Genomic DNA, 205,410 nt, shown 5'->3' on the forward strand with positions numbered 1-205,410 from the left:
TTCAGGAACTTAATGTTAAATTTAATATAAGCCTGTCCTGCCCAGCAGGATAGGTTATCTAGTTTTTAATAATTTGTATATGCTAACAAACAAAATTGAAGGATTAATTGCTGCTCCATTTACGGCATTTGATCCAAATGGTGAACTGAACCTGGATCTGATCCCTGCTTATTATCGGTCACTTAAAAAGAATAATGTAAAAGGAGCTTTTATATGTGGCTCGACAGGAGAAGGGGTATCGTTGACTTTTGATGAGAAAGTGCAAGTATTGAAGGCTTGGGCAGCGTTGACCAAGGCGGACCCAGATTTCGCCCTGATGATGTTTTTAGGCGGTACGAATGTGAAGGAATGTAAACAATTGGCAGCGATCTCCGAACAAGAAGGAGCAGATGCCATATCCTTTACTTCCCCTTATTATTTCAAACCTGCAAATGTGCAGCAATTGGCGAAATGCTGTCAGGAAATAGCTTCCTCGGCGCCAAATACTGCATTTTACTATTACCATATCCCTGTTTTGACAGGTGGAAACTACAGTATGATCGATCTATTGGAAGCCGTGGATAATGTGATCCCAACCTTCAGAGGCATCAAATATACGCATGAAGATTTTATGGATTTCTTGTCTTGTTTGAATCATAAAAATGGGAAGTACGATATGCTTTGGGGGCGTGATGAAAACATGCTGCCCTCCTTGGTATTAGGAACAAAAGGAGCGGTAGGCAGTACCTACAATTACGCAGCTCCATTATACAATGATCTGATAGCTGCTTATGTGCAGGGCAATTTTGAGCAAGCCAATAAATTGCAGCAGAAATCCATTGATATGATCCGTCTGTTAGGTAAATATGGAGGTATTGCAACCGGAAAAGCTTACATGAAACTAGTGGACCTGGATTGTGGCGAATTCCGATTGCCGATAGCCAATATGTCAAAAGAGAATTTCGAACTGTTCAAGGCTGATGTTGCGGCATTGGGCTTTGACTCCTTTAAGTCAATCAATTAATGCGGATTAAGGCAATTTTATCTATGGCGGTTTTAGTGGTTGGTTGTTCTGGTTCGCAGAGCAAGTCTGGATTAGTATGGGAAGAAGCAATTCATTTGCCTGCGGTTTCTGGAAAAAAAAATATAGGTGTCGCAGGGCCAATAGCCGGTATCATTCAGGACAAACTGATTGTAGCCGCTGGTGCTAATTTCCCGGATGGATTGCCTTGGGATGGAGGAAAGAAAGTTTACCAATCTCAGGGATATATCTATTCCATTTCAGGGTCAGGCTTAAAGCTGGATAACATAATTAACCTTGAAGACGGGATTGCCTATACTGCCAATCTCAGTCTTTCAAACTCCATCTATATCGCTGGCGGAGAAAATGAAAACGGTCCAATCGATCAGGTTGCCAAATATGAACTGTCCGAAAGGGGTAAACTGGAGAAGGAAATCCTAAAACCCTTGCCAGTAGCTTTGACCAATGCCGGCTTAGCAGCGGGGACCAATGAAATCTTCTTTATCGGCGGTGAAAATGCAGAATCGGTCTCTGATCAGGTTTATTCCCTGAAATTGGATGATTCAACGGCAAATTGGATGGAATATTTGAAACTGCCCTATCCAGTGAGCCATGCTGTTGTGCTTGGCAATGGCAAGGACAAAATCTATGTCATTGGGGGAAGGAAGAAAAATCCAAATGCCATCAGTGATATCTATGATTGGCTGTTGGAATTGGACCTAAATACCAAAAGTATCCGTGAGCTTACTAAGCTCCCTAAGGCTTTGGCTGCAGGGACCGGAATCTATAAAGATGGGAAAATCTATGTTTTCGGAGGGGATGATGGGAGCACGTTTTCAAAGGTTGAGGAGGCTATAGCCAATATAGCCAAGGAAAATGATCCTCTGAAAAATGATGAGTTGACCCAAGCAAAGAATAAGCTTCAGGCAGGACATCCCGGATTCTCAAGAGAGAATTGGGTCTATGAGCTGAAGACAGGTTCTTGGTCACAATTGGAAGGAATGGAAACAGAGAGTCCAGTGACCACAAGCGCAGTTATAAAAGAAAATCTATTTTTTATTCCAACAGGGGAGGTTCGAGCGGGGGTTCGTACCGATCGGATCCTGGTTGGACAGATAAAATAAACCTATGAAAAACAGTAAAAGATATCCTTGGATCGTTGTAGGCTTGTTATGGTTTGTGGCACTCCTGAATTATATGGACCGCCAGATCTTATCAACCATGCGACCTGCAATGGCCATCGATATTTTGGAATTGGAAAGTGCTGCGGTATTTGGTAACCTGATGGCCGTATTTCTTTGGATATATGGTTTTATGAGTCCAGTAGCAGGAATTGTTGCCGATAAGTGGAACCGGAAATGGTTGATCGTAGGGAGTTTGTTTGTATGGTCGGCAGTTACCCTAGCGATGGGCTATGCCGATACTTATGAGCAACTGTATGCCTTACGGGCGATCATGGGCGTCAGTGAAGCCTTGTACATTCCGGCAGGACTTTCATTGATTGCGGATTACCATTCGGACAGATCAAGGTCCCTAGCCGTTGGGATCCACATGACCGGTTTTTATTTTGGACAGGCAATGGGCGGTTTTGGTGCCACCGTTGCTGCATCCTATTCCTGGCATTATACCTTTATCCTGTTTGGATTGATCGGAATCATCTATTCCGTCGTCCTTATTCTATTTTTACATGAAACTGATCATCGATCTGATGCCAAGAAGCTAGTGGAAAACAAGGTTCCTTTGTTGAAAGGGCTTTCCATCTTGTTCTCCAATATTGCTTTCTGGGTCATCCTATTATATTTTGCTGTTCCAAGTTTGCCTGGCTGGGCAACCAAGAACTGGCTACCTACCTTATTCTCGGAAAACCTGCATATCCCTATGGAAAAAGCAGGTCCATTGGCAACCATTACCATAGCCCTGTCCTCATTCTTTGGAGTAATCCTAGGAGGGATTATTTCCGATAAATGGATACAAAAGAATGTGCGCGGAAGGATCTATACCAGTGCCATAGGATTGGCATTGACCATTCCGGCAGTTATATTGATCGGATATGGACACAGTGTCTTTGCGATCGTTGCTGCAGGACTGATGTTCGGCTTCGGTTTTGGGATGTTTGATGCCAATAATATGCCGATCCTTTGTCAGTTTGTGTCTTCAAAATACAGGGCAACGGCCTATGGGATCATGAATATGGTCGGTGTATTTGCAGGTGCTTATATCACGAAGATTCTTGGAGCCTCTGCAGATGAGGGACAACTTGGAAGTGATTTTGCTTTATTGGCGGGAATTGTGTTGATCGTTTTGATCGTTCAATTGGCCGTACTAAAACCGAAGGGAAATGAGGCTATCGATTAAATTACTTTTCTTGTTCATTCTATCGTTCAACTTTCTTTTTGCCCAACAAAAGAAGAGGGTGGCCTGTATTGGTGATTCAGTGACCAAAGGATCCAATTTAGCCAAAGGGAAAACCTATCCGGATCAATTGCAGCAATTACTGGGCGATGGCTATGAAGTAGGCAATTTTGGGAGAAATGGTGCAACGCTACTGGAAAAAGGGCATAATCCTTATCTGAAATCAGAGGAACTGGAGGCTGCGCTAGCCTTTAAACCTGATTTGGTTGTCATTAATTTAGGCTTGAATGATACAGATCCAAGAAATTGGCCTAATTACCAAATGGACTTTCAAAAAGATTATAATAAACTGATCTCTCTTTTTAAAAACGGAAATCCGAAGGTGGAAGTCTATGTATGTGAAAATACGCCAATTTTTAGTGGACATCCTCGATTCCTTTCGGGAACTCGAGATTGGTACTGGGATATCAAGGGAGAAATAGGCGCCGTAGCGGTGAGACATTACCACAAGCTCGTGGATCTCTATCCGCCCTTAGCTTTTCGTATCGATCTATTTGATGATTATCTACACCCTTCTGAACAAGGAGCCGAAATTATTGCAAAGACCATTTTCGACAGAATAGTTCCCGTTAGGCAAAAGCTTTCCGTAAATGAAAGTATAGGATCGCATATGGTATTGCAACGGGATCAAACTAATCGAATAAAAGGCAAAGCGAATGCTAGACAGGCTGTAGTTATTGAAATGGATGGAGGAACTTACTTATCCATTGCTGAAGTCAGTGGGGAGTGGGGAATTGATATACCTACCATGCCTGCGGGTGGACCATATAGGATGAAAATCTATACGGATCAGGATACGATAATTTTAGAAGATATATTGTTTGGGGATGTGTTCTTGGCATCAGGGCAGTCCAATATGGCTTTTCCGTTAAAGGATGCCAATGGATCAAAGGAATTGATCAAGGAGGCTTCCAAACACAATGGTATTCGGATTTTTAAGAACAAGGTCCTTAAGGAAACGAATAATGAAGAGTGGGATGAAGCTACTTTAAAGAAAGTAAATGACCTGGAATACTTTTCTGGGAAATGGGAGAAGTTAACAGCAGAAAATGCCGCCAACTTTTCAGCGATTGCCTACAGTTTTGCAGAAGCATTGGAACAAGAAACGAAGGTTCCGATCGGCATTATTGAACTTGCCGTGGGCGGTTCGAATACCGAGTCTTGGATTCCGAGAAGAAGCTTGGAGGAAGATCCGCTTTTGGCGACTTATATCCACGGGTGGCGAAAATCTGATTTCATCCAGGATTTCTGTAAGAACAGAGCGAAGGTTAACCTGAAGAAATCCATGGTCAAGAACCAAAGACATCCCTATGAACCGGCCTATAATTTTGAAGCTGGGTATAATAAGTGGAATGATGCCTCATTAAAGGGGATTCTATGGTATCAGGGGGAAAGTAATGCACATAACGTTGAACTGCACGAACACTTATTCAAGACATTAATAGCTTCTTGGAGAGAGAATTATAAGCCTTTTTTGGGTAAAAGGGAAAGGTTGCCATTTTATACGGTTCAGCTTTCCAGTTTAGATCGGCCCTCCTTGCCAAAATTCAGGGATAGCCAAAGAAAGCTCAGCAATGAATTGAAGGATGTCTATATGGCTGTCAGTTCTGATCTTGGTGATTCCTTGGATGTACATCCAAGGGAGAAGTTAATCATCGGGAAGCGATTGGCAAACCTGGTCTTGAAGCATGAATTTGGGAAAGATAATAATGCAGACAGTCCCCAACCTATATATTCTTATGAAAATGAAGATATACATGAAATAAGGTTCAGTCATGCCAAGCAATTAAGTGCAATGGGATCAAAAGAAGTTACAGGTTTTCAGGCTAAGGATGAAGACGGAAATTTGGTCGATCTCAAGGTCGTGGAAATAAAAGGGAATTCGGTTTTCCTGGAAAATCCCAGGGGTTTAATGGAGATATATTATGGATACAAGCCTTTTTCAAGGGCAAATTTAGTGAATGAGGAGGGAGTGCCTGTTTCCACATTTTCGATCAAAAGATAAAAAAGTATGTACAATAACGAAGAGCTAACTGCACTAGCAGATTTTTATAATGATCAATTGGTCAATGATACGGTTCCTTTTTGGTTTCCGCGGTCATTTGATCATGAGTATGGCGGGTACCTATTGATGCGAGACCAAGATGGTTCCCTGATTGATACCGATAAGGCCGTTTGGATTCAAGGTCGTGCTTGTTGGTTGCTTTCTACCCTTTATAATACGGTGGAACCAAGGGAAGAATGGTTGGAAGGTGCGCGTTTGGGCTATGAATTCTTGAAAAACAAATGCTTTGATGCAGAAGGAAAAATGTATTTCCATGTGGATCAGGAAGGCAATCCAATCCGTATGCGCCGTTATTTTTTCTCTGAGACTTTTGCCGTGATTGCCAGTGCTGCTTATGCTAAGGCTTCAGGTGATCAGGAAGCTGCTCAGCTAGCCCGTGATCTGTTTGGGATTTGTTTGGAGTATGCCAATGGTGAACGGAGAATTGAACCAAAGTTTGAGGAAACCCGGCCAAGCCGCGGGATAGGTATTCCGATGATCATGTGCAATACCGCGCAGCAATTAAGGGAGACCATTGGGGATCCTCGCTGTGATGAGGCGATTGCAAATTGGATCCAAGAGATAGAACATTATTTTGTGAAAGATGATATCCGCTGTGTGATGGAGCAAGTAGCTCCTGATGGCAGCATCATCGATCATATCGATGGACGGACGCTTAATCCGGGCCATGCTATTGAGGGTGCTTGGTTTATCCTACATGAAGCTGTCCATAGAAATATGGATGAGAAATTGATCAACCTAGGGTTGCGGATGCTGGACTATATGTGGGAAAGAGGTTGGGACAGGGAGTTTGGCGGTATTCTGTATTTTAGGGATGTCTACAACAAGCCTGTCCAAGAGTATTGGCAGGACATGAAATTTTGGTGGCCACAGAATGAAGCCATCATAGCTACCTTATTGGCTTATCTGATAACCAAGGATGAGAAGTATGCTACCATGCACAAGCAGATCCATGAATATGCTTATACCCATTTCCATGATAAGGAAAATGGGGAATGGTTTGGTTATCTACATCAAGATGGAGGAATAGCCCAAACCGCTAAAGGGAACCTATTTAAGGGGCCTTTCCATCTGCCGAGGCAAGAATGGTACTGTTGGTCCATTATCAATCAATTTAAGAACAAGGACAATTATGAATAAGATAGGCCATTATATTTTATTGTTATGGAGCTTTTTTGCTGTCGATAGCCTGAACGCTCAGGAGGCTTTGATTCCAATGCCTCTAAATGTGCAGTGGTCGGAAAATAAACTTGACCTGTCCAAAGGGGTCCATCTTGAAATTGACAAATCCATTGAAAGGAATGAGGTAAGCCTGCTTAAAAATATATTAGAAAGTCAATCGATAAGCATTTCTAAGAATAAGAAATTACCTTCAATTTCATTGAAGATGGTTTCAAACCTAGAAGGAATTGATTCTGATGAAGGATATGAATTGAACATCGATATAAAAGGTATCTATATTCAGGCCTTAGCAAGTAAAGGGATTTTCTATGCTCTTCAGACCTTGGCGCAGATGGATTTTCATGAGAAGCAAGTTGCCTTAGTGAACATCAAGGACCAGCCTGCTTATTCCTTTAGGGGATTCTTGTTGGATGTGGGAAGGAACTATCAGCCTATGTCCATGGTGAAAGAGCAGATCGATGTTATGGGTAAGTATAAACTCAACGTTTTGCATTTCCATTTCACGGAGGATATTGCTTGGCGCTTGGAAAGTAAAAAATATCCTGGTCTCACTGCTGCGGAGAACATGACCCGTTGGGCAGGGAAATATTATACGGTAGCAGAGTTTCAGGAGTTGATCGACTATTGTAGGGATAGGCATATCTTATTCCTGCCAGAGATTGATATGCCGGGGCATTCAGCTGCTTTTGAACGGTTCTTTAAGGTCAATATGCAGAGTGTAGAAGGCATTGTGTACATCAAGGAATTGCTCAAGGAGTTTGCTGAGACCTTTACTACACTCAAGCAATTGCATATAGGTGGGGATGAGGTGAAGATCAGTAATAAGCAGTTCATGCCGGAAATCACGAAATATGTGGAATCCTTGGGTTTCAGAACTTATGGCTGGAATCCAGGTAGTAACTTAGATCCTTCCACTGTTCGTCAAATGTGGATGGGTGGTCCCAAAACCATTGATCCTGATACTAAACTCCAGTATTTGGATTCCAAGCATCTTTATATCAACCATATGGATCCTTTGGAGACTGTGACAACCTTGTTTTTCAGAAGGTTTGCTGAGCAGGAAAAGGAAAGTCAACAGCTCCCTGGTGCGATCCTATGTTCTTGGCCGGACCGTGCCGTTGAAAAGCCTGAGGATATGTTCCTGCAGAGTGCGGTTTATCCAGGGATGATAACCTTTGCGGAAAGAATATGGCGAGGAGGCGGTGAATTAGGTTGGAAGGCCTTTCTTCCAAAAAGAAAAACAGAAGCTTTCCATGAATTTGCAGCATTTGAGAAAAGACTCCTGTCGCATAAATCAAAATATTTCGCCAACCTTCCATTCCCTTACCAAAGACAAACTGATATGTTTTGGGACATGATCGGTCCTTATGATAATGCTGGCGATTTAACGAAGGAGTTTCCTGTTGAAAAGGATCCTTTTGGAGATCATCTTTTAGTTTATAAGGATGTTGTCGGCGGTACCATTGTCTTGAGACATTGGTGGGCTGATATTATTCCGGGGGTGATAGATTCGCCTAAGCCTAATAGTACCTTTTATGCGAGATCTAGGGTCTGGAGTGAAAAGGCAGAAGAAAAGCCATTTTGGATAGGTTTTGCGAACCTGTCCCGTTCTTATGCCAGTGATTCACCAGCTGAAGGGACTTGGGATGATCTGCACAGCCAGGTTTTCGTCAATGGCGTGAAGATCCCTGCTCCGAAATGGAATCATCCTGGTCAGAAAGGTGGTCTGGAATTGCCGTTGAGCGATGAAGGTTATTCTTTTAGGGAGCCAAGCATGATCCAGCTGAAAGAAGGCTGGAACGATATATTGATCAAATTGCCAGTCGGAGATTTTAAGGGGAAAGATTGGCAGAATCCAAGGAAATGGATGTTTACATTTATCCCTTATCATTAGAAATCAATACACACTATATATGAAAAAACTATTTTTATCAGTATTTGCCGCATGCTTAATATCAGCTGTTTCAGCTCAGGAAACGGTGGTTTTCCGTTCAGGGGAGGATGGCTATGCCAGCTATAGGATTCCAGCCATTATCAAAAATAAGAATGGAGACCTGATCGCTTTCTCCGAGGGCCGTGTGGACCATGCGGGCGATTATGGCAACGTAGATATCGTCTATAAGATCAGTCAGGACCAAGGAAAGACTTGGGGGAAATTGAATGTTGCTGCGGATTATGATAAGCTTCAAGCTGGGAATGTTGCTCCAGTTATTGATTTAACGGATCCGGCTTATCCTGCAGGAAGGATATTCCTCTTTTATAATACGGGGAATAACCATGAGGGTGAAGTGAGAAAAGGGAAGGGCTTGCGCGAGGTATGGTACATCACTTCTACAGATGGTGCAAAAACCTGGTCCGAACCGGTGAACATCACGAGCCAAACGCATAGACCTAATCAGCCGCAGGTAAACCCAGAATATACTTTTAAAGAAGATTGGCGAACCTATGCGAATACTCCTGGACATGGATTCCAGTTTGTGTCAGGTCCCAATAAAGGAAGGATTTACATTGCTGCCAACCACAGTTCTGGCGATCCAAGTGCGCAGGGTAAGGATTGGAGTGCGCATGCATTCTATTCAGATGATCATGGTAAGACGTTTAAACTGAGCCAGAATGTGCCTTATCCAGGTACTAATGAATCTACTGCTGCACAGATTGGAGAAAATGAGGTATACATGAGCTCAAGGAACCAACAGTTGAATCCAAAGCAACGTGTCATTTCTGTTTCCAATGATGGTGGTGAAAGCTGGCAGAGTTCTGCTCCAGATCCTAACCTTCCGGATCCAATCAACCAAGGGTCGGTATTGTCCTGGAAGAAAGGAAAGAATTTTGTGCTGGCCCATATCAATGCAGCGGATGAAAAGAATAGGGATAACCTGACTTTGAAACTTTCCAAGGACAAAGGCAAGACCTGGTATTTCACTAAACTGATCGCCAAAGCTCCTGAAGGCTATAAAGGTGCCTATTCGGCCTATTCGGATATCGTTCTGATGAAGCCTAAGCTGGTGGGTATTTTGTATGAAAAAGATAATTACAAAGACATTGTCTTCCTCACGGAAAAGATCAAATAAAGGAAAACCCTAAGCCAAAAAAGCTTAGGGTTTTCTTTTTTATTCCCATGATTCTCAGAAAATTCCTGTAAATTGAACTTTATCTACTTGTTTAACCTGTTTAAACTCAATCAAATTATGTTTCTGAAAAGTGTGGTCTATATAAAAACATTTATCGGTGTTCCTTCGGTGCGCAATTCAATGCTCGTGTCTATTTTGTTGTTGTCGGCTTCTGTTCTTGATTCCTGTGCGAGGAAAAATGCTGCAGTTACAAGCCCAATAATTGCTACCTATCAGAATCCTGTATTTGAACCGGTGCTCGCTGATCCCACGGTCATTCAAGATCCGAAAACGAAACTTTTCTATGCCTACGGCACCCAGGATAATTGGGATGACGGAAAAGGATCTCGCCTTGTGCCGATTCTGGAGTCCAAGGATATGGTAAACTGGTCCTACGTTGGTCCTGCTTTTAAAACTAAACCAAATTGGAAAGAGGCTGGGGGTATTTGGGCGCCAGACATTAACCTTGTCAATGGAAAGTATTACCTCTATTATTCCTTCTCTACTTGGGGCGATAAGAATCCAGGTCTTGGATTGGCGATTTCGGACTCCCCTAAAGGTCCTTTTATTGACCAGGGGAAATTGCTTGATTCCAAATCTGCCAATGTGCCAAATTCCATTGATCCCTTTTTTATCGAGGATAAAGGCAAAAAGTATATATTCTGGGGAAGCTTTTCCGATAGCCCTGAACAAGGAACCTTTGCCTTGGAACTGACTGCTGATGGGAAAAAGATCTTGAATGGGCAGAAGCATAAAATAGCTGCCGGAGACTATGAAGCGGTGACCATCTTTAAGAAAAACGGTTATTTCTATTTCTTGGGTTCTAAAGGAAGTTGTTGTGAGGGCGCAAATAGCAAATACCATGTGCTGACTGCACGATCGAAGAATCTATTGGGACCCTATCTGGATAAAGATGGACGGGATATCAAGGAAAGAAATCATGGAAGTTTGATCCTAGAAGGATCAGAGTCTATTGTTGGACCGGGTCATACTTCAGGAATCATCAAGGACTCCAAAGGGAAGGATTGGATCTTCTACCATGCCATCGATAAAAACAATGGAAAGCTAGGGAATGGAACGAGCAGAAGGATGTTAATGCTAGATCCGCTGAATTGGAAAGATGGCTGGCCAGTAATCGGGACAGGGAAGCCAGAAAGAAATAAAACTCAGAAACCTATTATTTAATACTCAGAGATGAACATACGATTTTTGCTATTAGGATTGTCATTCTTGTTCTGTTTGCTTGGCAAGGCTCAGGAATTACCAGGAAATCCGCTGTCAGTTGCTTTAGGAGATCCTTATATCATATATGATGATCAGAGCGATCTTTATTATTTATATGGAACTGGGGGTACAAACAACGGTTTTGTGGTCTATTCTTCCAAAGATTTGAAGGATTGGAAAAATGAAGGCGTAATCTACAATAACCAACAAGAGAAATCTTGGGGGACCAAGGATTTTTGGGCTCCTGAGGTCTATAAATGGGACGATAAGTTTTATTTGTTCTATAGCGCCCATTGGAAGGAAAACCCAAACAATGAATTGGAAAACTATAAGATTGGGGTTGCGGTTTCGGATAAACCAACGGGTCCATTTGTAGATATTGAATCTCATCCGCTATTTGATCCCGGATATCCCATTATTGATGCCAATGTCTATGTCGCTGAAGATGGTAAAAAATACCTCTATTATTCCAGATGTTGTTACAAACATCCTGTGGAATCCGAAATTGCTGATTGGGCAAAAAAGAATGGCATTTATGATGAAATTGAGGAGAGTTGGGTGTATGGTATTGAGTTGAAACCGGATCTAAGTGGGGTGATTGGAAAGCCCAGGCTTTTGCTGAGACCTCCAATGAAAATAAACGATAAACAAGCGGAATGGGAAAGCCGTTCTGTCAATAATAAGGAAATCAACCGACGTTGGACGGAAGGTTCCTATCTGTTCAAGCATAATGGTCTTTTTTATATGATGTATTCTGCGAATCATTATGCAGGGCCATATTATGCGGTGGGTTATGCAACATCGGAAAGTCCTCTGGGTCCTTTTGTTAAATCGGAGTTCAATCCGGTATTGGAAAAGAATACTGAAAAAGGGGGCGATGTTACAGGAACGGGGCATAATTCGGTATTTGTTGGTAAGGATGGCAAAATGTACTGTGTGTACCATGGGAGGACCACAAAAACAGGGAATGACCGGGTCGTTTTCATTGATCCAATAGAAATAGATTCCAAGGGTGTGTTAAAAGTACACGGACCCACTACAATTAATTGATGGAATTTGTATCTTAGGAAAACTAATTTAAGCGCAACCTATGCCTAATTTTGCTATAAATGATGTTCCACACAGGCGTTTGAACCTGTTGACAGGCGAAAGTATCCTTGTTTCTCCCCATCGCAGTAAGCGACCTTGGCAGGGACAAGTAGAAGATTTGCCTGCTGACAATAGGCCTGAATATGATCCAACGTGTTACCTCTGCCCTAGAAATTCAAGAGCCGATGGAAGTGTCAATCCCGATTACAAAGAGAGCTTTGTATTTGTGAATGACTTTTCCGCCTTGTTGAAAGATTCAGAGGAAGGGGAAATGAACGAGGCAGGTCTTTTGGTAGCAGAAACAGAAAGAGGGATCTGTAAAGTAATTGCCTTTACTCCTCGGCATGATCTGACCTTACCTGAAATGGACATCCCTGCAATCAGGAAGGTTGTGGATGTTTGGCAAAGTGAATTTTCTTCTTTAGCAGAGAATGATTGGATAAAATATATACAGATCTTTGAAAACAAAGGCTCTATTATGGGCTGTAGCAATCCTCATCCGCATGGACAGATTTGGGCAGAGAGCAAACTCCCAATGGAGATCCAAAAGGAGGAAAAGCAGCAGAAAGAATACTTTGAAAAAAATGGACATTCATTGCTTTCGGATTATTTAGCCTTAGAGCTCAAGAAAAAAGAAAGAATAATCGTAGATAATGAACATTTTGTCGCCTTGGTGCCATTCTGGGCAGGATGGCCTTTTGAAACCTTGGTCATCAGCAAAAGACAGGTAAAGGACATCAGGGAATTTACCGATGCTGAAAAAACCGACCTCGCCAAGACCTTACAAGAACTGACCATCCGTTACGATAATATCTTTTCTACTTCTTTTCCCTATTCTGCAGGAATGCATCAGGCCCCTATAAATAGTGGAAATCAAGACTTTTGGCATTGGCATATGCATTTTTATCCACCCTTGCTGCGTTCAGCAACAGTGAAGAAATTCATGGTCGGATATGAAATGTTGGCTAATCCGCAACGTGATATTACAGCTGAAAAAGCTGCGGAAATAATCAGAAATCAACCCACAGTACATTATAAATCAAATACCAAATGATTGAAAGAGACCAAATTAGTGCTAGGTTCAAGGAATTGTATGGAACAGAGCCTACATTAGTTTCGAAATCCCCGGGAAGGATCAATATCATCGGGGAACATACCGATTACAACGAAGGATTCGTCCTTCCAACTGCTATTGACAAGGCTGTTTATGTAGCGCTTTCAAAGCGGACGGATTCGGAAATACACCTATATGCCGAAGACTTTAAAGAGCCTTATTCAGTTGACTTAAAAGAGGTGGCTCCTTCGGATAAAGGTTGGCCTAACTATATTCTAGGGGTAGTCAACCAATTAAAAAATAGAGGATTGGAACTTTCGGGTTTTAATCTTTACATCGATGGGGATATCCCGGTTGGAGCCGGATTATCTTCTTCAGCGGCCGTTGAATGTGCTACTGGATATGGGCTGAACGAGTTGTTCGGTCTGGGACTGGACAAAGTCGAAATCGCAAAGATCGGTCAACTTGCTGAACATACCTATGCAGGTGTGAAATGTGGGATCATGGACCAATTTGCTTCTGTTTTGAGCAAAGCAAAGCATGTTGTCCGCTTAGACTGTCGGGATCTCAGCTATACCTATGTTCCTTTGGAATTAGGAGAGTATGAGATCGTATTGTTAAATACCAATGTTAAGCATTCCTTGGCGTCTTCTGCATATAATGATAGAAGGTATGCCTGTGAGCATGCTGTTTCCTTGATCCAAAAGAAACATGCTGATGTAAAGAGCTTAAGAGATGTTGATATAATTATGTTGGATGAATTGGTCAGGCCGTTTGATGAGGATAGTTATATCAAGGCTAGGTTTGTTGTGGAAGAAAACGAGAGGCTAGCGAAAGCCTGTGATGCCATGGAAAGTGGCGATATCGTAGAAATGGGAAGGCAGATGTTCCGAGCGCACGAAGGCTTGAGCAAGGAATATGAAGTGAGTTGTAAGGAATTGGACTTCCTTGTAGAAAAAGCGAAGGACTTTCCTGAAGTGCTGGGAGCGAGGATGATGGGTGGAGGATTTGGTGGTTGCACGATCAATATTGTCAAAAAAGGCTTTGGTCAGCAGCTTGTGGAAGCGCTTGCCCCAGCCTATAAAAATGAGTTTAACCTTGAGCTGACACCTATTTTCGTGAAAACTGATAATGGCTCAGAATTAGTATATTAGAATCAATTATAAACAGAAAATGAAAAGATCAATCCTTAGACTTATGCTAGCATGCGGCCTATTTACGGTCGTGGCATGTCAGCAAAATAGTAAGCAAGAAAGCAATCAGACCACTGATTCCAGCAGCAATACTTTTACTACCTTAGACTCCAGTACTTTCACGTCAGATATTGATGGTAAAGAAGCTAAACTTTACATGTTAAAGAATGCTTCGGGTGCCAAGGCGTATTTTACCAACTTTGGAGCAAGGGTTGTTTCCTTACAGGTTCCGGATAAGAACGGAACCCTTACTGATGTGGTATTGGGTTTCAACAAGGCTTCTGATTATAACAATCCAAAAGAACCCTATTTCGGGCCAATCGTAGGACCATTTGGGAACCGAATCGCCAAAGGTAAGTTTACTCTGGATGGTGAAAACTTCACCCTTCCGACCAATAACGGAGCCAATACACTCCATGGTGGACTAAAAGGTGTCCATTTTGCAAATTGGGATGTAAAGTCGGCTAATGATAAAGCCATTAGCTTTGCTTATACTCTTCCAGATAAACAAGAAGGCTTTCCAGGACCAATCCATATCGAAGTGACCTACAGCCTTTCTGATAACAATGAATTGGCAATAGCTTACAAAGCAACAGCTGACAAGAAAACTGTGGTCAACTTTACCAACCATGCTTATTTCAATCTTAACGGTGAAGGCAGTGGAACGATTACCGACCACAGCCTAAAGCTATATGCGGATAAATTTACTCCGGTAGATAGCACCTTGATTCCAACTGGCGAGTTGAAGGACGTTAAAGGGACTCCATTTGATTTTACAACTTCAAAAACTATCGGTAAGGACATTCAACTAGATGATGAGCAATTGAAATTTGGAAAAGGTTATGACCATAACTGGGTACTTAACGGGACCAAAGTCGATGGATTGAATCATGCTGCCACATTAACTGGAGATAAATCCGGTATTGTGATGGATGTATATACCGAAGAGCCAGGGATACAGTTTTACAGTGGAAACTTCATGGCAGATAATGTAACCCTAAAAAGTGGTGTAAAGGATAGCTTCCGTACTGGTTTATGCTTGGAAACACAACATTTCCCAGATTCCCCAAACCAACCGAACTTCCCTTCGACTACCTTGAATCCAGGAGATACCTATACCAGCAAATCTATTTATAAGTTTACGACTAATTAATCTCAATGGAAACCAAAGACTATATAGTATTCCTGTGCTACTTCATCATTGTTGCAGGATATGGACTTTACATTTATTATAAAAAGAAATCAGCCTCTGGAGATTCTAAAGACTACTTCCTAGCAGAAGGTTCTTTGACTTGGTGGGCCATTGGAGCCTCCCTGATCGCCTCGAACATCTCTGCGGAGCAATTCATCGGGATGAGCGGTTCAGGCTTTAAGATCGGTCTTGCAATTGCTACCTATGAATGGATGGCAGCGGTGACATTGGTGGTAGTAGCGGTGTTCTTTCTCCCGGTATACCTCAAGAACAAGATCTTTACCATGCCGCAGTTCCTGAATCAGCGGTACAATGGCACGGTGGCCATGATCATGGCTGTTTTCTGGTTGCTGTTGTATATTGTGGTAAACCTGACTTCGATCCTCTTCCTAGGCGCGCTGGCCGTATCCAGTATCTCTGGCATTGACTTCCAGGCTTGTATGATCGGACTTGCTATTTTCGCTATCTTCATTACCCTAGGTGGTATGAAAGTAATTGGATATACGGATGTTATCCAGGTATTCTTCTTGATCCTAGGAGGTTTGGCGACGACTTATCTGGCGTTAAACCTAGTGTCTGACCATTTCGGTGGTGGAGGCGTATTGGATGGTTTGGGAATCGTTCATAACAAAGCCCAAGATCACTTCCATATGATCTTGAAACCAGACAATCCGAATTATATCGATCTACCGGGGCTTTCAGTTCTAATTGGGGGTATGTGGATCATCAACCTGAATTACTGGGGCTGTAATCAATACATTACCCAACGTGCATTAGGAGCGGACCTTCCAACAGCTAGAAACGGACTGTTATTCGCTGCTGGATTAAAGTTGTTGATGCCTTTGATCGTTGTGTTACCAGGTATTGCTGCCTTTGTATTGTACAATGATGGCCTATTCCAACAAGAAATGTTAGCGGGAGGGGAGTTGAACCCCGATAGGGCATACCCGGTTCTGCTGAATCTATTGCCAACCGGATTGAAAGGTCTGTCATTTGCAGCCTTGACCGCTGCGGTGGTAGCTTCATTAGCAGGAAAAGCAAACTCGGTGGCAACGATATTTACCTTGGATATCTACAAAAAGATCTTCGATAAAGATGCTTCTGAAAGGAAATTGGTGAATGTAGGAAAGATCACGATCGTGGTATCCATGATCTTGGCTATCTTCATCGCTCCTTACCTAGGTATTGATAAAAAAGGTGGATTCCAATATATCCAAGAGTATACAGGATTTGTATCTCCGGGGGTATTTGCGATGTTCCTTTTGGGATTCTTCTGGAAGAAAACGACTTCCAATGCAGCGCTTTTTGCAACCATCGTTGGTTTCCTATTGTCGATCGTATTGAAGTTCCTTCCGGGCTATATGGACCTTTCATTTTTGGCATCCACAGGATTTGCAATCCCTGTGGACGGCGTGTATGAAATCCCATTCATCGATAGGATCGGTTTTGTGTTTATATTCTGTCTTATCGGAATGTACATTATCAGTATGTACGAGCACAAAAAAGGCGTGGTTACCCACGGACTTGAAATCGATGCTACGATGTTCAAAACAAAAACGGGCTTTGCCGTTGGTGCCTTAATTGTTATCGGTATCACTGCAGCGCTTTATACCATATTCTGGTAATAACCAAAGCTGGAAGGGGATAATTCCCCTTCTGGCTTTTTTCATAATTAACCCAACCCTACCATTATGAGAAGCTTTCTGATTTGTTCAGCGGGACTGTTGTTTTCCGCGAGCCTTTGGGCACAAAGCCCTTCACAAAGGATTTATCCTATTAATTTTTCCAAGGTTGCCATCGAAGATAATTTCTGGTCACCCCAATTGGAAAAGGTCGCCAATGCTACCATTGATGCCTGTGTAACCTATACGGAGGACAAAACGGGGCGTATCAGGAATTTTGAGAAGGTGGCCCAGGGTTCTGGCAAACATGAAGGGATTTATTATGATGATTCCGATGTCTATAAAGCGATCGAAGCCATCGCGTATTCACTGAAGAACTATCCAGACAAAGAACTTGAAGCCAATACGGATGTATGGATCGATAAAATAGCCGCAGCCCAACAGCCTGATGGCTATTTGAATACCTATTACACCCTAAATGGCCTGCAAGATCGCTGGAAAGATATGGAAAGGCATGAGGATTATTGTGCTGGACACCTCATTGAAGCGGGTATAGCCTATTACAATACCACCGGCAAGGATAAATTGCTGAAGGTAGCGACCAAGTTTGCAGATCATATTGATAATTACTTCAGAGTGCCCAATAAACCTTGGGTGTCAGGCCATGAGGGAATTGAATTGGCTTTGATGAAATTATATCATCATACCAATGAAAAACGCTATTTGCAATTGGCAGATTGGTTTGTTGAACAGAGAGGAAGAGGTCATGGAGTAGGCAAGATCTGGGATGAATGGAAAGACCCTGATTATGCACAGGATGCTATTCCAGTTCGTGATCAAAGAAAGATAACCGGCCATGCCGTGCGTGCGATGTACCTCTATACTGGGGTTGCAGATATTGCCTCTGAAACCAAAGATGCAGGTTATGTAAAGACCATGGATGCCATTTGGGACGATGTGGTAAACAAGCATTATTATATCACCGGTGGGATCGGAGCCCAAGGTTCCAATGAAGGATTCGGAAAACCTTATGACCTTCCGAATGAATCCGCCTATTGTGAAACCTGTGCATCCGTAGGAATGGTCTTTTGGAACCAGAGGATGAACATGCTTTCGGCACAGGCAAAATACATCGATGTCCTGGAAAGAACCCTCTACAATGCTGCCATTGATGGAATCAGCCTTTCTGGAAACCGTTTCTTCTATGGTAATCCACTGGCTTCAGATGGCAATTACGAACGCAGTGAGTGGTTTGGAACAGCCTGCTGTCCATCCAATATTGCAAGGTTGGTATCTTCATTAGGTTCATATATCTACAGCCGCTCGGCAACTGATCTCTATGTCAACCTATTTGTAGGCAGTGAAACGACGGTAGACCTGAATAAAAACGAGGTCTTTGTGAAACAGACAGGGAATTATCCTTGGAACGGACAAGTAAGTATCGAAGTGAATCCAAAGAAAGCGAAAGAATTTGCAGTATTTGTTCGTATTCCAGGTTGGTTAAAGGAACCAGTCCCTAGCACTCTTTATCACTATAAAAATAACAAAACCAATAATTATACCGTAACAGTAAACGGCAAGCCGGTTAATGCTGCAGTAGAAGATGGTTATTTGAAGATTGATAGAAAGTGGAAAAAAGGCGATAAGATCGATATGCTGATGAACATGGAAGTCCAGCGCATTGTATCATCCGATGAGTTGAAACAGAATCAAAACCGCATTGCCTTACAATATGGCCCCTTAGTCTATGCGGTGGAGGATGTGGATAATCCAAATGCAAAGAATGGACTGTTTATTCCGGAGAATACCCAGTTTCAGGTGAGCTTTAAGCCTGATTTATTTGGAGGAGCCAACGTGATCCAATTCAAAGCCCCTATCGTTGCTATCGATCAGGCAAGCAATCAAGTGTTGCAACAAGAAAAGGAAATTACAGCAATTCCATATTTCCTTTGGAACAACAGAGGAAAGAGCGCGATGCAGGTCTGGATACCAGAGAAGTTGACTTCCGTTAGGATTGACTAAAGAATAAGATCAAAATAGAAGAAGCGGGCTTAACCCGCTTCTTCTATTTAATTCCTTCTAGTGCATGTTCAAAATCTGCAATCAGATCGTCTATATGTTCAATCCCGACTGAAATCCGGAGCATGCCATTGCTTATTCCGGAAACAGATTTCTGGGTTTTATCATGATGCGAACCCCACATGCTGGCCGGATGGACCACCAAGGATTCCACACCTCCTAAACTGGCGGCATTGGCAAATACTTCCAGTTTGTTCAATACCGATTGCGCATTTTTATAAGCATCGTCTTCATTCTGCCCTATGACCTCTATGCAAAGCATGCCCGTGCCACCGCGCATCTGTTTTTTGACCAGTTCATATTGAGGGTGAGAAGGAAGCCCAACATAGCCAGCATATTTAATTGCCGGATGTTTTTCAAAGTATTCGGCCAAAGCCAATGCATTGCTGTTGATTTGCTTCACCCGCATAGAAAGCGTTTTAAGACCACGCAATAACAACCAAGAGTCAAAAGGACTCAACGATCCGCCCAGCATCAACGATCTTTTCCATACCCGTTCAATAAATTCCTTGCTTCCACAGACTACCCCGGCAGTTAGGTCACTGTGACCACCCAAGTATTTAGTTGCCGAGTGCACTACCACATCAATCCCGAACTCCGTTGGAGTCTGGTTGATAGGCGAAGCAAAGGTATTGTCCGCCATCGTGGTCAGTTGGTGCTTCTTTCCGAGCTCAGCGATAAACTTCAGGTCGGTGACATCTAAGTTTGGATTCGAGGGCGTTTCAATATAGATCAATTTAGTATTGGCTTTAATGGCCTTCTCAAAGGCTTCGTTGTCTTTTTGGTCCACGTGGGTTACTTCCACTCCATACTCGGTCAAGAAGTTCTTAAAGAAGAGCATAGCGCCAGAATATAGGGAGTTTTGTGTCACCACATGATCGCCAGCCTTCACAACTGATAATATGGCCGTGCTGATAGCTGCCATCCCCGTTGCCAAAACCAGGGCATCTTCCGTTTTCTCCAAACTCGCTACAATTGCCGCAGCCTGTGAGTTGGTCGGATTACCATGCCGATGGTAAAAATTAGGATTCTTGGTCTCTGTAGCGGAAATGATATAGTTCTTTAAATCTTCATCTGCAAAATAGGTAGATGTCTGATAAATGGGTGTTACAACAGCTTTACTACTGTTGAATTCTTGGCCTTTATGGATGAGGTCGGTTTCTAAATGAGCCATAGTAGGTTGGGTTTAAAAAATAAAGGACTGAAAATTAAAAAAATAACTTGTAAATACTTAATTTCAGCAACGAATTATTTTAAATTATTAAACCCTAATTAACCTCTAATACTATGAAAAAAATACTGGCCATCCTGGCTTGTTTTATTTCCACACTTTCTTATGCGCAAATCAAATCCCCCGCTGAATATCTAGGCTATCAGGTGGGAACCAAAGTGACGCCGCATTGGAAGGTTTTGGAATATTATCAGTATGTGGCAGATCAGGTCCCAAACCAAGTGAAAATGGAATCTTATGGAGAAACCCCTGAAGGTAGGCCCTTAAAGGTTTTCTATATTTCTTCTGCCCAAAACATCGGAAACCTTGAAAATATCCGCACCAATAACTTGAAGCTTGCTCATGCTACGCAAGGCGAGGGAAACAGTAATGGTCCTGCCATTGTCTGGATCAGCAATAACATCCATGGGAATGAAACCTCATCCATTGAAGCTTCCATGATGACCTTATTCGAATTGGTAAATCCCAACAACAGCAAGAGCAAAGGTTGGTTGGATAACACCCTGGTTATCCTAGACCCTTGCTTGAATCCTGATGGAACCGAACGTTATAACAATTGGTACAACGGAACCGTGGGCATCAAGTACAATCCGGAGATCTATGCTAGAGAGCACCGCGAACCTTGGCCGGGAGGTCGATATAATCATTATTATTTCGATATGAACCGTGATTGGGCTTGGCAAACGCAGAAGGAAAGTACTTTCCGTGCAGCCATCTACAACAAGTGGTTGCCTCATATCCATGCTGATTTCCACGAACAGGGAATTAACTCGCCATACTATTTTCCACCGGCAGCTGAGCCCTTCCATGAGGTGATCACGCCATGGCAAAGGGAGTTTCAGACCACCATTGGAAAGCATAATGCAAAATATTTTGATTCCAAAGGCTGGCTTTACTTCACCAAGGAACGCTTCGACCTGTTTTACCCCTCCTATGGGGACACCTATCCCATCTATTCTGGAGCCATCGGTATGACCTTTGAAAAAGCAGGAAATGGTTCTGCAGGATTAGGAGTCTATACCGATGAAAAGGATACACTGACATTGGTGGACCGTGCTATCCAGCACCATGCTTCAGGAATGAACATTATTGAAGTGGTTTCCCAAAACTCAGCTAAGGTGGTTTCTGAATTCAAGAAATTCGGAGATGATGCCGCAGCCGGTAAACTTTCTTCTTACCAAACCTATGTGATCAAGTACGACTCTTACCGTGATAAGACCATGCGCTCCCTAATGGAACTATTGGACAAGAATAAGATCAATTATTACTCTTCCTCAGGTTCTGTAAAGGGCTTTGATTACTTCAGTAAGAAGGAACAGAACCATAGCCTGACTGAAAAGGATTTGGTCATTCCGGGCAATCAATCCAAAGCGGCCTTGATTCGCGTACTGTTTGAACCGGAAGCGAAACTGACCGATTCGATTACCTACGATATTACCGCTTGGTCTTTGCCTTATGTTTATGGTCTTCCAGCTATAGCTTCCCAAACGAAAATCAGCAACCTTAATCCTTACCAATTAGAGACTATCAGCAATGCGACTGGTTCTAATTTTGGATATGCGGTAAAATGGGATGGTTTTTCTTCAGCAAAATTATTGGCTGCCCTATTACGCCATAAGATCACCGTTAAAGTCTCAGATCAGAGCTTCAAGATCGGTTCGGATGAATTTCCAAAAGGATCACTCTTGGTCATGAAGAACGGCAATAAACAAGCGAATGTAGAAAAGATCATGAAAGAAGAGGCGGACAAGTTACAGGTGAAAACCTATGCTATCCAATCTGGAATTGTAGAAGGAGGAAAGGATTTGGGAAGTTCCGATGTGAAGACCATCAAGGCTCCAAAGGTCATGATGATGGCTGGCGAAGGTCTTAGAGCGACCAATGTGGGCGAGGTGTGGCATTTCTTTGATCAGCAATTGCAGTATCCAATTATCCTGATCAATCCTACCGATTTTGCTAGGGTAGACTGGGATGAGATCGATGTATTCATTATGCCTAATGGGAATTACTCTTTCCTAAAGGACAAAGGCCAGAGCGAGGAGTTTGCAAGTTGGATTAGAAAAGGTGGAAAGGTCATTGCTCTTGAAAGTGCAGTAAGTCAATTGGCTGCACAATCTTGGTCCGAATTGAAAACGGTAAAACAAGATACCTCTGCTAAATCTAAACCAAGTCCATTGAAGAAATATGGAGATCGTGAAAGAGGTGCAATGGAGAATTATACCTCTGGAGCCATCTTCAAACTGACCTTCGATAATTCCCACCCATTGATGTTCGGTGTTAAAGATTACTTCACCCTGAAACAGGATGACAATCTATTTCAATATTTCGAACCAAACAAAGGTTGGAATGTGGGCTACATCACAGAAAACTCAAAGATGAGCGGGTTTGTAGGTCATAACTTGAACAAAAAACTGAAAAATGGAATGGTCTTCGGAACGCAGAACCTTGGTAGGGGTTCGGTTATCTATTTGACGGACAATGTGTTGTTCAGGAATTTTTGGGAAAGCGGTAAGCTGATCATGGCTAATGCGACCTTCCTAACGGTTGAATAAAAATACCCTATATCGGGGATTGTATCATGTCCTAATGTGGGTTACTTTTGGGTAACAACATTAGGACATTTTATGTACGTTCATTCGAAAAGAAAATCAAAAAGAAAGTATAGGTTACTATATGTATTAAAATTTATTGGAGGTTATTTTGTCTTCCTCTATAAATTAGCCATTCGACCTTAAAGTCTTATCGCATCTGTTTCAACAATTCAATAGCATATTCAATACTGTTCACATTATTGATAGCTATACGCAATTGACCTTTTACTTCTTTCATATTGGAATTGTTGGCATGTTGCTGAACGAAGCCCAGTACTTTTCCAAAACTATCCGACTGATAGTAGCTAGATTTCGGATTTTTAACGAAATACCCTTTCAAAACATGTTTCTTGTAGGATATTTTCTCCAAACCGATCTCCTTACCCAGCCACTGCAGCCTTAAGGTATTGAACAGTTCAAACACCGGCTCAGGTATTGGCCCAAAGCGATCTATCAATTCCTTCTCAAATTTCTGTAACTGTCCTTCATCCTTCAACTTCGAAATATCGTTGTACAGATTGTAGCGCTCAGAAACATTGGTCACATATTCATCCGGAATCATCACCTCCAGATCCGTATCGATCTGCGTAAAGTTTACGTATTTTCTGTTTTCCTCATCGGCAAATAGTTCGCCGAACTCATCGTCTTTCAGCTCTTGCACCGCCTCATCCAAGATCTTATTGTACATTTCAAAACCGATCTCGGCAATGAATCCCGACTGTTCGGCACCCAATAGGTTACCTGATCCACGGATATCCAAATCTCGCATCGCAACATTGAAACCGGACCCTAATTCAGAGAACTCCTCGATAGCCGATAGACGTTTATATGCTTCGGTGGTCAAGGTTGATAATGGCGGGCTCAAGAGATAACAGAAGGCCTTTTTGTTCGACCTTCCTACACGGCCTCGCATTTGATGGAGGTCACTCAGACCAAACATGTGCGCCTGATTGATAATAATGGTATTCGCATTAGGAATATCCAAACCCGCTTCAATAATGGTTGTCGCAATCAATACATCATATTCATGGTTGATGAACTTCAACATGACATCTTCCAGGTCGTCCCCTTCCAATTGTCCGTGGGCAATTCCCACACGTGCCCCAGGAACCAATTTGCGGATCAGCATGCCCAATTGAGGAAGGTCTGCAACCCGATTATGGATAAAGAAAATCTGACCGCCACGATCGATCTCGAAGCTCACCGCTTCTTGGATTAAACTCTCATTGAAGACGTGTAATTCAGTCTGTACGGGCTGCCTATTAGGTGGAGGGGTCGAGATAATACTCAAATCCCGCGCTCCCATCAGGGAGAAGTGTAAAGTCCTTGGGATCGGTGTTGCCGTCAAGGTCAATGAGTCCACATTGGCACGCATGACCTTTAACTTCTCTTTTACCGATACCCCAAATTTTTGCTCCTCATCGATGATCATCAAGCCTAGATCTTTGAATTTCACATCCTTGCTGACCAAGCGGTGGGTCCCGATTATGATATCTATTTTACCTTCTTCTAGTTTCTTAAGGGTTTCTTTGATCTGCTTGCTGCTTTTGAAACGATTGATATAATCAATGTTTGCCGGCATGCCTTTCAATCTTTCCGAGAAAGTACGGTAATGTTGCAGCGCCAAAATGGTCGTAGGAACCAATACCGCTACCTGTTTGCTATCTGCTACAGCTTTAAAGGCAGCACGGATAGCGACCTCGGTCTTACCGAAACCCACATCCCCGCAGACCAATCTATCCATTGGATGCGGCGATTCCATGTCCTTTTTCAGGTCAGCCGTAGCCTTTTCCTGGTCTGGTGTATCCTCATAGATAAAGGAGGCTTCCAATTCCCGTTGCAAATAGGTATCCGGACTGAAAGCATTTCCCGTTTGGGCTTTTCGCTTAGCATAGAGCATGATCAAGTCCCGGGCTATATCCTTAACCTTTTTCTTGGTCGTCCTTTTCAGTTTCTCCCAAGCGTCCGTTCCCAATTTATTCATCTTCGGAACAGTTCCTTCCTTCCCAGAATATTTGGAAATACGGTTTAAGGAGTTGATATTGACATACAGTAAATCATTGTCTGCATAGACCAAGCGGATCATTTCCTGGCTCTTGCCGTTCACATCCACCTTTTCCAGACCGGCATATTTTCCTACACCGTGGTCGATATGGGTAATGTAATCACCCGGCTTCAATTCACTCAATTCCTTCAGGGTGATCGCCTGGGAGCGCTCATATCCCTTTCTACGTTTATATTTATAGTATCGATCGAATATTTGGTGGTCGGTATAACAGGCTACTTTCAGCTTGTCATCCCTGAAACCCTCTCTTAAGGCCTTGTATATAGGCGTGAAGGTTACGGTCTTGTCCAGATCCTCTAATATGGCATAAATACGTTCAATCTGCTTGGTGGAATCCGAAAAGATATAATTATGGATGGCATGCTTTTCATTTTCCTTAAAGTTATGGATCAATAGATTGAAATCTTTATTGAAAGAAGGTTGTGGATGGGTATCAAAACTGAATTCTTCATCCGGTTTATAGAAAAATTGCTTTCCAAATTCCACCAATGGGTACTCAAAGAGCATGGCATTGAAGTTTTTGTCATCTGTAAAGGTAAATCTCGGATCCACCCAATCCGGATTATCCTTGATTTCCTTTTCTGTCAAGGCTTTCCAATATTTGGAAGCCTTTTTATAGCCTTCTTGCAGGATGTCCAGCGTAAACTGAACATCCTTGATCCAGATAATGGAATCTCTCTCAATATATTCCAATAATGAAATATGGTTATTGCTCAGGAATTTTGCTTGTACATTCGGAACAATAGTTACCGAATTGATCTTGTTGACTGAAAGTTGGGATTCAATCTCAAAGGTCCGGATGCTATCGATTTCATCGCCAAAGAACTCAATCCGATAGGGGAGGTCATTTGAAAAAGAGAAGATGTCCACGATGCCACCGCGGATTGCAAACTGTCCCGGTTCATAAACAAAATCGACGCGTTCAAAATCATATTCATACAAGAACTCATTGATGAAATCAATGCTCAGCTTAGTGCCAACCCGGATTTCCAATGTATTTTTTTCGAGGTCCTTTTTGTTGATTACCTTTTCCGAAATGGCTTCAGGATAGGTAACCACGATTTTTGGCAATTCAGAATTTCGGTTCAGTGAACTCAGCGTTTCCGCCCGTTGCAGAACATTGGCGCTGTCCAAGATGGTAAAATCGAAGGCCTTCCTGTAAGATGCCGGAAAGAACAGGATTTGATTATCAAATAAGCTCTCCAGGTCACTCAAGAAATAAGAGGCCTCCTCATGGGTAGGCAAAATAAAGACGTTCAACCGTTTTTCTATCTGGTAGCAGGCGGCAGCGACCATGGCATCGGACGAACCTACCAATCCCTTTAAATGGACCTTCGGTTTGCCGTTCTGGATACTACTGGTAAATCGCTTGACTTGTTCGGATAGGATGTATTTATCTAATATTTCTTGGATGTTCACGCTAGTATATTTTTGCAAATTTACAAAAATGCTTGGGTAATAGGAATGGATATCAACCTATAAGCTCTGATCGAGCTTATGCTGTTCAGCAAATTCAAGCACATATTCCATTTGGTCTTTCAAGTCAAATTGTAGATCCTCATGAAGATTGCCAAATATTTTTACGGCATTTTTGATCCTCGCACCCACATAGCTATGCAGTTTGAATGCAGGAGATAATGCGGATGGACCAAATAGGGAGGGATACCGGTCAAAGGCCTCCTGTAAGATCAAGAGCCTACATTCCACCACGGAAAACTTATCCTTAGTGATCTTCTCATGCTCATTGATCATGCCGCTCGCTTGGCGCAAGCTGCTGCTCAGGCCTTTGTAATTGGAATACATGGGCAGGTTTTTGACCTTATTGCTATTCACATCAAACAAAGATTCCAACGCATTCTTCAGATCGAAAATCCGATCCTCCAAATCGGCCTCATCCTCTAAGAGCTCATAGTGCAATTGCTTCAAAAGCATCTTGTCCTTATTGATTAACCTGACCAATAACTTGTCCTTTTCCTTTGCCGGTAAATTGAGTACCGCTTCCTTGAGCTCCTGATCCTTGTGTAATGACATAAATAAAGATAAATAATATTACAAATAATACCATTCTCAATTTAGGCAATGGTATTAATTATCCCCGATTATAAGGGGTAAATAAATCCAATAAGTAAATAACACCATTGATGGCTGTTTTTATACCATTATTCATGGTAGTTATTGGTTACCTTTGTATCGTATGGGCAAGATACCTGTTTTAGAGCAATGTACAGTATCCTACAAGGAGGATAAAAACTTTTTGGCAGACCGTCTGGAGGTTTACCTAGGTAAGAACAATAACCTGGTTTTTCCACATCGACACAATTTCTACCAAATGTTGTTATTCCTTTCAGGAGAGGGGATGCATGAGATTGATTTCAAACAATACCCCATCGAGCGTGGTCAGGTATATTTCATGGGACCAGGACAAGTGCACTCCTGGATGTTTGAAGGGAAAATGACTGGCTATATCGTCAATTTCGATATCGACTATTTCAAGTCCCTTTTGATCCAACCTGATTATGTGGAGAATCTAGACTTGTTTTCTTCCTTGAATGAAGGTGTTTTCACACTAGAAGAATATCAGGTCCGCGAAATTTCCCGCTTATTCGATCAATTGATCGAACTGAGCAGTCTACCTGTAGCAAAAGATCTAAAGCGTTCTTTACTTCTTTATATTCTGCTGCGGTTTGACCAGGCATATATCCCCAATTTCCCGGCGAAGAGCATCGACTATCATCTGGTGTTGATCAAGAACTTTATTTCCCTGGTCGACCAGAATTTTAAAGAGCTGCATTTGCCAAAGGAATATGCGGAGTTATTATTTGTCACTCCAAACCACCTCAATTCGGTATGTAAGGAATACCTGGGGACCCAAGCTGGGGAAGTAATCCGAAACAGGATCATGTTGGAGGCCAAGCGATTGCTGATCTTGCCAGACTGGACCATCTCACAGGTGGCCTATGAATTGAGTTTTAATGATAATTCATATTTTACAAAATTTTTTAAAAAAGTAGAGGGTAAGACCCCCGAAGAATTCAGAAAATCACAATGGACATAAATATCAATATGGAAACAAAATATACCATACCTTCGGAATTAAAGAGTGCAATAGATGGTAAATGCCCGAGATGCAGAACCGGTAATATGTTCGCAGCACCTCTTTTGAGTTTTAAATCTAAGAGAATGTTGGAAAGATGTCCAGCATGTGAGTTGAAATTTGAAAAAGAACCCGGCTATTTCTATGTTGCCATGTATGTCAGTTATGCCCTTAGCGTTGCTGAATTGGTAACAGCCTGTGTATTGACCTATTTCCTATCCGGTAATTTGGAAAGCCCTTGGTTATATGTCATCGTTGCCCTAGCAGTCACCTTGATCATGGCGCCATTCAACAACCGCTATTCCAGAATCATCTTATTATACTTGATGACACCATCCTTCAAATTCAACCCTAAAATTTTCCAAAGGGTCAAAGAAGAAGGTAAGTAGCATTACCCCATAAAAAGGCGGGTTTTGTTTAACAAAAGCCCGCCTTTTTATGGGGGTAGATATGAGATTTGAGATATGAGTATTGAGATAGAAAGTGTGTCAAAAAATTATCTTTTTTAAAGGATAGATATGAGATGTACAGATATCAAATTTAATATCTCCCATCTCATATCTCAAATCCCTTCCTACCTAATCGGATTATCTTTCAAATATTTTTCCCATTCCCAAGCTGATGACATCATTTCGTCTATTCCTAGCTCGGCTTTCCAACCCAATTCTTTTGTTGATTTAGTTACATCGCCCCAAACTTTGATGATATCACCTTCACGACGTGGGCCAACCTCGAAGTTCAATGGTTGTCCGGATGCTTTTTCGAAAGCTTTGATGGCTTCTAATACTGAATAGCCATTACCTGTTCCGATATTGAAAACATCGTAATTGCCATTAGGATTTCCTTTTTCCAGTAATTTAATGGCAGCAACATGCGCTTTCGCTAGATCCACAACATGGATGTAGTCACGAACTGCTGAACCATCTGGAGTCTCATAGTCATCGCCAAATACGGTCAACTTCTCTCTCTTGCCGATGGCAGTTTGCGTAATGAAAGGTAATAAGTTTTGCGGAACACCAATTGGCAATTCACCGATCAGTGCCGAACTATGGGCACCTACTGGATTGAAGTAGCGCAAAGCAACAAATTGATAGTTTGAAGCTGCTTTAGCCGTTTCCTCTAATATTTCCTCTGCGATCTGTTTGGTGTTTCCATAAGGAGAAGTAGCTTTCTTTACTGGAGCACTTTCCGTTACTGGAAGGGTATCTGGTTCTCCATAAACGGTACAGCTTGATGAGAAAACGAAATTGATCGGTTTCTCACGGTAAGCTTCTAGTAAATTGATTAAGGAGAAGAAGTTGTTATGATAGTATTTTAATGGGTTCTGAACAGATTCACCAACTGCTTTGGAAGCTGCAAAATGAATAATACCCGTGATATCAGGATTTGCTTTGACAAATTCGTTTACTTTATCGGTATCACATAGGTCAAATTGATGGAATTCTGGTTTTACGCCAATGATTTTTTCAATCTGGTCCAAGATCTTGATATTGGAATTGGAAAGGTTATCAACTAGAACAGGTGTATATCCAGCATTATGCAATTCTACTACGGTATGTGATCCAATGAATCCGGTTCCGCCGGTGACAAGTATTTTGCTCATTTTATTTATAATTATATAGTTGGGTGTTCTTAAAATAATGTTCTATAGTATTCAATTGTTTTCTCAAGACCTTCTTTTCTTCCGATTTTTGGCTCCCACTGCAGAATCTCCCTAGCCTTGCTGATATCGGGGCGTCTTTTCTTAGGGTCATCAATCGGTAAAGGCTCATAGATTATTTTCGACTTACTGTTGGTCAATTGGATGATTTCGTTCGCCATGTCGATCAAGGTCATCTCATCTGGATTACCGATGTTGATCGGTAAATGGTAATCGCTGAAAAGCAGTTTGCAGATTCCTTCTACCTGATCTGAAACGTAAATAAAGGACCTTGTCTGTTTTCCATCTCCAAAAACGGTTACATCCTTGTCCTGTAAAGCTTGGGAGATAAAAGTTGGTAATGCCCGACCATCTTCCAGCCTCATTCGCGGGCCAAAGGTGTTAAAGATCCGTGCAATGCGAGTTTCCATCCCATGGAAATTATGATAAGCCATGGTCATGGCTTCCTGGAAACGCTTGGCTTCGTCGTAAACGCCTCTAGGTCCAACTGGATTTACATTTCCCCAGTATTCTTCATTCTGCGGAGAGACTAAAGGATCCCCATAGACCTCAGAAGTCGATGCAACCAGGATCCGTGCATTTTTGCTCTTCGCCAATCCCAGAAGGTTATGTGTGCCCAAAGAACCTACTTTGAGGGTCTGGATAGGGATCTTTAAATAATCAATGGGACTTGCCGGCGAAGCAAAATGTAAGATATAATGTAACTCTCCGGGTACATGGACAAACTTGGAGACATCATGATGGTAAAATTCGAAATTGGAAAGATGAAAAAGATGTTCAATGTTCCGAAGATCTCCTGTCACGAGGTTGTCCATTCCGATGACATGAAAGCCTTGATCAATAAAATGGTCGCAAAGATGAGATCCTAAGAATCCAGCTGCTCCTGTTATTAATATTCGTTTGCGCTTGTTTTCTTGCACAATAGTGAATTTGAAAAGGTTTAAATATCTTTGACGAAGATAAGTAATATTTTAACATGATGCGTTTTCTTTACGACCTAGGGATTTTAATTTACGGCTTGCTGCTTCGCGTATTCGCATTGTTCAATGCGAAAGCCAAGTTGCTTGTTGATGGTCGTGATGGACTGTTGCAGCATATAGAACAATCGGTTGAAAAAGGGCAGCAATACATTTGGTTTCACTTTGCTTCATTAGGCGAATTTGAGCAAGGTAGGTCAGTTATGGAGCAAATAAAAAGTCGCCATCCTCAGGAAAAAATTATTGTAACATTTTTTTCCCCATCCGGATATGAGATCAGAAAAAACAGTCCTTTAGCCGATCATGTGTTTTATCTTCCAGCAGATACCGCTAGCAATGCGCGTCGATTTATCGATATCATCAACCCGAAGTTGGCCATCTTTACCAAGTATGAATACTGGTACCATTACTTCAAGGAACTCGATAAAAGAAAGATCAGGTTATTGATGATCTCGGCGATTTTTAGGGAAAACCAAGTATTCTTCAAACAATATGGGGGCTTCTTCCGCTCAATTCTCAAGAAGGTTTCCTATTTCTTTACGCAGAATACCGAAAGTGTGAATATGCTGAAATGGATTGGGGTTACGAAGGCAGGCTTGGCGGGAGATACACGCTTCGATAGGGTCGTGGAATTGCCGAAAGAACATAAACTGATCCCTGAAGCACAAACTTTCGCCGGGACCGAGGATATTTTAGTCGCAGGAAGTACTTGGCCAGCAGATGAAGCCCTGTTAAAAGTGTTGCTTGAAAACAATAAGGATTTGAAGGCTATTATTGCGCCACATGAAATCCATAAAGACCATATCGATGCCATGTTGAAGCTCTTTCCGCATGCATTGCTGTTCTCAAAATTCAATACCTATACCGATCAGCAAATTGCTGCTTCTAGGCAATTGATCATTGATAATATTGGAATGCTTTCTTCTTTGTACCATTATGGCCGTATGGCCTATATTGGAGGAGGCTTTGGTGCCGGTATACACAATACGTTGGAAGCAGCAACCTATGGGATGCCCGTGATATTTGGTCCGAAGTATGAGAAGTTTCAGGAGGCCATCGACCTGATGGAAATAGGAGCTGGTTTCTCCATTTCCAATGAACAGGAATTGCAAGATGTCTATAATGCCTTGTGTATAAGTGAAAAGCTGGTGCAGGCCAGTATTGCTGCCAAAAACTATGTCCAACAGCGATCTGGAGCTACACAAATCATTATGAAATACCTGGAAACTGAAAAATTATTGGGTTAATAATCCTGCTACTATAGGTAATCCTTAGGATATTTCCCTTTCACATGGGTTCCGAAACCAAACATAATAGGTTTGAATTCTCCTACAGGATCCACATTGGAATCCGCTTTGATTTCATTTTCCAAACCAACCGCCCAGTAAGAGGCATTCACGATCAGCCTTCTTAGGTTCTTGTCCAATAGGTCAATGGAAGATCCCATGGTCGTGGTGAAAACTTTACCTTTTTTACCACCAGGGATTTGGTAATCCTTGGTCCAAGCAACCGGCATAATTGATTTCTTTCTATTGATAGGGCTTTCTGCGGTCATTCGCAAGGTCGGTTGACCGAAAACCAGGATTTCTGAATTCTTTAAGCTGTTTTTGATCCCATACACATCTGAAGGCACCCAAATGTCCTCAACACCCAAAAGGATAGGGTTTTTGGCATTGATCTGTAGACCATTCATCAAACCTAAAGAGCCTTCTGTGCCATGGTCTCCATGGTGATTGATCCAGGTTTCCCCTAAAATAAATCCACCAAATCCACCTTTCCAATCTCCTTCTTGATTACTGAATCCATAATGCTTATATGCACTTTTAGATTCTTTCGGGAAGTTGAATGCATGGGTTGCTGTACGTAATCCGATAACTGGTTTTCCAGCTTTAAGGAAATTGTCAACATGTTTCATCTGTTCATCTGGCAATTCTCTGAACCGACTTGCTATGATCATTAAATCTGCATTCTCCAGGTTTTCAAGTCCGGGGATGTTCTTTTGGTATTCAGGGTCAATCTGTTTCGTCTCTGGGTTTATGGCAAAGAGAACGAAAGTTTCAAACCCATGCTTTTGAGTTAGGATTTTCGCCAGCATGGGTAAGCTTTCCTCAGAACGGTATTCTTCATCTCCAGAAATCAGCACCACTTTCTTGCCTTTGGCCTGCGCCTTTTCAGGGGTAAAGTGTAACCAATTATTTTGCTGGGCAATACAATTGCTTAGGCCAAAACTGAAGGATAGAAAGGCTATCAACAGGAGTTTATTGGTCCAAAATGAAAGAATAGAGGTGGTTCTGAGTTGATGTGTCATTATTTCTTATGAATGTTTTCGAGTTATATAGTCTCTACCTGTGCATTTGAGGTCCCTTCTTCGGTTTCGTGCTGACCTTTGTAGGCTCTCTTTTGCCAGAAATGGAAGAACAAGAACAAGACAATTAAAATACCTGGGAAGATAGCCAATTTAGCAAGGGTCACCTGACCTACTAATAAATCTAAATTTTCTATCACTTCTCCTGATTGTTGTACAGCAGCTTTAGAACTATCAATCCAACGACCGATTATTGGTTGGAAGATGGAAGTCGAGAACATTCCTACACCACCGATCACGGACATGCCGATGGCACCGCTCAATGGTACGCGCTGTGCTGTTGTGGCAATCATGGTAGGCCAGAAGTAACATACCCCAATCGCAAATAATATGGCTGCTACGTAGACCATTCCTCCTGTTGCAACAGAGAATAGGTAAACACCAATGGTGGCAAAGATGGCTCCGCCCAGTAATACACCGGTTTGGCCTAAAGCTTTGACAACTGGTCCAGCAAAGAATCTGCCTACTGCCATTAGACCTGTAACCAAGGCTAATACCAACATAGGACTGGCACCACTATTTGCCATAATGATTCCTACCCATTGTTGTGGTCCAAATTCAGAGATAGCCGTTAATGCCATACAGCAGAACAAGAAGATAAAGGTAAGCGAGAACATGGCCTTGAAATTATTGGAAAGAGAGGTTGCACTTTCTTCTTTTGGTTTAGGGAATGCTTTTCCGTAAAAGATGATCGCATATAAAATTGTTGGGATCATAATGATCCACATCTGAGTTTGCCAAGTTGCACCCATTTTAGTCATGACCAAGGAAATCAAACTTCCCAATACGATACCACCGGGGAACCACATATGGAACCTGTTCAGCATCTTATCCATTTTCTTGCCCGAATATAGATCGGCAATCAAAGGATTACAAGCCGCTTCGGTACAGCCATTTCCTAAACCGATAAATAAAGTTGAAATCAATAAGGTCGAATAACCAGTCGCAAAGATGGTCAACAATATCCCAAGGGTATGGGAAACGAATGCAAAGCGCATAATATTGCTAGGGCCAATTTTGTAATAGAAAATTCCTCCCAAGATCATGGAGATCGGGAAGCCGAGAAACCACATGGAATTGATAAATCCCAGTTGTTCGGCAGATAAATTGAAGCTTTGACCTAGCTGAGGTAATATCCCAGCACGAATTGAAAAGGTAAGACCTGTAGTGATTAGGGCTAGACAGCTTCCTAAAAACAAGGCACTAGGGTTAACTTGTTTACTCATAATGTGGTTTATTTGTGGTTAAATTATTTTGTGTTGATTTTAAATCAATCAACAAGATAACTTATTTTTTCTCAAAATTCACTAGATTATTTTTGATAAAATGATATCCATGTTCTGCAATCTCCCATGGATCGGAGTATTCTCGCCATACATTGATGGCGTTCGCAAAATCCGGATCCGCTCTTGAGAAGGCCTCAATCGTGTACCAGCCAGAATAATTGACCTCATTAAGGGTTTGAAAAACCTCATCCCAATGCACCAATCCTCTTCCAGGAGTACCACGGTCATTTTCGCTGATATGGACATGCGCCAAAACTGGAGCAATTTTCTGGATAGAATTTCGCATACTTTTTTCCTCAATATTGGCGTGGTGGGTGTCATACATTCCCTTTACATGCGGATGGTCGGTCAGGTCGATCAAATAAGCTAAATGATCGATACAGCTTGCCAGATAGTTTTCAAATCGATTGACCGCTTCAGGCGTAAGGGTTATTCCAGCCTGCTGGGCATGGTCGCCGGCTGCGCGCAAGGTTTCTGCTGCCCAATGGTATTCCTGGTCTGTAGGTGCCGCCCTGGAAAAATAACCATGAGCAGAATGAAAGGGTCCGCATAAAATCGTCGAACCCAAATCATGTGCTCGGTCAATTGCCCACTTTATTCTATCTAATCCTCGACTTCGACTTGCCGTGTCTGTCGAGATGGGACTTTCATTTTCGCCAAGTGTAGTTACCGCGTTGACTTCCAAACCTAGGTCATGGGCATGTTTTGCCAATGCCCTATATTCTTCTTCATCGGGAGATCCTATAAAGACTTCAACACCATCATAACCTATTTTCTTTAATCGATCTAAAATGGGGAATGCCTTTTCGGTAACTCCTGCAGTCCATGGTAAAATGTTAAATCCTATTTTGTTCATTCTTTATATATCTTTTTACAATTAATCTTAGTTTTCTAATGGATGTTCTTTTAATAGATCTTCTGGCGAATAGAAGCCCTTTTTATCTTTAATGGACTCCCGGATTTCCTTTACCTTAGCTGCAGAGATTGGATTTGCCTCATTGGTAAATGAATTCCTGACATAAGTCAGTACGTCTGCAATCTCTTGGTCGTTCAGCATCATTCCAAATGGAGTCATCGGTACCTGACCTGGATACTTCTTGCCATTGACCTCAATTGGTCCCAATAGACCATTCAAGGTTAATTTGATCAATCGATCTTCACTTCCGGTAACCCATTTGCTCGCATTCAACGGCGGGAAGCCAGAGGCATCCAATCCTTTGCCGTTCGGTTGGTGGCAGGTAACACAGAAGCCTTCTTTCGCATAGATCACAGCGCCTCGTCTGTATTGCTCTAAGGCAGGGCCAGTCAATTTCGTTGCCGTTTTACTGGTTTCCGATTTCTCCTTCACCGATTTGTTGTTCAGATGAGCTACGGATGTCAAGTATGCTGGTTTGTTCCACTTGTCAAGACTGCTGGTATCGATCGCATTCATCAAGTCTATGCCTTCACTTGGCTTCAGCCATGATGCTGCTGCAATCAACTCTAATTTTACACGACCACTTTCATCTTTTGTTGCCTTGGCCATCAAATCTTTATAATTCTTGATCTTATCGGTATTATAGCGAATGGCGTGGATTGCTGCAGCTCTCGCATGATAGTCGTTAGATTCCAATAATTTTTGGACAAGGTCTGCATTGATCTTATTTGCCCCCCAAGTAACCCACATCGCTTCCAATAGGTTGTGCAGGTATTTCGGATCTTTAGTATCCAATTTCTCAGCCCAAGCGGTTGCTTTCTTGGCAACTTCATCATCATCGCGCATTCTCAGTTCCGTACGCGTTCTATAACGGGTCCTGATTTCAGGGAATTTTAGGTTCTCCAGCAATTCATCGATGGATGCACCATCTATCTTCGCTGGTTTTACCAACGGCCTAGACGGATAGGTAATTCTATAGATACGTCCGTGAACGTGGTCACGCAGTGGATCGCGTGCGTTGTGCTGCATATGTCCAATCAGCATATTGTGCCAGTCAACGATGTACAGCGAACCATCTGGGGCAATCTCTGCATCAACAGGACGAAAGTTCTTGTCATCGGACCAAAATAGATCCTGCCTGTGCTTAGATTTATAGCCGGTTCCATCATCTACAAAGGTATGTTGCTTGCCTCCTAAGAAGCCGATGGTATTGTTCAATAGGTAATCGCCTTGAACTGAATCAGGGAAATGGCTTGATGAAATAAACTCCAGTCCTGAAGTAGGACGCACACGATGATTTTCGTCCACTAAAGAAAAGGACTTGTCGTTGGATTCCCCATATCTCGGTTTGATACTTCCGGGAAGCATCCATCTCACATCTGGTCCAGAAGTTTCCAGATAGATGGTTTGTCCCCATTCATCCGTAGCGATTCCCCATGGATTAGGAATAGATACTTGGGCTACACGCTCCAATTTCTTGGTTTGCGGAGCGTATCTGTAAAATCCGCCATTGACTCCTCGAACTGGTCCATAGGAAGTCTCTACATTGGTATGTAGGAATACACCCTCTGCCATGAAGATCGCCCCTGAAGGATCCATGCTATAGGCACTGTGGGCATGATGGGTATCATGATCATCAAATCCGCTTAAAATAACCTCTTTATGATCAGCTTTGCCATCATTGTCGGTGTCTTTCAATAGAACCAAATTCTTTCCTTGGGATAGATAAACCCCTTCTGGAGCAAATTCAAAACCAATCGGAAGATGTAAATGGTCTGCAAAGATGGATTGTTTATCAGCTTTGCCATCGCCATCGGTATCCTCTAGGATAATGATCTTGTCATTTGGTTTTCCATCACCAGCTTTATAATGTGGATAGCTAGGCATGGTTGCTACCCAAAGCCTACCTTTGGAATCAAAGGATATCTGAACTGGGTTTGCCAAATCTGGGAATTCCTTTTCCGAAGCAAATAGATCAATCTTATAGCCCGGTGCCGTATGGAATTTGGCTAATGCTTCTTCTCCATACAGGTATCTAGAATTTGGATCTTGTCCAAAGTCATAATTCGTTTTTACTTCAGGTAGCTTTAGGGTGTTTTTATCCATCGCTGCCAAATCATAGGATTCACCTTTTGCGGCCTTCCAGATTGCAGTATCACGGATATAGCCCATTTCGCGGAGTTTCTTGATTTCAAAAGGATAATTCTCTGGACCAAACGGATTAAAGCGACGGCCGTATGCATGCACGCCATTTGGGATCTTGAAGTCCTGAGTCCAGATCCAGTCTTTTTCTAAAACCGCATTCTTGATTTCATCTTTATGGATTGAAGCCTTTCCTTCGCCTTTACCGAATATGCTGGTCACCAAGTAATCAGCGAATATTCCATAGGCTTTTTCCGAAAGCTGTGAACCATCGATGGTCAGATAATCAGAGCTCTGATCATACCATTTTTGGCTGATGTCAAAAACATCAAGGAAAGGGACTTTCTTGTCTTTCGCCACCTGTTCCATCGCATCCGCATAGAGCTGGATGTTTTTGTTGAATTCTTTTCCGTCTGGTAGGTCATATGTATCGGTCAAATCCTCAAAAGCAATAGGGGAGATCAGCACTAGAGTAGTGCCCTTACCACCATTGTAATCTTGGCTGTTGGTATGGTCAATAAACGCTGCTATTTCGCCCTTGAAGTCCTCAATGCCTTCAGGTCCTCGGAAGGATTCATTATAGCCGAAGAAACCAAGGATCACATCAGGTTTCAATTCTATCAACCATTCATCTTCCGTAGGGAAATGTCCTTCACTGCCTGTATTGATATCAAATTCAGGATTGAACTTTTCCGCTCCCGGGAATGCCCAAGGGGAGTTCCTGGAAGGGTGGGGTCTAAAGCCAGGGGTATTGCCGGGGCTACAGATATTTCGGATAAATAAATTATAGTCAGGGAATCTTGTTTGAAGTTCGGTGTCAAAATCACCATATTCCATCATCCTTGAACCCAAATTGTTTCCAATTAGGACGATGCGGGAATCTTTTTGGATCTTCACTGGCTCCATGGTTGGCTTGTGCGTACAACTGGATAGGACTAAGATTAAAGAGAACAAAATAAATTGCCTAAAACTGTTCATATTAATTGTTATAGCGGTCTGTTTAGATTTATGAGAATCGATACAATTCTGGTTAACCAAATATAACCTTATAATCAATGTTGGGTGTCATGTACTGTCCTGTTGTACAAAAATTTTACAATAACCCTGTTTTTGTGGAAAGAAAATGGTTTTGGTATTATCTTTTAAAGTAATACCAATGGGTTGAACTATAAAATTATGGTGGATAATCGGGGAAATAGGTGTTAAATCTTCAATTTCTAAATCCCATTTCCTCAAAAAGAACAAAAAATAGATAGACCTCGAAAGATGGATATGAGTACGGTGTTAGGCATTCAGAGCACAATTGTCAAGGTATGGGCATGGTCCAAAATAGATGGTCCGATCAAGGTAGGACTGGCATTTGGGTTTGGTTGGAGGTCTTCGGTGTCCAACTTTATTTCTTTTTGAGACTTTCATAAACCATTTGGTGGTAAGGCATTCCAATTCCCATCTCTTTTGATTTAGCCTCGAAGAAACCTATAAGCTCTTCCATTTCGTTCCTAGGGTTGTTACCCTGTAAATCCGAATGAAGGGAAGTGGTGGCGTCAATAGGTGTCGCCATCAGCATACCAATGATATTTTCCTTGGTTCCTAGATTTAGTCTCACGTTCATTTTTAAAGCCAAATCAATACCTTCGTCCAGGAGCGCCAGAAACGTATCGAAAAAATCCCGGTTACTTCTAATCTGTCCAAATGTGGCGTTAAAGTAACATGTCGATGCGGCAGCCGAAGAAATAAAGAGAAATTTGGTCCAGATCACAGGTTCAATCTCTTCTGTAAGTCCAGCATCAATCCCAGCTGAACGTAGCAACTGGTAAAAATATGTAAGGCGATCGTCCGTCTGGCTGGGTATCCCAAAATGCAGTTTTTCAAATTCTGAAAATTTTTCCACAGCACCGTCCCCCACCTTCCTCACGACTATGTTTGTACATCCGTAACATACCAGGGCAGAGGGGAACCTTTCCTTGATTTGCAAGACCGATTGAACCCCGTTCATCAGGGGTATGATAACAGTACGCTCGCCCACGGATTGCGAAATGCAATCCAAAATGCCCAATAAGTCTGGGGTCTTGGTGCAGATCAATATATAATCGTAGGTTCCCTTTCCCCTTGCATCGTGGAACACATCATCAGGTTTACCGGTAATCTCCAATCCTCCATCTCTTACCATCAAACCTTGTTCCTGAACAAAGGAAACTGATTTTTCCCTCACTAAGAATTCTATTGACAGACTTCCATCATTTGGGTTGGAGGCACAGAGCTTGCAACCAAAATATCCTCCAATTGCACCAAGTCCAGCTATCAATACTTTTGTTTTTTCTATCATGTCCGTTTTTGTTTAGATGATTACCAGTCTTTGGGGTTTTCAGTCACCATGTTATGATATAGTCATAAAGATAATATACATTCGTAGAAAAGGAGGCTCAGAACAATAAACACGCTAATTTATACCCTTGTGTTTCCAGTCACGTCCCAGGAATGCTTAAATTATCCATTGGTCAATTTGGATAAAAAGTTCCTTAAGACTATCGCTTGGTTGTGTAGGGGATCCCTGGCACTATAGAGAAGGCAAAGGTTTTCTTTTTGCGCAATGTTTCCTAATCTTAAAAGGTCGTTTTTTTGACTATCTAATTCTGTTTGATACCTAAGGGAGAACTCATCAAATCTTTCGGGTATATGTCCGAACCATTTTCTCAATTCAGTTGAAGGAGCGATATCCTTGTTCCATTCATCCAATTTGGCGCCATTTTTCTTTACTCCTCTGGGCCAAATCCGATCAATTAAAACCCTATACCCATCAAGGGGTGACGGGGGCTCATATATCCTTTTAATTTGGATTTCCATAATATTATATGTTAATATAAGGAATATGAAAGGTTTTTGTTTTGATTTTTCAAAATTTCATCTTGGATTGCCAAATGAATTGTCTTCTTTCCAGTTTATGCATACATTAGTTGTCAAATATTCGGTTTTAAAACGGGTTCATGTACTTTGATAGAGAAATCTTCTCTGGACAAGTTCCGATGAACGCTAATATTTGTTGAGAATAAATTGTATTGACTTAGAACAGTTATACAATAAATGTTATGAATTATAAGGATTTCGTAATTATTTGATTTGTTCCCATCCTCCGTTTTTGTCTCAGATTATTATGTTTGGATGGTTGTTATGGGAATGAACCTGTTAAAAGCAGGAATGAGATTTGAAAAAGAAAAAAGAAAAGGGGCAATTTGGTCAAAATGCCCCTTTTCATTATTAATAATAAGTATATCTCCTTACACCAGCGATATGTCTTGCCAATCGCATGACTTGGTGAGAATAACCATATTCATTATCATACCATACATAGATAATGGCTGTTTTTCCATCTTCCGAAACGATATTTGCAGGAGCATCGATAACTGAAGCTGCTGAAGTTCCGATGATATCTGAAGAAACGAGTTCCGAATTGTTGGTATAGCTTATCTGTTCAACCAGGTCGCCATCCAATGCAGCCTTTTTCAGGAGATCATTCAGTTGGTTCAAGGTTGTTTTGTTATTTAATTCTAAGTTGAGGATTGCCAATGATCCATTTGGTACAGGAACGCGGATGGCATTGGAGGTGAGCTTTCCAGCCAAGGCAGGCAATACTTGTGCCACTGCTGAGCCAGCACCGGTTTCTGTGATCACCATGTTCAATGCAGCTGCACGGCCCCTTCTGGATTTCTTGTGCATGTTATCGACTAGGTTTTGGTCATTGGTATAGGAGTGAATGGTCTCGATATGACCTTTACTGATGCCCAATTCTTTTTCTAAAACTGCCAATACCGGTGAGATGGCATTGGTTGTACAAGAAGCTGCTGAGAAAATATGGTCCTTTTTAGGATCTGCATCCAATTCATTTACTCCGTAGACGACATTAGGAACACCTTTTCCAGGGGCGGTCAATAAGACCATTGCAGCTCCTTTGGATGTCAGATGCCTAGCCAATTCTTTATCATCACGGAAAGCACCTGTATTATCAATAACTAAGGCATCTTTGATACCGTATTTACCATAGTCGATATCTTCAGGGTTTTTGGCAGAGATAATGTACACGGGAATCCCATTGATGATCAATGCCCCGTTTATAGCATCAACTGCAACTTCGCCATCAAAGTTTCCATGGATGGAATCTTGTCTTAGCAAAGCTGCTCTTTTCTCCAATGTTTTTTTATCAACCTCATCTCGTGTTACGATGGCTCTTAAACGCAATTGTCTGCCTGCTCCAGCCTTGCTAATGAGTTCGCGAGAAAGGAGCCTTCCTATCCTTCCGAAACCATAAAGAACCACATCTTTTGGCTGGAAAGGTAAGTGTTGATTGGCTGGTTCCAACTCTTTGCGGACAAATTCTTGGACGTCAGCTTCTTGGATGCGTTGTTTGCGGATGTTCAATGCCAATTTTCCGATATCTAACCTTGAAGGATTGAGATCTAGGGCATAGATAGCCTCGGCAACCTTTAAGGTTTCCATAATATTCAACTCAACACCGGTATACTCTTTTGTTTCTTGATGTAGATTCAGAATAAAACTAACTCGGCGATCGATCAATTGGTTTCTGAAGAGCACGAGTTCTATGGATTGGTTAAACCATAAGTCGCTTATTATTTGAATAAGCTTAACGCATGCATTTTGGTTTGATTTGTAACTTTTGATCTGGTCCTCAAAAGTAGAATTGTGTATCATAATTATTGAATGAAGAAATTTCACACAAACTTAGAGCTTTTGTATTGCTTAAAAAATTAAAATTGAAAATTTGGCAAGGAAAAGCTATTTAAGGTTTGTTATTTTTGTTATTTTTTAAAAATGGCAATGATATTTTGGGAATATATCAACATTCTTCTCTTGTTTGCTAAACGCTTTTTGCTTATTTTACTTAATAAAGTGCTGTTTGGGATAAATATTTAATAATCTAGGTTTATTACACATTTTAATGAATTGTAAAGAATTCCTTACAGAAGTTGCTTAAAACGTTTTAGTTGCTATCTTTAAGCTAATCGATAAGAGATAATAAACCTTTAATCCAGAAAATATTTCATGAGGAATACCTAGAATTCAGTTTTTTTGAGTCTTGGACCTCCGCTATATCTATCACAGACGATTTACAGAATTACCTATGATTAATAAAACAAATGTCCTTGGGGTTTTTATATTGCTGCTGACACAAATGTTGTCAGCGCAACATATCAAGAATGATTTACGAGCACCAGCTTTTCCCCTGATTACCTTAGACCCAAATACCAGCGCATGGTCTTATACCAATAACCTATATGATTCCAATCCTTCACATTGGTCGGATAAGAACTTGCCTTTTATGGGAGTGTTGAAAGTGGACGGACAGTTCTATCGATTTATGGGAGCCGAGGATGTAGAGATGCTAACGGTAATCCCGAACGGAGAGGACAAGGCATGGGATGGAAAGTATGTAACCACGGAACCAGCAAAAGATTGGTCTGCCAAGGGTTTCGATGCTTCTAAATGGCAAGCTGGGAAAGGTGCATTTGGTACAACTGAAAATGAATCGCTGAGCAAGACCAATTGGACCACAGATAAGATCTGGGTAAGGAGAGAAGTGGTACTTGCAGAAGATCTAAGCAATAAATCCGTGTACCTGGAATATTCGCATGATGATGATGTCAAGATCTATATGAATGGCATTGAAGTAGTCAACCATGGTGGAACTGGAAAGAATAAACGAGTTAAATTATCTGAGGAGGTAGTAAAGACCTTAAAGAAAGGCAAGAATAGTATTGCCGCCTACTGTTTCAACGGAGGCGCAAATGGCTTTCTGGATTTTGGACTGTTGGTGGAGCGTAGTGATAAGGCCTTTTTTGCAAATACAGCAAAGCAGATTTCTGTAGATGTACAGCCTATGCAGACTCTATATACCTTCCAATGTGGAGATGTGGAATTGAAAGTGACCTTTACGGCTCCAGTATTTTTGGATAATCTGGAATTATTGTCTAGGCCGATCAACTATTTGAGTTATGAAATCAAATCGCCACAACCGAAAGAAATTGAGCTGTATTTTGAAGCCTCCCCAAATTGGGCATTGAACCTTCCGACCCAGGAATCGGTTTCAAGTAGCTTTGAAAAAAATGGAATTACCTATTTAAAGACAGGGTCAACATCGCAAAAGATATTGGGCAGGACGGGAGACCATGTGAAAAACGATTGGGGATATTTCTATTTGGCCAGTGAAAGTGCCGGAACAACGGCAAAGGTAGCCCCGAGCATGACATTGCGTTCTGCATTTGCTTTAGGAGCTGCTACCGATGCTGATCAAAAGGGCGGAGTAAAGCAATTGGCATTGACCAAGAAATTGAAGGTCAATGGTACGGCAAAAGGCAAAATTGCCATTGGCTATGATGATTTGTATGCCATTCAATATTTTAATACCAACCTAAGGCCTTATTGGAACCGTAAAGAAAACAGCAGCATTGAACAGCAGTTTGAAATCGCCTTTAAGGAGTATGATCAATTGATGGCGGCGAGCAAGAAGTTTGATGATAGATTCATGCAAGAATATCAGCAATATGGAAAAGAATATGCTGAGCTGTGTGCTTTGGCTTATAGACAATCCATTGCTGCCCATAAACTGGTAGAAGCGCCTAATGGTGACCTGCTTTGGTTGTCAAAAGAAAACGACAGTAATGGTTCTATCGGTACGGTGGACATTACCTATCCTTCATCACCTCTGTTCTTGATCTATAATCCAGAACTTGCAAAGGGCCTGGCCAACTTTATCTTTTATTATTCAGAGTCTGGAAAATGGCAGAAACCATTCCCTTCGCATGATATCGGTACCTATCCTGTTGGAAACGGTCAGACATACGGTGGGGATATGCCGATCGAAGAAGGTGGAAATATGTTGATCTTGACTTACGCCATTGCAAGGGCAGAAGGAAATGCTGATTATGCGAACAAGCATTGGGCTACATTGACCACTTGGGCAGATTATTTGGTCGAAAAAGGCCTAGACCCGGAAAATCAGCTTTGTACAGATGATTTTGCAGGTCATTTCGCCCATAATGCGAACCTTTCAGTCAAGGCTATTATGGGAATAGCATCCTATGGTCATTTAGCAAAGATGTTGGGGCAGGATGAAGTAGGCACGAAATATATTAATAAGGCTAAGCAAATGGCGAAAGAGTGGGAGCAGATGGCAAAGGATGGCGATCATTACAAGCTTACTTTTGATAAATCAGGAACCTGGAGCCAGAAATACAACATGGTTTGGGACAAGATCTTTGATATGGGGATTTTTGATCCGAAGATCAGGGAAACGGAGATCAAGTACTACTTGACCAAACAGAATAAATACGGGCTTCCTTTGGACAGCCGTGAAGCCTATACCAAGACGGATTGGATTTTTTGGACAGCTACAATGGCGGATAAACATGAGGACTTCCTTAAGTTCCTAAAGCCTGTTTATCTGTTCATGAACGAGTCAACAACACGGGTGCCGATGTCGGATTGGATTTGGACAGATCGTCCTGAACGCAGAGGATTTAAGGCAAGAGCGGTTGTAGGTGGGTATTACATCAAACGTTTTGAGGATTTGATTAAAAAAGGAAATTAAGATCAGGTTATATATTAGGTTAATTAGAGAGGGGGGTGCGAAAGCATCCTCCTTTGTTTTTAATCGACGATAAATAATTCGGCTGCTATCTGATCCGCCAGTAATTTTCCGGATGGGCTTAAGCTTATAATGCCTTCTTCAGAGATTAAAACTAGCTCCTTGTGAAAATATTCCTCGATGTTCTTAAGGATGCTGCTCAGGTAATCGTTTCCAAATTCCTTTTCCACGTAGTTTTTGTCGATTCCCCATTTGGTTCTTAAAGAGGTCATGACATATTCATTGAATCGGTCTTTCTTGCTCAGTTGTTCAGTTTCAAACGGGAGTTCTTTGGTTAGGATACCTTTGATGTACAGGGCATTATTGGCAATATTCCAGGACCTGGAAGTTCCGTTGAAGGAATGTGCTGAAGGGCCTATGCCTAAGTACGGTTTTCCTTTCCAGTAATTGCTGTTGTGACGGGCGTAACGATCCGGCTTAGCAAAATTGGAAATCTCATAATGTTCATATCCCAAGGAAGTCAATGTATCGATAAGCATCAGCATCTGTTCGGCGCTCTGTTCTTCATTGAGAGCAGGGGTTTTTCCCTTGTTGATCAGATGCGCCAATGCGGTTTTCTTTTCCACTGTCATGGAATAGGATGAGATATGTGGGACTTCCAGGTCAATCAGGGATTGCATATTAGATTTCCATTTGCTATTGGTCAATAGGGGATAGCCATAGATAAGGTCGCAGGTAATGTTTTCAAAACCTGCATCTTGAACGCGCATGATCGATGATCTGGCTTCTTCGGAATTATGGGCACGGTTCATCCATTTGAGGTCCTCCTCGAAGAAAGATTGAATGCCGATGCTAAAGCGGTTGATTTCGGTGTTGCGGAGTTCCTGGACTCTCTTTTTATCCAAGTCGTCAGGATTTGCTTCAAGGGTGATCTCTGCATCCGAACTGATTTCAAAGTATTTGGCAACTTTGCCGATTAAGGCGTCGATTTCCTTTGCTTGGAGGATGGAAGGGGTTCCGCCGCCAAAGTATATGGATTCTACTTTTTTGTTCTCGAGGTAGGAGGCTCGGAGTTCAATTTCCTGATGCATGGCTTGGAGCAGGTCTTCCTTGTACTTTAGGGAAGTGCTAAAGTGGAAGTCACAGTAGTGACAAGCTTGTTTGCAAAATGGAATGTGGAAATAGAACATGGGTGCAAATATAAGTATAGATAAATTATGATAGAAATTAATAGATTTTAAAATTAAAAACCTTATTTTCAGATTATTAATTCGATTAAAACTATATTTTTTTTATAAGTTTATGTGAGGATTTTTGGAAGTTTTGTTACTTACCTTGTTACTTCTATATTACAAAAAATAACAAAAGTAAAACATGATTAAAGTACGTTTTATACCATTAAATCAGGTGTGTTCAGTACATATCTAGATATTTAGTACAAGACTTCAGATAATAAATCTGAGCGAAGTTATGAATTTTTAGGCATCCATGTCCATAAAGATTATTCAAGCTCGCGGGTTCGGATCATGGAAAAGGATTCTGAGAATATTAAGTTAGTACTATAATAAATAAACGTGAAACTGATCTCAATTTTGCAAAACATGGATATGAGAAAAAATCGGGGCCAATCATCAAAGAAGAAAAACAAAATATTAGCTGGGGGGGTATAAGTTTAGAAGATAGTATTATGTCAAATTAAAAATTACTTACTAATCATCAATTAAGCAATTGATTTATAATACAATTACACATTCTGGGTGCTCGCTCAGTTTGGCATGAGGTAAGGATATTTATCAGATAGATTTGATATAAATTATTTGAACTTCTTTGTAAATAGTCAAAAATATCTAAACTGTTGCAAAGATATTTGATATATTTTTTTGCGCACCAAAATCCTTAGGTAATCAAAACCATCGAAATTGATTAACAAATCCATTTGTGATAAATTTATACACATCTACCCAACTAGATAATCAAAAACCAGAAAAATTGATTAACAAAACTATTTGTTATAAATTTATTTTTAAGGTTATTTAATAATAATTATTGATCTAGAATCATAGATCTGCCATTATGTACCTCAAGGTACATTTTCGGAGCGATGGGTAGTTTAGCTGCTTTTTGGTTTATTGAATTTTGATCTCAGTAGCTAACAAAATTATTATTGGAGTTTGCCATTGAAAGCGGAGAGAATTCTATTCTCGAATCCCCAATTGAAGGACGCCAAGTGCTATTAGAGGTTTCAAGTGTAGAAATTGGGAAAGCTGTTGCTAATTATGTGGAGGCAAGGGGGTAGGGTTGAGGTGTCAAAATACTGAGATTAAACAAAATAGGGGATCCAGGTATGTGTGATTGGTTTAAAAATCATCAAGGAAAACTAAGTTTATTAATCTATACTTATTTCCTGCCTTCATTATAGAAAATATATAATCCATCCTTCCCGGCAACTATTATATCTTTTCGCCCAGTGTTCATGAGATCAGTTACAGAAAAGTAAATCCCAGCACCTTTACCTTGATCAAAGGGGCCATAACTAATGATATTCTTTGTGAAGGACTCCCCATTCCATTTGAAATAATATAAACCTATCGGGTCGTTAGCTCCGGGGTCTTTTCCGTTGTGGGCTCTATATCGCTTACCGGTGATGAGCTCTTCTTCTCCATCGCCATCAATATCAATCCATTCCATGGTATGGTATTGCGAATTGTTGAGATCAATAGGATGTTCTATCCAATCTCGTTTACCGTCAGAATCTATCTTTTGTTCATACCAACGAAGGCCATAGGAGTGGCCTTGACCAACGATAAGGTCATTTATACCATCTTTTTTGATTTCCAATACTAACACTGGAATGCTTGCATCTCCAAAATCAAACTCCTGGTGTAAGGTCCATTTCCCCTTAAGATCTTTTGGAGCCTCTAGCCAACCATTATTGACAATGATATCTATCCGTTTATCGCCATTTACATCTCCAAAACCCATTCCATGTCCTTGAGTTGGAGCCACATCGACCTTACTGAATTTTCCAGTCCCTTTACCATTGGAGTCGGTGATTAATTTATAGTACTTCAAGGGGTGCCCAGGATTGTTTGGAATGATTTCTAGGTTCCCATCTCCGTCAAGGTCAAACCCCCTTGCCGTCTCAATATTGCCGGTTGAATCAATCCTATGTTTCTTCCAATGCCCATTGTCTCCAGGATTCTCCATCCAATATAACGTCCCGGCAAACCATCCTCCGGTTATATAATCCATCTTACCATCTCCATTGACATCCATTGGGATATGCATAAATTCATCCCAGTATTCATCTACGCGTTTTACCTCGGAGATAAAATGTCTTTGCACATAGTCTGGTCCTTCATACCAAAAGGCTCCAGACACCAGATCTGGCTTCCCGTCTCCATTCACATCAAATACGCCTACAGATTCATAGGTTTCCGATGAAACCTTCACTTTTTTGAAGTGAACAGGCCCGACAAAGTTGTCCTTTTTTTGATCCTGACCAGAAGAGGATAGTATAAATCCTAGGCTTAGAATGGTTAATAGTGTTAATCTCATATCTTCAATTTAACCAATTGGCAATATAGGTCCATCATGGGCTGTCATGGTTTTAGGAGATTAATCAAAAAGCTGTAAGCAGTTAGTGATAGCCTTTCCAAGACATGCTTGATAATAAACGAGAAAGACATAAGGTCGCCTGTTCAATTCCTGTAAGATCATATTTTTATCTTTTGGTATTCAAAATGATTTGTGATTCATACTTCCAACAATAAAATACGCTTAAAGAGAAATTAATGTTAATCACAAGTTAATTACCGCTATATGAGTGGGGCTGTTATTTATGGCCTCATGTTCCACCTCCAATCAAGATAAGTCCAATGGACAGATTGCAAGGATACCGTTAATCAGGGTGTACTTGATACCAAAGTGGTTATTGAGGATGTAGAGAAAACAAAACCTGCTCAATCATCACGAGCTGCAATCGCATCAAAATAAGTGAATGATGGCACATTGAGCTTTACCAAAGCGAAAGTTGTCGGAGGCTTCCTAAATGTGAGTTAAGATTAGACAACACTGAAAAAAATGTAATAAGCATCAACTTTCCTGGTGAAAACTTTTATCAATTCGATGAACCAAATGCAAAAAAGTACAGTCTACTGAAAGAGGACGCCGGAAAATTTATGTCTATTCCTCGCAAAGAAAAAGGTAAGTAGCTTTTGTACTTAGGATCAGATAAGATGGCGTTGATCTGCTAGAAATTTGCTGTTCTGTCCCCAGATACCAAAACCATTAGTTTGACACTAAGTGATTACGGTAGCTTTGACGCCTTACCAATAATCAGGTAATATGAGAAAAATAGAAATCTTATGCGAACTATCTTTCATGGTTTGGTTACACCCTGTAATTCGGAAGCAAAGAAAGTAACGCTGCAAAACTCAGCAGAATTGACCGCTACTGAAGATTCCATTGAAGATAATGAGAAAATGAGGAGGTTGAGCAACGCTCCTGGGGGTTGAAGTGAAATACCTATATCCACAAGTGTCAGTAAATAAAAAAGAAGGCCACAAATATACACGAGGGCACTGAAAAACTATCCATTAAAAAAGGGCTTATGAATTTTTATGTTCATAAGCCCTTATCTTTTGTCTATTTGAATGCTTCTATATTTTAAGTCGCAAATACTCGATTCTCAAAGGGTTTAACACATGGTTTTCAAGCATTTTGAAACCTCTAAATTTTTAAGAAGACTTTTTCAGTGCCCTCATATACACTTCCGGCCTTTTCTATGATTAATTTAGAGTACTATTTCAACCACCAAGGTTTGGCTGTAATTGCATCAGAACCAGAGAACTGGCTAGCTATTGCAGCGGCTACATTGGTTGCATTGGAGTTGTATTCCGCTTGCGGATACATCCATCTGTATGCAAAATGATTCGGGTTAGTCTTTGCAAAACTTGGATACCCCGTACGTAGATGGTCAAAATATGCCGACCAGCCTCCTTGATGGAAGGAACGGAGATATCTTTGCATCATAATACGCTCAATTTGTTCTTCCTTCCCACTAACTGCAGAAAGTTTTACCGTGTTTTGTGCCAAGTAGGTATTCGCTATACCCTCATTTATATAGCTGCCAAGACCTTTTGCATAAGTTTCATAGAACTTGAATCCAGCCTTCACACCCTCATTATAAAAAGTGTCAGCATTCCCAGATATCCAACCTCTAACAACCGCTTCAGCCAAGATTAGCTGTTGCTCGCTGTAGCCCAACAATACCGATGGTTCATTGGTAGGATCCTTCGTAAAGCGATCGGCAACCTTTGAAACATTACCATTGGTCGCTTTCTTGTTGACCTCATCATAAGGTCTGATCGGGTTCCCACCTTCATATGCCGTGAAATCGTTAACTGCTTTACCAGCCTTGGCTGCGTTTGGAGTCCTGGTGAACAATACGAATAAACGAGCGTCTTTAAGATCTTGTAATCTTTTGATAAAAGTCGAATCCACGTACATACCAGAACCATAACCACTAGAGTTGAATTCAGGATATCGGTTTCCGATCTGATCTAAGTACAATAATTTAGCATCATCAGTACCCGAAGTGAATAAAGGTTCGCTGCTAACGATCTGGCTGAACTTAGCTTTCGGAGAAATTGTTCCATCTGCCTCTTTTGGCGATAAAGTCATTAAAACCTTCAACCTGAAAGCATTCACCAATTTGCGCCATTGCGAAGCCGTTCCGCCGTAAATGATATCTCCTTCGATTCTGTTCTCAACTTTTGATAACAAGGTATTTGCCTCTTCCAACTCCTTCAAAATCCCTACAAATACATCGTTTTGGCTATCGTATTTAGGAGAATAGTTGTTTTCTTTTTCACCTTTCAATGCATCAGAATAAGGAACATCTCCAAAAGTCATCGTTAGGTTATAGAAATAATACGCTCTGAAGAATTTACCTAAGGCGATATAGTCTTGCAAGTTTCTTTTCTCAGCTTCCTCGATCATTTTCGTTACATCACGCAATTTTCCGTAAGCACTGAAATCGCCACGTTGCCATGCATAGATCTGATTAGAGTTCTCACCATCAGTCTGCACAATCATTTTCAGGGCGTATAAAGGACCAGTTCCTTTAAAGGCATTGAATGCTTCCCATTGTATTTTTGTCAATAAAAACTGTGGGTGTGTTGTAGACGATTCGTTGGGATTGATATTGATCTCTTCCAATTTTTTACAAGAAGAGGTTAAGCTCACAAAGAGAGCAAGAAATCCCAATATGATAATATGTTTGATATTCATGGTTTAGAATTTAAAGTTTAAGGATGCTCCAATGTAACGTGCAGACGGATCTTGAAGGTTGTTGTCATCACCATAGTCAGGATCCAAGAATGGAATGTTTTGCCACATCAATAGGTTGTAACCAAAAACAGTTGCATTGATTGACTTCACTTTTGAAGTTTTGATGAATTTATTGATGTCATAAGCTACAGATAAGCGGCGAAGCTTAACAAATGAGCGGTCAAAGGTATTTGCAAAGAATTTGTTCTCATCCTCAGTTACCCTTGCTTGGTAAGGATAGATCTGGCTCCATGTCTGCCAGCTCACAGCCTGTGTGTTTTTCTCGTAGGTACGGGTATCAGAAACCACCTTCCCGTTCACATCCCTTACCAGCTCACCACCTGTTACGATTACACCTTCCGGCACATAAACATATTTTCCAGCAGTGTATTCCGCATCTCTATACTTGGTTGAAGATGGGTGTTTGCCACCCCACCACATTTTTTCATGGGTTACAGAGTTGATCAATCCTCCAACAGATCCATCAATATCTAGGTTTAATGAGAATCCATGGATATTGAATCTATTTTGGAAACCAAATCTCCAATTAGGATCCAAGTGACCTACGTTCTTAGCATAACTGTCACGGATTGGCATCCTAGTCGCATTGTTCAGGATCACTTGACCATCAGCAGATTTTTGCCAAATGGTAGCATAATAGGCATCAGCACGGTCACCCACCATATAGTTGCCAAATTTCTCAGAGCCATGGATCGCAGCGAATTTTTTCACCTGTCTGCTCCAGTTAACCGAGAAATCCCAGCTGAAGTTCTCATTCTTGATCGGATAGATATTCAACATCAACTCTACACCTTGGGTTTTGAAATCCAGCACATTGGACTTTCTCAATGGGAATCCAGAAGCTTCTGAGATCGCTAAATCCCTGATCTGGAACTCATCGTAAACATTGTAATAAGTTGCTTCGGCATTTACTTTATTGTTCAGGAAAGAAAGCGCTAAACCTGCTTCGATAGCCGTAGACTGCTCAGGTAAAATAGCAGGATTCGCAAGAACATCCCTATAAGAAACAGATGGAGTCGATCCATAAGTTAAGTTCTTTCCATAAGTCAAATAAGTACTATATGGATCTAAGTCGTTTGATACCTGTGCTAATGAGGAGTACACCTTCAAATAGTCAATTCCAGCAGGTAATTTGAAGTAATCAGATAAGATTGAACTCAATGAAACCGCAGGGTAGAAGTAAGAGTTATTTCCTTGTGGCAATGAAGAAGACCAGTCATTTCTTCCGGAGAAGTTGATGTACGTCGATTTAAATAAATCCAAGTTCACTGATCCGTATACCGAGCGGGTCACCTTTTCAGAGTTGAAGGTCGAAGCCGAAGCGGGACCCTGCGTATTAGCCAAACTGTATAGTTTTGGTACGATCAATCCATCTGTTGCCAAGTAAGAATTGTTCATTCTACGTTGGTATACAGATGAACCAGCATTTACGCTGATACCAAAGTTCTCACCAAATTCTTCATGGTAAGTTGCCAAAACGTCCGCGTCAAAATCAACTCTCTTGTTATTCCAAACCTTATAATCACCATTTCTTGAATCACCATAGTTCATATAAGATTTCGGACTTTGCATATTTTCAAAAGACGAATTCTGTCTTGCCGAAGCACGTCCCTGAACGGTAAAGTTTGGAGATACCTGCCAGTTCAAGGTAGATTGACCTTGCAGAACATCGCGGTTATGTTGTTGGTTCAGTTCATTTGCCGCAAAATAGGGGTTGTTGTACCAAGCATAGTTATAGTTCGCTTGGCGGAACCCCTCCTGACCAGGAACATAGTAATGCTCGCTCAGGTCCTTACCATTTACGTCATTACCCATCCATAATAAGATGGTGTACATGTGGTTTTTAGGTCCGTAGCCATATCTTGGGTAATTTGGAGAATAGACCTTGTTATACGATAGATTCACGTCCAATTTCAAGGACGGATTGAACATATAGGAAGTGTTCATCGTCGCACCGCCAGATTGCAATTGCGAATTAGGGACCTGTCCTTGTTGGATAGCATATTTACCGGTAAAGAATACAGCGGCTTTCTGCCCTTTATAAGCGATGCTTACATTGTTGTCATTGACAAAACCTGTTCTTAGGAAGTCCTGAAGGTTATTGTGGCTCACAAAATCCATCGGAACACGTTCGTATAAGGAGCGGTCATCATAGATCGTTCCTTTCACATCACCCCACCAAGGAATGATTTCGCCAGTCTTTTTATTTTTTATTGGACTGTTCCATTGCGGAACTTTCACCCCTGCATTCAGTTTTGGTCCCCAGGTCATATCACCATCTGAGATACCACCGTCGGCACCATCCCAGAATTCATATTTCCCATTCGATCCCGAACCGTATTCAGTCTGTGTTTCTGGAAATACCGTGAAGCCTGCAGTCACCATGTTCGTTGTGGTGAAGCTCACTTCCAATCCATCTTCTTTGGCTGATTTTGTCGTGATCAAGATAGCGCCATCTCTACCTCTAGATCCATATAGTGTAGAGGCTGCGGTACCTTTCAGTACGTTGATGTTGGCAATGTTCTCGCTAGGGACATCGAAGAAATCCGTTTCTACAACGATACCATCGATTACGATGATAGGATTCTTGCCACGCAGGGAGAAATTAGGTTTTTGGAAAATACCTGTCGGATTGGTTACGGTCAATCCGGCAACCTGTCCTGATAAGGCATTCCCGATATTCATGGTTTTAGATTGATCCAACACCTCTGTTTTAACTTCCTGTGTTGCATAACCTAACTTACGTTTTTGTTGTTTGATACCGATTGCGGTTACAACCACTTCTTCCAATGCCGATTCATCCTTCAACATCACGATGTTGACCGGAGAGCCCGAGTAGGTAATGGTCTGTGTCACATAACCTAGTGAGGTGAACTCCAATACATCGCCTTGTTTAGCCTCGATTTGGAATGAACCATCTAGTTTACTTGCTGTACTTAACTTGTTGGTCAGGTTTCGGATGGTGGTACCAACTAGGACTTCGTTGGTTTCGTTTTTTATCTTACCAGTTGCTTGGGTCTGGATGGATAGGGTAGCGGTTTCATAGAAATGGGCTTCATCAAGACTACTTGCAGAAGCGGATTTTCCAATGAGCGCGCAGCACAAAAGGGCATAGCCAATTTTGCTGAATTTCCGAGATTTTCGGACGGTTAATAAATCCATAAGTAATATTTAGATTAATAATAGAACCCCTGTTCTATATATTTCTGCAAAAGAAGCAAAGCTATTTTAAGGTAGTTTTAAGCAAATATTAAATTATTACTTATAATTCATTAATTAATTGTGAACTAAAATCAGTGATAGCTAACCTTTTCTTTAAATAAAAAATATTAATCAATGGTTGTTTAAACATATAGATTTAGGAGCTCTATCTGTGGACCAATAAAACCAAATGATGGATCGGTGTTTGAAACTGGGATGGAAAATCAATCACCTAAACTATTTCAAATGAGAAAATTAGTATTTGCTGCATCCATTTTAATGCTAAGTTTAGACGCTAATGCGCAGAGCCCAGGTCAATTCAAGATCGGAGCCAACATCGGACTTCCAGTTGGCGATGTGGCCGATGTTTCCTCCTTTACTGCTGGTGTAGATGCAGCGTATCTTTGGAGCGTAGGCGAAAAGATCCAAGTCGGACCAACTGTCGGATTCCAGAACTATTTCCTGAAATCTGATTATAAGGACGCTGGCTTTTCAGATTTTAACTACATCCCTTTGGCGGCTTCTGGACAATATTCTATCGTTCCTGAATTCTTCATCGGAGCTGATCTGGGATATGCCTTGACTACTTCAGGTGGTGAAGATGCTGGAGGTTTCTACTATATGCCGAAAATTGGTTACCAACAACAGAAATGGGAACTTTTCGGCGGTTACCGTGCCGTGAATAATGATGTCAATTTCGGAGCAATTAACCTTGGTTTTAACTTCAAGTTTTAATAATTAGACATTTGTGGAAAGCCGGTAAAACATTGGGTTTTGCCGGCTTTCTTATTGCCCAAACCTTCCTCCACAGCACTGCAATCACCCGCAGAATCTCATCAATAACCTTATTATATTATTGTTAACTTATTGCTATTCCTGAAAATATTAATAAATTTAGTCTATATTTTATCCAAACTTATTAACACTAGATACTATGAGTAATATCAAAGAGAGAGTACTATTGATTGCCGAATCAAAGGGTATACACAAAGTCGAGTTTTTTAAAGGATTGGGTCTTTCCTATGCAAATTTTAAGGGCGTACAAAAAAACTCCGCCCTAGGCTCCGATGCAATAGCCACTATTCTATCTAGCTATGCCGATATTTCTCCTGAATGGTTAGTTTCTGGTGCCGGCGAGATGTTGAGAGAAGATAATCATCAACTTCATGAAGTCGCCATTACCCTTCCTTCTAAAATCGATAAACCTATCGATAATGGTACCTTGTCCGCTGCCCTGGAAAAAGTAATCAGCGCTCAACAGTCTACCATTCAATCACAAGAAATAACCATTGCAGCCTTAACGGCAAGGATTGACCAATTGGAAAAAAAGAAGAAAAACAAGAAAAAACGTTAATGCATTTTCAATAAAAGTTCTTTCACAGAAAGCTGGTTTTTTCTTATCTTTTCTGTATGAAACTGCTATTGATTTTATGTGCTTTCCTGCTTCCTAATGTCCTTTTTGCGCAAGTCAGTAGAAACCTAAAGGCATTCTACAATGCTGATTCTACCTTGGTCGGCTATCAAGATCGGCAAGGAAAAGTTATTGTTCCACTCTCCCTACAAGCTGTCAGTAGGATCCCAAGTTCTTTTGACAATATCATTTCGGTAACAGAGGTCAACGATCAGGAAGAATTTCGTTCTTATTTCCTGACCAAGACCGGAAGAAAGGTTGGCATTGACAGCCTCTACTATTTTGACAATGTTCCGGATTGCGAGAGTGAAGGTTTTATCCGTTTCTATGACCAAGCAAATGACCTGGTAGGGTTGCTTAATGCCGAAGGCGAAATTCAAATTCCTGCCATCTATAATGGCCTAGGGCGTGTCAATAATGGAATGATTCCTGCCTTAAAGGGCGCCCAAAGAAAAAGGGATAGTCCAGATGACGAACATTCCTATTTTGTGGGCGGAAAAAGTATGTTGATCGATACGAATAATCAGGTCCTTATTGAGGATTTCCCATACAATGATAACCTGAATTTTTACCAAGTAAGTATCAATGGCTCTTTGCCTGAGGATGGGACATGGGAAAAATTTAAGGGGAAAAATGGTAATACTTATGCCTTTATGGACTATGTAAAGGAGTTTGAACAGCTTTTTCCTAAATTATTTTCCAAAGAAATAACAAAAGAACAATTGATCTCGCATTCCTATGACAGCATCGCCTATTGGCATGAGGACCAAAATCAATGGGTATTTGAGGAAAGTCCTAAATACATCAACCGTCAAGGTGATATATTAAAGGAACTGTTCGAGTCTGTTATCAGCGGATCGAAAAAATACGATATCTCTAAATCCAGCTTAAATTATTTCATATTTGAAGGCGAATCCTATAGTATGTATCTCGATCAATGTGGTGATTCATTAGATGCAAAGTATCCGGTCATATCCCTGTCTTTGTACGACGAATTCCCATATGTATCAAAGACATTTGAGTTTCTCCGGACGGATGAGGGATACAAGCTCATCCTCGTCAATTTTTAGATTAATTTTTATCTTAGGGCAAAATATTATTTTAACAATGAATATTAGAAGAGGATTAAAGCAGGATTCGGAACAAATAGCAAGTTATTTATTGTTGGCCATGGAAGAGATTGCCTACCGTTTTATTGGACAAAGAGACCAGCAGCAAGCCTTACATTTTTTGACAGAATTGGTCAAACAAGAAGGTAATCAATATTCCTATAATAATAATTGGGTAATCGAGGAGGAGGGAGAAGTTGTGGCTACTGCCCTAGTTTACGATGGTGCAAAATTACATGAATTAAGAAAGCCGGTTGCACAATATGTAGAATCTCAATTCCAACGTGATTTCAACCCTGAAGACGAAACACAAGCAGGCGAATTCTATATTGATTGCATCGGGGTCAATCCCAATCAACAAGGTAAAGGTCTAGGGTCGAAAATTATTGAATTCCTGATCGGGGAGTATGTTACCGAGAATAAAACGGTACTAGGGTTGCTTGTCGATGATGATAACCCGAAAGCTAAAAAACTATATGAACGTCTAGGCTTCCAAGTGGTCGGCGAAAAATGGTTGATGGGAAAACATCTGGAACATATGCAGATTAAATAATCGCTTAAAAATACTGGAAACGCCCATGCCCTCGCATAGGCGTTTTTTTATGGGTTATTATTCCCTAAATTATTAGCTAAAACCTTTTTACTACCTATCTTTTTTGTGAATTTTTTTATTAAATTTGATAGTGGACCTGTTGTAAACCAATCAATCTAATGCTTATTTCGAAGTCGGTATAACAGTAAACGGTGTTTTTTCACATTACATTACTAGATCACTATGTTCAAGAGTCAAATTCCGCGAATTGGGAAAATTTGGAGCAAAGGGAAGAGCTTTGCAGCCATGGCAATGATTTTTATCTCTGCAACCCAAGCCCAGGCCCAAAAGTCAGAGGTAGATTATGTCAATCCTTATATGGGAAATATTTCCCACCTGTTGGTGCCAACTTACCCAACCGTTCATTTACCAAATTCCCTGTTACGTGTCTATCCTGAAAGGGCTGACTATACCTCGGATCGCATCAAAGGCCTTCCTTTGATCGTCACCAGTCACCGCGGAAGCTCTGCCTTTAACCTGAGCCCAATTGTCTCGGGAACCCGAGGTTTAAAACCGGTATTGAACTATAGCTATGATCAGGAAATCATCAATCCATATAGCTATTCCGTTTATTTGGATGAGGATAATATTCAGGTTGACTTTGCTGTTTCCCATCAGGCCGCCATCTATGAATTGGGCTTTGAAAAAACAGGGCAGCCACAACTGATCTTTAATTCTCGCAAGGGCGATGTGAAATGGGATGGAAACGGTGTATCTGGAAGTCAGGATATCGGGAACAATACAAAGGTCTATATCTATGCAGAATTTGACCAAAAACCTACCGAAGTTGGTAGCTTAAACAATGGTCAGGTCAGCAAGTCCACGGAAGCCTCAGGCGATCAGGCGAATTTAGTCTTGACATTCCCAACAGCGGCTAAGACTTTAAAGGTTCGTTATGGTATTTCCTTTATCGATGCAGCTCAGGCTAAAGCAAACCTAAACCGTGAAATCAAGAACTTCGATTTGGAAAAAGTGAAGACAGATGGAAAAGCAACCTGGAATAAGGCACTCGGCAAATTGAAGGTGGAAGGGAAGTATAGAAAATGATAAGAACATCTTCTATACTTCCCTGTACAGAACCTTTGAAAGACCAGTCAATATTTCTGAAGATGGTCGCTACTTCAGTGCCTTTGACGGCAAGGTCCATTCAGATGAGGGAGTCCCATTCTTTACAGATGACTGGATTTGGGATTCATATCGTGCCCATCATCCTCTCAATGTCTTGATCGATACCAAGAAGGAAGGCAATATCCTGCAATCATTCGTCCGGATGTCTGAACAGATGCCTAACTTCTGGTTGCCTACCTTCCCGGAGATTACTGGCGATAGCCGTAGAATGAACTCCAACCATGGGGTGGCAGCTCTTTTAGATGCTTATGAGAAGGGTGTTCGTTCATTCAATGTAGAAGAGGCCTATCGTGCCGCAAAAGGAGCGATTACCGAAAAGACCTTGGCTCCTTGGTCTGGTAAACCTGCCGGAAAGATGGACCAATTTTTCTTTGAAAAAGGTTATATCCCAGCTCTGCATCCAGGTGAAAAGGAAACTTATCCAGAGGTACACAGCTTTGAGCGACGCCAACCTGTGGCCGTTACTTTAGGTACTTCCTACGACCTGTGGTGTTTGGCGCAATTGGCTAAGCATTTAGGCAAGACTGAAGACTATGAGAAATTCATGAAACAGTCTTTCAATTATAGAAACCTATTCAACCAAGAAACGAAATTCTTCCACCCTAAAGATGAGAAAGGGAAATTCTTGGAACCATTCGATTATGTGTTTTCAGGAGGCCAAGGCGCTAGGGAATATTATGGAGAGAACAATGCTTGGATCTATCGTTGGGATGTTCAGCACAATATCCCTGATTTGATCAATCTGATGGGTGGGAATGAACAATTCGTGAACTACCTAGATGAAATGTTCGTGCAGCCTTTGGGCAAGTCCAAATTTGATTTTTACCAACAGTTACCCGATCACACCGGAAATGTTGGACAATTCTCTATGGCAAATGAACCCTCACTACATATACCATATTTGTACAATTATGCAGGACAACCATGGAAGACTCAAAAAAGGATCAAAACCCTGATCAAGCAATGGTTCCGCAATGACCTCATGGGGGTTCCAGGAGATGAAGATGGAGGTGGACTTTCCTCTTTTGTCGTGTTCTCCCAACTGGGTTTCTATCCGGTTACTCCAGGCTCTGGAATGTATAGCATCGGTTCGCCATTCTTTGAAAAGGCAGTCATCCAATTGGAAAACGGAAAGACCTTTACGGTCATTGCAAAAAATGCTTCGGACAGATTTAAATATATACAATCCGCTAAATTGAACGGCAAACCATTGAATAAAGCCGAGATCTCCCATAAAGATGTTTTAAATGGCGGAGTCCTAGAATTCGTCATGGGCGAAAAAGCCAATAGAAACTGGGGTTCCGATAATTAATAAAAATTTAGAAAAAGCTGGAAGGCTGCCCCATAACGGGCAGCCTTTATTATTTGCCTCCTTTTCTGCTCATTTCAATAAAATCAGTATATTCGGGTATATTCTAAACCCAATCATTTCTATGAAAACCCTTTTGTTAAAGCTCACTCAAGCTTTATTCTTGCTATTATTCCTTCCATCAATAAGTTTCGGCCAACAGAAACCAAATGTTGTGATGATCTATGCGGATGACTTAGGCTATGGTGATTTGAGTGCTTATGGCGCTAGCAAGATCCACACGCCACATATAGATGCCTTGGCTAATCAAGGGGTCAGGTTTACCAATGGACATTCCTCCGCTGCAACCTGTACACCTTCCAGATATTCCCTGATGACAGGCAAATATCCATTCCGAAAGACAGGAACTGGCGTGCTGCCCGGTGATGCAGCTTTGATCATCGATCAAGGTCAGATGACCCTGCCAGAACTTTTTAAGCAACAAGGATATGAAACCGCAATAATCGGGAAATGGCACCTAGGCTTAGGTAGCCAGGTAGAAAAAAATTGGAATGAAACTATAAAACCAGGACCATTGGAAGTAGGCTACAATTACTCCTATATCTTCCCTGCCACGGCAGACCGAGTACCAACCGTTTTCTTGGAAGGACATCGTGTAGTCGGTGTCGATCCTAATGATCCTATTGAGGTTTCCTATAAACAGAAGATCGGGAACGAACCGACAGGGCTTGAAAATCCGGAACTATTAAAAATGAAAGCTAGTCCCAACCATGGACATAACCAAACCATTATCAATGGAATTGGAAGGATAGGCTGGATGACTGGCGGCCTGCAGGCCAGATGGGTGGATGAGGAAGTAACCATGACTTTTGCCGATAAGACCATTCAATATATCCGTGAAAATGCCAGGAAACCATTCTTCTTGAGCTACCATGCTACCGAACCTCATGTCCCAAGAATGCCTTCTACCATGTTCAAGGGGAAGAGTGGCTTAGGTTACAGAGGCGATGCGATCCTACAATTGGACCATACCGTAGGCGAGATAGTCCAAGCTTTAAAGGATAAGGGGATCTATGAAAACACGATCATTATCTTTACCAGTGATAATGGAGCCGTATTGGACGACGGCTATGTAGACGGAGCGGTGACCCAGCTGAATGGACATAATCCATTTGGTCCATATAGAGGAGGTAAATATTCGGCTTTTGAAGGCGGTACCCGTGTTCCCTTTATTATCAGCTGGCCAAAAGGCATCAAGAAGCAGCTGGTGTCAGACGCTTTAGTCTGTCAGATGGATCTTCTTTCCAGTTTTGCCAATTTCTTTAAAAAACCGCTGCCCAATCAAGACGAATTGGATAGTGAGAATATCTGGAATGCATTTATCGGGAAAGATAAAAAAGGAAGGGAATTCCTTGTTCAATCTGCAGGAACCTTCTCTATTACAAAAGAAAATTTGAAATACATCAAGCCTAGCAAGGGGAGAGCTTTCAATGAACTGACCGGAACTGAACTGGGCAATCATGCCGAAGATCAATTATTTGATCTGTCAAAAGATCCGGGAGAAAAAGATAATATTGCTAAACAAAATCCAAAAGCAGTCGCAGAGTTAAAGGAACTGTTGGAAAAAGTACTGAAATAATATTTGTGGAGCCTGAAGTTCAAAAATTTTGGCATGGGCTTCGAGATTCGTTTTAGTCTTGTTCGAGACATATTCGGAAAATTCGGAATGTGTCTCGAATGAGACTAAAACAAGGTCAAAGAAAAGTTTCTAATAAACTGACCATGGAAATTAAGTAAAAAGGCTGTTCCCCATCATGGGGAACAGCCTTTTTACTTGCTAGATTTTTTAATATTTATAAACCGTAGGCATTGTCATCGTAGTTGATGTCAGCAAGCCTTTGAGTAGGGTCAATCCAAGCTTTTTTCACTTTCTTGGTAACTGGCACTGAATAAGTTGGTTTTGTCCAGAACCAATCCGTAAGGACCGTGCGCTTTACACCTTGGTAAATATCATATTGCTCAGCCGGTTTTTCACCGCGCATTTCACGTAATGGGATGTAGAAAAGTTCCTTGCTTCCATCTTCATATTCTACCAATAGGTCGATAGGCATAGCCAAGTTCGATTTATTTTGGATTTCAATGCTGTTTTCAGAAACATTGGCAATGGCATAGTCAATCGTTCTCGTAGTATTGATAAACAAGTTGAAATACCATTTCAAATTGATTCCAGAGGTCTCTTCCGCTACCCTTTTAAAGTCATTAGGAGTTGGGTGTTTGAATTTCCAGATATCATAGAAATTCAAGAAGGTCTTTTGCAAGTTTTGCTTTCCAATGATATAGCCCATTTGTTCTGCCAATACTCCACCTTTACTATAGGCTTCAATGCTATAGGCAAAGTTGGTATTGTAATAGTCTGCTAATAGACTCATTGGTTCCTCTTTTCCAGATTTAGCCAAGCGATAGTAAGAATTATAAGCTGAACCGATAGGGTTAAGTGCTCTTGCTTTTGGTTTTTCAAACAGTTCAGTGTATGCCAGTTCTTCAATATAACTGGTGAAACCTTCATCCATCCATTCATCGACTGTTTCATTCACACCAAACAACTGTTGGTACCAGGAATGCGCTGCTTCATGGAAGATTACTCCCACTAAGCCTTTCAAGTTTCTACCACCTGTGATCAAGGTTGCTGTTCCATATTCCATTCCACCATCACCACCTTGTACGATCGAGTAGGTTTTCCAAGGATAGGCACCGAAGTTCTCACTGGTAAAATCAAAGAATTCCGTAGCTAATCCTAATGCTGTTTTCCAATTATCCTTAACCTCTTGGTCTGTAGGTAGGTAAATCGTATAGATAGTAGTTCCCAATTTTGTTTTGGCAGAATCCACTTCGAATTTAGGATCTGCTGCCCAAGCAAAATCATGGATATTCTCGGCTTTATAATGCCAAGAAGCTTTGTTGTTTTTGGTTTTGATCTTGGCATTTTTTACATAGCCCTTTACTTCAGCAGGGTTCTGTAATTTTCCAGAAGATCCGATCACGTAATCTTTGTTGATATGGATGGTAACATCGAAATTTCCGAAAGGGGCAATAAATTCACGGCCAATGTATTCGTCCAGGTGCCAGCCGAATTCATCGAATTGGGCCATTTTAGGATACCATTGGGTCATGGAGAATGCTACACCTTCTTTTGAATTACGACCGCTTCTGCGGATCTGTTCAGGCACCTGAGCTTGCCATGTCAATTCAAACTCTACCGTACTGCCATCTTTGATCGCTGTAGGCAAGGTTACCTCGAGGATGGTGCCATCTTCTTTGAAGGTTACATCCGTACCATTGTATTTTACCGATTTGATTTTTTGATATCCGATCTGTTCTGGTGACAGGACAGAAATACGGCTTTGACGAACAGGTTGTTCTTTAGTGCCTATATTGGTGACCATTCTTGCATCCGGGTCAGGAATGGTTTTCAAACGCTCATCCATCATGCTTCCAGGTTGGAAGGCATTGAAATAGAGGTGAAAGTAGACCTTGCTCAATTCTTGTCCAGAATTATTGCTGTATTTCAGGTTCATCTTACCATCGTATTGGAATGTCTTTTCGTTGACATCAATATCCATGGTATAATCGACTTTCTGATCCCAATACGTTTTGCGCTGTGCAAAGGATGTTAGGGAACAAAGAGCCAAGACTAGTAAGCCAAGAGTGTTTTTTAGATTCATAATGCCAAATATATAAAATTTAACATTTGAAAATGACAGGCTTATCCGATGACGATTTCGATTCCGAGGTCTTTGATTGTTTGGATCAATTGTTCGAATTGATCATTGTTGGCAAAAATCTTGTTTCTCCAGATCCGTACGGTGCTCATTTTTCCCTTTTTATGAAAGGCTAAAAGGTTTCCTCCGGATCGGATATGGTTCTTGAGATAGGTGATTTCTGCGATGGGGATCTGGATTTCCTGGCCAAACTTGGTAATGTTAATGTTACTCTTATCGATTACCCAAGTAGAGTTCTGTTTGCTGAAACGGACCGCTGCCCACATGATGGCAGGTATACAGAACAATAGGATCAAGATCTTATAGATTTCTTGTAGGGTGCTAAGTGATAAAAAATACCCAACCACAAAAAGGGAGCCTAGCAATATCCAGATAAATCTCCCTCGATGTAGGGTGTTGATTTGGTAAGTCATGTTTACGGGTTGTTAATGAATTTTCCTTTGGTATTGATGACCCTTTCTTCGGATTCACCATTTTTTAAAACGATAGCCTTCCCATTTTCAAAAGGATTTATATAGCTATATTCCAAAGGAAGAATAGTTTCACCTTTTGAATTAATCAATCCGAAGTTTTCGCTATCTTTTGATATGATGAATAGGTCATCCTCATTGGATAATCCTAAATAGTAATTTCCTGAAGTAATCAGTTTATTGCCTTCAATTTGATATATTTCGTATAGTTCATCCTTTTCTGAAACATAGTATTTGTTGTCATTACTTAAGATGACGTTCTCCCCTAAGGGCAATACGATATTACCTTTTTGATCTGCAAGTCCAAACTTAAGCGAAGTCATTACAATGGTGTAATTCGCTGAGAAAGGAGTGATATATTCAAATTCATTGTTCCAGATTTTATTTCCTTTTGTATCCATCACACTCATCATTCCTTCCAATGAGAAAAGATAAGCATCAAGAACGGGGTCATACTGGATATTATCAAATTTGAATTCAGTCAGGTTCTTACCGTTAGCATCGATCAATCCTGCAAAGTTTCCTTCGTCTACTGCCACAGCTATTCCATTGTTAAATGGTGCTATTGTCAAATAATTCGGTTGGGTGATGATTTCGCCATTAGGATTTTTTAAGCCAAATAAAAAACTTGTTGAATCGTAATATGCGGTCATTCCATCGCCTAGATCCATTTCCGTTAATTCTTCATCGGAATAATCTGAAGGGACTTCAAAGAAATTATCGGGAACCTGGGTTTTTGATATTTCCATCACCTGATACGCAGCACCTAACGCATTTACCCTCAGAGCTAGACCTGGTATTTTATCCAGGTATTGGTATTTACCCCAAAAAATTGCAGGTATCTTATCCGTATACCATACCTCAACTATTTCAGGTTCCCCTGCATTAGATTCATCCTGTAATTCTAAAATTGCCAATTTACTGGGAAATCCAGCGATCATTTCCGTCTTTTCAGAATCTAAGTTTACTCGCAGATTAAATTCACTCTCGGGAGCATATTCTTCCTTTGAAAAACTTTTTGCTAATGAATCTAAAAAAAACAGGGTTTTGTTTTTTGTATCTCTGAGTTGTAAAGTGGGTTCAAAGTACAGGTTATGGATTTTGTTTTGATGCTCACTGACCCATGCCTCCATCAGTGGTTTACCTTCCATTTCAGACAATAGAGTTAGAAACAATTCTAATTCTTCACTTTTACCTTGTCCCAATTCCTTGATGTTGGACTTGAAAGACTCATCTAAGGAGATGGTATAAATGATTTTATAAACTTCTTGTTGGGCAAGAGCAAACTGGAAAAGAAGAGTTGATACAATGAGGGAAAAAAGCTTTTTCATGTAATGAAATTATTACGCAAAAGTCCTCATTTTTATTGATTCTGCAAATTACTGAAAGCAATATTTTACAGTATTTCTGGATTTATTTAAATCAATAATATTTAACCTTGAATTTGTATATTTAATGTATGATTAGATTATCTACCTACCTGCTTTTTTTCGTTTTCGGAATAAATGTGCTTTTTGCTCAGAAGGCTCCAAATATCGTGATCATTATATCCGATGACCATTCTTTCCAGACCATTTCTTCATACGGCTCCAAGATTGGCAGTACGCCCAATATTGATCGTATTGCTCAGGAAGGCTTACTTTTCAACCGCGCCTATGTGAACAATTCCCTATGTGGGCCAAGCCGTGCAAGTTTGTTGACGGGGAAATACAGTCATAAAAATGGTTACCGGGAAAATGAAAAGTCCCATTTTGAGCATAGCCAGAATTCCTTTGTCAAAGAGCTCAGAAAGGCTGGGTATACAACTTCATGGATTGGAAAACAGCATTTAGGGGATACTTTGGAAGGGTTTGATTACTTTGATGTACTGCTAAACCAAGGGCATTATTTCAATCCTGACTTCAAGAACCAAAAAGGGGAATTGACCAGGGAGAAGGGTTATGTGTCGGATATTGTAACCGAAAAGGCATTGAACTGGATGGGGTCCTTGGATGGAGAAAAGCCATTCTGTTTGATACTAGGTCATAAAGCAACCCATAGGGAATGGGATCCAGACCCACAGGATTTTGGAAAGAATGACCATAAGAAATTCCCATTACCAGATAATTTCTATGATGATTACAAGGGAAGAGAGGCTGCTAAGATCCAGGAAATGCAGATCAGCAAGGATATCAAATTAGATTACGACCTAAAGCTATTTAAAACCGAAGAGGATTGGATGAAAGAGTCCAATTTCAGGAGAATGGATGAATCCGATCGTGAGAAATACAGACAATATTATGCGAAGGTAAAAGCCGATTATGCGAGTCAGGATTTTTCGGATCCAAAGAAATTGGCAGAATGGAAATTCCAACGGTATATGACCGATTACCTGAATACTGCTGAATCAATGGACAGAAATATAGGAAAGGTATTGGATTATCTGGATGAGCATCACCTGACCGAGAATACAATTGTGATCTATATGTCCGATCAAGGGTTCTACATGGGCGAACACGGATGGTTTGACAAACGCTTTATGTATGAGGAATCCTTCCGTACGCCAATGATGATGCGCTTCCCTAAAGAAATCAAAAAGTCCAGGAAGGTCAACGATCTTTTGATGACCGTGGATATTGCGCCTACGATGTTGGATTTGGCAGGGGTGCCGATTCCAGAAGATATTCAAGGGGAATCTTTCAGTGCGATCGTGCATGGTAAAAAAGGGGATAGAAAACAATTATACTACCATTATTATGAGGATGGAATCCATAATGTTTCTCCGCATTTTGGTGTGAGTGACGGACAATATAAACTAATCCGTTTCTATAATAAAGTCAATTCTTGGGAGCTCTATGATATGCGCAAGGATCCAAAAGAAATGGAGAATCTCTACAATAATCCTAACTATACTGAGAAACAAGCGGAAATGATGAAAAAGTTAAAAGATGAAATCCAGAAACAGGATGATTCGGAAGCAATGCTTATATTTGAAGCTTCCTAAACTTTTAGAATTCATGCGCATACTAACTTTTATCTGTTTTTGCCTATTCAGCTTGGCAACTTTCGCACAGCGTAAGCCCAATATTGTAGTTATTATTTCTGATGACCATTCCTACCAGACCATTGGAGCCTATGGTTCCAAGGTTGGCCATACGCCAAATTTGGACCGGATTGCAAAAGAGGGGGCTATTTTTACGCGTGGGTATGTCACCAATTCGATCTGTGGGCCGAGTCGCGCCAGCTTATTGACTGGAAAATATAGCAACAAAAACGGATTTAAGGATAATGAGACCTCTAATTTCAACCATGGTCAGAACTCCTTCATTAAAGAACTTCATAACAATGGTTACCAAACAGCTTGGATCGGTAAGATACATTTGGGCAGAAAACTGGAAGGATTCGACTATTATAGTATCCTAACCGGACAGGGACATTATTTTAATCCCGATTTTATCAGCAGTAAAGAAGGGGAGAAGGAAGTCGTGGCAAGAGAGGATGGCTATGTAGCGGACTTGGTGACTGATAAAGCATTGGATTGGTTAAAAGGACAGGATAAGCAAGAGCCCTTTTGCTTGATCATAGGCCATAAAAATACACATAGGACCTGGATGCCGGCCATTGAAGACTTCGGTAAAAATGATCATAAGCAGATCCCATTACCTGAAACCTTCTATGATGATTATGCAGGTAGAAAGGCAGCTGCGCAGCAAGAGATGAGTATCGATAAGGATATGCAGATGGGCTATGACCTGAAGATGTTTGAAAATATCGAGAAAATGCGCGCTGATGGAAATTTCAGCCGGATGACTGATGAACAATTCCAAGCTTACGTAGATTACTATAAACCAATCTATGAGGAGTTGAAAAAATCAAACCTGAGCGGAAAAGCCCTGGCAGAATGGAAATATCACCGTTATATGGTTGATTATTTAAATACAGCCGAGTCGATGGACCGCAATATTGGCCGCGTATTGGATTATTTAAAGGAGCAGAACCTAGAGGACAATACCTTGGTGCTTTATCTTTCCGATCAAGGCTTTTATATGGGTGAGCATGGCTGGTTTGACAAACGCTTTATGTATGAGGAATCATTCCGTACCCCCATGTTGATGAAACTGCCCGGCATGATCAAGCCAAATTCCAAAATTACGGGAATGGTTTCCAATGTTGATATTGGTCCGACCTTCTTGGAATTGAGTGGAACGAAGGTGCCTGCTGATATGCAAGGTAGGTCATTCTTGAGTTTGTTGAACGGCAAGAAAAAAGATATTCAAGATCAGATCTATTATCATTATTATGAGAATGGAGAACATGCGGTTTCACCCCATTTTGGTGTGAGCGATGGACGTTATAAATTGATCCGTTTCTATAAAAGAGTGGATGCTTGGGAATTATATGATATGAAATCAGATCCGCGTGAGATGAGGAATGTCTATGGGCAAGCAAAATTCAAGAAAGTACAGGTTCGATTAGAGAAATTATTGAAGCAAGAGGTTGATAGGTTAGAGGATGAGGATGCGAAGATGATATTATCTAAAAATTAGATTAATGTAAAATTTTAATTTAATTGAACCCTTTTATTAGACTTTAAGCAAATAACTTTCACTTTTTTGTATATTTATTACGGTTCACGTATTATATCTAAAAAGTATTGGAAATATTATTAGTCGAAGATGAGAGTTCAGTAATATCCCTTATTCAACGCGGGTTGAAATATGAGGATTTTCAAATTTCTGTAGCCAATGATGGCATAAGTGGGTTAAAATTAGCTAGCTCCAAGAAGTTTGATCTGATTATATTAGATGTTATGTTACCGCAAATGAATGGGTTGGATGTCTGCAGACAGATACGCAGCTTTGACAAGGATGTTCCTATTTTGATCTTGACAGCTTTGGATCAAACAGAAGATGTTGTAGAAGCCTTCAATAGGGATGCCGATGATTATATGACAAAACCCTTTAAGCTTGAAGAACTCAAAGCTAGGATTCATAGGCAATTACGTAAATCCAACAGTAACAATTCCAGCAATCATCTTATCCAGATAGGCGACCTGATATTAGACAGGTCCAGTAAATATGTTTCACGTGACGGAAAGGCTATTTCCTTGACCGCTACGGAATTCCGCTTATTGGAATATCTGATGGTCAATAAAAACAAGGTGATTTCAAGGATGGATATCCTGGAGGAAGTTTGGGAGATGGATATCAACATGAGTACCAATGTGGTTGATGTCTATGTCAACTATCTTCGGAAAAAGGTCGATAAACAATACGAGAACAAGTTAATCCATACCGTTATTGGTATGGGATACGTGATGCGGAATGAAAATTAAGGTAAAGATCATATTATCCTTTTCCTTAATAGCAATTAGTTTGATCGTACTATTTGCCTACTATGTCTCCTATTTTACCAGAGACAGCTTACAGACCAAATTTTTCCATCGTTTAGAAGAAAATGCCCGCATAGTTGGGGAACATATCATTCAAAATGATGAGTATAACAATCAAATTTATTATGAGGTAAAGCGGAAATACCTGAAGCAGTTGGCAGAAGGAAATGATTATTACCTCAGGATTGTTAAAGGGAGCAACCAATTGCGGATCAAGCCTGACCTGCCTATGCCATCTGAGTTTTATAAAACTGCAATCGAAGAGGGGAGAGCTACCTTTCTCCATAAAAATGTTTCTTATTTAGCCCTGTTTTTTGAGGATAAGCAGCATGCCGAGAACTTATTGGTGATTTCTGAGGGGATTGATGACTATGGACATGGAGAGCAAAAGGACCTTGATCAGACTTTGCTAACGGGCGGTTTAATTTCCTTTGTGTTCATCATTGGGTTGGCTTTTTATTTTGCCAATAGGATACTTAATCCGTTGAAAGTACTGAATGATGAACTGGAAAAGGTCAACATTGCCACCCTTGATCATCGACTTAGCAATAAATTCAGTAGTGAAGGCGATGAAATTGATCAATTATATACTAACTATAATTCCATGCTTGACCGTTTGGATATTGCGGTCCAATTGCAAAAAAGCTTTATTGGGAATGCATCCCACTCCCTACGAACTCCATTGACCATTATCGGAGGGGAAGCAGAACTTGCACAACAACAAATCGACCGATCGCATGATGCCTATCAGTCAATAGACACGATTATACACCATACCAACCGGATGAAGTTTATGATCAAGGACCTTTTGGTGATGTCGAGTTTGGGGAGCCAACGGAAAATTAGAGATATACTTCCTGTCCGTATCGATGAATTATTATTTGAAGTAATTAAAACCGAAACGGAGTTAAACAGCAACAGTAAAGTTCAGTTTGATCTCAGCAATATTCCGGAAGATAGTGATGATCTATTGGTGAAAGCAAACCCAGATCTGTTCTATATTGCCTTTAGTAATATATTGTCCAATGCCATAAAATATGGTGACGACAAAGCGGTAAAAGTTCTCATGGAATTTGATCAGGAGTTTATCATTATTAAAATTATTGATCAAGGAATCGGTATTCCAGAAAAAGATCTTTCCAATATCTATTATTCCTTTTTTAGGGCTTCCAATGTCGGCGAGATCTATGGAAATGGCCTTGGATTAGTTTTGGCGCGCAATATTTTCATCTTGCATGATGTTCAATTAGAGCTTGATACGGAGGAAAATAAAGGGACTACGGTCAGTGTGAAAATCCCTAAACCATCTTTCTAATCTCATTCTAATTTCAGGCTAATTTCATTTTTATATGTTGAAACTATATTTGGTCAGTACCGAATAATTTCGACATGAAAAAACATCTCCTGATAATCCTTTTTCCCCTTTTATTTTTACAGCTTTCCCAAGCTGAAGAATTGACCGATTCTTTGTTGAACGAACAATCCGAACAAGACAGCATTAGGCAAAAAGAACCCAAGGCTTCCAAGCTGATCAATTTAGATGTGTTGCTCCGGGCTGGATTAAATGCCAACAACTTAGGGAATGATGACAGTAAGGTAAATGCCAATCTCGATGATGCGCGTATTTTATTAGGAGGGGATTACAATGACCAACTTTCTTATAAGGTTAGGTTTAGGCTTAACCGCTCCTTTGCACCCACTAGTCAAGACAATGGATCTGCTGCATTAGATTTTGCTTTTTTGAAATACAAATTCGGCAAAGACAATAAATGGTCGGTTACCTTAGGAAAGCAAAGTGCAATTGTGGGTAGTTATGAATTCGAGAATAACCCCATTTATGAGTATAAATTTACAGACTACGTAGACCGTATCTTAAATCTATTTGTGGTCGGAGGAATGCTGAGTTATGAGGTCGATCCCAATCATTCCCTAAATCTGCAGGTCTATAATACCAGTAACCACAGTTTTGATAGATTATTGGCAGACAATAACCTTTCAGCATCTGGGCTGGAAGCATCGAAAGCACCGTTAGGAGCATACTTTACCTGGATAGGAGCATTTGCTGAGAAAAAATTCAATACAAAATGGTCTTATAATATATCTCAATTTGCAAAAGGCAATACCAACCATGCCGTTTCTTTAGCGAATAAGTACAAGACCGATCGTCAAATGATCTATCTAGATCTTCAATATTCATATTATGCGGTTGATCATGCCTTAATCGGTTCCAATGTTATCAATGATTTCTATGCAAGGACCGGGGCTGCAAGAACCCTTTCGAAGGATATCGTTTATAAATCTGCCATTTTAAGGTTTGACCAGTTCTTGGCGGACAAATGGGAGATTGCCTTAAAAGGAGGAGTGGAGACCGCCGGGTCAAATGCGGATGATGAGTTAGGGAATGATTTCAGGACAAACTATACCTATTTCGCTGCCTTACAACATAAGCCATTCTTAACAAAAGACCTCAGGTTCTATTTGGGCTACATGGGAAATAGGGTTTCATACAAAGATGTAGTAAACATGGATAGGCAACAATTTAACAGGTTGTCCCTAGGGGCTTACTTTACCATTCCAGTTTTGTAAAAGAGGATAAGAAAAAAATATATACAAAAAAACATATGCGATTAACACCGAGAGAGACTGAAAAGTTGATGTTGTATCTAGCCGGAGAGCTAGCTGCAAAAAGACTCCAGAAGGGGGTCAAGTTAAATTACCCAGAAAGCATAGCGTATATCAGTTCACAGATTGTGGAAGAGGCCCGAGTGGGAAAGAAATCTGTTGCAGATTTAATGGAGTTCGGCACTAAGTTGTTGACAAAAAGCCAAGTGATGGAAGGTGTCCCAGAAATGATCTATGATATTCAGGTGGAGGTAACATTTCCCGATGGTACAAAGTTAGTTACCGTAAATAATCCAATTCGTTAACCTTTAAAAAAACATAAGATGGTTCCAGGAGAATACATATTGAAAAAGGAGGAGATTATTGCCAATGACGGTCATAAGACCGTTGATATCTCTGTAAAGAATGAAGGTGATCGACCTATTCAGATAGGGTCGCATTATCATTTTTTTGAAGTCAACAAATTTTTGTCTTTCGATAGAGAGAAGGCCTTCGGCATGCGCTTGAACATTCCTTCCAGTACCGCTATCCGATTTGAGCCGGGAGAAGAGAAGAAGGTCATTTTGGTGGAGATCGGAGGCAATAAAGAGGTTCATGGTTTCAACGGTTTGACCAATGGAAAGGTTACAGACTCCAAAGTGAAATCAGCTGCCATGGCTAAAATAAAAGAACTAAAATATAGGAATTCCAAATAACATAAAACACAGTAAAAATGGGAACATGGAATAGAAGAGAGTGGATCAAAGTGGTTGGATTGACAACCGCTGGAACTGCAGCAATGCGTTTGGATGCACTCGGATTAGAGAAATTAGGAATCGATAAATCATCGGTTAAATACATAGATGGCGTTTTACATATCCCTAGGGATAAGTATGCATCACTTTTTGGCCCGACCACTGGGGATAAAGTTAGATTGGCCGATACAGAGCTTTTTATTGAAATAGAAAAAGATTTCAATGTATATGGTGAAGAGAACAAATTTGGTGGCGGTAAAACCATCCGTGATGGAATGGGGCAATCTGCACGTGCCTTGCGTGATGAAGGTGTGCTAGATTTTGTAATTACCAATGCCATCATCATTGATCACTGGGGAATTGTAAAAGGCGATGTGGGTATTAAGGATGGAAAAATCGTTGGAGTTGGAAAAGCGGGTAATCCAGATATTCAAGCAGGGGTGACTGATGGCATGGTGATCGGTGCGTCTACTGAAGTCCACAGTGGTGCCGGAATGATCCTTACTGCTGGAGGAATCGATACGCATATTCACTTTATCAGTCCTCAACAGGTTGAAACAGCATTGTACAGTGGAGTTACGACTTTTATCGGTGGTGGTACTGGACCAGCTGATGGTACCAATGCTACTACAGTTACACCAGGGAAATGGTATTTAGAAAAGATGTTCGAAGCATTTGAGAACATCCCTGTCAATGTTGGATTCTTTGGGAAAGGAAATGTTTCCACGATGAAACCAATTGAGGAGCAGATTGAAGCCGGTGCATTGGGGGTAAAGATCCATGAGGATTGGGGTGCTACTCCATCTACCATTGACGCCTCGCTGAAAGTGGCCGATAAATATGATGTTCAAGTTGCCATACATACCGATACCTTAAATGAGGCGGGTTTCTTAGAGGACTCTGTTGCTGCCATTAATGGTCGTGTGATCCATACCTTCCACACGGAAGGTGCAGGTGGAGGGCATGCTCCAGATATTATCAAGATCGCTATGTACCCGAATATCCTTCCAGCATCGACGAATCCGACCAAACCATTTACTGTAAATACAGTAGATGAGCATTTGGACATGTTAATGGCGGTGCATCACTTGGACAAAAAGATTAAGGAAGACGTAGCGTTTGCCGATTCCAGGATCCGTCCACAGACGATGGCCGCTGAGGATATCTTCCAAGATATGGGTGTATTCTCAATCATGAGTTCGGATAGCCAGGCAATGGGTCGAGTTGGTGAAGTTATTTCAAGGACTTTCCAGACAGCGCACAAAATGAAAGTACAACGTGGTCCACTAGCGGAGGATAAAGGTAAGGACAGTGATAACTTCCGTGTGAAACGCTATATCGCTAAATACACAATAAATCCAGCTAAAGCGCATGGTATAGATGAATACATCGGGTCCATCGAAAAGGGCAAATATGCTGACTTGGTATTGTGGAAAACGAGCATGTTTGGCGTGAAGCCTGAATTGATCATCAAAGGAGGAATGATCCTGAGTTCAAAAATGGGTGATGCCAATGGTTCCATCCCTACACCACAGCCAGTCATGTATAGGCCAATGTTTGGTAGTTATGGACGTGCTTTGCCTTCTGTTTGCTATAATTTCGTATCCAAGATTTCCATTGACAATGGGAATATGGAGAAATTGAAATTGAGCAGAAAGAACTTGCCAGTGAAAAACTGTAGGACCGTTATGAAAAAAGATATGGTCCATAACAGTGCCACGCCAAATATTGTGGTTAATCCAGATACATATGAAGTAACCGTGGATGGAGTTTTAGCGACCTGTGAACCGGTTAGCGAAATTCCTATGGCACAAAGATATTTCTTGTTTTAAGTAATCATGCTGGTATCAAGAGCAATAAAAGGCAATATCCATCATTCAGGCTCTGGAGTTTTCATAAATCCCATAGAATATTTAGAACTGGAATGGTTTGATACAACCAAAAGAATAATCCGGGCATATAGTACAGGTGGGAAAGAGTTAGGCTTCAGGAACCTAGACTCTGTGGCACTTGAGGACGGAGATGTGCTATATGATGCGGATGGAATTTGCATTGTTGTACGGGTATTGCCCTGCTCTTGTATTGTTTTTGAGCCGCAATCGATCAAGGAAATGGCGATTGCCTGTTTTGAGATTGGGAATAAGCATATTCCAATATTTATCAATGACCAAAATGAGGTCATAACGGCATTCGAAAAACCTTTGTTTGATCAATTAAAAAGAGCAGGATTCCGGCCATTGATTGAAGAACGAGTTATTGAAAGGACTGATGTACTAAAGATGCATCAGGTATCAAATTTTAAGAATAAAATAATATTAGTAAAGGAAGATTAAGATGAATCCACTGTTGACCCTCATGCAAATTAACGATTCGGTATTTCCGATCGGAGGATTTACGCATTCTTATGGATTGGAAACCTACATATTTAAGGGGATAGTCAAGGATAGCAAGACTGCCCGGGAATATGCAAGTTCCATGTTGGAGAATAGCTTTTACTATAACGATGCCGCATTTTTCCATAAAACTTGGGAGATCTGTGAATCCAGGGCAACCAAAAAGCGGATTGCGGAATTAGACGCCTTAATAACAGCTTATAAGGCCCCGTTTGAGATCAGAGATGCGAGCAAGAAACTTGGGATTAGGTTCTTGAAGTTGACGGAGAAATTACATCCTGTGGCTCGATGCAGCAGTTATCTGAAAGGCATTCAAGCCAATGAGTACCATGGGCATTATGCCATGGCATTTGCAATGTATGCACATGCGCAAAAGATTGATTATAAGGATGCATTGAGTGCATTCTATTATAACTCTTTAAATGGCATTGTAACCAACTGTGCCAAACTGGTTCCTATTAGCCAAATGGATGCGCAACAGATTTTATTTAAACTTCAGCCACTCATTAATGACTTGGTTGAGAAACAGGCCGATTTGAAGGAAGATCTGGTCGGCAATTGTTGTGTAGCTCAAGATATACGTTGCATGCAACATGAAAAACTATATACACGGATCTACATTTCATAAAACATAAAAATATGCCAGCAAGAAATTACGTAAAAATAGGTGTTGCAGGGCCTGTTGGCTCTGGGAAAACAGCATTGATTGAAAGACTGACAAGGTCTATGTCTGAGGATTACAGCATTTGTGTTGTTACCAACGATATCTATACCAAGGAAGATGCTATGTATCTTCAACAAAATTCAGCATTACCTGCCGAACGCATCATGGGAGTGGAAACGGGGGGATGTCCTCATACAGCAATTCGCGAGGATGCTTCAATGAATATTGAAGCTGTGGAGGATCTTGCCTCCCGATTTCCTGATGCTGAGATCATATTTGTGGAAAGTGGCGGAGATAACCTAACGGCAACTTTTAGCCCTGACTTGGCCGATGTAACCATCTTTGTATTAGATGTGGCGGAAGGTGAGAAAATGCCAAGAAAAGGTGGTCCTGGGATAACCCGATCGGACCTCTTGTTGATCAATAAAATAGATTTGGCTCCTTATGTCAATGCTGATCTTGAGGTCATGAGAAAGGATACCTTAAAGATGAGAGGGGATAGGCCATTTATCTTTACCAATATGATGACTTTGGATGGATTGGAAGATGTAAAAAATTGGATTAAGAAGTATGCTCTTTTAGAGAATTAAAACTCAGTTTTATGGATAGTGCAATTAAGATAAATGCGGAGAAAGAAAACCAAAAAACTGTTTTAAAAGAGAGTTATCACAGTGCTCCCTATAAACTGACTTATTACGGTTCACCTACCTTCCATGAACATCTGGAAATGATCATCATGAGTGCATCTCCAGGTGTAATGGATGAGGATAAATTGACCATAGATGTCCATGTGAAAGAGGCGGCTGAACTTAAGTTGTTCACTCAATCTTTTAACAAGGTTCATCCCATGAAGATAGGAGCGGTTCAGGAAACTCAGATCCAATTGGAAAGAAATGCAATATTTCACTATATCCCACATCCCATAACTCCCTTTAAGGATTCCATTTTTCTGGCTAAAAATGAAATCCATATGGATAAGGATGCTGTGTTGATTTGGGGTGATATTATCTGTTCTGGCCGGGTACATATGAAAGAGTCTTTTGTATTTAGCCAGCTTCACTCCTTGACAAAAATCTATAAGGATAATAAACTCATTTTTATTGATAATCAGTTTCTAAGTCCAGCTAAGCAACCGATCCAGAAGATGTTGTTCTTTGAGGGCTATACCCATCAGGCAACCTTGCTGTTTTCAAGCTCCTTTGCCAAGGACCTGAAGGTTGAACTGGATGAGATATTGGTACAGGATTATGAGGATATAACATATGGATTCACCCAGGCAGCTAATGATGTTGTCATCTTTAGGGCATTGGGGAATAATGGAGAACTGTTGTATGATTTTCTATTGATGCTGGGGCAGTTATGTTGGGAGTTTTCCCAGCATAAAATTGAGGAGCTTAATCCCAAGCGGGAGGTCATTGAAGAGGAGACAGCTGAGGAGGTTCCTTTAGAAGTTCCCATAAAAAAGAAGGCTGCAAAAAAAGCATTCAAAAAAGCAGAATCTATCAAGAAGTTAGAAGTAATAGCCGAATAATATGCATGAACTATCCATTGTCAAAGATATTTTCCAAACCTTAGAACAGGCATATCCAGAAACCTTTAAGGATATCGTCGGGGTAGAGATACAAGCTGGCTTACTGAGTAATATTCAGCCGGTATTGATACACAATGCCTTTGAGGCCTATAAGGAGGAATTTTCAGAATATGCTGACGTTGAACTTGACGTTGAGATTTTACCGATTATAGCATACTGCAAAGATTGCCGGGAGGAATTTGAGGTGAAGTACCATCGCTTTGTTTGTGCATGTGGAAAAGGTTCGGACAAAATAGTGCAGGGTGAAGAATTGAAAATTAGTAAAGTGACATTTAAAAAGAAAGACCATGAGTAATCGTACAGCAAAAAGTAATCAGATGCCAGTAGGCTCTGTGCAATGTGATAATACCTCTTTGAATTTATTGAAGGCAAATGATTTTGTTGCAAAAGCCATTCGCGACAGGATTCCTAATATCTGTGTGATCAATATCTGTTCCTCTCCGGGAAGTGGAAAGACAACCTTGATGCAAGAGACTGGGAAGCGATTAGGTAAGGAATTAAATATTGCCGTATTGGTTGGTGATCCAGAAACCGAGCGTGATGCGGTCCGTATGCGAGAGGTTGGCATCAATGCCCTTCAGATCGTGACCGGAGGAATGTGCCATATCGAAGCGCAGATGATATTGCAGGCATTGGACCATATCGATCTAACAGATGTAGACCTTTTGTTCATTGAGAACGTTGGGAATTTGGTTTGTCCGGCAGCCTTCGATCTAGGTGAAGATTATAGGGTAACGGTATTGGCAGCTACTGAAGGCGATGACAAGCCCAAGAAATATCCAAGGATGTTTTTGACCAGTGAATTGATGTTGGTTTCAAAGGCGGATTTGTTGCCGTATGTTCCTTTTTCAGTGGAGGCCGCAGCAAAAGATGCCAGGGAAGTCAATCCTAATCTAGAAGTTATATCCATCAGCAGTTTGAAGGGTGAGGGTTTAGATGAATGGTGTGATTGGTTAAAGAATAAAGTAGCTGAGAAGAAGGCAATTTCCCAGGTAGTCTAATGATTATCATTGAAAAATTGGTCAGCAAGTCAATTCCTAAACATGATAAGGATGATTTCCTAGAATTGGAATGGTATGAAGTCAATAGGACTTATTTGAACAGGAAAACGGTATCAGGTCTTGCCGTAAAGATTCAGCTGCCTGAAAAGGCGACCTTTCAAGATGGGCAGTTAATCTATCAAGATGCAGAAATTTCCATTCGGATCCGGATCAAAGCCTGTCTTTGTATTCTATTGACTTCAACTTCGATCCATACCGTTGGGAAGTTCTGTTATGACGTGGGAAATCGACATCTGCCGATCTTTCAAGTAGCTGACGACAGGATTGCAGTTTCTTATGATGGACGTTTATTCCAGGCGCTGAAGGAGAAATTTGATGACCAAGTGGTCTTAGAGGAAATGACCTTATTACCGAGTGCAGCATTGAAAGCCTTCGGAAACTTTATTTAAGGAGGGTTAAGGCTTTTGAAAACAAAAAATGGAATGATTAAGCGATTGAAAGTCATCTTACTTTTTTTGGTTCCTATATTTCTTGTTATTTTTTCATTGGCATGGGGAAGTACGGGAGTGTTGGGAATTGAGGAGCTCTATGACCATATTGTTGCAGCTCTTCATCCAACTGGCGGCAGTGGAACTGTAAATGAGAATATGGCCACTATTTTATGGCAGGTAAGATTACCGAGGATATTGTTGACCTTTTTGGTAGGGGCAGCACTTGCAGTTTCAGGAGCGGTATTGCAAGCGATTTTTAGGAACCCAATTGTGGATCCTTTTTCACTGGGGATTTCCTCAGGGGCAGCATTTGGAGCCGCACTTTCCATGCTGGTTTCCTTTTTTTCCATTACTTTTTCTGCTTTTTTATTTGGAGTCTTGGCTGTTGGCATTACCTACTTGGTATCCTATTCAAAGACCAGAACGACTTTGATCACCATGGTCTTGTCGGGAATGATAATTTCCGGGGTATTTACCGCTTTTTTAACGGTCTTGCAATATATGAGCGACCCCTATAAATTACAGGCTATTGTGCAATGGACCATGGGAAATCTACATACAGCTTCATGGGCAAAGCTGAACAGTTCAGTCCTACCCATTGTTGGAGGGATATTGTTGATTATCATCTTCCGGTGGAGGTTAAATTTACTGGCTTTAGGGGATGAAGAGTCTATGGCAGTGGGTGTAAATCCCAAGGGAATGAAATTATTGATGATAGGTTTGGCAACCATGATAACTGCTGCTTCGGTTTCTGCAGTGGGCATGATCAGTCTGTTTGGATTGATCGTTCCTCATCTTACCCGAATTATTTTTGGACCCAATAATCAAATCGGTGTCTTTGCAAATATTAGTATCGGAGGGTCATTTTTATTGTTGATCGACGATCTATCTAGGACCTTAATGCCATTTGAAATACCGATCGGTGTATTTACGATGTTGCTAGGGGCACCATTATTTATTTACTTGATGCGAAAAAACGCTGTAAACTGGAACTAATGGAAGAGTTGATTAGCATAAAAGGTTTGACTTTTGGGTTTTCAGGCCATCAGGTCCTGAAGGAGTTGAATGCTGAATTCCGTTCTGCTGAATTTAGTGTGATTTTGGGAAGGAATGGCAGTGGGAAATCTACTCTTTTTAATATTCTTTCAGGGATGGAAAGGGAGTATAGAGGCGAGGTAGTTTTTGGTGGTATGGAGAGGAGGAAAATCAAGCCCCATCAAAATGCCAAGGTTAGGATTGGATTTATGCCACAGTTCCATCATAGTACCTTTCCCTTCAAGGTATTGGATGTCCTGTTGACAGGTAGGGCTGCATTCTCCAAATTTTCGCCAACCGTTCAGGACAAAGCTTTGGTAGATTCTGCTCTGGAGTCATTCGGTCTGTTGCACCTTAGGGACAAACCTTATACTTCGCTTTCGGGAGGAGAGCGGCAACTGATATTATTGTGCAGGGTACTTTTGCAGGAGCCCTCGGTATTATTATTGGATGAACCAACCAATCACTTGGACTTACATTATCAAGTGGCAGTTCTAGACCATTTAAAGCGACTAGTGAGTAAAGGTACTACCGTGATCTGTATTATGCATGATCCGAATTTGGCCTTGCTCTATGGAGACCGGCATTTTTTGATGAACGAAGGACGGTTGAATGAATTGTCAAGCGATAATCCAAAAGAAAGGATTTCGGCCTTAGAGGCCACCTATCAAGTTAAGTTAGCTGGGGTGGATTATTTGGGTGGGCAACTTATCGTTCCAAGGATTGTGTGATAATAAATCAGTTAAATCCAATAAACATATTATTTTTGAGGTGAATCCATTTGCTAATCAGTATGCCTCGATTTCTTCTATTGTTATTAAGTATATTTTTCCTATCTGATTCTTGCTATTCCCAGGAGAATGATTCTGGGCTATATGGAGAATTTCTAAAAGATAAAGCGAAGTTTCAGTCCTTTGAATCTAAACACAGGAAATCTGTTCAAACTAAAAATCATAGAATTTCATATTTGAAATGGGGTGAAAATAAAGGGAAGGTCTTTGTTTGGTTACCGGGAAGTCTGTTGTCGGCTTATGATTTTTATCCATTTGCTAAAGAACTGGTCAACCAGGGTTACTGTGTCCTTTCAATAGATCATTATGGACATGGATTAACCGAAATACCTAAGGAGGATCTTGATTTCTGGAATTTTGCAGACGATCTTGCGCACTTGTTGAAGCATGAGGAAGTCAATCAAACGGTAATTGCTGGGTTTTCAAGAGGAGCTTATCTTGCTACGGCATTTTATCAGAAATATCCAGAAATGGTTCGTGCCATTATCCTAGAAGAAGGTGGTTCAGTTTCATTCAAGCGTATGTTTGATGCGATGGAGCAAGACAAGTTGGAAGAATTCCTACTGACCGTTGAATTCCCAGATGATTTGAAGGAGCTGTTATTTGCTGCGTATGGTTCAGACTTTGAAATATACAAGAATATAAAGTCTTTGGAAGATTCGGATTCACTTTGGCAATCCTTTGGTTTTATGAAGCGGAAGGAAAAGCAATGGATACTTTATAAAGGATTAAATGAGTATATGCATATGCAGGATAGGCTACATTATTTGCAGGTTTTAAATTCGCCAGAGTCTACAAGTAAATATGCTGCATCCATGGTAAATATTGATCCCTTGAGAATTTATGCAAAACTGGATGTTCCTCTCTTAATTATTGAAGCTAAAGGGCCAGATGATTTGTTTGATACCAGCAAAGGGAATAATGACCTGAAAAACCTACATCCCGATCTAATCCAGCTAAAGGTTTATGATTGTGATAACCATAATTTGCATTATGCTTGTCCGGATCAATTTAAAGAAAACTTGAAATTCTTTTTAGACAAATTATAAAGGGCATAAAAAAAGGCTTCCTTGGTTAAAAGAAAGCCTTTTTTTATGTTTTATGATCTTTTAGTTGAAGATCAGTGTTTTTTCAGGATTTATTTTTCTTCCGAAACTCAATAGTTCATAATGAAGATGAGGTCCGGTTGATCTACCGGTGCTACCAAGTCTTCCAATTTGTTGACCGGCCTCTACCTTTTGACCTTTTTTTACTTTAGTGCTTGAAAGATGGGCGTATCTAGTTTCCCAACCGTTGGTATGTTCAACGATTACGACTTTCCCATATTGCCCTTTATATCCAGCATAAACTACTTTACCAGCAGCTGTGGCCGTAATTGGCTCACCTGTTCTTCCGCTGATGTCAATACCTGAATGCATTTCAAGGCCTCGGTTTGTAAAAGGGTTTCTACGGTATCCGAATCTAGAGGTAATCCTTCCATTATGGGGAGTTCCCAAAGGCACACCTTCCAATTTTTTGTCCAGTTTCTTGACCGTTGCTTCATAGTATTTGATAAGTTCAGGTAGATTAACTTCTTCTTCTACCGGTCCACCAGCGTTTTTAAGCTTCGGCGCAAACTCTTTTAAACCTCTTCTGCGCATTTTGGCATTAATTTGGTTTACTGCACTATCAATAGCATCGAAGGATTTTTGGATTTGAACTGTACTAAGTTGGTTGGTTGCTTCTTCCAGAGCCAAGGATTGCTTCGCTTTTTCGAGCGCTTCAATCTTCTTAGTCAATTGTTCTTCGTAATGGTCACTTGTTGATTTTGTGGCAACATATACAATCGTTGCACATATCAAGCAGATACAGAAGATTCCTCCAGCTAGGATATATTTCCAATTTTTTAAAACAATAGTTGGAATCTGAATCTTCAAGTTCGAATCGCCGTTTGAGTCTAGAATTTCAACGGCAGTCTTCTTTTTTGTCATAGTATTTTACTCTCCCACTTTATGTTAGCCGGGCGTAAAAATAGAGGATGTTAAAATAATTGCAAGAAATTTTAACATTTTATAACTTTTTAAGGAATAGGGAGGGTTAAAATTATCATCTTTGTATTATGTCATTTTCGGAACGAATCTTAACCTGGTATGCTCAGCATAAAAGAGCTCTACCATGGCGTGAGACCAAGAATCCCTATATCATTTGGTTATCAGAAATCATCCTTCAGCAGACAAGGGTTGAGCAAGGGATGCCGTATTTTTTCAAATTTTTAGAGAACTATCCTAATGTAACAAAGTTTGCGAAAGCAGAGGAGTCTGAAATTTTGAGATTATGGCAAGGCTTGGGCTATTATTCTAGGGCGAGGAACATGCATAAGGCGAGTAAGCAGGTTTTGGATAGGCATAATGGGGAATTCCCTACTGATTATCAGATGCTTTTGGCATTGCCCGGTGTTGGGGAATATACAGCTGCGGCCATTTCCTCTTTTTCCAGCAACCAAGCGCATGCTGTTCTGGATGGAAATGTATTTAGGGTATTATCTCGATATTTTGGAATAGATGAGGCGATCAACAGCAGTTCTGGGAAAAAGCTTTTTTCCAAATTGGCTGAAGAGATGTTAGATCGGGAGCATCCTGCGGAATACAATCAGGCAATAATGGATTTTGGTGCCCTGCAATGTAAGCCCAAGAATCCAAATTGTGAAGATTGCATCTTGAGGTTAGATTGTAGGGCCTATGAAGAGGGTTTAGTTGATAGATTGCCGGTTAAACTAAAAGGAAAAAAAAGTAGAGATAGGTATTTTCATTACTTTATAATTGAAAAAGAGGGGTCTGTTTTGATGTCACAACGATCCGAAGGAGATGTTTGGGCCAATTTGTATGAGTTTCCGTTGATAGAGAGTGAAGGGGATTTGAATGTAGCAGAATTGGTACAATTAGAAGAGTACAGGAATAATTTTGGGGAAACAGTTCCTAAAATGATAAAAGGGCAAGTGAAGCATATTTTAAGCCATCAGAATATTTTTGCCCGCTTTTATAGCCTTGATATGGATAATCGGGAATTGGTCAAAAAAAGCTTTTGGAATTATTTTTTATTAGAAAAATTAGATACATTAGCTAAACATAAACTGATTAGTTCCTTTGTGGAACATTATTTTTAGTGCTCACTAAATCCTAAATTATTGTATGTCGGGAGTAAATAAAGTTATTTTAGTTGGTCATCTTGGAAAAGACCCAGAAATCCGCTATTTAGAAGGAAATGTAAGTGTTGCTAGTTTTCCGTTGGCAACTTCGGAGACTTTCAACAAGGATGGCCGTCGTGTAGAGCAGACTGAATGGCACAACATCGTATTGTGGCGCGGTCTGGCAGATGTTGCGGTAAAGTACCTGAGTAAAGGGAAATTGGTCTACATAGAAGGGAAATTGAGGACACGTTCTTATGAAGATAAAGAAGGTATCCGTCGCTATACGACAGAGATCGTAGCAGAGAGTTTTAATTTATTGGGTAGACGTTCTGATTTTGAGCCTCAAAGCCCACAACAGAGTGCCACGAGTGGAGCCCCCACTAGCAGTGAACCAAAGGAACAAGCCGTCGACTTTACAGAGAATGACGACGATAGTGATGGTCTACCATTTTAATCTACCTAATTAAATATTGTACCATTTCATTTATTTTTTAAAATTGCTGTATCTTTGACACATGTTGCAAGATAAGATAACGCAGTATACTGAAGAGATAAAGGCATTTGCGCCAAGTTCAGCCCAAGATGTTGAAGCATTTAGATTAAAGTTTTTGGTGTATAAAGGCATCGTGAAAAACCTGTTTGAAGAGTTCAAGACGGTATCCTCGGATGAAAAGAGGGTTTTAGGAAAAGTATTGAATGAGTTCAAGCAGTTTGCTGAAAATACATTTAAAGAGGCATCGGAACAATTTGCAGATCAATCTGAAGGTCAATCGGCAAATCCTGAAGGAGATTTGACTTTACCAGGTCCAGGCTTCACCTTGGGATCTAGACACCCACTTTCCTTAGTAAGAAAAGAGATTGTTGAGATTTTCAAGAAGTTGGGCTTTGTAGTTGCTGAAGGAAATGAGATTGAGGATGATTGGCATAACTTCTCAGCGTTAAATTTTGCTCCAGAGCATCCAGCTAGGGATATGCAGGATACATTCTTTATCAAGAAGCAAGATGGAAATGATGTTGTGCTTCGTACGCATACCTCCTCGGTTCAGGTTCGATTGATGGAAGCAGGGAAACCTCCCTTCCGCGCTTTGATGCCGGGAAGAGTATACCGTAATGAAGCAATATCTGCGAGAGCGCATTGTTTCTTCCACCAAATCGAAGGATTATATGTGGATGAGAATGTGTCGTTTGCTGATTTGAAACAGACATTATATCACTTTGTGAAAGAATTGTACGGAGAAGACACAAAAGTGAGGTTCCGTCCATCTTATTTCCCTTTTACTGAACCTTCAGCTGAAATGGATATTTCCTGTACCATCTGTAAAGGGGCAGGTTGCCAGATGTGTAAATATTCAGGTTGGGTAGAGATCCTTGGTTGTGGTATGGTAGATCCGAACGTGTTGGATAATTGTGGAATCGACAGTAAGAAATATTCAGGCTTTGCCTTCGGTATGGGTATCGAAAGGATCACAAACCTGAAGTATGAGATCCGCGACCTGCGTTTGTTCTCAGAAAACGATGTTCGTTTCTTATCTCAATTTGAGACAGAGATTATTTAAACCAATTGGTTTGTATTCTACCCGAGATTTTAAGGGTCTTGGGTAGAATCATATAAAAAGTTGAATCCCAAATTCAAAAAAAACAGCTTCATGGAAGACAAAGTGGTTATAGCAATAAAGAAATCTGCAAGAGATCTATTTAGGAAATATGGCTATAATAAAACCAGTGTTAATGAGCTGGCCAAGAATGCTTCCATTGCTAAAGCAACCTTCTATAAATATTTCGCAAGTAAGGAGTTGATTTTACATGAGGTCCTGATGGATTATATCCAGGACAATGTCTATGATATCCTGAACAAGAACGTGAAAGAAAAAGACCTGGCACTTTTCCTTGCCAATACCATTTTGAGGGTTAGCCGTGTAACCTATACGGTCTGTAATGAATTTGTTGGTTGGGAATTTATCCGTGAGTCGGTCAATGCCCAGGAGTACCTTAAACTTCTTTCGGATGACCTGGAGTTTCTATTGCTGCGTTCGTTTATGCAGAATGAAACCATTGCCAATATGATTCCCGAAGAACGATTGACCTTCCTTATTAAAACTTCCAAAAACATTGTATTTTCTTTCGCATTTACTGCTGTATCTGAGGCCGATGTGCGTAAGAATTTTATTTCCTTCCAGAAAGAAATCCTTCCCTATTTAGTTGAAGCTACTCTTTTGGAGTCTAAGAAAGAGGCTTTAGATATAAGACAATAGGCACATTATAGGGCTTTGGGGCAATGTAGTTAAGTTAAGAAATAATCATTATGCAGATTCTTCATTACTTCTGAAGGCCAAAAGTAACCAAAAGGCTTCGGCTCATTTAAGATGGCTTTTCGCACAGTCATTCACACAAGAAAAGAATGCCTTGATGTCGAGGATGCCGTTCTTCAAAATTCTCCCTTTAGATGGGAGAATTTCTTGAAAGCATCCAAGGCCAATCCCATCGCACACAGCAACGGCATTCTTTCCATTTTTCCGCCATTGGAAATGAGCCGAGAGATATGGGACTTCCTTCGGAAGAATGGGCGTTTGTTTTGAGAAGACCCTATAAAATTGTGACCTCAAAAAAGAAAATCCTTAACTTAATGACAATAGTCTTTGGGGCCAGTCGTATAGCCCTACGCAATCATGTTGATTAATATTGAAATTCTTTTGGGTAGATTAATAAGATAAATATTTCGCTCGGTTCTGTTTTCCTTAATCTTTTTCCATTATCTAACAGTAGAATTAATTAGCACATTGCTGTCTCGATTGTTAAATCATTTTGCTATTAAATTTTTGCGTATTTTTGCGCCAATATGGGAAGAAGAATACCTCAGGAAAAGAAGTTTATTACGGATGTTGAGATTATTGACATTGCGGAAGAGGGCAAGGGAGTTGCCAAGCATGATAATTTAGTTTTATTTATTGAGCGGGCAGTGCCTGGAGATGTGGTGGATGTTGAATTGATCCGCAAGAAGAAGAATTTTGCGGAGGGTAAAATTTCTGATGTGAAGAAGGCTTCTGAATATAGGATAGATCCATTCTGTTCACATTTTGGTGTGTGTGGAGGCTGTAAATGGCAACACATGACCTATGAATCTCAGCTGAAATTCAAGGAGCAGTATGTAGGGAATGCCTTGTCCCGTATTGGAAAAGTGGATGTTGCTGGAATGGAGCCGATTTTAGGTTCTGCGCAGACAGAATATTATAGGAATAAGCTGGAATATACTTTTTCAAACAAACGTTGGTTGACCAGTCTAGATGAGGTTGAACCTGGGGATTCCATGGATGCTTTGGGTTTCCATGTTCCAGGTAGATTTGATAAGATCTTGACCATTGACCATTGCTATTTGCAACAAGAGCCTTCTAACGATATTAGGAATAGCATTTTTGAATTTGCTAAAGAAAACTTTTTTTCATTCTATGATCTAAGGGACCATGAAGGTTCCCTTCGAAATTTAATCATCAGAACTTCTTCCACTGGTGAATTAATGGTGATCGTGGTTTTTGCATATCCTGAAGAAGGACAGGTAGATTTATTGATGTCCTTTATTAAAGACAAGTTTCCTGAAATTACTTCTTTATTATATATCATCAACCAAAAAAGGAATGATACCATTTTTGATCAAGATATACATGTTTATTCAGGCCGTGATTTTATCTATGAAGAAATGGAAGGCCTCAAATTCAAAGTTGGTCCTAAATCTTTCTATCAAACAAATTCCAGACAAGCATACGAACTTTATAAGATTACCAGAGACTTTGCTGATCTAAAAGGAGATGAGCTAGTCTATGACTTATATACCGGTGCTGGAACTATCGCGAACTTTGTAGCGCGATCTGCTCGCGAGGTTGTTGGCGTGGAATATGTTCCATCAGCTATTGAGGATGCCAAAATCAATTCTGAGACCAATGGAATCCATAACACGAAATTTTATGCAGGTGACATGAAGGATGTGTTGACGGCTGATTTTATCCAAGAACATGGGAAGCCAGACGTTGTGATTACCGATCCGCCTAGAGCAGGTATGCATGCCGATGTCGTAGATAGGATTTTGGAAATGGAAAGTGATAAAGTAGTGTATGTAAGTTGTAATGCTGCAACTCAGGCACGTGATTTGGAAAGCTTAACCAGTAAGTATGAGGTTGTGCGGATAAAACCGGTAGATATGTTCCCCCATACGCAACATGTTGAGAATGTAGTATTGTTAAAATTGAAGAAATAAATGGATTTACAGGATCTATTAAATAAAGGGCCCGAAGAAGAAGGTAAAGCAGGAAAAGGACAGAGTCCATTAGTAAGCTTGAAGAAAGACCTCGATTTTTATAAGGAGTCTATTCAAGAGGTATCTGCTGAAATGATGGCAGAAGGCTATACTCTGTATCCTATTTTTGTTGCCCACCAGTTGAAGGTTGATTTGGGAGAAATGATCTTGGACAGGGATGAGCTGAATACACAATGGAGCATTCAAGCGAGTTCCCTGGAAGAGTTTGTCGATAGAGGGATCATAAAGGAAGATAAGAAAGAATATTTCGAAAGGAATTTCAAATCAGCGAATGATTTTATGTGTTTGTTCGTTGTGGTTCCAGAAGGTGCAAACTTTGTTTTCTATCCATATAATGCATAGTGATTTAAAACTTTTTAACATTTCCTAGTCAAAAGTATTATTACCTTTAAAATTGGATGTATAATAAAGTAAAATATATTGCCCTGTTATGTACATTGTTTTTCTTGGCGCTTGCTGCACATGCCCAAGATCAGGATAACATAATTTCTGGATTGGTTCTGGAAAAAGGGACAAGCACTAGGATTAGTGATGCGAACGTGGTCAACCAGAGGACCAAACAAACTGTGAGGAGTAACTCTTACGGTGTCTTTAATATTGAAGTTAATGTTGGTGATACCATTACCATCAGTAAAGTTGGATATGGACCTATCAAAACTAGGATTAACACGCTAGAAGATATTTTGGTGGATTTGCAGGCGGGAAATCGGATCGAGACCGTTGTTGTGACCCGTAGTACGAAGGAGATGGAGATGAAGGAGATGTTGAATGACTACGAGAGCAAAGGAGTCTACAATGGTGGACAGAATAAATTTGGCACCTATGTTTCCAGTCCTGCAACAGCCTTGTATAACCTTTTTGGAAAGGAAGCCAAAAATGCGAAGCGTTTTGAGAAGTTCATGAACCAAGAGCTTGAAGAAACTAAGGTAGACCGTATTTTCAATAAAACCATTGTTACCAAACTGACCCATCTGGAAGGAGAGGAATTACAATCTTTTATGGATATCTATAGACCATCCTATGCCACTGCGTCGCGTTGGGGTCAATACGATCTGATGAATTACATCAATTCATCTTTTAAGACTTGGAATGCTCAAGGACGCCCTAAATCACAACGTTTACCGAAGTTAGATATTCCTGTTCAGGAAAAATAAGATACTGATAATTAATATGTTGCAACTGACAAAGGTGATAAAAAAGCTTTTGGCATTGGCTTTGCAAATAAGTTGACTATAAATTGACAATAAATTATTTAGTATAAAAGATAAACAAATTGATTATGAAAATGAATAAAAGACTAGCGGTTTATGGATTGACAGTAGCTACATCAGCTATGTTATTTGCTAGCTGTTCAACCATTCAAAATAGTAGTAACACTACAAAAGGAGCAGTAATCGGTACTGCATCAGGTGGTGCTCTTGGAGCATTAATCGGAAGTAAAGCAGGTAACACGGCAGTTGGAGCAATCGCTGGAGCTGTAATTGGTGGAGCTGCAGGTACTTTGATCGGTAAAAAAATGGACAAACAGGCCAAAGAGATCGAAAATACAGTAGCTGGTGCTGAAGTAGAGCAAGCAGGTGAGGGTATTTTGGTAAAATTTGACTCTGGAATTTTATTTGATTTCAACAGTACAGCTTTGAAACCATCTGCAAAGGAAAACATCGCTAAATTAGTTGAGACCTTGAATAAAGAACCAGATACTGAAATCTTGGTGTTAGGTCACACAGATAACGTAGGTACATTACAAGCAAACCAAAAAGTTTCTAATGGTCGTGCCGCATCTGTAAAATCATTCGCAGTTTCTCAAGGTTTAGCAGGTAGCCGTATCAAAACAGAAGGTAAAAACTATTCTGAGCCAATTGCATCAAACGATACTGATGCAGGAAGAGCAGAAAACCGTCGTGTTGAGATCATTATTACTGCAAGTAAGAAAATGCAAGAAGAAGCTAAAAGAGAAGCAGGTCAATAAGACTGTAAAAAATAATTTGAAAAGGGTGTCAAATAAATTGACACCCTTTTTTTGGATTTTGCTGATTACTGTGTTGAAGTTGTTATAAAACCAAGGTAGGGTGGAACAGACTTGGGGAGGGATTTTTGTTAAATTTTCCTCAACTGCTGACAAACTGTCATTTGTTTAATAGATAATTACTAACTTTGTAGTCTTTGAAAAATGACTATGTTAGAGTTATCGCATACAACAAAAACGCATGATGAATCTCGTCAAGGCGAGGCTTTAGATATGCTGCCTACAGGGAAATCCACTGGGCGTAAGTTATATATAGAGAGTTACGGGTGTCAGATGAATTTTTCTGACAGTGAGATTGTGGCATCTATCCTTATGGATAAGGGTTTTGAGACTACCAAGGACTATAAAGATGCCGATGTAGTGTTTATCAACACCTGTTCGATCCGTGAGAATGCTGAACAACGTGTTAGGAATAGGCTGAAGGAGTTTGAATCTGCGAAGGCTAAGAACCCTGGGATGGTTGTGGGCGTTTTAGGCTGTATGGCGGAACGTTTGAAGGCTAAATTCTTGGAAGAGGAGAAGTTGGTGGATGTTGTGGTTGGGCCAGATGCTTACCGTGATCTTCCTAATTTGATTGAAAAAGTTGATGAAGGTGGTCGTGCTGTAAACGTATTGCTGTCTAGGGAGGAAACTTATGCTGATATCAGTCCGGTGCGATTAAATTCGAACGGTATTTCAGCGTTCATTTCCATTATGCGTGGATGTGATAATATGTGTTCATTCTGTGTTGTTCCATTTACAAGGGGTAGAGAAAGAAGTCGTGATGTGGAATCAATTGTGAAAGAAGCGCAAGACCTATTCAATGCTGGGTACAAGGAAGTAACCTTATTGGGACAGAACGTAGACTCGTATAAATATACGCCAGCGGTGGCAGAGGGAGAAGAGGCTAAGCCTACCGTGAACTTTGCGCAATTGTTGGCCTTGGTTGCTGAAGTGAGTCCAGAATTAAGGATCAGGTTTTCTACCTCACATCCTAAGGACATTACAGATGAGGTATTGTATACCATGGCAAAATATGAGAATATCTGTAAATACATCCATTTACCGGTACAGTCTGGAAACAGCCGCGTATTGGAGTTAATGAATAGGACCTATGACCGAGAATGGTATATCAATAGAATTGAAGCCATTCGCCGTATTATTCCAGAATGTGGGATTTCTACAGATGTCATCACCGGTTTCTGTACTGAAACTGAGGAAGAACATCAGGAAACCCTTTCCATGATGGATTATGTAAAATATGATTACGCCTATATGTTTGCTTATTCAGAACGTCCGGGAACTTTGGCTGCCAAACGTTATGAGGATGATATTCCTGAAGAAGTTAAAAAACGCAGGTTGACTGAGATTGTGGATCTTCAACGTGAGCATAGCTTATATAGAATCGAAAAATTTGTCGGTCAGGTTCAAAAAGTATTGATTGAAGGGACTTCAAAGCGTTCTGACAAGGATTTCTGCGGAAGAAACGATCAAAATACTATGGTTGTATTTCCAGTAGATGAACGCTATAAAGTAGGAGATTATGTGAATGTGTTAGGCGAAAGCTGTACATCTGCAACATTGATTGGGAAAATAGTTGATTAATATCAAACACTAAATATTAATAATGGATCATCAAGATATTAAGAGCAGGTTTGGGATTATTGGGAATTCTCCATTACTAAATCGTGCGATCGATATTGCACGTCAGGTAGCACCTACCGATATCTCGGTTTTGATTCAAGGTGAAAGTGGTTCTGGTAAGGAAGTGTTTTCACATATCATCCATCAATTAAGTGGTCGCAAGCATGGCCCGTTTATCGCGGTAAACTGTGGTGCGATTCCAGAGGGAACGATTGATTCTGAGTTGTTTGGTCATGAGAAAGGTTCTTTTACGGGAGCCCATGAAGCAAGGAAAGGATATTTTGAAGTCGTTGATGGAGGGACCATTTTCCTAGATGAGGTTGGTGAATTACCTTTAGGTACGCAGGCACGATTGTTACGGGTTCTGGAGTCGGGTGAATATATCCGTGTTGGATCGTCTAAGGTTCAGAAAACAAATGTTCGCGTAGTTGCTGCGACGAATGTTGATGTTTATGAAGCGGTAAAGAAGGGGAAATTCAGGGAAGATCTATATTATAGATTGAATACTGTTCCATTACGTATTCCAGCTTTGCGAGAGCGTAAGGAAGATATTGTCCTTTTATTTAGGAAATTCGTTGTGGATTTCTCAGATAAATACCGTTCACCGGGTATTCAACTTACAGAGGACGCGCAAGAAATGTTGCGCAACTATAGCTGGCCGGGAAATGTGAGGCAATTGAAAAATATTGCAGAGCAGATTGCCGTTCTAGAGAAGGAAAGGTTGGTCAACGCACAGATTTTAAGCCATTATCTGCCAGTTGAGACCCAAAGTACTACTCTTCCGATGCCATTAAAGGATCAGTCGAAGGAGAATTTCTCGGAAAGAGATTTGTTGTACAAGGTTCTGTTCGACATGAAGAAGGATATGGTCGACTTAAAGAAATTAGTCGTTGAGTTGATGCAAAAGGGTTTCAATCAAGGAACCATGGATCAAAATTCACCTTATATCAATCAATTGTATCAGGAGATCAGGCCAAGTTCTGCGGCCATTGGTTCAGAAGACTATTCTGTTAATCCAAATCCAACGATTACCATCCATAATCCTAATCAGCCGAATGGGAATGCAAATGATTATTTGTATGATACCCAAGATGTGGAAGAGGTAGAAGAATCATTATCTTTACTTGATAAGGAGTCTGATTTGATCAAGAAAGCCCTCAAGAAGCATAAGGGCAAGCGTAAAGCAGCGGCGCAGGAATTAGGGATTTCTGAACGTACGCTTTATAGAAAGATTAAGGATTTGAACTTAGATTAATATGTCCAATTTTAAGAATAAAGGCAATTTCATTACATTTATTGTTGCTGCTTTAGTAATACTTACTTTTAATGGTTGCGGTGTAAAATATAGTTTGAGTGGCGGGTCGATTCCCGAAAACATGAAAACCTATTCAGTGGAGATATTTGAGAATATTTCGCCTTTTGTATCTGCTACCTTGAGCCAGACCTTTACGGAGGGGTTGAAGGAGCGTATCAGGACCCAATCTAAGTTGAGCCAAGTAAATCAGGATGGAGATGCTATCTTTTCAGGAGTGATCACCAACTATGCGATTACGCCTGCGGCAGTGGAAGCTGGGACAGATATGGCAGCATTAAACCGACTCTCCATTACGGTTAAGGTAAAATACGTGAATAGGAAAGATGAGACCGGTGAAAGTGACTTTGAGGAGTCTTTTACGCAGTTTAAGGAATTTAGAGGACAGGTAAATAGCCAAGAAATGACCTTAAACCAAGAGATTGTCAAGATGTTGACCGAAGATGTATTTAACCGCGCATTTAATAACTGGTAAAAAAAGAGCCTTTGAATCACATGGATCAAGTATATATTTTTAGAAAAGCACTGGAAAACCCCATGGAAGTTAGTGTTGCTGATTTTGAGCAACTCCTGACCAAGTATCCATATTCCCAGCCTATAATATATGCCTATGAACGCAAGAAATTTTTAGAAGGACAAAGCATTGATAAGCAGCGGACTTTGATCTATGCCAATAATCCTTTTTGGCTACGTGATTATTTACAAAAACCAATTGAGGTTATCCCTGAGATAGAGGTGGACTCTGATGATTATATTGCCTATGAAGAGCTTGACGGTGATGGGCTAATAGAGGAAACAGAAGTTGAGGCAGTAGATGTAGAGAGTATCCCAGAGGTTGAAGAAACTATCGCGGAGCCAGCAAATGATCTTGACGAAGTGGAAGATGAGGTTGTAGAGCGTCAAGAAGAGGAGATAAAGGAGGAAGAGCCTGCATTTGAATTCGCTGCGGGGTACGATATTGAAAGGGAATATGCTGGAGAAGAGGAACATGATGTAGAGTCGGAAGAGCTTGTTTCTGTGGAATCAGATGAAGAAGTACCTGCTCAGGAAGAAGAAAATAAAAGAAGTCCGGAAGAGGATATCAGTCTGTACAACGATGAATTGATGCCATACAGCTTTAGATGGTGGCTGTATAAGACTAGGATGGAGCATGCCGATACCTATCAGCCTTTTTCTTCGCCTGTGTTGCCGAAACAGCAAAAAGGTCAGTTTGATCCTAAAAAATTAGATGAGGCGATATTGGATCAGCAGATCAGGGAGAATATCTTCCATTTGCAGGATCCTTCGGATAAGCTTAGTGATAAACATAAAAAGGAAACGGTAGAGTTTAAGTCTACGGAGATGATGGATGAGGTGATCGAGAAGTTCATTCGTGAGGAGCCTCAGATCCAGCCTCCAAAGGCAGAGACCATCAATACCGAAAATAAGGCCCGTAGTAGTTCTGAGGACCAATTACAGGTAGTGACCGAGACCTTGGCGAACATTTACGAGACACAGGGGATGTATGAAAAAGCGATCATGGTATTTAGAAAATTAATTTCGGATAATCCAGAAAAAAAATCGTACTTTGCGACCCGAATTAAAGAGATTGAACAAAAGTTATAATTGAAATATAGAAATGGACGTATTATTTATTATCCTAATTATTCTAGCAAGCTTATTATTAGCGTTTTTTGTATTGATTCAGAACCCTAAAGGGGGAGGTTTATCCTCAGGATTTTCTGGTGGCGCTAATTTAATTGGTGTGCAACGCACAGGTGATATTTTAGAAAAAGGAACATGGATTTTTGCGATTGCCTTAATGGTATTTTGTATAGCAATAAATATTATTGGTCCATCATCATCCAACACAGGTGGTTTGGGAGATCAAATTGAGGCGCCAGTAACAGCTCCTAACTTGAACCTTAATCCTTCGGCGACTCCTGCAACAGGAACTACTCAAACTCCGGCAACTGAAACTCCAGCTGCTACCGATACGACAAAGTAATCAGGCTTAATAGCTAAAGAAATAGAACCCTGTCTAGTTTTAGGCAGGGTTTCTTGTTTTTATGTTTTGGGAGGGATACGGAATTGGTGTCATGATGACATTAAGATGATGGTTAACTGTCATGAAAAATGACAGTTAATGCAAAAATGGCAAAATATTTTGCTTAATTTCAATTGGCATAGTTAGTGATGCTTTTGAGTTACGTAATCGAAAAAAATAAAATTGATATACAATTATGGCATTAAGTATTAAACCTATCGGAGACAGAATAGTAGTTGAGCCTGCTCCAGCAGAAGAAAAAACAGCATCAGGTATCTATATTCCTGACACAGCGAAAGAAAAACCATCCCAAGGAACAGTTGTAGCTGTTGGTGCTGGTAAACCTGAAGAACCATTGACTGTAAAAGTAGGTGACAAAGTGTTGTACGGCAAATACTCAGGTACAGAGATTACCTATGAAGGAAAAGAATATTTAATTATGCGCGAAGCTGATATCTACGCAGTTCTGTAATTAAAAAATCAACGATAAAAAATTAAAACACAGTAGGTTTTGGGTTTGAGATCTATTGAAAAAACCTAATACCTAAGATTCAATTTCATATAACAATGGCAAAACAAGTAAAATATAATGTAGAAGCGCGCGACGCCCTGAAAAAAGGTGTTGACACACTTGCAAACGCAGTAAAAGTTACCTTAGGTCCAAAAGGTCGTAACGTAATCATTGAGAAAAAATTTGGTTCTCCAGCAATCACTAAAGATGGTGTTTCAGTTGCAAAAGAAATCGAATTGAAAGATGCTCTGGAAAACATGGGCGCACAAATGGTTAAGGAAGTTGCATCTAAGACTGCTGACCAAGCGGGTGACGGAACAACTACTGCTACTGTTTTAGCTCAAGCAATCGTAGCTCCAGGTATTAAGTCGGTAGCTGCTGGTGCAAATCCAATGGATTTAAAACGTGGTATTGACAAAGCTGTTGCTGCTGTAGTAGAGAACCTAAGATCTCAATCACAAGTAGTAGGTGCTGACAACAATAAAATCAAACAAGTTGCTTCGATTTCTGCAAACAATGACGAAGTTATCGGTTCATTGATCGCTGAAGCAATGGAAAAAGTTGGAAACGACGGAGTAATCACTGTTGAAGAAGCAAAAGGTACTGAAACTGAAGTGAAAACTGTGGAAGGTATGCAATTTGACAGAGGATACTTATCTCCATATTTCGTAACTAACTCGGATAAAATGGAAGCGGAATTAGAAAGCCCTTACATTTTGATCTATGACAAGAAAATCAGCAACATGAAAGAATTGTTGCCAATCTTGGAAAAACAAGTTCAAACTGGAAAACCTTTATTGATCATTGCAGAAGATTTAGACGGAGAAGCTTTAGCTACTTTGGTAGTTAACAAAATCCGTGGATCACTGAAAGTTGCTGCTGTTAAAGCTCCTGGATTCGGTGACCGTCGTAAAGCAATGTTGGAAGATATCGCTATCTTAACTGGAGGTACAGTAATTTCTGAAGAGAGAGGTTTCAAATTAGAAAATGCTGAATTATCTTATTTAGGACAAGCAGAGAAAGTTGTTGTTGACAAAGATAACACAACTATCATTAACGGTGCTGGAAACGTGGAGGACATTAAGGCACGTGTTGCTCAAATCCGTTCACAAATTGAAACTACAACTTCTGACTACGATCGTGAGAAATTGCAAGAGCGTTTGGCTAAATTGTCAGGTGGTGTTGCTGTTCTTTACGTTGGTGCTGCTTCGGAAGTAGAGATGAAAGAGAAAAAAGACCGCGTTGATGATGCTCTTCACGCTACTCGTGCTGCAGTAGAAGAAGGTATTGTTGCTGGTGGTGGTGTTGCTTTCATCCGTTCAACAGAAGCTTTGGTTAACTTAAAAGGCGAAAACGAAGATGAGCAAATCGGTATCGATATCATCAAACGTGCTATTGAAGAGCCATTACGTCAAATCTGTGCAAACGCAGGTATTGAAGGTGCAGTAATCGTTCAAAAAGTTAAAGAAGGAACAGCAGATTATGGATACAATGCTCGTACAGACAAGTTTGAGAACTTGATTTCTGCTGGAGTTATCGATCCTACTAAAGTATCACGTGTAGCGTTAGAGAATGCTGCTTCAGTAGCTTCCATGTTATTGACTACAGAGTGTGTACTTGCTGATGAACCAGAAGACAACCCAGTAGGTGCTGGCGGTCCTCCAATGGGCGGTGGCATGGGTGGAATGATGTAATCATCATCCCTTAATAGATACAAAAGAGCTATCCAATTGGGAAGCTCTTTTTTGTTTGCCCGCAAACGTTTATTACCGACTTCAACGCATCATTATTTGTGTATTAGAATTTGTGCTAGCTCAATTAAATATATATGGAAACTCATAATATCATTGCCCTTCTTATCGTCTTTTCAATTGGTATTGGACTGGCAGTCTACATCTGGAAAAAAGTGGGCAATAAAAAGGTGGTCAACAAGGTGATTCCAGACGAAAGTGAAATAGAAAATGTGCTTCGAGAAAAAGTGAACTTCTTCAAGCAATTGAAGGAAACTGAACAGGGTAAATTCATCAAGAGGGTTTCCTATTTTTTGGCTACCACAAAGATTTCTCCGGAAAAAGGTGCAGTGATCAATGATGAACATAGGATTCTGATAGCTGCCAGTGCCACCATTCCCCTCTTTCATTTTGAAAATTGGTCTTATGAAAACTTAGATGAAGTCCTTGTCTATCCAGGAACTTTCAGTGAAAAGTATGATATTGAAGATGAAAAAAGAAATATCCTTGGGATGGTGGGAGATGGTGCCATGCACAGAAAGATGATCCTGTCGCTTTCTGCATTGATGGCCGGATTCAATCAAAACGGGGAAAGCAATACTGCTATCCATGAATTTGTCCACCTTATTGATAAGGCAGATGGGGAGGTGGATGGAATTCCGGAATATTTGATCCCCAAAAGTTTGATCCATCCTTGGTTGGAGGAGATGCAAGCTACCATTTCAGCCATCAGAAGAGACAAGTCAGATATTAGAGATTATGCTGCTACAAATCCAGCAGAATTCTTGGCAGTCGTTTCGGAATATTTCTTTCAGAAACCAAAAATGTTGAAATCAGATCATCCGGAACTATATTCCATGCTGAATGAAATATACAATGGAAATAAAGAAGAATAATACTAAACATTTTTAATTAATGTGCTGTTGTTTAATTGAATAGGTCAAAACAAAAAATTAAAATATTATGGAATACAGGTATATAGGAGACAGTGAGATCAATGCTTCGGTAATTACATTTGGGGCTTGGGCAGCAGGTGGATGGATGTGGGGGTCGACCGATCGTAAAGAAGCCATTGAGGCTATAGTCGCGGCTTACGAGGTGGGTGTGACCACTATTGATACAGCTCCTATTTATGGACAAGGAACCAGCGAAGAGATTGTTGGAGATGCCCTGAAGGATATCCCTAGGGATAAAACCCAAATCCTGACTAAGTTTGGGATGCGCTGGGATTTAGCGGAAGGCGATTTCGCCTTTCACAGTAAGAAAAACAATGGTGAAGATATTGAAATCTATAAATATGCTGGAAAGGATAGTATTATTTATGAATGTGAACAGAGTCTAAAAAGGCTTGGGACAGATTATATCGATCTCTATCAGATCCATTGGCCAGATTCAACGACCCCTTTGGATGAAACCTTTGAAGCAGTTGCCCAATTGATCGAACAGGGAAAAATCAGATATGCTGGGGTTTGTAACTATAACGCCCAATTGATGGCTGAAGCTGAGAAGACCTTGCCATTGGTTTCTAACCAGATCCCTTTTAGCATGGTGAACAGGGCAGTGGAGGAAGAGACCATTCCATACTGTATTAAGCATAATAAAGCTGTACTAGCCTATAGTCCATTGGAAAGAGGTCTTTTGACCGGTAAGATCCATGTTGGTCATCAGTTCCAGGAGGGCGACCATAGAGCCAAACATCCGCACTTCCAGCCTGATTTTATTGAGAAGACCAACATCTTGTTGGAGCGGATAAAGCCACTGGCAGATGATAAGGGGGTTACTTTGGCGCAATTAGTCCTCCGCTGGACCGTTGAACGTCCTGGTATTACGATCGCCTTGGCTGGCGCTAGAAATGCCCAGCAGTCTGTTCAAAATGCGAAGGCCATGGATTTCAATCTAACCCAAGAGGAATTGGATTTCATGAATGCGGTAGTTGATGCCTTTTAATCTTAAAAAGAATAATATTGAACGTTATTAAGAAGATTAATAACGTTCAATTTAACTGATATCCTTTAACACAATGATCTTATTTTCTGGGCTGAATTCAAAGATTGATTTTCCGTCGAGTTTGATGCTGTCTCCAATATTCAATTCTGGTGAAAGATCTTTAGAAAGTTTAGCGGAGTACTCAATAGTGATTTCAGAATAGTTTTCGAAGTGTTCCATTGCGGTGATCTTTTGATGCCGCTCAGAGAAAAAGGACTTTGCCTGTTCTGCCTGATTCATAAATTCTTGTTTCCCCACAAGTGAATCAGTTACATTTCCATTGGATATATTTTCGAACAGAAGGTTTTCATCTAAATCTCTAGACATCATTTCTGTGTTGAAACTATTATAGCCGTTAATATAGTTCTTGATTATTTCTTCCCTGCTATTCATGTTGTAAGTTCGATTTAGTGATCGAATTAAAGATAAGAGAATTCTCTTTTAATATCGCCCATTTTTAGGCTCGTTTTTATTGAATTGGCTTTCAGTTAGTTGAAAAAAGAGGTATATTATGAATATGTTAACCTTTAAAAACTTGGAAAATAGCTATAATAAATGAGGCTTAACTTTCGTATTTTGCTTTAGGAATCAAATTTGATTTAAGCTTAACATGCTTTTAGCATTAAAATTTAATAGATGAGTTACGAAGAATTAGAGCAGTTGTTTTATGCTGGGGAACTGGAGTTGTGTATAGAAAAGGGGGAAGAATTTTTATTAGATAATCCCAAGGATACGGATGTTCTTTACCTGATGTCGATTGCCCATCATGATTTAGCTTTAGAAGCGGGGCCTGAACAAGCATATAAGGTTATAAAAAAGCAGGTAATCCCATACCTCAAGCGTGTATTGAACTATGAACCTAACAATCCAAAGGTTTTATATAATCTATTAAATTATCAACTAGGCAATCAATATGTGCTGGAGCAAATTGCTAGACCCAATGTAGACCTCACCCAGAGTAATAAAGCTGAACTGCTTGGATATGCCGAAAAACTCAAGCAGGACCCTCTCAACAAAGTTTTCGGATTTGAATTTGAAATCAAGATATATGAGATCTTAAAAGAAGATGATGCTCTACTGAAGTCATTAAATGAGGCAATTGCTTTCTTCGAGATCGAGTTTGCAGATTTCCGGGAGTTAAAGGATCGCAATATCTCGATCTGCTGGATAAAGAAGGTTTATCTTTTGGACAGGGATGGGGTAACAGAGAAAGTTGAATTGCTGGAAATGATTGATAAGGGAATTTTTCACTTTGTTAGTCCTCAGGATCTTGAATATTTAGATTTAGCAGAGATTGCTTTCCAAGGCAATGGCTTGGACGTTGCTTTAAAAGTATTGTTGAAGTTGATAAAAGGAGACAACCATGAACCTGAGGTTCTCGAAGGCTTTGTGAAATGGCATCAACGATTTAAGGAGCAAATTGAACTGGGTTATAACAATCCGGATGTTTTCTATTATCAGTTAATTATTGAAAGAAACTATTATGAGCCATTGGGTGTTCCTGAGGACTATTACTATCAACATGGATTGGAACTCTTAGGGAAATATCCGAATAACTTTGCTGCAAATCATTTCGTAGGCACTTATTTATATGAGATGGGCAATTTTGATGATGCCTATTCTATTTTGAAGAAAGGGGTGAGTATTCATCCTGATGTGACCACTTGGAGGAGGATGGTAGAGTCTCAATTGTTGTCCACGGGCTTGGTTGAACAGGAAGTTCCGATGTTTGCAAGTTTACCAAGGGATATCTATAACGAAGGGGTTAATTTGGATGACTTTCTGAAAAATATGGCTGAAGATGCAATTAAGGAAGGCTTGAGAGTATTGGATGTAAAACTTTACCAGCAGTCCTTTGATACATTTAGAAAGTATTTTGAAGATTTTGCCTTCGAAAGTGACTTTTATGGTGATGAGCATTGCTGGGCAATGTGCTGTAACAACCTGGCAATCGTCTATACTGCATTAGGCAACTATCCTGCGGCTGTTTCGGTGGCAGAGGAAGGGTTGAAACATTCTGAGTTCCCAGAATTAAATCACACCCTTATTGATGCCCTTTTGAAACAAGAAGATTATCCCAAAGCCCAGAAAGCCCTGGAAAATTACTTCAGTATTTACGATGAGCAAAGTGCATCGTATTATAGGCACTTACAGCATAAAGCGGACTGGGTGATTGTAAACCATAAATTGGAAATGTCCTCAGATATTAAAGCTGAGGCAGAGGAACTCCTGTTCCAGATTTACGAGCATTATTTGGAGAACCCAGATATTTCTGATTTTGATTTCAGGGATTTTGAAGCTGCCAAAAATACCGTTGAATCTATTTTGTACCATGAATTTGAACATAAATCTGCATCAGAGAGGCGAGACTACTATTTAGCAATCGCTGAGAAGTATCCCGATGAAGCGAATCCCCAATATAATTTGATGCAGGCATATAACGAACTTGAGGATTATGAGCATGTGAATAAATCGGCAAGACTTTATCTGGAGAATAAACAATCCTTTCTGTTGAATGACTTTGATAAGGCGAAAACCATCTATTTGATTGTCAAAAGTCATTATCTAGTTGGGCAATATAGGGAAGGTGCGGCGATGTTCAGTGATTATGATGGCTTTTGCCTAGAAGCTATGGAATGCAATGAATATGTGATATGGCTGAGTTATGGTATCAAGTTATATGACAAACAAAATGACCTTGGCCAAGTGAATATATTGGTCGATCGTTTTCAAGAGATCTATAAGGTGGAACAGTGGGCCTATGATAGTCTTTCTGAGGAGGTTCTATTGGCTAAAGCCCATGTAAATTATCAACAAGGATATCTCAAGGAAGCCCATAAAATATTAGATTATATTTTATCATATGATGATCATGATGCCATTGCAGAGCATTTTAAACAAACTTGGAAAAAACCGGGCTTGTTATCCAAATTAGGATTTTAGTAACCTGCCATAATTCACTATGTTTTTTCGGTAATGATCTATTACGCGACATGTTTTTATGTGTAATATTGCATTACTTTTGGAATGAATTAAAATCACACAGAGGGGTTTATCCTTTATGCGCCCTTATTAATACGCCAAATTTAACTATTAAAGATTTTTTCTTTTACTGTACATTGTTAATTATTCAATATGAATAGTGAAAAGCTGTCGAAAGTTATCGACACAATGAGAATGCCCTTGATCTTTCTGGTGGTTATTGCTCATTTGGCGCCTTTTGCATATCCTACCATAAAGTTCAATATTTCCGCCAATGACACTTATGTCTTGGTTTCGGAAATGTTTTCCCATCATATTGCTAAGTTTTCGGTTAGATGCTATTTTCTGGTTTCTGGCTTTTACTTTTTCAAAAGCTTTTCAGGAAATGTTCTTCCTTTCTATAAAAAGCAGTTTAGAAGCAGGTTTAGGACGATAATTAGTCCTTATATTATTTGGAATATCATTACTGGAATCGCGATTTTCTCTAAGAATTTTATTTTCATCAAGTTAGGTAAACCCGTTGATGATGATTTTGGGATTCTTATGAATGCTGGTTTCTACCATAATCTCTGGGAGGTGCCGATAAATTTTCCATTATGGTACCTGCGAGATCTGATTGTTATGGTATTGATTTCCCCGCTGATAGTTTATTTTATTAAGTATTTCAGGGCTTATGGAATTATGAGCCTGGCCATTCTGTATTTAGCTTTTATTGAGATCCCTATTCCTGGATTTAGCATGACCGCTATATTTTTCTTTAGTTTAGGAGCCTACTTTTCTTTGGAAAAAAGAGATATGCTCAAGCTATTTGACAAGGTTAAATATCCAGCAATGGGTTTGACATTTCTTTTCCTTTATCTTTCCTTAAAGGCCAGTGGGACTGATTATCATGAATATTTTTTGAGAGTGTTTATTTTAGCCGGCGTTATTTCCATGTTCAATTTATTCGCCTATCTCAATGATAATTATGAGGTCATGAACAAATTGACTGGCTTCAGCTCACTTTCCTTTTTTATTTATGTGTTCCATGAAATTTATATCATAGAATGGTTGAAAGGATTTTTTTTCAATCATCATTTATTTATGGAAGGCTGGGACCGGTTTTATGCCTACTTGATCATTCCGATTTTATGTGTTGCCATTTGTAGCTTCATCTACTTTGTGTTGATGAAAATGATACCTAAAGTTTTTGTTTTCCTATTAGGTGGAAGAGTTCCAAGTTATCAACGAATCGTTTCAAATAAACCAAACAAGCTTTTTAAGCTAGGGTAGCAAATATTAGAAAATAAAAAAAGCGACATACCAATGTCGCTTCCTATCGAATTCAATTCTTTTCCTTGAGCTGAGATTACCAATCAATATTACGATTGTCATCATCTTCTTGGATCCATTGGTCTTCCATAAATCCATTTTGATTCATTGGATAAACTTTTGCTGATCCTGCCGCAATACCTTCTTCAGTATATATTAAAGTAACCTCAATCTTAGGTTGCTTATATTCCTTTTTCATTTTTATTCTTTTAATAGCTGTGTGTGTTCTATTATCACTAACAAATAGTTGGGTGACTATTGTAGAGAGTACAAATTTAATGCTATTGGACTTTCTTCAAGGTTTATTCTAGCTATTAAGTTTTAATTGTAGTGTATGGTCTACACTAATGAAGCGCTATTTTATCTCTCGAATAATTAAATAATTAAGAATTTGAAAAAACTCCCTAGCGATAAAATATATTTTGAATAAATAAGTGTTAAAATGACGTTAATTAAATATTTTTAATATATTGCATTATGAAATGTAAAAATTTCATGATTCAACACTCTGGTTTGAACAATTATAAACTATCAAATACAACACCAACAGAATTACAAAATGCGAGGAAATTATGTCATAGGGATAGATTTTGGTACAGATTCCGTACGCTCTATTTTGGTAAATGCTAATAATGGGGAGGAAGTATCTTCCGATGTGTTTTACTATCCGCGATGGGCCAAAGGTCTTTACAATGATGCTGAAAAGAATCAGTTTCGACAACATCCCTTAGATTATATCGAGGGGATTACCGCCACGATAAAGAGATGTTTAGAACTGGCGGGGCCTGAGCGGGCTTCTCAAGTAGTTGCTATTTCAGTTGATACCACGGGTTCCACTCCGATTGCCATCAATAAAGAGGGAGTTCCACTTTCCTTATTGCCGGAATTTGCTGACAATCCTAATGCAATGTTTATCCTTTGGAAAGACCATACCGCAGTTGCAGAGGCAAAAGAAATAAATACACATGCAGAAAAGTATGATAATAACTACCTAAAATATGTTGGTGGCGTTTATTCTTCGGAATGGTTCTGGTCCAAAATATTGCATATTTCCCGTGTTGATGAAAGAATTCGTGACCAAGCATATACATGGATAGAACATTGTGATTGGGTGCCTTTTTTGTTGACCGGAGGAAATTCAGCGGATGAGGTTAAGCGTGGAGTCTGTGCAGCAGGTCATAAGGGTTTATGGGCAGAGGAATATCAAGGGTATCCGCCAAGTGAGTTTTTCGAGGGATTAGACCCACTTCTCAAAGGACATGTCGAGAAGTTAGGAACAGGAACCTATTGTTCATCAGAGTCAGTTGGGAAACTATCGGCAGAATGGGCGGAAAAGCTAGGTTTGAGTACCAATGTCAGTGTTGGAGCAGGCGCTTTTGATTGCCATATGGGGGCCGTAGGTGGAGAAATAGAACCCTATTTCCTAAGTAAGGTAATGGGAACTTCGACCTGTGATATCTTGGTTGTCCCTGGCGAGCTCGATTTTACTGTAGAAGGCATTTGTGGACAGGTTAATGGTTCTGTTATTCCTAAAATGACAGGCCTTGAGGCTGGACAATCAGCATTTGGTGACGCTTATGCCTGGTTTAAGGATCTTTTGATGTGGCCATTGATAGAATTACTGGGCAAGGATCATGAACAGGTTATGCAAGCTGAAAAAAAGATCATCCCTATGCTGAGTGAGAAAGCAAGTGCTATTAAGCCCAAGCTTTCCCAGCCAATGGCAATTGATTGGCTGAATGGCAGAAGAACACCATATGCGAATCAAAACCTAAAATCAGCTTTTTTTGATCTGAACCTATCAACTGATGTAATCTTATTGTTCCGTGCTGTCGTAGAGTCGACCTGTTTTGGAGCTAAGAAAATTGTGGAATGCTTTATTGATCAGCAAATTCCTGTTAAGGGGATTATTGCTTTAGGGGGAGTGGCGAAAAAATCTCCTTTTGTGATGCAAATGATGGCTGATATCATCAATATGCCTATTAAAGTCCACAAATCTGAGCAAACCTGTGCATTGGGAGCTGCCATGTTTGCAGCAGTTGTAGGCGGTATTTATGAAACAGTTGGAGAGGCGATGGAAAAAATGGGACAAGGGTTCGATGTGGAATACCAGCCTAATCCAGAACTTGCTCCAATCTATGCCGAACGATACAAGAAATACAGCCAATTATCTGATTTACTAGAAAATAACCTTTACCATGTATAACAGAATTAAACAAGAAGCATACGATGCCAACATGGAATTACCCAAGCTAGGCTTAGTTCTATTTACATTTGGAAATGTTAGTGTCGTAGACCGGGAAAATAAGGTTTTTGCGATCAAACCAAGTGGGGTGCCATATGAAGACCTAAAACCATCCGATATGGTAATAGTAGACTTTGATTCGAACATTATCGAAGGCAATCTGAGGCCTTCTTCCGATACGAAAACCCATGCAGTCCTATATAAAGAATGGGAAGAGATAGGGGCCATTGTCCACACGCATTCCACCTATGGAACGGCTTGGGCACAGAGCAACAGAGATATCCCTATCTATGGTACAACCCATGCAGACCATCTGACCAAGGACATCCCATGTGCTCCTCCAATGCAGGACGAGATGATCAAAGGGAATTATGAATATCAAACAGGATATCAGATTATCGATCATTTTAGGGACAGCCATTTAGATTATAAGGAAGTTGAAATGATGTTGGTTGGCAACCATGCCCCTTTTTGTTGGGGAAAGGACGGTAAAAAGGCAGTTTACAATGCAGCCGTATTGGAGTATGTGGCAAAGATGGCCTTCCTGACCGAACAGATTAACCCTGATGTACATCGAATGAAGGATTCCTTAATCAACAAGCACTATGAAAGAAAGCATGGTAAAGATGCTTACTATGGACAATAAATCATCAATAAACCTCAAAAAATAAATACATGCCTACCTTAAAAAACTTAGAAGTTTGGTTCATCACTGGAAGTCAAGATCTGTACGGAGAAGAAACATTAAAACAAGCCGCAGATCACTCTAAGGAAATCTCAGCCTACTTTAATGATCATTCCAATATACCAGTAAAAGTAATTTTCAAGCCTATCGTCAGAAATTCAGAAGAAATATTCGCTACAATTTCAGCAGCAAATGCAGCTGAAAACTGTATTGGGCTGATTACCTGGATGCATACGTTTTCTCCTGCCAAAATGTGGATAAGAGGCCTGCAGGCCATGCAAAAACCACTTTTGCATCTACATACCCAATTTAACCGAGATATCCCTTGGGATGCCATAGACATGGACTTTATGAACCTAAATCAAAGTGCACATGGCGACCGGGAATTTGGATTTATTGTGTCAAGAATGCGAATCGGAAGAAAGGTCGTGACAGGCCATTGGCAGGATGAAGAAGTCATTTCGCAGATCAATGTCTGGTGCAGGGCAGCTGCAGCATGGCATGATTGGCAAGGAGCTAAATTTGTTCGTTTTGGAGATAATATGCGATATGTAGCAGTAACTGAAGGTGATAAGGTTGAAGCAGAGATTAAATTCGGCTTCTCTGTAAATACCCATGGAATCGGAGATTTGGTCGCTGAAATAGATCAGGTTTCGGAAGCTGCGGTAAATAAGCTTGTGAAGGAATACGAACAAGCCTATGTACTTGCAGAGGATGTCCTAGAAAACGGTAAAAACAGAAAACAAGTTGTTGAAGCTGCAAGAATTGAACTTGGCTTAAGATCATTCTTGGAAAAGGGAAATTATAAAGGTTTCACCGATACTTTTGAAGACCTGCATGGTATGTTGCAATTGCCTGGTTTGGCAGTACAGCGTTTGATGCAGGACGGATATGGCTTCGCTGGTGAAGGAGATTGGAAAACTCCAGCCATAGTAAGAGCGTGCAAGGTAATGGCAACAGGCTATGAGGGTGCAAATGCATTTATGGAAGATTATACTTACCATTTCGACCCTAAGAATGAAATGGTTCTTGGTTCCCATATGTTAGAAGTAGATTCTTCTTTAGCAGCAGAAAAACCAAGGTTAGAAGTTCATCCGCTAGGGATCGGTGGCAAATCCGATCCAGCAAGGTTAGTGTTTAACTCTAAAGGAGGAAAAGCCTTGAATGCTGCTTTAGTGGATATGGGCGACCGTTTTAGATTAGTGGTGAATACCGTAAAAGGGGTTGAAGTCAAGGAAAAGCTTCCAAAGCTGCCTGTAGCAAGGGTACTTTGGCAACCAGAACCAGACATGAAAACTGCCTGTACAGCCTGGATATATGCGGGTGGGGCGCATCATACTGTTTACAGCCAAAATTTAACCACCGAATACTTAGCTGATTTTGCAAGAATCGCTGGATTAGAATTAATCGTCATAGATGAATCCACAAATCTCAAAGATTTTGAGAATAACCTAAAATGGAGTGAAGCTTTCTTCAAACTTCAATAAGCAACAATAACCAATAATAAACCCTACAATCATGGAAAAATTCGCAACAATTGACTACGTCATATTCTTGATTTACTTTATCGTAGTCTCAGGTTATGGATATTGGATTTATAGAAGGCAGAAATCTGCAAGTGAGAGCAGTAAGGATTATTTCTTGGCAGAAGGATCCTTGACCTGGTGGGCGATTGGAGCCAGCTTGATTGCCTCCAACATCTCTGCTGAGCAATTTATTGGAATGAGTGGTAACGGCTTTACTGTAGGTATCGCTGTTGCCGCCTATGAATGGATTGCGGCCATAGCTCTGATTATCGTTGCGGTTTGGTTTATTCCCGTCTATCTCAAGAACAAAATATTTACCATGCCTCAGTTCCTGAAGCAGCGGTATAACGAAACAACGGCCCTTATTATGGCCATTTTTTGGTTGTTCCTTTATGTATTTGTCAATCTGACCTCCATTCTATACTTAGGGGCATTGGCCATCAGTAATTTAGGCGGTGGTGAGAACTTCCATATTATCATGCTCGCCCTCGCGGTATTTTCCGTGATTATTACCCTTGGGGGAATGAAGGTTATTGGATTTACGGATGTAATACAAGTTGTGGTTTTGATTATTGGGGGTTTGGCAACCACTTATGTGGCATTGACACTCGTTTCTGATCATTTCGGATTAGGGAAAGATGCGCTGGCAGGCTTTAAACAATTGATGGTGGATTCTCCCAAGCATTTTAACCTGATAGTGGATAAACCTACAGAACAGAGTACGCAGGAAGAGATCAATAAATACCTCATGCTTCCCGGCATAGGCATGTACCTTGCGGGAATCTGGATTGTCAATTTAAATTATTGGGGGTGTAACCAATATATCACCCAGCGTGCTTTAGGAGCCGATTTGAAGACAGCTAGAACAGGTATCCTATTTGCCGGATTCTTAAAGTTATTGATGCCTATCATCGTCATGCTTCCAGGGATCGCTGCTTATGTACTCTATAAAAACGGTGCATTGCAAGAAGAAATGGCTCCAGGAGGAAATTTCAATCCTGATAATGCCTACTCCGCAATCTTAGGATTCCTTCCAAACGGCATGAAGGGGCTTTCCTTAGCTGCCCTCACTGCAGCAATTGTGGCTTCTTTAGCAGGAAAGGCAAATAGTATAGCGACCATCTTTACCATGGATATTTACAATAAATACATGGATAAGAATGCCTCAGAGAAGAAATTGATTCGAGTGGGTAAGATTACCATTGTGCTGTCCATCATAGTTTCATTGTTATTTACCTGGGATGATCTATTGGGAATTGGCGGAGCCGGTGGTTTTACCTTTATCCAGAAATATACCGGTTTTATCTCTCCAGGAGTGTTTGCCATGTTCTTATTGGGCATGTTCTGGAAGAGAACAACAGGCGCTGCAGCCATTGCAGGTTTGATTACCGGGTTTGTGCTGTCGGTCGTTTTCAACAACTACGCACCGGCATGGTTCGGCCATGAGACCTTCCTTTATACCGCATATCCTAACGCACAAGGCAACTATGAAATCCCATTCCAGATCTGTATGGGCCTTGCATTTTTGTTTACCATGATCGTGATGGTTTCCATCAGTTTATTGGGACCTAAAATTAATCCTAAAGGCTTAGAATTGGACAGAAGAATGTTCAAGCTGGAGCCTTCAGTAACAGTTATGGTGGTTATTACGATTCTCCTTGTAGGAGCATTGTATGTTAAGTTTTGGTAATAAATTAATAGAATCATGATCTTGACCTTATTCTCAAATTCCAAATTCTGCATGCAGGGATTCTTTCTGCTCATCGTTGCATTAAGTATTGGCCAAGCACGTGCACAGCTCGAAAGCCCAAATGGAAAGATCAAGGTCGATGTACAATTGAATGAAATGGGAGAACCTTCCTATGCAGTTAAATTTGAAGATGTGGTGGTTCTGGAAAGTTCGAAATTGGGATTGATGGTAGGCGATGAATCATTTTCTTCTGGTTTATCCCTGGTCAATAGATCCAAAGTAAATACAGTTAATAAATCTTATGAGAGCTTAAATGCCAAAAGAAGAATTAATAAGTATCAAGCAAATGAGCAATTGTTCAGTTATATTAATAAACAAAAACATAAGTTCAATATCCGTTTTCAAGTTTCCAATGATGGTGTGGTATTTCGTTACGAAATCCCCCAGATAGATCATGAAAAAAGGTTGCTGAAATCAGAAACAAGTTCCTTTAAGTTTCCAAAGACTACCATTGCATGGTTACAGCCCATGGCCATTGCAAAGTCTGGATGGGAACAGACAAATCCCTCTTATGAGGAACATTATTATCAGGAAATTAAAGTCGGTACAGTTGAGTCAACCCGTACAGGTTGGGTTTATCCAGCATTATTTAAAGTTGGAGAAACCTATGCCCTAATCTCCGAATCTGGCTTGGAGGCAAATCATGCTGCCAGCAGGTTGGATGCCGAATCTGAAAATGCAGAATACAAGATAGCCTATGCAGGGATTAAGGAAACTATCATGAATAAAGAATTGGAAACTGTAGTGGAGGGTGATTTCCAGAGTCCTTGGCGTGTAATCGCTATAGGAACTTTAGGTACCCTAGTAGAATCAACCTTGGGCCTGGATATCCTTGATCCAGTCATACAGATAGACCAGAGCTTTATAAAGCCTGGAAAGGCTTCTTGGAGTTGGATCAATAGCAAAGACGAGTACATCATATTTGATGAGCAGAAGAAATATATAGATTTTGCTGCCGACATGAATTGGCAATATTGTTTGATCGATGTAAACTGGGATAGGAATATAGGTTATGAAAAGATCCAAGAGTTAGCCGATTATGCGAAAGAGAAGAAAGTGAGTTTGATCCTATGGTATAATTCTGCAGGAGATTGGAATACCGTCGGCTATACCCCTAAAAACAAGCTGTTAACCTCGGAATCGCGTAGAAAGGAGTTTGCCAAACTTCAGGAAATGGGGGTCAAAGGTGTGAAAATTGATTTTTTTGGGGGCGATGGTAAGTCCGTGATTGCATACTACCATGAAATCCTTCGTGATGCCGCAGACTATAAACTTCTAGTGAATTTCCATGGTGCTACTTTGCCACGAGGATGGTCAAAAATGTATCCCCATCTGATGACAGTTGAGGCTGTGCGGGGATTTGAGACCGTAACATTTACCCAGGAAGATGCCGATAGACAAGCCGAGATTTGTGCCACATTGCCGTTTACCAGAAATGTATTTGATCCAATGGATTATACCCCTATGAACCTCTTTAAAGTGAATGCTAATGTCAAGAGAAAAACTACCTCAGCTTTCGAACTGGCAACCTCTATTTTATTTTTGTCCGGAATCCAGCATTATGCGGAATCTCCCGAAGGTATGGCTCATGTACCAGAATATATTAAGCAGTTCCTACGTGATCTGCCTTCAAATTGGGACGATGTCAAATTTATCCAGGGTTATCCTGGCAAAGAAGTCGTGATTGCTAGGAAGTCTGGAAATAAGTGGTATATGGCCGGAATAAACGGTGAAAACATGGAGAAAAAAATGACTATAAACCTTTCGGGATTGGCAACAAAGGGGAAAGCAAAACTTATAACGGATGGCAATAACATTGCCGAATTTAGCACACAAAATTTTGATGTAAAAGATCAAAAATCCATAACGGTCAGGCCTAATGGAGGGTTTGTGATGATATTAGATTAAACGATATCAGCACTATATCCCCATATCTTGCGCCGACCAGCTTGGCAGGTACCGCAAGAAGGACATGATCTGATCCTTATAGATATCCTTATTCAACACATAATAAAAAGCCCCTTTTTTAGAATTCTCCTTGTCCTTTTCATTTAATTTAATCAACAGGTTTGATGAAAGTAACTTTCTGTTGAAATTCCTTTTATCGATCACGATATCATAAACAGCCTCATAAAGGCTGGATATCTGTGGTAAGGTGAATTTTTCAGGTAAAAGTTCAAACAGGATAGGGTATAGGGCTGCCTTGCTCCGCAACAACCGTTTTGCAGTATTGATCATTTCCACATGGTCAAAGATCAGGGTTGGATAATCGTTGATTGGGAACCATTTCGCTTTGAATTCTTCAGAAAGGATATGTTGGTATTCCTTGCTATCTATTAATGCAAAGTAGGTAATACTCACCACACGGCCATGTTTTTCTCGATTGGGTTTTCCAAAAACGGCAGATTGTTCCATATATACATCTTCCAATCCCGTCAACTTGTACAAAATCCTTGATGCAGCCTCATCAGGACTCTCATCAGGCTGTACAAATCCACCCATTAAACTCCAATTGTTGATTTCAGGTTCAAAGCCTCTCTTGATCAATAGGATTTGTAAAGATTCACCATCAAACCCAAAAATGATACAATCTACTGCCAGGAGCGTGCTTGGTTCATCCTTATAAAATTCCATATACTTTTTTTCCACTAATCTAAATTTGGCATTTTCGTCTTGTGAACCAAATTGCTGTATAGCCAAAATACAAAATTTAATTAAAATTATTAAAATTCAATTGATGTGGTATTTTCTTGCTTATGTTTAAAACTTTCCTGTTTGCTCAAAATACGCCCTTTCTACTGCTCAGGTATTAAAATCCTGTTATAATTGGTTAAATTAAGGTCAGCAGCTTTCTTTTCTATTTTCCTTTAAATTATTTATTAATTTAGGGTAACCTAAATCTTACTCCGTACCCATGAATTGCAGACCTAATAATAATCATTTTATAAATATGTTTTCCTATTTATTTGGAATCCTACTGCTCCTCCTCTTCGTATGCTGTAGCGGGGAATACAAGGATTTAGGAAAACAATACAAAAGTTGGACGGTTGCAGGAGGGTCAAAGGAAAACATTAAATATGCTGATCTCCAGCAAATCGATACCCAAAATGTGAAAGATTTAGAAGTCGCATGGATTTATCATTCTGAAGGTGCTGATAGTCTAAAATTCAATCCTATCGAAACGAATCCGATTATCGTCGATAATGTGCTATATGGTGTCTCTCCAAAGATGAAACTATTTGCCCTTGAGGCTGGAACAGGTAAGCAAATCTGGGTTTTTGACCCACGGGACTCATTGATAACAGGAAAATGGGTCCGTAATAGCGAGAATATGAATCGAGGGGTAACCTATTGGTCAAGTGCAACAGACAAAAGAATTATCTATACCGTAGGGCCATTTGTCTATGCTGTAGATGCACTTTCAGGATCATTAATAAAATCCTTTGGCGATCAAGGTGGAATCGACCTGAGGAAAGGATTAGGGCGCTATGAAAAGAAATCCAATATGACTCCCACCTCCCCGGTTATCGTCTATAAAGACCTCTTTATCGTCAGTGGACAAGTTGATGAGGAAACACCTGGCCATATACGTGCTTTTGATGTCAAAACAGGAGAACAGAAATGGATTTTCCATACCATTCCCCATCCCGGAGAATTTGGATTTGATACTTGGGAAGACAGTACGGCCTATAAAACTAAAGGATCAGCAAATGCTTGGTCTGGCTTTAGTTTGGATGAAAAGCGAGGCTTGGTTTTCGCGGGAATAGGAAACCCAACCAATGATTTCTATGGGGGCAAACGTTTGGGAGATGGTTTGTTTGGAAACTGTATTTTGGCATTGGATGCCGAAACCGGAAAAAGAAAATGGCATTTCCAGACCGTGCACCATGATGTATGGGACATGGACCCTTCAAGTGCCCCGATTTTGGTCACGCTAAATAAAGGTGGTCAAAAAATTGATGCTCTTGTCCAAACCACCAAAACAGGTTTGGTTTTTATTCTCGACCGTGAAACGGGGACCCCAATTTATCCCATAGAAGAGCGCCCTGTACCAACTTTTGGTGCTGTTGAAGGTGAGGTGCTTTCCCCAACTCAACCTTTCCCTGTAAAACCAGCCCCGTTTGCTAGACAAGGGATGACAGAAAAAGATCTCAACTCCTTGGTTTCAGCAGACTCTTACGAGGATATTAAGAAAAGATATGCACAATATAATTCTCATGGTATCTACACACCGCCATCCATCAATGGTACGGTGATCTTTCCTGGTTACGATGGTGGTGGCGAGTGGGGCGGACCTTCTTTCGATCCTGAAACTGGTATTCTCTATGTCAATTCAAATGAAATGACCTGGGTGCTGAATCTGGTCAAATTGGAAAAGACCTCAAATGCCCAAAAAACTAACCTTGAAGCGGGTGCTATCCTCTACAAAAAACATTGCATGTCCTGTCATGGACCGGAAAGATTAGGTGGAGGAGATTACCCATCTCTGATTGCTGTCAATAAAAAATACAACCTCATCAAGTTTAATGAGCTACTGTCAACAGGCAGACGAATGATGCCTCCTTTTAATCATATGAGCTTGGCAGAAAAAAATGCAATCGCATCCCTAGTCCTAGAATTGGATGGCAAAAAAGAGGAATTATATGCAGGCAAACCTGAAACGCTCGCCACTTCTTCCAACGAGGAAAATGATAGTCCAGATTATTCCTTTACTGGTTACAATAAGTTTCTGACCAAAGAAGGATACCCAGCTGTCAATCCACCTTGGGGAACCCTTAATGCCATCGATCTGAATACAGGCGAGTATGTCTGGAAAATCCCGTTCGGAGAGTTTGAAGAATTGAAGAAAAAAGGAATTCCAACAACTGGTAGAGAAAACTATGGCGGCTCTGTAATTACCTCAGGAGGACTGTTGTTTATTGCAGCAAGTTCCGATGGGAAGTTCAGGGCCATCAATAAAGCAAACGGCAAAATTCTATTTGAAACAGAGCTGCCTGCACCCGGCGTTGCTACCCCTGCAACCTATGTGGTCAATGGAAAGCAATTTGTTGTGATAGCCTGCGGGGGTTCAAAATGGGGAGGAAAAAAAGGAGATGCTTACGTAGCCTTTGCTTTACCTGATAAAAAATGAACGGTTCAATAAAAAATATCATCAATGTTCTGGTCTTTTCGATCCTTTGCTGTTCTTGTCAGGAAAGGATCGAAAAGAATAAGCGGGAAAAGCTTGTTGATTCGACCAATATGCGTGCGCAATACATTCGTGCCATTGCTGGGGAAGATGAGAGGGTAGATTCTACCACTGTACTAAAAGGGGAGGTGTTGCTGTCCTATTCAGATTGTTATACCTGCCATAAGGAAAATAAAAAAGTGTTGGGGCCATCTTTTCAGGACATTAACCTTCGTTATCCTCGGCAACAGGTTTTTATTAAGATCTTGGCCCAACGGATTATACATGGAGGCTCAGGTGCTTGGGGACATGTAGCAATGAAAGCCCATCCTAAAGTATCCGTTCCAGATGCTGAAGCAATGGTTACTTATATACTTTCCGCTCCATCAAGCAGCAAATAGCCATCTCCAAGCTTTCTGCTTGTAACGTAATAATTACCGGAATTTTTCCTTCAATCCATTTTAACTTTCCTTTTATTAAAAATTAATACTAACTTAAATCCAATAACCAGTTGATTCTGAGTATGTGGAAATCATTCATGTCGCTCAGAAGAGACTTAAACCTTATACTACACCCTCAACGGGAGCTTTGGCTCCAAAACAAAAGCTATCATCATATGCAATCATTTGATTGTGTTTGATTCGGACAATAGAACATCTTTTTCCATAATGAAGTGGAATAGAGAATGGGCTAATGGTTTTTGGTAATAATTTGACTTAACATAAATTATGATGTGTAGAAAAAATCCTGTTTCAAAGAAATCACTTAGCATTGCCGCTGTTTTTTCAGTGTTTGGATTGCTGATCTTTCTCTTGCCCATGTGCCGTCCAGGTACTGAATCAGGAAGTTCAGATGCCGGAAACTTTGTTCTGCCAAAATATGTTGACTACAACTATGATATAAAACCGATACTTTCTGATAAATGCTTTGCTTGCCACGGTCCGGACAATAATACCCGAGAAGCTGGCTTAAGATTGGATACCGAAGAAGGGGCCTACAAAGCTTTGGCTGAAAGTCCTGATAAGCATGCTGTGGTTCCCGGTAAGCCCCATATCAGTGAAGCTTTTCTGCGTATCACATCGGATGACGATTCTATAAAGATGCCTCCTACTGCATCAAATCTGCCCTTGAGCAATTTTGAAATTGACCTTATCGAACGTTGGATTGAACAAGGAGCAGTTTATAAACCGCATTGGGCTTTTACGGCACCTAAAAAACCTGAAGTGCCCCAACAGGAAAAAATTAAATGGGGGAATAATGAGATCGATAATTTTGTTCTTGACAAAATGTCCAAAGCTGGGTTCAAACCTAATCCTGAAGCCGATAAAAATAGGCTCCTGCGCAGGGTAAGCCTGGATTTAACAGGATTGCCGCCTGATGAGAAAGTCATGGAACGTTTCTTAAATGACGATTCACCCCAAGCCTATGAAAAATTAGTGGACGAACTCATGGCAAGTCCCGCATTTGGTGAACAGATGGCCTTGCACTGGATGGATGTCGCTCGTTACGCTGACTCCTATGGCTACCAAGATGATGATATCAGGACACAATGGCCTTGGCGGGATTGGGTTATCCATGCTTTTAATGAAAACATGCCCTACAATCAGTTTGTCACTTGGCAATTGGCTGGAGATTTACTCCCCAATCCAAATAAAGAGCAGATTTTAGCTACTGCATTCAATAGAAACCATAAAATCACCGAAGAAGGTGGAGTGGTGGAGGAGGAATACCGAGTTGCCTATGGATTGGACAAAACCAATACTTATGCAAAGGGTATTTTAGGAATTACCATGGAATGTGCCCAGTGTCATGACCATAAATATGATCCTTTTACCCAAAAGAACTATTATGGAATGTACGCCTTCTTCAATAATTCTTTGGAAAAAGGTTTAGAAGGATTAGTGAATTCAGGACCATCAAAAACCCCAAGGCTGACCGTAACCCAAGAAGATATCAAGGGAATCCTGAGTTTCATCAATCAAAATGCTGATGATGGAGAGGTCACGGTATCGGTCATGGGCGAAAGGGATAGCATCCGACCTACCTTTATTCTGGATAGAGGGGTTTATGATGCCCCGACTGTACGTGTCTATCCGCAGACGCCTGAAGCTGTTTTGCCTTTTGATAGCACCAAGTACGCATCCAATAGATTGGGATTGGCCCAATGGACCTTCAGCGATAAAAATCCATTGACCTCTAGGGTGTTTGTAAACCAAATGTGGGCACTCATTTTCGGACGTGGCCTGGTCGCTTCCGTTGCTGATTTTGGCAATCAAGGTGACCTTCCTAGCCACCCTGAACTTCTGGACTGGTTGGCAGTTGACTTCCAGCAAAATGGATGGAACATCAAACGGCTTATCAAGCAACTGGTCAGTACGGCCACCTATAAGCAGTCTTCTGTCATAGAACAAAAACACTTAGAAAAAGATCCTGATAATATCTTCCTGGCTCGGGCGAAAAGGTTGCGATTGCCGGCGCAGATGATTCGGGATCAAGTCTTGGCGACCAGCGGATTATTGAACCGGAAAATAGGTGGGCCCAGTATCAAACCTTATCAACCCGAAGGAATTTGGGAAGTCAGTAGTTCGGGGCGGGGAGCTTTGGCGCAATATGTACAGGATCACGGTCAGGACTTATACCGTCGAGGAATGTATGTCTTCTTTAAATTGACGCTGCCGCCTCCCAATATGTTGATTTTTGATGCCAGTAACCGAGATGCCTGTGAAGTGCAAAGACAAAGGACCAATACACCATTGCAAGCCTTGGTCATGATGAACGATCCGGCTATACTGGAGGCGTCTAGGATCTACTCGACAAACCTGATGGCCGATCAGCCAAATCTTAAACAGAATGACTATATCAATAAAGTTTTTAAACGGGTACTCTGTCGAGAACCCACGGATAAAGAATTGGAGTTGTTAGGTTCCTATTATCAAGATGAACTTACTCGGTTTACTCAAAACAAAAAAGATGCTGCCTCCTTCTTAAATGTGGGTGAGGCACCGCAGGACAGCTCTCTTCCAAAAGAGAAATTAGCCGCATTGATGTCGGTGGTGCATGCGATTTATAATCTGGAAGAAACACTGAATAAAGGATAGGGTCTAGGGAAATACAATATGGATAATCATGAGAAAAAAGATAGATAATAACTTAGATAAAGAAGTAAAAGAAGCTCAGCTGTTCCAAAACCGCAGGCAATTTTTATCTAGTTTAAGCATAGGGATTGGAAGTATAGCCTTAGGGTCTTTATTGATTCCAGACTTGTTTTCGGGCAAACCTGGTAGCCAAGAAGCCTTTGAAAGAGCCTTGCCTCATTTTGCTCCTAAAGCAAAACGGGTCATTTACCTTTTCCAATCTGGTGGCGTATCCCAATTGGAATCCTTCGACCATAAACCAAAGCTTAGGGAGATGATCGGTCAAGACTTGCCAGGATCAATCCGTGGCGGACAAAGATTGACCGGTATGACAGCAGGTCAAGCTACTTTTCCACTGGTGGGTTCTTATTTTGATTTTGCTCAATATGGACAAAGTCGAGCTTGGGTAAGCAGTTTATTTCCGCACATGGCCAAGATCGTGGATGATCTATGTATCATCAAATCTATGCATACAGATGCCATTAACCATGATCCCGCCATCACGTTCTTCCAAACGGGATCTCAACAGGGTAGCCGTGCGAGTATGGGTGCTTGGTTGAGTTATGGACTAGGAAGTGTAAACCAAAATTTACCGGGCTTCTGCGTCCTAGTTTCTAAGGGAAAAGGAAATGGTCAAGGAGTCTATTCTAAACTTTGGACCAACGGATTCCTGGATTCTGTCCATCAAGGGGTGCAATTTATGGGAGGTCCAGATCCGGTTCTCTATCTTAATAACCCTGAAGGAACCGATAAGATGAGCCGTAGGAAACTTTTGGATAAGCTCGCCGAATTGAACAGCATGCAATTTGAAACGTTCAAGGACCCCGAGATTACGGCAAAAGTCCAACAATATGAAATGGCATATAGAATGCAGACCTCCGTACCGGAAGTAACTGACCTGTCCAAAGAACCTGACCATATCATAAAAATGTATGGTCCTGAGTGCTTGGTCCCTGGTACCTATGCGGCAAATTGTCTGCTGGCCAGAAAACTTTCAGAAAATGGAGTGCGTTTCGTGCAACTCTACCATCAAGGTTGGGATCAACATGGTGGTCTCCCAAATGAAATGGCCATGCAAGCAAAAGATGTGGATCAGGCTTCTGCAGCATTGGTTTCCGATCTTAAACAAAGAGGTCTGTTGGATGAAACCCTAGTGATATGGGGCGGAGAATTTGGTAGAACAAACTATTGCCAAGGTGGACTGACCGTGGATAATTATGGCCGTGACCATCACCCGCGCTGCTTCAGCGTTTGGATGGCAGGTGGCGGTATCAAACCGGGCATGGTCTATGGCGAGACGGATGAACTGGGCTATAATATAGTCAAAAACCCTGTTCATGTACATGATTTCCATGCTACCATTCTGCATACACTGGGTTTAGATCATGAAAAACTAACCTATAAGCATTTGGGAAGGAGATACCGATTGACCGATGTCGCAGGTAATGTAGTCAAAGATATTTTAGCATAAACTGGGAAGCTAAATGACAATCAAAAATTTGCACTTCAATATATTGATAGGCCTCAACAGCTTTATCATTTTTTTCTTACTGTTTGAAAACAGCATTCAGATTCCCACTTATTTACAGGTTGTAGGCCGAATGCACCCCTTGTTGCTGCATTTTCCTATTGTGCTCTTGGTCATCTGCTGGATCCTCTATCTTTTTAGGTCTCGCCTAGAAAAAGAAGTACCAACGCTTCAATCTATCCTCAACTCCCTGTTGTTCATCAGTGCCTTACTGACTGCGATCACGGTCATCATGGGGCTGTTACTTTCTAAGGAAGGAGGATTTGAAGGAACGACCTATGAAATACATAAATATACCGGAGTTGGCCTATCCCTATTGACACTTGCCTTACTGGCTTTTATCCGATTCAACTCCAGTGGCAAATACCAGAAAGTCTTTGCCCTCGGTATGAATGTTTCCATCATTCTGTTGCTTCTTGTTGGGCATTTTGGTGCATCCCTTACCCATGGTGAGGATTTTATCATGTCGCCCATCATGGAAAAGAAATCAAAGGAATTGGATGCTGAAACCGCTATTGTTTTTGAGGATGCGGTTATGCCTATCCTTCAGGCAAAATGCGTAGGCTGCCATAATTCAAGTAAACCTAAGGGTGGACTTGTCCTATCTGATAGTACATCAATCTTAAAAGGAGGGGACAATGGAAAGGTCTTTACCGCAGGTAATGCCTTGACCAGTTTAATGATCGAACGTATCCTCCTGGATATTGAACATAAACATAAAATGCCTCCTAAAGGGAAACCTCAATTGAGTATCGATGAGGTATCTCTTTTACGAGCTTGGATACAGAGCGGTGGTAAATTTGATCTTCCGCTTTCTGCCTTCGCCGTTCAGGATACCCTCTTTCAGGCGGTCAAATCTGTCTATGGCTTTGCGGGAACAGAGACCTATGAATTCGCCGCTGCCGATGAGGCTGAAGTGAAGAAATTGAACACACCCTACAGGATCATCAATCCTTTGGATGCCGGCTCTCCGGCATTGGATGTAAACTTTTATGGAAAGGATTTCTTTACCGATAAATCCCTTTCTGAACTTTCGCCTATAGCGGACCAGGTAGTCTCCGTAAACCTGAGTTCCATGCCGATAAAAAAGGCGGACATCCAAACGCTCAATAAATTTAAAAACCTCCGGACGCTAAACCTCAATAATAGCAAGATCACAAATGAGGATCTAGCTTTGTTGAAGGACCATGAAAATCTGAAAAGTGTTAGTCTAATCGGTACTGGAGTGTCTATTGATGGAATAAAATCTCTGGTCAAACTGCCAAATATGAGAAAGATATTCGTTTGGAATACTGCATTGAAACCTGCAGAACTGGAGGCTATCCGGAAAGATTTTCCAACAATCAAAATAGATGCTGGATTTAAAACCGATGATTCGCAAAAGTTGGCCCTTACGCCACCAAGGATAAATCCTAACCGAAGCTTTTTCCAAAAAGAAATCAGCCTTTCTTTAAGCCACCCCATTGTAGGCGTGCAATTGCGATATACGCTGGACGGAACTCATCCTGATTCTTCAACAGCCAAAATTTACAAAGAGCCAGTCCTATTGAAGAAAGACGCGATGTTGCGGGTTAAAGCCGTAAAAGATGGTTGGTTACCAAGCAATGAAATCAATCAAAGTTTCTATGCCACATCCTTTAGTCCAAACACAATCGTTTTGGAAACTAAACCCAATCAACAATATAAGGCTAGAAAGGAGCAAAGCTTCTTTGATCTGGAAAGCGGTGGAAATAATAACGCGGATGGTAAATGGCTGGGTTTTCAAGGAAATGATCTATCGACCACAATGTCCTTTGATCAAGCTATTGCCTTGGATACCCTTGCTCTCAGCATTAAACAATCCTATAATGAACATATCTACCCGCCAAAATACGTTGAAATTTGGGGTGGAACGGATTCCCTGAACCTGAAACTCCTGAACAAGGTCAAACTTGATCTGGATAAGGTGGATAAGGTGCGCTATAAACGAATGATTGCCTGTGCTATCCCAAATCAGAAAATCAGTTTTATTCGACTGAAAACAAAGCACTATCCTAAAATTCCACAAGGTTTTCCCGGAGATGGTAACCCACCTTGGTTATTTGTGGATGAAATCATATTAAAATAACTGGTATTTAACCTATAAATCTACATCATGAATAGAAAAGCATTTATCCAAAAATCTACTGTCCTAACAGGGAGTTTGTTGATCATGAAAGACTTGTTTTCCAAACCGAAAAACATCGTTTATGGTCATAATAGCATGAAGTATAGTCTGGATACGGCTTGGGCAACTAAACATAACCCGAAATTAACGGTTAATGATTGCCATGAAATGGTACAGGATAAAAAGGGTAGGATCATCTTGCTGACCAATGAAACAAAGAATAACGTCATTGTCTTCAATAAGGACGGTAAAGTATTGGAAAGTTGGGGAAATGACTTCCCCGGAGGTCATGGCCTGACCTTGCATAATGAAAATGGAACTGATTACCTATATATTACCGATACCGATAAACATCAGGTCTATAAAACCAGCCTTTCAGGAAAGGTCCTCCTGACCATTGATGCTCCTCTAGGAATTGGGCTTTACCATAAAAAAGAGGAATTTGTACCTACGGAAACTGCAATCGATGATAATGGCGACATCTATATTGCCGATGGCTATGGCGCTCAACATATCCTACACTATGACAGTAAAGGTAAATTGATCAATCATTTTGGCGGTCGAGGAGAAGGAGATCAATTTCTTGATAATGCGCATGGAATTGCCTTTGACAAAAGAAAAGGTAAAAAAAGCCTTTTGATTACAGACCGAACGAGGAACTGCTTTAAAAGATTTGATACTGCAGGGAAATTGTTGGAGATTATCCAGCTGCCTGGAGAATGTGTGTGTAGACCTGTGATCAAAGGGAACCATGTTTATGCGGCAGTTTTAAGGTCTCCAAATATGGATGTTGCAGGTTCGGGCTTTGTTACCATCCTGGACAAAAACAAAAAGGTGGTCAGCAATATAGGGGGTACAGAACCTGTTTACCAAGATGGAACCTTAAAGACTATGCAGCAACAAGACAAGATATTTGTTCATCCCCACGATGTCTGTGTGGATGATGATGATAATTTATATGTGGCGCAATGGGCATCTGGAAAGGTTTTTCCATATAAGTTAAATAGGGTGTAACCTTATCTTTTCTTGTACATTTCCCTATACTTGATTTTTTCGGATTCTCGCTCGATCAATAGTCGGGCTAGAGTATGTCCGGGGGACCTAATGCCTGCTTCTTCGGCCAATGCCCGTCTAGCTTTTTCTTCGGAGACATCGATTCGATAAAGGATACTGATCAGTTTATTGAAATTTGTGGAAACCAGTTCATCTATATGATTGGCTAATTGTTCGAATTGTTCTTTCTCGGTCTTATATTTTGAGACATTTTCCAATTGAAGCTTATCGGCAACCAAAAGCACAGGATAATTCTTGTTTTCCATATCTTTTTCTCATTTCTACTGGTAAATTTAATTTTATTTTATCCATTTCCATTAAGTAAAATGACCTTTTGTAGCTGACTATTTTAGCTCCAAATTCTTTCAAATTCGACCATTTGTTTCGAGTATAGCTTTAGTCTTATTCGAGGCATATTCGGAAAATTCGGAATGTGTCTCGAATGAGAGTAAACTTAGATACGGGGAAACCACTTGATTGGAATAGCTAAAATATTATCCTGAAATAAGTGCTTTTGCTCTTATTCTGATTTCTCCAGTGATTCTCCTTTTGGAGAACCGAAAATCTGCTTATGTATAATCAGGCAGATGCTGATAACTATTATGATTGCTGCAATCCCTAGGGTTTCGTGGGTTCTTTGGAAGCTATGACGCATAAGACCTCCGATTCCTTGGATCATTAGCACAAATTCATTGAGGAATATCCCGAGCAATAAGCCATAGACCCCGATTCCAATACCCTTATTCATTTTTAGTGCCTGACTGTTGAAGGCGTTGCCCAATAAAAATAAGGAAATAATTACTAATAATACCAAATGTAGGTAGGCAATAACGATCGGTCTAAAGCCATAGACCAATTGGCTTAAGGCCGGAATAATGGAGATCGCTTGCAGGATCAATTTGATGCAGACCGCTAAGGCCACACAGGACCATAAGATAAAGACAACTTTACTTAACTGTAATGCATCCGTTTTCTTTTTGGCAGCAAAGAATTTGATAAGGAATTTTGCCCATAGGAAGATTTGTACCAAAACGGTTAGCAGCAATAATCCATAAAGCCAATTAGGGAATCCTTTCCACCAGAGTACAGACAGAAAATAAGCAGGAACAACTGTTGAGATGTACAGCCATGAGAACCTCGGGCTAATGATACTCTGGCCAAATTTTTTGAAAATCCAATGGTTCAACAAACCAAAACAGCCAAAGAAAAACCAGCCATTGTATTGGAAATGCAGATAGAAGTAGACAGAGGCCAATTGTTTCAATGGATCCAGTTGATGGGTTACCTTCAGGTAAACCAAGCCAAATGTGCCAATCGATGAGAGAACATTATATATTACTGCGGCTTTGATCAAGATCAATATCGCTTTTGGAACAGAGGATTTATTGAGGTCTTTCCAGAGAACGATCGCAAACCAATAGGAGACCAACACGACCAAGAAGGAGAATGTAATAGAGAGAAAGGCATAACCCGTAATGGTAAATGAGATCAGCATGCCCAAGGATGCCAGAAAATTGGCTAATAGGATATTCCTATAAATTTTGGGAAAGCTCTTTTCCATGTTATTTCCAGTAACGATCAAGATCAAGAAAATCATGATCGCTTGAGAAACCCATCCCGAAAATGCAAAGTGCGAATGCGCATGCATCAGGTTTTTTTGATCCAGGAAGGGTAGGGGAAAGAGAAATTTAAGGCGCATCAATAGACCATAGATTCCCACGATCAGAAAACTGAACATGGTTAGTAGAGTCCAATCTTTTGCAGAATTAAATTTGAGTGTTGCTGACATTCCTTTTTTCTAAGCTAATTAACCTTGGACCTTTCCAGTGCAATAAGTCGGGATAAATACCTTTCCTTTGATAATGGAAAGTTTTTCCTCTTTTTCAAGGTTTTTCATGGCTCGGATTATGGTTTCCACCCTTAACCCGGTCATATTAGCCAATTGTTGCCTGGTCAACATCAATCGATGACATTCCCCACAGATGAGTTTGTTTTCATCGTTTAATTTATTGAGCAGATGGATCAGGATTTCCTCCGGCGAATAGCTGCAGATCATTTTCGTCATGAAGAGCTTGAACCGAAGTTCTCTTGCAATTCGTTGGGTTACCAAGAGCATGATGCTATGGTAATCGCTTAGAATCTCCATAAATGCGCTAGAGGATAACTTTAGCATGGTACATGGTTTGTCTGCGATGGCAGTCGCCACATGGTAACCGTTATCAAGTATGGCCACCTCCCCAAATCCCTCGCCTGCGCAGACGACCTTATGCAATACTTCTTTACCGTCGGCAAGGAAGTTGCAAATTCTTACTCGTCCACTGATCACCTGATAATAGAAATTTGAAGGACTATTCTCATGGAATATCACTTCTGCGCTTTCCACTTTTTTAACGGTTGCGCCTTTTTCAATAAGTAACTCGGATGGGATCATATCCTTGTTTGTTTTATGTCTTTCTATTTAAGACAAATCTATCCAGAAAGACTGTTTTCATAGTTGATGGTAGTCACTCAAAATAGTGATTAGAATCAAAATTAGACTTAATTCTCTAATAGTCAATAGGATGCAGGGTTGATTACCATAAATCAATACTGTTAATCAATAAATTATGATTTACCTCATAAAATTAGCCTCAAGCTTGCCGGTACCTTTGTAATAAACGTAATACACAATCATTGATTGAATTCAAAAAAATCTAAGAAACTATGAAAAAATTAACCGTACTCTTTTTGATGGCCATGTTCATATATGCCTGTTCATCAAACAATAGTGAACAAAAATCAGAACGTTCCTTCCCAGAGGAAACAGCCGCCGCATCTAGCGATGCTGGTACTGACGCAAGCTCCTATGACCCTAACCGCGGAGAAGGAAAATTTACAACAGTTGACCTAGGCGCCAAGCTGGATGTAGCGATGGCTGAAGCAGGCAAGACCATTGTAGATTTAAAGTGTGCATCATGCCACAAGATGACCGATGAGAAATTGGTTGGACCAGGATGGAAAGGCGTTTCAGAACGTAGAAAACCAGAATGGATCATGAACTTTATTACCAACCCAGATGCGATGTTGGATAAAGACCCTGAGTTGCAAGCGCAATTGGAATTGTGTTTAGTGCGTATGCCTAACCAAAACTTAACAGACGATGATGCCCGCAAAATCTTGGAATTTATGCGTCAAAATGATGGTGTGAAATAATTCGAAAGCAAGTTATTATATCTAAATCATACTATAATGGAATTTAAAAAATATTTTCTATCAGGGATTGCTGTGGCCACGCTGCTCACTTCATTCCAAGCTTGTAAGCCCAAAGGGGCCGGTGAAGCTGTCAGTGGTAATGCCGCAGAAAAGACCTATGTCGCTCCAGGAAAATACGATGAGTTTTACAACTTCGTATCCGGTGGTTTCAGCGGACAGATGTCTGTATACGGACTGCCTTCAGGACGTCTGTTAAGGGTCATCCCGGTATTCTCTGTGGATCCTGAAAAAGGATGGGGATTCAGTGAAGAAACGAAACCTATGCTGGAAACTTCCCATGGTAATGTGCCTTGGGATGATTTGCACCACGTTCAATTATCAAAAACCGACGGTAACTATGACGGTCGTTGGGTATTTGCCAATGCCAACAATACACCACGTATTGCGCGTATCGACTTGACTACCTTCCGTACAGCAGAGATCCTTGAATTGCCGAACAGTGGTGGTAACCACTCTTCACCTTATATCACAGAAAATACAGAGTATGTGGTAGCAGGGACACGTTTTTCTGTTCCATTAGATGGTGAAGGTGGCGATGTGCCAATCAATACCTTCAAGCAGAATTTCCGTGGTTCATTGAGCTTTGTCAGTGTAGATAAAGAGAGTGGAAACATGGAATTATCCTTCCAGATTGAAACACCGGGTGTCAACTACGATTTAAGTCGTGCTGGTAAAGGTGTATCTCATGGTTGGTTCTTCTTCTCTACCTATAACACTGAACAAGCAAACACCTTGTTAGAGGTAAATGCGTCTAAAAATGACAAAGACTTTGTTTTAGCAGTAAACTGGAAAAAAGCAGAGGAATATTTAAAAGCTGGTAAAGGTAAAAAGGTTACTGGTCTGAAATATGCCCACAACAAGTATGATGAAAAATCACATACTTCTTCTACTGAATTCAAAACGGAAACTATCGTCTTGAAGGCAGAAGAGTTAGAAGGATTGTGTTACTATATCCCTTGTCCTAAATCACCTCACGGTGTAGACGTTGACCCTACGGGTGAATATATTGTAGGTTCAGGTAAACTTGCCGCTTTAATTCCAGTATTCTCATTCGATAAAATCCAAAAAGCGATTGCTGGAAAACAATTCGAAGGTGAATTTGGTGGTATTCCAATCATTAAATATGAAGCAGCATTACATGGCGAGGTTGAAAAACCAGGTTTAGGTCCATTGCACACTGAGTTTGATGAAAAAGGAAATGCGATCACTTCATTCTTCGTTTCCTCAGAATTGGTGAAATGGAATGTGAAGACTTTGAAAGTTATTGACCGTGTTCCCACTTATTATTCAACAGGTCACTTGATGATCCCTGGTGGTGATACCAAAAATCCGTATGGAAAATATGTGGTTGCTTATAACAAGATTACAAAAGACCGTTTCCTTCCTACAGGACCTGAATTGTCACAAAGTGCGCAGATCTTTGATATTTCAGGAGACAAGATGCAGTTGATCTTGGACTTCCCTACAATCGGTGAGCCGCACTATGCGCAAGCGATCAAGGCAGACAAAGTCGTAGACAAGAGCGTTAAGATCTTCAAAATCGAAGAAAATACGAATCCATATGCTACAAAAGGAGAGAGTGAAGCTCGCGTAGAACGTAAGGGTAACCAGATCCATGTTTACCTAACTTCTATCCGTTCCCACTTTGCACCTGACAATATTGAGGGTGTTCAATTAGGCGATGAGGTCTATTTCCACGTAACCAATATTGAGCAAGACTGGGATATGCCCCATGGATTTGCCGTAAAAGGAGCCAAAAATGGCGAGCTTTTGGTTATGCCAGGAGAAACCCAGACCTTAAAATGGGTACCAGACCGTGTTGGTGTGTTCCCATTCTATTGTACGGACTTCTGTAGTGCATTGCACCAAGAAATGCAAGGTTATATCCGTATTTCGAAGAAAGGAAATAATGTTCCGTTGACCTACAGCGTAGGCACAAACATGCCTAAAGAGAGTACTAACTAAAGCTACATAGAGATGAAATCTACAAACAACTTGTCAGTCTTGCACCGTGTCTTATTGGTACTATGCGGCCTGGCTTTAGTAGCAGTCATCTTCCTTCCGATTTGGCGTATTGAGCTGGATGCAGCTCAATACCCAGAAGGGTTGGAACTGCAGATATTCAGCCATAAATTGTCTGGACAGGTGGATATCATCAACGGATTGAACCATTATATCGGCATGAAAACCCTACATAAGGAGGATTTTAAGGAATTCACAGTCCTTCCTTATATCATTGGATTCTTTGCATTGGCCTTTACCGTTGTCGGTCTTGCCAACAAAAGAAAGTGGGTATACTATTTATTTGGAGCATTCTTGCTATTTGGGATCGTAGCCATGGTAGACTTCTATGTTTGGGAGTACAACTATGGACATAACCTTGACCCGAATGCACCGATCAAAGTACCAGGTATGTCCTATACTCCTCCATTGATCGGCTATAAAAAGCTGTTGAATTTCGGAGCTTATTCCGTTCCCGATATTGGTGGTTGGATTTTTATCCTTTGCGGAATTATTTTGGCTTTTTGTGTCATTCAAGAATGGCGCAAAACGAAAACTTCTAAAAAACTTAAAAATGAACAGAACTAAGATATTTCTTATCTGCTTGAGCAGTGTCCTTCTGATCATGTTTGGATTGCAAGCATGTCAAGGCAATAGTGAACCAAAGCCCATAAAATATGGCTCTGACCAATGTGCTTATTGCAAGATGACCATTAGCGATGCTCGATTTGGCACACAGTTGCAGACTAAAAAAGGACGTGTTTACAATTTCGACGATGTACAATGCATGATTTCCTTTGTGAAGGAAAGCAACGTGAAAAAGGAAGAGGTTGCAGCCTATTTTTTACCGGATTATAGCAGTAATAAATTGTTGCCAGCAGACAAGATGTTCTATTTGAAAAGCGAAGAGCTGAAAAGCCCTATGCGCGGAAATATTGCAGCCTTTGAAAAGACAGAGGATCTGGAAAAGGCAAAAGCTGAATTAGGAGGTACCGCCCTTAGTTGGGAAGACCTTTGGAAATAAAACCTGCATCATGGGAAGATCAGTTTGGAAGATATTTAGTGCGTTGATTTGTTTATTTATGGTAGGTGGCATGTCTCATGCCACTACCATTAAAGTAGGCAAAAATCATTCGGTGACATCCATAAAACAAGGGATTGCCCTGGCAAAAAAAGGCGATACCGTACTGGTTCAATCTGGAACCTATAAGGAGGGAAATATTATCATCGACAAAGCTATCAGCCTGATCGGTGAGGGCATGCCGACATTGGATGGAGAGAAAAAACATGAGCCAATCTCCGTAAAATCACCCTTTGTCCATATTCAAGGATTTAAGATCAAGGGCTCTGGACATTCCTCCATCAATGATGTAGCGGGAATAAAGATTTACAATACCCATCATGTCAACATTATCAACAATGTATTGGATGATAATTTCTTTGGGGTCTATTCCCAAAACTCCAAACATCTGGAGATCAGGGGTAACAAGATCCAGGCTTATGGAACGGCCGAACAATTGATCGGAAACGGTATCCATGGTTGGAAATCGGACAGCCTACTCATTGAGAACAATGAGATCTTAGGACATCGGGATGGCATCTATCTAGAATTTGTAACCCATACCCATGTCAACAAAAACCGCTCAGAGGGCAACCTGAGATATGGCCTGCATTTCATGTTTTCACATGACAACAGCTATATAGAAAACATATTCCGGGCAAATGGTGCCGGAGTGGCCGTTATGTACACCAAGAATGTACATATGGAGAACAATAAATTTGAAGAAAACTGGGGGGATTCCGCTTATGGTCTGCTCCTAAAAGATATATCAGACAGTAAAATAATCAACAATACATTTGATCGCAATACCGCCGGAATTTTTATGGAAGGTTCCAATAGGATCCAAATCGAGAACAACCTTTTTCAAGGAAATGGATGGAGCGTAAAAATCCAGGCGAGTTGTATGGACAATGATTTTAAGAATAATAATTTCTTGCAAAACACATTTGATGTGGCAACCAATGGAACGTTGACCCTTAACAATTTTGAAAATAATTATTGGGATAAATATGAAGGCTATGATCTGGATAAGGATGGGATTGGGGATATTCCTTTCCGCCCAGTAAGTTTATTTTCCATGTTGGTCGAGCGCTATCCATCTGCCATGTTGCTTTTTAGAAGTTTTATGGTGACGCTGTTTGATCGTACAGAAAAACTGTTGCCTAGTTTGACCCCAGAAGGGTTGAAAGATGAAAAACCACGTATGAAATCAGTTTAATTATGATCGAAATCCAACATATTTTCAAAGACTTTGGCAAGTTTAAGGTGCTGAAAGATATTAACCTTTCCTTGAATGGGGGAGAATGTGTCGCCTTGATAGGTCCAAACGGAAGTGGAAAGACCACGCTAATCAAAACTGTTTTGGGCATGGTAGTTCCCAGTTCAGGGATTATCAAATTTGACGGCGAAAATATTCAAAATAAATATTCTTACAGAAAGGAGATCGGCTATATGCCACAGATTGGCCAATATCCGGAGAATATGAGCATAGGACAGGTTTTAGATATGATGAAAGATATTCGGAAGATGCCCGAGGATCAGTTAGACCTGGATCTGTACAATGCATTCCACCTACCGGCCCTGTTGGATAAGCGTATGGGGACCTTGTCTGGCGGAACTCGGCAAAAAGTTAGTGCCTGCTTGGCCTTTCTTTTTAATCCAAAGGCTTTGATCCTGGATGAACCAACGGCGGGCTTGGATCCACTTTCTTCGGAAATATTGAAAAACAAGATCCAGAAGGTGATGAATGAAAATAAATTGATCATTATCAGTTCTCATGTACTCAGTGACTTAGATGATCTAGTTTCGCAAATCATTTATCTGCAAGAAGGAAAATTGATGTTCCATAAATCGCTTCAACAATTAAAGATAGATACCGGTACAGATAAACTGTCAAAGGCCATAGCCCAAGTCATGTCTGTTCCAAATCAAACTAAATAGGCTTTCCATGAATAAAATTATACGCTACGTTTTTGTTGATTTACTGAGAAATAAAACTATTATTTTCTATACACTTTTGCTATTTGCGTTATCGGTAAGTGTCTTCAGCATGGAAGATAATTATGAAAAAGGATTGGTGAGTTTGTTGAACATTGTACTTTTTGTAGTTCCTCTGGTAAGTATCGTATTTTCAAGCATATACCTCTATAATAGTGCTGAATTTATTTGTTTATTAGTGAGTCAGCCCCTTAAAAGGGGCAATATATGGCTAAGCATATTTGCAGGTCTGGCAGGGACCCTATGTCTCTCTTTTTTCATAGGCGTAGGCATCCCCACATTCTTATATGCATTTAGCAGTTCTGGGTTAATATTGGTTGGTTGCGGTTTATTGCTTTCTGTGATCTTTGTGTCAATAGCCTTATGGACCTCCGTATTAATCCGGGACAAATCTAAAGGCATCGGACTTGCAATCCTATTGTGGTTGTATTTCGGATTGCTGTTCGATGCCTTAGTTTTATTTATGTTGTTCCAGTTTTCCGATTATCCAATCGAGAACTTTATGGTCGGATTGTCCATGTTCAACCCCATCGATGTCTGTCGGATCTTGATCCTCTTGCAACTCGACCTTTCCGCCATGATGGGTTATACTGGAGCAATTTTTAGAGACTTCTTTGGAAATGCCCTCGGCATGAGCATTACAATTGCTGTCCTGTTTTTGTGGGCTATCATACCCCTATGGCTGTCGGTCAGGTATTTTAAGAAGAAGGATCTATAAGAAAAAGTACGGCAATTGGTACTATGCCAAGTAAATGACAGGTCTGATTGACGATTTTATTCATTGTCATAAAATTCATTTTTGCCATGATAATTAATCAATTCACAAAAATCTCAGAGCTTATCAAAGCTAATGAGTTGTGCATTGATGCCATTGCATCAATAGCGAAACCCTTACGGAAAATCAAAATCCCATTATTGCGTAAGGTCCTGACTCCACGTGTCAATATCATGGAAGCTGCAAAAATTGCAAACTGTTCTGTAGATGACTTTAGACGTGTTCTAGAACCATTAGGATTTACATGGAAAGAGGCCGCAGAAACAAAGACTTCTCAAGAAAAGAAGGAACAAAATAAACCGGCATGGTTGATTGAATGTGAACAGATTGTTCCATTGGATGTCAGGCCAATTCTAGATGCTGACCGGGACCCCTTAAAAGAAATCATGATAGCCTATAAAGCACTTCCTGAAAAAGCAGTGCTAGAAATCATCAATAGCTTTTTGCCATTTCCACTTATTAGCCGCTTGGAAGATAAAGGTACTTTCAGTTATACCGATGAGATTTCAAAAACTGAATTCCATACTTATTTCTATAAGCCAATGGCAGAAAAGGCCGTAACCAAGATAGAGTCCATGATCTCTTTTGTATCCTTTGATGTGATCGAAAAGATATTGAATACCAAGAGTTTCGATATGGTAGAGTTGGATGTCAGGAGTTTGCCTATGCCACAACCTATGGAGCGAATCTTGGAAACCTTGGGGCAATTAAAGGCCAATGAAGGCCTTTTTGTCCAACACAAGAAAGTGCCGCTTTATCTTTTGGAAGAATTGGGCAATTTACCTTATCGGGTATTTGTCAGTGAGATTGCTGAGGGAGATGTAAGAATATTGATCCATCCATAAAAATAGGGACATGACTTTAAGTTCGACCGATAATGCCACCAAAGGATATGTAGTCGTGCCATTTTTTGCCACGGCAGCTGTCTTTTTCCTTGTATTTAGCATCTTGTTAGTATTGACGGGAAGCCAAATCCTGGGGCATTATTTTCAGCCTAGAGTTCTTGCTATAGTCCATACCCTGGCATTAGGATGGGGAACCATGATCATTTTTGGTGCAGCTTATCAACTGGTGCCAGTCATATTCGAACACAGCTTGTTCTCTCCAAAACTGGCCTTTTTCAGTTATTTCATATTGACCATTGGCAGTTGCCTATTGATTTATTGCTTTTGGAATTTCCGGACTGATTGGATGATGATTTTAGCAGGGTCTCTGGTCTGCATGGCTTCTTATATATATTTTCTTATCATTTGGATGACCAGCAAGAAGCACGAAAAATCATTTGAGTTCAATCTGTTTTTTATGTTTTCCGCTTTTTGGCTATGTTTTACCACTACGGTTGGTTTATTATTGGCCATCAACTTGGAACATCATTATATTTCAAAGAACCATTTGGATATCTTGAAACTGCATGCCCATGCCGGCTTAGCTGGATGGTTCCTGCAGCTGATTTTGGGTGCCGGAGCAAAGATGATCCCTATGTTCGTGATGGGGAAATCGGCCAAAAGAAAAGCGTTGTTTATTTCCGTTACCCTGATCAATACCGGTTTATTGATGTTTTTGATCCATGGTTACCGAAATCAGATTGACTACAGACTGCTGATATGTGCCACTTTGATCCTTGCAGGAGTGATTAGCTGGGGCGTATTTATACAGGACTGTTTGAAGAATAGGTTGCGCAAGAAGATTGAGATTCCGATCAAACATAGCTTATTGTCGATAGGAAACCTTTTTGCGGCTTTTGCAACTCTGCCACTGGTGCTGAATCAGGAGTCTGGGAATTGGGTTACACTCTATATGGTTTGGATTTTCTTGGGTTGGATCACGGGAATAATCTTAGGGATGACCTTTAAGACCCTCCCATTTATTATCTGGAATATACAATATAAAAACTTGAACGGAAGGGCAAATGTGCCCATGCCGAAAGAACTTTATAGCCATAAATTATTAAAGGTTCAATACCTCTTATTTCTTGGGAGTTTGTCTATTACGGTGATTGCCGTAGTGTTCAAACTCAAATGGTTGATCAACCTAAGTACTGTCCTGTGGGTATTGCTTTCGGTTTCGTATTTATTGAATGTACTGAAGGTTTTGACACATAAGAGAAAGGAGGAATATGGAAGTTGATTTTACCGCTCCGTTTGCTTCGGAGCAACTCAAAGCAATACAATCGCTGATGCTGGTTATGGATCCTGAACTTGGTATTAATGTCATTGATATGGGCCTGGTTTATGTATTAGACTTTACTGAGAGCAATAAGCTCCAGGTTCAAATGACCTTGACGACTCCCTACTGTCCGATGGCGGGTTCCATAACGCAAGCTGTGCAAAAAAGTATGGAAAGTACCTTTCCTGATCGTGAAATCATATTGGAATTGGTCTGGCAACCTGAATGGTCGCCGGATCTGATGACCGAGTCGGGGCGGGAACAATTGAATAGACAATAAAACTAAATTAATACTACTATGAAAAATGTAATCTATTTGATCTGTTGGAGCTTATTTGCCCTGACAATGGCTTCTTGCCAAAAGGATGATAATCTGGAGAATCCTTTGGAAGATAAAAAGATCATTGCTGAAAAAACGATTAACGCCTCTAAGCAAGTCCAGCTCTTGGCTGATAAGGATTTAGTTGTAGGCTATCAAAATGTATACGTCAGGGTTTTGAAAGATGGAAAAACAAATCCTTCGGATAAGATAGAATTTTCTCCTGTTATGGACATGGTGACCATGAAACACGGTGCACCTACTGGTAAATTTGCTTTCAACTCTAGCGTTGATGCCTTTCAAGGGTTTGTGGTTTTTACCATGCCTACGGCCAATGATGGTACTTGGGCAATTGACCTAAAAATAAATAATGAAACCCTAAACATTCCGGTAGTGATCAAACCTGCTGTCACTGGAAATGTTCCTGTGAAGTCCTTCACGGCTACAGATAATAAACGCTATATCATGGCATTGGTACAACCTTCTTCCCCAAAGATTGGAATCAATGATTTAGAGGTGATGGTTTTCTGGAGAGAAAATATGTTCTCTTTCCCTGTTGTGGATGGATTGACATTGGATTTTCATCCGGAGATGACTTCGATGAACCATGGTTCAAGCAATAATGTCAGCCCTCAAGGTTCGGGAGCTGGGATTTATAAAGGAAAAGTGAATTTCAGTATGTCGGGAGATTGGAGACTGTTCTTCAATGTTAAAAAGGGTGAAACAGAACTTGCGAAGGATGTCTTTCTAGATGTACTGTTTTAGTGAATAAGGCTCAATAAATTTTTAGGACTCGGTAAAATTTCAAGGCTTATGAAAAGGATTTCTTTTATTTTAAGTTTTTGCTTCCTTGTGGCCGGACAGTATGTCCAAGCGCAACATCATCACCATGATACATTGAAGAATGTTGCTATTGAGGAAGTGGTAGTAAGTACTCAGGTTTCTGTAAATAAGCAACTTGAATATGAGCAACGAGCTTCTAAACAAGCGAATATTGACCAGATCTTGGATAGGATTGCTGGCGTTCAGATGGTTCGTAGGGGCAATTATGCTTGGGAACCTACTATCCGCAGCCTAAATGCTGCGCAGATCAATCTGACGATAGACGGGATGGCTATTTTTGGAGCCTGTACAGATCGTATGGACCCGATTAGCTCCTATATTGAGCCCAGTAATCTGCAGCAGATCAATGTGAATATTGGTCCTTCATTCAATAGTTATGCTGGAGGAATGGCTGGCGGAATGAACTTCAAGCTTGCCAATCCGGAACTTTCGAAAGTCCCTCAGTTGAATGGAATGCTGGGGACAGGTTATGAATCTAATTCACAGGCGGTTCAAACCTTAGCATCCCTGCAATATAGTACGGAAAAATTCGCATTCCTAGTGAATGGGATCTTTAGAAAAGCACAGAACTATAAAGCAGCAGAAAGGGCAATCGTTCCTAATTCCCAGTTCCAAAAATGGAATGGATCTATTGCTGCGACTTATAAATTAAATTCCAAGAATCAAATACTAGCCCAATATCTTGCCGATTATGGTCAGGATATTGGGTATCCTGCATTGACCATGGATGTTGCCTTTGCCAATTCAAATATTGTTTCCTTGACGCATGTCTATAAAGGCAGTAAAGAGGGTATGAATGAAATCCGTTCGAAGGTTTATTTCAACCATATCGACCATGCGATGGATGATAGCAAAAGGCCTGCGGAGACTGTTCCTATGCACATGGATATGCCAGGTCTATCTCGGACGGCTGGCTTTTATTCTGAAACAGGCTATCAGTTTGCTAAGCATCATTTGCAAGCAAGGTTGAATGGATACCTCAATAGGTTGACCGCTAATATGACCATGTATCCAAAAGACGGAAATCCTATGTTTATGTATACCCTGCCGGATGCGCAACGCGATCTGCTGAGTTTGGATATTTCGGACCGTTATTACCTGAGTGAAAAATGGATGATGGATTTTATGGGAACCTATAGTTTTGCCAATTCAAGTATCTATAGCCAGCAAGGTGAGGAACAGCTATCGAGCTTAACGGATGCCTCTCTTGGACGATCCAATCACCTTGGAAACATCAATCTGACCGGCCATTACCATCCTTCCGCCAATTTGCATTGGATGGCAAAGTTAGGTTATGCCAATCGTAGCGCCAGTCTGCAGGAGTATTATGGTTTCTACCTTTTCAATAGGTTGGATAACTATGATTACCTGGGAAACGTGGATTTGAAAACTGAAAAATCTTTTCAGGCGAGCTTTGGGTTAAGCTATCAACTACCTTGGCTCAGACTTGAGGCGAATCTCTATAATTATTATTTCAAGGACTACATTGCTGGCAGGATTAATCCTGATTTCCATGTGATGACCATTGGAGCAACTGGAGTGAAAAAGAACCAAAATTTGGATCATGCTAATTTAATGGGCGCTGAAATGGCCATGAAGATCAAGTTCTTGAAGAATCTGGAATGGTTAAGTACCGTAACTTATTCGGAAGGAAAGGATGATGGAGGCAATTACTTGCCATTGATTTCGCCATTTACCAATAATAATACTTTCCTGTTTAACCATCAGGGTTATGTGGCCCAGTTTGAAGTAAGTTATTTTGCCAAACAAAATAAGGTTAGTTCAGCAATCTATGGAGATAGCAGGACGCCAGCTGCCACTCTGTTCAATGTAGGGGTCAGGAAAGCATTCCAATTAAAACAACAAAAACTAACTGCCAATTTGAGAGTGGAAAATATCTTTGATAGATATTATTTTCGCCATCAAGATATCATGAAGATTGCCAGACCGGGACGAAATTTGATCGCCCAGATCAACCTTTCTTTCTAATTTTTTGCATATAATTGGGCTTTATGTTCCACCTCATAAAATATTGAGGCTTTTGTTGTTAGCTTTAAATAATTCTTGAAATCTATCTCTTAATCTAAAACCATGCCTATGAAAAACGTGATCAAACGTGATGGTTCTCTTGAACCTTTTCATTCCTATAAAATAGAAGATGCCATAAAAAAAGCATTCGAAAGTGTGTCTGTTCCTTATGATGAGCAAATCATAGAAACCGTCTTGGAGGAACAAAAAAATGCAGACCTCTTTGATGTGGAAGACATTCAGGACGTCATTGAAAGAAAGCTCTATGTAGCTGGATATTTCCAGGTGATGCGCTCGTTTATGCTGTTCCGTCATACGCGGAAATTGCAGCGAGAGCATATCGATCGTTTTGTAGATTCCAGTACTTATGTGGATAGCAGCCATGCTGTGGAAGAATACATTTACCAAAACGATTGGCGTATTCAGGCGAATGCCAATAATTCATTTTCCAATGCTGGTTTGGTAAACAATACGGCCGGAAAAATCATAGCGAATTATTGGTTGGATAAAGTTTACAATAGGATTGAAGGCCATGCACATCGTAATGCGGATATCCATATCCATGACTTGGACTGTTTAACCGGTTATTGTGCCGGTTGGAGTCTAAGGGTTTTGTTGGATGAAGGTTTCAATGGTGTCAGGGGTCGGGTTGATAGTAATCCACCTTCGCATTTCAGGGAGTCCCTGGGCCAGATGGCCAATTTCTTGGGCATTCTGCAGAGTGAATGGGCAGGAGCTCAGGCCTTCAGTTCGTTTGATACCTATCTTGCACCTTATGTCTTTAAGGATTGCCTAAGCCAGATTGACGTCAAGAAAGCTATCCGTAGCTTCGTCTATAACCTGAATGTTCCTGCTCGTTGGGGGCAATCTCCATTTACCAATATTACCCTCGATTGGAATGTCCCACAGGACTTGAGGGACCAAATCCCTACCAAAGCAGGAAAACATCTGTTCAGGGGCATCAATAATGAAGTCTTGAAAACATTGGCGCTTGAAAGAGGCGTTCAAGAATTGGAAGATTTGACCTATAAACATTTCCAGCCGGAAATGAACATGATCAATCGGGCTTATTATGAAGTCATGACCGAAGGCGATGCAAATGGACAGCCTTTTACATTTCCTATCCCTACCGTGAACATCACAGAGGACTTTGATTGGAACGGAGAAAATGTGGATGTCCTGTTTGAGAACACGGCCAAGATAGGGTCCTCTTATTTCCAAAACTTTATCGGTAGCCAATATTTTATCGATGAAAATGGTGATCGACAGGAAAATCCGGATGCCTATAAACCGAATGCCGTACGGAGTATGTGCTGCCGTTTGCAACTTGACCTTCGGGAATTGCTGAAACGTGGAAATGGTCTCTTTGGAAGTGCCGAGATGACCGGCAGTATCGGTGTGGTAACCATTAATATGGCCAGATTGGGTTATCTGTACCAAGGAAATAGGGATGGTCTGTTTTCCCGATTGGATGAACTGATGGAAATCGGACGCTCGACCCTCGAAAAGAAAAGGAAATTTATTCAGGAAATGTACGATAATGATTTGTATCCATATACCAAGAGATACCTTTCCCATTTCAGGAATCACTTTTCGACCATCGGTGTCAATGGGATGAATGAAATGATCCGCAATTATACCGGCAATCAGGAGAATATTGTTTCGGATTGGGGGATTGAATTTGCCAGTGAGATCCTGGATTATATCCGCGAGCGCTTGAAAAAATTCCAAGAAGAAACCGGCAATCTATACAACCTGGAAGCGACACCTGCTGAAGGGACAACCTATCGTTTTGCTAAAGAAGATAAAAAACGCTTCCCTGATATTTTGCAGGCTGGGCAAGATCAGCAGATCTATTATACCAATAGTTCCCAAATTCCGGTAAATCATACAGACGATCCATTTGAAGCTTTGTTGCTGCAGGATCAACTGCAATGTAAGTATACCGGCGGGACGGTACTGCACCTGTACATGCGGGAAAAGATCAGTACTCCTGAAGCCTGTAAGCTGTTTGTAAGGACCGTATTGAGCAATTTTAGATTGCCTTATATCACGGTAACTCCTGTATTTAGTATCTGTCCTGTGCATGGATACCTGAATGGGGAACATGAATATTGCCCAAAATGTGATGATGAAATCGTGAATCAATATAATTTAAATAGTGAATATGGAAACCATGAAGAATGAAAGATTGCTATTGTTGCAGCAACATCAGCAAGAACGCAGTAAATGTTTGGTCTATACTCGTGTAATGGGGTATCATAGACCTGTTGAAAGTTTCAATATCGGTAAACAAGGAGAGCATAAACAGCGGACCCTGTTCCAAGAAGGATATGGCAAATGCTCTATATGATATAACTCCTTTTACCTTATTGGATTACCCTAATAAAGCAGCCTGCATCCTTTGGTTTGTGGGCTGCAATATGCGTTGCCAATACTGTTATAATCCTGATATCGTATTCGGCAAGGGTAAGATCGGTATGCAACAAGCCGAGGCTTTTTTGAAGTCGCGGAAAGGCTTACTGCAAGCTGTCGTCTTTAGTGGTGGGGAATGTACCATGCATCCCGATATGATGCCCTTGGTCAAGATTGCCAAATCTTTGGGGTATCTCATTAAAGTCGATACCAACGGCGCTAGACCAAAAATGATCAAAACACTGATCGAAGAAAATCTTCTGGATTATGTAGCTCTTGATTTTAAGGGCTTGGGTCAGCGTTTTCAAGAAATAACGGTGACGGGTTCGTTTGAAGCTTTTGAAGAGACCTTGGATCTGTTGCTGAATGCTGAAATTCAGTTTGAGGTCAGGACAACGGCCCATTCCCAATTGTTGTCTAAAGCGGATGTGGAGGAAATGCTGAGGTTCTTGGAAGGGAAGGGGTATGAGAACAATTACTATGTGCAAAAGGCATTAAATAATGTTAAGATGATTGCTGAACTGGATGATTCGAATTATAGGGAGGGGGATTTGAGGTTTGGTTCGGGTAAGGTGGGAGTGGTTGTGAGGAATTAATTGCTTATTTAATTGATTATATCTAGGTTTGTTTTACATTTGATTTTTTTAAATACATCACCAAATTAATAAAAGCCTAAAGTCTAATGTTATTTCATGATTTATCTGATGAAGAACTTTTCTTGCTTCTAAAAGAAGGAGATGAACGTGCATTAAATGCAATTGTGAAAAGGTATTGGCAACCTTTATTTCAGATGGCTGCTTATACGTTGAAGGATTTACAGGAATGTGAGGATATTATCCAAAATATCTTTGTGAGAATCTGGGAAAGGAAAGAAAAAATAGATTTTAATTACTCATTAAAGGCTTACTTATTTGCTTCCACTCGATATGGTATTTATAATCATGTCAAAAAAATGCATTTGCAGGAGAATAGTCTTTCGCAAAAAGATTTTCAATTTATAGAATATTATAATCCAGAAAATGAACTTGAGTGCAAAGAATTATTAGAGAATGTTGAAAAGATTGTCAATAGCTTACCCAACCAATGCCGAACGATATATCAGCTAAGCCGAAATGAAAAGCTTAGCCACCAAGAGATATCATCGCTATTAAATATTACTCCAAAAACTGTCGAGAACCAAATAACGATTGCCTTAAGACGCATTCGGACAGGATTAGGCAAGGTTTTATTCTTGTTATAAAAAAATAAAAATTCTTTTGGGGGGTACCTACCGTTTCTAACTCTACTACTTAAACAAGCAGAAGTAAGAGGTGGAAAAGAAAAACTTATATATTCTAATTAAAAATATTTTAACTCGGAAAGTTGATCCAGAGGAGGAGAAGTTGATGGATCAGCATTTGTATAAGTATTTTCAGCAGGAGGAATGGGATTCTAAGAGGTTTGGTGATCGCGATGAAATTGAAAACCGAATTTTAGATTCCGTAAATAAAAAGGTTGGACAAAATACCCCAGTGATTCCAAACAGGAGGAATTGGATCCTGTATGCGGCTGCAATTACGATATTTCTGTCGATTGCCATAACCCTATACACTTATTTGAACTTCAATAAATCTGATGGAGATTTGTCTTCCGGGTCCTTGGCATCGAAGGATTCTGTATTGGCTCCTGGTGACCAACATGCTTCATTGGTTTTAAATGATGGAACCATAGTCAAACTTGATGAACTTGAATCTGGAGAAAAAAAGACAGTTGCCAATTTGACAATTACCAAGAATACGCAAGGAAATCTTGAATATTCTGTTAATAATAAAGCTTCTGCTGGTCTGGAAGAAATGAACACGCTCACTACGCCTTTGGGTGGGACTTATAAAATTATTTTAGAAGATGGTAGCCAAGTATGGTTGAATTCTGGAAGTACCATTACTTTCCCAACCGTATTTAATGCTATTCAACGGAAAGTTGAAATAACAGGAGAAGCTTATTTTGAAGTAGCGCATAATGCTAAAGTTCCCTTTGTCGTAAAAGTAGATGTATTAGATATTCAGGTATTAGGGACTTCCTTTAATGTTTCTGCGTATAAGGATTCCAAGCATCAGAATAATTTATCCGTTGCATTGCTGACCGGTGCTGTCGCATTAAAAAAGAACAATACAACGACCAAATTAGTTCCTGGGAAAAAAGCCACGGTTGATCATGAAAACATAAATATTTCTGCTTTTGATGTGGAGTCAGAAGTTGCCTGGAAAGACAATTATTTTGTTTTCAAAGATCAGAACATAAAAACCATCATGGATGAATTGGCGCGCTGGTATAAGGCTGAAGTTGTGTATGAAGGAGATAACTGGTCGGATAAGAATTTTACTTTAAGAATGTCTCGTGATCAAGAGATTAAGGAAATACTCACATTAATTGAATTAACCCGAAATGTGAAATTTAAAATAAAAGGAAGGAGGATAATCGTAAGTACATAGAATTTATTATTGCCTATCTATATAACTAAAAAGAGTCAGTATGCTCGAACATACCAACTCCAAAAGTTAATAGACGTAATCATTTGCGACAATTTTTACTTAACTAATTAACCAATCAAATCTATGAAAATTCCAATAGAAAGAGAACGCTATATGTTCTTTTTTAAGATCACCCTAATTATGAAATTACTGTTTTTTCTATGTAGTTTTTATTTTTTGCAGGCTAGTACTTTTGTCTATGCTCAAAAGATAAATATCTCTCTAAAGAACCAAAGTTTAGAGAATGCATTGAATGTAGTTTGTAAGCAAACAAACTACGATTTGGTCTATGATTCCAAAATATTCAAGAAAGAATCAAAGATCAGCTTAAACCTAAAAACAAACTCGATTGAAGAGGCTTTGGATAAGATTCTCATGAATCAAAATTTAGAATATGAAATCCGAAAAAACACTTTGATCGTTAGGCAAAAAGAGGCGCCAAGACTAAGTCAATCGCCTGAAAACTTAATTCCATTTATTAAGCAACAGGTTTTAACCGGTACTGTTAAAGATGAACATGGGAAAGCCTTGGTTGGTGTTACGGTTCAGGCAAAAGGTTCTAAGGAGGCAACTAGCACGGATGAGAATGGATCATACTCCATCACCTTATCGAGTAACACTGTCTTATTGGTTTTTTCTTCCATTGGTTTTGAAACCCAAGAGATCAATGTATTAAATAAATCTACTGTCAATGTGGTTTTGTTTCCAAAGTTGGCTGATTTAGATGAGGTAGTGGTGGTTGGTTATGGAACTCAACGAAAAGCTGATGTTTCTGGATCTATTACTACTGTATCCGGGGATAGGCTAGCTAACTTGCCTACTGCAGGAGCAGCTGAGGCTTTGCAAGGTATGGCTTCTGGTCTTTCCATTAATATGGGAAGTGGTGCCCCTGGTGAAAACCCAAGTATGATGGTTCGTGGGGTTACCAGCTGGGGCTCTAGTAACGATCCATTGGTCGTGATTGATGGTGTCCCGGGTGAAATGTCTTTTGTAAACCCTGAGGACATTAAATCCATTAGTATCCTTAAAGATGCTGCTTTAGCTTCTATTTATGGTGCACGATCAGCGGCAGGTGTAATACTAGTTGAGACTCAAAGAGGGCAAAACAAAGCACCAAAAATGCAGGTATCTGCTTATTATGGTGTTGAAGATCTGCCTAAGAGAATGGAAGTAGCTAACTCTGCAGAATATATCAAAATCAACAAAATGGCTCTCCAAAATGCTGGAATAGCACAAAATAGGTGGCCAAAATATATAGAAGAATACGAGAAAAATCCTAGCCAATTTGCCGATACTGACTGGCAGGATGTCTATTATAGATATGGAAATACAAGTAAGTATAACTTAGGCTATACAGCAGGAAATGAGTTTTCAAATGTTGCATTCTCTGGGTATTATTCCAAAATCAAAGGGATCGTCATTGGTACTGACTCTGAAAAGTATGGGTTTAGGATAAACTCGGATGTCAAAAGAGGGAAATTCAAAATCGGAGAATCTATAAATTATGGAAGAGGAGTCCAAAGGCCTGAAGCAAATACTGGTTTTCCAGGGATGTATCAAACCACCAATATTCAGCCATTGATCCATTTATACGATGCTAATAATGAAGGTGGATTTGGAGGTGCAATTCCAGGTCTTGGAATGACGGATGCTGCCAACCCTGTTGCCTTTAATCAATTGATTTCTACAAAAGATGCCAATGACTATCTAGCAGCTTCAGGATACGTTTCTTATCAACCTTTAGATGGTCTTGAATTCAAATTCCGTGCGGGAAGGACGATGGATTTTATTCATTATAAATCCTTTACTCCAACTTATTATGTTGGGGCCAATAGTGTAAATACCATTGCCAATTTAACGGAAAGAAGAAGTAAAAGGATTGAGGATATCATGGAATTAACCGGAACCTATTCCACTACAATAAATGAAAAACATAATCTGGATGCTTTACTTGGTATTTCACAGGAAGAGAACAAATTTGAAGATCAAGGCGGGAATGTTTTCCGTTTTGAAAATAATGAAGATCCTTATTTAGGAAAAGGACAGGATAATGCATCAGTAACAGGAGGTTATCTTCGTTCAGCCTTACGTTCTGGATTTGGAAGACTATCCTATAATTATGATTATAAGTATTTGGCTATGTTCTCTGCGCGATATGATGGTTCTTCCCGTTTCGGTGAAGGCAATGAATGGGGATTTTTCCCATCAGCCTCTATTGGATGGAACATTGCAAATGAAGGTTTTTGGGAAGATCTAAAGGATAAAGTCAGTAATCTGAAATTACGTGCTAGTTATGGTAGTCTAGGAAATCAATCTATTGGGAACTATATGTTTATTCCAAGGCTTTCAAATAATACTTATGCATTAAATTATCCTTTGAATGGCAACCAGGTGAACTTGGGTTATGCAATTGACGGATTGCCTTCATCAAAGATCAGATGGGAGACCACCTTATATAAGAATATTGGATTGGATATTACCTTGTTGAATCATAAGCTTGATTTAACCTTTGAAGCATACGTAAAAGATACGTATGATATGCTTTCCTCAAAGAATATCAGTTTAGCTACCGGATTCCCTTCGCTGATCGTCAATGAAGGAAAACTGAAGACGAAAGGTTTGGAATTCCAAGCGAACTATAAAGACCAAATTTCGGATTTTAAATACCAGTTTGATGTGAATGTTTCTCATTACAAGAGTGTCTTGAAGGAGATGTCAGATCCCGGATACCTATTCGAATCAGGTCCAGCGCGCACTTATGTAGGCGGAGAAATTGGGGAGTTTTGGGTTACCCAAACTGCTGGAATCTTTCAATCGGAGCAAGAAGTTAAGGAATGGAACCAATTGCATGGATCAAAAGATGCGAGTGGACAATGGATTCCATTGCAACCAGCTGCAAAACCTGGCGATATCCGTTTCATAGATCAAAATGGCGATGGAAAATTAGATTCTTATGATCGAGTTTTTGTAGGGAGTGGAAACCCAAAAATGCAATTAGGCTTCAATATCAATTTAGGTTATAAAGCATTTGACTTGATGGCTAATTTCTATGGAAACTTTGGTGTGAAGCGTTTTAACTATATGAAACGCCAGCTTCAAAGAATGGATAAAAACTTCAATTACGGTAAAGATGGTCTATTAGCTTGGACTCCAGAAAACACAAATACCGATATCCCTCGTGCTGTAATTGGTGACCCGAACGGAAATATCCGTATCTCAGACCGATTTGTTGAAAATGGAGATTATCTAAGATTGAACAATCTGCAAATTGGATATAACCTGCCTGCGAGTTTGAAAGAGAAATTAAACGTAAATGATCTTCGCATCTATGTTGGTGCGACTAGACTTTTCACCTTGACTAAATACAAAGGATATGATCCGGGAACTGGTTCAGAAACGGGTAAAATGGGTGTAGATGATGCGATTTATCCTCTAAGTCGCACATTTATGATGGGAATAAGAGTTGGTTTTTAGTCATAAATTAATATTGGAAAAAATGAAAATTACATATAAAAAGATTTTATTTACTGCTTTCATGTTTACCTTGTTTAGCTGTAAACAGGATTTCTTGAGTGAAAAAACAAATCCCAATTATTTAACACCTAATAATTTCTGGAAGTCAGAAGCCGATATCTTGAAAGGTTTGACAAGTGTTTATGGGCAATTGCAGCCGAATATGGATTGGGGTACTCCATTTGAAAGATTTATTGTTGTTGATAATTATAGAAGTGATGAGTTGGATTTTAGAGCAGATGTTACGTCATGGTTAGAAGTAGCAACCTTTGTCAACACTTCAACAAATGCAATCTCTCGCAAGGAGTGGAAATTCTTATATACAGGAATAAACTTTGCAAACCAGTGTATAGATAATATTCCAAATGTTCCTCAAGTTTCTGAAGAGCTTAAAAAAAGCACTATCGGTGAGGCTAGATTCCTAAGAGCATATTTTTACTATCGTTTATTGTTGAATTATGGAGAAAATATTCCTTTGTTCAAAAATGAACTTAAGGGTACTGAAGATGAGTTCTATCCAAAACAAGCAGGGAAAGGAGTGCTAATTTCTTTCTTAATTGATGAATTGACTGCAATTCAGAAAGACCTTCCAGAGCCTAATGCTTATTCAAGTGCACAAGCAGGAAGAGTAAATAAATATGCGGCTGCAGCTTTATTGGGGAAACTTCACATGTTCCTGAAAAACGTTGATAAAGCCGAAGTTGAGTTTGCAAAAGTGATTGGCAAATTCGACCTGATGGAAAAGTATGAGGATAATTTTAGTGGTCTACATAAGAACAATAAAGAGTCTATTTTTGAAGTACAGTATTCTGGAGACCGATCGGGAGGACAGCGTGAATTTAATCGAATTGCACTCCATTTGGCATCTTCAAATGCAGAAGGTTATGAAGAAGCATATCCTTCAGATTGGTTGTTTGAGACTTTGAAAAAAGACAAAACAAGTGATGGGAGTTATACTACAAGGTTGTATTCGACTGTTTTGTTTAATGATAAGGATTCAAAGGCTTTCTATTTTGAGGCTGGGAAGAGCTTTTTAGACTATCATCGAGACGGTGAAATATTTTGGAATAAATTTGTTTCATGGCACCCTTCACTCAGTCAACATTGGAGCCAAAGTGCTTTTAATATTCCAGTGATTCGATATGCTGATGTGTTATTGCTATATGCAGAATGTCTAAACCATAGAGGCGCCACGGCGGAAGCAATCAATCATATTAATAGAGTTCGTTCTCGTGCGAAAGCAGTAGCGATACCAAATACTTTATCTAAAACAGAAGTCCTAAAACATTTGCAGGATGTGGAACGCCCTACAGAATTGGCGCTAGAGGGAAGTAGATGGTATGATTTAATTCGTTGGGGATTAGTTGAGAAGGCATTGAAAGACCATAAAAAGCCTTTTGTGGAGAATTATATCAACACGAAGCATCAATTGTTTCCGATTCCTCATGATGAATTTTTGTTAAATCCTGATTGGGTTCAAAATCCAAATTTTAGTAAATAAAATATTAATCAATTGAAAAGCATGGTTTATAGAATTTTAAATAACAAACTGACTTTTTCATCCATTATTCTTATGTTTTGTGCAATGCAGATTCTTGTGTCCTGCAGTTCGACAAAAGATGCGCAAAAGTATTCGAAGGATAAGCAAAGTAATAAAAGCGACAAAAATGAGTTTTTGCCATTATTTGATGGTGTTAGCACAAAGGGATGGAATACTTATGGCAAATCGACGGTTGGGAAGGCATGGAGGGTTTCTGACGGTGCTTTGCACCTGAGTGTGGAAGGGCAGCCTAAAAGTGAAAGGGGGGATTTGGTAACCAATAAGGAATATGAAAACTTTCATTTAAAGCTGAAATGGAAAATTTCCAAAAAAGGGAATAGTGGAATCATTTTTAATATTAAAGAAGATACTACATTGTACCCAGCGACCTATAATTCTGGAATGGAAATGCAGGTGCTTGATAATGATTTGCATGGCGATGGAAAAATCAAGAAGCATAGGACCGGGGATCTATATGATTTGATTTCTAGTTCTTCTGAACCGGTAAAACCCGTTGGAATGTGGAATCAAGTAGAGATTATTTCTAACCGAGGACAATTGGATTTTTATTTAAATGATGTGCATATCCTGTCGACCACTTTGTTTGATGATAGTTGGAAAGAGTTAATATCGAAGAGTAAATTTCGAAAAATGCCTGGATTTGGAACTTACAAAAAAGGGAGGATTGGCTTACAAGATCATGATGATGAAGTTTGGTACAAGGATATTTTAATAAAAGAGTTGTAAAATAAAATAAGCGTCCCGAGGGACGCTTATTTTATTTTATCAAAAGATATCCGAAATACTATTTCTTTTCTACGAAAGTTGCTGCTTCAATGCCATTAGCATCCTTAACAACTAATCCTTTTTTAGCATTACCTGTTTGAGGATCGACAGTATAGAATTGTGGGAATTTATCCAAGGCTGTAAGCCCAATAAAAGCTCTGCCTTCATATACGTATGGCCAGCTAATGCCTTCAGGGATATCATTCTTAGCTGGAATACCTTTTAACCAAGTGATTTTTTTCTGTTTTATGTGGGCTACCGCATATTGTGAGGAAGCATCCATGCCTGGTTGTTTTCCGGCTTCATATTTCTTGTTGTAGAATTCAATCAAGAAGATATCGTCGACTAAAGGCCATACTTTACTGAATCTATAATCATCTGATGCGGCCTCTAAATCCCAGAAGTAAATTTTGTCAAAACTTGTTGCACCTTTTTTGACCATCAAAGCAGCTGCTTTTTTAGTTCCGAAGTTATTTCCTTAGAAAATATAAATAACGCCGTTTGAAGTAACCCCAATTTGTGAGTATCTGTCTGAACGGTAAAACCCACCCGAAATAGATAGGCGAGAATCGTTATAAACCGCTTCGGTTTTTAAAGTCTTAGCATTGATTTTAGCTACAGCAACAACATCGATGCCAGTGTCTTCGTTGAAGTGCAGGCTGGTATAGAATGAATCGTCCTTTCTATCTGCAAAAGCCAATAAATACGGTGCTTTTGCCTTCACAACCATTGAATTGATTGACTTTGAAATTAAGGATTACCAACAGCCAGTCCGATTCGATTCATGGTTCCTACTGATTGAATTTCTGAAAATTGACCAAGTAGATTTTGAAAGAGGAATGTTATTGATTATGGGACAAATCCTAAATTTACCTTTAATTGTCATTGGGCTATTTCTTATGATAAGAGGTTTACGCCAAAACAAGGGTTATATTGCAACATCTCCCTAAGATAATAATTTACAAATTTCTTATTGGATTTAGTATGGATTCTGCGTGAAGTGCAAGAACTGTATAACCTTAGAAACACAAGGTGAAATTTTTCACCTTGTGTTTCTTTAAGACTTCATTTGAAAGGTTATTTTAAATCTTTGTCTTTTTATTCTTTCAGCCTTTTTATTTCTTCTTTAGCCCGTTCCGCCTGCTCGGTTGATTGCCTTTCCCGTTCCTAAATGCTAAACTTAAGGCTTTTAGAAGTGTGTTCCGTGGGGTGAGGGATACTAAATTCTTCCTATATCGTGTAATGAAATTATATGCTTAAGAATTATCCCCCCCCCCCCAATTCAGCTTAATCCCTGTAAACTCGAAAACTTCCGATTGGAAAGGGAAACGGAAAGGATCGATGCCATATCAAAAAACAAGCAAGTGATATTGGAGATTTTTGAATCCGGTATGGAGTCAATTCTGAACAGCCAATTGGACACCGGAAAAGTCCGTGCCGATAATTCAGAATTAAGGAATCAGCTTTCCATAAGGGAGGGCGAGATCGCCTCCCTTGAAAAGAGGGTGAATATAATCGCCCGTGAAGTTGTTGACATCCTTGAAAAGACATAGCGGGAATAGAACATCCAATCTGCCCATTCCATACTGTACTTACCTTTCCCTGCGATATATTTTCTTATTTTTGTTTGGTCCCTGTTTCGATAGCCTTACCCTGAAGTCACATCATATCAGTTTTCGTTCGATGGCTATCCTTACCAACACAGCAGTGTTTTTAGCATCCAGTTTCAGCAGCAGGTTCTTTCGGTAGCTTTTGATCGTTTCCGGGCTCAGAAAGATACGTTCGGCTATTTCACCATTGGTCAGCCCTTCGGCTACCAGTTTCAACATCTCGCGCTCCCGCTGGCTTAGCCAAAGCTGGGTGGCTTTGGGCCGTTTCATCAGCACATCTATTTCGTGGCAAAGGAAAGTATCACCATCGGCAACGACCTGTATTCCTGCCAGCACTTCTTCGGTCATCGCATTCTTGATCAGGTAGCCCGATGCACCGTTTTCCAGCATCTGCCGCACCACGCTGTACTCGTTGTGCGTGGTCAGTACCAGCACTTTGAGTTCGGGATAACGCGCTTTGAGCTCTTTGCAGAAATCCACCCCACTGATATCCGGCAGGCCCACATCAAGGAGCAATACATCCGGCTTCCAGAAAACGATCGAATTACGGCATTCGGACGCACTGTTCGCTATACCGACCACATTCGCTATGCCTGATTCTTCGATAAGACTTTTTAATCCATCGGTAAGGATCTTATGGTCGTCCACAATGGCTACCTTAATCATTTTGTTCCTTTTTTGTCAGTTTCAGTTCTACATGCACCTCTGTTCCTTCACCCGAAGTGTAAATATCCAGTTTACCCTGAAACGCTTCCACACGCTGTTGGATGTTCCGTAACCCCATACCCTCGGAAACGGTATGCTGACCGAAGCCTTTTCCGTCGTCCTGTACCGTAAAGGAAAGACGATCTGCCTCTTGTACCAGCTGCACGTTGATATGTTCTGCCCCCGCGTGCTTCAGTGCATTGTTGACCAGCTCGTGGATACATCGGTACACCATAATTTCCAGCTTATTGGACAGGCGGGTTTCATCCCCGAAATAGTGGAAATCCACTATCGGGATGGCCGCGCAAAAATCGGCAAGGGACACCTTCAGTCCGTACCTCAGCAGCGATTCGGGCATCATGTGGTGCGCCACACGGCGCAGTTCCTGTATGGAATCGTCCAGCATGCCCAAGGCGGTCTGAAAGCGGGTCACATCCACCGCCTCCAATAAAGCATTACCCTTTATCTGGGGCAGGTTCAGTTTCACTGCCGAGAGCATACCGCCCAATCCATCGTGCAGGTCTTTGGCGAGACGACTGCGTTCAGCAGCTTCGCCATCAAGGGTAGCCTGCACAGCTACCAGTTGTTTTTCCTGTTCCAAACGGCGCGATTCTTCTTCCGCCAGTTTTCTGCGGCTTACGGCAAGGCGGTAGCGTACATAAGCAAAGCCAAGAGCGATCAAAAGTATAAGCAGCCCCGCGATTCCAAGCCAGGTATATAATTGACGTTGTTTTTCCAATGCTTCTATTTTTAGCTCTTTCTTTTCGGTCTCGTATTTGACCTCCAGGGTGGAGAGTGAATTTTGATAGTTTTCGTTGCTGTATGTGTCTACGGTAGACTTATACCGTTCCATATACTCTTCCATAGCATCAAGGTTCCCCAAGTGTGCATATATAAGGGGTAGGTTGGAGAATATCGTTAGTTTTAAATGATGATCTGTCGAATCGGTTTCCAGTGCCACCAAAGCTGTTTCAGCAGATTTGTCATATTGCTTCATGTAATAACTGATGCTGGAGATATCCGAATAGGAGTGCGCAATTAGATTTGCATTGCCGATCTTTTTTGCTAGATGAAGGGCTTCTTCTGCGTATTTCATTGCACTGGGATAGTCATCATACTGAAAATATGCTCCGCAAAGTGTTTGCAGCGCACTGATTTCGTTCGAAAGGTTACCCGATCTACGATGGGTCCTAAGCGATTCTTTTGCATAATAAATCGCTTTATCCTTACCGCCATCCTCGTTTTTGTAGACACTGCTCAATGAGAGATAAATGTCGCCCAAGTTTTGCTCGTTCCCATGCTTCAATGCAATTTTCTCTGCTTTCCCGTAATAGCGTAACGCTTGCTTATCATTTTGCATGAGGTGATAGGTTCCACCTATCCCCATGTACACATCACACAATTTTTGATCATCTTGCAGTCGTTCACCCAGTTTTGCCGCTTCGAAATATCGTTCTAAGGCTTTTTTGTAATAGCCTTGCCGGCGATAGAGTTGACCGTACATCTTAAGGATTGGCACTTCTTCATCTTTGTCCTTATTTTGGCGTGTAAGTACCAATGCTTTATCCAAATAAATGGCGGAAGAGTCGAAGACCATGCTCACGTAATAAGCAGACCCCAGATAATACAGAAATTTGGCCATGGATTTTTGATCGCCCGTCACTTCCGCCCAATGTAGCCCTTTCAGACTAAATGACCTCGACCGGATAGGATCGTCATTTATATACCCAAGCGCCAAACCCTTATATTTGTCAACCTTCTCTTGATCGGTCAGTTTATTCGTTTTCACGACCTGCTCCAAAGAATCGAGATTCTGTCCGGAACCTATCATAGGTATGCACGTCATAAATAGCAACAGTTCTAAGCAGCGTGTACGCTGTATCTTTCTATGTATCTCTCTTTTCATTATATCGTTTGATTATCAGGGTCTGTTCCGGTTATCCATTATGCAAAGCTAGCAGTGTAAGCCACAGATAAAAACCCCATTTAGGGGGTATCGGGTGAAATTTTGCCGCTATACCTTTGTTTTTATCAAATGAAGGAAAACAGGTACTGCATGCGCTAAGCCTTCATCCCGATAAAAGTTATAAACTATAAAATTAATAAAATGAGAACAACAATCAGAAAAACAATGGTACTGCTCCTTGTTGTGGCAACTTTCACAGCCTGCGCCAAATCGGACAGCGGCGATCCAAATGATGCTGAAGAAGGTTATGCCACCGGTAAGGTAGTGAATGAAGCGGGAAAACCGATTGCAGGGGCAAAGATCCTGCTGGACAATACCGTATTCTATGCTTCCTACATTCATGGGAGCACCAAAGAGGACGGTACGTACAGGGTAAAGGTGGAACCCGGATCATGGCGGACATTTGCCTATGTCGAAACAACCTACAACGGACGCAAATATAAAATGGAGCTTTTTCCCGACGGAACAGATGCCTTTTCCGAAGATGGTGCGGTGCGCAATTTTATATGGAAGCTGGAAGGCCGGATGCCCTGGGAGGCAGAAAACTATTACGGAGGCTTCGTGATGTTGAGGTCGGGAGATGGTTTTTACGAGGATGAAAAAGACATCGAACTGGTATTCACATCTGTCGGACCTCTCATCGACGGTTCGGCGGGACGTACCTTGACGGTCCGTTATGGTGAGGACAAGTGGCAGAACCGCTATGAACTGCAGGACATTCCCATTGGACGGTATAAGGTGAAGGCAACATTGAAAAAGATCGGCGCAAACCGGGCATTGAAGGTCGAAGACTGGGATAAACAGGATGGCCCGAAGCCCGAGATCCAGCTGGATTTCCTGCCCGACCCACCGAACAGAGGTCACAATTCGGCCTCTATAGCTATAGGGTATTAAATACATACGGTTATGAAAAAATATTTTTATATCCTATCCGTGTTATTCCTAATCATAATGCTTGGAGCCTGCTCCAAAGACAAGGAAAACTGCAATCCCGATGACGAGGAAAGCCCTTGCTATGCAGGTGTAGGAAAATCGAATGCGGAATGCTGGTATAGTGTAACAATCAATGGGAAAACAACGCTTCCCAATGCATTTGGTCAGGACAAAATAGTGCTTACATCCGGAGAGAATGAAGAGCTCCCGGACGGCAATGGGTTTAGTTTTATGATCCGGCAGGCAAAAGCAAATTCATCCGATCCAGCTATATTATCTATGGCGGGCAATGCACTTCTGAATCATAAATTACCCAAGGGCACCTATCCGGGAATAGCCTTTGCAACCATGCCGTTCAGCGTGCCGGAGTTTACCGCATGGCCTTATTATCTTAATGAGGAGGACAGTGATTTGCCAAGATTTAAAGTTACTATCATGGAGAATTCGGATAAACGCATGTGGGCCAAGATGTCGATAATGACAGAAGAGATAATGCCGGAATCAACAGATGAACCTCGGGTCACCCCGATAGAGGTAGAAGTAAAAATAGGTCGGAAGTATTTCGCTGAAATGCCCCTCAACGGTAAATTATACGGTGGAGCAGTCTGCAACTGCCAGAAATAAAGCCCGATATCAACAATTCTTAAAATAAAACACATTATCATGAAAAAATATTTTTATATCCTATCCGCGTTATTCTTGACCGTAACGCTTGGAGCCTGTTCCAAAGACAAGGAACACTGCGATCCCGATGACGAGGAAAGCCCTTGCTATGTTGGCTTGGCAGTCGGTGATAAACTACTGTTGACTGAAGAGAAGACAAATGGCAAATCGGAAATGCGGTTTGAGTACAACGATCAGAACCAGGTTATCGTACGGTATGTCCATGGTGTTGATGGAAGTGTAGTCACCGAGAATTTTACCTATAGTGGCAATCATGCGACAAAAGTAGAACGAAGATCGGATGGTCAGCTGGTCATGAGCGAAGTATATTACTATGGTAGCGGGGATAAGCCCACGACTGGGGTTTTGAAAGATAACAAAGGTAAGATCATTGCCAATGTTATATACGCCTATTCGGAAAAAACAGTGACAGAAACATCATTCAATATGGAGGGCGAACAGATAGGCAGCCATACCTATACGTTCGATAGTTCGGGCAAGAATATCATAAAAACCGTGATCCGAATACAGAACCTTCCTCTGTCTACACTTGAATATGGAGATTATGACGACAAACCCTGCCGCTACACAAATTACCCTTGGATGTGGAAGCTGGGTTCGATGAACAACGCCCGGTCGCATTCCTTGATAACGGGTTCTAGCGTTACAAGGAATGACCGTTGGGAGTATACCTACAACCAGGCGGGCTATCCGATCAAGGCAGAGGTATATGACAGGGCAACCGATGAGTTATTGGAAACAAGAGTATTTACCTATAAAAAAGCAAATTGATTATGAAAAAAACAATCTTCACCCTTATGGCGGTTATTGTTGCCATCGCTACACAGGCGCAGCAATTTCAAAATGGAACCACCACTGCCAATCTCGGTATCGGTTTGGGCACCGCTCTGGGCGGCCTCGGGAAAGCCCGGCCCGCCATTTCGGTATCTATTGACCACGGCATGTGGGGCATCGGCGGTCCCGGAGTGATCAGTCTCGGTGGGTATGTCGGTAATACGGGGTATAAATATGATGGATTGGGCTATACCGCCAAATGGAACTATACCATTGTAGGTGTTCGTGGGGCTTACCATTACAACGGTTTTACCAATGTACCAAAACTGGACGTCTATGGAGGTGCGATGTTTGGATATAACTTCGTTAAATATTCCTCGGATGGTGATGATAGCACAATTGCCGACAGTTACGGCAGCGGCCTGGGTTTAAGTGGATTTTTAGGGGGACGTTGGTTTTTTGCTCAACGCATCGGTGCTTATGCCGAGCTAGGCTATGGCGTCTCTGTCCTCAATGCAGGTATCACTTATAAATTTTAAAAGAAGAGTAAAGTTTCCGCGAAATCACAGGGAGATTCCCAAATCACCTATTGACCCGCCGCCCCCTGTCGTTAATGAAAGGGGGCGGCCATGGACAGAATTAAGTATAAACTATTATACTTAAATTTCCGGATATGGAAAAAATATACATTTTTTGACGGGCAATCCGAATTTTCTTTGAACCTTTTGGGAACATGGGGTTGGCAGGCAAACCTTTGGTGCCTCACTATCTACAGTTCCCCTCCCGAAAAGCACAGTCATTTTTTATTCTCTATCTTGGGCATCAGTTCCCTGTACCATATTTTCCAATCTTCCGCTGAACATATAAAATTCGTCGTCCCTGTAAAAATCCCTATAGGACAGCACCTCAACGGTGGTTCCGTTATCTTCGCGTTTTTCCGCAACTGTATATCCCGGGCCGAGGATGTCCTTAATCTGTTCCTTTTTCATGTCTAGCTCCAGGCGGTCCATTTTCTCGCCCGGTAGGCGAGGAAGTGAAGCACAGGCTGAAAGAAACAGTACAATTGGAATATAGAATGTATACTTCATGCTTTTTTGCGGATTAAACATGTAAATAAACTTTGCATTTCTATCTTAATAAAGATATAAAATATCAATTTGACAGATTCGAATCAGCGTTAAAATAGTGCGATTGTTACTCATATTGTTCGGAAGTAACATTAAAACCGTTACCTTCCCACCCTGTAGCCTTTCTTCTTTTTCTTCTTTCGTGGTTCCTGTTCCTGTACGATGCCCACTCCCGGAGGCACGGGTTCAAGCAGGGTACCCAGTAGCCCACCTAGGCCATGGGTTATCTGTTCGACAAGGTCGATGGATGACGTATAGCTTTCCCTTGATATTTCTGTCGCCAGCTCGTTGATGAATGAGCCATCACGCCCGATATCCCTTTCCGCTTCCATCAGCAGGTCCAGCTGTTCACGCTGAGCAAGGCTCCCGTCCTTAAGGATATTGGCATGCGCTAGGGTATGTTTCAATCCCCGATCAAAATCGAACTCCCGGTCGAACAGGGATTCGCCCGATTGCTTGAATGCTACACGGTCGAACTGGCCCATTTTCTTGGAGTGTTCGGCATTCCTTCCTTTGGAGCTGTTCATGGGACTGAGCATGTAGCGCCCGGTGATGTCCTTCCGGCGTACGAGGATCTGGATGTAGCGCTGGTCGTCCTCTTTCTTTTCGCCACGTTTCCTCAGTCCCTGCTGTACCTCTTTGTCCTTATGCGTATAATATCTGTGGTCTTCCAGCTTGGCAAACCACATCAGGTCCCTGTTGCCGCCAATGCCATCACGCTTAAAGTTCCTAGCTCGTCTCCAATACTTCTATAACAGAAGCACCAATGCCTCGACAGGATCTTTCAATAAAAAACTTAAGGCTTTTAGGAGAGTCTTTCGCGGTGTAATGGACACGACATTCTTCCTGTACAGAGTGATGAAATTGTATGCTTAAAAATATTAATCCCCCAAACTTTCGGTATGATCCACTAAAAGTTTGCGAATTTCTGAACATTTCGACCTGCCGTAAAAACAAAAAAGCCTGCAAACGTTAAATTTGCAAGCTTTTGTATGTTTTGATCTTCGATTTGGTAGCCCGTAGGGGAATAACACCTTTAGATCATTAGTCTCTTTATCAGTGTTTTAAAACCCATCTATTTCTCTACTCACCGAATCGCTCACTGGTTTGACATACGTTTTAGCCGCAATTGCTATAAATTTAATATAGGCTTTTTTTATAAATAACAAACAAATTTTAAGTGTTTCACCGAACCGCAAGTCTGCACGTAAAGGTAACTACTTTGTTGTACCCGTATATAATTTATGCAGTTAGTTTCGTAGCATTTAAATGACATACTACGAATTCAAATATAGAATTAAAAAACTTAGCTCACGATTTTCCCCACTTCAGTTGTAATTTTCCCCACTTCAGTTTCTTTTACATAAATGCAAGTGCGTAACAGATTTACTTTTGTTACCAATAATGATTTTAAAGAAAGAATCGATGATACGTCTGATAAGTAAAAAAAACAATGTAATGGTTTTTGTTCTTTGCCGCTGTGCTGGCTTTGCAAAGCTGTAATTGGAAAGAGCAAAATAACCAAGAGGCTCCGCAAGCTGTGGATGCAGAAGTGTTGACGCTTCAACTAACTGATGCTGTTATTGAACAGTCTTTTCCGGCAAGTCTACAAGGTAAAACCAATATCGACCTGCGTCCTCAAATAAGCGGTTATATCGACAAAATATATGTGGATGAGGGTGCGTATGTACAAGCAGGACAACCTTTGTTTCGCATCAATGCTAGCGTTTATGCTGAACAGAAAAATAACGCTTTAGCTTCATTAGATATGGCTAAGTCACAGTTAGCGACAGCAGAATTGGAATTGGAAAAATATAAAGTATTAAGTGACAAAAAAGTTGTTGCTGATTTCCAGTACCAAAAAGCAAAAACCGCCTACGACAACGCTAAAGCAAGTGTTAAGCAGCAGCAAACCTTGGTCGCTTCGGCTAATGTAAACATGGGCTTTAGTGTGGTAAAAGCACCTGTAAGTGGATACATTGGTCGTATTCCGAATCGTTTGGGCGCATTGGTTGGCCCTTCGGATACAGAAGCACTGAGCACTTTGTCACAGGTGAATGAAATGTATGCTTATTTTTCATTACCTGAGAATGAAATTCTGAAAATCAACGCAACGCGTCAAGGTGCTAATTTATTAGAAAAACTAAAAAGCTTCCAAGACATCAACTTGCTTCTGGCAGATGGCTCGACATACAATCATCTAGATAAAATAGACATGATGGATGGACAGTTTGATGCGACCACGGGTTCTGTCATACTGCGTGCTTCTTTTCCGAATCCAGAGTCATTACTAAGAACTGGAAACACGGGTCGCATTGTATTAAGATCTACGGAACCGAATGTATTTCAAATTCCATTATTGGCGACGTACGAAGTACAAGATAAACTATTTGTGGGACTATTGGATGCAGAAAATAAAATGCAACGTGTAGCCTTACACGATTATACCAAGTCTGGTGATTATTATATTGTAAAATCAGGCTTTAAAGCGGGTGATAGAATAGTGGCAAATGAATTGGTACCTATTCCAGAAAACAGTGTCATCCAGCCCAAAACGAATAAATAAAACATAAGAAAGATGTTAAATAAAATCATAAAAAGACCCGTACTCGCTACGGTTATCTCCATCATATTGGTACTTTTGGGCATTCTGGGATTACTACGGATTCCAATGACTCAATTCCCAGAGATTGCTCCACCTACAGTATTTGTGTCAGGAACATATCCTGGAGCCAATGCTGAAGCCGTGATTCGTTCGGTGGTAACACCATTGGAACAAGCCATTAATGGTGTAGAGAACATGGAGTACATTAATTCCAGCGCAGGCAATGATGGAAGTTTTTCCATTACCATTATTTTTAAACAAGGTGTAAACCCTGACCAAGCGGCTGTGAACGTGCAGAACCGTGTTGCTCAGGTCAATTCGCAATTACCGCAAGAGGTCATTCGCCTTGGCCTGACGACTACCAAGCAGCAGACCAGTTACTTGATGATTGTAAATGTAAATAGTGAAAAGCCTGATAAATACGATGAAGGTTTTTTGCAAAACTACACCAATATCAATCTTTTGCCTGAGCTGAAACGTATTCCGGGTGTAGGTAATGTAAGCTTATTTGGTTCTAAGGAGTATTCGGTTCGGGTATGGTTAGATCCCAACAAATTATCTTCCTATGGATTAGTACCAGCGGATGTAGAAGCAGCTATCCAACACTATAGTTTTGAAGCTTCACCAGGTACTTTAGGAGAAGAAAGTGATGCAACTTTACAATACACATTACGATACAAAGGTAAGCTAAATAAGCCAGAAGAATTTGAAAAAATCATTCTGCGCTCCAAAACCGACGGTGCTATTTTGCCTCTAGGAGATATTTCTCGTATCGAGTTTGGAACTATATCTGCGTAAAATGCAGCAGAAATTTAGGGAGTGCACGACTACCTTCTGTGGTTACGGTGTTTATACCGATAATTTTTTGAACCCCATGATCGATTGGGATCTTAATAATACCTTTATACAGGACAAGGGTATTAATCAGGATTTTGGGCTCTTTGATTCACCGGATTCTTTCTATGAAAAACACCAACAGAAATTAGGAGTTTTGAAACAGCTTGTTTATCGTTATGTAGTAAGGCATATCATGAATAGAAATTTTGAAAAAATAAGAAGTGCGTAGACCATAACGATTGTCGGTAGAATAATAATCTTAATGGGGGGCTGAGTTTTTTAATTAAGATAATATCACTATTTTTTAGCTAACTTGCGGTCCATTTTTTTTGCCAATGACCGATTACACATCATATAGTGATATAGAGTGGGCTGATCTTGTACGGTCAGCAGATGATCGTGCATTCAAAGAAATCTACGATAGGTACAATAAGCTACTTTATTTATTTGCCTACAATAAGCTCCGCAACAAAGAAGAGGCTAAGGATGTTGTGCAGGATGTATTTGCCTGGGTCCTTAACAATAGGACCCGTTTTGCCATCAATTCCTCGGTTTCTAGCTTTCTTTACAAATCAGTACTCAATAAGATCTTTGATATCTTTAGACACCAGTCCGTAATCCGTAAATATATTGAACAGGGAGATCATTATATTGATATTGATAGCACGGAGACCGACTATCTGATTCGCGAAAAAGACATTGCCCAGATGATCCGGCAAGAGATCGATGCTATGCCCCAAAAGATGAAAGAGGTATATCTACTTCGCTTTGAACAGTATCTCAGTGCTAAGGAGATCGCCGAGCAACTGAATATCTCTGAAAACACCGTAAATACGCATTTGAAAAGAGCGGCAAAAAAGCTTAGAGATAATCTTGGGATGCTGATCTATGTGGTCTACATCATGAACAGGTAGTTTTTTTATATTGTAAAACAAGTTGTCCGTTTATATTGTTTCTTAGGTTAGTAAAGAATGTTAGAAGTTATGGAGATTTAAAATATGGAAACTTTAAGCTTAATATTAACGGGAATTGTAGCTCTTGAACATTTGTATATCCTTTGGATGGAGATGTTCGCTTGGGAAACGGTTGGCAAAAAGACTTTTAGAGGTGCTTTACCGGAAGAACTGTTTAAGGCAACCAAAGGCTTAGCGGCTAATCAAGGTTTGTACAATGGCTTTTTAGCGGCGGGGCTGATATGGTCTTTTTTTATCGAAAACCCAGAATGGAGTTTTAATATCCGTGTATTCTTTCTGGGATGCGTGATTGTTGCAGCACTTTATGGAGGTATAACCTCTTCTAAAAGTATCCTTTTAAAACAAGGGCTGCCCGCAATACTTGCGCTGATTTGTGTATTGATTTCTTATAATTCTTAAAACAAAAAGTATGGAGTTTAAAAATGTAATAATAGCGGGAAGCGGTGTATTAGGCTATCAAATCGCTTTTCAAACGGCTTTTCATAACTTTAATGTAACTGTTTACGATATTAATGATGAAGTTTTAGAAAAGGCAAAAGCAAAGTTTGCTATTTTAAGTGCTGCTTTTAAAAGAGACTTAGGTGCTACAGATGAACAATTGGCAGCTACCAAAGCAAGATTATCCTATAGTTCGGATTTGGGAGAGGCTGTAAAAGATGCCGATTTAGTTATTGAAGCTGTTCCTGAAAATCCGGAGATTAAGATTGATTTCTATCAGAAATTGGCAAAATTGGCACCCGCTAAAACGGTATTTGCAACAAATTCATCGACTATGTTGCCTAGCCAGTTTGCCGAGTATACGGGGCGTCCGGAAAAATTTGTTGCACTTCATTTTGCGAATGAAATATGGAAACATAATACCGGTGAAGTGATGAAGCACGCAGGTACATCTGATGAGGTATTTGAAAGTTTGCTGCTATTTGCTAAACAGATAGGCATGGTGGCTTTGCCTTTGCACAAGGAACAGCCCGGTTATATTGTAAATTCCCTCTTAGTACCGCTTTTAAGTGCTGGTATGGATTTGTGGATAAGAGATATTGCGGATATTGAAACGATCGATAAGACTTGGATGGTAGCTACAGGAGCGCCGCTTGGTCCCTTTGGAATATTGGATGTAGTAGGTATTACTACTGCTTATAATATTAACAAAATGGCCGCAGACGCGACTAAAGATCCTGTAAAGGTTGAAATTGTAGAAAAATTAAAATCGGAGTTTATAGATCAAGGTAAATTAGGCGTTGCAACAGGTGAAGGATTTTATAAGTATCCTAATCCAAAATATAAAGAAGAAGATTTCTTAAAGTAATTAAAAATGCCTAATTATCAATATCTTCTGGCTTGTAACCTTTAATGTTATAAGGGTTGAAGGTTGAGATGTTAAACATGAACTTTATAAAATGGTAATTGTCAGTCCAAGAGGCACTGGGAATTACCATTTCTAGTTAGTACTGCTGCCTTGATACTATAATCTATTTGACCCAGATCTGCGATTTTTCGGTGATTTTTACCTTTAGTAGCACTATTTATCCTTGTCAAACACCTACTTGATTTTGTTTTTTTGAGTTGTTTTTGAAATAATCCAAAAAAAAGTTTTCTCCTTGTCACCAATTGGGTATAGTTGGATCATGTACAAAAGTTGTGGAGGGGATAAAAAATAATTAGATATTTGTGCTTTGATATTTATACAGATGCACGAATCTTTCAACACTTTAATGCCCTTAATTATCCCCGAAGGAGTTTCCGATTATTTTGAGATGACCCACTATTCCAAAGAAGAAAAAAGACTAGATATCTTTCTGGAGGAACTCAATAATACACCTGAAGAATATCAAGGCCAGAAGTTGATTTCCAAGGGATTTTTCGAACCCGTTACCCTTCAAGATTTTCCTATCCGTGGCATGCAGGTCTATCTTCATGTCAAGCGCCGCAGATGGCTCAGCCAAGATACGGACAAAGTAGTTTACAGAAATTGGGAGTTAGTAGCCAAAGGGACGCGCATCACACAGGATTTCGCAGCTTTTTTAAAAGGTATCAGCGGACAACCAGGCTCATAGCATCCAGACTATCAGTTCATTCTATGGGATATCAGCCAGTAAACTAAGGAGATACTACCGCAATAAACTGAGCGGTTTCCAGGATTGGGAGCATCGCGAAAATGCGCGAAATGGATTGTTCTTCCCACAGAATGTCAGCGGCCATCTTTCTATTGACGAGACCTGCCTATCCCATGGCGAGCTCTATACCGTTGTCACCAATAAAGAAGCACGGGGCAAAAAAGGGACCATTGTAGCCATACTGAACGGGACAAAATCAGAGAACATTATCCCGATCCTTCAAAAGATTCCACATAGATTACGCAATAAAGTTCAAGAGATAACGCTTGATCTAGCCGGTAATATGGGATTGATAGCCAAAAGATGCTTTCCCAATGCGGTTCAAGTAATAGACCGTTTCCATGTTCAGCAACTTTATATCGGTCACCTTGCTGGCTGGTGGATATCCTGCGTTCAAAATTGCTGACATGAACGCGAAAGAAACTTTAAGGGGTGACGTTACCATTGGATCATCCAGGCTAAGGTGCGGGTTGACTGTCCTTCAATTTTCAATATCAGTACTATTTATTATCTCTGCAATTGTCGTCAGTTCACAGGTAGAATATATGGCAAGCCGTTCCCTTGGCTATAATACATCAGAGGTCATCAGCATTCCGATAGGTAAGGGAATCGACAAAGAGCAGGCATTGGAAAGGATGCGTGCGGAGCTCTCGAAGGAGACCTGGGTAAAAGCTGTAAGTGCGTCGGACGTTAATCTGGGACTGGGCAGCGATGGGACCTTGAGAAGTAGCATTTTGAAGTTTTCTCAGGAAAACAAAGATTACAGTACCAATTATATGCGTATTGAATATGATTTTCTCAAGGCTCTAGAAATCAAGTTACTTGCGGGTCGTGATTTCGACCGGACTATGTCTACAGATACCGCTGCTGTAATCGTTAATCGTAAGATGGCAGAGCAGATGGGCGGTATTCATCGTATTTTAGGAAAAAATATTGCGCTCAACGCAGGAAGTACAGTAATAGGAGTAGTCGATGACTTTCACTTTCAGCATCTCCGGAAGAAAGTGGAGCCATTGAGTCTTTCCATAAATCGAAACGTTTCTGATATTGAGTACCTTTTTGTCAAAGTAGAGACAGATTTACTTCCTAAAACGATGGAGAATATTTGGAAGGTATGGAAAAACGTAAATCCGGATGCGACCATTCCAGCCTCTTATCTGGATGAGAATGCAAATAACTTATACAGAAAGGACCGTACGTTTTCCAATATCGTAATGATGGGCTCCGGTATCGCTATTGTCATTTCCTGTATGGGACTTTTTGCGTTGGCTCTGTCTGCCACCGCAAGGAGGGTTAAGGAGATCGGTATGCGTAAAGTCTTGGGAGCATCGGCCTGGAGTGTCATAAGACTAATTTCGTTGAATTTCATTAAGCTGGTCTCTTTGGCATTTGCGATTTCTGCCCCCATTGCCTGGATGCTCATGAACTCTTGGTTGCAAACTTATGCATATAGGATAAAAATGGAGTGGTGGATGATGGGAATTGCTGCAATTATCATATTTTTAATAACCTTCGTCACCATATTTTGGCAAACTTACCGGGCAGCTACAGCAAACCCTGTCGAAAGTTTGAGAATTTGATAATACTACTCTTGTCTAATTTTGGGCCAAGGACACAATAATCAAAGAAATGGGGATTCCAGTTTCCTGTGTGGATGCGAAATTATAAGAATAACCTCTTTTACAAAGAGAATGCTATCGTTTTTTATATCCATTAACATTGAAACGGTACATAAAAACAAACCAAGTTCAAAATACGCTTTATGCAAGAATTATACATCCAAACATTGATCAGAATGGGAACGTCGCTCAAGGATAAAATACAAAATGTCTATTAAACTTATTTACAGTTTCCACCGAATATGGAAAAATGGTTCAATTTAGTGTTTTTGTGCACTTTTATAAAAAGCTAGCTTATTGCGTATCCAAAGTACGTCATAACGCCTTTTCGTTATTCTGGATCCTCCGATTGACTGTAAGCCATTAAAATATTATTCAGTTAAATGAACTTGTAATCTTCCCTATAAACAGCTACGATTATTAATGTAGTTTTATAATTTTTGACCTCTCCCCGTATTTAGGAGTCTTCTAAAATAGAAAATTCCGCTGTTTTGACCTGGTTTTCCATGTAAATTTTTCTGGTATCTGATCCCCCAGAAAGCTGTGGGATGGAAAGGTGTTTTATTCCTCCTTCCAGATTTCAATTTTCTGTTTCGCATCTTCCAATGACAGGAACCAATGTGCATTCAGGCACTCTTCAAGGAAACTACCATTAACGGACTCAATATACAGATTATCTGTGGGTTTACCCGTCGGGAGAAGATTAATTCTACCTGATTCTCATAAGCCCATCGATCGACCTTTTTAGAAGCAAATTCCTACCCGTTATCTACGTGTATCTTTTTGGGTTTTGCTCCTGAAGCAACCGGAGTTCTTCTAGAACAGCGACCACGTCACTCCCTTTAAGACCCTATCCGACCTGAATGGTCATGCATTTCCTACTCTAATTATCCACTACAGTTAAGCAGCGGATTTTCCGGCCGTCAAACAGCGCATTAGCAACGAAATCCATGTAGCAATCGTACATACTAGAGAAAGTAGGCCTTTCGGAGCGATGTGAAGCAGCCCGACAACGTCTGGAACGCTTTACGTAAATTCAGCCCTTCTTTCTCCATAAATGCGATAAACACGTTTATAGTAGTCTTTCCAGCCGTCTATTTTTAACAAAACATAATATGCTCAATACCATAGCACACTCTGGACTCAGCAATATTCCGTATGCGTTGACGAGATGATCATCATTCCTGCGAAAGTGCTTATAATACCAAACAGACGTACTTAACAGGGATACTTGACGCAAGCCGCAGCGAAACATGCTAGTCCGCCATAAGAGCTTTAACCATCTTTCTTCGCTGAGCGGGCTTCAATACTTTTTTTTACTATATCCTGCAAGATCTGTTTGTCTAGGCTAAGGTCGGCTACCAGCTTCTTCAACTGGACATTTTTCTCTTCAAGCTGCCGCAGACGACGCAGGTCCGAACTCCCTAAACCACCGTATTTCTTCTTCCAATTGTAAAATGTCTCCTCGCTGATCCCCATTTTTCTACAGACTTCCTCCACTCGGGGGCCTGTCTCGGCCTGCTTGATCGTAAAAGCGATCTGCGCTTCAAGATTAGTAATTCGACCCCGAATTCTTTACTTTTTAAATACTCCAGCTTTTGGGGATGAGGTTAGTTTTTCGTAAAGTACGCTGAGACTTAAACGGTTAATTCATAGGAAATTCAAAATTATAATATGCAACGGTTGTGGATCGTCCTCCGAAATAGTATCTTTGTAAGATTTATCATAATAATGGCAAACAGCATCACTATCATCGAGTTGGCAGCAGCGTTGGGGTTATCAAAATCTACTGTGTCACGTGCGTTCAGGGGCAATAGTGATATTAATGCCGCTACCAAAGAGCGGATATTAAAAAAAGCCGAAGAATTGGGATTCTCCCCAAATCTGTATGCCAGTAATTTAAGAGGAAGTAAGAGCTCTACTATTGCGATTATCATTCCGGAATTTGGCAATAAGTTTTTTTCCCAGGCTATTAAGGGAATTGAACTTATAGCCAGGAATAATGATTTTCATGTATTGGTGTATGTCACGGATCATAGTGCTGACAAAGAGGCTGCAATAATCCGCACATTGGTCAATGGCCGGGTGGACGGCGTGATCATGTCGGGGTCGGGAGAGGGCAAGAGCCATCAATACCTCAAACTGTTAAAGAAACACAATCTTCCTTTGGTTTTTTTTGACAGGTATTATGAAGATATCAATACCATTTGTGTAACTGGTAATGACTTTGAGTCCAGTTACCTGGCCACGTCGCACCTGATTGAGAATGGATGTAAAAAAATAGCTTACCTGGCTATCAATAAGAATGTCTCTATCGGTAAAATCCGTATGGATGGTTACGCTAAAGCGCTGTCTGATGGAGGCATTAAGTTTGATGAACAGCTGACTCTTGACACTTCGAATGATGCCGAAATCAACTATCGAGATATTGAGCAATTAATAAAAGAGCAATCGCCAGATGCCATATTTGCTTCCGTGGAACGGTTGGCAATTAGTACCCTGCGTGTGACAAAAACCTTAGGCATACATATCCCTGATCAAATAAAATTGATCTGCTTCTCCTGTCTTGAAATCGCAGATATGCTGAGTCCCGCTTTGAGTGTGGTAAAACAACCCGCTTATGAAATGGGGAAAAAAGCCACTGAATATCTTTTTGAGATCATGCGCGGTAACCGAGAGGCTGATATACAGGAAGTGTTATTTTTGGAATCTGACCTTATCTTCCAGGAATCAAGTCAAAAAAAATTAACTAAATAGCATTTTTTATTTTCAAAATATTTTTTTTTCCCTACTTTAGCAGAAGTTTCGGGAACGTTCCCAAATCTAGCAGTACATCTTTTTGGAAAAAGATAATGCACCAATTATAAGTTTTAAAAATAAGATTTAGCATTAGTTAGTGGTCTATAGAAGTTTTTGCAATGCCAAATTTGGTTATGATATCATCTGCTACTTTCTGACGCCCTTATTACAATAGTTATGATAAACAGGTTTCCGCTCATATTATTTGTGTTGTTTTCGACAACCGTAATGCTATCGTGTAAAAAAGATATACGAAATGGAAATGAAATAGAAATTCCTGCTGAAACAGCGAAAGAGGGATTCATAATTTCTACGACTGATTTTGTATTTCTGGATGAAGAAGTTACCCTAGTCTTCGACTTATCTAAGGGGAACAAAGAATTGATGCAGGAAAAGGATGGCCTTTATTTACATGCAGGCTTGATTACCAGTGCGAGTGCTTCAGAAAAAGACTGGAAACATGTGACTACAGAATGGGGAAAAGCTGATGCGGCTTATAAGCTCAAGCACCTTGAAGCCAATAAATTTAGCATTAGCTTTGTACCAAAGGACTTCTTTAATATTTCGGAGCAGTTATCTGCCACACATATCGCGCTATTGATTCGGAATATGGATGGATCTAAGGTCGCCCGTAATAAGGATGGCTCGGACATGTATATCCCGATCCGGGCAAAGAACCAGTTGCAAATAGGTGTTTCAGCACCCGTTCTGCAGCCAACCTATCAGGAAATAACAGAACAGGATGAGTTTGAGAAGGGTTATGATTTGCCTTTGGTTTTTGCGGTATCAGCAGCTTCTGCTGTAGAAATATCACTGAATAACGAGGTTGTAAATACTTTCTCGCAAACGACTAAAGTTGATACTAAGATCAGGTTAGACCGTGGTGGACTGAACAGGCTATCGATAAAAGCTACCTCAGCTAATCAATCGGTCCAGCGGGATATTTATGTGATGGTATCTCAGGATGTGACGACTGCCGAACTGCCTTCCGGAGCCAAAGTTAATGGTGTTACGATCAATAATTCGACTAAGAAAGTTGTTTTTGCCTTATCCGCACCCTCAAAAAGCAGTGTCTACCTGTTGGGTAGCTTTAATGATTATGTGGCTACGGAACAGTCTTTTATGAAAAGAACGGCTGATGGCAATACCTGGTGGATAGAAGTTTCGGATCTTGATTTTTCTAAACAGCATACGTATCAGTTTTTGGTGGGTGGGCAGATTAGGATAGCAGATCCTTATGCCGTTACCGTTTTGGATCCGGAACATGACACATCTATCCAAATACCTGCTGAATTGCCGTCATATCCTACCGGAAAGACATCGGGAATTGTTTCTGTCCTGAATCTCTCTCCGGAATCCTATACCTGGCAATCAACTTCATATGTACGTCCGCATCCCTATGATTTGGTTATTTATGAACTGCATGTCCGTGATTTCTTGGAAAAGAAAAATTATACGACGCTACGGGATTCTATTCCTTACCTCAAAGCTTTAGGAGTGAATGCTATAGAATTGATGCCAGTGCAGGAATTTGAAGGCAACTCAAGCTGGGGTTACAATCCTTCCTACCATTTTGCACTAGATAAGTATTATGGTAGTGCAAAAGCATTTAAACAATTTGTCGATGCGTGTCACGCGAATGGTATTGCTGTAATATTGGATGTCGTGTTGAACCACGCGTTTGGACAATCGCCTTTGGCCCAACTGTATATGCAAGGAGGAGTGTTGCAAGCTAATAACCCCTGGTTTAATGTAGTGCCGACACATCCATTTAATGTAGGATACGATTTTAACCATGAAAGTCCACTGACCAAGCAGTTTGCAAAAGATGTGATGCGTTATTGGATAGAAGAATATAAGATTGATGGCTATCGGTTTGATTTATCCAAAGGTTTTACGCAGAAAAATTCGGGAACGGCTGAGAGTAGTGTTGGGACATGGTCTGCGTATGATGCAAGCCGCGTAGCATTATGGAAAGAGTATAACAATTTTATCAAGGCCATTGATACGGATTTCTATGTGATATTGGAACATTTTGCGGACGATCAGGAAGAAAGGGAATTAGCGAATGAGGGTATGTTTTTGTGGAACAATTTAAATCATAATTTCAATGAGGCATCCATGGGATATATTGCTAATTCGGATTTAAGCAGGTTGTTTCCACAAAGCCATGGTTTTACGCAGCCGCGTCTGATTTCTTATATGGAATCTCATGATGAAGAGAGGCTGATGTTTAAGAATCAAATGTATGGGAATACAGGTTCAGGCTATTCTACCAAGACATTGACAACCGCCCTGAATCGCATGGAGCAGGCAGCCACCTTTCTGCTATTTGCTCCGGGTCCAAAGATGATATGGCAGTTTGGAGAAATTGGTTATGATATTTCCATCAATGAGAATGGACGTACAGGCGATAAGCCGTCGAAATGGAATTATCGTTCGGATGCCAACCGTGCTAATCTTCTTAAGCATTATGCCCGATTGATTCATTTTAAGAAAGAGAATACTGTATTTCGGAACCCGGCTAGTGAATACGTTCTGACAGGTGCTGTAAAGTATTATATCCTGCAACAGGGTAATCAAAAGGTGATGGTTATCGGAAATTTCGATGTCGTGAACCAATCTTTTCAGGTCAGTGCGGCAATGGAAGGCCCCTGGTATGATAACCTGAATAGCGGAACAACAGTCAATTGGTCCGTAGGGCAAACAATCCAGTTGTCTCCGGGACAATATTATTTATTGAGTAAGGATATTTTAAAATGAAATTATAAACCCAAAAAAGCAATATTATGATGAGCAAATTTACAATTCAGCGGATCATGCTGTTCTATCTCATGATTACCTTGTCGCTCACCGCATTTTCACAGCAGCTTACCATATCTGGTAAGATTACGACTACGGCTGGGGAATCATTGGCTGGTGCGACAGTACGGATTAAGGCATTGAACCGATCTACTTCGACCAGTGTGCTGGGCGAGTATCGTTTTGATGGTTTGGCTGCAGGAAACTATATTGTAGAGGTGAATAGTGTGGGGTACGTATCGCAGTCTAAATCTGTAGCTACTCAAAACAACAGTATACAGTTAGACTTTACGCTGGAATCAGATCAGGCTAATATCGATGAAGTCGTCGTTATCGGATACGGTACGCAGCGTAGGGGAGAAGTAACGGGTGCTGTGTCCACAGTAAATGAAAAAGATTTTCAAAAGGGAGTTATTTCAAGCCCTGAACAATTGATTACAGGAAAAGTGTCGGGCGTTCAGATTACTTCGGGTGGCGGACAACCTGGTGCAGCCAGCACGATCAGGATACGTGCCGGAGCATCGCTCAATGCCAGCAATGACCCGTTGATCGTGGTAGATGGTGTGCCGTTTGGCGGACAAGGTATATCCGGTGTGGCTAACCCGTTAAGCCTGATAAACCCGAATGACATTGAGACATTTACAGTCTTGAAAGATGCGAATGCTACCGCTATCTATGGATCAAGGGCATCTAATGGTGTTATTTTGATTACCACTAAAAAGGGAAGCAGGAGTCCAAAGATTAATTTTTCGACACAAAATTCCTATGCTACTATTGATCGTACAGTCGATCTGTTAGATGCTAACCAGATCAGAGACTATGTCAACGCGAACGGAAGTGATGTCATGAAAGCCTTGTTGGGGTCGGAGAATACCGATTGGCAGGATGCCATTTATAGGAATGCCTTTGCTTCAGACAATAACCTAAGTGTGGCTTCCAGTGTTAAAAACATACCTTACCGTGTTTCTTTAGGTTATCTAAATCAGGATGGGGTATTGAAAAATGACAATATGCAACGGACGTCTGCAGCACTTTCATTGAATCCGAAATTATTGGACAATCACTTAACCATAGACCTGAATGTTCGTGGTGCCTGGTCTAAATCGAAGTTCGCAACCCAGGATGCGATCGGGGCAGCTATACAGTTTGATCCTACACAACCTATATATAGCGATCAGTTTGGAGGATATTACGAGTGGGCCAATGGCACTTCTCCAAACCCTAATGCCCCTCGTAACCCGTTGGCATTGCTTGAACTAAGAAAAGACAATGGACAGGTGTTTCGTACTTTTGGAAATATTCAATTGGATTATTCTTTCCATTTTCTGCCAAAGCTACATGCAAACCTGAATTTAGGTTATGACAAGAGTCGCGGAGAGGGCAACACATTCACACCGGCTATCGCTGCCCGTAATTTTAATGAAGGTGGAGAACGTATACAGTATAAAAATGATATCGATAATACGATGGCAGAGTTTTATCTGAAATATGCCAACAATTTTGAAAATATCAAGAGTAATATTGACGCTACGTTGGGATATGGTTATTATGACAATAAAACCACGGTTAATAATTTTGATCGGGTAAATGAAGCAGGAGATGTATTAAATACACCGGTATTTCCATTTGATGTGCCTCAGAATAGATTGATTTCTTACTATGGGCGATTGATCTATACATATGATAGCAAATATATCGTATCAGCTACACTGCGTGCCGACGGATCATCACGCTTTAGTCCGGCTAATCGTTGGGGATATTTTCCTTCGGTTGCTTTCACCTGGAAATTAAAAGAAGAAGGATTCTTACAATATAGTGAAGCACTATCTGATCTGAAATTAAGACTAAGCTATGGACAGACCGGTCAACAGGATGGGATAGCGAATTATTCGTATATGCCTAATTATATCAATAGTTCTAATGAATCTATGTACCGTATGGGCGACGAATACTATTACCTGTATTCGCCGGTAGCTTACGACGAGAATATCAGGTGGGAAAGTACGACCATATCAAATATTGGTGTCGATTATGGTTTTGCTAATGGAAGAATATTTGGTAGCCTGGATGTATATACCAAGAAGACGAAAGATCTGTTGAGTTCTATACCTGTTGCCGTGGGTTCTAATTTCAATAATTTCCTGTTGACAAATGTGGGTAATATGGAAAATTTCGGGGTAGAATGGAATATCAATGGGGCACTTATCAAACGTGAAAAATTAAACTGGGATCTGGGTCTCAACTTTACGTACAATACAAATAAAGTGACGAACCTGACTTTGGTAGATGACCCGGATTTTATGATTGAGACAGGAGGAATACAAGGTGCAACGGGTAACAATATCCAGGCACATACGGTTAATATGGCACCCAATAGCTTCCGTGTATTTAAACAAGTGTATGATGAGGCCGGAAAACCAGTAGAGGCTTTGTATGCAGATACAAACGGAGATGGAACCATAAGCGACAATGACCGTTATTTTTATAAATCACCATTGCCTAAATTTTTACTAGGGTTCTCTACTTCGGTAGACTATGATAAGTGGTCTATAGGTACAGTGTTGCGTGCCAATATCGGAAACTATATTTATGACAACGTTTCTTCAAACTTTGGCAGTAGCTATAATGTGATTGATGCCGCTTCGCTGGTCATTAATAATGCACCGGTGGACTTCTTAAATACAAATTTCAGGGAGAAACAGTTGCTAAGTGACTACTATGTTAAGAACGCTTCGTTCCTGAAAATGGACAATATCAATGTTTCTTATCGGATCGGTAACGTATTGAAAGGTAACCGTACCGCGAGCCTGACTTTGTCCGGTACTGTTCAGAATGTATTTACGGTGTCTAAATATAAGGGAGTGGATCCGGAAATAGCAAATGGTATAGACAACCGTTTCTATCCTAGGCCAAGGACATTTATAGTAGGTGTTAATTTGGCATATTAACAGATGAAGATTGGTAAACGTGAAAAAAACAGCGCAATGAAAAGATTTAATAATTTCAACTATATCATTCTGGTATTTATGGCGGCAATAGTGATGTCTTGTCATAAAGACTTAGATTTAAAGCCAACAAATGATGTTACGGCAGATATTGTTTTTAAGGATGCAAAAGGTTATAAAATGGCGTTTGCACGTCTTTATGGCTCACTAACATTAACCAGTAGTACAGGTCCTAATAATTCGGATCTGGGAGGCCTGGATCCGGGTACTTCCGATTTCCTGCGGTTATTTTGGAATGCTCAGGAACTGACCACAGATGAGGCTGCTAGCGCCTGGCTCAATGACCCGGGTATCAGTGGTTTGGACTACCTGACCTTTGAAGATAGTAATCCTATGTTAAGAGGATTGTACACACGGTGTGTCTATACGGTAACACTCGTTAACGAATTCCTCAGAGAGAGTACTGATGAAAAACTAAGTAGTAGGGGAATAACGGCAGCAGAAGCAGAGGAAATAAGGGTTTACAGAGGTGAAGCCAGGTTTTTACGGGCATTTAGCTATTGGGTTTTGCTGGATTTATTTGGCAACCCGCCTTTCATTACCGAAGAGAATGGAGTCGGTAAAGAGGCGCCACAGCAAATTATGCGACCAGATTTATTCGACTATGTAGAGTCCGAGCTATTGGCTGCAGCTGATATTATGAAAGCTCCCCGTCAAAATGAGTATGGACGCGTAGACAAATCAGCAGCTTGGGCATTGCTGGCACGGTTGTACCTTAATGCCGAGATTTATTTAGGCACTGGTAATGCGCATTATACAGAAGCGATCACCTATGCGAAGCAGGTCATAGAATCTGGCTTTTCGTTAAAGAGTAATTATGCGCATTTGTTTTATGCGGATAATGACAAACAAAATAATGAGTTTATCTTTTATCTACCCTATGATGGTACCTCTACGCAGAATAAAGGTGGTACTACCTACCTGCTCAACGCAGCGATAGATGCGTCCATGGATCCTACATTGTTTGGTATACCGGGAGGTGGCTGGGCAGGAAACAGGGTTCGTGATAATATAGCTGACATATTTGGCGATTGGAGTGGAGCCACGGATAAGAGAGCGATGTTTCATCTGAATACTTCGGTAGAGATAGAAGATATCAGTGTCTACAAGCAGGGATTGGCGGTCACTAAATTCCGAAATGTTAATCAGGATAATTCAGTTCCAAACGCGGCAGAAGGTTTTATTACGTCTATTGATTTCCCATTGATACGTTTGCCGGAGCTTTATCTGATTTATGCGGAGGCAGTGCTGAGAGGTGGCAGTGGGGGAAGTACAGCTACGGCTTTGACCTATTTCAATGATTTGAGAGAACGGGCTTATGGCAATACATCCGGTAATGTGGCGACGATTACATTGAATGATATTTTAGATGAGCGTGTTCGGGAATTGTACTGGGAGGGATTCCGCAGAACAGATTTAATTCGTTATGGATTGTTTACGGGTGGTAACTATTTGTGGCCTTTTAAAGGAGGTGTTCTTCAAGGTCAGGCAGTTCCGGCCTATCGCAATTTGTTTCCACTGCCAGCGGCAGATTTGATTGCCAATCCAAATTTAGATCAAAATCAAGGGTATAACTAAGTAATGATATGAAGACATTGACATATTTATGGTTGTTGATAGGTATAGTTTTTACCTTGCAATCTTGTGATAAAGATGAAACAAAAACGGTATTGCTTGATGAACAAAGCCGTACGTCAGCAGTACTGGCAGTCAGCTCGTCTACTATAGTCCTGAGCAAAGAGGTGGCGGATCAGACTATGCTGCAGATTCGGCTTTCACCTGCAAGTTTTGGTTACCAGGCCGCGATTAGCAATACCTTACAGTTTGCTGTCAAGGGGAGCAATTTTGCCGAAGTCAAAGAAGTTATTATTCCTAATGGACAAGATAGCCTAGACTTTACGGGGGATAACCTGAATACGCAGGTGTTGGCATTGAATGTTCCTACAGGAGAACCTACTGCTATTGAGGTGCGTATCAAGTCTTCGATATCCGGTAGTATTGCTCCGGTTTATTCCACACCGGTATCTTTGGAAATTACACCTTATGCTGCGGTTAGCTATTTGTATGTGCCGGGTGCTTACCAGAATTGGGTTATTGAGGTAGCCGAATCATTAATTTCGCCAACGAGTAATTCGATCTACACGGGTATAATTTATTTTCCGGAAGCAGACTCTGAGTTTAAAATTACACCTTTACGTGATTGGGCTCAATCGTTTGGTGATGCCGGTGACAATAAGATTATACTGAATGGAGGAGGCAATATAAAAGCTCCACGTGCAGGTAATCTGGAGCTTACCGTGAATACCAATAATAATACCATAGCATACGCCGATCATTCCTGGGGTGTTATCGGGGATGCTACTCCGGGAGGATGGGGAGCAGATACGGATATGCGCTATGACAATGCCAATCAAGTCTGGAAGGTGACTGTCGATTTTGTGGTCGGTAATTTTAAATTCCGCAAGAACCATGATTGGGGTACAAACCTGGGCGGTGCAAACGGAACCCTTAGTGCAGGTGGTGCCGATATCGCTGTATCACAAGCCGGAACGTATGATATCATACTGGATGTAACGAATAATACCTATACCCTTGTTAAAAAATAAGCATTGAAACAAAAAACATGAAAAGAAGAACTTTCGGAACCTTAGTCCTCTCTAGTCTACTGCTGTTGGCTAATCAGGTCATAGCACAATCTATTCAGCGTATCGAACCATTGCACTGGTGGGTAGGTATGAAAACTAATAAAATACAGCTAGTGGTATATGGGGATGCGATTGGAGAATGTACACAAGTGAAAATTTCCAAACCGGGAATAGACTTGCTAAGCGTACACCATGCCGATAATAAGAATTACCTGTTCTTAGATATTCATATTGGTGCTGATGCGCAAGCAGGACAGTACCCGATTGAATTTTATAAAGGCAATAAGAGGGCCGGAAGTTTTTCTTATCAATTAAAGGAAAGAGATTCAAACGCAGTAAAAGCGCAGGGAATCAATTCTTCTGATTTGATTTATCTTATTATGCCCGATCGGTTTGCGAATGGAAATCCAGGTAATGATATCGTAAAAGACATGCGTGAGACTGCTTTAAATCGGGATTCTATGTACTATCGTCACGGAGGAGATTTGGAAGGTGTAGTTGGTAAATTAGATTATTTGCAAGATTTAGGTATTACATCTGTATGGCTGACTCCGGTATTGACTAATGATATGCCCCAGGCATCTTATCATGGTTATGCCAATACCGAAAATTATCATATCGACCCTCGCTTTGGCACGAATGCGGATTACAAGCGATTGGGGGATGAGCTTCATCGCAGAGGGATGAAACTGGTACATGATGTGGTACCTAATCATGTCGGTCTGTACCACTGGACCGTCGTGGATAAACCGATGACAGATTGGCTTCATGAATGGCCTGAGTTTACGCAGACTACCTATAAGGACCAAACGGTCTTTGACCCCTATGCATCGCAAGATGATCGTCGTAAGATGGAAAAGGGATGGTTTGACACCACAATGCCGGATATGAACCAAACAAATCCCTATGTCAGAAATTACATTACACAAAGTCATATATGGTGGATCGAGGAAGCGGGTATCGACGGATTCAGGATAGATACCTATCCCTATAATGATCTGCAGTTTATGGCGGATTGGACACAGTCTATTGTTGATGAATATCCTGATTTTACATTTTTTGGAGAGACCTGGGTACATTCGGTTCCTAATCAGGTTTATTTTCTGGGAGGACAGCAGGTAGGACAGTCTATCGATACGAAGTTGATGGGGGTTACAGATTTTCAATTGAATTATGCTATCGGTGAAGCTTTAAACAAAGAGATGGATTGGACAGGAGGAGTCAATAAGTTGTATTCAGTGCTGGCTGCAGATTATCAATATCCTCATCCGGAGTGTAACGTACTGTTTCTTGATAATCATGATAAAGACCGCTTTTTCTCCGTGGTAGAAGAAGATATTACCAAATATAAGTCTGCTGTTGCCTGGTTGATGACTACCAGGGGTATACCCCAACTTTACTATGGGACCGAAATCCTAATGAAAAATTTTAGTAATCCGGATGGTCTGCTACGGGAGGATTTTAAAGGGGGCTTTTCAGGAGATGCGGTTAATAAATTTGAAGCGTTCGGTCGTACCGGGGATGAGCAGGATATGTGGAGGTATGTGAAAACATTAGCTAACTACAGAAAAAATAACCCGGTGCTACATACCGGTAAGACGATGCAGTTTGTCCCCGAAGATGGGATCTATGTCTATTTCAGATATGATGATGACAAGACAATCATGGTCATTATGAATACGAATAAAGAATCGAAAATGATAAAAACAGGTCGTTTTGCTGAGTGTATACAAAACTATAAGCAGGCAAAGAATATCATGACGGATAAGGTTTTCAATATTCATGAAGACCTGTCGTTGCAGGCAAAAGAAACTATGGTATTAGAGTTATTTTAAGGATATATAGGGTTTATTATGGATTTGAAAAGAATAGCGTTTTTGGAAAAGCCGGCTTACATATTTGATCTGGACGGGGTATTGGTCGATACAGCGGTATTTCATTATCAGGCTTGGAAAAGATTGGCTAATTCGTTGGGTTTCGACTTTTCGGAAGAGCAAAATGAGCAGTTGAAAGGAGTAAGCAGGATAGAATCATTAAACAAAATTTTGAGTTGGGGAAGTGTGGAAAAATCAATAGTGGAAAAAGAACAGTTGGCTCAGCTAAAAAATGAATGGTACCTGGAATTGGTGGCAAAAATGACACCTGAGGATGTATTACCGGGCGCATTATCTTTTTTGAAAGCGGCTAAGAAAGCAGGTAAGCTTATTTCCTTAGGATCAGCCAGTAAAAATGCACCGCTAATTTTAGAAAAAACAGGCATAGCAGCCTATTTTGATACCATCGTGGATGGTAATGAGGTGTCTTTATCCAAACCAAATCCTGAAGTTTTTTTATGTGCCGCACGAAAGCTAAATGTTGCAGCAGAGGCTTGTGTGGTATTTGAAGATGCCCCGGCCGGTGTGGAAGCAGCACGGGCAGGAGGAATGGCTGTAGTAGGCATTTCGTTGGATGGTGGATTGCAACATGTTGATTTGAATGTCAAAAATTTGGGGGAGTTGTTAAGTAATTAAAGATTGAGTATGAAAGATTATATAGTAAAAGATCCTTGGCAGATTATCGAGGATCAATACCGGGCCGAATACAATGAAATTTCAGAAAGTATTTTTTCGATCGGTAATGGGAGAATGGGGCAACGTGCCAATTTTGAAGAAGATTATACAGGCAAATCGCTGCAGGGGAGTTATATCGCGGGGATTTACTACCCGGACAAAACCCGTGTAGGCTGGTGGAAGAACGGCTATCCTGAATACTTTGCTAAAGTCATTAATTCAACCAACTGGATAGGCTTACATCTCGTCATTAATGGTCATACACTTGATCTGGCAAAGATTGAAGTCTTAAATTTTGAGCGTCGTCTGGACATGAAGACTGGTGTTTTATATCGAAATTTTAAAGCCAAATTACCAGATGATACCGTTGTTGAAGTTTCGGCAAAGCGTTTATTTAGTATTGTAGAAACAGCGGCTGCAGGATTGTCGTACTGCCTGACAGTCATGCAAGGTCGTGCAGCGATCGAGTTGGAAAGTTATTTGGATGGTGATATAGAAAATCGGGATTCGAATTATGATGAAAAGTTTTGGGAAGAGGTAAGCCGTTCTGCAAACGATACGCTAGGTTTGCAATTAAAAACGAAGAAAACTGCATTTCATGTCCATACCGAAGCATTGAATAACCTGTTTGTTGGCGATGCTGGCATTCCTTCTACTGCTCTAGAAAACCGGGAAAAGTATGTTGCACAGAAATTTCAATTTTCTCTTGAAGAAGGGCAGAATTTTGAATTGAATAAGTATGTTGCCATTACCACGAGTGAGAATCATAAGACCGAAGATCTGCAGCATGTGGCAAAACAGGTCCTTGAACGCGTGAGCCACCAGGGAATAAGAGGCATGCTTCAAAACCAGGCTGACGCCTGGGCTAAGGTATGGAATGATGCTGATGTTCAGATTGATGGGGATGTGTCTGCCCAACAGGCTATACGTTTCAATATTTTTCAACTTTTCCAAACTTACACAGGTGAAGACGAAAGGCTAAATATTGGTCCAAAGGGATTCACAGGAGAGAAATACGGAGGGGTAACTTATTGGGATACCGAGGCTTATTGCCTACCTTTCTATATGGCAACAACAGATTCAAAAGTAGCGCGTAATCTATTACTATATCGTTATCATCATCTTCCAAAGGCTATTGAAAATGCAGAGAAGCTAGGGTTCCGAAATGGTGCAGCCCTGTATCCTATGGTAACCATCAATGGAGAGGAATGTCATAATGAATGGGAAATTACATTTGAAGAAATTCATCGAAACGGGGCTATCGCATTTGCCATTTACAACTATGTTCGTTATACCGGAGATACGGACTACTTAGCAGCATATGGGTTAGAAGTTCTTATTGCGATATCCCGATTCTGGGCACAGCGTGTGAATTGGAGTGCTGATAAAAATAAGTATGTGATGTTAGGTGTTACGGGACCTAATGAATATGAAAATAATGTCAATAATAATTGGTATACGAATCGTATCGCATCCTGGTGTATGGAATATACAGGGAAGGTTATCAAGGATCTGGAACAGAATGCACCCGAACGGCTAAGGGAAATACTGGAAAAAGTCTCGTTAGAAAATAAGGAGCAAGTCACATGGAATCATATCGTTGAACAGTTTTATTATCCTGAGGATGCTAGTAAAGGAGTATTTTTGCAGCAAGACGGATTTTTAGATAAAGAATTAATAACTGTTTCTGAACTTTCGGACGCGGAACGCCCATTGAATCAAAAGTGGAGTTGGGATAGGATTCTGCGTTCTTGCTATATTAAGCAGGCCGACGTATTACAAGGGCTTTACTTTCTGGAAGACCAATACGATCTGGAGACTATTGAGCGTAACTATAATTTTTATGAACCATTGACCGTACATGAAAGTTCTTTGTCACCCTGTGTACATGCGATTATTGCAGCCAAGCTCGGTAAGGAAGATAAAGCTTATGAATTTTATCTGCGCACTTCACGGTTAGATCTGGATGATTATAATAACGATACTGAGGATGGCCTGCATATTACCTCAATGGCTGGAACGTGGATGACGATTGTAGAAGGGTTTGCCGGCATGCGGGTTCTGGATGGAAAATTACATTTTCAGCCTATATTGCCGAAAGAATGGAGCGGCTACAATTTTAAAATCAACTTTAGAGGAGCCCACTTACATGTCAGCATCCAACAGGATAAAACTATTATAGCCAATGAGACTGGCCCTGCGGCTGTCGTAGTGATCGATAATGAGGAGCAAGAAATAAATGAGGGGCAGGAATTTCGGTTTTCCAATCCGCGATTAGCGCTGAATTAATAGAAGTTAGAATATGAAGTCAATTAAACATATCGTTATCATTTCAACCCTGTTTGCTTCTATGTTAACACATGTGGCAGCACAGGAACTGCTTTCTCCTGACGGAAGACAAAAACTGGAGGTGGGGCTTAGCCAGGAAGGAAGACCCTATTATAAATTGGTATTCCGGAATAAAGAAGTTATAAAACCTAGTTTTTTGGGTTTGGAGCTTCAAGACCAGGAGTCTCTGCTGGACAACTTTTCCCTTGATAGTATTTCAACGGGTACATTTGATGAAACCTGGAATCCGGTTTGGGGAGAACAAAGGGAGATTCGTAACCATTATAATGAGCTTGTATTATATCTTAAGCAACAAAGTACACCGAATAGGTTGCTAAATATACATTTTCGTCTTTATAACGACGGACTTGGTTTTCGGTACGAATTTCCGAAGCAGGAAAACCTAAGTTATTTCATTATCAAGGAAGAGAAAACTGCGTTTGCCTTAACAGGAGATCACAAGGCTTTTTGGTTACCGGGAGATTATGATACCCAAGAATACAATACGACGACATCAAATCTATCGGAAGTCAGGGCTTTGATGTCAGAGGCCGTGACACCCAATGCTTCTCAGACTTCATTTTCGCCTACAGGATTGCAGACACCACTTCTTCTCAAGAGCAAGGACAATCTGTATATTAATATTCATGAAGCAGGTCTGATCGATTACGCTTGTATGTCGCTTAACCTGGATGATAAGAACATGATCTTAAAATCGTGGCTGACACCTGATGCTGTTGGTAATAAAGGATATTTGCAGACACCTGCGGTATCTCCCTGGCGTACGATTATGGTGAGTGACAAAGCGGCAGATATATTGACATCCAGGTTAATCTTAAACTTAAATGAGCCTACCGCATTTGAAGATGTATCCTGGATTAAACCGATCAAATATGTTGGGGTCTGGTGGGAAATGATTAGCGGTAAGAGCAGTTGGTCTTATACCAGTATGGAAAACCTGAAACTGGATGAGGTAGACTATAGCCAGGTCAAGCCTAATAGGACCCATGCGGCAAATACCAGGCGGGTAAAAGAGTATATTGATTTTGCAGCCAAGCACGGCTTTGATGCTGTGCTGGTAGAAGGCTGGAATATAGGATGGGAAGATTGGTTTGGAAAATCAAAGGACTACGTGTTTGAATTTGTAACTCCTTATCCTGATTTTGATGTCAGGGAATTGCAGCAATATGCCGCGGAGCGAGGGGTTAAGATGATGATGCACCATGAAACATCCAGTTCTGTCCGAAACTATGAAAGACACCTGGATACCGCATATAGATTCATGGTGGAGCATGGTTACAATAGTGTGAAGAGTGGCTATGTGGGGGACATTATCCCACGGGGAGAGTTTCACTACGGTCAATGGATGGTAAATCATTATCTCCACGCTATCAGGAAAGCCGCGGATTACAAAATCATGGTCAATGCACATGAAGCCGTTCATCCTACAGGGTTGAGCAGGACTTTTCCCAACCTGATCGGTAATGAATCTGCCCGTGGTCAAGAGTATGAGTCTTTTGGAGGGAATACCCCGGACCACCTGACGATATTGCCTTTCACGAGATTGGTTGGGGGACCAATGGACTATACACCTGGAATTTTTCAAACGGATATTAAGGCCTATAATCCGAACAACAATTCTCGTGTCAATACAACCCTAGTCAAGCAGCTTGCACTGTATGTCACATTGTATAGCCCCTTGCAGATGGCAGCAGATGTACCCGAGGTTTATAACCGGTTCTTGGATGCATTTCAGTTTATAAAAGATGTGGCTATTGATTGGGATGAGACGCACGTACTCGATGCGGAGCCTGGCGACTATATTGCGATGGCCCGTAAGGCGAAAGGAAAAGATGAGTGGTTTATAGGTGCAATCACAGATGAAAATGCACGTACCTTAACGTTGTCTTTTGACTTTCTGCCTAAAGGTAAAAAATATGTAGCCATAATTTATGAGGATAGTAAGGATGCTGATTTTGAAACAAACCCACAGCATTACCATATCTATAAACAAACTGTTACTTCAAAAACAAAACTGAAACAATGGCTGGCAAGAAGTGGCGGGGTCGCTATTCATATTAAAGAACAATAAAGCATTTATAAAGTTACAGCAGATGAAAAACAGTCTTTGGGGAATATTGATAATACTGCTTATGGTTGTATCCTGTTCGTCAGGCGCTAATCAGCTTGATTTGCTTAATAAAGAAAACACGTTGAATGAACCTTTGGTAAATAATAAATTTGTTATTTATCAGGCCCTGGTAAGGCATTTTGGAAATACCCATACAACCAACAAATATTATGGTTCAATAGAAGAAAATGGTGTAGGTAAGTTTAATGATTTTACCGCTACGGCACTTCAGGAGCTTTATGATTTGGGAATTACGCATATGTGGTATACCGGTGTGATCGAACATGCGACAATGACAGATTACAGCGCCTACGGGATTAAGCCGGATGACCCGGATGTGGTCAAGGGTAGGGCGGGTTCACCATATGCCATTAAAGACTATTATGATGTGTGTCCGGATTTCGCTGTTGATGTAAGCAGACGAATGCAGGAGTTTGAGCAGTTGATCGAGCGGACACATCAGCATAAGATGAAGGTCATTATAGATTTTATTCCAAACCATGTCGCACGAACCTATTATTCTGATAGTAAGCCTGACAACGTAAAGGATTTTGGTGTGGACGATGATAAGACAAAACAGTTTTTGCCTGCAAATGATTTTTATTACATCCCCGATAGTGATTTTCAGGTGCCCGGCGGATATATTCCCGGCGGAGGCGAATTTTATAATGTCTTGAAGAATGGAAGTTTTCCTGAAAGTCCTGCAAAAGCTACCGGAAATAATGTGTTCTCGTCTTCTCCAGCCAAGGATGACTGGTTTGAGACCGTTAAACTTAATTATGGTGTAGATTTTCAACGCAATGAGACGAAGCATTTCGACCCTGTTCCTCCATTATGGTTCAAGATGCGCGATATACTTTTGTTCTGGGCCGGAAAGGGAGTTGATGGATTTCGGTGTGATATGGTGGAGATGGTTCCCGTGGAGTTTTGGGCCTGGGTGAATGATGAAGTTAAGAAAAGCCATCCGGATATATTGTTTATTGGGGAAGCGTATAACAAGCAGGAATATGCTAACTTTTATACTACCGGGAAGTTTGATTTTTTGTATGACAAGGTAGGGCTTTATGATACCTTAAAAATGCTTATGCGAAATGACGACTATGCTGGTGTAAGAGGTATTCAAGATGTGTGGAGGAATGAAGTTAAGGGATATTCTGCACGAATGTTACGTTTTCTGGAAAATCATGATGAACAGCGTATTGCTTCAAAAGACTTTGCAGGTGATCCATTCGTGGCAATACCGGCTATGGTACTGAGTGCTACCATGGCTACAGGACCTGTTATGATCTATTCCGGACAAGAAGTCGGGGAACCTGGTATCGGACATGAAGGATTCGGGGGAGAAGACGGCCGTACCTCTATTTTTGATTACTGGGGAGTACCACAGCACCAAAAATGGATGAACAAAGGGAAGTTTGATGGTGGTTTGCTTGCTGAAAATGAAGTGCGGTTAAGAGCTTTTTACAAAGCTTTATTTAATATTGTCAAGACAGAGCAGAGTATACAGGCCGGCGGCTTCTATGATCTGATGGCTACCCAACAAGTACAACCTAATTTTCCAAATCGCATTTATGCGTATCTTCGTTATACGCATAATGAACGTTTACTGGTAATTGCCAATTTTGAAAAGGCAGTTCAAAATTTCACGTTGATCTTGCCGGATGATGTTATTCAGGCATTTCATATGGAAGGAAAGCAGCTTGTATTTAAAGATCTGCTTGGGCAAGAAGCGATAACAGTAAATAAATTCAGTAACCAGATTGATTTGAAATTAGAAGCGAATCAAGCACAGATACTTAAGTTTTAAAAGATGAATCGTATATATAAACCTAAACTTAGTCTTGCTCAGATTTTTAATATGAGTATAGGGTTCCTAGGTATTCAGATGGGTTTTGCCCTACAAAACGGAAATGCTTCCCGAATATTACAAACGTTTGGTGCAGATGTTGAGCACTTGTCATTGTTTTGGTTGGCGGCTCCGTTGACAGGCATGATTGTTCAGCCCATTATAGGACATTATAGTGATCGAACGTGGAATAAATTAGGACGACGAAGACCCTATTTTCTCGGAGGAGCTATATTTACCGCTATAGCACTGGTTTTGATGCCTAATGCGGCTGTGTTAACAGCGATTCTACCTCCTTTGATGATTGGAGCAGGTATGCTGATGATTATGGATGCGTCTATAAATGTGACAATGGAACCGTTCAGGGCACTAATTGCTGATAACTTGTCAAGTGAACAGCGCAGTCTGGGCTTTTCTATTCAAACATTTTTAATCGGATTAGGAGCTGTTATAGGTTCGTGGCTACCCTATATCTTAGCAGAGTATGTAGGTATCTCTAAAGTTGCGGAGGTTGGTTTTGTTCCGGATAATGTGATCTATTCTTTTTATGTAGGGGCTTTTGTTTTGGTTGTGAGTATACTTTGGACAGTATGCACGACAAAAGAATACACGCCTGAGGAGTTGGCGAATTTTGATGAACCATCCAATGAATTGGCTGTAGAGGAAGCTTCAAAAAAGAGTTTTTTTACTGGGCTGCTGTATGATATCAAGCATATGCCTGTCGTTATGAAGCAACTGGGACTGGTTCAGTTTTTCTCTTGGTTTGCATTGTTTCTCATGTGGGTTTTTACGACTCCTGCTATTGCTGAACATATCTATGATGTAAAATCAGGAGACACGACATCCCTTGGATATGCGAATGCCGCCAACTGGGTAGGCGTACTTTTTGGTATTTACAATGCCGTATCGGCTATTTATGCACTTTTTTTACCCCGTATTGCTCGTCGAATCGGACAAAAATCTACACACGCATGTTCATTGCTGGTAGGAGGAGTTGCTTTAAGCTCAATTTACCTTATTAACGATCCGACGGTTTTGGTTATTTCAATGATCGGAGTCGGTATTGCTTGGGGAAGTATTCTGGCAATGCCGTATGCTATTCTGAGTGATAGTTTACCAACAAAGAAAATGGGAGTATATATGGGGCTTTTTAATTTCTTTATTACTTTTCCCCAGATCGTCAGTGGGGTAATAGGTGGCTACCTGGTTAAATATGCTTTTAGCGGACAGACTGTATTTGCTTTGGTATCTGCTGGGGGATTAATGATTCTTGCTGCGATAAGTGTACTGCGTATAAAAGCCACAAGAACAGCTTAGCGATAGTTATCAAGCTTTTTTTGATTTTGAAATACTTTATATGGCTATTCGCATATTTTGACCCCGGAAAAGTTGAAATATTTGTAGACACCTATAAAACAAAAAAAACCTGCAAACATTTGATTTGCAGGCTTTTGATATGTTTTGACTTTTAAGTCTGTGGCCCCGTAGGGGAATCGAACCCCAACAGCATCAATCTCTTTATCAGGGTTTTACAAAAAGCAAATTTCCCTACTCACCGAATAACTCACTGGTTTGGCATACGTTTTAGCTGCAATTGCTATTTAGCTAAAATAAAAAATATCAACAAGAAAATGCGAAAGTAGACTTTTTTCTTGGATGCAATTTCATTATTTCTTCTAGGATTTCTCTCTTGCTTGTGTATTGACCGATTTGTCCTATAGCTAAACTTATCTAGGCGTGCCTGTATATGGTGTTAATAAATGGTTGAAAAGTTTAATAGTAACCAAGCTTTGTAGGGACCTCCGAATACGCGGCATACATACAGAAAAGGATTAAATACCGACGGAATCTGTCCAATTTGGAAAACTTCATTAGGCTGAATATCTGCATTGATCGATCTGTGGAAATAGATCGATGACCAGTTTATTTCAGGAAAACCACCTGATCAAAATGGACAGTTTCAACTGGTCTGAAACGGACAGGGAGGGCCAATTCTGAGAGTAACAACAAATTCTGTATGGAAACACCTTTAGATAGGAATTTTTATGCATCTATATTTTTTAAATGAATAAAATTATGGCTTGTAGTCTTTTTGATTTGTCATTTTAGGTGTTTGCAAGTCAATACTCACTTCATTAAACAGGTCCAGTTGAATTGTGTGTGACAAATATACCTTACCTCTATTTCTCTCAAATGATGAATTTCATGTACTGATGCTCGTGATAAACCAAAGTTCTGAAATACGCACTTATTGAACATACTGCATGAAGCCCATACATAAAAATGTAAATTTTGAGAGGCACAAAAACCTCTATTTGTAATTTGCCACTAGGTTTATGTGGTTATATTTATCTGAAAAATCAATACAATATGGTTTTTTTGATGATGCGAGTAACTTTTTCTATAATACACTTCGGGTTATTCTAGTATTTTTGCACGAGAATTACAAGGAACATTAGTTATCAAATAGAGTGTCGGATACCATTATCAATTTTTTTTGACACTGTTTTCAGGTTGTGTCATTTTTTTAAAAGAAGATATTGTAAGCAAGGAACAACAATAACCAAAAAGCAAATGAGCAAAAAACTAAAGGCGTGCGATCACTCTTGTTTTATGTGCCGCCATTCTGGGCAAGATTGGTGGGAAAATATCGAAAACCGGCGACAGGTTATCAAAGCAAAAAAGGGACAGCAAATCATTCATGAAGGAGAGGAAGCTAAAGGTGTGTATTTTGTTCAAGAAGGATTGGTCAAAGTACATAAAAGACATGGAGATAAAGAAAGTATTGTACGTTTTGCTAACAAAGGAGAGATTATAGGACATCGTGGTATGCCGGGAGATAAACCTACTTTTCCGATATCGGCTACTTGTTTAGAAAATTGTATACTGTGTTTTGTTCCCTTCGATTTTTTTAAAAAATTATTGAGAACGAATCCCGCATTAACATACGCCATGCTGATGTTTTATGCGGATGAACTACAGGTTTCTGAACGAAAAGCGAATAATCAGGTTCATTTATCGGTTAAAGGAAGACTTGCATGGTGTTTTTTTCAGTTGGAGGAGAAAATGGGTACGGATAACGAGGGATATATTAAATTGATGCTGTCTAAGACAGATTTGGCGGCTTATGTGGGGTCAACTTACGAGAGTGTGTATCGCATGATTGCTGAACTGATCGCAGAAGATATTGTTGAACTAGTCAATAGACGTATCAAAATAAAAAATAGAGAAAAGCTGTTATATTATAGCAGGTTGTAATAAATTAATTTTTAGCCTGAATTGTAAGGTATGCTTATGTGTCTGCCTTCTCGTATCCACTGTGAATGTAACCTGTCGTTTGGAGCGATGATCTGCTAGGGACCTACCTGCTTATTCAGCGGCTTCCCAACATGCCCAATACCGAGCAAAACTGAGCCTCCTTCCATTTTCGGATCAAGTTCTTGCAAGGAGAATACCACCTTGTAACCATCGCCGGCCGTCACGACAACAACCTTCTGAAGTCCCTTTCCTATTAACTGATCCCTGGTAGATACACCGGCCAATGCAAAAAAATCCTCCAAACGAACGACGTCATATACCACCGTATCACCTTGTTGGTGCGTGGCCGGATAACGCTGCATAGGTAAACGATTTAACTCCGCCATCGACAATGTACATTTTTGGGTTACATCGCTACCGATTTCCAAAAGTATTTGGGCATGGATTCTCCCCATTTAAAAGGGTCGTTAAAGCGTATTATAATATAGTTTTCATATCAGATTATGATTATTTAGGGGAAAGGATTTAAAAATGAGGGATTCGTGATAAAAGTGTTGTCTGTCAGCGTTGTTAGAAACGCGATGATGACCGTTTTTTCTTGTGACGTTAGATGTAAATAAACTGATATTTCCGTTGCTGTCCATGAGGAACGGGCTTAGTGTTTCAAAATGTTGGATATGATCACTATAATGATCTAGGACCTCTCGAAATGTCGCGAACCCGCCATCATGTATATAGGGGGAAGTTAACGCAATATTACTTGTCGCCACTACACGAGACTGGCCTTTATCTTCTCAGTGCCCCGAAAAATACCGACCTTCCTGGATCATATTTCTTTCAATTTGTTGGGTAAAAAAAATGTTGGGTTAAAAATTCGTTTTTTTGCCATTTACGGATATTATCAGGCGTATTGTAGTTCCGGAAATCTTTCGCATTCCCCGAAGCAGGGAGTTTTACCGCGCAAAGATTTTTTATAGCACGTTTTACGGAAAACCCAGTCAGGTACCCATGTTGGTAATCGAGGAATAATTTCTGTAGTCCGGAAGCGGTATAAATGGCACACAAGGGTTCGATCTGTTCATTTTTCGTATACAGATATACGTCAGCCCCCACAATCTGCCGACGAATGTCCAACAGTCGCTGTAATAGTGGCGTTTCAATATCGATCATATCACAGGGTAGCACGAAGAGGTCTGCTTTGGGGAACAGTTGGTGAGCGCTCAACAAACCAGCTAAAGGGCCTTTTACATCGACTTGATCGATGATCAATGTTTCGGAAGAAAAAATCTGACGATAAGTGCTCTGCTGGAGCGGATTAATAGAGAAATAGGTTTCCAGGCCCAGACTTTCTAACCTGTCGCTCATATGTTTGGCCCAAGTACAGCCATCCTTGCGTAACTGTCCTTTGTCGGTTCCCATACGGCTGCTTTTACCTCCGCATAGCACTAATCCTAACAATGTGTGTGCTGTGTTTTCCATTGATAAATAGTAGATTTCCATGTCGTCCATTTACTTCTGTTGACAGGAGCAATGTCCTCCCCAGGCTCGCTCACCGTCCACGAAATGCTCACATTTCCATAGCGGTACATGATGTTTGATACGGTCGATGATATCCTGATTGGCTTCGTAGGCTTCCTCACGATGGGCAGCAGCAGTAATGACCACCACTGCTGTTTCCATGACTGAAACTTTGCCCAAACGATGGACGGCGATAGCAACTTGTAGTCCCCAACGTTGTTTTGCCTCATCCAGTAATGCCGCAATCATCTTGTTGGCCATCTGCTCGGCAGCCTCGTAAGAAAGGTGCGAGACTTCCTTTCCTTGGTGGTTATTCCGTACTACGCCACTAAACAGCACGACTCCCCCTGCTTCTGGATGATGAGCCTGCTTCCAAAGTGCCATTACATCAATTTTTTCGGTGCTAAGATGTTGTGTCATCATTAGCCTCCGCTACTGGGTGGAATGACTAAGATAAGGTCGCCCTGACGAAGCTGGTAGTCCTCCTGAACAAACGTATCATCTACCGCAAACCGACATTGCTCCAATAATGTTGTAGCAAATGATTGCTGGTCAATCAGGTAACGTCGTAAACGATTGATGTCTTCTGGGGTCTCTTGGACCTCCATAACGGAAGGGAAATAATCCTTCAATCCCGCAAAAAATTCTAAAGTAATCATATTTATCCTCCAATTGTTAACATACTTATTTCGCTTCCGGAAAACTGCATTTGTTTTTGCCCTAGTGCTGCATATAAACTCGTTTCGAATCCTTTCTGACTGCTGACCTCCCGAAGAGGTATGGGCGTATTACTACTTAAACAGCCATAAATATTTCCCTGAGCGTCTAATCGCAGACGATTGCAGTCGGCACAAAAAGGATGGCTTTCATTGGCAATGATCCCGAAGCTATGGCCGCAAGCGGTGTTCCAGTACGTTGCGGTGTCTCCGTATTTCTTTGCCTGTTCGTCGATTGCATAGAAACTACTTATTCTTTCCAGCATGGCTTGCCTCGAGAAAAACTTGCTGTCTGTATCGCCAAATAGATGGCCCATGCCCATCAATTCCAAAAAGCGTATTTTAATACCATGTCTAAAGGCAAAATCTAGTAAAGGCAGAATCTCCTTATCGTTTTCACCGGCCATAATCACCGTGTTAATTTTTACCTCCAACCCTATTTTTTTGGCGGCTATTATTCCCTCGATCACCTGCTTTACACCCGCCCGTTTTGTGACCCTAAAGAAGGAAGTTTCGGATAATGCATCTAGCGAGACATTGATGGATCGAAGGCCGGCTTCTTGGAGAGAAGTAACTTTTTTCGTCAATAAAAAGCCGTTTGTCGTCATTTTAATATCATGGATACCCAATTGTCGAATACCCGTTATTAATTTGGGGAGATCGGGGTATAGCAGTGGCTCACCTCCTGTTAAACGGATTGTTTGTAGATGCAATACATCGTGCAAGCGACCTATGAGGTCAATGAGCTCACCGCTGGACAACACAACCGGCCTTGCTATGGCTGAGGTGATTCCATCTTCACATACACAATAGGTGCACGCAAAGTTGCATCTATCGAGCAGGCTTACGCGCAGGACTTTGAATGATCTTCCGATAGGGTCTGTCAATGTTCGCATTACATGAAAAATAATAGTTTACAACAAGCGATCAGGAGCACTACGCTCAGCAAGGTGCGTACAGTTGCCATAGGAAAACGCGCACTACCAAAATATGCGCCCGTAAATCCTCCGGCAGCTGCCGCCCAAAACCAGATGGCGAAGGATGTATCGATGTATATCGGGGTGGTATTACCTAATAAACCGCTGAAAGAATTTAACGTTATAAAAATAGCGGAGGTAGCTGCAGCTTCCTTGGCATTGGCCCAGCCCAATAAGATAAGCAACGGGCTTAAAAAGATACCGCCACCGATATTGAGCATACCCGATAGGAGGCCGATAATGGCGCCTATGAGTAATGCCAGCGGTATATTTACCGTTTTGCGTTCTGGGCGCTCTTTGGGTGTTATCCCCAGCAGCCGGATGATAGGCAATATTAAGGCAAATCCAAGTAGTACAAAATAGACTTTCCCCTCAAGCGCATACCGTGCACCTAGGAATGCCGTTGGAATAGAGGTGATCAAAAATGGCCAACAGGTAGACCATCTGAAGTATCCGGCACGCCGAAACTGAAAGAATCCTGTGCCGGCAACGAGCATATTGAGCATTAATATAAGTGGTTTGTATTGTGCTACGGGAATGGAAAAGATGGAAAAGACAGCAATGTAGCCGCTGGCACCTCCGTGTCCAACCGAGGCATACAAAAAGCCAACAACAAATAGGACGAATGCGATATAATAGAGTTCCATGTCAATGTTTTAAAGATGTGGTGTTGATTTGATCAAATGCTATAAATTCTCTTTTGGGAGAACCGCATAGACCACAGGTATAATCTGCAGGTAGATCGTCGAAGGCGATACCTGGTTCTATTGACGCTAATACATCCCCATAAGCGGGATCATAAATACTGAGGCAATGTGGGCAGCGGAATAATGATTGCTGCGGGGCACATTGCGAAAACTCCGGTAAATCGGAGGGATGATGTTCAGGCTCCGGATTGCTGTTTTGTAATGTGGCATCGTAACAGCAATCACAAAGTGTTTTTAGCGTCGCGGGTAACGATTTCTCTGTTACGCGTTGTTTATAGAGAACGAGGTTATAAGAGTTGGCCTTGAAATCTTGCGTGTGGAAAACATCGAAGTAAGGTTCACTGTTCCCATCGTTGATCTGTTTGATGATAATCGAACCCCAGATGCCACTGTTTGATCCAATCTTAATGCCAAAACAAAGTCGGTAAGTTCGAATATTCCAGCGATCAAAATACCTGACGATGGAACGCTTCAACTTTAGCGCTGGTTCGCACCAGTCTTCGATTTGCCAATTTAGCTCGTTGGAGGCGTGGCGCAGGTTAATACGGTGTTTGTCGAGAATGATATCCCATTCTTTACGATCTTGCTGTCGGATGTCTTTAATAATGAGTGAACGCCAGGGCGTCGTATACATCTGACCTACCCGGGATGTTTGGCAAACGTTGCAAACGTCCAGCAAAAAGGAAACGGTGTAACACTCGTCTGGCCGATAAATGCCTAGCCAATATTTATCGTCATATTGGTTAAAACCTTCATAATAGGGAAGACGGAAATCCGATTCCGTTAGCGGTTCTTGAACTTGTTGAAAATGAAACGCACCCGACGCTCTAATTTTTAATTCCAGATCCGCACATACAGCAGCAATGTCGTCTTCTGCTATATCTTTGTTATCCATTATGGCGCTTTCCAGTTCCTTGCTGATGGCGGCAATATCCATGGAATAAATGAGTGATGACCAGCTTCTTACTTGATTTGTTTTGGGCCAACGGATATAGACATGCCAATAATTGCCTACTCCGGAGGATACAAAATTCAAATTACCGGTATAATAAGATACAAAAGACTGATTCGCATCTACAATGTTGATCTTTAGTTTGGGCGTAAATTCAAAGGACGCTAAAATATCTTTATAAATTCCCTCTCTCAACCAATGCGGCTGATTGTAAAGACCATCGGCCACATAAGAACTTACGATATTTGGATAGTGATTTTCATTTACTTCATACAGCAGTTCTTGACTAAAGAGCTGATATTCGATATCTTCCATTTGTGTTGGAGTGGCTGAAAAAAGCAGTTGTTGGCGTGTGCCGATCTTCACGGTTTTAACCCCTGTTGCATGCGCTGCTTCCAGTATGGCCTTGAAATCACCCACCGATACATAACCTCCAGGTAGATTGATTTTCACGCGTTTCCATTCCTGTTGTATCTGCTTAGCCATTCGTAACCTCCATTTCTTCTTTTTCTGCCAAAAAACTATCCAAAATTGCCATCACTTGCGGACGGCATGAGCCGCATCCTGTTCCGGCACCACTGGTTTCGCATAATGTTTTTAGCTCCGTGCATCCGGATTGGATGAGCTTTTGCAGGTTCCCTTCTCCGACCTGGCTACAGCTGCAAATCAACTTACCGATAACGGGTTCTTTTGCACTGCCGCTACGCAACAATTGTAACCGTTTTTCACTAAGTTCTGTCTTGTTGGTGATTAGGTCTTTGAATTCTAGAAATTCATTCTTATCACCAATGAGTACAGCGCCTACTAAGCGATCTTGATGGATGATACATTTTTTATAATAGCGTTTTGCCTTGTCTATAAACACAATTTCTTCGTATTCATCATTTGGACAATCCACGATGCCGATGCTACACAAATCAAAGCCTTGAATTTTGATAATATTCATAAAAACAGAGCCTGGATAGACACTGCCGATATCACCGTTATGATAACGTGCCACGACGGAGCTTTGCTGTTCGGCGGCTGCCGTAAAACCGTACATTATGCCTTCAAATTCTGCAATTTCGCCGATAGCATATATCGAAGGATCGCTTGTTTGCAGCCTGTTGTTTACCACCACACCCCGCTGACAGTGCAATCCAGCAGCTTTTGCCAGCTCAATATTGGGTGTCGTACCGATGGCAACGATGACAGCATCGCATTTAATCTGAATACCGCTTTTCAGTTCTACTTTGTTGACTTTGCTTCTGCCGTAGTAGAGTTGTACCTCGTCGTTATAAAAGACATCACAGCCTTGGTCAATCATCTCTTCATGGAGCAATTGACTACCGAGGACATCCAATTGCCGGTTCAAAAAACGCGAAACACGCTGGACAACCGTAACCCGTACGTCCATCTCCCGCAGACTTGCGGCCATTTCTAAGCCCAACAATCCACCACCGATAATGACGACAGAAGAATCTTTCCGAAGATATTTACGGAGGTTGTCCGCATCCGAACGTCGCCGAATACTAAAGATACCCGGTAATGTCGGAATGTCTTTGGGCATTGTCGGTCGGCTTCCTGTACCCAGAATGAGTGTGTCATAAGGTGTTTTTATCCCACGTGAATCTTCGACATATTTATGCTCGCGATCGATACGGGTCACGATAACGCCTCTGATATGGTTAATGTTGTAGACATTCTTTTCTTCCTCATCCCGCATTTTGACGAGTTCCTCCCATTGTTGGTCGCCGCTTACATAATGTGGTAGCATGACCCGGTTATAAAAGGGCAGGTTTTCATTGCTGATCACGGTTATCTCATCCCTTGTATTGATTTCTCGAAAAGCTTTGACGAAACCGAAAGCCCCGGCACCGGCGCCGACAATCACAATGCGCTCAAAGGGCTTCTCGTAAGGAACTACCTGAACGGCGCAGAATTTGAAATCCGGTTCTTTTGAAATGGGATCGAGCAGCGGGTTGGTGAGGTTATTTGCCCGATGTAAGTCCGTGTCACCGAGCTTTCCCCAGTGCATGGGTAAAAAGACACATCCCGGTTTTATGCTGGTGCTGAGGCTGGCCTTGACGCGTACATTACCGCGACGTGAAGAGATTTCGACCAATTGTCCTTCGGTGATGCCGAGTTGTTTGGCATCATTGTGATGGATTTCGAGGGTGGACTCGCTGATATGCTGTTTCAGCTTGCTAACTTTACCCGTTTTGGACATCGTATGCCATTGGTCTCGGATGCGTCCGGTGGTCAGAATAAAAGAAAAGGCCGCATCTGGTAATTCGCTACGCAGATCGGTATCCGGACTGTGGATAATGGCTTTCCGGGACGGTGTATAGAAGTCATGATCGGCAAATAAACGCGTTGTTCCTATTTTTCGCCGCTTATTGTAAGGCCATTGAATGGTTTTATGTTTGTCGATCTGTGTATAATCCAGACCTTCGATATGCAGATTGGTCTTTGCGGTAAGCCGGGTATGTTCTTTGTATATGGCTTCGGTGTTTGGATAATCAAAACCTGCAAAGCCCATTTTTTTGGCAAAACGACAAATAATTTCAGCGTCAGGAAGTGCTTCGCCCGGTGGGTCGATGATTTTGTGCAAATGACTGATCCGACGTTCGGAATTGGTCATCGTTCCTTCTTTTTCTGCCCAGGCAGCTGCGGGCAAAATGACATCGGCATAAGCTAAGGTTTGGGGCTTGTTACTGATCTCCTGCACCACGACAAATTTAGCCTTTTCCAAGGCCTGTTCTACTGTTCGCGTATCGGGTAGGCTTGTCAATGGATTGGTACATAATATCCAGACGGCTTTTAGCTTGCCGTCGGCCAATGCCTCAAACATTTCGGTAGCTGTAAGCCCCGGTTTGTCGGATAGGGCAGTTCCGCCCCAAAAATCAGCCACTTCCTGCCGATGGGAAGCGTTTTTCAGATCGCGATGCGCAGGCAGCAAGTTGGCAAGACCACCAACCTCCCGACCGCCCATGGCATTGGGCTGCCCGGTCAGCGAGAATGGACCGGAGCCGGGTTTCCCGATTCTGCCGGTAATCAAATTGAGGTCGATGAGCGACAGGTTTTTATCGACACCTTTCACACTTTGATTAAGACCCATTGTCCACATGGTCAATAGGGTTTTCGATTCGCCAATATAGCTCGCCGCTTGACAGATTTCATATTCCGATATGCGACAGATGTCTGCGGATTCCTTTAGCGTGCGCTCAAACACACGTGCCTTGTAATCTTCAAATCCCTCGGTGTGATTTTCGATAAAATCGCAATCAATATCGCCGTTTTCAATCAGCAACCGACCAATAGCATAATTCAGAACCATGTCTGTACCCGGTTGGATCTGTAGGTGTAGATCGGCAATAGCTGCGGTGTCTGTTTTCCGGGGATCGACCACAATGATTTTTGTGTGTGGATGATTTGCTTTGTGTGCTTCTACCCGACGCCAGAGAATGGGATGACACCAAGCGGGGTTAGCTCCTTCTACTAAAAAGCAATCGGAGAGCTCGATATCATCGTAGCAAATAGGCACGGAGTCCTCCCCAAGAGCCATTTTATAGGCAGCAACGGCACTACTCATGCATAGGCGTGAATTGGTGTCTATATTGTTGCTGCCTATAAAGCCTTTTATCAGTTTATTGATGACGTAATATTCTTCCGTGAGGCATTGACCGGATGCGTAAAAGGCGACCGCATCCGGACCGTATTTATCCATCATCGTACGGAATACAGCGGCTGTACGGGTGAGCGCATCTTCCCAGCTGACCCGTTGCATCGGCATATTTCGGTGATACCGCATTTGCGGATAAAGTAGACGGTCGGACTTATCGTTGACCGTGTACTGCAGATTCATGCCCTTGCTGCATAATTTCCCCCGATTAACCGGATGTTCTCCGTCGCCTACTACCGTTACTGCATCGTGTTTATCTAGCTGAATTTTCACACCGCATCCGACACCGCAATAACAGCAGGTACTTGTTACTTCTGTTTCTTTCATGTCTGACAAAAGGCAAATCAATTCCTATTTTTACTGTTGAAAGTCGAGCTTTCCTGTCTCTATACTATTCTTGATTGCTGGCTTTGGCTGGAATCTGGTCAATGTAACTAACAAACCTATGAGTACGACCCCTGCGCCGATATATTGAAAGGCATCGGCATAGGTCAGGTTTTCTGACTTGAACAGAAAACCAACCAGCATGGCGCCAATGTTTCCACCGGCACCTACTATACCGCTGACGACACCAATATTATTTTTGTTGATAAAGGGGACGATTCCGTATGTACAGCCATTGGCCATTTTCAGAAACAAGGCGAAGATCAGCATGGAAGCAACGGCAAAAGCCAACGTCCCCGAAGCAGCAAACAACGCGATGCCCAGACCTTCTAAAACCAAAAGCAACCCTAACAATGCCCCTTTTCCCTTTAGCCCGAATCGCTTGCCGACGTTGTCACTTACAATGCCTCCCATCGCACGGGCAAAAATATTCATGCCTCCAAATATACCGGCCATAGCACCCGCTACAATGATACTCGTGCCAAAACGGTCTATAAAAAATATGGCTGCCACATTATCTACGGTAATCTCAATGCCGAAGCAGGCGGCGTAAGCGAGTGTCAATACCCATACACGATAGTCTTGCAATGCTTCCACAAGTGATCCCTTGCTTTTTTTCTGATAGGCAGACGCATCCTTTTTCTGTAAATCGCTAAAATTCCCTGCAGGTGCATCTGTCGTGTATCGGTAGTAAATAAAAGCCATGATCAGAAGGATGACGCCAGGAACAACCATGGCGAGTCTCCAGGAATCCGCTTCGCTAACAAAACCCATCGCGGCAAAACCCGCAGCAATTAATGGCATAACCAAATTGGTAACGCCACCGCCGAGATTTCCCCATCCACCGGTTACGGCATTGGCGGTACCGACAATATTGGGCGCAAACATCATGGATGTATGAAATTGGGTGATGACAAAAGAAGCTCCAACAATTCCTATACAGAATCTGAACAGCAAAAAAGAGGCATAACTGTTGCTTAGGCCGATAAGCATGATCGGGATAGCACCCACAACTAATAAAATGGTATAAGTGAGGCGTGGACCCAGTGTGTCGCACAACTTCCCGATCAATAAGCGGGCAATAATGGTGGCGGAGACGGACGCTATAATGATATTACCGACCTCACTCTTGGTCAAATTCAGCTGATCGCGAATCATGGGCATCAGAGGCGCGACACCAAACCATCCGAAGAAACAGAAAAAGAACGTTATCCAGGTGATATGGAATGTACGCATCTGAATGCCTTTGAAGGAAAAGATGTTGAGCTTTGAAAGGGGGGATTGATTCTGTTGCATCGTTAGTATGGTTTAATGATATTAAAAAAAGGGTGTAAAGAGAGTACCGGTATGCTGTCGTTTTCTGCAATTACGTGTTTGTTATGGACATGCCAGCCGATACCATCGCATCCGACAGTAGCTGTTATATCTCCGGAGCCATGGTGAGGCTTCCAGGTGTATCCATATTCCCCGGCATGCCGAAAAACAGGAAAAAACTCATCGAGCGAAGATTTCTTAAATCTGGGAATCGTTAATGTCGACGTTTGGAAGCGTTCGTTCGTAAACCCCAGACATCCGTGGAGATAATCCTCTACAAATAGTTTGAAGGTCATGAAACATGATAAGGGGTTTCCGGGCAACGCAAATATGATCTTGCCTTCTGGTAAGAATCCGACCAAAAGGGGTTTGCCGGGTTTAATGGAGACTTTATGAAATAGTATCTCTACGCCCAGTTCTCGTAAAATCTGGGGCACATGATCGGCATCGCCAGCAGAAACACCTCCGTTGATCAGGATGAGTTGCTGCTGTGTGGCTTGTTTCAGGGCCGCTGATAACGCTTTGGGTTCATCAGACACATGCTGACAAGACCGAATGGGCAACTGCCATTGTTCGCAGAGGGCGCGCAATAGATGTTGATTACTGTTGCGGATTTGAAAGTGCTCCGGTTGCTGCTGGATATCGACCACTTCATTGCCGGTGGTGACAATCCCTACTGTGGGCATTTTATAAACGGGTGCTTGGTGGATGCCCAAAGCTGCTAATGTTCCGATTAGCGAGATATCACAAACGCGGGGCGCGGTAACGGCCAGTTCGTTTTTCTTTAGATCTTCGCCTCGTTGTGCAAGGTGTTGCCCACGCGAGATAGATTCACGGCGAATAAGAGCCGTACCATTTGGTGTAAAGGTTAGATCCTCTTTCCTGATAATGGTGTCCGCGGGAATAGGGCAGGCTGCACCGGTCATAATCTTATAGCATTCGCCGGTTGCAATAGTTGTAGGAGTTTCCATCCCCGCAAAAATTGTTGTCCGAATACGGAATTCCCGGATGCCGTTATTCCAATCTTCCATGCGTATGGCTACTCCGTCCATTGCTGCACGATTGAATGGAGGATAATCTCTATCCGCGAAAATGGGATAGGCCAGTATGCGATTTAATGCTTGGGCGAGAGGAATGCGCTCTGTGGGAAGCTGCTTTACCATGCTTCGAATCTTATCCCGGGCTTCCAGATAGGTTAACATATTAATGTCCTCCTCCCATTATCATTTTTCGGGCATGAAACAAGGCAGGCAAAATAGCTTCTAAACATTCCTTCACACCGTTGGTGCTTCCGGGTAACGTAACGATAAGTGAATTGCCGATTGTACCTGCAACAGACCGACTCATCATAGCCAATGGTGTGCGTTGCTGTCCGTGTCCGCGCATAGCTTCGACAATTCCGTCTGCCCTTTTGTCTACCAATTCGGAAACAGCTTCCACCGTTACATCTCGTGGGCCCAATCCGGTTCCACCGGTCGTAAAAACAAACTGTATGTCTCGGTCAACCCAAGTTTTGATGGCTTGTTGGATACGTGGTTTCTCATCCGCAACGATTTGGTAATCCAATACTTGTGTGCCGGTGGTCAGCAATATTTCTTCGATTTTCCGACCACTGTTATCCTGCCGCTGTCCGTTGGCGGTGGCATCTGAACAGACCAAAATAGCGCAGGTGGCAAGGGGTGCTAAAAAGCGATTATGGTCAGATTTACCGCCTGTTTTATTTGCTAGGCGAATATGGCCAATCTCCAATTGATTGTCGAAAGGCTTCAACATGTCGTAAAGCTCGAGTGCTGCTATGGATGCAGCAGTAAGCGTCTCCATCTCTATACCGGTACGACCTATCGACTTGGCAGATACCGTGATCAATATCCCGGCACTCAGCTGCAGTTCGGTAAAAAAATCTGGATGGGAGCTGGAATAGATATATTCGAAATCGACCTGCATCGCGTCAATATTAACCGGGTGACAGTGAGGCAATAGTTGTGGGGTGGCCTTTGCCCCCAAGAATGCTGCTGCGCGAGCAACATCAAACAGGTTTCCTTTGGGAAGTTCATCCCGTTGGATTTTGACAGCTGTTAACTCGGTAATATAGATCACTGCATGAGCTAGAGCTGTGCGTAATGTGCTTATTTTATGGGTTATATCTCTCATGCTTTCATTTCTGAGGTGGTCTCTGTTGGATCGGATTGCAAACTGGAAAAATTAATGACGCGTTTCTGAAGAGAAAGCACATCGAATAAAAGCAATTTACCCGTCAGTTTGTCTGGCAAATCCAATACTACTTTGATGGCCTCGTTTGCCATCAACATACCCGCTATCATACTGCCGATGACGTACGTGCCGGATACTTCACAACGCATGCCTTCCGCAGCTGGCTGCAGGGTGAATAAATCGTCTATGGCCAGGCGTTGCGCTTCATAGTTAAAAACGGTGATCTGCACTTCAGAACGAAAAATAGATCCGTAGATGACTGGTGTACCGAGCTGAATACCCGTATGGCCGATTAATAAGCGGGAAGGAAAGTTGTCCGTTGCATCGATGACGATGTCATATTCAGAAAATATCGAATGGATATTGGTTTCGTTTGCAAAAAACGGATATGCGATGAAGAGGGTATCTTGATAACGTATCTTTAATTGGGTGATAGCAGCCGCAGTTTTCAATGTTCCGACTTGTGCTGGAGTATAGAGATATTGGCGAGCCAGATTTTTGAGCTCAACTTTATCGCCGTCTAGTATTCCGATATATCCAATGCCACTAGAAGCTAATGCTGAAACCGCAGGGCATCCCAATCCTCCGGCACCAACCACCAGAACGCGGGTAGATTTTAATTTGTCCATACCTTTTTTGCCGATAAATGACAGCTGAAGATGATCACTGAAAAATCTGTTATCCATTTCTCTTTTCTTGTTATAGTTTACAGCCCAAGCCAGCTCCTAAAGTCCATTTGCCATTGTCGGCATTTGTCTTGGGTATATAGAATGCTGGTAGCTGTAGCGCCAGATGCTTAAAAATCGTTAATGTAGCACCAAAGCCTAAAGTGGGGGTAAACGTAGCATTCTTTACGACGGAGGCATCTTCTTTAATTTTGATAGACGGTAAGAATCCTAACGTGAGATTCCATTTCTGTGTAGTATATTTCACGGCAGGTCCGGTACAATTAATGTATGCGCCGTTGTCCGCATAACCCGCTACAATAATACCGTCAAAAGCTTGTGCGCTAATTTTTTTATGCTGCGCATGTACAGCTGCTGTCAGCATGATAGATGCCATCGTACAAAAGGTGCGGTTTGTCTTCATGTTTGCAAAGGATTATTTGTTGATCGCCATCTTATATTAGTTCTGTAATGCAATATATACGAACCCGTCTTCCACTTTTACCGGATAGGTCTTGATGGCGCATTCATCGCCAGAGAGACATTCGCCGGTGTCCAGTGCGAATGTTTTCTTGTGAAAAGGGCAGGCAATCTTGGGTTTATCTCCTAATGATCCAATCATACCGCGACTAAGGATCATTTGTTTTTTATGAGGGCATTCGTTCTGTGTGGCGTACCATTCATTACGGCGCTTGAAATAGAACAGAGCAACCTGCTGATCCTCTAGTTTTAAACAGATACCTCCATTCTCAATGGTGTCTTCTACGCGACAAGCTAATTTCCATGAAGTGGTTGTTAACATTTCCATAATGATATTGTGTTAAAGTTTCGTATTTATTTGATTAATATGTTATTGGGGCATTCCAGTCGGCCGCTTTCTTTTGCCCGCGCATTTCTTCGAATTTCACTGTTTCATCTTTCTCGGAAGGAGCATTCACAAAATGAACAAACCGCTTGCGTATATCAGGGTTGTTAACCGCAACCTTCCATTCACATTGATAGGCGTCTACTAATGCCTGCATCTCTTTTTCCCAAGTTTCCGCCATTCCAAGACTGTCTTCCACCACAACATTCCGGAGGTAATCGACGCCGCCTTCCATTTTATTCAGCCAAGTGGCCGTACGTGTTAATGGATCGGCAGTGTGTATATAAAACATAAGGAACCGGTCTAGATAGCGTATACAAGTTTCACTATCGATGTCACTCACCAAGAGATGCGCATGTTGAGGTTTGCTGCCGCCGTTTCCGCATACATACAAATTCCAGCCCTTTTCCGTGGCAATGATTCCAAAATCCTTACTCTGCGCTTCGGCACATTCCCGGATACAACCGCTGACGGCGGATTTCAATTTGTGGGGAGATCGGATCCCACGATACCGTTCTTCGATCTGAATAGCAAAGGATACACTATCGTGAAGACCAAAACGACACCACGTACTTCCTACACAGCTTTTTACCGTGCGTAAAGCTTTTCCGTAGGCATGTCCACTTTCAAAACCAGCTGCAATTAACTCTTCCCATATAAAAGGAAGGTCATTGAGGTGCGCGCCAAACATGTCGATGCGTTGTCCGCCCGTGATTTTGGTATAAAGCCCATATTTCTTAGCGACTTCGCCGATAACGATCAGTTTTTCGGGTTGGATTTCTCCTCCCGGTACGCGTGGTACAACAGAATAGGTTCCACCTCGTTGTATATTGGCCAAAAAGCGGTCATTGCTATCTTGGGCCACATCATTTCCCTTTCCCAGTATCATTTCGTTCCAAAGGCTGGCTAATAGCGAAGAAACTAGGGGTTTACAGACTTCACAACCGTGCCCTGTTCCAAGATTGTCCAGTACACTGTCGTAGGTTCTTAGATCATGAATCTTGATGAGATCAAATAGCTCTTGTCGACTAAAATTGAAATGTTCACATAAGGTATTGCGAATATATTTACCCTGTTTCTTCATGGTATATGCTACCAGGTCTTTGACCATAGGGACACAGCCACCACAACCAGAACCGGCTTTCGTGCATTTCTTGATATCATCGGCATTCTCACATCCTTGCTGACTTACCGCATTACATATTTGAGCCTTTGTAATGCCTTCGCAGCTACAAATCAACGCCGTGTCGGGCAAGGCTTCCAGTCCTGTGCCGGCGGGTTTACTTTCATTTTGTTCTCCTAAAAGGAGCGTTTCGGGGTGTTCCGGTAGCGGCATATTGTTATTTACAGTCTGTAATAACATATTGTAACTCGCTGCTTCACCCACCAAAATACCACCTAATAGCCTTTTACCATCCGGACTGATATTGAGCCGTTTGTAAATACCTTTATTCTTGTCTTCCAGAAGAATGGTCCGAGCATGAGGCTCCGTGATAAATGGATCTCCAAAACTAGCCACATCGACGCCCATTAATTTTAGCTTTGTGCTCATGTCGAAACCAGAAAAAAACTTTTGTTCGCCAGAAATGGTAGTTGCGGCGACCTCTGCCATTTCGTATCCAGGAGCTACCAAGCCATATATCATATCGTTATAAAGGGCGCATTCACCGATAGCGAAGGTGTGAGGGTCGGACGTGCGCATGCTCTCATCGACGACGATTCCTCCGCGAGGTCCAATAGCCAGTCCCGCAGCTTTTGCTAACTCATCACGAGGTTTGATGCCTGCCGATATGATCAAGATATCGCTGTCCAATTGCGTGCCATCAGCGAATGCAAGCCCTGTTATTTTATTTTTGCCTAGTATTTGGGTTGTGGATTTTTGCAGAAAGCAGGTCAATCCTAGTGCCTGTAGCTTGTTTTGTAATAGACTGCTAGCCATGTCGTCAATTTGTCTGGGCATTAGTCGTGGAGCAAATTCCACAACAGCTGTTTCTTTTATCCCGAGATCTACGAGTGCTTTTGCTGCTTCCAGACCTAACAATCCACCGCCAATGACCGTACCTTTATTTGCGGCCGAGGCATATGCTTTAATTTGGTCAAGGTCTTCGATCGTGCGATATAAAAATACCCCTTCTTTGTCGACACCGGGAATTGGGGGGACGAAAGCAGCCGATCCGGTAGCTAGGATGAGGTAATCGTAATCTATCTGGATATTCTTTTTGGAATGGATGCGTTTTTTTTCAATATCAATGTCTACAATAGGGTCATGGAGATATAAATCAATATTATTTTCTTCGTACCACTCGTTTTTTGACAAAAATAAATCATTTAATGTCTTATTTCCGAAATAATCAGTGAGATGTACACGATCATAAGCCCTAATTGGTTCCTCGCCGAACACTATTAGCTTAAAATTGCTGCCTTTTGTTGTTAATTTTTCGCAAAACTTATGACTAACCATTCCGTTTCCGATTACTACGACTGTTTTTACGTTCATTTTTCAAATATTTAGAGGTAAAAAATGATTTTTCGTTATTTATTTTGCTAATTTATGTTTTTGATATCAGTAAATGAAATATTTTCATGATATATATCATATTATTTTATATTTTTGATTGATTTGTGGTAAATTTTAATGATTTTTATATGGTAAATCGGTTAAAATCTCTAAAAATAGTCGGCTCTGGTCCGGGTGATCCGGAATTATTGACGATAAAAGCGTATAAAAGCATAAAAAACGCCGAGGTAATACTGTATGATAACCTAATTAATGAAGAAATACTCCATATTGCTTCGGAAAAATGTCTAAAAATATACGTGGGAAAGCATCCGTACGGAAAATACATGCCACAGGAAGATATAAATACATTAATAGCTTATTATTGTGGACGTTTTTCCAATGTGGTAAGGTTGAAAGGAGGCGATCCGTACATATTTGGTAGAGGATTCGAAGAATGGTTTGTTGCAAAGGAGTTGGAGATCGAGGTAGAATATATTCCAGGGATCAGCAGCATGCAAGGTGTAGGATTGAGTGATATACCGCTGACACATCGTGGTGTTAGTGAAGGCGTATGGGTCTTGACAGGTATGAAAAGAAATGGTGATATCGCGACTGATCTTTCGTTAGCGGTTCGCTGTAATTCTACAGTTGTTATATATATGGGTATGCGTAAATTGGCAGAAATCGCACGGATCTATCTGATGAATGGTGAGGGGGATCGCCCGGCAGCGATCATTCAGCGGGCTTCCAGGGCAGATGAAAAGAAAGTGCTATGTAAGGTTAAAGACCTGGTGAAGGCGAGTCAGCAAGCAGGGATGTCTCAACCTGCTATTATTGTTATCGGAGAAGTTGTTGAGCTACAATACACCCTATCATCCTTGTTGCGGCAGAAGCAAAACATTATATAATCATTCTAATGGTTATCACATCTGTCCTAAATAAATTTTTGAGCGTATAAAATTTACCTTCTTCTATTAATTAGGAAAGCTTTTGTTAAAAAATCAAATTATATCCT

The 205,410-nt window shown here is 40.9% G+C and carries 171 protein-coding genes and 1 pseudogene (1 of these 172 running past the window's edge); 123 read left to right on the forward strand and 49 right to left on the reverse strand.

What is annotated here, in order from left to right:
- The 15 genes from ACWICE_RS12045 to ACWICE_RS12115 all read left to right on the forward strand — a co-directional run.
- Positions 1–13: the final stretch of a RagB/SusD family nutrient uptake outer membrane protein gene (locus ACWICE_RS12045; protein WP_313366813.1), read on the forward strand. The gene continues 1,559 nt to the left of window position 1, outside the view; only the last 13 of its 1,572 coding nucleotides appear in the window; the start codon falls outside the window, past its left edge; it ends in the stop codon at positions 11–13.
- 66 nt (positions 14–79) lie between these two features.
- Positions 80–1,003, forward strand: a complete 924-nt coding sequence (locus ACWICE_RS12050; RefSeq protein ID WP_454298487.1) for a dihydrodipicolinate synthase family protein — start codon at positions 80–82, stop codon at positions 1,001–1,003.
- Positions 1,003–2,124 carry a hypothetical protein gene (locus ACWICE_RS12055; protein WP_185213098.1) on the forward strand — a complete coding sequence of 374 codons (1,122 nt, stop codon included), beginning with the start codon at positions 1,003–1,005 and terminating at the stop codon, positions 2,122–2,124. Before ACWICE_RS12050 ends, ACWICE_RS12055 begins: the two co-directional genes overlap by 1 nt.
- 4 nt (positions 2,125–2,128) lie before the next feature.
- A complete protein-coding gene (locus ACWICE_RS12060; protein WP_454298488.1) occupies positions 2,129–3,355 on the forward strand; it encodes an MFS transporter in 1,227 nt (408 codons plus the stop codon).
- Positions 3,339–5,417: a GDSL-type esterase/lipase family protein gene (locus ACWICE_RS12065; protein WP_454290948.1), complete on the forward strand. Its 2,079-nt coding sequence runs from the start codon at positions 3,339–3,341 to the stop codon at positions 5,415–5,417. The genes ACWICE_RS12060 and ACWICE_RS12065 overlap by 17 nt, the downstream gene beginning before the upstream one ends.
- 6 nt (positions 5,418–5,423) lie before the next feature.
- Positions 5,424–6,617, forward strand: a complete 1,194-nt coding sequence (locus ACWICE_RS12070; RefSeq protein WP_454298489.1) for an AGE family epimerase/isomerase — start codon at positions 5,424–5,426, stop codon at positions 6,615–6,617.
- A complete protein-coding gene (locus tag ACWICE_RS12075) occupies positions 6,610–8,553 on the forward strand; it encodes a family 20 glycosylhydrolase (RefSeq protein WP_454298490.1) in 1,944 nt (647 codons plus the stop codon). Before ACWICE_RS12070 ends, ACWICE_RS12075 begins: the two co-directional genes overlap by 8 nt.
- 19 nt (positions 8,554–8,572) lie before the next feature.
- On the forward strand, positions 8,573–9,730 hold the full coding sequence (locus ACWICE_RS12080; RefSeq protein WP_312695777.1) for a sialidase family protein: 1,158 nt from the start codon (positions 8,573–8,575) through the stop codon (positions 9,728–9,730).
- Between the two features lie 117 nt (positions 9,731–9,847).
- The gene (locus ACWICE_RS12085; RefSeq protein WP_454298491.1) at positions 9,848–10,954 is read left to right on the forward strand and encodes a family 43 glycosylhydrolase; all 1,107 of its coding nucleotides are present in this window, start codon (positions 9,848–9,850) and stop codon (positions 10,952–10,954) included.
- Between the two features lie 9 nt (positions 10,955–10,963).
- A complete protein-coding gene (locus ACWICE_RS12090; protein ID WP_312695779.1) occupies positions 10,964–12,043 on the forward strand; it encodes a glycoside hydrolase family 43 protein in 1,080 nt (359 codons plus the stop codon).
- A 40-nt stretch (positions 12,044–12,083) separates the two neighbouring features.
- Positions 12,084–13,136, forward strand: coding sequence for a UDP-glucose--hexose-1-phosphate uridylyltransferase (locus ACWICE_RS12095; RefSeq protein WP_185213091.1), 1,053 nt, complete (start codon positions 12,084–12,086; stop codon positions 13,134–13,136).
- Positions 13,133–14,290, forward strand: a complete 1,158-nt coding sequence (locus ACWICE_RS12100) for a galactokinase (RefSeq protein WP_185213090.1) — start codon at positions 13,133–13,135, stop codon at positions 14,288–14,290. The genes ACWICE_RS12095 and ACWICE_RS12100 overlap by 4 nt, the downstream gene beginning before the upstream one ends.
- 19 nt (positions 14,291–14,309) lie before the next feature.
- Entirely contained in the window at positions 14,310–15,482 is a 1,173-nt protein-coding gene (locus tag ACWICE_RS12105; RefSeq protein WP_185217432.1) for an aldose epimerase family protein, read from the forward strand.
- A gap of 5 nt (positions 15,483–15,487) precedes the next feature.
- Positions 15,488–17,146 carry a sodium/sugar symporter gene (locus ACWICE_RS12110; RefSeq protein ID WP_175486323.1) on the forward strand — a complete coding sequence of 553 codons (1,659 nt, stop codon included), beginning with the start codon at positions 15,488–15,490 and terminating at the stop codon, positions 17,144–17,146.
- 66 nt (positions 17,147–17,212) lie between these two features.
- On the forward strand, positions 17,213–19,165 hold the full coding sequence (locus tag ACWICE_RS12115) for a glycoside hydrolase family 127 protein (protein WP_185213088.1): 1,953 nt from the start codon (positions 17,213–17,215) through the stop codon (positions 19,163–19,165).
- A 43-nt stretch (positions 19,166–19,208) separates the two neighbouring features.
- Here ACWICE_RS12115 and ACWICE_RS12120 read toward each other — a convergent pair whose 3' ends face one another.
- On the reverse strand, positions 19,209–20,396 hold the full coding sequence (locus ACWICE_RS12120) for a trans-sulfuration enzyme family protein (RefSeq protein ID WP_093099309.1): 1,188 nt from the start codon (positions 20,394–20,396) through the stop codon (positions 19,209–19,211).
- 113 nt (positions 20,397–20,509) lie between these two features.
- Between ACWICE_RS12120 and ACWICE_RS12125 the strand changes: the two genes are divergently transcribed.
- Positions 20,510–23,005, forward strand: coding sequence for a M14 family zinc carboxypeptidase (locus ACWICE_RS12125; protein ID WP_454298492.1), 2,496 nt, complete (start codon positions 20,510–20,512; stop codon positions 23,003–23,005).
- Positions 23,006–23,192: 187 nt separating this feature from the next.
- Here the strand turns inward: ACWICE_RS12125 and mfd are convergent, their stop codons facing one another.
- Both mfd and ACWICE_RS12135 read right to left on the reverse strand, forming a co-directional pair.
- Positions 23,193–26,528 carry a transcription-repair coupling factor gene (gene mfd, locus ACWICE_RS12130; RefSeq protein ID WP_185213086.1) on the reverse strand — a complete coding sequence of 1,112 codons (3,336 nt, stop codon included), beginning with the start codon at positions 26,526–26,528 and terminating at the stop codon, positions 23,193–23,195.
- A 57-nt stretch (positions 26,529–26,585) separates the two neighbouring features.
- Positions 26,586–27,140: a hypothetical protein gene (locus tag ACWICE_RS12135; RefSeq protein WP_454298493.1), complete on the reverse strand. Its 555-nt coding sequence runs from the start codon at positions 27,138–27,140 to the stop codon at positions 26,586–26,588.
- A gap of 163 nt (positions 27,141–27,303) precedes the next feature.
- Between ACWICE_RS12135 and ACWICE_RS12140 the strand changes: the two genes are divergently transcribed.
- Positions 27,304–28,164, forward strand: coding sequence for a helix-turn-helix domain-containing protein (locus tag ACWICE_RS12140; RefSeq protein ID WP_185213085.1), 861 nt, complete (start codon positions 27,304–27,306; stop codon positions 28,162–28,164).
- Between the two features lie 8 nt (positions 28,165–28,172).
- Positions 28,173–28,592: a DUF983 domain-containing protein gene (locus tag ACWICE_RS12145; RefSeq protein ID WP_093099686.1), complete on the forward strand. Its 420-nt coding sequence runs from the start codon at positions 28,173–28,175 to the stop codon at positions 28,590–28,592.
- A 185-nt stretch (positions 28,593–28,777) separates the two neighbouring features.
- Here ACWICE_RS12145 and galE read toward each other — a convergent pair whose 3' ends face one another.
- Positions 28,778–29,806 (reverse strand): UDP-glucose 4-epimerase GalE, encoded by a 1,029-nt coding sequence (gene galE, locus ACWICE_RS12150; protein ID WP_185217427.1) that lies wholly within the window; start codon positions 29,804–29,806, stop codon positions 28,778–28,780.
- Positions 29,807–29,835: 29 nt separating this feature from the next.
- Entirely contained in the window at positions 29,836–30,783 is a 948-nt protein-coding gene (locus tag ACWICE_RS12155; RefSeq protein ID WP_454298494.1) for a UDP-glucuronic acid decarboxylase family protein, read from the reverse strand.
- Between the two features lie 56 nt (positions 30,784–30,839).
- Here ACWICE_RS12155 and ACWICE_RS12160 point away from each other — a divergent pair, with 56 nt between their 5' ends.
- Positions 30,840–32,087: a 3-deoxy-D-manno-octulosonic acid transferase gene (locus tag ACWICE_RS12160; RefSeq protein ID WP_454290957.1), complete on the forward strand. Its 1,248-nt coding sequence runs from the start codon at positions 30,840–30,842 to the stop codon at positions 32,085–32,087.
- Between the two features lie 11 nt (positions 32,088–32,098).
- Here ACWICE_RS12160 and ACWICE_RS12165 read toward each other — a convergent pair whose 3' ends face one another.
- The 7 genes from ACWICE_RS12165 to ACWICE_RS12195 all read right to left on the reverse strand — a co-directional run bounded on the left by ACWICE_RS12165 (position 32,099) and on the right by ACWICE_RS12195 (position 42,253).
- Positions 32,099–33,148, reverse strand: coding sequence for a ThuA domain-containing protein (locus ACWICE_RS12165; protein ID WP_454290958.1), 1,050 nt, complete (start codon positions 33,146–33,148; stop codon positions 32,099–32,101).
- A gap of 23 nt (positions 33,149–33,171) precedes the next feature.
- Positions 33,172–34,431: an MFS transporter gene (locus tag ACWICE_RS12170; protein WP_093099298.1), complete on the reverse strand. Its 1,260-nt coding sequence runs from the start codon at positions 34,429–34,431 to the stop codon at positions 33,172–33,174.
- Positions 34,432–34,492: 61 nt separating this feature from the next.
- Positions 34,493–35,347 (reverse strand): sugar phosphate isomerase/epimerase family protein, encoded by an 855-nt coding sequence (locus ACWICE_RS12175; protein ID WP_093099297.1) that lies wholly within the window; start codon positions 35,345–35,347, stop codon positions 34,493–34,495.
- A 27-nt stretch (positions 35,348–35,374) separates the two neighbouring features.
- On the reverse strand, positions 35,375–38,527 hold the full coding sequence (locus ACWICE_RS12180; protein ID WP_454290959.1) for a PVC-type heme-binding CxxCH protein: 3,153 nt from the start codon (positions 38,525–38,527) through the stop codon (positions 35,375–35,377).
- A gap of 415 nt (positions 38,528–38,942) precedes the next feature.
- Positions 38,943–39,875: a ketopantoate reductase family protein gene (locus tag ACWICE_RS12185; protein ID WP_312695789.1), complete on the reverse strand. Its 933-nt coding sequence runs from the start codon at positions 39,873–39,875 to the stop codon at positions 38,943–38,945.
- A 161-nt stretch (positions 39,876–40,036) separates the two neighbouring features.
- Positions 40,037–40,393, reverse strand: coding sequence for a DUF488 domain-containing protein (locus tag ACWICE_RS12190; protein ID WP_185213079.1), 357 nt, complete (start codon positions 40,391–40,393; stop codon positions 40,037–40,039).
- 411 nt (positions 40,394–40,804) lie between these two features.
- Positions 40,805–42,253, reverse strand: coding sequence for a glyceraldehyde-3-phosphate dehydrogenase (locus ACWICE_RS12195; RefSeq protein WP_312695790.1), 1,449 nt, complete (start codon positions 42,251–42,253; stop codon positions 40,805–40,807).
- A gap of 430 nt (positions 42,254–42,683) precedes the next feature.
- On the opposite strand from ACWICE_RS12195, the gene ACWICE_RS12200 reads away from it, so the two are divergent.
- Positions 42,684–45,149: a glutaminase domain-containing protein gene (locus ACWICE_RS12200; protein WP_454290960.1), complete on the forward strand. Its 2,466-nt coding sequence runs from the start codon at positions 42,684–42,686 to the stop codon at positions 45,147–45,149.
- 59 nt (positions 45,150–45,208) lie between these two features.
- Here ACWICE_RS12200 and hemW read toward each other — a convergent pair whose 3' ends face one another.
- Entirely contained in the window at positions 45,209–46,336 is a 1,128-nt protein-coding gene (gene hemW, locus ACWICE_RS12205) for a radical SAM family heme chaperone HemW (RefSeq protein ID WP_312695792.1), read from the reverse strand.
- 1,207 nt (positions 46,337–47,543) lie between these two features.
- Positions 47,544–48,704, reverse strand: a complete 1,161-nt coding sequence (locus ACWICE_RS12210; RefSeq protein WP_454290961.1) for an FG-GAP repeat domain-containing protein — start codon at positions 48,702–48,704, stop codon at positions 47,544–47,546.
- Positions 48,705–49,513: 809 nt separating this feature from the next.
- On the opposite strand from ACWICE_RS12210, the gene ACWICE_RS12215 reads away from it, so the two are divergent.
- Positions 49,514–49,663 (forward strand): hypothetical protein, encoded by a 150-nt coding sequence (locus ACWICE_RS12215; RefSeq protein WP_454290962.1) that lies wholly within the window; start codon positions 49,514–49,516, stop codon positions 49,661–49,663.
- Between the two features lie 286 nt (positions 49,664–49,949).
- Here ACWICE_RS12215 and ACWICE_RS12220 read toward each other — a convergent pair whose 3' ends face one another.
- Both ACWICE_RS12220 and ACWICE_RS12225 read right to left on the reverse strand, forming a co-directional pair.
- Positions 49,950–51,440, reverse strand: a complete 1,491-nt coding sequence (locus ACWICE_RS12220; RefSeq protein ID WP_454290963.1) for a SusD/RagB family nutrient-binding outer membrane lipoprotein — start codon at positions 51,438–51,440, stop codon at positions 49,950–49,952.
- Between the two features lie 3 nt (positions 51,441–51,443).
- Entirely contained in the window at positions 51,444–54,662 is a 3,219-nt protein-coding gene (locus ACWICE_RS12225; protein WP_454290964.1) for a SusC/RagA family TonB-linked outer membrane protein, read from the reverse strand.
- Between the two features lie 285 nt (positions 54,663–54,947).
- Between ACWICE_RS12225 and ACWICE_RS12230 the strand changes: the two genes are divergently transcribed.
- From ACWICE_RS12230 to ACWICE_RS12260, 7 genes are all read left to right on the forward strand, one after another.
- Complete coding sequence (locus ACWICE_RS12230; RefSeq protein WP_454290965.1) at positions 54,948–55,436, forward strand: hypothetical protein; 489 nt, start codon at positions 54,948–54,950, stop codon at positions 55,434–55,436.
- 199 nt (positions 55,437–55,635) lie between these two features.
- Positions 55,636–56,055 carry a hypothetical protein gene (locus tag ACWICE_RS12235; protein WP_254528908.1) on the forward strand — a complete coding sequence of 140 codons (420 nt, stop codon included), beginning with the start codon at positions 55,636–55,638 and terminating at the stop codon, positions 56,053–56,055.
- Positions 56,056–56,111: 56 nt separating this feature from the next.
- Positions 56,112–57,182 (forward strand): hypothetical protein, encoded by a 1,071-nt coding sequence (locus ACWICE_RS12240; protein ID WP_454290966.1) that lies wholly within the window; start codon positions 56,112–56,114, stop codon positions 57,180–57,182.
- A gap of 37 nt (positions 57,183–57,219) precedes the next feature.
- The gene (locus tag ACWICE_RS12245; RefSeq protein WP_454290967.1) at positions 57,220–57,774 is read left to right on the forward strand and encodes a GNAT family N-acetyltransferase; all 555 of its coding nucleotides are present in this window, start codon (positions 57,220–57,222) and stop codon (positions 57,772–57,774) included.
- 285 nt (positions 57,775–58,059) lie between these two features.
- Positions 58,060–58,860, forward strand: a complete 801-nt coding sequence (locus ACWICE_RS12250) for a glycoside hydrolase domain-containing protein (RefSeq protein ID WP_454298495.1) — start codon at positions 58,060–58,062, stop codon at positions 58,858–58,860.
- 22 nt (positions 58,861–58,882) lie between these two features.
- Positions 58,883–60,253, forward strand: a complete 1,371-nt coding sequence (locus ACWICE_RS12255; protein WP_454298514.1) for a glycoside hydrolase family 92 protein — start codon at positions 58,883–58,885, stop codon at positions 60,251–60,253.
- A gap of 121 nt (positions 60,254–60,374) precedes the next feature.
- Positions 60,375–61,889: a sulfatase-like hydrolase/transferase gene (locus ACWICE_RS12260; RefSeq protein ID WP_454290969.1), complete on the forward strand. Its 1,515-nt coding sequence runs from the start codon at positions 60,375–60,377 to the stop codon at positions 61,887–61,889.
- Between the two features lie 214 nt (positions 61,890–62,103).
- Here ACWICE_RS12260 and ACWICE_RS12265 read toward each other — a convergent pair whose 3' ends face one another.
- The 3 genes from ACWICE_RS12265 to ACWICE_RS12275 are packed head-to-tail and all read right to left on the reverse strand — an operon-like array spanning position 62,104 to position 65,830.
- Complete coding sequence (locus ACWICE_RS12265; protein WP_454290970.1) at positions 62,104–63,972, reverse strand: M1 family metallopeptidase; 1,869 nt, start codon at positions 63,970–63,972, stop codon at positions 62,104–62,106.
- A gap of 41 nt (positions 63,973–64,013) precedes the next feature.
- A complete protein-coding gene (locus ACWICE_RS12270) occupies positions 64,014–64,442 on the reverse strand; it encodes a hypothetical protein (protein WP_454290971.1) in 429 nt (142 codons plus the stop codon).
- 2 nt (positions 64,443–64,444) lie between these two features.
- Complete coding sequence (locus ACWICE_RS12275) at positions 64,445–65,830, reverse strand: WG repeat-containing protein (RefSeq protein ID WP_454290972.1); 1,386 nt, start codon at positions 65,828–65,830, stop codon at positions 64,445–64,447.
- Positions 65,831–65,958: 128 nt separating this feature from the next.
- On the opposite strand from ACWICE_RS12275, the gene ACWICE_RS12280 reads away from it, so the two are divergent.
- The 18 genes from ACWICE_RS12280 (at position 65,959) to ACWICE_RS12365 (ending at position 82,241) form a co-directional block, all read left to right on the forward strand.
- On the forward strand, positions 65,959–67,482 hold the full coding sequence (locus tag ACWICE_RS12280) for a sulfatase family protein (protein WP_254528918.1): 1,524 nt from the start codon (positions 65,959–65,961) through the stop codon (positions 67,480–67,482).
- A gap of 13 nt (positions 67,483–67,495) precedes the next feature.
- Positions 67,496–69,025 (forward strand): sulfatase family protein, encoded by a 1,530-nt coding sequence (locus ACWICE_RS12285; RefSeq protein ID WP_454290973.1) that lies wholly within the window; start codon positions 67,496–67,498, stop codon positions 69,023–69,025.
- A 107-nt stretch (positions 69,026–69,132) separates the two neighbouring features.
- Positions 69,133–69,813, forward strand: a complete 681-nt coding sequence (locus tag ACWICE_RS12290) for a response regulator transcription factor (RefSeq protein ID WP_185217416.1) — start codon at positions 69,133–69,135, stop codon at positions 69,811–69,813.
- On the forward strand, positions 69,803–71,185 hold the full coding sequence (locus ACWICE_RS12295; protein WP_454290974.1) for a sensor histidine kinase: 1,383 nt from the start codon (positions 69,803–69,805) through the stop codon (positions 71,183–71,185). The genes ACWICE_RS12290 and ACWICE_RS12295 overlap by 11 nt, the downstream gene beginning before the upstream one ends.
- A gap of 74 nt (positions 71,186–71,259) precedes the next feature.
- Complete coding sequence (locus tag ACWICE_RS12300; protein ID WP_454298496.1) at positions 71,260–72,456, forward strand: porin; 1,197 nt, start codon at positions 71,260–71,262, stop codon at positions 72,454–72,456.
- A gap of 35 nt (positions 72,457–72,491) precedes the next feature.
- Positions 72,492–72,797, forward strand: coding sequence for an urease subunit gamma (gene ureA / locus ACWICE_RS12305; RefSeq protein WP_185213066.1), 306 nt, complete (start codon positions 72,492–72,494; stop codon positions 72,795–72,797).
- 18 nt (positions 72,798–72,815) lie between these two features.
- Positions 72,816–73,187, forward strand: coding sequence for an urease subunit beta (gene ureB, locus ACWICE_RS12310; protein WP_454298497.1), 372 nt, complete (start codon positions 72,816–72,818; stop codon positions 73,185–73,187).
- 17 nt (positions 73,188–73,204) lie between these two features.
- Complete coding sequence (ureC, locus tag ACWICE_RS12315; protein WP_185213064.1) at positions 73,205–75,058, forward strand: urease subunit alpha; 1,854 nt, start codon at positions 73,205–73,207, stop codon at positions 75,056–75,058.
- A gap of 6 nt (positions 75,059–75,064) precedes the next feature.
- On the forward strand, positions 75,065–75,559 hold the full coding sequence (locus ACWICE_RS12320; RefSeq protein ID WP_185217411.1) for an urease accessory protein UreE: 495 nt from the start codon (positions 75,065–75,067) through the stop codon (positions 75,557–75,559).
- Positions 75,560–75,581: 22 nt separating this feature from the next.
- Entirely contained in the window at positions 75,582–76,247 is a 666-nt protein-coding gene (locus ACWICE_RS12325; RefSeq protein WP_237219506.1) for an urease accessory protein UreF, read from the forward strand.
- Between the two features lie 11 nt (positions 76,248–76,258).
- Complete coding sequence (gene ureG / locus ACWICE_RS12330) at positions 76,259–76,873, forward strand: urease accessory protein UreG (protein ID WP_093099259.1); 615 nt, start codon at positions 76,259–76,261, stop codon at positions 76,871–76,873.
- Between the two features lie 11 nt (positions 76,874–76,884).
- On the forward strand, positions 76,885–77,814 hold the full coding sequence (locus ACWICE_RS12335) for an urease accessory protein UreD (RefSeq protein ID WP_454290976.1): 930 nt from the start codon (positions 76,885–76,887) through the stop codon (positions 77,812–77,814).
- A gap of 1 nt (position 77,815) precedes the next feature.
- A complete protein-coding gene (locus tag ACWICE_RS12340; RefSeq protein WP_185213060.1) occupies positions 77,816–78,169 on the forward strand; it encodes a hydrogenase maturation nickel metallochaperone HypA/HybF in 354 nt (117 codons plus the stop codon).
- Entirely contained in the window at positions 78,162–78,875 is a 714-nt protein-coding gene (gene hypB / locus ACWICE_RS12345) for a hydrogenase nickel incorporation protein HypB (RefSeq protein ID WP_185213059.1), read from the forward strand. The genes ACWICE_RS12340 and hypB overlap by 8 nt, the downstream gene beginning before the upstream one ends.
- On the forward strand, positions 78,875–79,324 hold the full coding sequence (locus ACWICE_RS12350) for an urease accessory protein UreE (protein ID WP_185217408.1): 450 nt from the start codon (positions 78,875–78,877) through the stop codon (positions 79,322–79,324). Before hypB ends, ACWICE_RS12350 begins: the two co-directional genes overlap by 1 nt.
- 33 nt (positions 79,325–79,357) lie before the next feature.
- Positions 79,358–80,362: a FecCD family ABC transporter permease gene (locus ACWICE_RS12355; protein WP_185213057.1), complete on the forward strand. Its 1,005-nt coding sequence runs from the start codon at positions 79,358–79,360 to the stop codon at positions 80,360–80,362.
- A complete protein-coding gene (locus ACWICE_RS12360) occupies positions 80,362–81,132 on the forward strand; it encodes an ABC transporter ATP-binding protein (RefSeq protein ID WP_454290977.1) in 771 nt (256 codons plus the stop codon). Before ACWICE_RS12355 ends, ACWICE_RS12360 begins: the two co-directional genes overlap by 1 nt.
- A gap of 236 nt (positions 81,133–81,368) precedes the next feature.
- The gene (locus ACWICE_RS12365; protein ID WP_454290978.1) at positions 81,369–82,241 is read left to right on the forward strand and encodes an alpha/beta fold hydrolase; all 873 of its coding nucleotides are present in this window, start codon (positions 81,369–81,371) and stop codon (positions 82,239–82,241) included.
- Positions 82,242–82,301: 60 nt separating this feature from the next.
- On the opposite strand, the gene ACWICE_RS12370 is transcribed toward ACWICE_RS12365, so the two are convergent.
- Positions 82,302–83,162, reverse strand: coding sequence for a M23 family metallopeptidase (locus ACWICE_RS12370; protein ID WP_185213054.1), 861 nt, complete (start codon positions 83,160–83,162; stop codon positions 82,302–82,304).
- A 128-nt stretch (positions 83,163–83,290) separates the two neighbouring features.
- Here ACWICE_RS12370 and mutY point away from each other — a divergent pair, with 128 nt between their 5' ends.
- The 17 genes from mutY to ACWICE_RS12455 all read left to right on the forward strand — a co-directional run bounded on the left by mutY (position 83,291) and on the right by ACWICE_RS12455 (position 99,839).
- Positions 83,291–84,334, forward strand: a complete 1,044-nt coding sequence (gene mutY, locus ACWICE_RS12375; protein WP_454290979.1) for an A/G-specific adenine glycosylase — start codon at positions 83,291–83,293, stop codon at positions 84,332–84,334.
- A gap of 25 nt (positions 84,335–84,359) precedes the next feature.
- Positions 84,360–84,812, forward strand: coding sequence for a single-stranded DNA-binding protein (locus tag ACWICE_RS12380; RefSeq protein WP_185213052.1), 453 nt, complete (start codon positions 84,360–84,362; stop codon positions 84,810–84,812).
- 61 nt (positions 84,813–84,873) lie between these two features.
- On the forward strand, positions 84,874–85,914 hold the full coding sequence (gene pheS / locus ACWICE_RS12385; RefSeq protein WP_454290980.1) for a phenylalanine--tRNA ligase subunit alpha: 1,041 nt from the start codon (positions 84,874–84,876) through the stop codon (positions 85,912–85,914).
- Between the two features lie 90 nt (positions 85,915–86,004).
- On the forward strand, positions 86,005–86,610 hold the full coding sequence (locus ACWICE_RS12390) for a TetR/AcrR family transcriptional regulator (RefSeq protein WP_454290981.1): 606 nt from the start codon (positions 86,005–86,007) through the stop codon (positions 86,608–86,610).
- Positions 86,611–87,194: 584 nt separating this feature from the next.
- Entirely contained in the window at positions 87,195–88,604 is a 1,410-nt protein-coding gene (gene rlmD / locus ACWICE_RS12395) for a 23S rRNA (uracil(1939)-C(5))-methyltransferase RlmD (RefSeq protein WP_454290982.1), read from the forward strand.
- On the forward strand, positions 88,605–89,006 hold the full coding sequence (locus tag ACWICE_RS12400; protein ID WP_185213048.1) for a hypothetical protein: 402 nt from the start codon (positions 88,605–88,607) through the stop codon (positions 89,004–89,006).
- Between the two features lie 56 nt (positions 89,007–89,062).
- Complete coding sequence (locus ACWICE_RS12405; RefSeq protein WP_185213047.1) at positions 89,063–89,818, forward strand: hypothetical protein; 756 nt, start codon at positions 89,063–89,065, stop codon at positions 89,816–89,818.
- Between the two features lie 131 nt (positions 89,819–89,949).
- Entirely contained in the window at positions 89,950–90,633 is a 684-nt protein-coding gene (locus ACWICE_RS12410; RefSeq protein ID WP_313260521.1) for an OmpA family protein, read from the forward strand.
- A 207-nt stretch (positions 90,634–90,840) separates the two neighbouring features.
- Positions 90,841–92,274 (forward strand): tRNA (N6-isopentenyl adenosine(37)-C2)-methylthiotransferase MiaB, encoded by a 1,434-nt coding sequence (miaB, locus tag ACWICE_RS12415; RefSeq protein WP_185213045.1) that lies wholly within the window; start codon positions 90,841–90,843, stop codon positions 92,272–92,274.
- Between the two features lie 22 nt (positions 92,275–92,296).
- A complete protein-coding gene (locus tag ACWICE_RS12420; RefSeq protein ID WP_454290983.1) occupies positions 92,297–93,568 on the forward strand; it encodes a sigma 54-interacting transcriptional regulator in 1,272 nt (423 codons plus the stop codon).
- A gap of 1 nt (position 93,569) precedes the next feature.
- The gene (locus tag ACWICE_RS12425; RefSeq protein WP_185213043.1) at positions 93,570–94,100 is read left to right on the forward strand and encodes an LptE family protein; all 531 of its coding nucleotides are present in this window, start codon (positions 93,570–93,572) and stop codon (positions 94,098–94,100) included.
- 20 nt (positions 94,101–94,120) lie between these two features.
- Positions 94,121–95,230, forward strand: coding sequence for a hypothetical protein (locus tag ACWICE_RS12430; protein ID WP_185213042.1), 1,110 nt, complete (start codon positions 94,121–94,123; stop codon positions 95,228–95,230).
- A gap of 13 nt (positions 95,231–95,243) precedes the next feature.
- Entirely contained in the window at positions 95,244–95,612 is a 369-nt protein-coding gene (gene secG / locus ACWICE_RS12435) for a preprotein translocase subunit SecG (RefSeq protein WP_454290984.1), read from the forward strand.
- Between the two features lie 235 nt (positions 95,613–95,847).
- Positions 95,848–96,123 carry a co-chaperone GroES gene (locus ACWICE_RS12440; RefSeq protein WP_185213040.1) on the forward strand — a complete coding sequence of 92 codons (276 nt, stop codon included), beginning with the start codon at positions 95,848–95,850 and terminating at the stop codon, positions 96,121–96,123.
- Positions 96,124–96,218: 95 nt separating this feature from the next.
- On the forward strand, positions 96,219–97,856 hold the full coding sequence (groL, locus tag ACWICE_RS12445) for a chaperonin GroEL (protein WP_185213039.1): 1,638 nt from the start codon (positions 96,219–96,221) through the stop codon (positions 97,854–97,856).
- Between the two features lie 134 nt (positions 97,857–97,990).
- The gene (locus ACWICE_RS12450) at positions 97,991–98,788 is read left to right on the forward strand and encodes a M90 family metallopeptidase (protein WP_454290986.1); all 798 of its coding nucleotides are present in this window, start codon (positions 97,991–97,993) and stop codon (positions 98,786–98,788) included.
- Between the two features lie 67 nt (positions 98,789–98,855).
- Positions 98,856–99,839, forward strand: a complete 984-nt coding sequence (locus ACWICE_RS12455; protein WP_454290987.1) for an aldo/keto reductase — start codon at positions 98,856–98,858, stop codon at positions 99,837–99,839.
- A 51-nt stretch (positions 99,840–99,890) separates the two neighbouring features.
- On the opposite strand, the gene ACWICE_RS12460 is transcribed toward ACWICE_RS12455, so the two are convergent.
- Positions 99,891–100,271 carry a nuclear transport factor 2 family protein gene (locus ACWICE_RS12460; protein WP_454290988.1) on the reverse strand — a complete coding sequence of 127 codons (381 nt, stop codon included), beginning with the start codon at positions 100,269–100,271 and terminating at the stop codon, positions 99,891–99,893.
- Between the two features lie 243 nt (positions 100,272–100,514).
- Here ACWICE_RS12460 and ACWICE_RS12465 point away from each other — a divergent pair, with 243 nt between their 5' ends.
- Both ACWICE_RS12465 and ACWICE_RS12470 read left to right on the forward strand, forming a co-directional pair.
- Positions 100,515–102,821 (forward strand): tetratricopeptide repeat protein, encoded by a 2,307-nt coding sequence (locus ACWICE_RS12465; protein WP_454290989.1) that lies wholly within the window; start codon positions 100,515–100,517, stop codon positions 102,819–102,821.
- Positions 102,822–103,013: 192 nt separating this feature from the next.
- Positions 103,014–104,132 (forward strand): acyltransferase family protein, encoded by a 1,119-nt coding sequence (locus ACWICE_RS12470; RefSeq protein ID WP_454290990.1) that lies wholly within the window; start codon positions 103,014–103,016, stop codon positions 104,130–104,132.
- Between the two features lie 76 nt (positions 104,133–104,208).
- Here ACWICE_RS12470 and ACWICE_RS12475 read toward each other — a convergent pair whose 3' ends face one another.
- Entirely contained in the window at positions 104,209–104,370 is a 162-nt protein-coding gene (locus ACWICE_RS12475) for a hypothetical protein (RefSeq protein WP_185213033.1), read from the reverse strand.
- Between the two features lie 360 nt (positions 104,371–104,730).
- On the opposite strand from ACWICE_RS12475, the gene ACWICE_RS12480 reads away from it, so the two are divergent.
- Genes ACWICE_RS12480 through ACWICE_RS12500 form a run of 5 tightly spaced genes read left to right on the forward strand, consistent with a single transcriptional unit; the run spans position 104,731 to position 112,285 of the window.
- Entirely contained in the window at positions 104,731–106,377 is a 1,647-nt protein-coding gene (locus ACWICE_RS12480; RefSeq protein WP_454290991.1) for a ribulokinase, read from the forward strand.
- Positions 106,370–107,062, forward strand: a complete 693-nt coding sequence (locus ACWICE_RS12485) for an L-ribulose-5-phosphate 4-epimerase (RefSeq protein WP_185213031.1) — start codon at positions 106,370–106,372, stop codon at positions 107,060–107,062. Before ACWICE_RS12480 ends, ACWICE_RS12485 begins: the two co-directional genes overlap by 8 nt.
- 29 nt (positions 107,063–107,091) lie before the next feature.
- On the forward strand, positions 107,092–108,588 hold the full coding sequence (araA, locus tag ACWICE_RS12490; RefSeq protein WP_454290992.1) for an L-arabinose isomerase: 1,497 nt from the start codon (positions 107,092–107,094) through the stop codon (positions 108,586–108,588).
- 31 nt (positions 108,589–108,619) lie between these two features.
- Entirely contained in the window at positions 108,620–110,317 is a 1,698-nt protein-coding gene (locus ACWICE_RS12495) for a sodium:solute symporter family transporter (RefSeq protein ID WP_185213029.1), read from the forward strand.
- A 15-nt stretch (positions 110,318–110,332) separates the two neighbouring features.
- A complete protein-coding gene (locus ACWICE_RS12500) occupies positions 110,333–112,285 on the forward strand; it encodes a glycoside hydrolase family 97 catalytic domain-containing protein (RefSeq protein WP_454290993.1) in 1,953 nt (650 codons plus the stop codon).
- Positions 112,286–112,297: 12 nt separating this feature from the next.
- Here ACWICE_RS12500 and ACWICE_RS12505 read toward each other — a convergent pair whose 3' ends face one another.
- The gene (locus ACWICE_RS12505; RefSeq protein WP_454290994.1) at positions 112,298–113,011 is read right to left on the reverse strand and encodes an NUDIX hydrolase; all 714 of its coding nucleotides are present in this window, start codon (positions 113,009–113,011) and stop codon (positions 112,298–112,300) included.
- Positions 113,012–113,327: 316 nt separating this feature from the next.
- Between ACWICE_RS12505 and ACWICE_RS12510 the strand changes: the two genes are divergently transcribed.
- The 6 genes from ACWICE_RS12510 to ACWICE_RS12535 all read left to right on the forward strand — a co-directional run bounded on the left by ACWICE_RS12510 (position 113,328) and on the right by ACWICE_RS12535 (position 123,366).
- Positions 113,328–115,508, forward strand: coding sequence for an outer membrane protein assembly factor BamB family protein (locus ACWICE_RS12510; RefSeq protein ID WP_454298498.1), 2,181 nt, complete (start codon positions 113,328–113,330; stop codon positions 115,506–115,508).
- Positions 115,505–115,945 carry a c-type cytochrome gene (locus ACWICE_RS12515; protein ID WP_454290996.1) on the forward strand — a complete coding sequence of 147 codons (441 nt, stop codon included), beginning with the start codon at positions 115,505–115,507 and terminating at the stop codon, positions 115,943–115,945. Before ACWICE_RS12510 ends, ACWICE_RS12515 begins: the two co-directional genes overlap by 4 nt.
- A gap of 327 nt (positions 115,946–116,272) precedes the next feature.
- On the forward strand, positions 116,273–118,642 hold the full coding sequence (locus ACWICE_RS12520; RefSeq protein WP_454290997.1) for a PSD1 and planctomycete cytochrome C domain-containing protein: 2,370 nt from the start codon (positions 116,273–116,275) through the stop codon (positions 118,640–118,642).
- Between the two features lie 28 nt (positions 118,643–118,670).
- Positions 118,671–120,149, forward strand: coding sequence for a DUF1501 domain-containing protein (locus ACWICE_RS12525; protein WP_454298499.1), 1,479 nt, complete (start codon positions 118,671–118,673; stop codon positions 120,147–120,149).
- A gap of 13 nt (positions 120,150–120,162) precedes the next feature.
- A complete protein-coding gene (locus ACWICE_RS12530) occupies positions 120,163–122,313 on the forward strand; it encodes a c-type cytochrome domain-containing protein (protein ID WP_454290999.1) in 2,151 nt (716 codons plus the stop codon).
- A gap of 27 nt (positions 122,314–122,340) precedes the next feature.
- Complete coding sequence (locus ACWICE_RS12535) at positions 122,341–123,366, forward strand: hypothetical protein (protein ID WP_454291000.1); 1,026 nt, start codon at positions 122,341–122,343, stop codon at positions 123,364–123,366.
- Positions 123,367–123,368: 2 nt separating this feature from the next.
- Here ACWICE_RS12535 and ACWICE_RS12540 read toward each other — a convergent pair whose 3' ends face one another.
- The 3 genes from ACWICE_RS12540 to ACWICE_RS12550 all read right to left on the reverse strand — a co-directional run bounded on the left by ACWICE_RS12540 (position 123,369) and on the right by ACWICE_RS12550 (position 125,836).
- Positions 123,369–123,671, reverse strand: a complete 303-nt coding sequence (locus tag ACWICE_RS12540) for a hypothetical protein (RefSeq protein ID WP_185213021.1) — start codon at positions 123,669–123,671, stop codon at positions 123,369–123,371.
- Between the two features lie 254 nt (positions 123,672–123,925).
- Positions 123,926–125,194 (reverse strand): hypothetical protein, encoded by a 1,269-nt coding sequence (locus ACWICE_RS12545; protein WP_454291001.1) that lies wholly within the window; start codon positions 125,192–125,194, stop codon positions 123,926–123,928.
- Positions 125,195–125,212: 18 nt separating this feature from the next.
- The gene (locus ACWICE_RS12550; protein ID WP_454291002.1) at positions 125,213–125,836 is read right to left on the reverse strand and encodes a Crp/Fnr family transcriptional regulator; all 624 of its coding nucleotides are present in this window, start codon (positions 125,834–125,836) and stop codon (positions 125,213–125,215) included.
- Positions 125,837–126,108: 272 nt separating this feature from the next.
- Between ACWICE_RS12550 and ACWICE_RS12555 the strand changes: the two genes are divergently transcribed.
- The 20 genes from ACWICE_RS12555 to ACWICE_RS12650 all read left to right on the forward strand — a co-directional run bounded on the left by ACWICE_RS12555 (position 126,109) and on the right by ACWICE_RS12650 (position 148,572).
- Positions 126,109–126,597: a c-type cytochrome gene (locus ACWICE_RS12555; RefSeq protein ID WP_185213018.1), complete on the forward strand. Its 489-nt coding sequence runs from the start codon at positions 126,109–126,111 to the stop codon at positions 126,595–126,597.
- Between the two features lie 36 nt (positions 126,598–126,633).
- Positions 126,634–128,622, forward strand: a complete 1,989-nt coding sequence (gene nosZ / locus ACWICE_RS12560) for a Sec-dependent nitrous-oxide reductase (RefSeq protein WP_093099183.1) — start codon at positions 126,634–126,636, stop codon at positions 128,620–128,622.
- Positions 128,623–128,634: 12 nt separating this feature from the next.
- The gene (locus tag ACWICE_RS12565) at positions 128,635–129,246 is read left to right on the forward strand and encodes a hypothetical protein (RefSeq protein WP_197700953.1); all 612 of its coding nucleotides are present in this window, start codon (positions 128,635–128,637) and stop codon (positions 129,244–129,246) included.
- Positions 129,233–129,682 carry a nitrous oxide reductase accessory protein NosL gene (locus ACWICE_RS12570; RefSeq protein WP_312695841.1) on the forward strand — a complete coding sequence of 150 codons (450 nt, stop codon included), beginning with the start codon at positions 129,233–129,235 and terminating at the stop codon, positions 129,680–129,682. The genes ACWICE_RS12565 and ACWICE_RS12570 overlap by 14 nt, the downstream gene beginning before the upstream one ends.
- A gap of 10 nt (positions 129,683–129,692) precedes the next feature.
- A complete protein-coding gene (locus ACWICE_RS12575) occupies positions 129,693–130,937 on the forward strand; it encodes a nitrous oxide reductase family maturation protein NosD (RefSeq protein ID WP_093099181.1) in 1,245 nt (414 codons plus the stop codon).
- 2 nt (positions 130,938–130,939) lie between these two features.
- Entirely contained in the window at positions 130,940–131,659 is a 720-nt protein-coding gene (locus tag ACWICE_RS12580; protein WP_093099180.1) for an ABC transporter ATP-binding protein, read from the forward strand.
- A gap of 7 nt (positions 131,660–131,666) precedes the next feature.
- Positions 131,667–132,434: an ABC transporter permease subunit gene (locus ACWICE_RS12585; RefSeq protein ID WP_093099179.1), complete on the forward strand. Its 768-nt coding sequence runs from the start codon at positions 131,667–131,669 to the stop codon at positions 132,432–132,434.
- An 86-nt stretch (positions 132,435–132,520) separates the two neighbouring features.
- On the forward strand, positions 132,521–133,336 hold the full coding sequence (locus ACWICE_RS12590) for a DUF2249 domain-containing protein (protein WP_093099177.1): 816 nt from the start codon (positions 132,521–132,523) through the stop codon (positions 133,334–133,336).
- Between the two features lie 10 nt (positions 133,337–133,346).
- The gene (locus ACWICE_RS12595; RefSeq protein WP_093099176.1) at positions 133,347–134,618 is read left to right on the forward strand and encodes a hypothetical protein; all 1,272 of its coding nucleotides are present in this window, start codon (positions 133,347–133,349) and stop codon (positions 134,616–134,618) included.
- A gap of 49 nt (positions 134,619–134,667) precedes the next feature.
- Positions 134,668–134,937: a metal-sulfur cluster assembly factor gene (locus ACWICE_RS12600; RefSeq protein ID WP_169919018.1), complete on the forward strand. Its 270-nt coding sequence runs from the start codon at positions 134,668–134,670 to the stop codon at positions 134,935–134,937.
- An 18-nt stretch (positions 134,938–134,955) separates the two neighbouring features.
- On the forward strand, positions 134,956–135,741 hold the full coding sequence (locus tag ACWICE_RS12605) for a FixH family protein (protein WP_093099173.1): 786 nt from the start codon (positions 134,956–134,958) through the stop codon (positions 135,739–135,741).
- 48 nt (positions 135,742–135,789) lie between these two features.
- On the forward strand, positions 135,790–137,808 hold the full coding sequence (locus ACWICE_RS12610; protein ID WP_093099171.1) for a TonB-dependent receptor: 2,019 nt from the start codon (positions 135,790–135,792) through the stop codon (positions 137,806–137,808).
- Positions 137,809–137,916: 108 nt separating this feature from the next.
- Positions 137,917–140,034, forward strand: coding sequence for a ribonucleoside triphosphate reductase (locus ACWICE_RS12615; RefSeq protein ID WP_454298500.1), 2,118 nt, complete (start codon positions 137,917–137,919; stop codon positions 140,032–140,034).
- Positions 140,015–140,200, forward strand: coding sequence for an anaerobic ribonucleoside-triphosphate reductase (gene nrdD / locus ACWICE_RS12620; RefSeq protein ID WP_095067913.1), 186 nt, complete (start codon positions 140,015–140,017; stop codon positions 140,198–140,200). The genes ACWICE_RS12615 and nrdD overlap by 20 nt, the downstream gene beginning before the upstream one ends.
- Positions 140,181–140,858 (forward strand): anaerobic ribonucleoside-triphosphate reductase activating protein, encoded by a 678-nt coding sequence (locus ACWICE_RS12625; protein ID WP_093099170.1) that lies wholly within the window; start codon positions 140,181–140,183, stop codon positions 140,856–140,858. The genes nrdD and ACWICE_RS12625 overlap by 20 nt, the downstream gene beginning before the upstream one ends.
- An 86-nt stretch (positions 140,859–140,944) precedes the next feature.
- The gene (locus ACWICE_RS12630) at positions 140,945–141,502 is read left to right on the forward strand and encodes an RNA polymerase sigma-70 factor (protein WP_093099169.1); all 558 of its coding nucleotides are present in this window, start codon (positions 140,945–140,947) and stop codon (positions 141,500–141,502) included.
- Between the two features lie 70 nt (positions 141,503–141,572).
- The gene (locus ACWICE_RS12635; protein ID WP_454298501.1) at positions 141,573–142,733 is read left to right on the forward strand and encodes a FecR family protein; all 1,161 of its coding nucleotides are present in this window, start codon (positions 141,573–141,575) and stop codon (positions 142,731–142,733) included.
- A 123-nt stretch (positions 142,734–142,856) separates the two neighbouring features.
- On the forward strand, positions 142,857–146,246 hold the full coding sequence (locus tag ACWICE_RS12640) for a TonB-dependent receptor (RefSeq protein ID WP_093099166.1): 3,390 nt from the start codon (positions 142,857–142,859) through the stop codon (positions 146,244–146,246).
- A 22-nt stretch (positions 146,247–146,268) separates the two neighbouring features.
- Positions 146,269–147,786, forward strand: coding sequence for a RagB/SusD family nutrient uptake outer membrane protein (locus tag ACWICE_RS12645; RefSeq protein ID WP_093099164.1), 1,518 nt, complete (start codon positions 146,269–146,271; stop codon positions 147,784–147,786).
- 84 nt (positions 147,787–147,870) lie between these two features.
- Entirely contained in the window at positions 147,871–148,572 is a 702-nt protein-coding gene (locus tag ACWICE_RS12650; protein ID WP_093099163.1) for a 3-keto-disaccharide hydrolase, read from the forward strand.
- 58 nt (positions 148,573–148,630) lie between these two features.
- Here the strand turns inward: ACWICE_RS12650 and ACWICE_RS12655 are convergent, their stop codons facing one another.
- Together ACWICE_RS12655 and ACWICE_RS12660 are read right to left on the reverse strand one after the other, a co-directional pair.
- On the reverse strand, positions 148,631–149,056 hold the full coding sequence (locus ACWICE_RS12655; protein ID WP_454298502.1) for a DUF4374 domain-containing protein: 426 nt from the start codon (positions 149,054–149,056) through the stop codon (positions 148,631–148,633).
- Between the two features lie 33 nt (positions 149,057–149,089).
- Complete coding sequence (locus ACWICE_RS12660) at positions 149,090–149,335, reverse strand: hypothetical protein (protein WP_139185483.1); 246 nt, start codon at positions 149,333–149,335, stop codon at positions 149,090–149,092.
- 592 nt (positions 149,336–149,927) lie between these two features.
- Here ACWICE_RS12660 and ACWICE_RS12665 point away from each other — a divergent pair.
- A complete protein-coding gene (locus ACWICE_RS12665) occupies positions 149,928–150,164 on the forward strand; it encodes a hypothetical protein (protein WP_095067911.1) in 237 nt (78 codons plus the stop codon).
- Positions 150,165–150,275: 111 nt separating this feature from the next.
- Here the strand turns inward: ACWICE_RS12665 and ACWICE_RS12670 are convergent, their stop codons facing one another.
- Entirely contained in the window at positions 150,276–150,887 is a 612-nt protein-coding gene (locus tag ACWICE_RS12670) for a response regulator (RefSeq protein WP_093099156.1), read from the reverse strand.
- Positions 150,880–152,772, reverse strand: coding sequence for a tetratricopeptide repeat-containing sensor histidine kinase (locus tag ACWICE_RS12675; protein ID WP_454298503.1), 1,893 nt, complete (start codon positions 152,770–152,772; stop codon positions 150,880–150,882). Before ACWICE_RS12675 ends, ACWICE_RS12670 begins: the two co-directional genes overlap by 8 nt.
- Before the next feature lie 261 nt (positions 152,773–153,033).
- On the opposite strand from ACWICE_RS12675, the gene ACWICE_RS12680 reads away from it, so the two are divergent.
- Genes ACWICE_RS12680 through ACWICE_RS12695 form a run of 4 tightly spaced genes read left to right on the forward strand, consistent with a single transcriptional unit; the run spans position 153,034 to position 155,822 of the window.
- Positions 153,034–153,786 (forward strand): carboxypeptidase-like regulatory domain-containing protein, encoded by a 753-nt coding sequence (locus ACWICE_RS12680; protein WP_139185482.1) that lies wholly within the window; start codon positions 153,034–153,036, stop codon positions 153,784–153,786.
- A gap of 12 nt (positions 153,787–153,798) precedes the next feature.
- A complete protein-coding gene (locus tag ACWICE_RS12685) occupies positions 153,799–154,449 on the forward strand; it encodes a hypothetical protein (RefSeq protein ID WP_454298504.1) in 651 nt (216 codons plus the stop codon).
- Between the two features lie 39 nt (positions 154,450–154,488).
- Positions 154,489–155,280: a hypothetical protein gene (locus tag ACWICE_RS12690; RefSeq protein WP_093099150.1), complete on the forward strand. Its 792-nt coding sequence runs from the start codon at positions 154,489–154,491 to the stop codon at positions 155,278–155,280.
- 2 nt (positions 155,281–155,282) lie between these two features.
- On the forward strand, positions 155,283–155,822 hold the full coding sequence (locus ACWICE_RS12695) for a hypothetical protein (protein ID WP_093099149.1): 540 nt from the start codon (positions 155,283–155,285) through the stop codon (positions 155,820–155,822).
- 264 nt (positions 155,823–156,086) lie between these two features.
- Here ACWICE_RS12695 and ACWICE_RS12700 read toward each other — a convergent pair whose 3' ends face one another.
- Positions 156,087–156,371, reverse strand: a complete 285-nt coding sequence (locus tag ACWICE_RS12700; protein ID WP_139185480.1) for a hypothetical protein — start codon at positions 156,369–156,371, stop codon at positions 156,087–156,089.
- Between the two features lie 140 nt (positions 156,372–156,511).
- A pseudogene (locus ACWICE_RS12705) lies at positions 156,512–157,132 on the reverse strand (DUF5712 family protein); the annotation flags it as partial.
- Between the two features lie 743 nt (positions 157,133–157,875).
- On the opposite strand from ACWICE_RS12705, the gene ACWICE_RS12710 reads away from it, so the two are divergent.
- The 9 genes from ACWICE_RS12710 (at position 157,876) to ACWICE_RS12750 (ending at position 164,520) form a co-directional block, all read left to right on the forward strand.
- Positions 157,876–158,976, forward strand: coding sequence for an efflux RND transporter periplasmic adaptor subunit (locus tag ACWICE_RS12710; RefSeq protein ID WP_093099143.1), 1,101 nt, complete (start codon positions 157,876–157,878; stop codon positions 158,974–158,976).
- A 12-nt stretch (positions 158,977–158,988) separates the two neighbouring features.
- On the forward strand, positions 158,989–159,813 hold the full coding sequence (locus ACWICE_RS12715) for an efflux RND transporter permease subunit (RefSeq protein WP_197700951.1): 825 nt from the start codon (positions 158,989–158,991) through the stop codon (positions 159,811–159,813).
- Position 159,814: 1 nt separating this feature from the next.
- Positions 159,815–160,081 (forward strand): hypothetical protein, encoded by a 267-nt coding sequence (locus ACWICE_RS12720; protein ID WP_175486321.1) that lies wholly within the window; start codon positions 159,815–159,817, stop codon positions 160,079–160,081.
- Positions 160,082–160,187: 106 nt separating this feature from the next.
- Entirely contained in the window at positions 160,188–160,766 is a 579-nt protein-coding gene (locus tag ACWICE_RS12725; protein ID WP_093099141.1) for an RNA polymerase sigma factor, read from the forward strand.
- 84 nt (positions 160,767–160,850) lie between these two features.
- Positions 160,851–161,225 (forward strand): DUF1304 domain-containing protein, encoded by a 375-nt coding sequence (locus ACWICE_RS12730; protein WP_093099140.1) that lies wholly within the window; start codon positions 160,851–160,853, stop codon positions 161,223–161,225.
- A gap of 10 nt (positions 161,226–161,235) precedes the next feature.
- On the forward strand, positions 161,236–162,132 hold the full coding sequence (locus ACWICE_RS12735) for a 3-hydroxyacyl-CoA dehydrogenase (protein ID WP_093099138.1): 897 nt from the start codon (positions 161,236–161,238) through the stop codon (positions 162,130–162,132).
- 406 nt (positions 162,133–162,538) lie between these two features.
- Entirely contained in the window at positions 162,539–162,880 is a 342-nt protein-coding gene (locus ACWICE_RS12740; protein WP_197700950.1) for an ISAon1 family transposase N-terminal region protein, read from the forward strand.
- 115 nt (positions 162,881–162,995) lie between these two features.
- Entirely contained in the window at positions 162,996–163,346 is a 351-nt protein-coding gene (locus ACWICE_RS12745; RefSeq protein WP_157739562.1) for a transposase, read from the forward strand.
- Between the two features lies 1 nt (position 163,347).
- Complete coding sequence (locus tag ACWICE_RS12750; RefSeq protein ID WP_454298505.1) at positions 163,348–164,520, forward strand: ABC transporter permease; 1,173 nt, start codon at positions 163,348–163,350, stop codon at positions 164,518–164,520.
- Between the two features lie 600 nt (positions 164,521–165,120).
- Here ACWICE_RS12750 and ACWICE_RS12755 read toward each other — a convergent pair.
- Both ACWICE_RS12755 and ACWICE_RS12760 read right to left on the reverse strand, forming a co-directional pair.
- Positions 165,121–165,267, reverse strand: coding sequence for an integrase core domain-containing protein (locus tag ACWICE_RS12755; RefSeq protein WP_093099672.1), 147 nt, complete (start codon positions 165,265–165,267; stop codon positions 165,121–165,123).
- 567 nt (positions 165,268–165,834) lie between these two features.
- Complete coding sequence (locus ACWICE_RS12760; protein ID WP_197701033.1) at positions 165,835–166,131, reverse strand: transposase; 297 nt, start codon at positions 166,129–166,131, stop codon at positions 165,835–165,837.
- A 159-nt stretch (positions 166,132–166,290) separates the two neighbouring features.
- Here ACWICE_RS12760 and ACWICE_RS12765 point away from each other — a divergent pair, with 159 nt between their 5' ends.
- The 12 genes from ACWICE_RS12765 (at position 166,291) to ACWICE_RS12820 (ending at position 187,922) form a co-directional block, all read left to right on the forward strand.
- On the forward strand, positions 166,291–167,316 hold the full coding sequence (locus ACWICE_RS12765; protein ID WP_093099133.1) for a LacI family DNA-binding transcriptional regulator: 1,026 nt from the start codon (positions 166,291–166,293) through the stop codon (positions 167,314–167,316).
- 219 nt (positions 167,317–167,535) lie between these two features.
- Positions 167,536–170,121, forward strand: coding sequence for an alpha-amylase family glycosyl hydrolase (locus tag ACWICE_RS12770; RefSeq protein ID WP_454298506.1), 2,586 nt, complete (start codon positions 167,536–167,538; stop codon positions 170,119–170,121).
- Between the two features lie 26 nt (positions 170,122–170,147).
- Positions 170,148–173,108 (forward strand): SusC/RagA family TonB-linked outer membrane protein, encoded by a 2,961-nt coding sequence (locus ACWICE_RS12775; RefSeq protein WP_454298507.1) that lies wholly within the window; start codon positions 170,148–170,150, stop codon positions 173,106–173,108.
- Positions 173,109–173,144: 36 nt separating this feature from the next.
- On the forward strand, positions 173,145–174,743 hold the full coding sequence (locus ACWICE_RS12780) for a RagB/SusD family nutrient uptake outer membrane protein (protein WP_093099668.1): 1,599 nt from the start codon (positions 173,145–173,147) through the stop codon (positions 174,741–174,743).
- A gap of 8 nt (positions 174,744–174,751) precedes the next feature.
- The gene (locus ACWICE_RS12785) at positions 174,752–175,771 is read left to right on the forward strand and encodes a SusE domain-containing protein (protein WP_093099130.1); all 1,020 of its coding nucleotides are present in this window, start codon (positions 174,752–174,754) and stop codon (positions 175,769–175,771) included.
- 17 nt (positions 175,772–175,788) lie between these two features.
- Positions 175,789–177,645, forward strand: a complete 1,857-nt coding sequence (locus ACWICE_RS12790; protein WP_093099129.1) for a glycoside hydrolase family 13 protein — start codon at positions 175,789–175,791, stop codon at positions 177,643–177,645.
- 18 nt (positions 177,646–177,663) lie between these two features.
- Positions 177,664–178,320, forward strand: coding sequence for a beta-phosphoglucomutase (gene pgmB, locus ACWICE_RS12795; RefSeq protein ID WP_093099127.1), 657 nt, complete (start codon positions 177,664–177,666; stop codon positions 178,318–178,320).
- A 9-nt stretch (positions 178,321–178,329) separates the two neighbouring features.
- Positions 178,330–180,648, forward strand: a complete 2,319-nt coding sequence (locus ACWICE_RS12800; RefSeq protein WP_454298508.1) for a family 65 glycosyl hydrolase domain-containing protein — start codon at positions 178,330–178,332, stop codon at positions 180,646–180,648.
- Positions 180,649–180,661: 13 nt separating this feature from the next.
- Positions 180,662–182,779 (forward strand): glycoside hydrolase family 97 protein, encoded by a 2,118-nt coding sequence (locus ACWICE_RS12805; protein WP_454298509.1) that lies wholly within the window; start codon positions 180,662–180,664, stop codon positions 182,777–182,779.
- Positions 182,780–182,879: 100 nt separating this feature from the next.
- A complete protein-coding gene (locus ACWICE_RS12810) occupies positions 182,880–184,625 on the forward strand; it encodes an alpha-amylase family protein (protein WP_454298510.1) in 1,746 nt (581 codons plus the stop codon).
- Between the two features lie 3 nt (positions 184,626–184,628).
- Complete coding sequence (locus tag ACWICE_RS12815) at positions 184,629–185,981, forward strand: MFS transporter (RefSeq protein WP_454298511.1); 1,353 nt, start codon at positions 184,629–184,631, stop codon at positions 185,979–185,981.
- Positions 185,982–187,238: 1,257 nt separating this feature from the next.
- Entirely contained in the window at positions 187,239–187,922 is a 684-nt protein-coding gene (locus ACWICE_RS12820) for a Crp/Fnr family transcriptional regulator (RefSeq protein WP_093099120.1), read from the forward strand.
- Between the two features lie 95 nt (positions 187,923–188,017).
- On the opposite strand, the gene ACWICE_RS12825 is transcribed toward ACWICE_RS12820, so the two are convergent.
- The 15 genes from ACWICE_RS12825 to nirB form a co-directional block, all read right to left on the reverse strand.
- Entirely contained in the window at positions 188,018–188,377 is a 360-nt protein-coding gene (locus tag ACWICE_RS12825; protein WP_093099118.1) for a molybdopterin-binding protein, read from the reverse strand.
- A 382-nt stretch (positions 188,378–188,759) separates the two neighbouring features.
- A complete protein-coding gene (gene mobA, locus ACWICE_RS12830) occupies positions 188,760–189,431 on the reverse strand; it encodes a molybdenum cofactor guanylyltransferase (protein ID WP_093099117.1) in 672 nt (223 codons plus the stop codon).
- Positions 189,432–189,863, reverse strand: a complete 432-nt coding sequence (locus ACWICE_RS12835) for a molybdenum cofactor biosynthesis protein MoaE (protein ID WP_093099115.1) — start codon at positions 189,861–189,863, stop codon at positions 189,432–189,434.
- Positions 189,863–190,099 (reverse strand): MoaD/ThiS family protein, encoded by a 237-nt coding sequence (locus ACWICE_RS12840; RefSeq protein WP_093099114.1) that lies wholly within the window; start codon positions 190,097–190,099, stop codon positions 189,863–189,865. Before ACWICE_RS12840 ends, ACWICE_RS12835 begins: the two co-directional genes overlap by 1 nt.
- 2 nt (positions 190,100–190,101) lie before the next feature.
- Positions 190,102–191,052 (reverse strand): GTP 3',8-cyclase MoaA, encoded by a 951-nt coding sequence (locus ACWICE_RS12845; protein ID WP_093099112.1) that lies wholly within the window; start codon positions 191,050–191,052, stop codon positions 190,102–190,104.
- Positions 191,052–191,780, reverse strand: coding sequence for a sulfite exporter TauE/SafE family protein (locus ACWICE_RS12850; protein ID WP_093099111.1), 729 nt, complete (start codon positions 191,778–191,780; stop codon positions 191,052–191,054). Before ACWICE_RS12850 ends, ACWICE_RS12845 begins: the two co-directional genes overlap by 1 nt.
- Position 191,781: 1 nt before the next feature.
- On the reverse strand, positions 191,782–193,278 hold the full coding sequence (locus tag ACWICE_RS12855) for a rubredoxin (protein ID WP_093099109.1): 1,497 nt from the start codon (positions 193,276–193,278) through the stop codon (positions 191,782–191,784).
- On the reverse strand, positions 193,271–196,783 hold the full coding sequence (locus ACWICE_RS12860; protein WP_093099108.1) for a nitrate reductase: 3,513 nt from the start codon (positions 196,781–196,783) through the stop codon (positions 193,271–193,273). Before ACWICE_RS12860 ends, ACWICE_RS12855 begins: the two co-directional genes overlap by 8 nt.
- Before the next feature lie 30 nt (positions 196,784–196,813).
- Positions 196,814–198,136 (reverse strand): MFS transporter, encoded by a 1,323-nt coding sequence (locus ACWICE_RS12865; protein ID WP_454298512.1) that lies wholly within the window; start codon positions 198,134–198,136, stop codon positions 196,814–196,816.
- Between the two features lie 2 nt (positions 198,137–198,138).
- Positions 198,139–199,356, reverse strand: a complete 1,218-nt coding sequence (locus tag ACWICE_RS12870) for a molybdopterin molybdotransferase MoeA (RefSeq protein WP_312695877.1) — start codon at positions 199,354–199,356, stop codon at positions 198,139–198,141.
- Between the two features lies 1 nt (position 199,357).
- Positions 199,358–200,305, reverse strand: a complete 948-nt coding sequence (gene moaCB, locus ACWICE_RS12875) for a bifunctional molybdenum cofactor biosynthesis protein MoaC/MoaB (protein ID WP_454298513.1) — start codon at positions 200,303–200,305, stop codon at positions 199,358–199,360.
- Positions 200,302–201,051 carry a HesA/MoeB/ThiF family protein gene (locus ACWICE_RS12880; RefSeq protein WP_093099102.1) on the reverse strand — a complete coding sequence of 250 codons (750 nt, stop codon included), beginning with the start codon at positions 201,049–201,051 and terminating at the stop codon, positions 200,302–200,304. The genes moaCB and ACWICE_RS12880 overlap by 4 nt, the downstream gene beginning before the upstream one ends.
- 13 nt (positions 201,052–201,064) lie before the next feature.
- Positions 201,065–201,454 carry a hypothetical protein gene (locus tag ACWICE_RS12885; RefSeq protein ID WP_236736527.1) on the reverse strand — a complete coding sequence of 130 codons (390 nt, stop codon included), beginning with the start codon at positions 201,452–201,454 and terminating at the stop codon, positions 201,065–201,067.
- A gap of 36 nt (positions 201,455–201,490) precedes the next feature.
- Positions 201,491–201,838, reverse strand: a complete 348-nt coding sequence (gene nirD, locus ACWICE_RS12890) for a nitrite reductase small subunit NirD (protein WP_223857586.1) — start codon at positions 201,836–201,838, stop codon at positions 201,491–201,493.
- A 34-nt stretch (positions 201,839–201,872) separates the two neighbouring features.
- Complete coding sequence (gene nirB / locus ACWICE_RS12895; protein ID WP_093099099.1) at positions 201,873–204,392, reverse strand: nitrite reductase large subunit NirB; 2,520 nt, start codon at positions 204,390–204,392, stop codon at positions 201,873–201,875.
- Positions 204,393–204,541: 149 nt separating this feature from the next.
- Between nirB and cobA the strand changes: the two genes are divergently transcribed.
- On the forward strand, positions 204,542–205,303 hold the full coding sequence (gene cobA / locus ACWICE_RS12900) for a uroporphyrinogen-III C-methyltransferase (RefSeq protein ID WP_093099097.1): 762 nt from the start codon (positions 204,542–204,544) through the stop codon (positions 205,301–205,303).
- Positions 205,304–205,410 lie beyond the last annotated feature (107 nt).

This window comes from Sphingobacterium sp. NPDC055346 (assembly GCF_053645235.1).

Bases quoted from the DNA above. Each gene is read 5' to 3' on its own strand.
- ACWICE_RS12335 (WP_454290976.1), top strand. From the start codon at position 76,885: ATGGATAGTGCAATTAAGATAAATGCGGAGAAAGAAAACCAAAAAACT.
- ACWICE_RS12165 (WP_454290958.1), bottom strand. From the start codon at position 33,148: ATGACACATCAACTCAGAACCACCTCTATTCTTTCATTTTGGACCAAT.
- ACWICE_RS12530 (WP_454290999.1), top strand. From the start codon at position 120,163: ATGACAATCAAAAATTTGCACTTCAATATATTGATAGGCCTCAACAGC.
- ACWICE_RS12785 (WP_093099130.1), top strand. From the start codon at position 174,752: ATGAAGACATTGACATATTTATGGTTGTTGATAGGTATAGTTTTTACC.
- ACWICE_RS12740 (WP_197700950.1), top strand. From the start codon at position 162,539: ATGCCCTTAATTATCCCCGAAGGAGTTTCCGATTATTTTGAGATGACC.
- ACWICE_RS12085 (WP_454298491.1), top strand. From the start codon at position 9,848: ATGTTTCTGAAAAGTGTGGTCTATATAAAAACATTTATCGGTGTTCCT.
- ACWICE_RS12325 (WP_237219506.1), top strand. From the start codon at position 75,582: ATGCAAATTAACGATTCGGTATTTCCGATCGGAGGATTTACGCATTCT.
- ACWICE_RS12400 (WP_185213048.1), top strand. From the start codon at position 88,605: ATGGATTTACAGGATCTATTAAATAAAGGGCCCGAAGAAGAAGGTAAA.
- ACWICE_RS12860 (WP_093099108.1), bottom strand. From the start codon at position 196,783: ATGAAAGAAACAGAAGTAACAAGTACCTGCTGTTATTGCGGTGTCGGA.
- ACWICE_RS12615 (WP_454298500.1), top strand. From the start codon at position 137,917: ATGAAAAACGTGATCAAACGTGATGGTTCTCTTGAACCTTTTCATTCC.
- ACWICE_RS12850 (WP_093099111.1), bottom strand. From the start codon at position 191,780: ATGGAACTCTATTATATCGCATTCGTCCTATTTGTTGTTGGCTTTTTG.
- miaB (WP_185213045.1), top strand. From the start codon at position 90,841: ATGTTAGAGTTATCGCATACAACAAAAACGCATGATGAATCTCGTCAA.
- ureC (WP_185213064.1), top strand. From the start codon at position 73,205: ATGGGAACATGGAATAGAAGAGAGTGGATCAAAGTGGTTGGATTGACA.
- ACWICE_RS12105 (WP_185217432.1), top strand. From the start codon at position 14,310: ATGAAAAGATCAATCCTTAGACTTATGCTAGCATGCGGCCTATTTACG.
- ACWICE_RS12465 (WP_454290989.1), top strand. From the start codon at position 100,515: ATGAGTTACGAAGAATTAGAGCAGTTGTTTTATGCTGGGGAACTGGAG.
- ACWICE_RS12200 (WP_454290960.1), top strand. From the start codon at position 42,684: ATGATTAATAAAACAAATGTCCTTGGGGTTTTTATATTGCTGCTGACA.
- ACWICE_RS12135 (WP_454298493.1), bottom strand. From the start codon at position 27,140: ATGTCATTACACAAGGATCAGGAGCTCAAGGAAGCGGTACTCAATTTA.
- ACWICE_RS12610 (WP_093099171.1), top strand. From the start codon at position 135,790: ATGAAAAGGATTTCTTTTATTTTAAGTTTTTGCTTCCTTGTGGCCGGA.
- ACWICE_RS12235 (WP_254528908.1), top strand. From the start codon at position 55,636: ATGAGTAATATCAAAGAGAGAGTACTATTGATTGCCGAATCAAAGGGT.
- ACWICE_RS12555 (WP_185213018.1), top strand. From the start codon at position 126,109: ATGAAAAAATTAACCGTACTCTTTTTGATGGCCATGTTCATATATGCC.
- ACWICE_RS12805 (WP_454298509.1), top strand. From the start codon at position 180,662: ATGAAGTCAATTAAACATATCGTTATCATTTCAACCCTGTTTGCTTCT.
- ACWICE_RS12425 (WP_185213043.1), top strand. From the start codon at position 93,570: ATGTCCAATTTTAAGAATAAAGGCAATTTCATTACATTTATTGTTGCT.
- ACWICE_RS12145 (WP_093099686.1), top strand. From the start codon at position 28,173: ATGGAAACAAAATATACCATACCTTCGGAATTAAAGAGTGCAATAGAT.
- ACWICE_RS12215 (WP_454290962.1), top strand. From the start codon at position 49,514: ATGCGAACTATCTTTCATGGTTTGGTTACACCCTGTAATTCGGAAGCA.
- ACWICE_RS12440 (WP_185213040.1), top strand. From the start codon at position 95,848: ATGGCATTAAGTATTAAACCTATCGGAGACAGAATAGTAGTTGAGCCT.
- ACWICE_RS12750 (WP_454298505.1), top strand. From the start codon at position 163,348: ATGAACGCGAAAGAAACTTTAAGGGGTGACGTTACCATTGGATCATCC.
- ACWICE_RS12070 (WP_454298489.1), top strand. From the start codon at position 5,424: ATGTACAATAACGAAGAGCTAACTGCACTAGCAGATTTTTATAATGAT.
- ACWICE_RS12270 (WP_454290971.1), bottom strand. From the start codon at position 64,442: ATGACTTACCAAATCAACACCCTACATCGAGGGAGATTTATCTGGATA.
- cobA (WP_093099097.1), top strand. From the start codon at position 204,542: ATGGTAAATCGGTTAAAATCTCTAAAAATAGTCGGCTCTGGTCCGGGT.
- ACWICE_RS12420 (WP_454290983.1), top strand. From the start codon at position 92,297: ATGGATCATCAAGATATTAAGAGCAGGTTTGGGATTATTGGGAATTCT.
- ACWICE_RS12475 (WP_185213033.1), bottom strand. From the start codon at position 104,370: ATGAAAAAGGAATATAAGCAACCTAAGATTGAGGTTACTTTAATATAT.
- ACWICE_RS12110 (WP_175486323.1), top strand. From the start codon at position 15,488: ATGGAAACCAAAGACTATATAGTATTCCTGTGCTACTTCATCATTGTT.
- ACWICE_RS12650 (WP_093099163.1), top strand. From the start codon at position 147,871: ATGCAGATTCTTGTGTCCTGCAGTTCGACAAAAGATGCGCAAAAGTAT.
- ACWICE_RS12195 (WP_312695790.1), bottom strand. From the start codon at position 42,253: ATGATACACAATTCTACTTTTGAGGACCAGATCAAAAGTTACAAATCA.
- ACWICE_RS12865 (WP_454298512.1), bottom strand. From the start codon at position 198,136: ATGCAACAGAATCAATCCCCCCTTTCAAAGCTCAACATCTTTTCCTTC.
- ACWICE_RS12055 (WP_185213098.1), top strand. From the start codon at position 1,003: ATGCGGATTAAGGCAATTTTATCTATGGCGGTTTTAGTGGTTGGTTGT.
- groL (WP_185213039.1), top strand. From the start codon at position 96,219: ATGGCAAAACAAGTAAAATATAATGTAGAAGCGCGCGACGCCCTGAAA.
- ACWICE_RS12100 (WP_185213090.1), top strand. From the start codon at position 13,133: ATGATTGAAAGAGACCAAATTAGTGCTAGGTTCAAGGAATTGTATGGA.
- ACWICE_RS12380 (WP_185213052.1), top strand. From the start codon at position 84,360: ATGTCGGGAGTAAATAAAGTTATTTTAGTTGGTCATCTTGGAAAAGAC.
- galE (WP_185217427.1), bottom strand. From the start codon at position 29,806: ATGAGCAAAATACTTGTCACCGGCGGAACCGGATTCATTGGATCACAT.
- araA (WP_454290992.1), top strand. From the start codon at position 107,092: ATGCCTACCTTAAAAAACTTAGAAGTTTGGTTCATCACTGGAAGTCAA.
- ACWICE_RS12285 (WP_454290973.1), top strand. From the start codon at position 67,496: ATGCGCATACTAACTTTTATCTGTTTTTGCCTATTCAGCTTGGCAACT.
- ACWICE_RS12075 (WP_454298490.1), top strand. From the start codon at position 6,610: ATGAATAAGATAGGCCATTATATTTTATTGTTATGGAGCTTTTTTGCT.
- ACWICE_RS12670 (WP_093099156.1), bottom strand. From the start codon at position 150,887: ATGATTAAGGTAGCCATTGTGGACGACCATAAGATCCTTACCGATGGA.
- ACWICE_RS12175 (WP_093099297.1), bottom strand. From the start codon at position 35,347: ATGAACAAAATAGGATTTAACATTTTACCATGGACTGCAGGAGTTACC.
- ACWICE_RS12645 (WP_093099164.1), top strand. From the start codon at position 146,269: ATGAAAATTACATATAAAAAGATTTTATTTACTGCTTTCATGTTTACC.
- ACWICE_RS12570 (WP_312695841.1), top strand. From the start codon at position 129,233: ATGAACAGAACTAAGATATTTCTTATCTGCTTGAGCAGTGTCCTTCTG.
- ACWICE_RS12775 (WP_454298507.1), top strand. From the start codon at position 170,148: ATGATGAGCAAATTTACAATTCAGCGGATCATGCTGTTCTATCTCATG.
- ACWICE_RS12360 (WP_454290977.1), top strand. From the start codon at position 80,362: ATGGAAGAGTTGATTAGCATAAAAGGTTTGACTTTTGGGTTTTCAGGC.
- ACWICE_RS12580 (WP_093099180.1), top strand. From the start codon at position 130,940: ATGATCGAAATCCAACATATTTTCAAAGACTTTGGCAAGTTTAAGGTG.
- ACWICE_RS12595 (WP_093099176.1), top strand. From the start codon at position 133,347: ATGACTTTAAGTTCGACCGATAATGCCACCAAAGGATATGTAGTCGTG.
- ACWICE_RS12300 (WP_454298496.1), top strand. From the start codon at position 71,260: ATGAAAAAACATCTCCTGATAATCCTTTTTCCCCTTTTATTTTTACAG.
- ACWICE_RS12370 (WP_185213054.1), bottom strand. From the start codon at position 83,162: ATGACAAAAAAGAAGACTGCCGTTGAAATTCTAGACTCAAACGGCGAT.
- ACWICE_RS12765 (WP_093099133.1), top strand. From the start codon at position 166,291: ATGGCAAACAGCATCACTATCATCGAGTTGGCAGCAGCGTTGGGGTTA.
- ACWICE_RS12630 (WP_093099169.1), top strand. From the start codon at position 140,945: ATGTTATTTCATGATTTATCTGATGAAGAACTTTTCTTGCTTCTAAAA.
- ACWICE_RS12245 (WP_454290967.1), top strand. From the start codon at position 57,220: ATGAATATTAGAAGAGGATTAAAGCAGGATTCGGAACAAATAGCAAGT.
- ACWICE_RS12250 (WP_454298495.1), top strand. From the start codon at position 58,060: ATGGCAATGATTTTTATCTCTGCAACCCAAGCCCAGGCCCAAAAGTCA.
- ACWICE_RS12590 (WP_093099177.1), top strand. From the start codon at position 132,521: ATGATAATTAATCAATTCACAAAAATCTCAGAGCTTATCAAAGCTAAT.
- ACWICE_RS12685 (WP_454298504.1), top strand. From the start codon at position 153,799: ATGAAAAAATATTTTTATATCCTATCCGTGTTATTCCTAATCATAATG.
- mobA (WP_093099117.1), bottom strand. From the start codon at position 189,431: ATGGACGACATGGAAATCTACTATTTATCAATGGAAAACACAGCACAC.
- ACWICE_RS12265 (WP_454290970.1), bottom strand. From the start codon at position 63,972: ATGAATCTAAAAAACACTCTTGGCTTACTAGTCTTGGCTCTTTGTTCC.
- ACWICE_RS12225 (WP_454290964.1), bottom strand. From the start codon at position 54,662: ATGGATTTATTAACCGTCCGAAAATCTCGGAAATTCAGCAAAATTGGC.
- ACWICE_RS12720 (WP_175486321.1), top strand. From the start codon at position 159,815: ATGCAGCAGAAATTTAGGGAGTGCACGACTACCTTCTGTGGTTACGGT.
- nirD (WP_223857586.1), bottom strand. From the start codon at position 201,838: ATGGAAATGTTAACAACCACTTCATGGAAATTAGCTTGTCGCGTAGAA.
- nirB (WP_093099099.1), bottom strand. From the start codon at position 204,392: ATGAACGTAAAAACAGTCGTAGTAATCGGAAACGGAATGGTTAGTCAT.
- pheS (WP_454290980.1), top strand. From the start codon at position 84,874: ATGTTGCAAGATAAGATAACGCAGTATACTGAAGAGATAAAGGCATTT.
- ureG (WP_093099259.1), top strand. From the start codon at position 76,259: ATGCCAGCAAGAAATTACGTAAAAATAGGTGTTGCAGGGCCTGTTGGC.
- ACWICE_RS12485 (WP_185213031.1), top strand. From the start codon at position 106,370: ATGTATAACAGAATTAAACAAGAAGCATACGATGCCAACATGGAATTA.
- ACWICE_RS12320 (WP_185217411.1), top strand. From the start codon at position 75,065: ATGCTGGTATCAAGAGCAATAAAAGGCAATATCCATCATTCAGGCTCT.
- ureA (WP_185213066.1), top strand. From the start codon at position 72,492: ATGCGATTAACACCGAGAGAGACTGAAAAGTTGATGTTGTATCTAGCC.
- pgmB (WP_093099127.1), top strand. From the start codon at position 177,664: ATGGATTTGAAAAGAATAGCGTTTTTGGAAAAGCCGGCTTACATATTT.
- ACWICE_RS12095 (WP_185213091.1), top strand. From the start codon at position 12,084: ATGCCTAATTTTGCTATAAATGATGTTCCACACAGGCGTTTGAACCTG.
- ACWICE_RS12405 (WP_185213047.1), top strand. From the start codon at position 89,063: ATGTATAATAAAGTAAAATATATTGCCCTGTTATGTACATTGTTTTTC.
- ACWICE_RS12870 (WP_312695877.1), bottom strand. From the start codon at position 199,356: ATGTTAACCTATCTGGAAGCCCGGGATAAGATTCGAAGCATGGTAAAG.
- ACWICE_RS12715 (WP_197700951.1), top strand. From the start codon at position 158,989: ATGTTAAATAAAATCATAAAAAGACCCGTACTCGCTACGGTTATCTCC.
- ACWICE_RS12190 (WP_185213079.1), bottom strand. From the start codon at position 40,393: ATGGAAATCCAAATTAAAAGGATATATGAGCCCCCGTCACCCCTTGAT.
- ACWICE_RS12065 (WP_454290948.1), top strand. From the start codon at position 3,339: ATGAGGCTATCGATTAAATTACTTTTCTTGTTCATTCTATCGTTCAAC.
- ACWICE_RS12545 (WP_454291001.1), bottom strand. From the start codon at position 125,194: ATGTCAGCAACACTCAAATTTAATTCTGCAAAAGATTGGACTCTACTA.
- ACWICE_RS12540 (WP_185213021.1), bottom strand. From the start codon at position 123,671: ATGGAAAACAAGAATTATCCTGTGCTTTTGGTTGCCGATAAGCTTCAA.
- ACWICE_RS12550 (WP_454291002.1), bottom strand. From the start codon at position 125,836: ATGATCCCATCCGAGTTACTTATTGAAAAAGGCGCAACCGTTAAAAAA.
- ACWICE_RS12675 (WP_454298503.1), bottom strand. From the start codon at position 152,772: ATGACGTGCATACCTATGATAGGTTCCGGACAGAATCTCGATTCTTTG.
- ACWICE_RS12480 (WP_454290991.1), top strand. From the start codon at position 104,731: ATGCGAGGAAATTATGTCATAGGGATAGATTTTGGTACAGATTCCGTA.
- ACWICE_RS12160 (WP_454290957.1), top strand. From the start codon at position 30,840: ATGATGCGTTTTCTTTACGACCTAGGGATTTTAATTTACGGCTTGCTG.
- ACWICE_RS12515 (WP_454290996.1), top strand. From the start codon at position 115,505: ATGAACGGTTCAATAAAAAATATCATCAATGTTCTGGTCTTTTCGATC.
- ACWICE_RS12835 (WP_093099115.1), bottom strand. From the start codon at position 189,863: ATGATGACACAACATCTTAGCACCGAAAAAATTGATGTAATGGCACTT.
- ACWICE_RS12855 (WP_093099109.1), bottom strand. From the start codon at position 193,278: ATGGCTAAGCAGATACAACAGGAATGGAAACGCGTGAAAATCAATCTA.
- ACWICE_RS12080 (WP_312695777.1), top strand. From the start codon at position 8,573: ATGAAAAAACTATTTTTATCAGTATTTGCCGCATGCTTAATATCAGCT.
- ACWICE_RS12680 (WP_139185482.1), top strand. From the start codon at position 153,034: ATGAGAACAACAATCAGAAAAACAATGGTACTGCTCCTTGTTGTGGCA.
- ACWICE_RS12800 (WP_454298508.1), top strand. From the start codon at position 178,330: ATGAAAGATTATATAGTAAAAGATCCTTGGCAGATTATCGAGGATCAA.
- ACWICE_RS12125 (WP_454298492.1), top strand. From the start codon at position 20,510: ATGAAAAAAATACTGGCCATCCTGGCTTGTTTTATTTCCACACTTTCT.
- ACWICE_RS12585 (WP_093099179.1), top strand. From the start codon at position 131,667: ATGAATAAAATTATACGCTACGTTTTTGTTGATTTACTGAGAAATAAA.
- ACWICE_RS12780 (WP_093099668.1), top strand. From the start codon at position 173,145: ATGAAAAGATTTAATAATTTCAACTATATCATTCTGGTATTTATGGCG.
- ACWICE_RS12600 (WP_169919018.1), top strand. From the start codon at position 134,668: ATGCTGGTTATGGATCCTGAACTTGGTATTAATGTCATTGATATGGGC.
- ACWICE_RS12770 (WP_454298506.1), top strand. From the start codon at position 167,536: ATGATAAACAGGTTTCCGCTCATATTATTTGTGTTGTTTTCGACAACC.
- ACWICE_RS12625 (WP_093099170.1), top strand. From the start codon at position 140,181: ATGGCAAATGCTCTATATGATATAACTCCTTTTACCTTATTGGATTAC.
- ACWICE_RS12575 (WP_093099181.1), top strand. From the start codon at position 129,693: ATGGGAAGATCAGTTTGGAAGATATTTAGTGCGTTGATTTGTTTATTT.
- ACWICE_RS12220 (WP_454290963.1), bottom strand. From the start codon at position 51,440: ATGAATATCAAACATATTATCATATTGGGATTTCTTGCTCTCTTTGTG.
- ACWICE_RS12500 (WP_454290993.1), top strand. From the start codon at position 110,333: ATGATCTTGACCTTATTCTCAAATTCCAAATTCTGCATGCAGGGATTC.
- ACWICE_RS12825 (WP_093099118.1), bottom strand. From the start codon at position 188,377: ATGGGGAGAATCCATGCCCAAATACTTTTGGAAATCGGTAGCGATGTA.
- ACWICE_RS12230 (WP_454290965.1), top strand. From the start codon at position 54,948: ATGAGAAAATTAGTATTTGCTGCATCCATTTTAATGCTAAGTTTAGAC.
- ACWICE_RS12280 (WP_254528918.1), top strand. From the start codon at position 65,959: ATGATTAGATTATCTACCTACCTGCTTTTTTTCGTTTTCGGAATAAAT.
- ACWICE_RS12455 (WP_454290987.1), top strand. From the start codon at position 98,856: ATGGAATACAGGTATATAGGAGACAGTGAGATCAATGCTTCGGTAATT.
- moaCB (WP_454298513.1), bottom strand. From the start codon at position 200,305: ATGAGAGATATAACCCATAAAATAAGCACATTACGCACAGCTCTAGCT.
- ACWICE_RS12520 (WP_454290997.1), top strand. From the start codon at position 116,273: ATGATGTGTAGAAAAAATCCTGTTTCAAAGAAATCACTTAGCATTGCC.
- ACWICE_RS12845 (WP_093099112.1), bottom strand. From the start codon at position 191,052: ATGCGAACATTGACAGACCCTATCGGAAGATCATTCAAAGTCCTGCGC.
- ACWICE_RS12495 (WP_185213029.1), top strand. From the start codon at position 108,620: ATGGAAAAATTCGCAACAATTGACTACGTCATATTCTTGATTTACTTT.
- ACWICE_RS12450 (WP_454290986.1), top strand. From the start codon at position 97,991: ATGGAAACTCATAATATCATTGCCCTTCTTATCGTCTTTTCAATTGGT.
- ACWICE_RS12295 (WP_454290974.1), top strand. From the start codon at position 69,803: ATGAAAATTAAGGTAAAGATCATATTATCCTTTTCCTTAATAGCAATT.
- nosZ (WP_093099183.1), top strand. From the start codon at position 126,634: ATGGAATTTAAAAAATATTTTCTATCAGGGATTGCTGTGGCCACGCTG.
- ACWICE_RS12470 (WP_454290990.1), top strand. From the start codon at position 103,014: ATGAATAGTGAAAAGCTGTCGAAAGTTATCGACACAATGAGAATGCCC.
- ACWICE_RS12535 (WP_454291000.1), top strand. From the start codon at position 122,341: ATGAATAGAAAAGCATTTATCCAAAAATCTACTGTCCTAACAGGGAGT.
- ACWICE_RS12115 (WP_185213088.1), top strand. From the start codon at position 17,213: ATGAGAAGCTTTCTGATTTGTTCAGCGGGACTGTTGTTTTCCGCGAGC.
- ACWICE_RS12885 (WP_236736527.1), bottom strand. From the start codon at position 201,454: ATGAAGACAAACCGCACCTTTTGTACGATGGCATCTATCATGCTGACA.
- ACWICE_RS12340 (WP_185213060.1), top strand. From the start codon at position 77,816: ATGCATGAACTATCCATTGTCAAAGATATTTTCCAAACCTTAGAACAG.
- mutY (WP_454290979.1), top strand. From the start codon at position 83,291: ATGTCATTTTCGGAACGAATCTTAACCTGGTATGCTCAGCATAAAAGA.
- ACWICE_RS12090 (WP_312695779.1), top strand. From the start codon at position 10,964: ATGAACATACGATTTTTGCTATTAGGATTGTCATTCTTGTTCTGTTTG.
- ACWICE_RS12410 (WP_313260521.1), top strand. From the start codon at position 89,950: ATGAATAAAAGACTAGCGGTTTATGGATTGACAGTAGCTACATCAGCT.
- ACWICE_RS12170 (WP_093099298.1), bottom strand. From the start codon at position 34,431: ATGAGTAAACAAGTTAACCCTAGTGCCTTGTTTTTAGGAAGCTGTCTA.
- ACWICE_RS12695 (WP_093099149.1), top strand. From the start codon at position 155,283: ATGAAAAAAACAATCTTCACCCTTATGGCGGTTATTGTTGCCATCGCT.
- secG (WP_454290984.1), top strand. From the start codon at position 95,244: ATGGACGTATTATTTATTATCCTAATTATTCTAGCAAGCTTATTATTA.
- ACWICE_RS12700 (WP_139185480.1), bottom strand. From the start codon at position 156,371: ATGAAGTATACATTCTATATTCCAATTGTACTGTTTCTTTCAGCCTGT.
- ACWICE_RS12460 (WP_454290988.1), bottom strand. From the start codon at position 100,271: ATGAATAGCAGGGAAGAAATAATCAAGAACTATATTAACGGCTATAAT.
- ACWICE_RS12355 (WP_185213057.1), top strand. From the start codon at position 79,358: ATGATTAAGCGATTGAAAGTCATCTTACTTTTTTTGGTTCCTATATTT.
- ACWICE_RS12390 (WP_454290981.1), top strand. From the start codon at position 86,005: ATGGAAGACAAAGTGGTTATAGCAATAAAGAAATCTGCAAGAGATCTA.
- ACWICE_RS12505 (WP_454290994.1), bottom strand. From the start codon at position 113,011: ATGGAATTTTATAAGGATGAACCAAGCACGCTCCTGGCAGTAGATTGT.
- ACWICE_RS12210 (WP_454290961.1), bottom strand. From the start codon at position 48,704: ATGAGATTAACACTATTAACCATTCTAAGCCTAGGATTTATACTATCC.
- ACWICE_RS12140 (WP_185213085.1), top strand. From the start codon at position 27,304: ATGGGCAAGATACCTGTTTTAGAGCAATGTACAGTATCCTACAAGGAG.
- hemW (WP_312695792.1), bottom strand. From the start codon at position 46,336: ATGTTCTATTTCCACATTCCATTTTGCAAACAAGCTTGTCACTACTGT.
- ACWICE_RS12820 (WP_093099120.1), top strand. From the start codon at position 187,239: ATGAGCAAAAAACTAAAGGCGTGCGATCACTCTTGTTTTATGTGCCGC.
- ACWICE_RS12185 (WP_312695789.1), bottom strand. From the start codon at position 39,875: ATGATAGAAAAAACAAAAGTATTGATAGCTGGACTTGGTGCAATTGGA.
- hypB (WP_185213059.1), top strand. From the start codon at position 78,162: ATGAGTAATCGTACAGCAAAAAGTAATCAGATGCCAGTAGGCTCTGTG.
- ACWICE_RS12525 (WP_454298499.1), top strand. From the start codon at position 118,671: ATGAGAAAAAAGATAGATAATAACTTAGATAAAGAAGTAAAAGAAGCT.
- ACWICE_RS12180 (WP_454290959.1), bottom strand. From the start codon at position 38,527: ATGAACAGTTTTAGGCAATTTATTTTGTTCTCTTTAATCTTAGTCCTA.
- ACWICE_RS12790 (WP_093099129.1), top strand. From the start codon at position 175,789: ATGAAAAGAAGAACTTTCGGAACCTTAGTCCTCTCTAGTCTACTGCTG.
- ureB (WP_454298497.1), top strand. From the start codon at position 72,816: ATGGTTCCAGGAGAATACATATTGAAAAAGGAGGAGATTATTGCCAAT.
- ACWICE_RS12120 (WP_093099309.1), bottom strand. From the start codon at position 20,396: ATGGCTCATTTAGAAACCGACCTCATCCATAAAGGCCAAGAATTCAAC.
- ACWICE_RS12060 (WP_454298488.1), top strand. From the start codon at position 2,129: ATGAAAAACAGTAAAAGATATCCTTGGATCGTTGTAGGCTTGTTATGG.
- ACWICE_RS12350 (WP_185217408.1), top strand. From the start codon at position 78,875: ATGATTATCATTGAAAAATTGGTCAGCAAGTCAATTCCTAAACATGAT.
- ACWICE_RS12640 (WP_093099166.1), top strand. From the start codon at position 142,857: ATGAAAATTCCAATAGAAAGAGAACGCTATATGTTCTTTTTTAAGATC.
- ACWICE_RS12275 (WP_454290972.1), bottom strand. From the start codon at position 65,830: ATGAAAAAGCTTTTTTCCCTCATTGTATCAACTCTTCTTTTCCAGTTT.
- ACWICE_RS12815 (WP_454298511.1), top strand. From the start codon at position 184,629: ATGAATCGTATATATAAACCTAAACTTAGTCTTGCTCAGATTTTTAAT.
- ACWICE_RS12565 (WP_197700953.1), top strand. From the start codon at position 128,635: ATGAAATCTACAAACAACTTGTCAGTCTTGCACCGTGTCTTATTGGTA.
- ACWICE_RS12240 (WP_454290966.1), top strand. From the start codon at position 56,112: ATGAAACTGCTATTGATTTTATGTGCTTTCCTGCTTCCTAATGTCCTT.
- nrdD (WP_095067913.1), top strand. From the start codon at position 140,015: ATGGAAACCATGAAGAATGAAAGATTGCTATTGTTGCAGCAACATCAG.
- ACWICE_RS12725 (WP_093099141.1), top strand. From the start codon at position 160,188: ATGACCGATTACACATCATATAGTGATATAGAGTGGGCTGATCTTGTA.
- ACWICE_RS12690 (WP_093099150.1), top strand. From the start codon at position 154,489: ATGAAAAAATATTTTTATATCCTATCCGCGTTATTCTTGACCGTAACG.
- ACWICE_RS12730 (WP_093099140.1), top strand. From the start codon at position 160,851: ATGGAAACTTTAAGCTTAATATTAACGGGAATTGTAGCTCTTGAACAT.
- rlmD (WP_454290982.1), top strand. From the start codon at position 87,195: ATGGGAAGAAGAATACCTCAGGAAAAGAAGTTTATTACGGATGTTGAG.
- ACWICE_RS12605 (WP_093099173.1), top strand. From the start codon at position 134,956: ATGAAAAATGTAATCTATTTGATCTGTTGGAGCTTATTTGCCCTGACA.
- ACWICE_RS12880 (WP_093099102.1), bottom strand. From the start codon at position 201,051: ATGGATAACAGATTTTTCAGTGATCATCTTCAGCTGTCATTTATCGGC.
- ACWICE_RS12510 (WP_454298498.1), top strand. From the start codon at position 113,328: ATGTTTTCCTATTTATTTGGAATCCTACTGCTCCTCCTCTTCGTATGC.
- ACWICE_RS12260 (WP_454290969.1), top strand. From the start codon at position 60,375: ATGAAAACCCTTTTGTTAAAGCTCACTCAAGCTTTATTCTTGCTATTA.
- ACWICE_RS12735 (WP_093099138.1), top strand. From the start codon at position 161,236: ATGGAGTTTAAAAATGTAATAATAGCGGGAAGCGGTGTATTAGGCTAT.
- ACWICE_RS12840 (WP_093099114.1), bottom strand. From the start codon at position 190,099: ATGATTACTTTAGAATTTTTTGCGGGATTGAAGGATTATTTCCCTTCC.
- ACWICE_RS12430 (WP_185213042.1), top strand. From the start codon at position 94,121: ATGGATCAAGTATATATTTTTAGAAAAGCACTGGAAAACCCCATGGAA.
- ACWICE_RS12050 (WP_454298487.1), top strand. From the start codon at position 80: ATGCTAACAAACAAAATTGAAGGATTAATTGCTGCTCCATTTACGGCA.